We start from the raw sequence: 225,381 nt of genomic DNA, 5'->3' as shown, positions 1-225,381 counted from the left end.
CGGCCGGCGCCACCCTGGTCGAACGCGATCCGGCACTGGCGGCGGCATTGCGCGAGACCGCCGCGCGCCTTTCCGGTGGCGAGGCGGCGTCGGTGATCCAGGCCGATGCGCGGGGCTGGCTGGATTCGCAGCCGGCGGAGGGATTCGACCTGGCCTTCGTCGACCCGCCTTTCGCGGCCGGACTGTGGGAGGCCGTGCTGCCGGGCGTGGCGCGGGTCCTGCGGCCCCAGGGCTGGCTGTACGTGGAGGCCCCGCACGAGGCGGCCTTCGCGGTCCCGCCGGACTGGCGCCTGCACCGCGAAGGCAGCACCCGCGAGGTGCGCTACGCGCTCTACCGCCGGACGCCCTGATGCCGTACGGGCCGGCCGCCGGTGCGCCGCCGCCGCTGCTACACTGCCGGCCGCGCCGGCCAGCCCGGATTCCGGCGCCCGTGCATGACCTCCGAATGACCGTGGCCCGCAACCGAATCGCCGTCTACCCCGGCACCTTCGATCCGATTACCAACGGCCATATCGATCTGGTCGACCGCGCCGCCCCGTTGTTCGAACGCCTGATCATCGGCGTGGCCGAGAGCACGGCGAAGGGACCGGCGCTGCCGCTGGCGCTGCGCGTGGACCTGGCCCGCCAGGCCGTCGCCCATCACCCGCATGTGGAAGTTCGCGGCTTCGACTCGCTGCTGGCGCATTTCGTGGCCGAAGTCGGCGGCGGCGTGCTGCTGCGCGGCCTGCGCGCGGTGTCGGACTTCGAGTACGAATTCCAGCTGGCGAGCATGAACCGCCACCTGATCCCGGACGTGGAGACGCTGTTTCTCACCCCCGCAGAACAGTACGGCTTCATTTCCTCCTCGCTGGTGCGCGAGATCTCCCGCCTCGGCGGCGATGTCTCCGGCTTCGTGCCGCCAGCGGTCGCGACGGCGTTGCAGGCGCAATGGCAACGCAGTACACGCTGATCCGGCACCATCGGATCGAACGCTTCACCATTCCAACACCAACACTCGAAAGACGAGGGGAACCCCGATGAAGACCACCACCCGCCTGCTGCTCATCGCCTGCCTGTCGATGCCGCTGCTCACCGCGTGCAACAAGAAGGACGAGCAGACCACCGCCGTCGCCGAGACCGCGCTGGCCGCGCCGACCACCACCGACAGCACCGCGTGGGACACCTACCTGACCGAGGTCGTCAAGCGCAACATCGAAGGTGCGACCAACGTCTACCTGTACACGCTGCCGGACCCGGCCGGCGCCGACTTCCAGGGCGAGTACGACCGCCAGCTGGAGAAGGCGCAGGGCGACGTGGCCCGCGGTGGCGTCGACGGCACGCTGCTGGCCTACGGCTCGCAGAACTCCGCCAAGTCGGCCGACCTGGCCGTGGCGTCGTTCGCCCAGGCCCAGCCGGGCACGATGAAGGGCGTGCGCGTGATGTTCATCGGCGCGCAGGCCGACGCCGAGCGCGTGAAGGCGGCCGTGGAGCCGTCGGGCGCGAAGTTCGAGTTCTTCGAAGCCAAGTGACGCTCCGCCGCGTGGCCGCGCAGTGGCCACGCCTTGGCGCAACGTCATCCCGGTGAGAGCCGGGATCCGGAACGGGCCCGCATTGCGGGCCCGTTTTGTTTTTTCCAGCTCCCCGGAGAGCAGGGGAGATTGGGAGGGGCGCGAGTGCCGTGCGTTGCCGCGCCTGACTTCACCCCTCCCCAACCCTCCCCTGCAAGCAGGGGAGGGAACGGAACACAGCGTCCATTCGCGCAAGGCCCCGTCCCGCGTCCGCATGCGACAATCCCCGCATGTCCCTCAAGATCAACGAGCTCTGCGTCAATTGCGACGTCTGCGAACCGGCCTGCCCGAACCAGGCGATTTCGCAGGGCGAGACGATCTACGTGATCGACCCGGCGCGCTGCACCGAATGCGTCGGCCATTTCGACGAACCGCAGTGCGTGGTCGTCTGTCCGGTCGAATGCATCGACCCCGACCCGGACCATCCCGAATCCAACGAGCAGCTGCTGGCCAAGCTGGCGAAGCTGCAGCAGGAGAACACCTGATGCGAATGACGTTGCGTGCGCTGGCAAGCCGGACCCTTCTCACCGCCAGCCTGATGCTTCTCGCGACGTCACCGCTGACCGCGGCTCCCAAGCAAGCCGCCACGAAATCCACCGCCGCCAAGCCGCCCGGTGCGGCCATCGCCAGTGCGCACGCGCTCGCCACCGACGCCGGCATGGAGATGATCCGCCAGGGCGGCAACGCGTTCGACGCGGCGGTCGCTGTCTCGGCGATGCTGTCGGTGGTCGAGCCGATCAGCTCCGGCATCGGCGGCGGTGGTTTCTTCCTGCTGCACGATGCGAAGAGCGGAAAGGACGTGTTCGTCGACGCGCGCGAGACCGCGCCCGAATCCGCCACGCCGCAGGCATTCCTGGACGCGCAGGGGCAGCTGGACAACGATCGCGCCACCAATGGCCCGTGGTCGGCGGGTATTCCCGGCCTGCCCGCCGCACTGGTGCATGTTTCGCGGAAGTACGGCCGCCTGCCGCTGAAGACCGCGTTGGCGCCGGCGATTCGCGTGGCGCGCGAGGGCTTCGAGGTCTATCCGCGACTGGAGCGCGGTTACGCCAGCCGCCGCGCCGTGATGGAACGTTACCGCGGCACGCGTGAGGTTTTCCTCGCCGACGGCACGCCGCCGACGGCGGGCGAAATCCTCAAGCAGCCCGATCTGGCGCGCACGCTGGAGCTACTGGGCGAGAAGGGCTTCGACGGCTTCTACAAGGGTGAAGTCGCGTCCAGGCTGCTCGCATCGGTGAAGGAAGAGGGCGGCCACTGGCGGGCCGAGGAACTCAGCGGTTATCGCGTGAAGGAACGCGAGCCGCTGCACTTCAAGTATCGCGATTGGGACATCACCACTGCGCCGCCGCCGTCGTCGGGCGGCGTGGCGATCGCGCAGATGTTGCAGATGCTCTCGGGCTGGGAACTGGCCAAGCTCGATGAAGCCACGCGCACGCACCTCATCGTGGAGTCGATGCGCCGCGCGTTCCGCGACCGCACGATTTACCTGGGCGATCCGGACTTCGTGAAGATGCCGGTGGCGCGCCTCATCAGCCCGGAGTACGCGGCCGGCCAGCGCGCCAGCATCCATCCGTCGAGGGCCACGCCGAGCGACCTGCTGCCGGGCCAGCCCGCGCCGCTGGAAGACGACGAGACCACGCACTTCTCCATCATCGACGCCGACGGCAATCGCGTCTCGACCACGCAGACGGTGAACCTGCTCTACGGCTCGGGCCTCGTGGTGCCGGGCACGGGCGTGCTGCTCAACGACGAGATGGACGACTTCGCGCTGCGCCCGGGCACGCCCAACGCCTTCGGCGTGATGGGCTTCGCCGCCAACGCACCGGCGCCGGGCAAGCGCATGCTCAGTTCGATGACGCCCAGCTGGATCGAGTCGAAGGACGAACTCGCCGTGCTCGGTGCGCCGGGCGGAAGCCGCATCATCACCGAAGTGCTGATCGGCATCCTCGCCTACGATGACGGCAAGACCGCGCAGCAAGTCGCCGCGCATCCGCGCATCCATCATCAGTGGATGCCCGATGTCATCACCGCCGAGCAGGGCGCCCTGTCGCCGGAAACGGTGAAGGCGCTGGAAGCAATGGGGCACAAGGTGAACGCGGGCGAGAAGACCTGGGGCAACCTGCAGACCGTGTCGTGGAACAAGCGCACCAACACGCTGGAAGGCGGCACCGATCCGCGCAATCCGGTGGGCAAGGCGGATGTGCTGGTGAAGTGACGATCCGACGCGTCGCCGCGCAGCGGCGATGCCTTCGCCGGGATGACGGGAAAGAGGCAAATGCGACGCAGGAGGGGCCATGCGCCATCACCGCCCTCTACGTTCTATTCGAATTCAACCCCCGCAGCGCTAAAATCAACCCGTCACACGCAACGGTGCCGCCATGAAACTCTGGTCCATCCTCGGCAACAGCCAGAAGCTCGACGGCGGTGCCATGTTCGGCAACGCGCCGCGCGCGATGTGGGCCAAGTGGTCCACGCCCGACGACGAGAACCGCATCGCGCTGGCCTGTCGCGCGCTGCTTGCCTCGCCGCTCAATGGCAAGACGGTGCTGTTCGAGACCGGCATCGGTGCATTCTTCGAACCCAAGCTGCGCGAGCGTTACGGCGTGGTCGAGGATCGCCACGTCCTGGTCGAATCGCTGGCGCAGGCCGGCTTCAAGCCCGAGGACATCGACGTCGTCGTGCTTTCGCACCTGCACTTCGACCACGCCGGCGGTCTGCTTGCGCCGTGGAGCGAAGGCCAGGCGCCGACGCTGCTGTTCCCCAACGCCACCTACATCGTCGGCCGTCGCCATTATGAGCGCGCGCTGGAACCGCATCCGCGCGACCGCGCCAGCTTCATTCCCGAGCTGCCCGCGCTGCTGGAAGCCACCGGCCGACTCGAACTGGTGGACGGCGAGTATTCCGACGCGCTCGGCGACACCGTGCGCTTCCACTACAGCGACGGCCATACGCCGGGGCTGATGCTTGCGGAAATCGTCGGTCCCGATCGCGTCGACGGCGAGTCGCACGGCGGCGTGGTGTTCTGCGCCGATCTGATTCCCGGCCGTCCGTGGGTGCACGTGCCCATCACCATGGGCTACGACCGCAACGCCGAACTGCTGATCGACGAGAAGAAGGCCTTCCTCACCGACAAGCTGCGCCGCAACGTGCATCTGTTCTTCACCCACGATCCGCAGTGCGCGCTTGCTCAGGTGGTGCGCGACGAGAAGGGCAAGTTCGGCACCGCACACGAAGTGCCGGAGTTGCAGGCGAGGGCGCTGGCCGCATGAAGTCCAGGCGCGCGGCGTTCGCGCTGTCGCTGGTCTTCGCGCTGCTGATGGGCGCGGCCTTCGCGCAGGCCGATGCCGGCGAAGAGCCGATGGATCCGCCGACGCCGGGCCAGGCGTTGCGTGATCGGGATTTCGGTGTGGTCACGCACCAGTTCGGCCTGGACCGCCAGGTCGAGATGTACCAGTGGCGCGCGCAGGCCGGCGGCTACACGCAGGTCTGGAGCGCCGGGCCGATCGACTCCTCGCGTTTCGCCCCCGGCCACCAGAATCCGGCGAAGCTTCCGCTGGAAGGCCGACGCTGGCTGGCGCAGGACGCGAGGCTGGATGGAAAGCCGATCGATCCGTCGGTGCTGCAGACGCTGGGGCAGTGGCGCGTGTTCCGACCGAACTTTTCGCGCCTGCCGGCGAACCTGGCCGCATCGTTCCAGCCGGAAGGTGACGGCCTGGGCAGCGCGGAGAATCCGCTGGAGCCCGGCATCGGCGACCTGCGCATTTTCTGGCGCGAACTCCACCTGCCGCCGCTGGATGGCAAGGTGGAGTTGCGCGGTGGCCGTTGGCAGCTGACGCCGGTCGCGGCGGCGCAGGCGCTCAGCGGCGAGCGTGCGTCCACGGTGGTGGAGCTCCCCGACAACGAAGACCGCAAGCTGTTGCCCTGGTTGTTGGCCGGCGCGGTCGTACTGGCCGCCATCGGCCTGGTCTGGCGTCGACTGCGCCGTCGCAGCGCCGCACGTTGAGCGTCGGCAGGGGCGCGTTGCCGCTGCTGACATCCCGTGTCAGCAACCCGTCCGATAATGGGGCTCCCTGAAGACGGAGCTTCGACGTGACCTTTCTCGTCTCATGCCATTGCGGCGCCACGAAGATCCAGGCGGCGGACATCCCCCGCTCGGCCAAGGAATGCAATTGCAGCTTCTGCGCCCGCACGGGCGCGGTGTGGGCGTACTTCGCGCCGGGTGAACTGACCTTCCTCTCGCAGGAGGATGATCGGACCTACTCGGCCAGCGGCATGAACCGCCACCACTTCTGTGGCTGCTGCGGCATGCACACCTGGGGCGATTCGCCGGACTGGGCGTCGGCCTACGACCCCGACGGCAGCGCGAAGGAAGGCTTCACTGCCGGCACCGTGCCGGAAGCGCGCATCTACGCGGTGAATCTGCGCCTGGTGGACGATCTGGACTGGTCGCAGATCACTGTCGAGAAGATGGACGGCCGCAACAACTGGTGAGCCGCCGGACGGAGAGCGTCGAGCGTGACGCTTCCGGCGGCCATACCCCTCTCCCTGGCCGCCTTCGGCGGCCTGTCCCTCTCCCGCAAGGGGAGAGGGGAAGCGCCGGGCATTTCGTGCGAGTTGCTGGCTGTCGCCGCCGCAGCTGCTGTTGCTGCTGCCGTCTCCCCTCGCGGAAACCGACGGGGCGGAAGAGGGGCGCGCGAAGCGCGACTTCGCCAACTACCCGCTATGCCGCGTGCCGAAAATCTTGTCGCCCGCGTCGCCCAGCCCGGGCAGGATGTAGCCCACGTCGTTGAGACGCTCGTCGATGGACGCGGTGAACACTTCCACGTCCGGGTGCTTGGCCTCCAGCACGCGCAGGCCCTCCGGTGCGGCCACCAGGAACAGTCCCTTGATGCGCCGGCACCCGGCGGCCTTGAGCATGTCCACCGTGGCGACCAGCGTGCCGCCGGTGGCGAGCATCGGATCGAGGATGATCGCCGTGCGCTCGTCCATGCGGCCGGTGAGCTTCTCATAGTAGCCCACCGGTTGCAGGGTGCGCTCGTCGCGCTGCAGGCCGACCACGCCGACCTTCGCCGCCGGAATCAGCTCCAGCACGCCCGGCAGCATGCCCAGGCCGGCGCGCAGGATCGGCACCAGCGTGACCTTCGCGCCCTTGATGCGGCGCGTCTTCACCGGCCCGGCCCAGCCCTGCACGACCGCTTCCTCGGTTTCCAGGTCCGCGGTGGCCTCGTAAGTGAGCAGGGTGGCGACCTCGGAGGCGAGCTCGCGGAACTCCTTGGTGCTGATGTCGCCCACGCGCATCAGGCCGAGTTTGTGCTGCACCAGCGGGTGGCGGACTTCGACGATTTTCATGGCACACAGCCTAGCGCAAAGGCGCCGTGCTTCACCCGGTCCTTCCCCCGGCGGGCGTAGGGTCCGCCCCGGTGGCGTTCGCCGCGCGCAGCGAAGGAGGGCACGATGGCCAATCCTGCCGTCACCTACGAACGCGAGATCGTGCCGGCGCTGTTCCGGCCGTGGGCCAACGTGCTGCTGGACATCGCGCATCCCGCGCCCGGGGAGCGCGTGCTCGACCTAGCCTGCGGCACCGGCATCGTCGCCCGGCTGGCGGCGGTTCGCATGGGCGGCGGCGGGCGCGTGGTCGGTTTCGATCTCAACCCGGCCATGCTCGAGGTCGCCCGCGACGCTGCGCAGCGCGAAGGCCTCGACATCCAATGGCAGCAGGGCGACATGACCGCGCTGCCGTTCGACGCCGGCAGCTTCGACCTCGCGCTGTGCCAGCACGGCCTGCAGTTCGTGCCCGATCGCGCGGCGGCGCTGGCGCAGATCCGGCGCGTGCTGCGGGCAGGCGGGCGGCTGGCGCTGACCACCTGGCAAGGGCTGGAGCACCACGCGTTCTGGTCGCACTTCAACGACGTGCTGGTGCGCCTGATCGGCATCCCCGCGATGGCCGCCCCGTTCGCGTTGAGCGACGCGCAGGTGCTGCGCTCGCTGCTGGAAGAGGCGGGGTTCTCGTCGGTGGAGATCCGTACGCACTCGATGCCGGCGACGTTTCCAGATCCAAACGATTTCGTTGCGATGGAAGTGGACGTGATCGCCGCCGCCATTCCCGCCACGCAGCACCTGGACGATCGCGCGCGCGCGGAACTCACGCGCGCGGCCGAAGCCGAAATGGCGGCGCCCATCCGCCAGCAACTGCGCGATGGGCGCCTGGTGGTCCCGATGCATGCGCTGCTCGCGCACGCCATCGCCTGAGCCGGACGCCCGCATCGTGCGGGTGTCCGGCGTGGGCGATCAGAACGAGTAACGCATGATCAGCTGGTACACCGGGCCGGAGTTCTCGGTCTCCAGTTCGAACTCGTCGTAGTCGCGGTCGAGCTGGTCGGCGGCGTTGTCGAACTTGTGGAAGGTCTCGTCCTTGTGCGCGTCCAGCAGGTTGGAGCCGGTCACGCGCAGCGACATGCGATCGCCGAAGCGCTTCTCGACGAACACTTCCAGGTCGCCGTCGTAGTGCGTCGAGACTTCCTCGGCGAGCATGCGCGAATACGCATCGCCCTGGCGGCGGTAGCTGGCGCCGAAGGACATGCCCCAATCGCGCAGGTCCTGAATGAAGCCGACGTTGTAGACGTACTTGGCCTGGTTGTTGAAGCGGCGTTCGCCGAAGGCGTCGTCGACATTGCTGTCCAGCCACGAGTAGTTCACGAACAAGCCCGTGTCCGGCAGGCCCAGTGCGGTCAGCGGCGTGGACAGGTCGAACTCGATGCCGTACACGCTGCCGTCGCCGACGTTGCGCGCGGTGTAGACGAAGCTGTCCGGATCGAATTGCGGATAGCCCGGCGTGGTCGGCGTGGCGCCCGGATTCTCGTCGAGGAACTCCTCGACCTCGTCCTCGAAATCATCCTGCGCGGTCGCGCTGGGCTCGCCCGTGTTGACGATCTCGATCAGGTCCTTCACGTCGCGATAGAACACGTTGACGCCGAACACGCCGCGCGCGCCCAGGCGCCGCTCGTAACCGAAATCCACGCCCCAGGCGCGTTCGGGATCGAGCGTCGGGTTGCCGGTGAAGTCGTTGTCGCCGAACTCTTCCTCCAGCGTCAGCGGCAGGATCTGGTCGAAGTTCGGACGGCGCACCGTGCGGCCCAGCGAGAGCAGCAGGCGGTCGGCGCTGGTGAAGTCCCACTTCAGGTGCGCCGACGGCAGCAGGGTGCTGTAGTCGTTGGACGCGCTGTCGTCGTCGAAGGCGACGTCGACGTCGGTGCTCTCGTAGCGCAGGCCGGCTTCCCAGGCCAACGCGCCGGCGGTGCCGGAGAACATCAGGTACGGATCGACGCGCGTCTCGTCGATGCGGCTGTCGTTGCGGTCGAACTCCTCGTACGGCGGCAGCGCGTCGCCTTCCTCGTCGGTCGAGACTTCACTGACCTGCAGCGTCGTCTCGCGGCGCTTGTCCATGAAGTCCACGCCGAACTCGAACATCGCCCCGCCCACGCCGCGCCTGTGCGCCAGCTTGAACGTGCCTTCGCTGTCGCGCGTGTCGGTCAGCGTGCACGTGCCTTCGCGTTCGTCGAACTCCGGCGGCGTTTCCTCGTCGTCGAAGCTGTCCTGCTCTTCGGTCGATCGCGTGTCGTCATCGAAGCGTGCGTAGTCCAGGTCGAACTCCGTGCGTCCGCCGGCCATGTCGAACGCGTACTCCACGCCCAGCGACCAGTTGTCCTGCTTGATCTTCTCGACCTGGTCGTTGACGGAGAGCAGGTTGTTGCGGCTGGTGCTGGTGGGGTCGTTGTATTCCAGCGAATGCTCGGTCTCGGTGCGGTCGGTGCGCACGTAGAAGCCGTCGACCGACAGGCGGCCGGTGCCAACGTCGCGCGTGTACGACAGGTTGGCCGAATAGTCGTCGCCGTCGCGCGTGTCGGCCTGGTCCTCGCGGTCGACGAAGTCGCCGCCCGGTTCCTCGAAACGGTCGCTGCGCTTCTGCTTCGGGTTGTAGCGCCCCTGCACGTTGAAACCGCCGAGCAGACGGCCTTCGCCGACCGCGCCGCTGGCCACCGCGCCGTAGGTCGGCTTCACTTCACCGTCGTCGAAGCGCAGCGCGCCCAGGCGCACGTACTTTCCGTCGAACTCGTACGCATCGCGCAGCACGATGTTGAGCGCGCCGGCCACGGCATCGCCGGAGCGATTGGCGCTGGTGCTGCGCACGATCTCGATGCGCTCGACCAGTTCGGCCGGAATGCGGTCGACGAAGAACGAGCGGTCGTTGCCGGCGCCGGGCACCTTCTTGCCGTTGATGAGGATCTGCGTGTAGCCCGGATCCAGGCCGCGCAGTTGCGCGCCGTCGTAGTCGAGCACGTCGGAGACGAACGCGACGCTCGGCACGCGCTTGAGCATGTCGCCCACCGTCAGCGGTTCGAAGCGCTGGAAATATTCCAGGTCGTACGACAGCACCGGCGCGACCGCGTCGGTGCGGTTGCGGTACGCGATGTCGGCCTGCACGACCACCGAGTCGAGTTGCTTCGGATCCGGCGAGGCATCGGCGGGCGCTTCGGCCGCGAACGCGGAAAATCCGACCGGCGCGACGAGCGCGCACCACAATGCGCGCGACATCGTCGCGGCGAGCACGTTACGTTTCATCGAGGTTGCATCCCCATGCAGGACGAGCGGCGCGTTCGGAAGCGACATGCCCCGAAGCCGCGAGCTCCGAAGCCGCGTGTTGTACGCACCCCGCATGGCGGAAATATGACGATCGCACACGACCGTGGTGACACGGCAACGTCACATTCGGTGCGTACAAATCCGCGCTTTGCTTACGCGTCTCCAGGGGAATCCATGTCGCTTCGAGTAGCCATGCTTGTCTTCGCGTCCTGCCTTGCCGCCTGCGCCACCACAGCGCCCGTCGCGCAGCACGACCGCGAACCCGACGAAGCCATGGAAGTCGACCCGCTGTTGAGCCAGGCCGGCATCGCGCACAAGGTGATCGCCGAAGCGTTCCTCACGGCGGCCACGCCGCTGGACAACATCGACTCGCCCGCGAGCTGGCGCGCGCCCGACGGCAAGCGCTGGCTGATCGCCACGGGCAAGGCGAGCGATCGGCTTGTCGTGTACGACGTCGATACCGGCGTGACGCTGCGCACGGTCGGTGGCCCGGGCGCGGCGCTGGGGCAGATGCAGCGTCCCAACGGCATCGCGGTGATCGACGACTACGTGCTCGTCGTCGAACGCGACAACCAGCGCGTGCAGATGTTTCATCTGCCCGATTTCAAGCCGCTGCTCGTTTTCGGTGCTGAAGATCTGAAGCAGCCTTACGGCCTGTGGGTACGTGCGCAGAAGGACAGCCTGGAAGTCATCGTCAGCGACAACTACATGTCGCCGCAGAACGAAGACCTCCCGCCGCCGCTGGCCGAACTCGACCGGCGCTACAAGCGCTATCAGCTGCGCCGCGTGCCGGGGGGCTGGGATGCACGCCTGATGGGAACCTTCGGCGACACGACGCAGGCCGGCGCGATCCGCATCGCCGAGTCGGTTTTCGGCGACGTCGAGCACGACCGCCTGCTGCTGGCCGAGGAAGACGTCGCCACCGGCACGCGCCTGCGCGAGTACGGGTTGGACGGCAGCTACCGCGGCCGCGACATCGGCGCGGAGCTGTTCAAGGCGCAGGCCGAAGGCATGGCGCTGATGCGCTGCGCGGGCGGCACGGGGTTCTGGATCGCGACGGACCAGTTCAAGGACCGCAGCCTGTTCCATGTGTTCGACCGCGTGACGCTGGCGCACCTGGGCGCCTTCGCCGGCAAGAAGACGGCGAACACCGACGGCGTGTGGCTGGATCAGTCGGGCGACGCGCGTTTCCCGCAGGGCGTGTTCTACGCGGTGGACGACGACCAGGCGGTGGCGGCGTTCGATTGGCGCGACATCGCCAAGGCGCTGTCGTTGCCGGCGTGCAGGACGAAGTGAGCGGCGTGCGGCCCGACACGCGTTGTGCCGTTGCAGGCATGGCCTTCGCGGCCGCAGTGAGCACGGCGTTCGCCGCGCAGTCGAGCAGGTACGAACGCTATGTGCAGTCCGGCACCGGCAACGCGGCATGCGTACCGAAGCAGGCAGCGCCGCAACGGGTCAAGGCGAGCGGTGTGGCGGCCGGGACGGCCGAAGACTGAAAAAGCAGGCGAAGGCGGCGGGCGTGGGGGCGCCCGCCGCCTTCGCGGCGGCGTCGGGGGAGGATCAGGCCGCCGCGGCCTGCTGCGCGCGCGGGCCTTCCCGCAATGCGCGCGCGACCATGGACACCAGCAGGTCGATCTCGTCGCTGGTGATGGTGAAGGTGGGAGTGAAGCGCAGCGAGTTCACGCCGCCGTGGATCACGCCGATGCCCTGCTCGCGCAGCCACTCTTCGGTGGAACCGGCGCCGTAGCACTTGAACTGCGGCGACAGCTCGCACGAGAACAGCAGGCCCGTGCCCTGCACCTTGGTGATCAGGCCGCCGAGCTCGGCCTTGAGCTTCTCGAACTTCTGCAAGGCTTCGGCGCCGCGCACGCGGATGTTCTCGCGCAGTTGCGGCGTGACCTGCGCCAGCACCGCGCAGGCGACATCGAGCGCGCGCGGGTTGGTGGTCATCGTGTTGCCGTACAGGCCCTTCTTGTAGAGCTGCGCGGCCTGGCGGCCCACGGCGAGCACCGACAGCGGGTACTGGCCGGCGTTGAGCGCCTTGGAGTAGGTCTCCATGTCCGGCGGATCGAGCTGTTCGAAGCCGGGGTAGTCGATGATCGACAGCACGCCGTGCGCGCGCAGGCCGGCCTGGATCGAATCCACCAGCAGCAGCGCGCCGTGCCCGCGGGTGAGCGCACGCGCGGCGGCGTAGAACGCCGGCGGCACGCTGCGGCCCGGGTCGCCTTCGCCCATCACCGGCTCCAGGAACATCGCTTCGATGAACCAGCCGTTGGCGTCGGCGTCGTCGAACACCTTCTTGAGTGCGTCGACGTCGTAAGGCTCCACCGTGATCAGCGAATCCTCGCCGCGGAAGCTGGCCAGGTGCTGCAGGTAGGTCTTGCGCGAGGAATCCGAATACAGTGCCGGGCGCTCGGTGCGGCCGTGGAAGCTGCCCTTCACGACGACGCGCTTGATCGTGCGGCCCGCATGGCGGCCGCCGGCATCGGTCATCAGCTTGGTGTTGGCGTCGGCAATGCGCGCGGCGAGCGACACGGACTCCGAACCGGAATTCAGGCAGAAGAACTTCTCGTACGGACAGCCGCCGCCCTGCGCACCGATGGCGGCGCGCAGGGCGCGATCGAAGCGCAGCTGCGACAGCGAGGGCGTCATGATGTTGGCCATCGCCTGCGGCTTGGCCATCGCGGCGATGACGTTCTTCGGCGCATGGCCGAAACCGAGCATGCCGTACCCGCCGGAGTCGTGCAGGACCGCGCCCTTCAGCGTGACCACCCACGGGCCGCGCGCGGCGAGGGCGATGTACGGGTTCACCGCATCGTCCGGATAGAAGTTGACGTAGCCGCCTTGCACGGACTGCACCTGGGCGTCCTCGTCCAGGTCGAGCAGGTCGGCGAATTCGTCCTTCACGCGCTGGTATTCCTGCTCGGCGGCCTCGATGGCCTCGATCAGTTCGGCATGCGTGGCGGCGAAGCGGGCGATGGTGGCGTCGTCCAGGCCGTGGGTACGGCGGCGGCCCGCGTGGGCGCGCAGGGGAGCGAGACGGTCGATGACGGCCATGGGGTCCTCCAGGGGCGAATCAGGCGGCAAGTTGTCCATTATCTGGATTAAATCGTCGATCGACAGTATCTATTTGTACGAAATAAGGGATAATTTCGTCGTTTCGACGACGGGAGGGGCCGAATCGTGAAGATCACCGATGCCGACCAGCAGGTCCTCTCGGTCCTGCGCGAAAACGCACGCGCCTCCACGGCCGATATCGCGCGCCGGTTGAAGCTCTCCCGCACCACGGTGCACAGCCGGATCGAGCGGCTGGAGCGGGAGGGCGTCATCCAGGGTTACACCGTCCGCGTGCACGACGCCGCCGAACGCGGCCACATCCGCGCCCACATCATGATCACCGTGCTGCCCAAGCAGGCGCCGTCCGTCGCCGCGTCCCTACACGCGATGCCCGAGGTGCGCTCGCTGCATTCGGTGAGCGGGCCGTTCGACCTGGTCGCCCTGGGCGTGGCGCCGTCGGTGGAGGCGATGGACGAGCTGACCGACCGGATCGGCGCGATCGACGGGGTCGAGCGGACGACCTCGGCGATCATTCTTTCGGCGAAGTTCGAGCGGTGATTCTGAGCGTGAGCCTGGAGGGCGAGGTGCCACCACCCCTCCAATCGTCGTTCCCGCGAAGGCGGGAACCCAAGCGCGCACGTCACGCCCTCCGTCAGCCGTGATGCCCGCCAGCGTGGATCCCCGCCTTCGCGGGGATGACGGCATGGGCAGCGATGCCGGCACGAGCGGGGATGCAGGGATGGCAGGGGGCAGTGACGAGGCACGGGCGGGGATACCGCCGCCACGCCTTCCACGGAAACGGCCGCCCGATCCGGAACACTTACAATGGCCGGTCCCGCAGCCCCGGCGGCTGCACGTTCCACCGGCCCCGCCTTGAAGAAATCCGATTTCCACTACGACCTGCCGCCCGAGCTGATCGCCCAGGCGCCGTTGCCCGAGCGTTCGGCCAGCCGCTTGCTGGTGGTTCCGCCGGCCGTTGGCGATGCCTACGACCGCGGCTTCCAGGACCGCGTCTTCCGCGACCTGACCGACCTTCTGCAGCCGGGCGACCTGCTGGTGTTCAACGACACCCGCGTGATCCCGGCGCGGTTGTTCGGGCAGAAGACCACCGGCGGGCGGGTCGAGATCCTCATCGAGCGCATGCTCGGCGGCTTCGAAGCGCGCGCGCAGCTGGGCGTGAGCAAGTCGCCCAAGGCCGGTGCGCGGATCGTGCTGGATGCCGGCGGCGAGGCCGAAGTGCTCGGCCGCGACGGCGAGTTCTACCGCCTGCGCTTCGACATCCCCGAATCGCTGGAGAAGTACCTGCTGCATGCCGGCCGCCTGCCGCTGCCTCCGTACATCGAGCGCGACGCGGACGTGGACGACGACACGCGTTACCAGACCGTGTTCGCGCGCGAGGTCGGCGCCGTCGCCGCGCCCACGGCGGGCCTGCATTTCGACGAGGAACTGCTGGAGGCACTGAAAGCGCGCGGCGTGCAGTTCGGCCACGTCACCCTGCATGTGGGCGCGGGCACGTTCCAGCCCGTGCGCGTGGACGAACTCGACCAGCACATCATGCACAGCGAATGGCTCAATGTCGGGCCGGCGCTGATCGAGCAGATCAAGCGCACGCGCGCGGCGGGCGGTCGCGTGATCGCCGTGGGCACCACGGTGGTGCGTGCGCTGGAAAGCGCGATGCGCAGCAACGACGACGGCAGTGGCGAGTTGCAGCCGTACGCCGGCGAGACGCGCTTGTTCATCCTGCCCGGTTACCGCATCCGCTCGGTGGACGCGCTGATCACCAACTTCCACCTTCCCGAGAGCACCTTGCTGATGCTTGTTTCCGCCTTCGCCGGCAAGGCGCGCGTGTTCGCCGCGTACGACCACGCCATCGCCCAGCGTTACCGGTTCTTCTCCTACGGCGACGCGATGCTGCTGTTCCCGGCGGAGCAGGGGGGCGAGGCATGAGCCGCATGTCGTTCGAACTGCTGCGCACCGACGGCGCCGCGCGCCGCGGACGCATCACCTTCCCGCGCGGGACGGTGGAAACGCCGACCTTCATGCCGGTGGGCACCTACGGCTCGGTCAAGGGCGTCATGCCGGAGCAGGTGCGCGACCTGGGTGCGCAGATGATCCTGGGCAACACCTTCCACCTGTACCTGCGGCCGGGCCTGGATGTCATCGGCGACCACGGCGGCCTGCACGGCTTTACCCGCTGGAACGGACCGATCCTGACCGACTCGGGCGGTTTCCAGGTCTTCTCGCTGGCGCACAAGCGCAAGATCACCGAGCAGGGCGTGACCTTCGCCGCGCCCACCGACGGCAGCAAGGTCTTCCTCGGCCCCGAAGAAAGCATGCGCATCCAGAAGGTGCTGGATTCGGACGTCGTCATGATCTTCGACGAATGCACGCCGTACCCGGCGACCGAGGACGTCGCACGCCGTTCGATGGAACTGAGCCTGCGCTGGGCGGAGCGCAGCAAGCGCGCGCACGAGGGCAACGACGCGGCGCTGTTCGGCATCGTCCAGGGCGGGGTGCATGAGGAGCTGCGCACGCGATCGGCGGCGGCGCTGATGGACATCGGTTTCGACGGCTACGCCATCGGCGGCCTGGCCGTGGGCGAGCCGGAGGCCGAACGCAACCACATGCTCGAGCACACCTGCCCGCAGCTGCCCGCCGATCGCCCGCGTTACCTGATGGGCGTGGGCCGGCCGGAAGACCTGGTCGAGGGCGTGGCGCGCGGCATCGACATGTTCGACTGCGTGATGCCCACCCGCAACGCGCGCAACGGGCACTACTTCACCTCCTTCGGCACGGTCCGCGTGCGCAACGCCAAGTACGAGCGCGACCTGCGTCCGATCGAGGAGGGCTGCGACTGCTACGCCTGCAGCAACGGTTTCACCCGCAGCTACCTGCGCCACCTGGACCGCTGCAACGAGATGCTGGCCCCCATGCTGGGCACCCTGCACAACCTGCGCTACTACCAGCGCCTGATGGCGCAGATGCGCGAGGCCATCGCGCAGGGAACCTTTGCCGCCTTCCGTGAGTCCTTCTACGCCGCCCGGACCGGAGAGGGATGACCCCGCCGGCGCCCGGGTCCCCCGCCAAGCCTGGGCGGGACGGGCCCGTGGCATAATCCCCCGCTATTTTTCGATTCCAGGACGAACGTCATGAATCTGCTCGACCTCATCATCTCGCCCGCCTACGCCCAGACTGCCCCGCAGGGCGGTGCCGGTGGCCTCGGCATGTCGCTGCTGTTCCCGATCCTGCTGATCGGCGTCATGTACTTCCTCATGATCCGCCCGCAGATGAAGCGCCAGAAGGAGCATCGCGCGATGCTCGAGAAGCTCTCCAAGGGCGATGAAGTGATCACCAACGGCGGCATCGCCGGCACGGTCAACGACATCGGTGAGAACTTCATCACGGTCGAGATCGCGGACAACGTCCGCATCCGCGTGCAGAAGGGCGCCATCGCCAACGTTCTGCCCAAGGGCACCTTGAAGTCGGCCTGATCGGCCGCCAGAAGAAATCGACGCAACGGCGGCCAGAAAGCCGCCGCAGGGGCTCTTAGATGCTGACTTACGCGCGCTGGAAATACTTCGTCATCCTGGTGGTTCTGATGTTGAGCGCGGTGTATGCGCTGCCCAACGTCTTTCCGCAGGACCCGTCGGTGCAGGTCACCGCAAACCGCGGGAGCCAGGTCGACGACGCCCTGCGCGCGCGCGTCACCGACATGCTGGCCAAGGCCGGCGTGACGCCGAAGACGGTCGAGATCGACAACGGCAACCTGCTGGTACGCCTCAACGATCCCGACCAGCAGGTCAAGGCCAACGACACCCTGCGCGCCGCGCTGGGCAGCGATTACGTGGTGGCGCTCAACCTGGCCTCCACGGTGCCGGCCTGGCTCGAAAAGATCGGCGCCCGGCCGATGTACCTGGGCCTGGACCTCCAGGGTGGCGTGCACTTCCTGATGCAGGTCGACCAGAAGGCCGCCCTCGACAAGCGCCTGGACGCCACCGCCGAAGACGTGCGCGTGGTCCTGCGCGATGCCAAGGTGCGCTACGAATCGGTCGAGCGTCGCGCCAACAACACCATCGTCGCCACACTCACCAGCGCGGCCGAGGTCGAGAAGGCCCGCCAGGCGATCGGTCGCGGCCAGCCCAACCTGGTGCTCGACGCCGACGGCAACACCCTGAGCGTGCAGATCAGCGAGGCCGAACTGCAGCGCATGGCGGTGGAGGCGATCGAACAGAACGTCGGCACGCTGCGCAACCGCATCAACGCGCTCGGCGTGTCCGAGCCGATCATCCAGCGCCAGGGCAGCGACCGCATCGTCGTGCAGCTGCCGGGCGTGCAGGACACCGCGCAGGCCAAGCGCATCCTCGGCGCGACCGCGACGCTGGAGTACCGCGGCGTGGTCGAGAACGTGAACCCCATCGACGCCGTTGCCACCGGCAACGTGCCGCCGGAAGGCCGCATCTACTACCGCAAGCAGCTGGGCCCGGACGGCAAGCGCATCCCGATCATCCTCAACAAGCGCGTGATCGCTTCCGGCGACCAGCTGGTCGGGGCCACCTCGATGATGGATCCGCAGACCGGCACGCCGGGCGTGTCGATCCGCCTCAACGGCGTCGGCGGCCAGCGCATGTTCGACTACACCACCGAGCACGTCGGCAAGCCGATGGCGGTGGTCTACATCGAGCGCATTCCGGAAGTGCGCACGGTGGACGGCAAGGAAGTGCGCAGCACCCGCGTCAACGAGGAAGTGATCTCGGTGGCGACCATCAACGGCGTGTTCGGCAAGGAATTCCAGACCACCGGCCTGGAGAGCCCGAAGGAAGCGGCCGACCTCGCGCTGCTGCTGCGCTCGGGTTCGCTGGCCGCGCCGATGGACTTCGTCGAAGAGCGCATCGTCGGCCCGAGCCTGGGTCGCGAGAACATCCAGCGCGGCCTGACGGCGGTGCTGTACTCGCTGGCCTTCGCGATGGTGTTCTTCCTGTTCTATTACCGCGTGTTCGGCCTCATCACCTGCCTGGCGCTGGGCCTGAACCTGCTCATGCTGGTGGCGGTGATGTCGATCTTCGGCGCCACGATGACGCTGCCCGGCCTGGCCGGCATCGCGCTCACCGTGGGCATGTCGGTGGACGCGAACGTGCTGATCAACGAACGCATCCGCGAAGAGTTGCGACTCGGGCTGCCGCCGCAGACCGCCATCGCAGAAGGCTACACGCGCGCGTCGGGCACCATCGCCGACGCCAACGTCACCGCCATCCTGGCCGGCGTCGCGCTGTTCGCCTTCGGCACCGGCCCGATCAAGGGCTTCGCCGTGTCGCTGATCGTGGGCATCGTCACCTCCATGTACACCGCGGTGAGCGTGTCGCGCGCCATCGCCACGCTGATCTACGGCGGTCGCCGCAAGATCAAGACCATCTGGATCTGACGGGAAAGACACCATGAAGCCGTTCAACATTTTCCCGTACGACAGCAACATCAACTTCATCCGGCTGCGCTGGATCTCGCTGAGCATCGCCATGCTGATGCTCGTCGTCGCCATCGGCGCGATGGTGTTCAAGGGCTTCAACTTCGCCCTGGACTTCACCGGCGGCACCGTGGCGGAGCTGCGCTTCGAAAAGCCGGTGGACGTGGACGACGTGCGCCAGCGCCTGGAGCAGGCCGGTTACGACAACGCCCAGGTGCAGACCTTCGGCAGCGGCAACGACCTGCTGATCCGCCTGCAGCCCAAGGAGAACGCAGCGCCGGCGGGCGAGGGTGCCGAGGCCGGTGCCGCGATCAACCAGGTCGCCAGCGACATCCAGAGCGCGCTGGCCTTCCCCGACAACCCGGGCCGCGTGCTGCGCAACGAGTTCGTCGGTCCGCAGGTCGGCAAGGACCTGGCGACCAACGGCATCTGGGCGCTGATCTTCGTGATCGTCGGCTTCCTGATCTACATCTCGTTCCGCTTCGAACGCAAGTTCGCCATCGCCGCGGTGTTGGCGACGCTGCACGACGTGCTCGTGGTGGCTGGCTGGTTCGCGCTGACCGGGCACGAGTTCGACCTGATCGTGCTGGCCGGCGTGCTGTCGGTGATGGGTTACTCGATCAACGACACCATCGTGGTGTTCGACCGCGTCCGCGAGAACTTCCGCTCCATGCGCGGCACGCCGGAGGAGATCCTCAACAAGTCGGTCAACCAGACGCTCTCGCGTACGGTCATCACCTCGTTCGTGGCCTTCCTCACCGTGCTGGCGCTGTACCTGTACGGCGGCGGTTCGCTGCAGGGCATGGCCGAGTCGCAGATGATCGGCATCGTGATCGGCACGCTGTCCTCGATCTTCATCGCCTGCCCGCTGCTGACCATCGGCTTCCTGAAGGTCACCAAGCAGGACCTGATGCCGAAGGCCAAGGACGAAGCCGCCCTGGCGCGTCGCCCGTAACGGGCCGCGCCGGAGGTTCGAAAAGGCCGCGCATTGCGCGGCCTTTTTCGTTGGCGCGCGGGTGTCCGACATCGGGGGCAGCCCGTGAGGCGCGGGCCTCGGCGGGGCGGCATGTGCCGCACCGGGCGGTGTCACAAAACTGCGACTCAAGTCACACCGGCCCCGGTCGTTAACGAGTCGAACCCCACACCCGACCCGCGCCCCATGACTCCGTCCGAAGTGCCCCGCACCGCGCCCGTCGCGGTGGCTCCGCTTGCTTATCGACGATCCACCGCCGCGCCGTCGCGCGCGAGCTGGGTGCGCGCCTCGCTCGGCCGCCAGATCGGCGTGGTGCTCGTCGTCACGATGGTGGTGATGATGGCCGGCCTCACCGTCATGGTGAGCCGCCAGGCCTCGCAGGCCATCGAAGAACGCGCCGGCCACGACCTGCGCTCGGCGGCGCGCATCCTGCGCGACAACGTCGCCACCTATGAGGCCAGCCTGACCGACGCCACGAAGACGCTCGGCGGCGCGTTGCAGGCGACCTTGCTCGGTGGGCCGGTGGCACTGACCGCGAACAAGGACGGCACGCCGAAGCTCTCGCTGGACGGGCAGACCGTCGACGCATCGTTCGCTCCGGTCGATCGCTTCACCCAGGACACCGGCGCCGTCGCCACGGTGTTCGCCCGCGAAGGAGGCGACTTCGTCCGCGTCGCCACTTCGCTGCGCAACGAGAAGGGCGAGCGCGTCATCGGCACGCGCCTGGCGCACGATTCGCCGGCCTATGCGCGCCTTCTGAAGAACCAGGCGTATACCGGCAAGGCCACGCTGTTCGGCCGCGCCTACATGACGCACTACCGCCCGTTGCACGACGATGCGGGCGCGCTGGTCGGTGTGCTGTTCGTCGGCAAGGACTACGGCAGCGAGCTGGCTGCGCTGAAGGAACGCACCCGCGCCATGCGCATCGGCGAGCGCGGGCATTTCCTGGTGATCGACACCGCGCGCGAGGGCGAGGAGTCGCTGGTCATCCATCCGACCGACGAAGGCACGCCGCTGCGCGGAATCCTCGACACGGCCGGCCAGCAGGCGCTGCGTACTGCGGTGGCCGCGGGCGGCGGGCTCGTCGAAGTGGATCTGGCGGGTGCGACGAAGTCCGCCGCCGAGCCCACGCTCGTCGCCGTGGAAAGCTTCCCCGCCTGGAACTGGGCGGTCGTCGCGGCCGAGCCGAAGGCGCAGATCGTCGCTGCCTCGCATGCGCTGGCCGTGCTCATCGCGGTCGCATCGCTGGTCACGCTGATGCTGATCCTGGGCGTGTCGTGGTGGTGCGTGCGCCGCACGGTGACCCAGCCTCTGGCCGAAGTCGCCCGTCTTGCCGATGACGTCGCCCAGGGGCGTCTGGACAGCGCGATGCCGCGCGCGCGCCACGACGAACTCGGCCGCCTGCAGCAATCGATGGCGCGCATGCGCGAGCGCGTGCAGTCGGTGATCGCGGCACAACGCGAGATGGCGCGACGGCACGAAGCCGGCGAGATCAGCCATCGCATGGACGCCGACACCTTCCCCGGCCAGTACGGCGAGATGGTGCGCGACACCAACGCACTGGTCGCCGCGCACATCGAGGTGAAGATGCAGCTGGCCGACGTGATGCGCCGCTACGCGGTCGGCGACCTGTCGATCGACATGGAACGCCTGCCCGGCGAGAAGGCCGTGCTCACGCAGACCATGGACACCGTCAAGGCGAACCTGTCGGCGATCAACCACGAGATCAAGCGCCTGTCCGCGGCCGCCGCTGCCGGCGATTTCAGCGTGCGCGGCGACGCGGCGCGGTTCCAGCACGACTTCCGCGCGATGGTCGACGGCCTCAACGCGATGATGTCGGTGAGCGACCACAACCTGGGCGAAGCCTCGCGCCTGCTGCGGGCCATCGCGCGCGGCGACCTCACCGAACGCATGCACGGCGACTTCCACGGCGTGTTCGCGCGCATGCGCGACGATGCCGACGCCACGATCGCGCAGCTCACCGGCATCGTCGGCCGCATCCAGGAAGCCTCCGGCGCGATCGACGGCGCCGCCGCGGAGATCGCCGCCGGCAACGCCGATCTTTCGCGCCGCACCGAACAGCAGGCCGCGAGCCTGGAGGAAACCGCCGCGTCGATGGAGGAACTCACCTCCACCGTGCGCCAGAACGCCGAGTCCGCACGCCAGGCCAACCAGTTCGCGATCGAGGCGGCCAACGTCGCCTCGCAGGGCGGCGAAGTGGTGGGCAGTGCCGTGGCGACGATGCGCGAGATCGAAGCGTCCTCGCACCGCATCGCCGAGATCATCGGCACCATCGACGGCATCGCGTTCCAGACCAACATCCTGGCGCTCAACGCCGCCGTCGAGGCGGCGCGCGCGGGCGAGAGCGGACGCGGTTTCGCGGTCGTCGCCGCGGAAGTGCGCGCGCTGGCGCAGCGTTCGGCCAACGCGGCCAAGGAAATCAAGTCGCTGATCGAAACCTCGGTGGCCAAGGTCAACGACGGTTCGGCGCTGGTGGATCGCGCCGGCACGACGATGACCGAGATCGTCGCGTCCGTGCGTCGCGTCACCGACATCATGGCCGACATCTCCACCGCCTCGCAGGAGCAGAGCGCCGGGATCGAACTGGTGAGCAATGCGATCGCCAACATGGACGAAGGCACGCAGCAGAACGCGGCGCTGGTGGAGGAAGCGTCGGCGTCCGCGCACAGCATGGAAGAGCAGGCGCGCGCGCTCTCCGGCGCGGTGCGTCAGTTCGTCATCGGCGAGCGCCGCGCAGCGGCCACGCGCGCGGCGGCGTAACACGCCGCGACAGTGCCTTCGGGCACGCATCGCTGGAGCGCGCTTGCGGTGGGGGATCGCAGGCGCGCTCGCGATGCGGGTTCGGCGGGGTGGCGACGGTGCGCGCGAATGCGGGAGAATCCGCGCGTGCGCAGACGTCGCGCCCCGACAGGAGAAGTGGATGGCCAACGACGAACTCATTTTCTACGTGAAGCTGCATGTCAGGCCCGAGCGCGTGGAGGACTGGAAACGCGAGTTCCACGCCATCGCGCAGGCCATGTCGCGCGAGCCCGAGTTCATCGCCTGCTACGCGCACCAGGACGCGGGCGATCCGAACCAGTTCACGTTGTACGAACGCTGGGCCGAGCCTGACGTCGAATCCTTCCTGCGCAACCAGATGAAGCCATACCGCATGGAGTACGACGCCCGCATCGAGCCGATGCTGCAGCGACCGCGCGAACCGCAGGTGCTGCTGCCTCTGGGCGAATGGCACCGCGCACGCGGCTGACGCGCCGCCTCGTACCGCATCGCGAACAGGCCGGTCGCGTGCTCGACCGGGTAGGGCGCCGGTTGGGTCTACAGCGCGTGACGCACCCGCAGGCATCGGCCATGCAATAGCATCGGCACGGGGCGGCGGCCGACGTGCATTCCGGTCGCCTGACAAAGGAATGGTCCGAGGGGAAGGAATGAGCCCGTTCGTGTTCTGGCCGGCGCTGGTCTTGTCGCTGGTCCTGTCGGTGTTTCTGGCGACGACGCCGAAACGTGAAGTGATGTGGGCCGCCGCGACGGTGCTGGCGTGGACGGTGCCGGTCGCGCTGGCGTGGAAGCGCTGGGTGCAGCGTCCGGCGGTGTGGATCGCGCGCGTGGCCACGGGCGCGATCTTCGCGATGCTGGTCGGCGTCGTGCAGGCATGGTGGCCGCGCACGGATGTCTTCATCCACTACAGCAACTGCGCCGCACCGCGCGCGGAAACGTTCTGGCCGCTGGTGTTCACGTGGGCGTGCGGGCTGGGCCTGATGACGTTCACCTTGTGGGGCAGTGCGTTCCAATGGCGGCAGACGTTGCTTCCCCGCGTGCGCACGATCGCGTGGTGGCTGGTCGGTCTCGCGTGGACGGCCGCCTGTGCGTTCGTCCTGTCGCGCAACCTGGCGCCGGGTGTGCTTGGCACATCGCTGCTCGCGTTGGCGAAGCTCGGCGCTGCGGCGCTGGCCGTGGCCGCCTTGATCGGCCTGCCGTTGTGGTGGGGCACGCGCGGCGGACGCAAGGCCGAAGCGCAGACGCGTGAGGATTTCGCGAAACTCGCTCCGGACGAGCGCGAGCGCCTGATCGACCTGATCGATACGACCGCGCGCCGTGGCGAGTACCGGCTGATGTACCGGCCGGTCGCAGAAGGCGCGGCGGGCGATCCGATCGCGCGTGTCGGCGGCGACCCGTTGTCCGCGCCGGGCGAGACGTGGCCCGTGGACGCGGCAGGTCACCCGGCGCTGTTCCTGTTGCAGGTGCCGCTGGAAGGCACCGCGCATCCGGTGTGGCGCGATCGCGTGTTGAGCGTGTACCTGGACGAGCACGAACATGCGCTGGTGGTGCGTTGCCATGCCCGTTCCGACGAACTGCAGCCGATGCCTGCGCCGCCGGGTCCGAAACTCGCGCCATGCGCCGTCATGCCGCTGGCGATTCCGCCGAACGAGGTGCCCGCCGGCGACGACGAAGGCGACGGCGAATGGCCCGATGCCGACTGGTTCTTCGAGCGCATGCCGGAGCTGAAAGCGGCCCTTGGGTCCGCGACCGCGCATCCCGATCGTCTGCTCGGCATGCTGATCACCGGCGATACGCGGGGCCATGCGTACATCGCCAGCGACCTGATCATCGTGGGCGGATACCCCGCGCTGATCCAGGGCGTGCACGGCGCGACCTGCCCGGATTGTGGCCAGCCGATGCGTTTCCTGATGCAGTTCGGCGATGTCACCGAAGACTTCGCGCTGGGCGATGCGGGCGCGGGCTACGTCTACGGGTGCGATGCGCATCCGCAGCGGCTGGAGGCGTTCTCGGATTGCTATTGAAGTCCGCGTGCAGGCCGGAACCGGGATGACGGCAGGGCGAACGTCGACGTCACGGTCCACAAAAAAGCCGCGCAGTGCGCGGCTTTTTTGCGATGCGCAATGGGGCGGGTCGCTCAGTCGAACGCCGCCGCATAGCCCGTGTTGACGATCTTCTGCTGCAAGGCGTCGCAGATCTTGAGGTTGCCGGCGACGAGCTGGCGGCCGGCGAGGCCGCGGTTGTCCATCGGGCCCGTGCTGCGGCCGCGGAAATCGCAGACCTTGCCGCCGGCCTCGCGCACCAGCAGCACACCGGCGGCGATGTCCCACGGCTTCACGCCGGCTTCGAAGTAGGCGTCGGCACGGCCGCAGGCGACCCAGGCCAGGTCCAGCGCGGCCGAACCGGTGCGGCGGATGTCCTCGGCCTCCACCAGCAGCGAGTCCACGCACTTGAGCTGCGCGCTGGCGCGCTCGCGTTCGCGCGGCGGGAAGCCGGTGATGATCATCGCGCCGGACAGGTCCTTGCGGTCGGCGATGCGGATCTTGCGCTCGTTGAGCGTCGCGCCGCTGCCGCGGCTGGCGGTGAACAGGTCGTTGCGCAGCGGATCGAAGATCACGCCATGGATCGGCTCGCCGTTTTCCACCAGCGCGATCGACACGCAGAAATGCGGAATGCCGTGCAGGTAGTTGCTGGTGCCGTCGAGCGGGTCGATCACCCAGGTGAAGCGGTGGTGGCCGGTGGAGCCGGTTTCTTCGCCGAGGATGGCGTAGTCGGGCGTGGCGCGGCGGAATTCCTTGATGATCTCCTTCTCCGCCAGGCCGTCGACTTCGCTGGCGTAGTCCATACGGTCCTTCTCGACCACGTTGAGGGCGTCGAGCTTGTTCATGTGGCGCAACAGGACGTTGCCGGCGGCGCGGGCGGCCTTGACCATGAGGGTTACGGCGGGTTTCTGCATGGGCGAGCGGCCTCGTTCGGGGGACGGGGTGGGGATGGACTGGCGGCGGTGAAAGAGCGGGCCGGCATATCACGACGGGGTCGCGGCCGGGGCGCGGAGTTTACCATTGCGCGCCATGAGTTCCGAATCCCATTCCATGAACAACCCGCCCGCCGCGGCTCCGCGCCTGCGCATCGTCCTCGTCGGCACCCAACACCCCGGCAACATGGGCTCGGCCGCGCGCGCAATGAAGACCATGGGCCTGTCGCGCCTGGTCCTCGTGGCCCCCGAGAAGGCCGTCAGCGCCGAGTCCTACGCCCTGGCCGCCGGGGCCGACGACGTCCTGGCCGAGGCCGTCGTCTGCCAGACCCTGGCCGAGGCCGTGGCCGACTGCCGCCTCGTGCTGGGTTGCACCGCCCGTAGCCGCCGCGTCCAGCTGGAGGAACTGCTGCCGCGTGAAGCGGCCGCGCGCTGCGTAGCGCAAGCCGCCGACGGCGCCGAAGTGGCGCTGGTCTTCGGCCGCGAACGCACGGGCCTGAGCAACGACGAGCTCCAGCTCTGCCACGCCTCGGTGCACATTCCGGCCAACCCGGAGTACAGCTCGCTCAACCTGGCCGCGGCGGTGCAGGTGCTCAGCTACGAGCTGCGCCTGGCCCTGCTGGAGACCCAGGCCGGGCAGGGCGACGCCGACACCGCCGAACCGCGCGATCCCCCCGCCTCGCATGCGCAGATGGAGGGCTTCTTCGCCCAGCTCGCCGAAACCCTGGACGCCATCGACTTCCACAAGGGCCGCGCCCCCGAATCGGCCATGCGCAAGCTGCGGCGCCTGTACCTGCGCGCGGGGCTGGACGAGCGCGAGGTGCGGATCCTGCGCGGCATCCTGGCCGACGCCCAGCGCATGGCCATGCTCGCCGGGCCAAAACGCTGATCTGCGGGCGGCCCGACGGTTTGCCGTATCGGGCCGCCCGCCTTTTCGATTACGCTGCCCGACGGCATCCCGAGGGGTCGTCGTACTTGATCGCCAGCCTGCGCCGCATCGCCCAGCCGAGACTGTTCGCACTCGCACTCATCGCGCTGGCTTCGGCGGCTACTCCGCTGGCGGCATGGGCGGGCAACGACTCCGGCGTGCTGGTACTGGGCCGCATCAGCGACGATCCCAAGAAGCACTACGAGCAGCTCAAGCCGCTGCTGGATTACGTGGTCCCGCGCCTGGCCGACGTCGGCATCCGAGAAGGCCGCATCCTGATGGCCAAGGACACCCAGCAGATGGCCAGCTACCTGCGCCGGGGCCGGGTGGACTGGGTCACCGAGACCACCGGCACCGCGATGCTGCTGCGCCAGCGCGCCGGCGCACACCCGTTGCTGCTGACCGAGCGCGACGGCGTCAGTCATTACCACAGCCTGTTCTTCGCTCGCCGCGACAGCGGCCTGAGCTCGCTGGCCGACCTGCGCGGCCACAGCATCGCCTTCCAGCGGCCGAATTCGACCAGCGCCTACTTCGTGCCCGCCGCCGAACTGCTGCGTCGCGGCCTGTCGCTGGAAATCCTGCTCTCGCCCGAGGACCGCATCGACAGCGGCGCGGTCGGTTACCTGTTCGCCTGGTCGGAGCTGAACATCTCGACCTGGGTGCACAAGGGTCTGGCCGATGTCGGGGTGATGAGCAACCTGGACTGGCAGAACCCGGACCGCATGCCGCCGTCGTTCCGCAACGACCTGGTGGTGATCGGCCAGACCGTGGATTACCCGCGCGCGGTGGAAATGGTGCGCGGCGACCTCGATCCGCGCGTGGAAGCGCGCCTGCGTGAAGTGCTCACGGATGCCGCCGGCGATCCCGATGCCGGCGACGCGTTGCTGCGCTTTTTCAACACGACCCGCTTCATGCCGGTCGACCCCGCATCGCAGAAGGCGCTGGACCGCATCTCCGACGGCGTCGCCCGGGTCCGCTCGGAGGTCGAATGAGGCTGCGGATGGGGCTGCAGGCCCGCTTCCTCGTCCTCATGGGCGTGGCGATGCTGGTCGTGCTGGCGCTGGTGGCGCTGCTGCTGAACCGGCAGGAGCAGATGCGCCGCGAAGTCGAAGGCGTCAGCCGCCAGGCCATGCGCACGATGATCGGCCAGAGCCTGCGTCGCCAGGGCGAGGCCACCGCGACGCAACTGGCCGCGACGCTGACCAACCCGCTGTACTACTCCGACCTGGACGCCGTCGGTGCGCTCGCGCGCGGCACGCTGCGCATGCCCGACGTGCGTTACGTCATCGTGTTCGACGAGGAAGGCAAGGTCGTCCACGACGGCAGCGAAGACATCGCCACCTACGGCAAGCGCATGGACGACGCGATGGCCGCGGGCGTCATCGCCGCCAACGGCCTGCACACCCAGTTCGACGACCGCGTCATGGACGTATCGATGCCGATCCTGATCGGCCAGCAGCGCGTGGGCGGCGTGCGCGTGGGTTACGACATGCAGGCGATGCGCCGCTTCCAGGAACAGGCCGTCGACAAGCTGCGCGCGCGACTGGACACGCTCGGCCAGCGCCACGTGATCTGGGTCAGCCTGCTCGGTGCGGGGCTGCTGGTGTTCGGCGCGCTCTCGCTGTGGTTGATCCAGCGCCTGCTGGTGCGTCCGATCCGCCGGCTCGCCGAGTCGGCGCAGGAGATCGAGGCCGGCCATTTCGACACCACCACGTCCGCTGACGGACGCAATGACGAAGTGGGCGACCTCATGCGCGCGTTCGACCGCATGAGCCACAGCCTGGCGCGCCACGATCGCGAGATCCGGCGCATGGCCTACACCGATGCGCTCACGGGCCTGGCGAACCGGCTCGCGTTCCGCGAAGCGCTGGACGAACGTCTGGACCAGATGCACGGCGCCGGTCGCCAGCTTGCCTTGCTGTTCGCCGACATCGACGACTTCAAGCGCGTCAACGACACGCTCGGCCACGACGCGGGCGACGAAGTGCTGCTGCAGTGCGCGCGCCGGATCGAAGGCGCGGTGGCGCGCGTGGGCGGCGAGGACGCGCTGCTGGCGCGTTTCGGCGGCGACGAGTTCGTGATCCTCGTACAGGGGCGCGACGACCCCGCGGAAGACGTGCGCGCGCTGGCGACCAAGCTCGCCGAAACGCTGGTGGTCGACCTGGGCGTGCCGGTGGAAGTGCAGGGGCGACAGGTGTTCCTGGGCACGTCGATCGGCATCACATTGTTCCCGGAGGACGCCGCTGGCGGCACCAGCCTGATGAAGAACGGCGACATCGCGATGTACCAGGCGAAGGTCGCCGGCAAGAACTGCTTCCGTTTCTACAGCCGCGCGATGAACCAGGCCGTGGAGCGCCGCGTGCATCTGGAACACGAACTGCGCGGCGCGTGGGATCGCGGCGAGCTGAGCCTGGTGTACCAGCCGGTGTTCCGTCTGGTCGACGGCGCGATGATCGGCGCCGAGGCGCTGCTGCGCTGGCGTCATCCGGAGCTTGGCTTCGTCGCGCCGTCGGTGTTCATCGACGTGGCCGAGCAGAGCGGCCTGATCGAAGTGCTGGGCCCGCAGGTGCTGCACGCGGCGTGTTCGGACGCGGTGGCGTGGCAGAAGGCACGCAAGGATCCGGAGCCGTTGTTCGTCGCGGTGAACGTCTCGCCGCGTCAGTTGCGCAGCGGCGATCTGCCGGAGGTCGTATCGGCCTGTTTGCGCGACACCGGCCTTTCCGCCGACATGCTGCATCTGGAACTGACCGAGACGGCGGTGATCGGCGACGAGCTTCATGCCAGCGCGCTGCTGTCGGAACTGCGCGGCATGGGCGTGCGCGTGTGGCTGGACGATTTCGGCACCGGCTTCTCGGGCCTGAGCCATCTGCGCCGCGTGCCGGTGGACGGGGTGAAGATCGACCGCAGTTTCGTGGCCGATGTGCTGCGCGATCCGGACGATCTGGCGCTGACCACGGCGATCATCGCGATGGCGCATTCGCTGGGCATCCTGGTGGTGGCCGAGGGTGTGGAGAAGGAAGGCCAGTATTCGATCCTGCGCGAGCGGGGGTGCGATTTCGCGCAGGGTTATTGGCTGGGGCATCCGGTGACGGCGGAAGAGTTCTTGCAGTTGCGGCGCTGAATTACCGTCGTTTCGGCGGGGCTGGGGTGCGGGACCGCAGCGCACGGGCACTCCGACAACGGCAACCCACCTCACCGTCATCCCGGCGAAGGCCGGGATCCAGGCCCTCAGCGCACGGGCACTCCGCTACGACAAACCACCTCACCGTCATTCCAGCGAAAGCTGGAATCCATTTTGATTTGGCTTTCTCAGGCTTCTCAAAGAAGGAGCAATAGCAAAGCTTCCGATCGGCTGCGCCGCTCGGGTCACTTTTCTTTGCTTGCCCAAAGAAAAGTAACCAAAAGAAAGGGCCTTCCTTGACACCCCAATCCCACGACCGGACGGAGCAAGGGCGCGTTCGCGATTCGCCATCCATGGCTCAGCGCTCACCGCCGCACATCCATGTGCGGCGCCCTTCGGGGCTAGTGACCTGAAAGGCTGCTCGACAGCAACAGCAACAGCAACAGCAACAGCAAATCCACCGTAGCCACAGCAAATCCACCGTCATCCCGGCGAAGGCCTGTCCTGAGCTGGTCGAAGGGCCGGGACCCAGGCCCGCAGCATCCGGGCACTCCCTCTTCGGCGAACCACCTCACCGTCATTCCCGCGAAAGCGGGGCTTTTGGGCCGCCGCACGGCGGCACTCTCCACGGACGTGCCACGCTTTCCCAGTCGGCTATCAACAGCAAAATGGATTCCAGCTTTCGCTGGAATGACGTGACGAAGCGGACAGCCTGGCCCCCGGCCTTCGCCGGGATGACGGCATCCACCCCCTCACCCCTTCCGCCGCCGCACCCTCCCACCCTTCGACACATGCGGCTCCTCCGCCACATGCCAACGCCAGGCGTGCTCCATCGCCTTGCTGATGCCGATGCGCGGTGAGGTGACCGCTTCATGCGGCGGTGGCGTTCCGTCGTCGCCGAACCACACCGGCGATGCGGGATCGGTGATGTCCACGCCGTTGTGCGCGCCGTTGATTCCCAGCGCCTGCGCCAGGCGCCCGGGGCCGCTGGTGAGCAGGCGCACGTCTTCGACACCGCGCGCCGCGTGCATGCGCTCGATCCCGTGCAACGGTGCGAGCGCACGGATCAGCACCGCGTGCCCGGCCGGTCCGCCGCATACGGCGTTGATCGCCCAGTGCATGCCGTAGATGAAATACACGTACAGATGCCCGGGTGGGCCGAACATCACCTGCGTGCGCTTCGTCGGGCCGCGGAAGGAATGTGCGGCCGGATCCTCGCCGCCGCGGTACGCCTCCACTTCGACGATGCGCCCGGCGCGGCCGTCGGCGGTGAGGATCACCTTGTTCAGCAGCAGCGGCGCCACGTCGCGCGAGTCGTGTGCGTAGAAGCTGCGGGGCAGGGCAGTGATGGGCATGTGGGCATGCTAGTGCAGGTGGGCCGCTCACGACGCAGACACCACACCGCACGCATCCGGATTTCACGCGCTTCGCGCTATTCCTGCGGGCGATGCCACGTCCAGACCCCGAAAAGCCCGCCGTCGCGAAGGCCGCCGAGAAGCTCGACCCCACCGCGCCGCGCCGCACGCAGGCCGATCGCGGCCATTCCTTCCGCCGCCCCGCCATGAAGGCGCTCGTGCGTCGCGCGCAGGGCAGCCTGCCGGCCGACCTGCTGCGCCGCTTCGTCGATACCGAACTGATGGCGCAGTCGGCCGCGCTGGCGCTGTACGCGATGCTCTCGCTCGCGCCGCTGCTGCTCATCCTCGTCTGGCTCACCAGCGCGCTCGTGCCCGGCGCGCAGGATGCGCTGATGCAGCAGATCGGCCTGCTCGCAGGGGGCGAAGCCGAGCGCGTCGCGCGTACGGTGGTCGACAACGCCCGCGATCGACCCGACACGGGATCCGTCGCCGGATGGTGGAGCGTGGCGCTGCTGTTCGTCGGCGCGACGGCGGTGTTCGCGCAGTTGCAGGACGTGCTCAACAAGATCTTCCGCACCGATGCCACGCGACTGGCCGGCGCGATGGCGTGGTTGCGCAAGCGGGTGTTCTCGCTCGGCCTGGTGTTGGCGATGGGATTCCTGCTGCTGGTGTCCATGACCGTGAGCACGGCCGTGCAGCTTGCGTTCGCGCGGGTGGAGTGGGCCTTGCCGATCGTGATGAACCTGACGACGTGGGCCGTGTACGCACTCAGCTTCGCGCTGATGTACCACTACCTGCCGGACCGTTCGGTGGGGTGGAAACGCGCGCTCGGCGGCGGCGCGATCACGGCGCTGCTGTTCGTGCTGGGGCGCTGGCTGATCGGCTGGTATCTGCGCGAGGCCAATCCGGGCTCCGCCTACGGGTCGATGGGCGCGCTGGTGCTGGCCCTGGTGTGGATGTACTACGCGGCGCTGATCGTGTTCGTCGGCGCGTTGATCACGGCGGTGATCGACGAGCGACGCCGGCGCGGCCTGGAAGGCGCGCGCGAGCCCCCGCACGACGGCCCGGACGCCGCGCCGCAGGCATGAACGCGCGGTGGCGACCGGCCGCGCGGCGAAGCGTGGCCCGTGGCCGACGAACCGTTTCCGCCCAGCCCCGTGAACGGGCTAGGATCGGCCCACCGCGTCCTCGCTTCCTGCGGCACTCATGGCCATTACCGCGACTCACCCGCTGGACCTGCCCCGCCAGCACTTCTTCTGGATCCTGCACACCGGCGGTTGGCTGGGCTATTTCGGCCTGGGCTACCTGGCCGCGATCGCCTACGGCAAGCCATCGGGCTACTGGATCGTGCCGTTCACCGCCGCCTGCACGGGCTTCATCGTCACCCTGGGCCTGCGCTACCTGCTGCGCGCGTGCTGGGGGCTGCCGCCGCGCAAGCTGCTGCTCACGATGATCGTGCCGATCCTCGCCAGCTCCGCGGTGATGGACCTGACCACGCGCACGATGCTGGTGCGCTTTTGCGATACCTGCGCGCCGACCAGCCGCGTGGCGTACATCGCCTACTCGCTGACTTACATCTACGTGGTGCTGGCGTGGGTCGGCCTGTACCTGGGCATCAAGTACTACCGCCAGCTGCAGGACGAGACGCAACGTGCACTGGCCGCGCGGACCATGGCCCACCAGGCGCAGCTGAAGATGCTGCGCTACCAGCTCAACCCGCACTTCCTGTTCAACACGCTCAACGCGATTTCCACGCTCGTTCTCGATCGCGACAACGCCACCGCCAACCGCATGGTGCAGGGGTTGTCGGCGTTCCTGCGGCATTCGCTGGACAACGATCCGATGCAGCGTGTCACGCTGCGGCAGGAACTGGACGCGCTCACGCTCTACCTGGACATCGAGAAGATCCGCTTCGCCGAACGCCTGCGCATCGAGACCGCCATCGACGAAGACTGCTGGCGCGCGCTGTTGCCCAGCCTGCTGTTGCAGCCGCTGGTGGAGAACGCGATCAAGTTCGCCGTCGCCAAGCAGGTCGCCGGCGGCATGCTGCGCATCGAGGCCGAGCGCGACGGCGACCAGCTGGTGCTGCGCGTGATCGACGATGGCCCGGGCTGCGCCAGCATGGAAGGCGGGCAACTTCCGCCGGGCAAGGGCGTGGGCCTGCGCAACACGCGTGAACGCCTGAACGTGCTTTACGGCGAAGACAGCAGCTTCTGCGTGCGCAACCACGAGCGCGGCATCGAAGTGGAGCTGCGCCTTCCGTTCGAAACGAAGCAACTGGGCGGGGAGTGAACATGGACCGTGTCGTCGATCGCGAACGCCTGCACGACGCGGCCGCACAGCATGTCCCGTTGCGCGCACTGATCGTCGACGACGAACCGCTGGCGCGACGCGGGCTGGAAATCCGCCTGCAGGCGCATCCGGACGTGGAGATCGTCGGCGAGTACGGCGACGGGCTGTCGGCCATCGGCGGCCTGCGCGAGCACCGTCCGGACCTGATGTTCCTGGACGTGCAGATGCCGGGGATGGACGGCTTCGAGACGCTGCGCAGCATTCCCGCGCACGAGATGCCGCTGGTGGTGTTCGTCACCGCCTACGATCATTACGCGATCCGCGCCTTCGAAGCCTCCGCCACCGACTACCTGCTCAAACCGGTGGACGAAGCCCGGCTTGCGCAGGCGCTGGCGCGCGTGCAGCAGGCGCGTTCGCAGCGCAAGGCGAGCGGTCATTGCGCGCATCTGCTCGGGTTGCTGGGCGAACTGAGCGGGCGACCGCTGCTGGACCTGGACGAGGCGCTCAAGCCCGATGCGCTGGAGCAGCTGCGCCGCGACGACAAGCTGGCCGTGCGCGACGGCGGGCGGACCGTACGCGTGGACTTGTCGAGCATCCGCTGGATCGACGCGGCCGGCGACTACATGTGCATCCACACCGACGGCCCCACACCACAGGGCGAGACGCTGGTGCTGCGCGCGACGATGCGCGACCTGGAGAAGCAGCTGGATCCGCAGCGCTTCCCGCGCATCCATCGTTCGACGATCGTGAACGCGCGGCGCGTGGTGGAGATGCGCCCGCACACGAACGGAGAAGGGTTCCTGCGGCTGGATTGCGGGCAGGAGCTGAAGCTGTCGCGTACGCATCGGGACAAGCTGGCGTTGCTGATCTGAGGCGTAGCAGCGCCTCGCGACTGCTTCAATCTACCTGTGCCTGCCACCGTTCGTCCTGAGCGTAGCGAAGCGAAGTCGAAGGACGAGCGGGTTGGGAGGCTCCCGCCCGCTCATCCTTCGACTCCGGCCTGCGGCCTACGCTCAGGACGAACGGTGGTGCGTTGGACGAACAATGGTGCGTTCTCGACCGTGCCATAAGTTGGGTCCCTTCACGCATTTCGTTGCGCGGAAGAAACGCATCGCCGTCGCCACGAACGCTTCACCGCGACGAATCCACCGCTGAGCGCAATCGCCGCATCGGCGTGACTTCCGGGCCATCTTGGCAAACTCTCGCGGGCGCATCGTGCGGCGGCATTCGTCCCCCGCGGAGCCGCACGATGAAACTCACCGAAGCCTCGCTCCGCAATCCCGCGGCCGTCGCGGTCGCCGTCGCGATGGTCTGCGCGTTCGGCCTGATGAGCCTGCTGAAGCTGCCGTTGCAGCTGTTCCCCGATATCGAACGTCCGCAGATGTCGGTGCAGACCAGCTGGCGTGCGGCCTCGCCGCAGGAGATGGAATCGGAGATCGTCGAGCCCATCGAAGCGGTGATGCAGGGCTTGCCGGGCCTGGAGGAGATCGAGTCCAACATCAACGCCGGCAACAGCTTCATCAACCTCACCTTCGCCGTCGGCAGCGACATGGACGCGATGCTGGTGGAAGTGCTCTCGCGCATGAACCGCCTGCAGCCGCTGCCGCGCGACGCCACGCCGCCGGTCGTGCAAGCCGGTGCGGACAACGCCAACAACTCGCTCACCTATTTCTTCGTACAGAAGTTGCCGGACACGCCCGGCGACATCCTCGATCGCCGGCAGATGATCGAAGACCGCATCGTGCCGCGCCTGTCGGCCGTGGAAGGCGTGGCGGGCGTGGAGATCAACGGCGGCGCGCCCGAGGAACTCACCATCACCCTGAACCTGGAGCGCGCGGCCGCGCTGGGCATCCAGATTCCGCAGGTGGCCGACGTCGCGGCGCGCGCGACGGATGTCTCCGGCGGCGTGGTCGAGGCCGGTCGTCGCGAATACGTGCTGAGGTTCGCCGGGCGCTACTCCCCCGAAGCGCTGGGCAATCTGATCCTCGCATGGCGCGACGGCCGGCCGGTGCGCCTGGGCGATGTGGCCACGGTGGAAGTGAAGCGTCCCGAGCAGCGCTTCTTCGCTTACCAGAACGGCAATCCCGCCATCGGCCTGCGCATCCTGCGCGAGAGCGGCGCGAACGTGCTCGACACACTCGACCGCGTGAAAGCGGTGGTCGAGGAAATCCGCGTGAAGGATCTCAAGCCGCAGGGGCTCGACATCCGCCAGAGCTTCGACGCCTCGGTTTTCATCAATCGCGCGATCGGTTTGCTGTCGGGCAGCCTCGGCGCGGGCGTGCTGCTGGCGGTGGGCTGCCTGTGGTGGTTCCTGCGCGACGTACGCGCCACCGCATTGATTGCCTGCGCGATTCCGATCTCGCTGCTGGCGACCTTCATCGTGCTGCAGCTCACCGGGCGCAGCCTCAATGTGATCTCGCTGGCGGGCCTCGCCTTCGCGGTGGGCATGGTGATGGACGCGGCCGTGGTGGTCGCCGAAAACATCGTGCGGCTGCGCGAAGAGGGCATGCCCGGCAGGCAGGCCGCACTGGAAGGCTCGCGCCAGGTCGGCGGCGCGCTGGTGGCGTCCACGCTGACGACCATCGCCGTGTTCGTGCCGGTGATCTTCATGGACGACGTGGAAGGGCAGTTGTTCGCCGATCTCGCGTTGACCATTTCCATCGCGGTCGGCATCTCGTTGCTGATCGCCGTGACCGTGCTTCCTGCCGCCGCGAGCAGCTGGTTGCGTGAACGCGAGGGCGACCGCGAGACGCATCGCTTCTGGAACGGCGTCAGCGACTGGGCGATGCGCGTCACCCGCGGCCGCCGCAATCAGCTGGCGTGGGTGGGCGGTCTGGTCGTCGCGCCGATCGTGCTGACTTTCGTGCTGATGCCGAAGATCGACTACCTGCCGCCGGTGAAGCGTGCGGCCGTGGACGCGTTCTTCAACTTCCCGCCCGGCATGAGCCCGGAGCGCGTGAACGCCGAGATCGCGCCGACGTTGCTCGCGCGCATGAAGCCCTACATGGACGGCGAGAAAGGGCCGCAGCTGAGCAACTGGTACCTCAACCTGTGGCCGGGCGGGGGCACGCTCGGTGCACGCGTGGTGGACCCGGACGACATCGGCGAGCTGGAGCGCATCGTGCGCGACGAAGTGGTCGTCGGCTTCCCCGACACGCGTGCCTTCGCCAGCGAAGGCGAGCTGTTCGGCAGCTTCGGCGGTTCCGCGCGCGCCATCGCGATCCACCTGCAGCACGCCGACGGCGACGCGCTCACGCGTGCGGCGGAAGCGGGCCGCAAGCTGCTCTCCGAACGTTTCCCCGGCGCCAACGTGCAGGCGTGGCCCAATGCCGACGCCGGCACGCCGGAGCTGCGCATCAATCCCGACGACCGTCGTCTGGCCGAAGTGGGCTGGCGTCGTCCGGACCTGGGCACGGTCGTGCGCGCGCTCGGCGACGGTCAGTGGCTGGGCGAGCATTTCGACGGCGACCGTCGCCTGGCGATCATCCTGCGCAGCGATCGCGAGGACGATGTCGAGCGCTTGGGCGCCGCGCCGCTCGCCACGCCCAACGGTGGCGTGCTGAGCCTGGCGGAACTCGCGCAGGTGGACACGGTGCTCGCGCCCAACCAGGTGCGCCGCGTCGATCGCCGCCGCACCGTCACGCTCACCGTCGACCCGCCGGCGGCGATGTCGCTGGAAGAAGCGCTGGGCATCGTCGACAACGACGTCGTGCCGGTGCTGCGCGAGGCGCTGCCCGAGGACGCCGCGATCCGCGTCTCCGGTAGCGCCGATCGCCTGGGCGAAGTCGTGCGCAGCATGGGCATGAACTTCGCGATGGCGCTGGTGGTGCTGTTCCTGCTGATGGCGGCGATGTTCAAGTCGCTGCGCGACAGCGCCTACGTGATGGCGACGCTGCCGATGGCGGTGCTGGGCGGCGTGATCGGATTGCGCGTGCTCGACCTCATCGCCGGGCAGACGCTGGACCTGCTGTCGATGATCGGTTTCATCATGCTGCTGGGCATGGTGATCAACAACGCGATCCTGCTCGTCGCGCAGGCGCGCGAGGCGCAGGCCGAAGGCGTGTCGCTGGACGATGCGCTGAAGCAGGCGCTGGACCAGCGACTGCGGCCGATCCTGATCGCCGCGCTCACCGGCGTGCTCGGTGCGCTGCCCATGGCGATCAACCCCGGCCCGGGTGCCGTCATCTACCGCGGACTGGCCGCGGTGTCGGTGGGCGGCGTTGCGTTGAGCCTGGTCTTCACCGTCGTGCTCGTGCCTGCGCTGCTGCGCCTGTTCGATTCGCGCCGCGAGCGTGAGCCCGCGTTCGAGGCCGCCGCGTTGCGTGCCTCGCCCTGATCCTTTCGATTCCTCCTCCCCCAGGAGCTCCTGCCATGCGCCCGCTGCCCAAGTTTCCGCGCCTCACCCTGAAGAGCGTCATCGCCGTCGCGATCGTGCCCGTGCTGATCGTTCCGCTGATCAAGTGGGACGTGGATGCGACGACGCCCGACAAACCCGAAGCGCCGCCCGCCGTGGTCGGCGTGGCGAACGCGGTGACCACCGAGCTCGCACCCGTGCACTGGGCGCCGGGCAGCGTCATCAGCCGCCAGGACGCGAAGGTGGCCAGCGAGCAGGACGGACGCGTGGTGCGCGTGGTCGAAGTGGGCCAGGCGGTGCGCGCGGGCGAGGCGCTGGCAGTGCTCGACGACACCACGCTCAAGCTGCAGGAGCAGCAGGGCGCGGCGGATCTGGCGCGCATCCAGGCGCAGCTCGACATGGCCGCGCGGCAGGAACAGCGTTACGCGCAGCTGGCCGCGCAGCAGAACATCGCACGCGCGCAGTACGAACAGCTGCGCGCCGACCGCGACATGCTGGCGCAGGAACGCGCCCGCGCGCAGGCGATGCTCGCGCAGACGCGCCACCAGCGCACGCAGATGGTGGTGCGCGCGCCGTTCGACGGCGTGGTCGCCGAACGCTCGGTGCAGCTGGGCGAATACGTCAACACCGGCGATGCCGTCGCGCGGCTCGTGGACACCGGCGCGCAGGAAGTGCGCGTGCGTGCGCCGGTCGACCTGGCCGAGCATCTGGCGGTGGGCATGCCGGTCAAGGTGCGCGTGGGCAAGCAGGGCAATGGCGCGAAGGAGCGCACGCATCCGGTAAGCGCGCTGGTGCCTGTCGGCGATGAAGCATCGCGCCAGTTGGAACTGCGCATCGCGATGGACGTGGGCGAGCTGCCCGTGGGCACCGCGGTGGATGTCGGCATGCCGAGCGCGCGCAAGCGGGCGGTGGTCGCGGTGCCGCGCGATGCGGTGATCCTGCGGCGCGAGGGCGATTTCGTCCTGCGCGTGGCGGCGGACAGCAAGGCCGAACGGTTGCCGGTGAAGACCGGCACCGAGGTCGATGGTCTGGTTGAAGTCGAGGGCGCGGTGAAGCCGGGCGACCGGTTGATCGTGCGCGGTGGTGAGCGGATCGAAGCCGGGCAGGCGGTGACGATCCAGGACCTTTCGCGCGCGACAGCCTCGCGCTGAACCGGCGCAACGGCGTCGCGTCCTCGTCCCCGGCCCCGGCCCCGGCCCCGGCCCCTCCGCTGGCAACAGCGGAGGGTGAGGCAGGTCGCTTACGCGGCATGCCGCGTGACCTGGCGAACACCCGGCCATGGAAGGCCGGGCTGGGCGTTCCATCGAGCATTGCGTCGCGCCATGGAAGGCATCCCAGCGGCAAGCGAAGCAGCCGTCGCGGACAGCCCGGCGTTGGCGCGCCGCAAGCAATTCAACGCCGCTGCCTGCCCCTCAATCGTCGTTATCGAACTCCACCAGCACGTCCAGATCGAACGCGAGCGCTTCCACCGCATCGCGCACGCGATAGGCGCTGGCCAGGTTCGGCGCTTCGATCTCCAGCGAATGCTGGCCCGGGCCCTGGTCGTCGGGCAGTCCTGCGGAGCTGGAATCGTCGTCGTCCATGTGCGGCATCAGGTCGTCGACTTCCTCGATGTGTTCGATGCCATCGAGGCTGGTGAGCAGGTTGCTGATGGCGCGGACGTCGTCGTCGCTGCCGGTCACGCGCAGGCGCAGCAGGGGCATGGCAGGAACCTTCGTCGGGGTGAGCGATGAAGGCAGGCTATTGAGCGCGCGGGCAAGGCCGCGTGATGGCGCGGAGTGCGCCTGTAACGCGGCTGGAGTAGGGTGGCGGCATGAATGCGCAGACCGTTCCCGGCGTCACCCTGCGGCCGCTAGAACGCGGCGACCTGCACTTCGTGCACGTGCTCAACAACAACCGCAGCGTGATGGGCTACTGGTTCGAGGAACCGTACGAATCCTTCGTCGAGCTGGAGGAGCTGTACCGCAAGCACATCCACGATCAGTCCGAGCGGCGCTTCATCGTCGAGGACAGCGCGCATGAACGCGTGGGCCTGGTGGAGCTGGTGGAAATCGACCACCTGCACCGGCGCGCGGAGTTCCTGATCATGATTTCGCCCGACCAGCAGGGACGCGGTTATGCACGCGCGGCAACGCAGCTGGCGATCAACTACGCCTTCCGCGTGCTCAACCTCTACAAGCTGTACCTGCTGGTGGACGTGGACAACGTGCGCGCGATCCGGATCTACGAGGACTCGGGATTCCGTCGCGAGGGCGTGCTGGTGGAGGAGTTCTTCAGCGACGGGCGCTACCACGACGTAGTGCGGATGTGCCTGTTCCAGCGCGAGGCGTTGCAGCGCGAACCCGGCGAGACGGCCGTGGGCGTGGAGGAGCGGACGGCGCCGCCGTGAGGCGGGCGCGGTCCATCACGTCGTTCCCGCGAAGGCGGGAGCCCAACCGTTCGTATGTCACGTCCGCCGGCGAGCTTGATGCGCCTGACGCATGGATCCCCGCCTGCGCGGGGATGACGGCACTGCGCTGTTCCCGTGTTCCGCCCGAGGGGCTTTACGTGATTGGCGCGGGAGCGTTGCTCAGCGACTCGTGGTGGTCGCGCGCGCAGCACCGCCACGCGTGGCCTTGGCTTTCGGCTTCGCCTTCGCTTTCGGCTTGGGCTTGGCCTTCTCCACGACCGGCTTCGGCGGCGGCGCGCGCGTGGGCAGCGGCACGTTGCACAGGTCGATGTGGCCGGCCATGTGCTTGTACCACTCGTCGCGACGGTTGCGGCGCGCCTCGACCAGTTCGGTGAACAGCGGCGTGTCGGTGCGCAACACCTCGATCCCCACGCGCTCCTTCTTCGGCACTTCCGAGGCCAGGCGGATCGACTTGATCGGCGTGCGCTGCGCGGGTTGCTCGTAGAAACCCAGCGGCCCGGTGCCGCGCGGCAGCACCGACAGCAGTTCCATGCCCTGCAGCACGCGGCCGACCACGGTGATGTTGCGGTCGAGCTGGCGCGGCGACTGGCCGATCACGACGTAGAGTTCGGTGCCGTTGCTGGAATCGGCGGCGACGTCGCGACCCGCGCCCACCGCGCCGTAGCAGTGCGCCATCCAGGCGGCGTCGGCGCCGGGATCGCGGCCGGCCGGGAAGCCGGTGGAAAAGCCCACTTCCGGCGCCCAGCCGTCGACGTCGGACAGGCGATCGAACGCCAGCCCCTTGGCCTTGCGCGCGAATTCCGCCGGCAGCTTGGGCTTGGTGCCCCGGCCCAACGGCTTGCGATCCTTCTCGTCCTGCGCGGGATCGCCCCACTGCACGACGAAGTTGTCTTGCGAACGGTTGATGCTCATGCCGTTCCAGTAGCCGTTCTTGGCCAGGGCGCGGATGTTGCCGACGTGCGCGGGCGCGAAGGCCGGCGCCAGTTCGATCAGCACGCGGCCGGAGTCCAGGTCCAGGTAAAGCAGGTTCTTGTTGTCGGGCGTGCGCCAGTCCGATGGCTGCGACGCGTCGAGGATTTCCTGCATCGAGCGCGGCTTGGCCGCGGGCGCGTTGTCCTCGCCGGCGGCGTGCGCGGCGGTCGCGGCGGCCAGCAGGGCGGCGCAGAGCAGAGCAGGCGACCACCTGCGCGACATGGATGCAGTCGGTTTCGACACGGCGGACTTCCCCTTGGATCCGGTTCGCTGAACGGGGAGATTCTGGCGCACCGTGTGCTGCCGCGACCAGCCCTCCACCATGGGAACGTGACGGCGGTCAGTCGACCGGACACGGCGGCCGACCGTCCGCCCGCGTACGGCTCAGGCCGAGGCGCCGTTGCGGTCCGAACGACGGGTGCGGGCGCCCTTCTTCGCCGCGGCGCTGCGCGAGGCGGTGGTGCGGGTCGACTTGCGGGTCGCCTTCTTGGCCGCCTTCTTCGTCGTCTTGCGGGCGGTCGCTTTGCGGGCCGTCTTCTTCGTCGCCTTTTTCGCGGTCTTGCGCGCGGACGTTTTCTTTGTCGCTTTCTTCGCGGTCTTGCGTGCTGGCGTCTTCTTCGCCGCCTTCTTCGCGGTCTTGCGTGCCGACGTCTTCTTCGCCGCCTTCTTCGTGGTCTTGCGCGCCGATGCCTTCTTGGTCGCCTTCTTCGTAGCCTTCTTGAGCTTGCCGCCGCCGTCTTGCTTGTTCACCGTGGCCCAGGCGATGCGTTCGGCGTCTTCTTTGGAGCGGCCCTGCTCGCGCTCGCTGTCCTCGATGTGTTCGGCCTGGCGCTTCTGCTTGTCGGTGTACGCGGATTTGTCGCCCCGGGGCATGGTGGGCTCCTCGCCGCGGAACGGATCGCGGCCAGTCCCCCTGATAGCAGCCGGCCGGTGCACGACACGGCAAGGCGCGTGACTAATGGCAGGTTTGCTATATCGAAGTCCGCAGTAGTGTGGAGTCCAGCCTACCGGTCTCCCCCTGCCATGAGCGATCTCGACACCCAGCTGCGGAAATTCCAGAAGGAGCTCAGCGCCGGCACTGTCTCGCTGGCCCTGCTGGCCGTGCTGGGATCGACCGGGGAGCCGCTGTACGGCTACCAGATCGCCAAGCAGCTGGAGCGCATCGGCGGCGGTGTGCTGGCCGGCAAGCAGAGTGCGCTGTACCCGGTGCTGCGCAACCTCGAAGGGGCGGGGTTGCTGGACAGCCATATCGAGCCGTCGATTTCCGGCCCGCCCCGACGCTATTACCGCATCACCGAGGCCGGTCGCACGGTGCTGCACGAATGGGCCGCCGCCTGGCGTGCGACCCGAGATTCCGTCGATTCCGTCCTGGAAGGACTGCTGCCATGAACGCGTTTTCCGCGAGCAACGACTCCCGTCCCGGCGGCCTGCCGACGACGATCCCCGACTACCTCGAGCACCTGCGCCGTTCGCTGGCGGGCGCCGATCCGGCCCTGGTGCAGGACGCGCTGTACGACGCCGAGGAATACCTGCGTTCCGAGCTCGCCGAGAATCCCGGCAAGAGCGAGGCGGAGGTGATCGTCGCTGTCGCCGGCAGCTACGGCGCGCCGGACGAGGTCGCGGACATCTACCGCGACACCGAAGTGAAGGTGCAGACCGCGTTGCGGGCGCCACCGCCCAAGCCCAGGCAGTCGGTGCTGGGGCAGTTCTTCGGCGTCATCGCCGACACGCGCACCTATGGCGCGTTGTTCTACATGCTGCTGTCGCTGGCCACGGGCATCTTCTATTTCACCTGGGTGGTGACCGGACTGTCGTTGTCGGCGGGTTTGGCGGTGCTGATCATCGGCGTGCCGTTCGTGATCCTGTACTTCGGCTCGATCCGCCTCCTGTCGCTGGTGGAGGGGCGCATCGTCGAGGTGATGCTGGGCGAGCGCATGCCGCGCCGTCCGCTGTACAGCAGCCGCGGGCAGCCGCTGCTCAAGCGCATCGGCGAGTTGTTCACCGACCCGCGCATCTGGGCCACGCAGCTGTACTTCCTCTTCATGCTGCCGTTGGGCATCGCGTACTTCACGATCGTCGTGACGGGACTGAGCGTGTCGCTGTCGTTGATCGCGGTGCCGGTGGCGCTGGTGCTGGGCCTGGGCGGGAACCTGTCGGTCGACAACTGGAACCTGTTCATCGATGGCGAGCCGTGGATGTGGCCGATCGCAGTCCTGGTGGGCGTGGTGCTGCTGTTCGCGACGCTGCATGCGGCGCGCGGCATCGGTCGCCTGCACGGCCTGCTCGCCAAGCACATGCTGGTGAAGACGGCGCAGTACAGCTGAGCACGCCGCCTCGCGTGTGAACGCCGCGTTCACGCGCGCAGTGCGGACTGGTTAACAGAACACGCGACTCCCATCGCCTACGGTGCGCGGGCGGAACCTTGCCGCAACCTCAAAGGAGATGAGCATGCGTCGTTTCAGGATCTTCGCCCTGGCCGCCGTGATGGGCCTGATGTCGTTCACCGCCGGCGCGAGCTGGCAGGGCACGTGGCTGTACTACGACGACGAAGGCGCCCTCGTCGGTTCGTGGACCGCGGGCTGCCGCGAGCTGGACGGTCGCTGGGGCGTGGCGACCGAGAACAAGGTGTTCGTGCAGGGTTGCCGCGCGTCGAGTTGAGCGGGCTCACTGTTGCTTGAAAAACGAAGCCCCGCGCGTGCGGGGCTTCGTTTGTGCGGGAACGCCCGGGCACTCACTCATGTTGTCGTCATTCCCGCCTTAGCGGGAATGACGGTGTTCAAAGACTCAGAAATCGAACAGCTCCCCCAGCAGGTTCTTTTTCTTCTTGTACTTGTAGTGATCGGACTTGTACTGATCGCCATGGCCGTACGCGCGCGGGTCGTGCGTCGGCGGGGGCGGCGGGGCGGCGGGACGTGACGACGCGCGCGGCGCGCTGTCGGCCGATGCGCGCTCGATCAGCTTGTCGAGTTCGCCGCGGTCGAGCCAGACGCCGCGGCACTGCGGGCAGTAGTCGATCTCGATGCCCTGGCGATCGGTCATCGCCAGTTTCACGTCACGGCAGACGGGACAGTCCATGCGCGGTTCCTCGTGTAGGGGGAACCGATGATCTCAGGGCATGCGCCGTCCGAGTCAAGCCGGAGTCGAAACGCCTCGTTCAGCATGGCGGGCGATGAAATCGCGCACCTGCGGATACACCTGCGTGCGCCAGCGGCGGCCGCTGAAGATGCCGTAGTGGCCGGCGCCCTGCACGGTCAGGTGCTCGCGGTTCTTCTGCGCGATGCCGGTGCACAGCGTGTGCGCGGCGCGCGTCTGGCCCTGGCCGGAAATGTCGTCCAGTTCGCCTTCGATGGTGAGCAGCGCGGTGTCGTGGATCTTCGCCGGCTCCACGCGCTCGCCGCGCACGTCCCACAATCCACGCGGCAGCAGGTGCTCCTGGAACACGATGCGCACGGTCTGCAGGTAGTACTCGGCCGGCATGTCGAGAACGGCGTTGTATTCGTCGTAGAAGCGGCGGTGTGCGGCGGCGTCGTCCAGGTCGCCCTTCACCAGATCCGTGTAGAAATCCCAGTGCGACTGGAAGTGCCGCTCGGGATTCATCGCGACGAAACCGCTGTGCTGGAGGAAGCCCGGATACACCGCGCGCCCGTGGCCGGGATAGTTCGGCGGGACGTGGTGGATCAGATTGTCCTGGAACCACGACAGCGGCTTGTGCGTGGCGAGATCGTTGACCTTGGTCGGGTTCTCGCGCGTGTCGATCGGGCCGCCCATCATCACCATCGAACGCGGCGTCGCTTCGCCGCGCGCGGCCATCAGCGAGATCGCACCGAGCACCGGCACGGTCGGCTGGCACACGCTGATCACGTGCAGCGATTCCGCGCCGATGTGGCGGATGAACTCCTGCACGTAGTCGACGTAATCGTCGAGCGAGAACGCGCCTTCGCCCGTCGGCACCATGCGCGCGTCGACCCAGTCGGTGATGTAGACCTTGTGGTCGCGCAGCAGCGTGCGCACGGTGTCGCGCAGCAGCGTGGCGTGGTGGCCCGAGAGCGGGGCGACGACCAGCACCGGCGGATCGTCCTTGAGGTCGCGCAGGTTGCCGGCGTCGTCGGCGTAACGCTTGAAGCGCAGCAGCCGGCAGAACGGCTTGCGCAGCATCTCGCGCTCGATCACCGGGTAGACGGTGCCGTCGATGTCGATGGAGTGGATGCCGAACTCGGGCTTTTCGTAGTCCTTGCCGATCCGGTACAGCAGTTCGTAACCGGCCGCGGCCTGCGCGGCGCCGGGCATGGACGACAGCCAGCCGCCGTTCTGCTGGCCGAACATCTTGGCGCAGGCTTCGGCCCAGTACGTCATCGGGGCCATCCAGGCGCGGCCCAACTCGTGCATCTGATAGAGCATCGAATGAATCCGGTTGCGGCCCGGGGTGGGCATGCTGCGGCGCAGCATAGCGGATCGCCTGCGGCGCTGGATGAATCGGGGCGAGGTCAGGCCGGGCGTTCGAGGGCGACCAGGCGGTCTTCCAGCGCTGGGGAGAGCCACAGGTGCGAGCCCAGCGGCACGAAACCGGCCTTGCCGAAGCGCTGGCGGTAGAAGCGCGCCGGCCGTGGCTGGAAGCCGACGTTGTCGCCGTCGGTTTCGTCCTCGGCCGTGAAGGTTTCCAGGAAGGCGACGCCGCCGCAGAGTTCGGCCAGGCCGGGCAGGCCGCGATCGAGTTCGCGCGTGTCCAGGTAGTGCATGACGTCGCTGCACACCAGCAGGTCGACCGGCGGGCAGGGGCGCAACTGCGCGAAGTCGGCGAAGCGCGCGAAGTGCAGGTTGCGGCGCGCGCCGAAACGGCGCACCGCGTATTCGCTGCTGTCGAAACCGAGGTAGGACGCCTTGGGCCGTAGCTTCAGCAGCGGTGCGCGCCAGGGGCCTTCGCCGCAGCCGACGTCGAGCACGGTGCGGATGGGGCGTTCCAGGTGGTACTCGGCGGTGGCCACGGCGAGCGCGACCTTGCGCGCGAGTCGTGCGGTGCTGCCGACGGCGTGGTCCTTCTTCGAGGGATCGCGGTACCAGCGTTCGAAGTAGGCCTGGTCGTAGTGTTTGGTCATGGGGCGGGATTGTATGGGCGCGCGCTGTCGGACAGGGAATCGACCCGGAGGCGACCCATCGCGGTGTGCAATCCTATGCGCCGACTTTCGGAGGATCCCCATGGCCTACTTCTGGACCAAGACCGCTCATCTGGTGTTCGTCATGGCGTGGATGGGCGGCGTGTTCTACCTGCCGCGGATCCTGGTGAACATCGCCGAGGCCGGCAATGAACCGGCAGTGCGCGCGCGCTTGGTGCTGATGGGCCGCCGGCTGTATCGCTTCGGGCACATGATGTTCGGCCTCGCCTTCGTGTTCGGGCTGGTGCTGTGGCTGTACTTCAAGGTCAGCGGCGGTTGGCTGCACGCGAAGCTGGCGCTGGTGGTGCTGATGCTCGTGCACTACACGCTGGCAGGGCGCTGGCTCAAGGGCGTGGACGCCGGGCGCGCGCTGCCTTCGTCGACGGCGCTGCGCTGGTTCAACGAAGTGCCGGTGCTGTTGCTGGTGGCGATCGTGTTCCTGGTGTTGGCCAAGCCGTTCTGATCGGTTTGGCAGTGCGTGGCGTAGCGTGCACGCAGCTTCTAGCCCCTCGCCCGTTTACGGGAGAGGGGTTGGGGTGAGGGCCAACGGCGCATGCGCCTCACGGCGCCGGCACGTCCAGATCCACCCACACCAGATGGTGATCGCTGCCGTCCGCGATCGCCGCCTCCGGCGATGACGATGCCGGCCAGAACACGCCGCTGTCCTTGAGTGCAAAACCCACCGACGGCAGCACGTAATCCAATCGCATCGTGCCCGCCTTCGGGCCGAAGTCGCCGGTCGCGTGCGCGGGTGCGCCGCGATGCACGATGCCGGAGGCCGCGTACTTCGCCGTCACTTCCGCCGCGCCTTCGCTGCGCGGGGTGGCGTAACGCAGCACGCGCGGGTGTTCGAGCAGTTCGACGATGGCTTCGTGGCGACCGTCGCCGTCGACGGGATCGTTGTTGAGATCGCCCGCGATCACGAAGCGCGCACCTTCAGGCAGTCCGCCGCAGCGGCCGCGGTCGTCGCACAGCCAGGGCTTGTCGCCGGGCGAGAGGTATTCGCTCCACAAGCGCAGCTCGTCCGCATTGCGCGCGCCGTTGCGATCCTCGGGACCGTCGAACACCGGCGGCGTCGGATGCGAGACGAGGAAGTGCAGCGTGCCCGATGGCGTGCGCACCGGCACGTCCCAGTGCGACTTGGACGACAGCCGCAATTGCGACCAGACGTTCGCCGGGTACCACGGCTCGCCCGTCTTCGGGTCCTTCGGCTGGCGCGCGCCGGGCAGGGCGCTCCACTTCAGCAACTGGAACGTGCGCACCTGTTCGGCATCGATCGGGAACTTCGACAGCACCAGCATCCCGTACTGGCCCTGGTGAAGGCCGTAGCCCCAGGCGTCGTTGCCGCGATTGCGGCCTTCACCGCCCGCGCTGCCGTTGCGGTCCAGGTCCAGTCCGCTGGGCACGCCGGTGTTCACGGGCGCGAGGTAGCGGTAGGGATAGCGCAGCGGATCGCCGCCGCCGGGCTGCGCGACTTCGAGGTAGTGACGCTGGAACAGGTCGGCCGCGCGGCCGTCGGTGTCGTAGTCGAATTCGTTGAGCAGCACCACGTCCGGACGCACGCGCTGCAGGACCGAGGCGATCTTGCGCGCGCCGGCGTCGGCGCCTTCGAGGCGGCGGATTAGACCGCCCGTGTCGTCCTCGTACAGCGAGGTGTTGTAGGTCGCCACGCGCAGCGTCGCGTCGTCGCTCATCGAGCGCATCCAGGCGTCGGGATCGCCCTTGACGTTGACCTGCGTGCAGGCGGCGAGAAGCAGCGCCAGCGGCGCAACAAGAAGGAGAGGGAATCGGGCCATCGCGCGATTCTGTCACGCGGCCGCGCAGGGCGGATGACAGCGCTTGGCGGTGTGGCGTCGACGCTCAGGGCAGGTCGTGCCATTGCCGGCCGTCGAAGGCTTCCAGCGGACGGAAGCGCCGCTTGTAGTCCATCTTCGGATGACCTTCGATCCAGTAGCCCAGGTACAGATGGCGGCGGCGTTCGCGACGTGCCCATTCCAGCTGCCGGAGGATCGCCAGCGTGCCCAGGCCGCGATCGGCTTCGTCCGGGTCGTAGAAGGTGTAGACGGCCGACAGCGAGACTTCCGTGCAGTCGGTGACGGCCACGGCGAGCAGCTTGCCGGGACCTTGCGGCGAAGGCTCGCGCAGTTCGAGGAAGCGGCCTTCGCTCCAGCTGCCGATCAGGAACTGGTCGAACTCCGACGCGCCGTGTCCGTCCATGCCGCCGCCGGCGTGGCGCGAGGCGAGGTAGCGGCGATAGAGCGCCAGTTGTTCGGCCGTGCGCTGCGCGGGCAGCACGCGCATCTCCACGCGCGCATTGCGCGCCAGGCAGCGACGCTGGCTGCGGTCGGGCTCGAAGCGGTCCACCGGGATGCGCACCGCCACGCAGGCGCGGCAGCCGGCGCAATGCGGGCGGTAGACGATGTCCCCGGAGCGGCGGAAGCCCCAGCCCAGCGCGTGCGGGTACCAGTCGCGCAGGCGCGGGTCGCGCGGGTCGAGCACCAGGTCGCGCGCCATGCGCTCCGGCCAGTAGCCGCAGGCGTGCTCGCCCGTGTGAAACAGGCGCAGGTCGTCGCTGTCCTGCGGTTCGGTGCCCATGGCCCCAGCATAGCGCCGCCGGACGTGAGGGGAACGCTGTCGCTCGACTGAACGCGGCCGGCTTGGCGTCAACCACCCGACGCGGCGCGCGTTGACTGGAACATCGGCGCCATCCGGCGCTGCCCGCAGGAGCAGTCCCCATGACCCGCACCACCGCTTCCGTTCTCCTCGCCACCGCTGTCGCTGCGCTTGTCGCCGGTGCCGCCATCGCCGCGCCGCAGGGCGACGCCCCGGCGCGTCCGAAGCTCGACGCGAACAACGACGGCGCGATCGACCGCACCGAGGCCGCCGCGCACCCGCGCCTGGCCGCGAACTTCGACCAGCTCGACAAGAACCGCGACGGCAAGCTCGACGCATCCGAGCGTCCGCACCGCCAGGGTGGTCATCACGGCCGCGGCCGTCATGGCGGCACCGAGCGCATCGTGAAGGCCGATGCCGACGGCGACGGCCGCGTCAGCAAGACCGAGGCCGCCACGCTGCCGTGGATCGAAGGGAAGTTCGCCGACATCGACGCCAACCGTGACGGCTACATCGTCCGCAGCGAGCTGACCAAGTACCACGAGCGCATGCGCCCGCAGCGGGAGGCCGAACGCGCCAAGCGTGCCGAAGAGCGCTTCGCCGCCGCCGACCTGAACAAGGACGGCAAGCTCAGTCGCGTGGAGGTCAGTGAAAAGATGCCGCGCCTGGCGCAGTCGTTCGCTTTCATGGACGAGGATCGCGACGGCTTCCTCACCCGCGCCGACCTGGCGCCGCACAAGCGCTGACCGCGGCGGAACTTCCGCCGTCGCGCCCGGTCGATGACCGGGCGTGCTGATGGTTCAACCCTCTTGCCCGTGCCGGGGTCTCGCGGCACGGGCTTTTCTTTTTTTGGGTTGCCGGACGTTGGTCCATCCACCTCTGGGGCACACCGTTTCATCCTTCGACTTCGGCCTGCGGCCTACGCTCAGGACGAACGGTGGAGAGATTACGAAGTCGGTCCGACGAAGGGCGAACGCATGGCGCGACTCACATCGCCACGTGCTTCAACGTCCGCACGACCTGCCATCCGGCCTCGGTCTGCTGCACTTCCAGCGTCTTGTACGAACCCGACAGGCGATGGTGGTACGCGGTGTACTCGATCACGCCGGTGACCCGGTCCTCATCGTCGCGCGACTTCGGACGGAACGCGTGCACGTCCACCAGCAGCGCCGGCTTGCCGGTGCCGCGCTGCTGGCTGCCGACTTCGTCGTTCGCGGTGCGCACGCATTGCGACGCAGGCACCACCTCACGGCGTCGCGGTTTCATCACCAGCGGCTGCATCGCCTGGATCAGCTCCGGCGAGGCGTCCTGTCCGTCGATCGACAGGCACAGCACGTCAATGTGCGTCTTCGGCAGCTCCTGCGTGAAGATCGCCGCCGCCAGCGGTTGCGGGATCTGCGCGAGCGAACCGTCGAGCGGGTGCGTCTTCAGCGCTTCGGTCGGGATGTCGGTCTTCACCACGTGCATGATCGCCAGCCAGCCGACGAGGACGATGCCCGCCAGCAGCACCAGCTTGATGCGCAGCATGCGCGTCTGCGCCTTCTTGGCCGGGCCGCTGTCCTGCGAATTCAACCGGAAGCTCGGACCGGAGAAGCTCTCGCGCGTGGTTTCAAGAAGCCCGGCGCCGCGCAGAATCTCGCGCGCGCGAACGGTATCGTCCGAACGCACGACCCACACGGCCGGCTTCGGGCCGCCGGCTTCCTCGCTGTAACTGAACGTGCCGCGACGGCCGCCCTTGTAGGAACGTCCGTTGGTGATGCGCACCTCGATGTCGGCATCGCGCAGCATCTGCGCGACGCTCTCGACGTTCTCAAGGCGCTGGCTGCTGAAGACTTGTCTCATTGCATTGGGATTCGGGATTCGGGAGTGGGGATTCGCAAGAGCAGGATTGGAGACGGCGAAGCGCTTGGAGTGTCGGGGCGGAGCGGGCTCTTGCGAATCCCGAATCCCGGCCTCACTCACTCGCCGGCACATGCGCCGCCGCAGCGGCGTCCTTCACCACGCGGATCAGTCCTTCCTGCGCGGTGCTGGCGATGAGGTGGCCGTTGCGGTCGAAGATCTGCCCGCGCGCCAGGCCCCGGCTGCTCTGCACGGTGGGGCTGTCCATCGAATAGAGCAGCCAGTCGTCGGCGCGGAACGGGCGGTGGAACCACAGTGCGTGATCGAGCGAGGCCATCTGCACGTTGGGCTGGTAATAGCTCACGCCATGCGGGAACGTCGCGGTGCCGAGCAGGTGGAAGTCGGAGGCATAGGCGAGCAGTGCGCGATGCAACTCCGGCGCATCGCCGACGCGTTCGGTCAGGCGGAACCAGAACTGCTGGAACGGCGGGCGCTTGGGCGGGTTGAGCTCGTCGCGCGGATAGACGTGGCGCAGCTCGAACGGCCCCTTGCGCGAAAGCCAGCGCTGCACCTTGATCGGCAGCGTCGCCATGACGTGCTCGGGCACCGCCGGCGCGGGATCGATGTCCTCGGGCTTGGGCACCTCGGGCATCGAGAGCTGGTGCTCGGCGCCGTCCTCGTCCTGCTGGAACGAGGCGGCCATGAAGAAGATCACTTCGCCGTGCTGGATCGCGGTGACGCGGCGCACGGAGAAGCTGCCGCCGTCGCGGGTGCGGTCGATCTGGTAGACGATCGGCGCGGCGATGTCGCCGGCGCGCAGGAAGTACGCGTGCAGCGAGTGCGCGCCACGCGGCGCCTCCATGGTCGCCTGCGCGGCCGACAGCGCCTGGCCGAGCACCTGCCCACCGAACACGTACTTGGTGCCGATGTCGCGACTCTGGCCGCGGAACAGGTTGTCCTCCAGCCGTTCCAGCGAGAGCAGCTCGACCAGTTCGGGAACGACTTGCTCGTGGGCGGTCATGCGGGGACTCGTGCGTGGAATGAGGAAAAGTATAACCGGCGGGGTTCGGAGGCCCTGGCGGGAGGAGGCCGGGAATGGGGAATGGGGAATGGGGATTCGCAAGATCGAACCCGATGGCCTCGCGTACGGGCCTCCGCCTTCCATGCCGTCATCCCCGCGAAGGCGGGGATCCAACTCGCAGCGTTCATCCCGTCCTCCGCAGAGCGTGATGGGTCGGGCACTTGCATTCCCGCCTTCGCGGGAACGACAGCTTCAATGGGCCCGAATGGGCCCCGGCCCCGCTCGCCAGCCGGTTTACACCAGCCGCTGCAACCCCACGCCCGCCATCACGCGATCCCACGGAAACATCGGCCCCGGATCGCGCTTGCGCGGCACGAGCACGTCCGGGTCGTCCGTCGCCGGCACTTGCGTGGTGTCCAGGTCCTCGTGGCCGGCGATGAAGCGCAGCGACGGCAGTTCCGATTCCAGCCAGCGCAGCAGCGCGATCAGTGCCTCGATCTGCGCCGCCGTGTACGCCTCGTCCATCGCCTGGTGCGAGGCCGCCAGCCAGTCGGGATAGCGGCCGCGGTTCACCAGTTCGATGCCGATCGAGCGCGGATTGTGGCCACGCACGTGGTGCGCCACGCGCTCCGGCGCGACGTACCGGTGCAGGCTGCCGTCGCGGTCGATGTAGTAGTGGCCGCTGTTGCCGGTCAGCGAACCTTCGTACAGCACTTCCTCGCCGAAGCGCCGCGCCATCGTCAGGTCCGGAAGCTCCGTGCAGTGGATGACGACGAGGTCGATCTGCGCACGCGGCCGCGCGTCGAGGCGGTCCTCGTAGGGCAGCGGTTCCAGGGCGATGGGCGGAGCCGGAGGGGCGGGCGACATGGGGCCGGATGCTACCATTCGCCTCCCGCGCGGCGTCCCGTTGCCGCCCGGCGTCGATTCCCCGCCTGCGACCGTCGCGGCCGACCCCGAACCCAGCCGCCCATGAAGCTCCCGCCCGCCGACTCCGAGCTCGGCAAACTGATGGCCATGCTCCCGCGCGCCGGCCAGGTCGAATGGATCGGCCTGCGTCGCGAGCGCGACGTGCCCATGGTCGAGGTCGACCAGGTCCAGGCGCAAACCGGCGCCGGCCTGGCGGGCGACCGTTACACGGGCGGCAGCGGCAAGCGCGGCATCACCCTGATCCAGGCCGAACACCTGCCGGTGATCGCCGCACTCGCAGGCCACGACGCCGTGCAGCCGGCCACGCTGCGCCGCAACCTCGTCGTCTCCGGGCTGCCGCTGGTGGCGCTGAAGGGTCGGCGGTTCCGCATCGGCGAGGTCGTGCTGGAAGGCACCGACAGCTGCGATCCGTGCTCGCGCATGGAAGCCGCGCTCGGGCCCGGCGGTTTCAACGCGATGCGCGGCCACGGCGGCCTGTGCGCTCGCATCCTCGAAGGCGGAATCATCCGCCGCGGCGACACGGTCGTCGCCCTCACGGACATCGACACCAACGCATGAGCACGCGCGGACACTGCATTCTTTCCCACGGCTTCGAAAGCGGCCCCGACGCGACCAAGGTCACCGCGCTGGCGGATGCCGCGCAGCGCCTGGGCTGGAGCCACGAGCGCCCCGACTACACCGACCTGGACGCCAGGCGCGATGTCAGCGAAGTGGGCGACGTCTACGCACGCATGGAGCGCCTGCTCGGCCTGGCGCGCGATGCCGCCGCGCGGGGTCCCGTAGTGCTGGCCGGGTCGAGCCTGGGTGCGTACATCTCCGGCTTCGTCTCGCTGAAGGTCCAGCCGCTGGGCCTGTTCCTGATGGCGCCGCCGGTGCGCATGGGCGAGGCGCCGCGACTGGACGCCGCGCGCGTGCCCACGTCCGTCATCCACGGCTGGAACGACGAACTGATTCCCGCCGCCGAAGTCGTCGCCTGGTCGTACGCGCGCAGTGCGCGCCTGCTGCTGGTCGACGACAGCCATCGTCTTTCCAATCACGTCGAGACGAGCGCGGAAGCGTTCGCCTCGCTGCTCGCTTCGCTCTGAGACTTCAATGAAATTCTTCGCCAGCTGCGGCAAAGGCCTCGAATACCTGCTCGCCGACGAGCTGGCCGCATTGGGCTGCACGCGCGCGACGGCCGCCATGGCCGGCGTCAACGTCGAAGGCACGCTGCACGATGCGCAGCGCGCCGTGCTGTGGTCGCGCCTGGCCAGCCGCGTGCTGTGGCCCATCGCCGAATTCGATTGCCCCGACGAACACGCGCTGTACGCCGGTGTCGCCGCGATCGACTGGACGGCGCACCTCGCGCAGGGCGACACGCTCGCCGTGGACGCGCACGTGTCCGGCGAGGCGATCACGCACGCGCGCTACGCCGCGCAACGCGTGAAGGACGCGGTCGTCGACGTGATGCGCGGCAAGACCGGTACGCGCCCGGACGTCGATGTCGAATCGCCGGACCTGCGCTTGAGCCTGGTGCTGCGAAAGGGCCGCGCGATCGTTTCGATCGACCTGTCGGGCGGCCCGATGCACCGCCGCGGCTGGCGCACCAAGCAGGGCGAGGCGCCGTTGAAGGAAAACCTCGCCGCGGCCGTGCTGATGCGCGGGCACTGGACGAAGGTGTACGCCGAAGGCGGCGCGCTGCTCGATCCGATGTGCGGCAGCGGCACGCTGTTGATCGAAGGCGCATTGATGGCCGCCGACGTCGCGCCGGGCCTGCAGCGCCACGGCAACGAACTGCCCACGCGCTGGCGCGGCCTGGATGCGGCGGCGTGGCATGCGCTCGTCGACGATGCGCGCAAGCGCGAAGCGTCCGGCATGAACGCGCTGCGCCCGGCGTTCTTCGGTCGCGATACCGACCCGCACGCGATCCGCGCCGCGCAGGACAACGCCGTGCTGGCCGGGCTGGCGGGATTGATCGAGTTCAAGGTGGGGGACATCCGCTCGCTCGACGCGCCGGTCCATCCTTCCACAGCGCACGATGCGGACGGCGATGGCGAACCGCGCGCCGGTGACGGACAGCAGGGCCTGGTCGTCTGCAACCCGCCGTATGACGCGCGCCTGCATGCCGACCCCGCGCTGTACCGCGCGCTCGGCGATGCGCTCAAGCGCGCCGTGCCGCAGTGGCGGGCCAGCCTGCTGTGCGGCGACGCCGAACTCGCGTTCGCGACGGGCTTGCGCGCGTCGAAGAAGTACCAGCTGTTCAACGGCGCGATCGAATGCACGCTGATCGTCTGCGATCCGGTCGCACCGGTGCAGCGCCGCCGCACCGACGAAGCCGGCGTCGAAGTGGCGCCGACGCTGTCGGAAGGCGCGCAGATGGTCGCCAACCGCCTGCGCAAGAACCTGCGCAAGCTCAAGCACTGGCGCGAGAGCGAAGGCATCACCTGTTATCGCGCCTACGACGCGGACATTCCCGAGTACGCCGCGGCCATCGACCTGTACACCACCGACGAAGCCACGCCGCGCACCTTCGCGCACGTGCAGGAATACGCCGCGCCTGCGGAGATCCCCGAGAACGTGCAGCGTCGCCGGCTCAACGAACTGCTTGCCGCCGTGCGCGAGGTCTTCGCGGTGCCGCGCGAGAACGTGGCGTTGAAGACGCGCTCCCGCGGCAAGGGCGGCAGCAAGTACGGGCAGATGGATTCGCGCGGCGAGTTCGTGCCCGTGCGCGAAGGCCGCGCGCGGTTGCTGGTGAACCTGTTCGACTACCTCGACACGGGCCTGTTCCTGGACCATCGCCCGATGCGCCTGCACATCGCCGATGAAGCGCAGGACGTGCGCTTCCTCAACCTGTTCGGCTACACGGGCGCGGCGACCGTGCAGGCCGCCGTCGGCGGCGCACGCCTGACGACCACCGTGGATCTGTCCGCGACGTACCTGGAGTGGTGCGCCGACAACCTGCGCGAGAACAACATGGGCGGCACGCGCCATCGCCTCGTGCAGGCCGATGCGCTGAGCTGGCTGGAAGCCGACACGCAGCAGTACGACATGATCTTCTGCGACCCGCCGACGTTCTCCAATTCCAAGCGTGCGCAGGATTTCGACGTGCAGGCGCAGCACGTGCGCCTGCTGCGCGCGGCGGTGGCGCGACTGGCCGACGGCGGCGTGCTGTATTTCTCCAACAACTTCCGGCGCTTCCGCCTGGATGAAACGGCCCTCGCCGAGTTTGCGCACGTCGAGGACATTTCCGCGCGCACGATTCCGCCGGACTTCGAGCGCGACGCGCGCATTCACCGCTGCTGGCGGATCACGCGCCGCGCCTGAGGCGCGGCCGCATAGCACTTCACGTCTGGCGACCTTCGCCCCTCCAGGGGCGGGGCGCGCGCGTGAATGCACGGTTTTCGCAAATTCTTCATTCGTTCTCCACGCGCGGCCGGGTAATCCACCGATGGGCCGTGACTCCGCCTAGACGAAGGTGAAGCCCACCCAACGCATGCATCGGTCAGCCGGACGTGCCGATGCGCACCGCCCCAGGGTGCCTGCCACCGATGTCGCCCGTTCCCGGCACCCGCTCATCGATTCCGCCGACGACGGGAGATGGTCATGGCCGCCAAGCAACAGTCGCCGCGCGCGCGCATCGCGCCGCAGCATGAACCCCTTCAGCAAGCACGGCCGCCGCGCCTGAGATCGGCGGCGTGGGTGATGGCGCTGCTCGGCGCAGGCGTTTGTTCGCAGGCGTGGTCGCAGGCCACGTGCACCGGTCCGGGCGGGCAGGTGGTGCTCGGTGCGGGCTCCTTCGTCTGCGGCAGCAGCGCCACTGCGTCCAACGCGACCGGCAATGCGTCGGCTTTCGGCAACCAGGCCAGTGCGACGGGCTTCGGCGCGGTTGCGCTGGGGGCCGGCGCGGTCACCAACGGTCTGCAGGCCACGGCGGTCGGCACGCAGGTGCAGGCCAATGCGGAAGGTGCGATCGCGGTGGGTGGGCAGTCGCGCGCAAACGCGGAAGGCGCTGCGGCGTTCGGCGGTTTCGTCGACCTCAACAACGACAACCTCGCCGACGCCGCCGAGGCGACGACGGCCAACTTCGTCAACGCCACCGCGATCGGCAACAACGCGCAGGTGAGTGCCGCGAACGGTTCGGCCTTCGGCAACCAGAGCCGCGCGGCGGCCAACGCGGTGGCGGTGGGACAGGCGGCGCAGGCCACCGGCGCGCAGGCCACGGCGCTGGGGCAGGGCGCCAGCGTCTCGGTGACCGGCGCGGTGGCGCTCGGCGCCGGGTCGGTGGCCGATCGCGCCAACACGGTTTCGGTGGGCACGGCCAGCGCGCAGCGGCAGATCGTCAACGTCGCCGCCGGCACCGCGCCGACGGATGCGGTCAACCTGAGCCAGCTCAACGCCGTGCAGATCCAGGTGGTCGACGGCATCCGCTACTTCCAGGCCGACGGCCTGGGCGACGGCACCGACGATGCCTCCACCACCGGCCAGTTCAGCATCGCCGCCGGCAGCACGGCGGTGGCGAACGGGCCCGGCACGACGGCGCTGGGCTCCAACAGCACTGCGACAGGCGAAGCGGCGATCGCGGTGGGCGCGTTCGCCCGCGCGACGGCCGAGCAGACGCTGGCCATCGGCACCGGCGCGCAGGCGACGGTGATCGGCGCGCAGGCGTTCGGCATCGGCGCCAATGCGACCGCCGATCGCGCGCTCGCCGTCGGCGGCGGTTCGCAGGCCACCGGCGCGACCAGCATGGCCGCGGGCAACGAGGTCGTCGCCAGCGGGCAGAGCAGCCTGGCGCTGGGGTATCGCAGTTCGGCGACGAACACGCTGACCACCGCCATCGGCGGCTGGAACGACAGCAACGCCAACGGCGTGGTGGACGCGAACGAAGTGACGCTGGCGTCCGGGCAAGGCGCCATCGCGTTCGGTCCGGCCGCGCAGGCCACCGACACCGGCACCGTTTCCATCGGCTCCGACAGCACCGCCACCGCGCAGGCGAGCACGGCGGTCGGCACGATCTCGCACGCGACCGCGCTGGGCAGCGCGGCGTTCGGCTTCGATGCCAGCGCCACGCAGCAGGCGGCGCTGGCGCTGGGCGGCGGCTCGCGCGCGACGGCGACCAACAGCACCGCCGTGGGCACGCTCGCGCAGGCGCAGGCGGGCAACACCATCGCCATCGGTTTCCGTTCCAGCGCCGCAGCCACCGACAGCGTGGTGATGGGCACCAACGCGCAGATCGCCGCCGTGGCTGCCAACGGCATTTCCATCGGCAACAACAGCCAGGTGAACTCGCTCAACGGCCTGGCCGTGGGCACCGGCGCGATAGTGGCGGCGCTCGATCCCAGCGGCACGGCGATCGACAACGGCATCGCCATCGGCAACAACAGCCGTTCCAACAACAAGGACGCCACCGCGGTCGGCGCGAACGCCGTCGCCAACGGCCAGAACAGCGTCGCCTTCGGCACCGCCGCGCTCGCGCAGGGGCCGCAGGCCAGCGCCATCGGCCAGAACGCGCGCGCGACCGGCAGCAACTCGGTCGCGCTGGGTACCTCGGCGCTGGCGCAGGGCAACGTGAGCACGGCGCTGGGGCAGAACTCCACCGCGACCGGCTCGCTCAGCGTCGCGCTCGGCCAGTCCGCCGATGCCACCGCGAGCGAAGCGCTGGCGGTGGGCAACAACGCGCAGGCGACGGCGGCCAATGCGACTTCGCTCGGCCGCTCCGCCAATGCATCGCAGACCGGTGCGTTGGCGCTGGGCGCGGACTCGGTCGCCTCGCAGGTGGATGCCTTCGCCGCCGGACGCGGCAGTGCGGCGGCGGGCGCGGGCAGCGTCGCGCTGGGCGCGGCGAGTTTCGCCGCCGGCCCGGGCGACACCGCCATCGGCCGCAACGCGCGCGTCAACGCCGACCAGAGCACGGCCGTCGGCGAGAACGCGACGATCGCCGTGGGCGCATTGCAGGCGTCGGCGTTCGGCGCCAACACCAGCGTGACCGCGTCGCAGGGCACGGCGCTGGGCTTCGGCAGCAGCGTCTCGGCGGTGAACGCCGTCGCGTTAGGCGCGGGCAGCGTCGCCAATCTGGCCAACACGGTGTCCTTCGGCACCGTCGGTGCGGAACGCCGGCTGGTGAACGTGGCGCCCGGCGTGGCGCCGACCGATGGCGTGAACGTCAGCCAGCTCGGCATCGTCGTCGGCGCGAGCACGCGCTACTTCAAGGCGGACGGATTGAACGACGGCAGCGACGACGCGGTCGCCAGCGGACTGACCTCCGTCGCCGCAGGCGCGGGCGCGCAGGCCCTGGGCGCGAACAGCGTCGCGGTCGGTGCCGCCAGCCGCGCCGCCGGGCCGTCCGATACGGCGGTCGGCCGCAACGCACAGGTGCTCGCCGACCAGAGCACGGCGGTGGGCGCCGACAGCGTCATCGCCGTCGGTGCGTTGCAGTCATCGGCTTTCGGCGCGAACACGAACGTCGGCGCGACGCAGGGCACGGCGCTCGGCTTCGGCGCGAGCACGACCGTGGACGGTGGCGTGGCGCTGGGCGCGGGCTCCGTGTCCGGCCGCGCCATCGCGCCGGCCGTCGGGGTGATCCCGGCGGGCATCCACGTCATTCCGTTCAACACGACGGACCGCACGTTGCTGGGTGCCATCTCGGTCGGCACCGATACCGCCTACCGGCAGATCATCAACGTCGCCGACGGCACGGAAGGCAGCGATGCCGTGACCGTGCGGCAGTTGCAGAGCGCGATCGGCGGTGTGTCGAGTGCGGGTTCGATGTACTTCCACGCCAATTCGACGCAGGCCGACTCGCTGGCGGTCGGCGCCGAGTCCATCGCGGTCGGTCCGTTGGCGGTGGTGAATGCCGACAGCGGCATCGGCATCGGCAACGGAGCGACGATCGAAACGGCCGCGAGCGACGGCATCGCCATCGGTCGCAACACGCTCGTCGGAGGCACGTCCGGCGTGGCCGTGGGCGTGCAGGCGGAATCCTTCGGTGCGGGCAGCGTTGCGCTCGGCGGCAGTGCGCTCGCATTGCAGCCGCTGTCGGTCGCACTGGGCACCGGCGCGGTCAGTTCGCATCTGCTGTCGGTCGCCATCGGCGCCGAATCGGTCACCACGGTCGGCCCGCAGACGGGCTACACGGCCTTCGGACTGGCGGCACCGCAGAACTCCATCGGCGAGGTGTCCTTCGGCAGGGCATCGGCGGCACGCAAGTTGACGCACGTCGCGGCGGGCAGCGACGACACCGACGCGGTCAACGTCGCGCAGCTGCGCGCGGTGCAGGTGGCGGCGGGTGACGCGTTGCTGTGGGACGCGGGCGCCAATGCCTTCAGTGCGAACCATCTGGGCGCCGGGCCCAACAAGATCGTGAACCTCGGCGACGGTGCGGTTGGCGCGGGCAGCACCGAGGCCATCAACGGCGGCCAGTTGTACGGCAGCTTGCAGAGCATGAGCAACGCGCTGACGGGCAGCGGCGCGCTGGTCAACGGCAACGTGTTGCAGGCGCCGCAGTTCGTGCTCGGCGGCAACGTCTTCAACGACGTGGCTTCGGCGCTGCAGTTCCTCCAGTCGCAGGGCGGTGGAGGCGGCGGCAGCGATGCACGCTTCACCGCGCAGGACGCGGGGCCGGCGACCGCGACCGGCACCAATGCGGTCGCCGCCGGCAGCAACGCGCAGGCCAGCGCGGACAACAGCGTCGCGCTCGGTGCCAACTCGGTGGCCGATCGTGCCAATACGGTGTCGGTCGGTTCGGCCGGCGCGGAACGCCAGGTCGCCAACGTCGCCGCCGGCAGCGCGCCGACGGACGCGGTGAACGTGCAGCAGATGCAGGCGCAATCGGTGACCACGCTGACGCAGGCGAACGCGTACACGGACGCGCGCGTGCAGGAGATCGTCGCCGTGCCGATGCAGGCCATCGAAGACCTGCGCGGCGAGGTGGAGGACGAGTTCCGCCACACCGATCGCCGCATCAACCGCCAGGGCGCGATGAACGCCGCGATGATCCACATGGCCTCCAGCGCGGCGAACATCCAGACAGACAACCGCGTGTCCGTCGGCGCGGGCTATGCCGAAGGCGAGGAAGCGGTGTCGATCGGCTACCAGCGCCGGCTGAAGCCGAACGTGTCGTTCTCCATGGGCGCGGCCTTCAGCGGCAGCGAGCAGAGCGCGGGTGCGGGTATTGGCATCGGGTGGTGATGATGGGAGGCGCGCCGACGCCCATGGATGGGCGCGCAGCCATCGGGCGCAGCCCGATGGCGTTCGTCGGGAAGCGCGCCTGTGGCGCGCAAGCATCCCTCCTCACCCCCTGCAAGCAGGGGGAGGGGCAGAAGAAGGAGCCGTCACGGGAGCCCGGAACATGGACCGTTCCACCCACGGCACTGGCCGGGCGGCGCGGTCGGCCCGACATTGACGGGCAGGCAACAGGAGACTCCCATGAGCAACGCCCACGACTTCGCCCGCATCGGCCGCACCCTGCGCGGCATGCCCGCTTCCGACGGCGCCGGCGTGCGCCTGACGCGCGTGATCGGCACGCCGCAGCTGGAAATGCTCGACCCGTTCCTGATGCTGGACGAGTTCGGCACCGACAAGCCCGAGGATTACCTCGCCGGCTTCCCCGAGCATCCGCACCGTGGCTTCGAGACCGTCACCTACATGCTCGACGGCCGCATGCGCCACAAGGACAACCACGGCAACGAAGGCGTGCTCGTGCCCGGCAGCGTGCAGTGGATGACCGCCGGCCGCGGCCTGGTGCATTCGGAAATGCCCGAGCAGCAGGAAGGCCGCATGCGCGGCTTCCAGCTGTGGGTGAACCTGCCGGCCGCGGAGAAGATGACGCAGCCGCAGTACCAGGAGTTCGCGCCCGACCGCATTCCGCTGCTGCAACCGGCGCAAGGCGTGCGCGTGAAGGTCATCGCGGGGCGCGTCGGCGATGTCGCCGGTCCCATTCGCCAGCCGGCGACCGATCCGGTCTACCTGGACATCGAACTCGCCCCCGGCGCGCGCTGGGAATATGACTTGCCCGAAGGCCACAACGCGTTCGCCTATGCATTCGAAGGCGCCGGTTCCCTCGGTGAGGGACGCGATGCGCGGCCGCTGTCGACGCAGGAAATCGCCGTGCTCATCGGCGGTCGTACCGTGCGCCTGGAAGCCGGCGACGGCGGCCTGCGCGCGATCCTCGTCGCCGGCCGTCCGCTGCGCGAGCCGGTCGCGCGCTACGGCCCGTTCGTGATGAACACCAAGGAGCAGATCATGCAGGCGTTCGTCGATTACCAGGAAGGGCGTTTTTAACCCGTTGTAGCCCGGGTAAGCGCAGCGCACCCGGGGAGGGGTGTCCGGCGCCGGGCCCGGGTGCGGCCTTCGGCCTTGCCCGGGCTACAGAAGCAATGCCGTTTCGGCGGGTCATCAAAAAAAGGCCACGCTCGCGCGTGGCCTTTCTTCATTGCATCGAAGACGCAGCGATCAGCGACGCGTGCCCGCGACCTCCGGACCGTACTGACCGAGCCAGCGATAGACCACGCCGCCGAGCAGGCCGCCGGCGATCGGCGCGACCCAGAACAGCCACAGCTGCGACATCGCCACCGGGCCGCCGAACACCGCCACGGCGGTGGAACGCGCCGGGTTCACCGACGTATTGGTGACCGGGATGGAGATCAGGTGGATCAGCGTCAGCGCAAGACCGATCGCGATGGGCGCGAAGCCCGCCGGCGCGCGCGTGTGCGTGGCGCCGAGGATCACGATCAGGAACATCGCCGTCATCACCAGCTCGCACAGGAACGCCGCACCGATGCCGTACCCGCCGGGCGAGTGCGAGCCGAAGCCGTTGGTGGCGAACGTGCCGGCGGCATTGGGATCGATGGTGAAGCCCGGCGCCCCACCGGCGATATGCAACAGGACGAACGCGGCGAGGATGCCGCCCAGCACCTGGGCGAAGATGTAAGGCACCAGTTCGCCGGTCGGGAAACGGCCGCCGGCCCACAGGCCGAAACTCACGGCAGGATTGAAATGGCCGCCCGAGATATGACCCAGCGCGTACGCGCCGGTGAGGACCGTGAGGCCGAAGGCGAGCGAGACGCCGACCAGGCCGATGCCGATCTCGACACCGCCCGAATTGAACTTCGCCGCGAGCACTGCACTTCCGCAACCGCCAAGCACCAACCAGAACGTGCCGATGAACTCGGCCGCAAGCTTCCTGATCATGTTGTTTCTCCTGCCCATGGAACCGATGGAATCGAACCGATACGCGCCGGGATGTGTTCCGCGCGCGAAAGCGGCCGATCTTAGGAGCGGCGAGGAGGACGGTAACTGCGAAAGAAGCTGATTGCACGCCCGGGCCGATTGACGGCTTTCCGCCCGCGGCTGGCGGGCGGAAGGGCCGTCACGGCAAGGCTCAGTTGCTGCTCAGACGCGTGGCCGGGAAACGCAGCGACTGCGCCTGGCTGATCGCCGGTGCCAGTTGCGGTTGCTCGGCCTGCAGCCAGATGTGCGCGACGCGGCCGTCGGGCAATTCGACCAGCGTTTCGCGGACTTCCACGTTCGGACGCGTCGCCACTTCGCCGCGATACCAGTGGATGCTCTGGCCGTCGATCACGCCCGGCTCGGCGCGATTGCCGCGCTTGGGCTCGAAGTTCGCCTTGCGCGAAATGTAGAGACCGAACGCTTCGGAGCCATCGGCGCGCAGTGCACGACAGAAGTCGGCGCCGCCCGTGGCCTTGTATTCCCAGACCAGACCCGCCTCGGCGGGCAGCTGGGGACAGTTACCTTCCTGCGTGCTCTGCGCGTGCGCACTCGCCATGCCCACACCGGCGAGCACGAGCAGGGCCGACATACGCCATGCCGTCGTCTTCACGACAAACCCCCTGTAGTCGTTACAACCCCTTGCAACGAAACAGCCCATGAGGCGGGCTGCGCTGACCGGCGAACCGTGACCGCTTCGGCCGATCTGGGTCGAACATAGTCCAGAAAACGGCACTTGACAAATAACCAGACTTAATAGGCAAACAGCCAGGCTTATGAGTCGGGGCCGATCATCCGCAAAGCCAATGGGTCGGGCCGGTCAGCGCTCGGGCAGGGGGATGAACTCGTCGTCGCCGGGCACCTTGCCGAAGCGTCCCTCCAGCCAGTCCTGCTTGGCCTGCTCGATCCGCTCCTTCGAGCTGGACACGAAGTTCCACCACAGGTGGCGCGGGCCGTCGAGCGGCTCGCCGCCCAGCAGCATCGCCTTCACGGGCGTGCGGGCGCGCAGTGTCGGCCGGGTGCCGGGGTCGAGCACGATCAGGTGCATGGCCGGGATGTCGGCGCCGTCGAGCTGGGCGTCGCCTTCCAGCACGTAGAGGGCGCGCTCGGGGTGGCTGTCGTCCAGGGCGAGTTCGGCGTCGGCGTCCAGGTCGATGGCGACATAGAGCGTGTCGGCGTACACGCGCACGGGCGATTCCTCGCCGTAGCCGCGCCCGGCCACCACGCGCAGCCAGCTGCCGTCGCGGCGTTGCTGCGGCAGGGTCGCGGCGGGGTGGTGGAAGAAGCCCGGGTCGGCTTCTTCGCTGCCGCGCGGCAGCGCGACCCAGGTCTGCATGCCGTGCAGCGGATGCTGGTGCTCGCGCAGCGTGCCCGGCGTGCGTTCGGAATGGGCGATGCCGCGGCCGGCGGTCATCCAGTTCACGTCGCCCGGGTTGATGTCCTGCAGGCTGCCGAGCGTGTCGCGGTGGGTGATCGTGCCCGACCACAGGAAGGTCACCGTCGCCAGCCCGATGTGCGGGTGCGGACGCACGTCGATGCCGCGCCCGACTTCGAACACCGCCGGCCCCATGTGATCGACGAACACGAACGGCCCGACCGATCGCGCCTGGATGCTCGGCACGGCGCGACGCACCTGGAACCCGCCGAGGTCGTGCACACGGGGGGAAACGATGAGGGTCATGGCGGGATCTCCGGAAGCGAGCGTGCGGTGAGGGTGTCACATCCCCGCGCGTCGTCGCATGTACCGCCGTGCGTCGCGCTCAGCGGGCGGCGTCGTTCACGCGCAGCGTCGCGGCCGGACGCGGACCCGGCGACAGCGCGAGCAGGGTCACGCGCCAGGCGCCGATGGCGCGCGGCTGTCCCAGTTCGGAGGCCTTGAGCACCACGTCGAGCACGGTGTCGGGCTTCTGGAAGCGCAGGCGCACGTCGGCGTCGCCGGCGTGCACGCACGTCACGTCCGGCGGGCAGCGCGAGTCGTTGACGGTGCCGATGTAGGTGATGCGTGCGTTCTCCGGAAGCGCCATGCGCTGGCCGGGGTGCAGGCGCGCCTCCACCGGAAGCGCGACCTTCGGAGCGCTGGCGCAGGCAGAGACGAGCAGGGCAATCAGGACGGGCGCGATGCGACGGGTCATCTGGAACGGGCAGGCAGGGAAGCTCGCGGGAGTCTAGCGGGTGCCCCGCATGGCGTCGTGATGCCATCGCGTGAAAACTTCGTTGCAGGTGCGTGGCTAGAATCGGACGCCATGGCCCATGCGGGATGCACATGACCCGGAAGCTGCGGTGGATCGGCATCGTCGTGCTGGTGCTGGTGGCGGCTTCGCTGCTGTCGGTCTACAGCTACGGACGCTTCGCGCAACGCGCACGCGGCGCGCCCGTGCAGTCGATTCCCGCCGACCGCGTGGAGACCGCGCTGGATCGCGCCATCGCGCCGCTGGAGCAGGCGCATCCCGGGCAGGCCGGGCTGTCACTGATCGCCGACAACCTGGACGCCTTCACCGTCCGCGCGGTCACTGCGCGCACCGCCGGGCGCAGCCTGGATCTGCAGTACTACATCTGGAAGCCGGACCTGACCGGCAATCTGATCGTGCACGAGGTCCTTGCCGCTGCCGACCGCGGCGTGCGCGTGCGGCTGCTGCTGGACGACCTGAATTCGCACGCGAAGGATTCCGTGCTGGCCGCGCTGGACCGCCACCCGAACATCGAGGTGCGCATGTTCAATCCATCGCGCGCCCGGCAGTCGTACTTCCTGCGCGGCGTGGAGATGCTGCTGCGGGTCTTCAGCCTCAACCGGCGCATGCACAACAAGGCATGGATCGCCGACGGCCGCGTCGCCGTGGTCGGCGGGCGCAACATCGGCGACGAGTATTTCGGCGCGGCCGAGGAATCCAACTTCCTTGATGCGGACCTTGCGGTGGTCGGTGAGCCCGTGCGCGAAACCGCGCGCATCTTCGACGCCTACTGGAACAGTGGGGCGGCGATTCCGCTGGCGCAGCTGGTGGATGCGGACGAGCTTTCGCTGCAGCGGCTGCGTCGCGTGGGAGCGCTGGAGTACCGCAACAAGGACGCCGAGCCCTACCTGGAGCAACTGGCGCGTTCGCCAAGCGTGCAGGCGTTGCTGCGCGGCAGTCGCGCGCCGCGCTGGACGCGCGAGGCGCACGTGGTGTCGGACCCTCCGGAAAAAGCCGAAGGCGCGCCGCGCAAGGGCGACTGGCTGATCGACGCGATCACCCCGACCGTGGCCGGGGCGAAGCGCGAGCTGTTCATCAGCTCGCCGTACTTCGTGCCCGGCGACGAAGGCGTGGCGTGGATGCTGCGCATGCGCGATCGCGGCGTGCGCGTGAGCGTGCTGACCAACTCGCTCGCGGCGACGGACGTCGCGGCGGTGCACGGCGGCTACGCGCCGTACCGCGCGCCGCTGCTGCGCGGCGGCGTCGAGCTGTACGAGCTGATGGCGCGCGGCCCCGGCGGCGGCGGGGGCAGCGGCCTGCTGGGCTCCTCGTCGAGCGAGGCCAGCCTGCATACCAAAGCTTTCATGGTGGACGGCGACGTGGGCTTCGTCGGCTCGGTGAATTTCGATCCGCGTTCGATCAACCTCAATACCGAGATGGGCATCGCGTTCACCGATCGCGAACTCACGCGCGAACTGCTGCGCATCTATGAGTGGAAGGTGAGCGCGAAGAACAGCTACCGCGTGTATCTGGAAAACGACGCGCTGCGCTGGGAGGACGGTTCGAAAGAGCCCCCGCGCGTGTGGACGCAGGAACCGGAGGCGGACTGGAAGCGGCGCACGATGGCCGCGGTGGTGCGGTGGTTGCCGGTGGAGTCGCAGTTGTAAGTGAGGTCACCGGACCAAGCGCAGCACCCATGCCCCTCTCCCCTCGGGAGAGGGGTTGGGGTGAGGGGTAACGGAGCATCAACGTGCGGAGCGCCGGTGCATCACCGCGCCGCGGGTTGTGCCTTGATGCTCCGTTACCCCTCATCCGCCCTCCGGGCACCTTCTCCCGAGGGGAGAAGGGAAACGCCGCGCTACTGGCGCCCGACTTCCAACACCGCGCGTCCCGACGCATCCACCCGCACCGTCGTCAGCCGGTCGTACTCCGCCTCGCTCATCGGCGCGACCTGGCAGGCGCACAGCGCGGCGGCGATGTCCGGCACCGTGTTGCTGTGGCCGACGACCAGCACCGTCTGCCCCGCATGACGCTCGCGCAGCAGCGCGGCGAATTCGGTGGCCGGCTGCTTCGCGTCGTAGGTGATCAGCGGCAAGCCGTGCTCCTGCGCGGTCGGCGTCGCGGTCTGGCGCGTGCGCTGGAACGCGGTGGTGTACACCGCGATCACCGGCACCGGCGACAACCGCTGCGCGAGCGCCTGCGCGCGGGCGCGGCCGGCGTCGGTGAGCGGCGGGTCGTTGCTGCCGTCGGCCGCCTTCTCCGCATGGCGCACGAGGATGAAGGTCATCGCGGCGCCGGTTTCGACACGGGCAACGGAATCGGCGACGCGCGGCGAAGAAGCGCAGGCCGAAAGGAACAGCAGGCAGGAAAGGGCGGTGAGCGGCAGTTTCATGCCGCCCACCTTAGCCGACCTCACGCGGCCGGCTGAAGTGCCGTGAGGATGCCGCGCGCGGCCAGCACGCGCGACTGCGCATCGGGCAGTTCCAGCGCCATGCGCAACTTGTCCGGGCCTTCCATCCGGTAGAGCTTGGGCTGGCCCTGGATCAGCTTGATGATCGCCATCGGGTCGACGTTGGGTTTCTCGACGAAGTGCACGCGTCCACCCTTGTCGCCCAGGTCGAGTTTGCGGATGCCCAGCTGCGTCGCGCGAAGTTTCAGTTCGGCGATGGCGAACAGGTGCTTGGCGGCGTCGGGCAGAAGGCCGAAGCGGTCGATCATCTCCACCTGCAACTCGCGCAGTTCCTCCGTGTCGCGTGCGCCGCTGATGCGCTTGTACAGCGTCAGGCGCGTGTGCACGTCGGGCAGGTAGTCGTCGGGGATCAGCGAGGGCACGCGCAGTTCGACTTCGGCGCCGCGAACCTCGTGGCCGTCCACGTCGGGCAGCTTGCCCTGGCGGATCGAACGCACCGCGCGCTCCAGCAGTTCGGTGTAGAGGCTGAAGCCGACCTCGGCCATCTGTCCGCTTTGTTCCTCGCCGAGCAGTTCGCCGGCGCCGCGGATTTCCAGGTCGTGCGTGGCGAGCGTGAAGCCGGCGCCGAGTTCGTCCATCGCCGCGATCGCGTCCAACCGCTTGCGTGCGTCCTCGGTGATCGCCTTGCGATCGGGCACGACGAGGTAGGCGTAGGCACGGTGGTGCGAACGGCCGACGCGCCCGCGCAGCTGGTGCAGCTGCGCCAGGCCGAACTTGTCGGCACGGTTCATGATGATGGTGTTGGCGTTGGGGATGTCGATGCCCGACTCGATGATCGTCGTCGACAGCAGCACGTTGAAGCGCTGCTTGTGGAAGTCGAGCATCACCCGTTCCAGCTCGCGCTCGGGCATCTGGCCGTGGGCGATGCCGATGCGCGCCTCCGGCACCAGCTCCTGAAGCTGGCGCTGCATGCGCCCGATGCTTTCCACGTCGTTGTGCAGGAAGTACACCTGGCCGCCGCGCGAAAGCTCGCGCTGGAACGCCTCGCGCAGCTGCATGTCGTCCCACGGCACGACGAAGGTCTGCACCGCCAGGCGGTGCGCGGGCGGCGTGGCGATGATCGACAGGTCGCGCAGTCCGGCCATCGCCATGTTGAGCGTGCGCGGGATCGGCGTGGCGGTGAGCGTGAGCAGGTGGACGTTCGCGCGCAACGCCTTCAGTGCTTCCTTCTGGCGCACGCCGAAACGCTGTTCTTCGTCGACGATCACCGCGCCCAGGTCCTTGAAGCGCACGTCCGGCTGCAACAGGCGGTGCGTGCCGACGATCACGTCGATGCTGCCGTCGGCGACCTTGGTCAGTTCGGTCTCGATTTCCTTCTTGGTCTTGAAGCGCGAGAGCACTTCCACGCGGATCGGCCAGTCGGCGAAGCGGTCGCGGAAGTTGCGGTAATGCTGTTCGGCCAGCAGCGTGGTCGGCACCAGTACGGCAACCTGCTTGCCGCTCATCGCGCTGACGAAGGCCGCGCGTACCGCGACCTCGGTCTTGCCGAAGCCAACGTCGCCGCAGACCACGCGGTCCATCGGCTGGCTCGAGGCGAGGTCGCGGATCACCGCTTCGATCGCCGAGTGCTGGTCCGGCGTCTCCTCGAACGGGAACGCCGCCGCGAACGGCTCGTACGCCGCGCGGTCCACGTCGATCGCCAGTCCCGCACGCGCCTGCCGCTTGGCCTGGATTTCCAGCAGTTCGGCGGCGACGTCGCGGACTTTCTCGGCGGCCTTGCGCTTGGCCTTCGCCCACTGCTCGCCGCCGAGCGAATGCAGCGGCGCGGTTTCCTCCGATGCACCGGAATAGCGGTTGATCAGGTGCAGCTGCGCGACCGGCACGTACAGGCGGTCGCCCTTGGCGTACTCGATCTCCAGGTATTCGGCGGGCATGCCGCCGGCGTCGAGCGTGACCAGTCCGCGATAGCGGCCGACACCGTGGTCCTCGTGGACGATCGGTGCGCCTTCGGTGAGCTCACCCAGGTCCTTGATGATCGCTTCCGGCTCGCGGCCGACACGGCGGCGACGGCGCGGCTGGCTGGCGCGCTCGGGGAAGAGCTGGCGTTCGGTGAGGACGGCCAGCGCGGGTTCGGTGATGGCGAAACCGTCTTCGAACGGCGCGACCGCGATCGCGAACCTGGGAAGCGCCTGCGCGGCCTGCGAGGGAAGAAAAGCATTCCAGTCGGCCAGTACATCGGGCTTCAGCGCCGCCGCCTGCAACAACTCCAGCAACGCCTCGCGACGCCCCGGCGAATCCGCCGCGATCAGCACGCGGCCCGGATAGCTCGACAGGAACGACTTCAAGGCATCGGCCGGCGCGTGGTCGCGCGCGGCGATCGGCAAGGCCGGCGCGGGTTGGTCGCCCAGTGCGCTCGCGCGTTCGCGCTGCGCATGGCCTTCGCCGCAGATCTCCACGCGCGTGGTCTCGTTGAGGCGCGCGCGCAGCGCATCGGGCGACAGGTACAGCGCGTCGGGCGGCAGCAGCGGGCGTTCGAGATCGTGGCGGCGTTGTTCGTAGCGCTCGCCGGTGTGGCTCCAGAATTGTTCGGCGGCCTCCATCGCGCCATCGGCGATGACGGGGAGCGTGTCCTTGGCGAGGTAGTCGAACAGCGTGGAGGTCGTGTCGAAGAACAGCGGCAGGTAGTACTCGATGCCGGGCGGCGCCAACCCCGCCTTGAGGTCCTGGTAGAGCGCGCTGCGGCGCGTGTCCAGATCGAAGCGGTCGCGCAGGGCATCGAGCGCGCGCTTGAGCGCGGCATCGTCCAGCGGCACTTCGCGGCCGGGCAACAGGTGGACGGCGTCGATCTTCTCCAGCGAACGCTGCGACTCGGGTTCGAACGCGCGGATCGTCTCGATCTCGTCGTCGAGCAGTTCGACGCGGAACGGCTGGTCGGCGCCCATCGGGTAGACATCCAACAGCCCGCCGCGCACCGCGAAGTCGCCCGGATCGAGCACCTGCGGCACGTGGCGATAACCGGCCGATTCCAGGCGCCGCTTTTCCGCATCCAGGTCCAGGCGCTGGCCGGTCTTCACATCGAAGCTGCCGCCGACCACGTGCTTGAGCGGCGCCAGCCGCTGCAGCAGCGTCTGCACCGGAACGATCACGATGCCGCGCTTGAGCGTGGGCAGGCGGTGCAGCGCGGCCAGGCGCTGGCTGACGATGTCCGGGTGCGGGCTGAAGAGGTCGTAGGGCAGCGTTTCCCAGTCGGGGAAGGTGACCACGGGCAGATCAGCCTGCGCACCGAGCAGGGTGTGCAGGTCCGATTCGAGCTGGTGCGCGCCGTGGTTGTCGCGCGCGACCACCAGCAGCGGCGCGTCGTGCGCGGCCGCGGCCGTGGCGATGTGGAACGCCAGCGCGGAGGGCGAGGCCGGAGCGCGCCACCAGGCGCGCTGGTGTCCGGACCGGGGCAGGGGAGGCGTCGGAATTGCGGACTTCGGCATCGGATCGGGATGGGGGCGGGGACGTGAAAAACGAGGGCAGCGCCGGAGGGCCGTGACCCCCCAGCGCAAAGAGGCCCGCATTTTACGGGACCGGCGGATGAAGACCCGGTTCCTGCATGACCTGCCTGAATCGGCGCGGCCGGATCGCATCGTTCCAGTGGCCGCGCTATTGATCGCTTGCAATTGAATAGCGCGCTATGTAAATTTTCGACCCATGAAGACCGCGACCGCCAAGGCCCCCAAAGCGAAGAACCTGCTGCATCTGGACGAGCAGCTGTGCTTCGCGCTGTATTCCACCGGGCTGGCGCTCAACAAGGTCTATCGCAAGCTGCTCTCGCCGCTGGGCCTGACCTACCCGCAATACCTGGTGATGCTGGTGCTGTGGGAGCGCGACGGCCTGAGCGTGTCGGAGATCGGCGAGAAGCTGTTCCTCGACTCGGCGACGTTGACGCCGCTGCTCAAGCGCCTGGAGGCGTCGGGTCTGGTGACGCGCACGCGCGCCAGCCGTGACGAGCGGCAGGTGATCGTCGAACTGAGCGAGGAGGGCCGGGCGTTGAAGGCGAAAGCCCGCGCGGTTCCGTCGGAACTGCTGTGCGCCTCGGAATGCACGCAGGACGAGATCGTCGCGATGAAGCACCAGCTCGAATCGCTGCGCAAGGCGCTCGGCCGGAACGGCTGAGGCGGCGCGCGGCAAGGCAATCGCACCGTACAAGCGGCGCGCCGTTCGAGGTCGCGCCATGAGACCCGGCCGCAAGGCCACCCCGTCGTTGTCCCCCCAACCAGGAGTCTTCCCATGTCCCTCGATCAGGTCCTCTACACCGCCCACGCCACCTCCACCGGCGGCCGCGACGGACGTTCCGTCTCGTCCGACAACGCGCTCGACGTCAAGCTCACCACGCCGCGCGAACTCGGCGGCGCCGGCGGCGAAGGCACCAATCCGGAGCAACTGTTCGCGGCCGGCTACTCGGCCTGCTTCATCGGCGCGCTGAAGTTCGTCGCCGGCAAGGAGAAGATCGCGTTCCCGAACGACGCCAAGATCGACGCCGCCGTCGGCATCGGTCCGCTGCCGACCGGCTTCGGCATCCAGGCCGAGCTGAAGATCTCGCTGCCGGGCCTGCCGCGCGAGCAGGCCGAAGCGCTGGTGCAGAAGGCGCACCAGGTGTGCCCGTACTCCAACGCGACGCGCGGCAATATCGACGTCACCCTGACCGTCGTCTGATCGGTCGCGAGCGAAACGGCGAAGAAGCGCGGCGCGGGCGTCCTGCCCGCGCCACGCGTGCCCCCTCGCTACCCTGGGCGCGACATGCGTGCCCTTATTGCTGAGCGCGCGCCGTCAGGGCCGCGCTTCGAACACCAGATTGAACGGCGTCTGCGTCGCGCGGCGGAAACGCGTGAAGCCGGCGTCGGTCATCACCTGGCGCAGCCGCGCCTCGCCGGCCTGTGCGCCCAGTGCCGGCCCGTTGCGCGCCAGCGACACCGGCACGCAGATCTGCGACGACGCGCCGTAGTACACGCGTCCGACCGGATTGAGGTTCTCCGCCACGCTGTCGCCGGCGAACGGCTCCACCAGCATGCATGAGCCGTCGGACTTCAGCGCCTGCAGCGCATGGCGCGCGGCGCCGACCGGATCGCCCATGTCGTGCAGGCAATCGAAGAAGCAGATCAGGTCGAAGTCCTTGTCGGCGTAGCCCGTCGCGTCGGCGGTCTCGAACTTCGCGTTGCCCGCGCCGGCTTTGCGCGCACGTTCGCGCGCCACCTCGATCGACGGGGCGTGATAGTCGTAGCCGATGAAGGTCGATTCGGGGAACGCCTGCGCCATCAGCGTGGTGCTTGCGCCGTGTCCGCAGCCGACGTCGGCCGCCTTCGCCCCGGCACGCAGTTTGTCGACGACGCCGTCCAGCGCCGGTAACCATTCCATGATGAGGTGCGCGTTGTAGCCGGCGCGAAAGAAGCGCTCGGTGCCATGGAACAGGCAGGCGTGGTGCTCGCCCCATTCCATGCCCTTGCCGGTGCGGAAGTTTTCCTTCGTCCTCTCCAGCGCGTGGAACGTCGCTTCCACGATCGAATAGGCACCGGGCAGGTCGACCGGCCCGCCCGGGTCGGCCAGGCACAGCGCCTGCTCTGCGCTGAGCGAATAGGTGTCGCTGTCGCGGTCGTAGTCGACGTAGCCGCCCGCCGCCTGGTTGCCGAGCCACTCGCGGATGTAGCGTTCGTTCGTGCCGGTGCGTGTTGCCAGTTCGGCGGCGCTCATCGGCGAGGTGGCCAGCGCCCGATACAGGCCGAGCTGGTCGCCGACCAGCATGAGGGTCGCGCTGATCGCGGCGCCCAGGTCGCCTACCGCATGGCCCAGGAACTGATTCAGGCGCTCTTCGTTGATGCTCATGTGGAGCCCCCCGGCGGTGCTCGCCGTGGACGCGCGGTTCTGCCTGCCGCAAGGCCCCCCGGAGTCACCCCTTCGAACGGGCCGGCCCGTGCGCGCCGGCCAGGTTCAGGCCGCCTTGCTGCCCTTCAGGTCCAGGCGCACGCGGATGAGCCCGTTGGGCTCCTGCTGCACGCTGCGTTCGAAGCCCAGCGATTCGGCCAGCGAGAGCATGGCCTGGTTGTGTTCGAACACGTCGCCGTAGACGCAGTCCAGCTTCTTGCCGCGCGCCCATTTCACCAGCCGCGTCATCAGGTAGCGGCCCAGGCCCATGTTGGCGACGTAGTGGCTGACCAGGATGGCGAATTCCGCCTCCCGGCCGTTGTCGTCCACGGCAATGCGCGCCACCGCCCCGACCAGCGCCTCGCCCGGCGGCAGCGGCTCGGCCGCGACCAGGGCGAATTCGTTCTTCGGGTTGATGCGGGTCATTCGATCCGCCATTTCAGGCGACATCTCGTTCAGCGCGTACAGGAAGCGCTGGCGCACTTCCTCCGGCTGGAGCAGTGAGAAGCTGGCGCGAATCGGTTCTGCGTCTTCGGGGCGGATCGGACGTATCAGTACTTCGCGCCCGTTGGGAAGACGCATCCGTTCATGCCAGGGCGGGAGTCGTTCGCGCGCGGCCATGGATGGATATTGGCACACTTCCCGTATTCACATTCTTCACGGGGCGGGCGGGGCGATGGACGGAAGCAGACTGCAGGACTGGGTGGGGGGCTGGCCGGGGGTGGAGTCCTCGATCAAGTGGGAAAACGACCTGGTCTTCACCGTCGCGGGGAAGATGTTCTGCGTCGTCTGCGTGCAGGGAGAGGGCGTGGGCAGCCTGAGCTTCAAGGTCGAGGACGAGCGCTTTCTGGAGCTGACCGGCCGCCCCGGGTTCATCCCGGCGCCCTACCTGGCGCGGGCGCGCTGGGTCCAGATGCTCGATTCTTCGCGCGTCCCGGTGAAGGAATTGAAGGCCTTGCTGCGCCGCAGCTACGAGCTGGTCCGGGCGAAGCTGCCGAAGAAGACCCAGCGCGAGCTGGCCGACTGATCCTGTGCGCAGAGCCAGGCGCGTGCAGTCCCGGCGCGTCGCGCCCCGGTGCTAGACTCGCGCCGCCTTACGCACACTCATTCAACTCTTCAGGGAAAGACGGCATGGCCGGTGGTGGTGATTCGACCCGCGCGATCCTGTTCGCGCTCGGTGCCAACTTCGCGATCGCGGTCGCCAAGGGCGTGGCGGCGTTCTTCACCGGTTCCAGCGCGATGCTGGCCGAGACGGTCCACTCGCTGGCCGACTGCGGCAACCAGCTCCTGCTGCTGCTGGGCATGCGCCAGGCCAAGGCGCCGGCCTCGCCCGATTACCCGCTGGGTTACGGCAAGGCGATCTACTTCTGGTCGTTCCTGGTCGCGGTGATGCTGTTCACCGTCGGCGGCATGTTCTCGCTGTACGAAGGCATCCACAAACTCCAGCATCCCGAGCCGCTGAAGCAGTGGTGGTGGGCCGCCGGCGTGCTGGTGTTCGCCATCCTCGCCGAGAGCGTTTCGATGCGCGCCTGCCTGCAGGAAGTGAACAAGGCGCGCGGCGAGCGCGGCCTGTGGCGCTGGTTCCGCGAAAGCCGCCAGGCCGAGCTGGTGGTGATCTTCGGGGAGGACCTGGCCGCGCTGCTGGGCCTGGTGTTCGCGCTGATCGCGGTGATGATGTCGGTGGTCACCGGCAATCCGCTGTGGGACGCGGTCGGCACCATCGCCATCGGCGCGCTGCTGATCGTGGTCGCGGTGTTCGTCGCCATCGAGGTGAAGGCGATGCTGATCGGCCAGAGCGTCGATCCGGCGCGCCAGCAGCAGATGCGCGAGTTCCTGCAGACGCGTCCGGAGATCGAGCGCATCATCAGTCTGATCACGCTGCAGTTGGGCAACGAGGTGCTGGTGTCGGTGCAGGCGCAGATGCGCGAGGAGCACGGGGTCAGCGGGCTGATCGACCAGATCAATTCGGTCGAGCGGGCGCTGAAGCAGTCGTTCCCGGAAGTGCGCTGGAGCTTCTTCGAGCCGGATCGGAAGTTGCAGGCGTAGTCACCTTCATCCCGGCGAAGGCCGGGATCCAGGTCCCTGGCGTGTGGGCACTCCCTGTGCGGTGAACCTCCTCACCGTCATTCCCGCGAAGGCGGGGGCTTCTGGGCCGCCGCACGGCGGCTCTCTCCAGGGACTTTCCACGCTTTCCCTGCGCACTCGAACAGCAACAACAAAGCTTCCGATCGGCTACGCCGCTCGGGTCACTTTTCTTTGCTTGCCCAAAGAAAAGTAACCAAAAGAAAGGGCAGTGGGCCCAGATCAATCCCACGACCGGACAGCGAGTAGGCGCGTTCGCGATTCGCCATCCCTGGCTCAGCGCTCACCGCCGCACATCCATGTGCGGCGCCCTTCGGGGCTAGTAACCTGAAAGGCTGTTCGACAGCAACAGCAACAGCAACAGCAACAAAGACAAGGAACAACAGCCAGCAAGCAACCGCCGTGCGCGACTACGCCCCCCGCACCAGCCACTCCAGCCTCCCCGCCGCGTCCGCGCTTTCACCCAGCACTTTCGCCAGCAGGGGCAGTACGCCGGCCAGGGTCTGGTCCAGTTGCCACGGCGGGTTGAGGATCAGCAAGCCGCTGCCGTTCATGCGCAGCGGGGAATCGTCGGCGCGCACCAGCAGTTCGGCGACGAACGAGGACTTCGCCGGCAATGTCGTCGCGCGACGGTAGAACGGTTGCAGCGAGCGGCGCAGCTTGATCGGGTACCACAGCACATACGTGCCCTGCGGCCAGCGGGCGAGGGCGTCGCGCAGTGCGCCCAGCGCGGTGTCGAACTCCTCCAGCTGCGCTTCGTAAGGCGGGTCGATCAGCACCAGCCCGCGGTTGTAGCGGGTCTCGCCGATGCGGGGCGGCAGCAGCGCCTTCATCGCGGCGTAGCCGTCGCGCTCGTGCACGGCCACGCGCGGATCGTGGGAGAACACCGAACGCAGCTGCCCGGCCTCTTCCGGCAGCAACTCGCACGCGGCGATGCGGTCCTGTTCGCGCAGCGCGTGGGCCAGCAGCCAGGGCGAGCCGGGATAGCTCGCCTGTCCGTGTTCGTGCCGACAGGCGCGCACGGCGGCCAGGTAACGGGTGATGGCCGGGTGCTTCGGCGCCTCCGCCAGCAAACGGCCGATGCCGCCTTCGGCCTCGCCCGTGCGTTGCGCCGAATTGCTGTCCAGCGCGTACAACCCGCGTCCGGCATGGGTGTCCAGCGCGAACGCCGCCGCCGGCTTCGCCGTCAGGGCATCGCACAGGGCGAGCACGGCGATGTGCTTGAGCACGTCGGCATGGTTGCCGGCGTGGAAGACGTGGCGGTAGTTCATGGGGCGTCCGGGATTCGGGATTCGGGATTGGGGATTCGATGGCTCGCGCAGCGCCCACCATCCAAGTTCGTTCGCGCAGAATAGTCCCCGCCGACCGTATCCCAAAGCACAAGCTCCCGAATCCCGAATCCCGAATCCCGAATCCCCAAGAATGCGCATCCTCCTCGTCGAAGACGAAGCCGCCATCGCCCAGATCGTGCTGCACGCGCTGCACGCGGAGGGGTTCGAGGCGATCCACTGCCTGACCGGCCGCGAGGCCCTGGCCGCGGCGCGTGCGCAGGACTTCGACCTGGCGGTGCTCGATGTCGGCCTGCCCGACATCGGCGGCTTCGCGTTGTGCCGTGAACTGCGCCGCGAGCGCGACCTGCCGGTGATCTTCCTCACCGCCCAGAATGCCGAAGCCGACCGCATCCTCGGCCTGGAGATCGGTGCCGACGACTACGTGACCAAGCCGTTCTCGCCGCGCGAGCTGGTCGCGCGCGTGCGCGTGGTGCTGCGCCGTCTCCAGCCGTCGCCGACCGCCGCGCCCGTCGACGCCGGATTCGTGCACGACGCCCAGGGGCACCGCATCCGTTACCGCGGCCGCGCGCTCGACCTCACGCGCTACGAATACGGCCTGCTCGCCGCGTTGCTGCAACGCCCGGGCGCGGTGCTCTCGCGCGCGCAACTGATGGACCGCGTGTGGGGCGATGCGCTGGAAAGCGGCGATCGCACCGTGGACACGCACATCAAGACGCTGCGCGCGAAGCTGCGCGATGTCGCGCCCGACGCCGATCCGATCCGCACGCACCGCGGACTGGGCTACTCGCTGGAGACCGCGGAATGAGGATCGCACTGCGGGTGTTCCTGGGCTACTTCGTCATCGTCGCGCTGGCCGGCTGGCTGCTGGCGCAGGTGTTCGTGGCCGAGGTGAAGCCGGGCGTGCGCCAGGCGATGGAAGACACGCTGGTCGACACGGCCAATGTCCTGGCCGAGCTGGCCACCGACGATTTCATCAAAGGCCGCATCGACGACGGCGACTTCGCCAAGCGCGTACGCGCGATGGCGCGGCGCGATTACGGCGCGCAGATATGGGGCTTCGGCAAGCGTTCCTCGCAGTACCGCATCTACGTCGCCGATGCGCGCGGCATCGTCGTGTTCGACAGCGACGGGCGCGATGTCGGCAAGGACTACTCGCGCTGGAACGATGTCTATCTCACGCTGCGCGGCCGCTACGGCGCGCGCTCCACGCGCAACGATTACGCCGATCCGAACTCCACCGTGATGCATGTCGCCGCGCCGATCCGCGACGTGGACGGGCGCATCGTCGGCGTGCTGACGGTCGCCAAGCCCAACCGCGCGATCGCGCCCTTCATCGAGCGCAGCCAGCGCGCCGTGTGGCGATGGGGCGCGGTGCTGCTGGGCGTGTCGCTGGTGATCGGACTGCTGGCGGCGTGGTGGCTGTCGAAGCAGTTGGGCGCATTGCGCCGCTACGCCAACGCCGTCACCGCCGGCGAGCGCGCCGCGCCGCCGCGCGCGGCGGGCGAGTTCGGCGAACTGGGCTCGGCGCTGGAAACCATGCGCGTGCGCCTGGAAGGCAAGCAGTACGTGGAGCAGTACGTGCACACGCTCACGCACGAGATGAAGAGCCCGCTGGCGGCGATCCGTGGCAGCGCGGAGCTGCTGGAGGGGCCGCTCGACGAACCCGACCGCGCGCGCTTCGTCGCCGCCATCCGCGCGCAGAGCGAGCGCCTGGCGCAGATGATCGACAAGATGCTGGCGCTGGCAGCGGTGGAGCATCGGCAACGGCTCGAACATCCCGAAGCGCTGTCGCTGTCGGGTGTCATCGCCGATGCCGCCGCGCAGTGCGACACGCGGCTGGCGCAGGCGGACCTCCGCCTCGATTTCGACCTGCCGGCCGGTCTGCCCGACGTGCGCGGTGATCGCTTCCTGCTGCGCCAGGCGGTGGTCAACCTGATCGAGAACGCCATCGACTTCGCACCGCGCGGCAGTGCGATCGAAGTGCAGCTGCGTGCTGATGGTGCGTCGCAATGTGTGGCGGTACGCGACCGCGGGCCGGGCATCCCCGATTACGCGGAAGGGCGGGTGTTCGAACGCTTCTATTCGCTGCCGCGCCCCGGCAACGGCAGTCGCAGCAGCGGGCTGGGCTTGCCGTTCGTGGCCGAGGTGGCCGCGTTGCATGGCGGCGAGGCGGTGCTGCACAACCGTGAGGGCGGCGGGGCGGTGGCGGAAATCAGGCTGCCGCCGGGCGAGTGATCTGACGAGGTCCGTCGAATTCACCGTCATCCCGGCGAAGGCCGCGGTGAGTCACCTCACCGTCATTCCGGCGAAAGCGGGGCTTTCGCGGGAATGACGTGAAGTTTCGGACGACGTGATGTCCCGGAGGGCGTGACAGCCTGGATCCCGGCCTTAGCCGGGATGACGGCTCCGGGCGGGTCTCTATCGGCCGACGCTTCCGCACGCCTGTGCGACTTCACCGTCGCCTCACACAAGCCCCATCGTCCCCACGCAACACGCGCGCAGCCTGTCGCCATTCCACGACAGGAGTTCACCATGCGCCTTGCCTTCAAGGTCGCCATCGTCGCGTTCATGACGATCGCGATCCTCATCCCGCTGAGCATGATCCGCGGCGTCATCCACGAGCGCGAGGAGTACCGCGCCGGCGCGGTCGCCGACATCGCCCGCAGCTATGGCGGTGCGCAGGCCTTTGCCGGGCCGGTGCTGGTGGTGCCCTACACCGAGACCGTCGAGGTCGAGGAAACCGACGCCAACAACGTCGTGCGCAAGGTCCGCCGCGCGAAGACGCGGCAATGGACGTTCTTCCCCACGACGCTGGACGTGGGCGGCCCCATGGTTCCCGACACGCGCAAGCGCGGCCTGCACGAAGTGCGTGTGTACGAGTGGAAGGGGCATGCCACGGCGCGCTTCGACGCCGTCATTCCCAACGAAGGCAATCCCGCCGACCGGCAGATCGGCCGGCCCTGGCTGAGCTACGGCATCGCCGACGTGCGCGGCCTGCGTGCCGCGCCTGTGCTGCGCATCAATGGCCGCGACGTCGCCTTGCAGGAAGGCATGGGCAGCCGTGAGGCGCCGGGCTTGCACGTGCGGCTCGATGCGCCGGTGCCCGGCCAGACGATCGCGCTGGACACGCAGCTGGACATGCTGCTGGGCGGCACCGAATCCCTTGTGCTGGTGCCGCTGGGCAAGAACAACCGCTTCGAACTGGAGTCGACCTGGCGCCATCCCAGCTTCGCCGGCACGTCGCCGCGACACGACACCAGCGCGGACGGCTTCACCGCGAGCTGGGATATCGCGTCCGTCGCCAGCAACGCGCAGCGCAACTATGTCGAAGGCCTCGCGTCGCCGGAGATGGGCTTGGCGAACATGGACGCCGTCGGCGTGTCGCTGATCGATCCGGTGGACATCTACACGCAGGCCGATCGCGCGACCAAGTACGGCCTGCTGTTCGTGCTGCTCACCTTCGTCGGGTTCTTCTTCTTCGAGCTGATCAAGCAGTTGCCGATCCACCCGATCCAGTACGGCCTGGTCGGCCTGGCGCTGGCGATCTTCTTCCTGCTGCTGGTGAGCCTGAGCGAGCACGTGAAGTTCGTGTACGCCTACCTCGCCGCCAGCGTGGCGTGCATCGGGCTGCTGGGCTTCTACCTGAGCGCGGTGCTGCGCAGCCTGGCGCGCGGCCTGGGCTTCGCGGCGATGCTGACGACGCTGTACGCCGCGCTGTACGGATTGCTGGTCTCGGAGGACAACGCGCTGGTGTTGGGCGCGGGCCTGCTGTTCCTGGTGCTGGCCACGGTGATGGTGGTGACGCGCAGGATCGACTGGTACCAAGTGGCCGGTGCGCGCCCGGCGGTGCGTCAGGCATGAATGAACGCGGCCGTGGGCGAATCCAGCCCACGGCCGCTTCGTCATGCCCGCCGCCCATCCTCCGACCGGGGTCCCCTACCATGTACGTCATGGACGTCAAACCGCTCGACACCGCCCGCCCGCTCGACGTGCGCTGCTACAACGGCGCCGCGATCGAGCCCTGGCTCGGCCACCTGGCCGCGCTGCGCATCGCGGTGTTCCGCGACTGGCCGTACCTGTATGACGGCGACGAGGACTACGAGGCGCAGTACCTGAAGATCTACCTGCAATCGCCGCGCAGCGTGGCGGTGCTGGCCTTCGACGGCGATCTCGTCGTCGGCGCCTCCACCGGGTTGCCGCTGGCGGACGAATCGGAGGCGTTCACGCAATCCTTCGCGCAGACCTCGATCAATCCGGCCGAAGTGTTCTATTGCGGCGAATCCGTGCTGCTGCCGCAGTACCGCGGTCGCGGCATCGGCCATCGCTTCTTCGACGAACGCGAAGCCCACGCGCGCAGTTATGGCGACTACGCGTGGACGGCGTTCTGCGCGGTCGATCGCGAACCCACGCACCCGCGTCGGCCGGCCTTCCAGCGCGGCAACGACGCGTTCTGGAACAAGCGCGGCTACCGTGCGCGCCCGGAACTGCGCGCCCGCCTGCCGTGGCGCGAAGTCGGGCAGGCCGGCGAGGTCGACCACACCCTCACTTTCTGGCTGCGGCCCCTGGAGCGCACCCGATGACTTCAACGCAGGACCGCCCGGCCACCGCACTCAAGGTGGCCGTGGCCAAGTACACGATCGACGCGCCGGCGGATTTCGACGCCTTCGCGCACAAGCAGGCGCAGTGGCTGGACGAAGCGCAGGCGCTGGGCGCGCGCATCGCGGTATTGCCCGAATACCTGTCGCTGGAACTGGCCGCCACGTTCGACGCGGCCACGCGCGGTGACTTGCATGCCTCGCTGGCGGCGACGCAGCGCCATCACGCAGACTGGATCGCGTTGTTCTCGCGCCTGGCGCGCGAGCGCGACCTGCATGTGGTTGCGGGCACGTTCCTGCTCGACACCGGGCGCGGCCGTTATCGCAACCGCAGCTATGCCTTCGCACCCGACGGCGCGCATGTGTGGCAGGACAAGCTGCGTCTGACCGGTTTCGAGAAAGGCACGGGCGTGATCGAATCGGGCGATGAGCTCAAGGTGTTCGAAACCGACGGCGTGCGCAGCGCGATCGCGGTCTGCTACGACAGCGAGTTCCCGCTGCCGGTGCGTGCGCAATGCGAGGCCGGCGCGCGGTTGCTGATCGTGCCCAGTTGCACCGACACCGACGCCGGTGCGACGCGCGTGCGCGTGGGCTGCCTGGCGCGCGCGCTGGAGAACCGGTGTTTCGTCGCGCAGGCGGTCACGGCCGGCGAAGCGCCGTGGAGTCCGGCGCTGGACGTCAACACGGGAGAGGCGGCGTTGATCGCGCCGATGGACGTGGGCCTGCCGCACGACGGGATGGTGGTGCAGACGCGCGGCGAGCAGCGCTGGGCGGTGGCGACGCTGGACTTCGCGGCGCTGGAAGCCAGCCGCTCGCATGCGCAGGTGGCGAACGATCGCGATTGGGCGGCGCAGTATTTTCCGAGCGTGGCGCGGGCAAGGGTGGTGCGGGCGGCGTAGGGGGTGTCTGGTGTCTGGCCTCCGGCCTCTGACGTCGGCGCTTGGGCACGCCGGTGACGGCCCCTCATCACCGTCATTCCAGCGAAAGCTGGAATCCATTTTGATTTGGCTTTGGCAGGCTTCTCAAAGAAGGAAGCAACAACAAAGCTTCCGATCGGCTACGCCGCTCGGGTCACTTTTCTTTGCTTGCCCAAAGAAAAGTAACCAAAAGAAAGGGCAGTGGGCCCAGATCAATCCCACGACCGGACGGAGCAAGGGCGCGTTCGCGATTCGCCATCCATGGCTCAGCGCTCACCGCCGCACATCCATGTGCGGCGCCCTTCGGGGCTAGGGACCTGACAGGCTGTTCGACAGCAACAGCAACAGCAACAGCAACAGCAAATCCATCGTAGCCACAGCAAATCCACCGTCATCCCGGCGAAGGCCGGGACCCAGGCCCGTAAAGCACGGGCACTCCCTTTGCGGAAAACCACCTCACCGTCATTCCCGCGAAGGCGGGAATCCAGGGACTTTTCACGCTTTCCCGCTGCCTATGAACAGCAACAGCAAAATGGATTCCAGCGTCCGCTGGAATGACGAGAAGTGTCGGAAGACGTGACAGCCTGGATCCCGGCCTTCGCCGGGATGACGGCTTCGGGTTGACGATCGCTAGACTCACACACGCCCACACGCCCACACGCCCACACGCCCACACGCCCACGCACTCACACACCCGCGCTGCACGCACCCCTCAGAACAACGAAACCCCCGGCACCAGCCACAACGACACACCCGCCAGCGCGGTGCCGATCGCCGTCGCCGCGATCACATCGCTCGGGTAATGCAGCCCCAGCACCACACGCGAAGCCGCCACGCTCGCGGTGAACGGCACCAGCACCCAGGCCAGCACCGGGTAGTGCGCGATGCCGACCAGGCTGAAAGCCACCGCATGCAGCGTGTGGCCCGACGGAAACGAGAACTCGTCCAGCGGCGCCACCCACGCGTGGATGCGCCGGTCCGAAGCGAACGGTCGCGGGCGGCGCGTCCAGCGCTTGAGCAGTTTGTAGAGCGTCAGCGCGATCACGCCGGTGGCGGCCAGGTGCGCGGAGGCGGCCAGTCCATCCAGGCCGTCCACCGCGATCAGCACGGCCATCAGCACGTACCAGAACACGCCGTCGCCGAGCCGGCTCACCGCGGCGAAGTACGAGCGCGAACGCCCGCGTTCGCCCCAGCGGTTGGCGCGCAGGCACCAGCCGGAGTCGCCGGCGGCCAATCGGTCGTGAAGCGAGCGCTTGTGCAGGGAATGAAGTTTCATGACGCCTCCCGTTCGGCTGCGGTCGGGGTGAGGGTGTCGGCGCTGCGCGCGTCGACCAGTTGCTGCAGCAGTGCGTCGAAGTCCGCGCTGACCTGTTCCGGGCGCAGTGCAGCCACGGCCTGCCACGCCGCCGTGCGCATCGTTTCGCGCGCGTTGTCGTCGGCGGCCAGGCGCACGCATGCGGCGACGAAGCCGGCTTCGTCGTGCGAGGCGATCGCCGCGCCGTGCACGCCGTCGCGCAGGTATTCGCGCGCGGCGCCGTAGTCGAACGCCACCGTCGGCACGCCGCTGGCGAGCGCTTCCAGCGTGACGTTGCCGAAGGTCTCGCTCAGGCTCGGGAACACGAACAGGTCGCCGCTGGCGAAATGCCGCGCCAGCGCTTCGCCGCGCTGCACGCCGCAGAAGAGGAAGTCGGGGTTGTCCTGTTCCAGCTTCGCCCGCGCCGGCCCGTCGCCGACCCACACGAAACGCGCATCCGGACGCACGGCCTGCAACTGGCGGAATGCGCGCACGGCCAGCTCGAGGTTCTTTTCCGCGGCGATGCGGCCGACGTAGATCGCCACCAGCGTCTGCTCGCCCGCGCCCCACTGCGCGCGCAATGCGGCGCTGCGGCGTTGCGGATCGAACAGCGCCGTGTCCACCGCGCGCGGCAGGCGGACGACGTTGTCGAAACGCTCGGCGCGCAGGAACTCGACCAGCTCGCGCGTGGGCACCAGTGTCGCATCGGCATGGTTGTGGAAGCGGCGCATCCAGCGCAGCGCGGTGCCGGCGAGGAAGCCGGCGCCGTAGTCGCGCATGTATTCGTCGAAGCGGGTGTGGAAGCCGCTCGCGGCAGGAATGCCGAGCCGGCGAGCCGCGCGCAACGCCGACCAGCCCAGCGGACCTTCCGTGGCCACGTACACCGCATCCGGTCGCGCGGCGCGCCACGCGTCCCGAATGCGTCCGCCCGCCGGCAGTCCCAGGCGCAGGCCCGGGTAGCGCGGCAGCGGCGCGCCACGCACCAGCACCTCGTGCGCGGCGGCACGGTCGCTCGCGCCCTGCCGGGGGCGGATGAGCTGGACCTCGTGGCCGCGCGTCCTCAGTCCCTGTTCCAGTCCCTGGACGGTGAGGGCGACCCCGTTGATCTCCGGCGGGTACGTTTCGCTGACGATCGCATAGCGCATGCGCGGCTCCCGGTTTGCGCAAGGTTGAGCCGCGGCGGTGTACCGGCGATGGCAGCGGGATGACGCGCGGATGACGCGCATGTCCGCAAACCGGGACTGAAAACGGTTACCCGGTGTGACGGGGGTGAAAACCCGGCGTCAATGGCCGTCCGTGTCGATCCGATTAACGAATCCCTCCCTAGAATGAATCGCTTTGACATCGCCCAAGGAGTGCGCGTGCACCGACGCGAAGTGTTGCTGGCCGGTCTGTCCTGGCCCGTGTGGTCGTTGTTGGGAGGCGCGCAGGCGCACGCGTGGGCGCCGTCGGGCGCCGCGAGCGCGTTCGATGCCGATACCGTCGCCGGCATGGCGCGGGCCCTGGCGGCCAAACCGTTCGTGCCGCAGAGCAAGCAGCTGCCGGCTTCGCTGGAACGCATCGGCTACGACCAGTACCGCAGCATCCGCTTCAACCCGGCGCAGGCGTTGTGGCGCAGCGAGGGGCTGCCGTTCCAGGCGCAGTTCTTCCACCGTGGCTTCTTCTTCCGCGACCGCGTGGACATCTACCAGGTGGCCGACGGCAAGGCGACGCCGGTCGTCTACAAACCGTCGCAGTTCACCTTCCAGGGCGTGAAGGCGCCGACCGAGACGGACCTGGGCTACGCCGGCTTCCGCCTGCATGCCCCGATCAACCGGCCGGAGTATTTCGACGAGATCGCCGCCTTCCTGGGCGCCAGCTACTTCCGCGCCGTCGCCAAGGGCCAGGCCTATGGGCTGTCGGCGCGCGGGCTGGCGTTGAAGACCGGCGGGACGCAGGAGGAATTCCCGGTGTTCCGCGCGTTCTGGCTGGAGCGCCCGGCGCCCGGCGCGAAGCAGATCACTGTGCATGCGTTGCTGGACAGCCCCAGCGTCGCCGGCGCGTACCGCTTCACCATCACGCCGGGCGAGCAGACGGTGTTCGACGCCTCCGCGCGCATCTTCCCGCGCGTGCCGCTGGACGAGGTGGGCATCGCGCCGCTGACGAGCATGTTCCAGTTCGATTCCAACGACCGCGTCGGCATCGACGACTACCGCCCGGCGGTGCACGACTCCGACGGCCTGGGCATGGTCAACGGTCGCGGCGAACAGATCTGGCGGCCGTTGCAGAATCCTTCGACGGTGCAGGAAAGCGCCTTCGAGGACACCAACCCGCGCGGCTTCGGCCTGATGCAGCGCAAGCGCACGTTCGCCGACTACGCCGACAGCGAAGCGCATTACGAGAAGCGCCCGAGCCTGTGGATCGAACCGCAGGGCGAGTGGGGCGACGGTGCCGTGCACCTGTTCGAACTGCCCACGGCGGACGAATTCCACGACAACATCGTCGCCTTCTGGCGCCCGAGGCAGCCGCTGGCCGCCGGCCGCGAGCACCGCTTCGACTACCGCATGCACTGGTGCGACCAGCACAGCTGGAAGCCGGAACTCGCCACCGTGGCGCGCACGCGCATCGGCGGGCTGACCTTCGGTGAGAACACCGGCAAGGCGAGGCTGGTGGTGATCGACTTCGACGGCGGACGCCTGGCGGGCCTGGCCGACAACGCCAAGGTGCGCGCCGACGTGACCGCGTCGAAGGGGAAGATCGCCAACGTCACCGCGCATCCGAACCCGGGCGCGGGCGGCTGGCGACTGGGCTTCGAACTGGTCCCGGGCGAGGAACGCAGCATCGAGTTGCGCGCGGTGCTCGGCGACGAACGCGGCCCGCTCACTGAAACCTGGCTTTATCGGTGGACCCTGTGACCGAAGTTCACGTTCCGCCGGTGGTAACGATTCCCGTGGGCGGCGACGCCTCGCCGTGGCTGCCGCCCGAAGCGCCGCTGACGATGCCGGTGCAGACGCTGCGTGCAGGCGCGTTGCAAAACGCATCGCTGCCGACGACGCCGCGCGCCATGACGCTGCGGCGCACGGCGGTGATCGGCGGCGCTGCACTGCTCACGCTGATCGCCACCTACCAGATCTGGTGGGTGTTGCGCGGCGGCGGCATCGACATTCTGGAAGGCATCCTGCTGGTGCTGTTCGTCGGGCTGTTCGCGTGGATCGCGCAGGCGTTCGTCGGCGCACTGGCCGGGTTCGTGCTGATCGTCGGCCGTCACCGCGCGCGATTGGGCCTGGAATCGGCGCAGGCGCTGCCGCGGCTGGGCACGCGCACGGCGCTGCTGATGCCCACCTACAACGAAGACCCCGAGCGCCTGCTCGCGGGCCTTCAGGCCATCTACGAATCGGTGCAGGCCACCGGTCAGATGTCGCAGTTCGATTTCTTCGTGCTCAGCGACACGACGCGCGCGGACATCCGCGCACACGAGGAACGCGCCTTCGCCGCGCTGCGCGAGCGCGTCGGCGGCGGCGCCAACGTGTTCTACCGGCTGCGTATCGACAATCGCGAGCGCAAGGCCGGCAACATCGCCGAGTGGGTGCGGCGCTTTGGCGGCGCGTATCCGCAGATGCTGATCCTGGACGCCGACAGCTTGATGACCGGCGACACCATCGTGCGCCTGGTCGGCGCGATGGAGCGCAATCCCGACGTCGCATTGGTGCAAACGCTGCCGATGATCGTCAACGGCAACACGTTGTTCGCGCGCATGCAGCAGTTCGCCGGGCGCGTGTACGGGCCGGTGATCGCGCACGGCATCGCGTGGTGGCACGGTTCGGAAAGCAATTACTGGGGCCACAACGCGATCATCCGCACGCGCGCCTTCGCCGACGAGGGTGGCCTTCCGGAGCTGCTCGGGCCTCGGCCGTTCCGCGGCACGGTGCTGAGCCACGATTTCGTCGAAGCGGCGTTGATGCGTCGCGGCGGCTGGGCGCTGCACATGGTGCCCAACCTCGGCGGCAGCTACGAGGAAGGCCCGCCCTCGCTCACCGACATGCTCGTGCGCGACCGCCGCTGGTGCCAGGGCAACCTGCAGCACGGCGCGGTGCTGCCGGCGAAGGGACTGCACTGGGTCAGCCGCTGGCACCTGATGATGGGCATCGGCCATTACTTCACGTCGCCCATGTGGGCGATGCTGATGCTCGTCGGCCTGGCGATCCCGCTGTACAAGGCGGGGCTGGGACTGGAGATGTTCACGCTGCCGGGCTTCTCGCCGTCGGCCTACTGGCGCGAGCAGGATCCGGAACGCTTCCTGTGGGTGTTCATCCTCACCATGTCGGTGCTGCTGGCGCCGAAGTTCATGGGCTGGCTCACGCTGTTCTTCGACCGCGACACGCGGCGCGGATGCGGCGGCATGGTGCGCTCGTTCCTGAGCATGCTGCTGGAAACGCTGCTGGCCGCGCTGATGGCGCCGGTGACGATGTACGTGCAGTCGCGCGGCGTGGCCGAGGTGCTGGCCGGCAAGGACTCCGGCTGGGACGCGCAGCGTCGCGACGACGGCACGCTGCCGCTGTCGGGCCTGGTGCGCAGCTACGGCGGCGTGACCGTGCTGGGCGTGATCGCCGGCGTGATGGCGTACCTGATCTCGCCGTCGCTGGCAGCGTGGATGGCGCCGGTGATCCTCGGCCTGCTGCTGTCGATTCCGATCGTGGCGTTCACTTCCGCGCGCGGGCCGGGTCTGTTCCTGCGCCGCATGAAGATCTTCTCGATCCCGGAAGAGCACACTCCGCCGACGGTGCTGGTGCGCGCGGCGGAATTGCGCGCGCTGCCGGCGGAGCATGTGGTGCCGCCGGAGCCGCATCTTTGAGGGGGCGTGCCCACGGCAAATGCCGGGGCCGAGGGCTGAAATAACGAACCCGCTGGGAGGCGGGTTCGTAAAGGTGAGCCTTTGTTACTTCAAATAGATTTGAGTAATGGCACAGCCTGAAGTCCAAACGGTTACTTTCCGTTTGTTGACCAAAGCAGTTGTCAGCATGGCAAGTACTCCCTTGCCACCCGTCCCGCTCTCATCGAACGACAGTACCGGGTTCGAGCTGCTTGCTGCGCATTCGGGTGAGGTCCCAGTCGAAAGCCAAACGTAGTGCGCCCCGTAGGCGGGGTATGCACTGATCTGTGCAACTTCGGCTCCGTCGATGACTTCAGCGCAGGCCGCAGTGCTGAAGCTGAGCAGGGCAACTGCAAGGGCGAGGCTCTTGATGTTCATCAGTTCATCCTTGTGGTACTGGGTGTGGAAAGGTATGGCGCGACGAGGCGAGAGTTAGCGTCGTCGGAAGACCCGCCAGGATCTTGCGGCTTTGCCTGCAAGTTTTGATGGCATTCGAAGCAAAGAATTGGTTGTTCGTTCTTCTAGTTTTGTTGTTGTTCCTCACAAATTGGCGATGACGCTAAACGTGCCGATTCAGTTCAGGAGCAACATCAAGGCCGGCGTTATATCGGGTGATCTGCTTTGAATGGTCAGTGCGGAAGAGTTCGACTGATAAGTCAACTGATCGCCGCTAAATTTTGCGCCAAAGAGGAAGGTGCCGGGCTCCGGGGGAAGCTTGTACTTGACAGAGAAGCTGCTGGTATTGAATCCGTAATATTCGTAAAGCTTGGCAGGGGAGCCTGGAGTCGCGGTGGTTTGATAGGACCAAAGGTAACGACTATGAGCATTTGAAGAGTTGATTTTCACGCTGCCGATCTTGGCCAGGACATCTTTGTAAAGCTCAATGGTTCCGCCGTTATTTTCCTGAAAGCCGTTGGCCACGCAGTAGACCGAGAAATCGCCGAACGGGGCCTCCACCAGAGCAGTGATGGTGATTTCTTGGCCGGGGCGTGGATTCTCCGTGTCACTGCTGATGGATGTTACGGTCGGTTTTTTGTCGTTGTAGAACGTTACATTGCTGCATTCTGATGCCGGAGCTGTTCCGCAATAGAGCAGAAGAATGCAGGGTGTCACATATCGCAACATACGATCCTCGCTTGTTGTGATGCGTCGTCTTCAGTTGTTGAGCCGCTTGACGAAGTCGAGTCTGCTCAGAGCCTTCTGAGCTACGACGATGGGCTAGAAATGCGCCATCCAGCTTAGTAATAGATCGGCAGTTGCGCGTACTCAACGTGAGAATCTCTCGTTGTAGAACGAGAGTGAAACTCGGAGATGGCGAAATGGTCTAGATCGCTTCGAGTTTGAGGCTGAGCCCTAATCCCGCGATGTCGTGAAGCTCGCCTTCCAAGTCGGCGCGCGCGAGCGGGCGTGCATCCAGCCAGCGTCGCGATACGGCCAGCGTGAGGATGTTGCCGTCGGCGCGCGCATCCAGTTGCGGGATAGGGTCGGGTTCGTGTCCGCGATGCAGCAGCACTGCAACGCGCAGCACTGCGGCGAGACGGCGCGCGGGGGCGAGCAGGCGATCGGGCAGTGCATCGAACGCGGACTTCGGAATGTTGCGCCGATGCGTGCGCACCAGCGCCGCGAGGAATTGCTGCTGTTGCCGCGAGAAACCCGCGATGTCCGAATGCTCGACGATGTACGCGCCGTGGACGTGGTACTGGCTGTGTGCGATCGCCAAACCCAGTTCGTGCAGGCGCGCGGCGCGTTGCAGCATGAGGTTGTCGTCGGCGTCCAGCGACCACGCCTGCGCGACCTGTTCGAACAAGCGCATCGCCGTGCCGGCCACGCGCCGCGCCTGGCTGTCGTCGATGCCGTAGCGCTGCATCAGCGCGGCCACCGAGGCATCGCGCGGGTCGTCCGCGCCGCCGCGGCCGAGCATGTCGTACAGCACGCCTTCGCGCATCGCCGCCTTGCTCACGGCCATGCGCTTGAGGCCCAGCGCGTCGAACGCGGCTTCCAGGATCAGCACGCCGCCGGCGATCACCGGTCGGCGGTCGGCGGACAGGCCGGGCAGGTCGATGGCCTCGATGCGGTCGGCTTGCAGCAACCGGTCGCGCAATACCGGCAGCGCTTCGGCCGTGACTGCGCCCTTGGTCAGCTTCATCGCCGCGCAGATGTCGCCGATGGCCTTGTTGGTGCCGGACGAACCCAGCGCTTCATTCCAGCCCAGCGCACGGTACGTGCCGGCGAACTGCTGGAACTCGGCGGTGACTTCGGTCAGCGCTTCCTTCCACTTCTTGCGCGAGAGCTTGCCGTTCTCGAAGAAGCGACGCGTGGTCGCGATGCAGCCCAACTGCAGGCTCTCGCGCTCGATCGCCTCGAAGCCGGAGCCGATGATGCATTCGGTCGAACCGCCACCGATGTCGATCACCATGCGCAGCTCGCCCGGGCGCGCGGGCTGCGCGTGGGCGACGCCAAGGTAGATCAGGCGCGCCTCCTCGCGGCCGGCGACGACTTCGATAGCGTGGCCCAGTGCGGTTTCGGCCGGCATCAGGAACGCCTGCGGCACCGCGAGGCGGCGCACGGTGTTGGTGGCGATGGCGCGCACGCGCTGCGGCGGGATGTCGCGGATGCGCTGGCCGAAGCGGGCCAGGCATTCGAGCGCGCGCTGGCGCACTTCAGGCGACAGGCCGCCCTTGCGGTCCAGGCCTTCGGCCAGGCGCACGGTTTCGCGCAGACGGTCCACGATGCGCAGCTGGCCGAGCACGTAGCGCGCGACCACCATGTGGAAACTGTTGGAGCCCAGGTCGACGGCGGCCAGGAGGTCGCCATCGACGAGCGGCAGTTTGCTGGTGGGGAAGGCGTCGCTCATGCGTACATGATCCCCGTTCAGCGGTGGTGGCGTCCATCCATGGCCAGATCGCGGGCGAGATCGCGCCGCATCAGGCGCCGACGTTGCCCAGCAGCGACAGCTGTGCCGAGTGCGGCGTCTCGCCTTCGCCCGGCGTGAGCCGCTCGTAGTGGCCGTCGGGTTGCAGGGTCCAGGCGGTGCAGTTGTCGGCGAGGTAATTGGCCAGCGCCTCCTCGTACACGCGCGTGGCCAGCTCCGGCGCGAGGATCGGGAAACCCGTCTCGATGCGGCGCAGCAGGTTGCGTTCGAGCCAGTCGGCGCTGGAGCAGAACAGGTCCGGGTCGCCGTCGTTGGCGAACCAGTAGATGCGATGGTGCTCGAGGAAGCGGCCGACGATGGAGCGCACGCGGATGTTTTCCGAAATGCCCGGCAGCCCCGGTCGCACGGTGCACGCACCGCGCACGATCAGGTCGATCTGCACGCCCGCCTGCGAGGCCTGGTAGAGCGCACGCACGACCTGCGGCTCGTTGAGGGCGTTCATCTTGGCGATGATGCGCGCGGGCTTTCCGGCCTTGGCGTGGCGGGTTTCGCGGTCGATGCGCTTGAGCACGCCGGCGTGCAGCGTGAAGGGCGACTGCAGCAGGCGCTTGAGCTTCATGCTCGGCGCCAGGCCCGACAGCTGCTGGAAGATGAGGTGCACGTCGTTGCCGATGTCGGCATCGGCCGTGAACAGTCCGAAGTCGGTGTAAACGCGCGCGGTGCCGCTGTGGTAATTGCCGGTGCCCAGGTGCACGTAGCGGCGCAGCCGGCGGCCTTCGCGGCGCACGATGAGCATCATCTTCGCGTGCGTCTTGTAGCCCACCACGCCGTACACCACCTGCACGCCTGCGTCCTGCAGGCGATCGGCAAGCCCGAGGTTGGCCTCCTCGTCGAAGCGCGCGCGCAGCTCGACCACCACCGTCACGTCCTTGCCGTTGCGTGCGGCCTGCACGAGGCTGTCGACGATCTGCGATTCCTTGCCGGTGCGGTACAGCGTCTGCTTGATCGCCAGCACGTTGGGGTCTTCGGAGGCCTGCTTGAGCAGTTCCAGCACCGGCGTGAAGGCGTCGAAGGGGTGGTGCAGCAGCACGTCGCCTTCGGCGATCTTGTCGAACATCGCCTCCACGCCCGACAGCTGGCGCGGCTGGAACGGCAGGAACTTCAGATCCGGGCGCTGCACCAGGTCGTAGACCTGGATGACGCGGTTGAGGTTGACCGGGCCGTTGATGCGATAGACGGCGTTCTCGGTGAGGTCGAAGTTCTCCAGCAGGGTGCGCACGATGTCGTCCGGGCACTGCTCGGCGATCTCCAGCCGCACCGCGCGCAGGTAGCCGCGGCCGACGAGTTCGTCGCGCAGGGCGAGCGCGAGGTTCTCCACTTCGTCCTCGTCGACGATGAGTTCGGAATTGCGCGTGACGCGGAACTGGTACGCGCCCTTGACCTGCATGCCGGGGAACAGCTCGTCGACGAACGCCGACAGCACTGCCGAGAGGAACACGAAATCGTGCTTGCCGCCGGAGACGTCCTCGGGAATCTGGATGATGCGGGGCAACGAGCGCGGCGCGCGCACGATGGCCAGGTGGCCCTCGCGGCCGAATGCGTCCTTGCCCTTGAGCACGACGACGATGTTCAGCGACTTGTTGAGGATCTTCGGGAACGGATGCGCCGGGTCCAGGCCCAGCGGCGACAGCACCGGCATGATCTCGTCGCGGAAGTACTCGCGCAGCCACTGCGTCTGCTGTTCGCTCCAGCCGTCGCGATGCATCACGCGCACGCCGGCTTCGTCCAGCGCAGGACGCAGCACGTTGTTCCAGCATTCGTACTGCTGCTGGACCAGGTGCGCGGCGCGTTCGTGGATGCGCGCCAGCACGGTGGCGGGCGAGAGGCCGTCCGGTCCCGGCGGCACGCCCAGGTCCTGTGCGTGGCGCAGCGTGCCGGCGCGGATTTCGAAGAACTCGTCGAGGTTGGTGCACGAGATGCACAGGTAGCGCAGCCGCTCCAGCAAGGGCACCTGCGGGTCCTGCGCCTGCGCCAGCACGCGGAAGTTGAAGTCCAGCGCCGACAATTCGCGATTGAAGTACAGCTCGCTGTCGCGCAGCGGATCGGTGTCGAGCGCGGTGCTTTCCACGGCGGCATTCATGGCAAAACCTCCGACAGCGCGAGGTCGTCGCGCGGGCGCACGCGTTCGGCGCCGAAGTGACAGGAGAACGTGCTGCCGCGACCGACCTCGCTGGTGATCTCCAGCCGCGCCTGGTGCAGGTTGAGCACATGCTTGACGATGGACAAGCCGAGTCCCGTGCCGCCGCTTTCTCGCGAGCGGCTGGTGGAAACCCGGTAGAAGCGTTCGGTGATTCGCGGCAGGTGCGCGGCGGGAATGCCGTAGCCGCTGTCGACGACTTCCAGCACCGCGCCCTTGCCTTCGGGGCGGAAGCGGATGCGGATCGTGCCGCCGGCCGGCGTGTAGCGCACGGCGTTGCTCACCAGGTTGGAGAACGCGCTGTGCAGTTCCTTGTTGGAGCCCCACAGGTCGCAGCCGGCCGCGTCTTCGACGATGACTTCGTGGCGGCCGTGGCTCAGCGCGACGGCTTCACGCCGCAGCGTCGCCAGCATCGGCGCCATCGCGACGGTTTCCTCGGCCGGCAGGCTGTCCTGCGATTCCAGGCGCGAGAGCATCAGCAGGTCTTCCACCAGTTGGGTCATGCGCTGCGACTGACGCTGCATTTCGGCCAGCATCGGCGCCCAGTCCGGATGCTCCTCCGGATCGAGCATGTCGAGGTAACCGTGCACGACGGTCAGCGGCGTGCGCAGTTCGTGCGAGACGTTGGCGACGAAATCGCGGCGCATCTGTTCCAGTTGCAGCAGGCGGCTGACATCACGCGCGACCAGCATCCACAGGTCGTCGGAGTACGGGATCAGGCGCAGGCTGAGCGTCGCGGCGGGGTTCCACGGCGAGGCGATTTCCAGCGTTTCCGCGTTGCGTCCGGAGGCGAGCCAGTGCGAGAGCTGCAGCGGTTGCAAACGCTGCGCGAGCGGCGCACCGATGTCGCGCGGATAGCGCAGTTGCAGCAGGCTGGTGGCCGATTCGTTGAACCACTGGATGCGCTGGCTGTTGCGCTCCACGACGACGATGGCGTCGGGCATCGCCGCGGCGGCGGCGCGGTAGGCGCGCAGCATCTCGATCAGGCGCTTCTTGCGCGCGCGCATTTCCTGCTGGCTGCGGTGCAGGAGGCGGTCGAGTTCGTTCCAGATGCCTTCGCCCAGTGGCGGCTTCAGGCGCTGGCGGGCGGTAAGGCGCAGCAGCACGTTGCGCAGGCGCCAGTAGTGCCAGGCAACCACGCCGAGCGCGGCCACCGTGATGACCGGCCAGGGATACCCGATCAACAGGCCCAGCACTGCCGCGCCCGCCAGGATCAGGGCCAGCTGGCCAAGGGTGCGCAACCAGGCGGAATGGGCTCGGGGTGGCATGGGCTCTTCGGGAGTGGGGATTCGGGATTCGGGATTCGCAAGAGCGCGCGGTCTATGGATGGTAATCGGCCTGTATGAGGCTTTTTCGAATCTCCAATCCCGAATATCGAATCCCGGCGAAGGTCCTCACGCCTCCACCGAGGCCGAAAAGCGATAACCCGCGCCGCGCACCGTCTGCACCATGCCGTCGAGTTGATGCGGTTCCAGCGTTTTGCGCAGGCGGCGGATGTGCACGTCGACCGTGCGTTCCTCCACGTAGACGCTGCCGCCCCAGACGTGGTCGAGCAGCTGGGTGCGGGTGTAGACGCGCTCGGGGTGGGTCATGAAGAAGTGGAGCAGGCGGTACTCGGTGGGGCCGATCTGCACCGGCTGGTCGCCCTCGGCGGCGTGGGCGAACACGCGGTGGGCCGCGCCGTCGATGCGCAGCGGGCCAACGGCCACGCTGCCGTCCTCGTCGTCCTCGCGCGAGCGGCGCAGCACGGCGCGGATGCGCGCCAGCAGTTCGCGCGCGGAGAAGGGCTTGACCACGTAATCGTCCACGCCTGCTTCCAGGCCGCCGACGCGGTCGTTCTCCTCGCCGCGGGCGGTGAGCATGATGATCGGGACCTCGCGCGTCAGCTGGTCCTTGCGCCAACGGCGGGCGAGTTCCAGGCCGCTGGTGCCGGGCAGCATCCAGTCCAGCAGGATAAGGTCCGGCACGCGGTCGGCGATGGCGGCCTGCGCCTCGCGGGCGTCGCCGGCATGCACCGGCTCGTACTCGCCCTTGCGCAGGGCGAAGGACACCATGTCACGAATGGCGGGTTCGTCTTCGACGATCAGGATGCGCTTCTGCACGCGGTCACCGGGGGAGCGGATGGAGGGGCCTGCCTGCTGCAGGCCCTGCCGTGGGCGGTCCTGCCAAGCCGCGTCAGTACACTACCGTTTTGTGACGGGCGCATGACACCGTCATCCGCGCCATGACGCGCACAACGCCGCTTACTGGCGGCGCAGGTCTTCGTCCCGGATGCCCTGGCGCTTGAGTTCCAGCACCGTCGGCGTGATCGCCGCGATCCGCGCTTCGATCCGGGCGCGGGCGTAATAGTCGAGGTCGGAACGGCGCTTCAGCGTGTTCAGCTGGACCAGCGCCTGCTCCGGCCGTCCGTTCAGGTACGCAGCCTCGGCATACGCCTCGCCGGCGCGGACGGGGTCGCCCGCCATCTCGCACGCACGTGCGAATACCCGCTGGAAGGTCGCATCGTTGGCCGAGCTGCCCAGCAGGGGGCGGAGGATTTCCTGGGCGCGCTTCCCGGCCTGCGGGGTGTCGCGTTCGGCCAGCACGTCGGCATAGCTCAGGACGATCGCGCGGTTGTGCGGCGTCTGGCGCAGCAGGGCTTCGAAGCGGGCATCGGCCGAGTCGCGCTTGCCGGACCTGGCTTCGGCTTCGGCCAGCGCGAGGGTGATCCAGACATCGCCGGGATTCTTCTGCAACAGATCACCCAGCGCCGTGGCCGCGACCGCGGGCTGGTTGGCGCGAAGCCGGGCGAAGGCCAGGCCGTAGCGCTGGGCGTCGGTTTGTTTGCCGGCATCGCCCATGCGCTCGTACTCGCGGATGGCCTCACTGGGCGTATTCGCACTGAGCACGCGCAGGCGCTCGCGGGCGTAGTCGAAACGGCCGGTGCCGCCCGGGCCGAAAGCCGTGCCGAGGTTGGCCTGCAGGGTGGGCGGCAGCAGCGGATTGACCGCGCCGTCGCTCGGGAAATGCGGGCGTGGAGCGGTTTCCTTCTCGCACTGGGCCGGGCCGCTTGGATCGCGCACGCAGACCTCGGAGGTGCCCTGCTCGCGGCGGATGCGCGCCGCGCGGTCCTTGGCCTCGGTGATGCGGGTGATGGTGACCGGGTGCGTCATCAGCCAGTCCGGCGATTCGCCCCAGTAGTTGGCGCCGTTGCTGCGCGAGCGCGCCTGCATGATGGTGAAGAAGTCCGCCATCGCCTCCGGGTCGTAATCGCTGCGCGCCAGAGTCTGGATGCCCAGGCGGTCCGCTTCGGATTCGTTGGAGCGGGTGTAGTTGATCTGGCGCTGCTGCATCAGGCCCATGGCGCCGGCCATCGCAGCCTGTGCGGCGTCGTCGGAGGAATTGCTGCTGGATGCCTGGGCGGCCACGATCGCACCGAGCATCGCCAGCAGGATCGGCAACTGGTCGCGCTGCGCGCGCTCGGCGCCGCGCAGGACGTGCTGCTGGGTGACGTGGGCGATTTCGTGCGAGAGCACGCCGGCCACTTCGTCCTCCTTGTCGGCCGCCAGGATCAGCCCGGAATTCACGCCGATGTACCCGCCCAACGTGGCGAAGGCGTTGATCTGCCGTTCGCGCAACATGAAGAAGGTGAAGGGCTGCTTGGGCTTGTCGCTGTTGGCCGCAAGTCGGGTGCCGAGGGTTTCCAGCCAGCTGTCGATCAGCGGGTCTTCAAGCAGATAGTCGTAGTGCCGCAGCTGCGCCAGCATCATCGCGCCGTACTCTTCCTGCTGCCGTGGGGTCAGCAGTTCGCCCGCCGACGAGCCGATGTCGGGCAGGTTGGCTTCCTGCGCCGGCGCGCACAGGCTGGCGACGGCAAGGGTGAGAGCGGCGGTGAGCAGGGCGGTGCGGCGCAAGTGGACTCCCTCTGGACCCGGCGGCCCGATCGTTCCGCAGGATGCGGCTCGGCATGGGCGGCGGGATGAATCGCCTGTTAATCCTTTTACATCACGGCCCGGCGCATCCACGGGGTGCAGTGTTCCGCGCACGGGGTGGAAATGCCGCAGGGGCGAGCCCATATTCGACCACAGCCGCATCCATGAGTTCATGCAGGAGATTGTCTTGACCCATCCCGCCACCGCGCCGGGCGCTCCGGCGCCCGAGATCGTCATCTATACCACCGCGATCTGCCCGTACTGTGTCGCCGCCAAGAACTTCCTCAAGAGCAAGGGCCAGTCGTGGACCGAGATCCGCATCGACCTGGACCCGGCCCAGCGCGAGACGATGCTGGCGCGCGCCCGGCGCACCAGCGTTCCGCAGATTTTCATCGGCCAGACGCACGTGGGCGGCTATGACGACATGATCGCCCTGCATCGCGCCGGCGGGCTGGAACCGTTGCTGGGCGTGTCGGCGCGTCAAGCCTGACCCCGCAAGGCAGCGCGGTTCGCGTTGAGCGAAACTGACGCGCTGCAGGCCGCTGCCCCGCGTGGGGCGGCCTCCCACCCTTTCCTTACCCATTCCCCACAAGGCGCCCCATGAGCACCGAAAACGACCGCGTCGCCGAATTCACCGCGTTCCGCAAGCGCATGAACGAGCGCATCCTGGCCGAACCCAACCAGGTCGTGCGCCGCTTCTTCGCACTGGACACACAGACCTATCAGGCCGGCGCGCTGGATGTGAAGACCAAGGAACTGCTCGGGCTGGTCGCCTCGATGGTGCTGCGCTGCGACGACTGCATCAGTTACCACGTCGCCCAGTGCAAGGAAGCCGGCGTGAACCGAGACGAGATGTTCGAGGCGTTCTCGGTGGGGCTGGTGGTGGGCGGCTCGATCGTGATCCCGCACCTGCGCCGCGCCGTGGACTTCCTGGACCGCCTGGAGCAGGGCGAAGCCGCTGCGCCGGCCGGGCACGACCACGGCTGAACGCGCGTCCCGCCGGGCCGAGTCTCCAGAACCCCGAAAAGCCCGCTTCGGCGGGCTTTTTTTCGTCCGCAGGCCGCTTCCCCGACTTTCGTCGGATTCCGCACGCCTGCAGGGCCGGGCCGCTTCCGGCATAATTCCGGGGCTCACCATCCGGCGCCGTACTCCCGTACCGGGCGCCCATCAGTCGGAAGAAACCCCCTATGACGCAGACGATTACGGTCATCCGTGGCGATGGCATTGGCCCGGAGATCATGGACGCCACCTTGCACGTCCTGGACTCGATGAACCTCGGGTTGCAGTACGAATTCGCCGATGCCGGCCTGGTCGCGCTGGAAAAGCACGGCGAACTCCTCCCGCAAGCCACGCTCGATTCCATCCGCAAGAACCGCATCGCGCTGAAGTCGCCGCTGACCACGCCGGTGGGCGAGGGCTTCAGCTCGATCAACGTCGAACTGCGCAAGCGCTTCGACCTGTACGCCAACGTGCGTCCGGCCAAGTCGTTCCCGAACACCAAGTCGCGTTTCGCCGACGGCGTGGACCTGATCACCGTGCGCGAGAACACCGAAGGCGCGTACATCGGTGAAGGCCAGTCGCTCTCGGAAGACGGCGAAACCGCGCTGCTCACGCAGAAGGTGACCCGCCGCGGCTCCGAGCGCATCGTGCGCTACGCCTTCGAGCTGGCCCGCAAGACCGGCCGCAAGAAGGTCACCGTCGTGCACAAGGCCAACATCCTGAAGTCGACGTCGGGCCTGTTCCTCAAGACCGCGCGTGCGGTGGCGGCGGAATACCCGGACATCGAGTGCAACGAGATGATCGTGGACAACACCTGCATGCAGCTGGTGATGCGTCCGGAGCAGTTCGACATCATCGTCACCACCAACCTGTTCGGCGACATCATCTCCGACCTGTGCGCCGGCCTCGTCGGCGGCCTGGGCCTGGCGCCGGGCGCGAACATCGGTACCGATGCGGCGATCTTCGAAGCCGTGCACGGCACCGCGCCGGACATCGCGGGGCAGGGCAAGGCCAATCCATGCGCGCTGCTGCTGGGCGCGGCGCAGATGCTCGACCACCTGGGCGAGTGCGAGAAGGCCGAGCGCCTGCGCGCGGCGATCATCGCCACGCTGGAAGCGAAGGACTCGCTGACCCCGGACCTGGGCGGCAGCGGCAACACCATGTCGTTCGCCAAGGCGATCGCCAGCCGGATCTGATCGGGCTGCATGGATCCACCTCGACGGGGCGCCTTCGGGCGCCCCGTTGCGTTTGGGGCACGGCAGGCAGTCAAGACGTCATCACCGCGGAGCCGGGGATCCAGCTGTCGGATGCACCTACTGCAGAGCGTGGCGTGCCGGACGGTTGGATTCCCGCCTTCGCGGGAATGACAGCCGATGGGCAGGCTCTCCGCGGCGTGCCAGCGCTGTCGCGCGCATGCTCGCCCTGTGTTCTGGTCGTGGACTCGACACCGTGGGCCTGCGGCCTCAGAATTCGCCGGCTTTTCGCTTCATACGGATAGAAAGATGAATCAGACCGTCCGGCCGAGCGCCATCGCGCTGGCGCCGCTGCTGGTATTCCTGGGGCTGTTCTTCGGCGCCGGCCTGTACTTCACCAGCCACGGCGAAGCGATGGGCTTCTACCAGCTGCGCGCCCCCGTCGCGATTCTGCCGGCGTTGGCGCTGGCAGCGTTCATCGCGTGGCGGCGCGGACTGAAGCCGCTGGAGACGCTCATCGAAGGCATGGGCGACCACAACGTCGTGCTGATGTGCCTGATCTTCCTGCTCGCCGGTGGCTTCGTGGAGGTGTCCAAGGCGATCGGCGCGGTGGACGCGATCGTCGCGCTCGGCATCGGGCACCTGCATCCGGCGCTGCTGCTGCCGGGGTTGTTCGTGGTGGCGGGTTTCATCTCGCTGTCGTTGGGCACTTCGATGGGCACCATCGCCGCGGTGGCGCCGATCGCGCTGGGCGTGTCCGACGCGTCGGGCCTGGATCGCGCGCTGGTGCTGGGCGCAGTCATCGGCGGTGCGACCTTCGGCGACAACCTTTCGGTGATCTCCGACACGGCGATCGTCGCCAGTCGCACGCAGGGCTGCACGATGCGGGAGAAGTTCCGCGAGAACCTGAAGTTCGCACTGCCCGCCGCGCTGTTGACCGTGGTCGTGCTGGGTTTCATCGGCGAAACCGCGCCGGTGCAGACGCTCGAGCCCGTATCGCCGTGGCTGATCGTGCCGTATGTGATCGTGCTCGGACTGGCCATGGCGGGTGTGGACGTGATCATCGTCCTCAGCCTGGGCCTGGTGATCGCGGGTGTGTTCGGAGCGTTCTTCGCCGACGAGTTCGGCGTCGCCGCCTATGCCACGCACATCTGGGAAGGCTTCGAGAGCATGGTGGAGATCATCCTGCTCTCGCTGCTGGTCGGCGGACTCGGCGCGCTGATGAAGGCGACCGGCGGGCTGGCATGGCTGGCGCAGGTGATCGGCAAGTTCGCGCGTGGACACAAGAGCCGCCGCGCAGGCGAGGTGAGCATCGCCACGCTGTCGGCCACGACGGACGTGTTCACTGCGAACAACACCGTCGCGATCCTCATCAGCGGCGGGCTTGCGCGCGACATCGCGCAGCAGCACGGCGTGCCTCCTGCGCGCGCGGCGAGCGTGCTCGATATCTTCGCCTGCGTGACGCAGGGCGTGTTGCCGTACGGCGCGCAGATCCTGCTGGCGGCGTCGCTGGGCGCGGTATCGCCACTGGCCCTGGCCGGGAGCGTGCATTACAGCTGGTTGCTGGGTGCCATCACGATCACGGCGATGCTCTGGCCGGCGCGCAAGGTCGCGCCGGCGCATGCGGCCGACTGAGCAAGCCTGCGTTGCCGGAAACGAAAAGGGCGCGGATTGCTCCGCGCCCTTTGTTCGTCCGGCGTATGCGAGGTCAGTTGCGCGACTGCAGCTTCGACAGCAGGCGCAGGAACTCCACGTACAGCCACACCAGCGTGACCATCAGGCCGAACGCGCCGTACCACTCCATGTACTTGGGCGCGTTCTGCTCGACGCCGGTCTCGATGAAGTCGAAGTCCAGCACCAGATTCAGCGCCGCGATCACCACCACGAACAGGCTGAAGCCAATACCGATCAGTCCGGATTCGTGGATGAAAGGAATGCGCACGCCGAAGAACGACAGCACGAACGAAGCCAGGTAGACCAGGGCGATGCCGCCCGTGGCGGCGACCACGCCGAGCTTGAAGTTCTCGGTGGCGCGAATCAGGCCCGAGCGGTACGCGAAGAGCAGCGCGAACAGCGTGCCGAAAGTCAGCAGGACCGCCTGCATCACGATGCCCGGGAAGCGGTGTTCGAAGATCGCCGAGATGGCGCCCAGGAAGAAGCCTTCGGTGAGCGCGTACATCGGCGCGGTCACCGGCGCCCATTCCTTCTTGAAGATCGTCGCCAGCGCGAACACCAGGCCGCCGATCGCGCCGCCCAGGACGTAGGGCATCGCGCCGACCGGGCCCTCCGCGGTGAACTGCACCTGGCTCCAGGCGAACGCGGCGGTGAGCACGCACAGCAGCAGAAGCAGGCCGGTCTTGTTGACCGTGCCGTTGAGCGTCATCGTCGCGCCATCGCGCTGGACCACCGTGCCGCTGGAAAGGTCCAGGAAGGTGCCTTCCTTCAATGCGGGATTGCCGCTGCGTCCGATCATGTCGTCCCCTGTCCGTGCTGAATTGGAAGCCCGGAGCATACAACGGCGCATCGCACCGCCCGCCATGCGTTGACAGCGGCGGGCGCTCCGGCCAGACTAGTCGGCCTTTCGCGGCGTTGGCGCGCAACGGAAGTCCCGGCCTCGGGGTATAGCTCAGCCTGGTAGAGCGCCAGCTTTGGGAGCTGGATGTCGTGGGTTCGAATCCCTCTGCCCCGACCATCCAGACAGAGCGGGAAAGTTCGACCACCGGATGCGGCGGGAGTGTCAGTTAAGATGCAACGCTGGCGCCCGTAGCTCAACCGGATAGAGCACCGGCCTTCTAAGCCGGTGGTTGTGGGTTCGAGTCCCGCCGGGCGCGCCACAAGTTGTAGAAAACACCGCAAAACAAGCTTTATGGTGGCTGTAGCTCAGTTGGTTAGAGTACTGGATTGTGATTCCAGATGTCGGGGGTTCGAGTCCCCTCAGCCACCCCAGATGTATTGGCGAAACAGAAAATAGTTGTTATAGTTTCGCTTCTAGTTGTTCCGGGCCGTTAGCTCAGTTGGTAGAGCAGTTGACTCTTAATCAATAGGTCCAAGGTTCGAATCCTTGACGGCCCACCAATCCGGAAAGCACCTGGTCCCCCAGGTGCTTTTTTCTTTTCCGGGGTTTCTCAATTCCCGGAAGCGCGGCCTAGAATGCCGCCGCGGCGTTCATCGCCCGCGTCGATGCGAAAGTGGCGGAATTGGTAGACGCCCTGGATTTAGGTTCCAGTGCCGCAAGGCGTGCGGGTTCGAGTCCCGCCTTTCGCACCAGCCTTAGTGATTGGCGGCCGGCCAAGTCGAGCGAGCGCTCGCGAGTGATGCTGCCGGCAGCCAGGCGCCTGCGGGGAAAACCGGGGTCGGCGCCGAATCGGGGCGTGGTGTCCGGCGGGCCAGGCCCAGCGCTGGCACGACGGCCCGCAATCGGCGAAACTATTCCGTTCCGCTGGCCGCGAAGCATTCCGCCCGGGCCGCGGGCAGGACAGGACCATCAACATCGTGCCGCGGCAGGTCGCCGTGGTGGCAGGAGTGGATATGCAAGTTTCGGTCGAATCGCTCGGCAACCTCGAACGTCGCATGACTTTCAGCCTTCCGGCGGATCGTCTGGAAGCCGTGATCGGCGGCCGCCTGCGCGAAATCTCGCGTGGTGCCAAGATCAAGGGGTTCCGTCCCGGCAAGGTGCCGGCCAAGGTGATCGAGCAGCGCTTCGGCGCGCAGGTCCGCGCCGAGGCCCTCGATGGCCTGCTGCGCGAAGGTTTCAGCAACGCCGTCCGCCAGGAAGCGCTGCAGATTGCGGGCAATCCGCAGATCGCGCCGGCCCCGGGCTCGGACGACCAGCTGTCGTACGTGGCGACCTTCGAGGTCGTGCCGGACTTCGGCGACATCGACGTGACCAAGCTCAACGTCGTGCGCCACACCGCCGAAGTGACCGACACCGACATCGACGCGATGATCGAGAACCTGCGCCTGCAGCGCCGCACCTGGAACGCGGTCGATCGCGAAGCCGGCACCGGCGACGCCGTCGAGATCGAAACCTTCTCACAGGTGGGCGATGAGCGCCTGCCGGCCGAGGGTGTCGAGCGTGGCGCGACCATCATCGGTTCGGCTGCCATGTTCCCGGCGATCGAATCGGCGCTGGTGGGCATGAAGGCCGACGACGAGAAGGCGGTGGACGTCGAGTTCCCGGCCGACTGGCGCGTGCCGGCGTTCGCTGGCAAGACGGTCAAGGTCAACCTGAAGGCCACGAAGGTTTCCGAGCCCGTGCTGCCGGAAGTGGACGCTGCCTTCATCAAGAGCTTTGGCGTGCGCAGCGGTGATGCCGACCAGTTCCGCGTCGACATCCGCAGCAACCTGGAGCGCGAGCTGAAGGGCGCGCTGATGACCCGCCTGCGCCGCGAAGTCGGCGAGCAGCTCATCGCCGCCTACACGCATGTCGAAATGCCGCCCAAGCTGGTCGAGGGCGAGGCGCGCGACATGGCCCGCCAGACCATCGAAACCGCACGTCGCCAGGGCCGTCCCATCGGCGAGATCCCGGCCGATGCGCACGTGGGCTTCATGGACGCCGCGCGCAAGCGCGTGCTGGTCGGCCTGCTGGTGGGCGAGATCGCCCGTCGCAACGAGCTGCGCCTGGAGTCCAAGCGCGTGACCGAGACGCTGAACCTGATCGCCTCGACCTATGAAGAGCCGCAGCAGGTCATCGAGCTGTACCGCAACGACCCGCAGCTGATGAACGGCCTGCAGGCCCGCGTGATGGAAGAGCAGGTGATCGACTGGATCGCCGAGCGCGCCCAGCACACCGAGCAGGCGCTGGCGTTCAACGAAGCGATCCGCCAGTAATCGTTGCAACGGCCGCGGTTCGCCGCGGCCGGCTCCATCGAAAGGACGCGCCCCTTGCGCTCCGGTCCGGTTGGCCCCAAGTTGACCGGACCGCGCTTCCCCAAGCGCCCCATATCCGATCCAAGGTGCCGTCGAACATGGACAACCTGACCAAAGCTTTGAACCTTGTCCCGATGGTGGTCGAACAGACCAGCCGGGGCGAGCGCGCCTACGACATCTATTCGCGCCTGCTCAAGGAGCGCGTGATCTTCCTCGTCGGTGGCGTGGACGACCATGTGGCGAACGTGATCGTCGCGCAGATGCTGTTCCTCGAGGCCGAGAACCCCGAGAAGGACATCAGCCTATACATCAACTCACCCGGCGGCGTGGTCACCGCCGGCCTGGCGATCTACGACACCATGCAGTACATCAAGCCGGACGTGAGCACGATCTGCGTCGGCCAGGCCGCCTCCATGGGCGCGCTGCTGCTGGCCGCCGGTGCAAAGGGCAAGCGCTATGCGCTGCCGAACTCGCGCGTGATGATCCATCAGCCCCTAGGCGGCTTCCAGGGCCAGGCGACGGACATCGACATCCACGCCCGTGAGATCCTGACCCTGCGCCAGCGCCTGAACGAGATCCTCGCCAAGCACACCGGCCAGGCGCTGGAGACCATCGCCCGGGACACCGAGCGCGATAACTTCAAGAGCGCCGAAGCGGCCCGCGAGTACGGCCTGGTCGACCAGGTCCTCGAGCGCCGCCCGGAAGACTCGATCCAGGCCGGCTGACGGCATTCCGGCCCTTGATCCACCCATGACCCGGACCGTGATCCGACCCGCGAGGCGGGCCGGATCGCTGTGTTATCCTCGGGCCGCACCACCTGAACGCGTCCGTCCACGGCGGGTTCGAGACACGAGCACCATTTGGACACAGGCATGAGCGACGACCGACAGGGCCGCAGCACCGGCGACAGCAACAAGATCCTTTACTGCTCGTTCTGCGGGAAAAGCCAGCACGAGGTCCGCAAGCTTATCGCGGGCCCGAGCGTGTTCATCTGCGATGAATGCGTGGAGCTGTGCAACGACATCATCCGCGAGGAGCTCGAGGAGAAGGCGCAGTCGGCCCGGAGCCACCTGCCCAAGCCGCGCGAGATCCTCGAGGTGCTCGACCAGTACGTGATCGGCCAGCAGCGCGCCAAGCGCACGCTCGCGGTCGCCGTGTACAACCATTACAAGCGCATCGAAAGCCGGCAGAAGAACGACGACGTCGAGCTGGCGAAGTCGAACATCCTGCTGGTCGGCCCGACCGGTTCGGGCAAGACGCTGCTGGCCGAAACGCTGGCGCGCCTGCTCAACGTGCCGTTCACCATTGCCGATGCCACCACGCTGACCGAAGCCGGCTATGTCGGCGAGGACGTGGAAAACATCATCCAGAAGCTGCTGCAGAAGTGCGACTACGACGTCGAGAAGGCGCAGCAGGGCATCGTCTACATCGACGAGATCGACAAGATCTCGCGCAAGAGCGACAACCCGTCGATCACGCGCGACGTGTCGGGCGAAGGCGTGCAGCAGGCGCTGCTCAAGCTCATCGAAGGCACCGTCGCCAGCGTTCCGCCGCAGGGCGGGCGCAAGCATCCGCAGCAGGAATTCCTGCAGGTCGACACGCGCAACATCCTGTTCGTCGTGGGTGGCGCGTTCGCCGGCCTGGACAAGATCATCCAGCAGCGCAGCACCGAGGCCGGCGGCATCGGTTTCGGCGCCAAGGTGAAGAGCAGCGAGCGCAAGAACGACATCGGCAAGCTGCTGGCGGACGTGGAGCCGGAAGACCTGATCAAGTTCGGCCTAATCCCCGAGTTCGTCGGCCGTCTGCCGGTGGTCGCCACGCTCGAGGAGCTGGACGAGACCGCGCTGGTCAAGATCCTGACCGAGCCGAAGAACGCCATCACCAAGCAGTTCAAGAAGCTGTTCGAGATGGAGAGCGTGGAGCTGGAGTTCCGCCCGGACGCCCTGGCCGCCATCGCGCGCAAGGCGCTCAAGCGCAAGACCGGTGCGCGCGGCCTGCGCACCATCGTCGAGTCGGTCCTGCTGGACACGATGTACGAGCTGCCGTCCCTGGAAAACGTCTCCAAGGTGGTCGTGGACGAGTCGGTCATCGACCACAAGACCGAGCCGTACCTGATCTACCAGACGCCTCCGGCGGCTCCCAAGGTCGCCTCGGCCGACTGACGGCGACGTGACCGGCGTCCCGCCTCCGGCATCTCGGAGGTGCGGCTAAGCGCCTGATTTTCAACGGATAAATGCCCCCGGCCCGCAGCATAGTCTGCGGGCCGCTTGCATCCGTTCGCGCCGGACCCCATAACCGTCGCCATGGGCTGCGCACGCCCACGAGACCTCCCGGGCGGTCACCGCCCGCACCCCGTTTTCCCGGAGTCCCCCATGACCGTTTCATCCGACCGCGAGACGCTCAATCTGCCGGTCCTGCCGCTGCGCGATGTCGTCGTGTTCCCGCACATGGTGATCCCGCTGTTCGTCGGCCGCGACAAGTCGATCCACGCGCTGGACCTGGCCATGGAGGCCGACAAGCGCATCCTGCTGGTCGCCCAGAAGTCCGCCGAGACCGACGACCCCGGCGCGGATGATCTCTATCAGGTCGGCACGCTCGCCCAGGTCCTGCAGCTGCTGAAGCTGCCCGACGGCACCATCAAGGTGCTGGTGGAAGGCGTCTCGCGCGTGAGCGTCCACGACGTCACCGAGCGCGACGGCGCGCTGAGCGGCCAGGCCGAAGTCGTCGAGCCGGACAACGATCGCGAGGAACGCGAGATCGAGGCGATCGCGCGCTCGCTGATGGGCCTGTTCGAGCAGTACGTGAAGACCAACCGGAAGCTCCCGCCGGAGCTGATGCAGACGCTGTCCGGCATCGACGAGCCCGGTCGCCTGGCTGACACCATCGCCGCCCATCTGGGCGTACGCATCGGCGACAAGCAGAAGCTGCTGGAGACGCACGGCATCGGCGCGCGCCTGGAGCAACTGGTCGGCCTGGTCGATGGCGAGATCGACGTGCAGCAGCTGGAAAAGCGCATCCGCGGCCGCGTGAAGTCGCAGATGGAGAAGAGCCAGCGCGAGTACTACCTCAACGAGCAGATGAAGGCGATCCAGAAGGAGCTCGGCGAGATCGACGACGCTCCCAACGACATCGACGAACTGACCCGCAAGATCGCCGAAGCCGGCATGCCCAAGCCGGTGGAAACCAAGGCCAAGGCCGAGCTCAACAAACTCAAGCAGATGTCGCCGATGTCCGCCGAAGCGGCCGTCGTGCGCAACTATCTTGATTGGCTGCTGGGCGTGCCGTGGAAGAAGCGCACCAAGGTGCGCAAGGACCTTAAGGCCGCGCAGGACGTGCTCGATGCCGACCACTTCGGTCTGGAGAAGGTCAAGGAACGCATCCTTGAATACCTCGCCGTGCAGTCGCGCGTGAAGCAGATGAAGGGCCCGATCCTGTGCCTGGTCGGACCGCCGGGCGTGGGCAAGACCTCGCTGGGCCAGTCGATCGCGAAGGCGACGAACCGCAAGTTCGTGCGCATGTCGCTGGGCGGCGTGCGCGACGAGGCCGAGATCCGCGGCCACCGTCGTACGTACGTGGGTTCGATGCCGGGCCGCATTGTGCAGAACCTCAACAAGATCGGCAGCAAGAACCCGCTGTTCGTGCTCGATGAGATCGACAAGATGTCGATGGACTTCCGCGGCGATCCGTCTTCGGCGCTGCTGGAAGTGCTCGATCCGGAACAGAACAACGCCTTCAACGATCATTATCTGGAGGTCGATCTCGACCTGTCGGAAGTGATGTTCGTCGCCACGTCCAACTCGCTCAACATTCCCGGTCCGCTGCTGGACCGCATGGAAGTGATCCGCATCCCGGGTTACACCGAGGAAGAGAAGCTCAACATCGCCATGCGTTATCTGCTGCCCAAGCAGATCAAGGGCAATGGTTTGAAGCCGGAAGAGCTCAAGGTCGCCGAAGGCGCGGTGCGCGACATCGTGCGGTACTACACGCGCGAATCCGGCGTGCGCAGCCTGGAGCGTGAGATCGCCAAGATCTGCCGCAAGGTGGTGAAGGAAATCGCGCTGGCCGGTCCGACGAAGAAGGGCATCAAGAAGGGCGCCGTCAACGTCACCTCCAAGAACCTGGACAAGTACCTCGGAGTGCGTCGCTTCGATTTCGGTCGCGCGGAAGAGCAGAACGAAGTCGGCCTGGTCACGGGCCTGGCCTGGACGGAAGTCGGCGGCGATCTGCTGCAGATCGAATCCACGCTCGTGCCGGGCAAGGGTCAGCTGCTGCTCACGGGCCAGCTCGGCGACGTGATGAAGGAATCGGCGTCCGCCGCGCTGTCGGTCGTGCGTGCGCGCACCGAGCAGCTCGGCATCGACCTCGACTTCCTGCAGAAGCACGACGTGCACGTGCACGTGCCGGAAGGTGCCACGCCGAAGGACGGCCCGAGCGCCGGTATCGCGATGGCGACCGCGCTGGTGTCCATGCTTACGCGTAACCCGGTGAAGGCCGATGTGGCGATGACCGGCGAGATCACGCTGCGCGGCCGCGTGCTGCCCATCGGCGGCCTGAAGGAGAAATTGCTGGCCGCGCTGCGCGGCGGCATCCGCACGGTGATCATCCCCGACGAGAACCGCAAGGACCTTGCCGATCTTCCGAAGGCCGTGACGCAGGGAATGAAGATCATCCCGGTGAAGTGGATCGACGAAGTGCTGGGCATCGCTCTGGAACGCGCACCGACGCCTGCGCCTGCGGCGTCGGGCAAGGAAGAAGTGCCGGTGCGCGACGGTGCCAAGACGGTCACGCAGACCGACGTCAAGCATTGATTCCCACCGCCTGTCGGATGCAACCCAAAAACGCTGGAAGCCGCGCCACAGCTAGGTTTCCAGCTTGCGACGCCAAAATGCCGCTGGTATAACGGCTGCGGACCGCGCAGGCCATTGCAGCGCAATGGCTGCGCGGCAAGAGTCGATCGGGGGGAACGCCTTCGATTACATGCTGCTTCTTACGAACATGCGGCATCAATCCGCACAGGGAGTCGAAACGAATGAACAAGGCTGAGTTTGTTGGCGCCGTTGCCGAGGCCGCCGAGCTGTCCAAGACCGACGCTGCCAACGCCGTCGATGCCATGATCAATGTCGTGACCAAGGCGCTGAAGAAGGGCGACACGGTCACGCTGGTCGGCTTCGGCACCTTCCAGGTCCGCAAGCGCGCCGCCCGCCAGGGCCGCAATCCGAAGACCGGCGAGACGATCAAGATCAAGGCCTCGAAGAATCCGTCCTTCAAGGCTGGCAAGGCGCTCAAGGATGCCGTAAACTAAGCGACTCGCCGACGGGTGCTTAGCTCAGCGGTAGAGCGTCTCCTTTACACGGAGAGGGTCGGGGGTTCGAAACCCTCAGCACCCACCATCGAGCACCCCACGGGTTGTTTGAAAAGTTTCACCAGGTTTTGAAGCATGCGGAGTGGTAGTTCAGTCGGTTAGAATGCTGGCCTGTCACGCCGGAGGTCGCGGGTTCGAGTCCCGTCCACTCCGCCAGTTTCGTCAAAGGCGCCGGGAACGGCGCCTTTGGTTTTATAATTAGTGAGAGGACCGGAAACGCGGCTTGCCGCGCCAGGGTTCGGGGCGCAAGTCCCAGGTTTCAAAGCGCGGAGTGGTAGTTCAGTCGGTTAGAATGCTGGCCTGTCACGCCGGAGGTCGCGGGTTCGAGTCCCGTCCACTCCGCCATTTTCGTCAAAGGGCACCGGAAACGGTGCCCTTTGTTTTTTTACAGGTCCGGGCAGCGGAAACGGCGCCTTCCGTTTTTCCGGCATCAACCCGTTTCCCGCCGATCGTCGAATTTCCCTCGACGGCCCGCCGTGCCGGCTTCCGGCCGCGCTAAACTGTCCGGCTTACGACTGAACGCGTCCCGGACATGCTGCAGAAACTACGCGACAAGACCTCCGGCTGGATCGCCACCGTGATCCTGGGCCTGTTGATCATTCCCTTCGCCTTCGTCGGCATCGAGCAGTACCTCGGCCAGCGCACCGACACCTCCGTCGCGCGCATCGACGCGCCGCCGACCTGGTGGCCGTCCGCGCCGTCATGGTGGCCGGTGTCGGTGTTCTGGACGCACGAGAAGATCGGTGTGGACGAGTTCCGCAACCGCTTCGAGCAGGAGCGCCAGCAGCGCCGCGCCCAGCAGGGCGAGGCGTTCGACGCACGGGCGTTCGAGAGCGCGGACAACAAGCGCGCCATCCTCGACAGCCTGATCGACGCGCGCGTGCAGGAGATCGCCGCGCAGCGCCAGGGCCTGGTCGTCAGCAACGCGATGGTGCAGAAGGCGATCATGGACGTGCCGGGCTTCCAGGTGGACGGCAAGTTCAACTACGACCGCTACAAGCTCGCACTCGCCTCGCTGGCGCCGCCGCAGAGCGAGCGGCAGTTCGAAGAGAACGTGCGCGACGACCTGCAGCGTTCGCTGCTCGCCGTCGGCGTGGGCAGCAGCAACTTCGTCACCTCTGCCGAGATGGACCGTCTGCTGCGCCTGATGGGCGAACAGCGCGACGTCGCGCTGCTGATGTTGCCGCCTCCCGCGGCCGACACCGCGGCCGTGAGCGCGGCCGAGATCCAGCAGTGGTACGACACCCACACCGCGCAGTTCCGTGCGCCGGAGATGGTCGAGATCGAGTTCGTCGAGGTCGACGGCAGCAAGCTGCCGGCCGTCGCGCCGGCCGACGACGCTGCGCTGCGGCAGCGTTACGAGCAGGAAAAGAACCGTTTCGTCGAGGCCGAGCAGCGTCTGGCGTCACACATCCTCGTGCGCGTGGATGAGAAGGCCGACGCCGCCGCCCAGAAGGCGGCCGATGAGAAGGCCAAGCGCCTGGCCGAGCAGGCCAAGGCGCAGGGCGCCGACTTCGCCGCGCTCGCCCGCGCCAACAGCGACGACACCGGCTCGCAGGCCACGGGTGGCGACCTGGGTTGGGTGAGCAAGGGCATGATGGTGGCGCCGTTCGAGAACGCGCTGTTCGCGATGCAGGCAGGCGAGGTGAGCGGTCCGGTCAAGAGCGAGTTCGGCTGGCACGTCATTCAGTTGCGCGAGGTCAAGACGGGCGCACAGGAAAGCTTCGAGCAGGCGCGCGAGACGCTGGCGCGCGAACAGGCCGAAGCCGATCGCGATCGCGCGATCAGCGAGTTCACGAGCCGCCTGGTCGACCTCACGCTGAAGAACCCGACGTCGCTGGCGCCTTCCGCGCGCGAGATGAACCTGCCGCTGCAGAAGCTCGGCCCGTTCTCGCGGGCGAACGCGCAGGGCATCGCCGCCAATCCGGCGGTGCAGCGCGTGGCGTTCTCGGAAGACGCGATCCAGGACGGGAACATCAGCGATCCGATCGAGATCGCCCCGGGCCACAGCGTGCTGCTGCGCGTCACCGCGCACACTCCGGAACGCGCGCAGCCGCTGGCGCAGGTGCGCGAGCAGGTGATCGCCGCCGTGCGCGCCGATCGCGCCGCAAAGGCCGCGCGCAAGGACGCCGAAGCGCTGGTCGCGCGTGTGAACGGCGGCGAGACGCTAGACGCCATCGCCGCGTCGAAGCAACTGCCGCCGCCGCAGGTCCTGCCGGGCGTGCCGCGCGGCGCGCCGGTGCCGGACGCTTCGGTGGCCGATGCGATCTTCGCGGTGCCGGCGCCGGCCGAAGGCAAGGTGTCGGCCGGTCACGCTGCACTGCCGAACGGTGCCATCGTGCTGTTCGCGGTGAACAAGGTCACGCCGGGTGATCTGGCCACCCTGCCGCCGCAGCAGCGCGAGATGCTGCAGCAGCAGATCGCCCAGGTGGGCGGTGGCGACGACGTGCGCGCGCTGGTCAACGCGCTGCGCAAGCGCGTCAAGGTCGAGGTGGTCGAGCAGAACCTCTGACCACCGCGTGACGCGCCGGGCTCCGGCGCGTCAACGGCAGCAGAAACAAAAAGGCCCGGCAATGCCGGGCCTTTTGTTTTGCGTGGGAACGGCGGTGACGTTTACTCGGTGTGGATGCCCGTCATGCCCATGATGTTGTAACCGGCGTCGACATACGTCACTTCGCCCGTCACGCCCGCGGCCAGGTCCGAGCACAGGAATGCGGCGACGTTGCCCACATCCTCGATCGTGACGGTGCGGCGCAGCGGCGCGTTCTCTTCGACATGGCCGAGGATCTTGCGGAAACCCGCGATGCCCGCCGCGGCCAGCGTCTTGATCGGGCCGGCGGAGATCGCGTTGACGCGCGTGCCTTCCGGGCCGAGGTTGAGCGCGAGGTAGCGCACCGAGGCTTCCAGGCTCGCCTTCGCCACGCCCATCAGGTTGTAGTTGGCCAGCGCGCGTTCGGCGCCCAGGTAGCTCAGGGTGATGATCGAACCATTGCGGCCCTTCATCATCGGGCGCGCGGCCTTGGCCATCGCCGACAGCGAATAGGCCGACACGTCGTGCGCGATCGCGAAGTTCTCGCGCGTCATGCCGTCGAGGAACTCACCGGCGATGGCTTCGCGCGGCGCGAAGGCGATGGCGTGCACGAGGATGTCGAAGCCGTCGTTCCAGCGCTGGCCGAGCTGTTCGAAGCAGGCGGCGATCTGTGCGTCGTCGCTGACGTCCAGCGGGATGACGATGTCGCTGCCGTATTCCTTCGCCGCTGATTCCACGCGCGACTTCAGCTTCTCGTTCTGGTAGGTGAACGCCAGTTCCGCGCCCTCGCGGTGCATGGCCTCGGCGATGCCGCTGGCGATCGAACGCTCGCTGGCGATGCCGGTGATCAGTGCACGCTTGCCTTGCAGAAAACCCATGAGCCGATTCCTCTGTGATGCCTTTTGGTGGTCGCGACCGCAGCGCGGTCGAGCAAAGGACCTAGTGTAGCCGCGGGCGACGCCGCGTTGCGGCGATGCGCCGGCGTAGGGTGGTCAGGGCGAGCCAGTGGCGGACGGCAGCGCGTCGCCCTGCCAGTCCAGCGCATCGATCAGCAGCTTCTGGCCCGGACGCAGCACGGCCTTGGCGGACAGCCCGTTGCGCTGCAGGAGATCGTCGACGCCGATGCGGTAGCGCTTGGCGATGGTCGAAGCGCTCTCGCCCTTGGCGACCGTGTGGCGACGCGGCTCGCGCGCCGGCGGTTCGTCGTCGGTCACGGCCATCGCCATGGCATCGCTGATGTCGTTGGGATCGGTGGGCCTGGCTTCGTCGGCGACCGCCCAAGCGCCCACATCGGCGATCGCCAGCAGGCGCGCGGCCGAGCCGCCCGCCGCCGTGATGCGGCCTTCGGGGAAGGCTGGATTCAAGCGCTTGAGCTGCTCGACGCTCTGGCCCGTGCGCGAGGCCCACTGGTCCATGCGCTGCACGCCCTTGGGCAGCGAGACCGCCTGCAGGCGCGGCACGTTGCGGTCGAGTGCGCGCATCCATTCCTCGCGATCGTCGGCCTGCTCGATCAGGCACGACAGCGCGTGCAGCTTGCGCACATAGGCGGTGGTGATGTCCGACAGACCGACGAGCTTGTCGATCTGCACGTTGCGCGCGTTCTGGCCGCTGCGCTTGAGCGCGCCGAGCACGCGGTATTCGCCGGCGTTGTAGGCCATCGTCGCCAGACGCCAGTCGCCGGCGAACATGCCGTGCAGCGTCTTGAGGTAGCGCACGGCGGCCTGGGTCGAATCGACGGGCGACAGCCGGCCGTCGTAACCGTTGCGTATCGTCACGCCGTGGTTGCGTGCGGTGATCGCGATCATCTGCCACAGCCCGGCGGGCCCGGCGGCACTGCGCGCGCCCGGACGGTAGCCGCTTTCCACGAAGGGGATCAGCGCGAACTCGGTCGGCACGTTGCTCTCGCGCAACGCATCCACGACGTACCCGAACAGGGGCAGCACATCGTCATTGCCCGCGGCCAGCCGGCGCGGCACATGGGCGAAATGCTGGCGCCAGCGCGGCGAGGTCGCGTCCGCATCGCATTCCGGCTCGGCCAGGCCATCGCGGAAGCTGCGGTAGATCTCCAGGCCGTTGCGGACCGTCGGGTCGCCGGAGGAGCCCGTCGTCGTCGCTGCAGGCGCGGGCGACCCGGCGCCGGTGGCTTCCTGCGCGAAGACGGGTAGTGCGGTGCATGCGGCCAGACAGAGTGCGCCCAGCCGGTGACGCCATCGGGAAGCGCCCGTCACGCGACGAACCCGTCCTTCCAGCGCCGCAACGCGGCGAATGCATCGACGCTGTCGGCCGGCGCCTGGCCGGTCTCGCGCGCCAGGCTGGCGCGTACTTCGGGGCTGTCCACCCGCAGGAAGGGATTGGCCGCAAGTTCGTCGCCCAGCAGGCTGGGCAGGGTCGGTCGTCCGGTCTCGCGCATGGCCTGGGCCTCCTCGATGCGGCGCCGCAGCGCCCGGTTGCCGGGTTCTACCACGAGGGCGAAGGCCGCGTTTGCGAGCGTGTACTCATGTCCGCAACAGACCCGGGTCTCGGGGGGCAGGGCGGCCAGCCGCGAGAGGGAGGCATGCATCTGTCCCGGCGTGCCCTCGAACATGCGCCCGCAGCCCAGGCTGAACAGGGTGTCGCCGCAGAACAGCAGGCCGTGGCCGTGGTAGGCGACGTGGCTGCGGGTGTGGCCAGGGACGGCCAGGACGTTGAACTCCCAGCCGGCGATCCCGATCGCGTCCCCGTCGCCGACGCGGCGGTAGCTGGCGGGAATGCGGTCATCGTCCGGTGCGAAGACCGGCAGGTCGGGCCAGCGTTCCAGCAGGCCGGGCACGCCGCCGATGTGGTCGCCGTGATGGTGGGTCAGCAGGACGCCGGCCGGTTGCAGGCCGTGCTCGGCAGCGGCGAGGACGGGGCCCGCCTCGCTGGGGTCGACGATGAGCGCACGCATGCCGCCCTCGCCGGAGAGCGTCCAGATGTAGTTGTCGCTCAGTGCGGGCAGGGGTGTCAGGTGCATGGGGTGTCGGGAGTGGCCCGGAGGCGGCGTGCGTGCCGCACAATCCGACCGTACACGCCGCAGGTCGCGGCATCCTGGAAACGGTCCCGACCATGCCCGGCCCCCACCACCTGCGTCAATTGGAAACATCCGAATCGGCCCTGCGCTGGTTCAGCAGCGAGGCCGGGCAGGGGCTGGTGGCGGTGGAGGAAGCCGCGATGTTGCGCGTGTTGGCAGGTTGCCCCGCCGCACCCTGGGCGTGGCTGGGCGTGGACGGCGCGCCGGCGCCGGAGGTCGGCGGGCGCGGTCTGCTGCTCAGGCGCGCGGGGCTGGGGTTCCATGGTGCGGTACGGTGCCGCCTGCCGCTGCCGGTGGCCAGCGAAGTGTTCGGCGCCGTGCTGCTGCAGCACGCGCTCGACGACGACGTGCCGATCGAGCCCTTGCTCGACGAATGCGCCCGCGTTCTCGCGCCGGGCGGCGTACTGTGGCTCGCCGTACTGAACCCGTGGAGCCCGTACCACCTACGTTGGGCCCGCACCGGCCTGCGTGCGTACGACCCGGGCGTGTGGCAATCGGCGCTGCGACGCGCCGGTTTCGCCGCCGATACGGTGAGCCTGCAATGGCTCGGGCCGCACTGGCGCGTTGCGCACGGTGAAGTCGGCGTTGGCGCGTCCGATCGCCTGCGCGCCGGTGTCGCGCTGACGGTGAACAAGCGCGTGCACGCACTGATCCCGCCCAAGCCGTTGCGCGGGCTTCGTTGGCAGGCAGGCACGCGCACGCATCTGGTCCGACGCACACCGGTGTCGTCGTCGGACAAGCGATAATGGCGCCATGAATCACGCTGATCCGACGTCGTCATCTCCCAGCTCCCCCAAACACATCGAAGCCCACACCGACGGCGCCTGCCTGGGCAATCCCGGCCCGGGCGGTTGGGCCGCACTGTTGCGTTATCGCGGCCACGAGCGCGAACTCGCCGGCGGCGAGGCCGACACCACGAACAACCGCATGGAGCTGATGGCCGCGATCATGGCGCTGGAAGCGCTGAGCGAGCCGTGTACGGTGGTGCTCACCACCGACTCCCAGTACGTGCGCCAGGGCATCACCGAGTGGATCAACAACTGGGTGCGACGCGGCTGGAAGACCGCCGCTGGCGATCCGGTGAAGAACCGCGATCTGTGGGAGCGCCTGCACGCGGCGTCGCAGCGCCACCGCATCGAATGGAAGTGGGTGAAGGGCCACTCCGGCGATCCCGACAACGAACGCGTGGACGTGCTCGCCCGCACCCAGGCGCAGCGCTTGCGCGCCGCCGCACGCTGAGCCGCGACGGAAACATGTGAGAATGCAGCCGATGCGGCAGATCATCCTCGATACCGAAACCACCGGCCTGAGCTGGGAACGCGGCAACCGCGTGGTCGAAATCGGCTGCGTCGAATACGTGGAGCGCCGCCCCAGCGGCCGCACGTTCCACGTCTACCTCAAGCCGGACTGCGACTTCGAGCAGGGCGCGCAGGAAGTGACCGGCCTGACGCTGGAATTCCTCGCCGACAAGCCGGAATTCGCGCAGGTCGCCGAGGAGTTCCTCGCCTTCATCGAAGGCGCCGAGCTGATCATCCACAACGCCGCGTTCGACCTGGGCTTTCTCGACAACGAGCTGCGCCGGCTGGGCGAGCAGTACGGGCGCATCAAGGATCGCTGCACGGTCGAAGACACGCTGCTGCTGGCGCGTCAGCGGTTCCCGGGCCAGCGCAATTCGCTGGATGCGCTGTGCAAGCGCCTGGGCGTGGACAACTCGCATCGCCAGCTCCACGGCGCGCTGCTCGACGCGCAGATCCTGGGCGATGTGTACCTGGCGCTGACGTCGGGCCAGGAAGAAATCGGCTTCGCCGTGGACGCCGTCGCCAATGCGGTGGAAACGGTGCACTTCCGCAGCGATCCCAATGCCGCGCGTCCGCGCGTGCAGATCAGCCCCGAGGAGCGGGCCGCGCACGAGGCGCGTCTGGAAAAGCTCCGCAAGAAGGCCGGCAAGGTCGTCTGGGACCAGTTCAACGTGGTCGAGGCGGACGCCAACGCGGAACTCGCCACCGCCTGACGGTGGTGGCGCGCCTCTCGGCGCGGGAATCAGTGGTGGCGAACGAGGATGACGGTGACGTTGTCCGAACCGCCGCCGTCCAGCGCCGCGGCGACCAGCGTATCCACGCATTCCTGCGCGCTGCAGTCGGCCTGCGAGAGCACGCGTGCGATGCCGCGATCATCGACTTCTTCGGTCAGCCCGTCGCTGCACAGCAGCAGCTGCATGCCGGGCTTGAGCTCGCCGGTCATGGTTTCCACGTTGAGGTTGCGCGGGTCGGTCACGCCCAGCGCCTGCGTCACCACGTTGCGATGCGGGTGGCTGCGGGCCTGCTCCTGGGTGATCGCGCCGTTGGCGATCAGCTCCTGGACGTAGCTGTGGTCCTGCGAAAGCTGGGCCAGGTGGCCCTCACGCCACAGGTAGACGCGGCTGTCGCCGACCCAGGCCACTTCGAAGCGGTTGTTGACGATGCGCGCGGCAACCACGGTCGTGCCCATCGGCAGCGCGTCGTTGCGGCGTTTGGACGTGCGGATGATCTCTTCGTCGGCGATGCGGATGGCCTGCGCCAGCGGCGTGCCGTCGCGGATCTCGCGCACGATGGTCTCGCGCGCCAGGGCGCTGGCGACCTCGCCGTATTCATGACCGCCCATGCCGTCGGCCACCAGCCACAGCCCGAGCTCGCCGTCACCGTAGTAGGTGTCTTCGTTCAGCTCGCGGCGCAGGCCGACGTGCGTGAGGTGTCCGAATTCGATCATGCGTCGGGTGGCTTCGCGTCGTCGGGTCTTTCAGGCGGTAACGGAATGATCGGGGTGTGGCGGCCGCGAGGCAAGGAGGACGGACGGCGGGTGAATTCGGCGCGATGGGGGAGTGAGCCGAGGCGGGAGTATGGGCCACGAACGCACTGCGACCTGACACGGGATGGATTCGCGCCATCCATGGCCCTCACCCTTCGGCGCTTCGCGCCTGCGGGGCAGCCTGCGGCTGTCCAAATCGGCTGTCCAGCCGATTTGTCGAACCGAGGGTTCAAACCAAAGTCCGCGCTCACCCCCAGGCAAAAAAGAAGGGCCCCCTTTCGGGGGCCCTGTCTTTTATATCTGGCGGAGAGGGAGGGATTCGAACCCTCGGTACGCTATAAACGTACGCCTGATTTCGAGTCAGGTACATTCAACCACTCTGCCACCTCTCCGGGTGCAGTGAGCCGGCAATTCTACGGGCGCGAAGCGCGCGCGGCAAGCCGTCCTGGAGGCCGGCTACACTGTAGCCCCCTGAATGAACGGCCCCGTCATGTCCGAAATCCTCGTCCCGGTCTCCTTTGGCGAACTGCTCGACAAGATCGCGATCCTGCAGATCAAGTCCGAGCGCATGACCGATCCGGCCAAGCTGGAGAACGTCCGCAACGAGTTGTCCGCGCTGGAAAAGACCTGGATGGCCCATCCGGCCGCCGGCAAGGACATCGCCCGCCTGCGCGCGGACCTGAAGGCCGTCAACGAGCGGCTGTGGGTGATCGAGGACGACATCCGCATCAAGGAAAAGGCCCAGGCCTTCGACGAGGAGTTCATCCGTCTGGCGCGCAGCGTCTACTTCGAGAACGACGAGCGCGCGCGGATCAAGAAGGACATCAACCTCGCGCTGGGTTCGTCCTACGTCGAAGAGAAGTCCTACCAGGACTACAAGACCGGCAACACGCCTTGATTGGATGACTCATCCGTCTGGCGGGGAGGCCGGCGTGAAGGAGCGTGTTTCCTGGTGGCATGACGATCTGCTTGCCTGGGTGTGTCCGGGCGGCTTGCTGGTGACCGCGCTCATCGTGCGTTTCCCGGTGACGCTGCATGTGCTTCGGGCCCAGGCGCCGGAGCTGACGCTGCCTGCGTGGCTGGCCGCCGCTTATGTGCTGGGCCTGGCGCTGAGTCCGCTGGGGCGTCTCATCTATTCCGTGGCGCAGGGCATCGTTTGGCCGCGCCTGCGCCAGGCCTGGGCTCCGGCCATCAAGTTCCTCGGCGAGCGGCTGGCGCGGACGGAAGGGCTGGTCGTCCCGGACGCCATGCAAATGTCCACGTCGCTCTTTCACGATGTCGACCGACGCCTGCGCGAGTACCTGGAGGCGGTGGATCCGTCGTCCCGCGCCGTGCTCAACCGGATGAAGGTCCTGTGCAGCATGGCGTGCAATGCGGCTGCGGCATGTCTGGTCTTTGTCGCGATCGATGCGATCGCAGGCAACGCCACGACCTGGACACCGGCCCAGTTCGGTGCCGGAATGCTGGCGATCCTCCTCGCGCTGATCGTCGCGGTCTATCGCGAGCGCCGGCGTCAGCGCACGCAATTGTCGATCTGGCGTCGGTTGCAGATCAGCGACCGCGCTCCATCGGGTCAGTGACGACGCGCCCGCTGGCCGCTAACGCGCCAGCGCGAAGGCCGCCACGGCGAACGCCAGCACTGCCGCGGTGACCGCCACCCCGACGATCCACTGCATCGCGTGAAGCCGGCGATCGTGTTCGGCCTGCTGGCGGCGCAGATCGGCCAGCGTGCTTTCCAGCTGCGTGGACGCCTGTTTCAACGCCGACAGCGTCTGCTCCATCTCGCCGGCCAGTGTGCGGATCGCCTGGTCGTTGCGATCGACCGCGTCCTGCAGTTCGCGGATCTGCTGCGGAATCTGCGAAGGCTCGCGGCTGCGGGTAAACATCGGCCGCGCGGCGCGGATCAACTCCGGCAGCAGCGGCGCGACGACGGTGAACCAGGCGGCCATCATGGCTCCTCCCGCGACGCCGGCGCGGCGTGGTCGGCGCAGTAGCGCTCGAACGCGGCGATGGCGTCGTCGACGGTGATCAGGTCCATCACGCCGGCATGCTCGATCTTCGTGCCCCAGCGCAGTTCGGAGGCGGGTTTGCCCAGGTACTTGCGCGCGGCGTCGTCGTAACGGTCCACGCAGTAGCGGCGGTCGCTGTAGGGCCCGCTGCGCACCGGGTTGCTCGCCGCGTGCAGGCCCAGCACCTTGGTGCCCATCGCGTTGGCGATGTGCATCGGCCCCGAGTCCGGAGTCAGCAGCAGCTGGCCGCGTTCCAGCAGCGCCGGGAGCTGCTTGAGCGTGTCCTTGCCGATCAGGTCCAGCACCGGCTGTCGCATCGCGGCGATGATCGCGTCGCCCGTGGTGCGTTCGAGTTCGCTGCGTCCGCCGCACAGCACCACGCGCCAGCCTCGTCCGGCCGCATGGTCGGCGACGGCGGCGGTACGTTCGTTCGGCCAGTTGCGCAGCTCATGGCTCGAACACGGTGAGATCAGCAGCGTCGGCACGCCATCGCGCGGCCACTGCGCCCGCGCCCATTCGCGCGCCTCGTCCGGGACCGGCAGGTCCCAGCGCACGTGGTCCTGGCGCAGACCCAGCGGTTCGCAGAAGCTGCCGATGGCGTCGAGCACATGGATGCCCGGACGGTCCGGGATGCGCTCGTTGATGAAAACCCCGTGCAGGTCTTTCGAACGCGAGCGGTCGTATCCCACGCGCCGGCGCGCCGGAGTGAAGGCCGACAACAGGTTCGCACGCGCGGCCACCTGCATCTGCAGCAGCACGTCGAAACGGCGCGCATCGCCGAGACGTTCGCGCAACTGCGCGCGCAGCGCACGCATGCCGGCGACGCCAGTCTTCTTGTCGTATTCGACAAAGTCCACGCCGGGCAGGCCGGCCAGCAGGCGGTGCTCGCCCTTGCCGATGACCCAGGTCAGCCGCACCTGCGGCCAGGCCGCCTGGAGCGTGCGCACCAGCGGTACGACGTGGGTCACATCGCCCAGCGCCGACAGGCGCAGCAGGCAGATCGAAGCGGGAGCGGGAGTTGCGATGGAGGAGGCAGCGGGCACGTGAATTGCTAGACTCCGGCGAATGACGGGGTTCGATGCTGCCGAAGAGTTGACGCCGTTCCGCGACGACAGCGGGTACGGAGCCATTCTGTTCGACCGTAACCGGGTGCGGCAAGCAAGCCCGGAATGGTTCGTGCCGTCCTTCTGGCAGCAGCGCGCGCGCCCGGTCGAAAGTGGCGGGCGCGGCGGTGCATGGTTCGTCGATGCACCCTTCGGCCCGGCGCTGCTGCGTCGCTACCTGCGCGGCGGACTGGTGGCGAAGGTCAGCCGCGATCGTTACTGGTGGCACGGCGCGGCCAGCACGCGCAGCTTCGCCGAGTTCCGCCTGACCCGCACGATGGCCGAGAAAGGCGTGCCCGTGCCCCGGCCCATCGCCGCCTGCTACCGCCGCGATGGCCTGTTCTACCGTGCGGCGATCCTGTTGGAGCGCCTGGACGACGTTCGCTCGCTCGCCGACCGCGCCGCGGTCGCCGGCGACGGCGCCCCCTGGGAAGAGGCCGGCCGGCTGATCGCCCGGGCCCACCGGGCCGGGCTCGACCATGCTGACCTCAACGCCCACAACCTTCTTTTCACGACCACCGGGCGAGGCTGGATCATCGACCTGGACCGCGGCCGGATCCGCATCCCCGCCACCGGCTGGCGCGAGCGCAACCTGGCCCGGCTCAAGCGCTCGCTGCTGAAGCTGCGCGGGAAGCGGTCGGTGGACGAGGTCGAACGGGATTTCGGCCGCCTGCATGCGGCCTACGATCGGGCCTGGGAACGAGGCTACTGAGATGGCGTGGCAATTGCGTCTGCATGGCGTCGGCAATGCGTCGGCGGTCGAACTCGGCTCGGCGATGGCGACCATCGAGCGTGACGGCGCGCCGTGGCTGACCATCGACTGCGGCGGCGAGGGGCTCACCGCCTACCAGGCGTACTACGGCGACATGCCGCGCGCGCTGTTCGTCACGCATACGCATCTGGATCACGTGGCGGGCTTCGAGCGTCTGTTCGTCACCAGCTATTTCGACCCGGCGCGGCGCGGTCGCGTGCGCCTCTACGTGCCGGCGTCCGTGGTTCCACTGCTGCACCAGCGCGTGGGCGACTACCCCAACGCACTGGCCGAAGGCGGCGTGAACTTCTGGGATGCGTTCCAGGTGATTCCGGTCGGCGGCTCGTTCTGGCACGACGGCGTGCGCCTGGAAGTGTTTGCCACGCGCCACCACTGGCCTGAAACCGCCTACGGCCTGCGCCTGCACGGCAGCATGGTGTGGACCGGCGACACCCGGCCCATTCCCGAGATGCTGGCGCGCTATGCCGATGCCGGCGAACTCATCGCGCACGACTGCGCCCTCCACGGCAATCCGTCGCACAGCGGCATCGAGGACCTGGAGCGCGAGTACGCGCCGGCCCTGCTGGAACGTTGCCTGCTCTACCACTACGGCAATCGCGAGGAAGGCGAGATCCTCGCCGCGCGCGGTTATCGCGTGGCACACCCGGGCCAGGTCGTCGGCCTGGTCGAACCCACCGCGGCGCAGGCCGAGCCCGCATGAACGCCGCCGTTCCCGCGCCGCTCCCGCAGCACGCCGCGCTGCCGCTGGATCGACGCGGCCGGCCGTTGCGCGACCTGCGGCTGTCGGTGATCGAAGCCTGCAACTTCCGTTGCCCGTACTGCATGCCGGCCGATCGCGTGCCGGACGATTACGGCTTCGATGCCGCCACACGCCTGTCGTTCGACGAGATCGAAACGCTGGTGCGCGGCTTCGCGCAACTGGGCGTGCACAAGCTGCGCATCACCGGCGGCGAGCCGCTGCTGCGCAAGGGGCTGCCGACGCTGATCGAGCGGCTCTCGCGAATTGCGGGCCTGGACGACATCGCGCTGACCACCAACGGCTCGCTGCTGGCCGCGCAGGCGCGTGCGTTGCGCGAGGCGGGACTGGGCCGCATCACGGTGAGCCTGGACGCGATGGATCCGGCACGCTTCCGCGAGATGTCCGGCGGTCGCGGCGACATCGTCCAGGTGCTCGCCGGCATCGAGGCAGCGCGGGCGGCGGGATTCGCCTCGATCAAGATCAACTGCGTGGTCGAACGCGGCATCAACGACGACCAGGTGTTGCCGCTGGTGTCGCATTTCCGCGGCACGGGCCATGTCGTGCGCTTCATCGAGTTCATGGACGTGGGCACCTGCAACGACTGGTCGCGTGACCGCGTCGTTCCGTCGGCCGAATTGCGCGACCGCATCGCCGCGCGCTGGCCGCTGCGTGCGCTGGAAGCGAACTACCGGGGCGAAGTCGCCTCGCGTTACGCCTTCGAGGACGGGCAGGGCGAGGTGGGCTTCGTCAGTTCGGTGAGCGAACCGTTCTGCGGCGACTGCCACCGAGCCCGCGTCTCCGCCGACGGACGCCTGTACACCTGCCTGTTCGCCGGCGACGGACACGACCTGCGCCCGGCGCTGTCGCAAGGCGTGGACGCGCTGCGCGAACATGCGGCGGGCGTGTGGACCGGGCGCGCGGACCGCTACAGCGAAGTGCGCGGCGCGGCGAACGCCTCGCGCCGGCATGTCGAGATGTTCCTGATCGGCGGGTGATGCAGGCCGCTTGCGCGGCACTGCCGCGCGGCCTGCCGAACGACCGGCCAGGATGGCCGGGCAGGGCCACCCGGAGCCTGGAGCGCGCCGCCATGGATGGCAATCAACCGCTTGATCGCAGTGATGCTTGCGCGGCACTCGGTGGCCCATGTCGCCGCGTCCAGCGTGCATCCCAGGGCCCCCCTCGCCACAATATCCCCATGAAGAAGCCCGCCAAGAAGCTCACCCATCTCGACCCGCGTGGCCGGCCGGCGATGGTCGACGTCTCCGACAAGGCGACGACTGCACGCGAGGCCCGCGCCGAATGCCGCGTGCGATTCCCCGCGGACGTGGCGCGACAACTGCGAGCCTCGGGACTGAAGAGCGCGAAAGGCGGCATCGTCGAAACGGCGATCATCGCCGGCACGATGGCGGTCAAGCGCACGCACGAGTTGATCCCGTTCTGTCATCCGCTGCCCATCGACGGCTGCCGCATCGGCATCGAATGGGATGGCGAATCGGCGCTGCGTATCGAGTGCGCGGTGAAGACCACGCACCGCACCGGCGTGGAGATGGAAGCGCTGACTGGCGCGACCGTCGCCGCGCTCACCGTCTACGACATGTGCAAAGCACTGTCGCACCGCATCGTGCTCGGCCCGGCGAAGCTGCTGGGCAAGCGCGGTGGTCGCCACGATTTCGGAGCGTTGTGATGGCGCGCGTGACGGTGCTGTATTTCGCCAGCCTGCGCGATGCGGCAGGTGTGGCGTCCGAAATCGTCGACCTCGACGGCGATTTGCACGCGCTCTATGCCGCACTGCGCGAACGCCATGGTTTCGTGTTGCCGCCCGAACGCCTGCGCGTTGCGGTGGACGGCGCATTCGCGCGCTGGGGCGACGCGGTGCGCGAAGGCAGCGAGGTCGCATTCATCCCGCCGGTGAGCGGTGGGTGAGGCAGGCCGCTTGCGCGGCACTGCCGCGCGGCCTGCCGAACGACCGGCCATGGATGGCCGGGCCGGGCGACCCGGAGCGCGAAGCTTGTCGCCATGGACGGCATTCAACACGCCCGATCGCAGCGATGCTTGAGCGGCACTGTCGCGCGGCCTGCCGAACGACCGGCCATGGATGGCCGGGCCGGGCGACCCGGAGCGCGAAGCTTGTCGCCATGGACGGCATTCAACACGCCCGATCGCAGCGATGCTTGCGCGGCACTGCCGCGCGGCCTGCCGAACGACCGGCCATGGATGGCCGGGCCGGGCGACCCGGAGCGCGAAGCTTGTCGCCACGGACGGCATTCAACACGCCCGATCGCAGCGAGGCTTGCGCGGCATCGCAGCAATCACCGCCTGATGCCACAATCCGCCCCATGCCCCGTTTCTCTCTCTCGCAAACCCCCATCGACACCGCCACGCTGCGAACGCAGTTGCTCGACGACCGCGGCGGCGGCTACGCGAGTTTCGAAGGCTGGGTGCGCAACCACAACGAAGGCCGCGACGTGCACGGGCTGCGCTACGAGGCCTACGTCACGCTCGCGGAGGCGGAGGGCGAGAAGGTGCTTCACGAGGCCATGCACCGGTTCGCCATCCTCGATGCGCGCTGCGTGCACCGCATCGGCGACCTTGCGATCGGTGACATGGCGGTGTGGGTCGGCGTCAGCGCCGCGCATCGCGATGCCGCCTTCGCCGCCTGCCGTTACGTCATCGACGAAGTCAAAGCGCGCGTGCCGATCTGGAAACACGAGCGTTACGCCGAAGGCGACGCCGGCTGGCTGCATCCCGAACCCAAGGACTGAACCTTCGGAGGATTCGCCGTGATTCGTAGTTTCGTGCTGCCGCTATACGTCGCCGCGATGCTTGCGGCCGGTCCCGCCCTCTCGACCGACCTGCTGGTCGGCAACAAGTCGGCCGATACGGTGTGGCGTCTGTCCACGAAGGACGGCACGCGACTGGGCGAATTCGCAACGGGGCAGGGCCCGCACGAAATCGTGGTCAGCCGCGATCACCGCTTCGCGCTGGTCAGCAACTACGGCGCCGCGACGCCGGGCCACAGCATCACCGTGCTGCAACTGGGCGGAAAGGGCGGCACGCGCACGATCGACCTGGGCGACAACGGCAAGCCGCATGGCATGCGCCTGCTGCCGGGCGACGCGCGCGCCGTCGTAACCACGGAAGGTTCGCGCAAGTTGCTGCTGGTCGACATCGCCGCCGGACGCGTCGAACACGCCATCGACCTGGGCGAAGGGCGCGGCCACATGGTCGCGCTGGCCGCCGACGGCAAGACCGCATTCGTCACCAAGATCGACGCCGGCACGGTGGGCCGCGTGGATCTCGCCTCGCGCACCAAGACGCACGAAGTCGCCGCCGGCGCGGGTGCGGAAGGCGTCGCCGTGCATCCGGGCAGCGGCCGGGTGTGGGTCAGCAATCGCGAAGCCGGCACGGTGACGGTGCACGATCCGGACACGCTGGCGATCGAGCACACGGTGTCCAGCCCGGGCTTTCCGATCCGCGTCGTGTTCACGGCCGATGGTCGTCATGCGCTGGTGACCAACGCGCGCGCAGCGACGTTGTCGGTGATCGACACCGCGACGAAGCAGGTGACGCACACCGTCGCGTTATCGAGCCCCGGCGCCGAGTACCGCGAGACCATGCTGGGTCGCGCCGCACTGCCGATCGGCGTCATCGCCGACCCGAAGCGACCGCGCGTGTACGCGGCGATCAGCGGCGGGGACGAGATCGCGGTGATCGATGCGACGCAGTGGAAGGTGATCGACCGCTGGAAGACCGGCCGTGAGCCGGATGCGCTGGGCGTGGTTGAGTAGGGCGCGCGCGTGCCGTCATGCGGACGGTGCGGCTCGAACGTCAAAATGGATTCCAGCTTTCGCTGGAATGACGGTGCCTGACGGATGCGCTGCGGGTCTGGATCCCGGCCTTCGCCGGGATGACGGCGGGTTTCTTCGCCGGTTGTCGTGTCTGCTGCAGCGAGCGGCGCGCGTACAGACGAAGCAGCCCCCTTGGTAAGGGGGCGCCCCGGCAGGGGCAGGGATCGGAAGCACATAGCCGGGGCCCGAGATTCGCACCGCGAATCTTGGGATTTCAAATGCGCAGCATGCGAAATGGCGATGACCCCGCCGGCTTGCCTCGGCACCCGCGTCAGTCGATACCGTTGCTGCCTTCCGGCCCTGGCGGGGTTTTCGACCTAGCGTCGCGAGGGGCCGACGGGGCCACCATAGAGACGTTCATCAAAAGCCCCGCCGTGAAGCGGGGCTTGGGAAATCTGGCGGAGAGAGGGGGATTCGAACCCCCGAAGCGCGGTTTAGACGCTTACACACTTTCCAGGCGTGCTCCTTCAACCACTCGGACACCTCTCCGTTTTTCCCGGGATACCTTGCGGTATCGGCCTGAACGCGGCATTGGGCCGTGTCGAGGTGCACTCCAGGGCCGTGAATTCTAGCCGCCAGGGCCCGCCCGGACAAGCGCGGCGCATCTGTCGCAGCCGGCGCGATGCGGCGTGGCAGAATGAGGGCATGTCCTATCTCGTCCTCGCCCGTAAGTGGCGTCCGAAGCGCTTCGCCGAGCTGGTCGGGCAGGAGCATGTGGTCCGCGCACTGAGCAATGCGCTCGATACGGGCCGCGTTCACCATGCGTTCCTGTTCACCGGCACGCGCGGTGTCGGCAAGACCACCATCGCCCGCATCTTCGCCAAATCGCTCAATTGCGAGCGTGGCACGTCGGCCGAGCCCTGCGGTGAATGCGCGGCCTGCCGCGACATCGACGCAGGCCGGTTCATCGACCTGCTGGAGATCGACGCGGCCAGCAACACCGGCGTGGACGACGTGCGCGAGGTCATCGACAACGCGCAGTACATGCCCAGCCGCGGTCGGGTGAAGGTCTACCTGATCGACGAAGTGCACATGCTGTCCAAGTCGGCCTTCAACGCGCTGCTCAAGACGCTGGAGGAGCCGCCGGGCCACGTGAAGTTCCTGCTGGCGACCACCGACCCGCAGAAGCTGCCGGTGACGGTGCTCTCGCGTTGCCTGCAGTTCAACCTCAAGCGCCTGGACGAGCAGCAGATCAACGGCCAGATGACGCGGATCCTGGAAGCCGAGGGCATTCCCGCCGAGGCCGGCGCGATCCGCCAGCTGTCCAAGGCCGCCGACGGCAGCCTGCGCGACGGCCTCTCGCTGCTGGACCAGGCCATCGCCTACACCGGCGCCAGCGCCGGCGGTGGTGTGCTCGCAGACGCGGGCGTCGCGGCGATGCTGGGCACGGTCGATCGCACGCGCGTGGGCGCGCTGCTGTCCGCCCTGGCGGAAGGCAAGGGCGAGCAGCTGTTGGCCGAAGTCGCGACGCTGGCCGAGTTCTCGCCGGACTGGGGCAGCGTGCTGGACGCCTTCAGCGATGCGCTGCACCGCGTGCAGGTGCGCCAGCTCGTGCCCGAGGCGCAGGTGGAGGCCGACGGCGTCGACCTCGATGCGCTCGCCGGCCGGCTGCGTCCGGAAGTCGTGCAGCTGTGGTACCAGATGGCGCTCAACGGCCGACGCGACCTCGCGCTCGCGCCGAGCCCGCGCGCCGGTTTCGAGATGAGCCTGCTGCGCATGCTGGCGTTCCGTCCGGCCGAAGGCGAGGGCGCGCGCGCTGCGTCGCCGTCGTCGGGCGCAAGCCGCGAGCCGGTGCGCAGCGCGGCGTCGGCCGCGCCGCCGGCGCCGTCGCCCGCGCCGCGCATGCCGCCGCCGAATCCCTTCGCCGATGCCGCCCCCGCCGCGCGACCTGCACCGCCGCCGCCGCGAGAGAGGCCGCAGCCGGAAGCGCCGCCGGTACGTGAGGCGACGCGACCCGTGCAAACGACATCGTCGGCCGATGATGTGCCGCCGTGGGAGGTTCCGCGTGAAGTCGTCCGGGACACTCCGCGCGAACCCGCTCCCGAACCCGTCCGCGCACCGCCGGTGGCCGCGGCCCCCGCGCCTGTCGCGCCGACCCCGGCCCCGAGCGCACCGCCGCCGCGTCCCGGCTTCGTCCACGACGCCGGCATCGCCGACGCCGATGCCTGGCATTCGCTGGTCGCCAATTCGAGCCTGCGCGGCCCGTCGCGCGTGCTGGCCGAACACGCCGGCTTCGTCGGCTACGCCGATGGCGTGTTGAGCCTGTCGCTTTCGCCCGCCGATGAACTCCTGCGCAGCAACGCGATGACGGTGAGCCTGGTTGCCGAAGCGCTCGCGCCGGCGCTCGGCGTCACGCCGCAGATCCGTTTCGTCGAAGGTTCGCGTCCGGCCGAATCGCTGCGCGAGCGCAACGACCGCGCGCGCGACGAACGCCAGGCCAACGCGGAAGCCAACTTCATGAGCGATCCCGACGTGCAGCGGTTGATCTCGCAGCACGGCGCCAAGGTGGTGCCGGATTCGATCCGGCCCTACGACGAGAACTGATTTCCCGCCGCGCGCCAGCGTCGCCGCGGCTCCTCAACGCCCCCAGAGAAACACGAGAACGAACATGCGTGGAAACATCGCCCAACTGATGCAGCAGGCGCAGCGGATGCAGGAAAACGTGCAGCGCGCGCAGGAAGAACTCGGCAAGCTGGAAGTCACCGGCAACGCCGGCGGCGGCATGGTCAGCGTGACCATCACCGGCCGCATGGAGTGCCGCAAGGTGCGCATCGATCCGAGCATCCTGTCGGACCAGGAAATGGCCGAGGACCTGATCGCCGCCGCCTTCAACGACGCGGTGAACAAGGTCAACGCCGAGTCGCAGGCCAAGATGTCGGCCGCCACCGCCGGCATGCCGATCCCGCCCGGCATGAAGATGCCGTTCTGATCCATCGCGGCGACGCAGCGGGGCGCGCGCAATGCCGTGCGCCCTCGTGAGGCGTCGCCGGATCCTGCCGACGCATGACGTCCTCACTTCTGGAACAACTGATCGACGCCTTCCGCGTGCTGCCGGGCGTCGGCCAGAAGTCCGCACAGCGCATGGCCTACCACGTGCTCGAACGCGAGCGCGCCGGCGGCCAGCGTCTGTCCGCCGCGTTGGCGGAGGCGGTAGAAAAAATCGGCCATTGCGAACGCTGCCGTGATTTCAGCGAAACGCAGGTCTGCGCGACCTGCGCCAGCGCGGCGCGTGATGCGCACCTGTTGTGCGCCGTGGAGTCGCCCGCCGACCGCCTCGCGATCGAGCAGGCCACGGGTTTTCGCGGCTTGTACTTCGTGCTGCAGGGACGGCTGTCGCCGCTGGACGGCATCGGCCCGCGCGAACTCGGCCTGGACACGCTGGCCGCGCGCCTGGCCGAAGGCGAGGTGCAGGAGCTGATCATCGCCACCAACCCCACGGTGGAAGGCGAAGCCACCGCGCACTACCTGGCGCAGCTGGCGCGCCAGCACGGCGTGCGTCCGAGCCGCCTCGCCCACGGCGTCCCGTTGGGCGGCGAACTGGAATACGTCGATCGCGGCACGCTCTCGCATGCCTTCGGCAGCCGCAGCGAGATGGAGTAAGGCCGGGATTTGATGAGAGGGATTCGGGCTTCGTGAAAGCCGCGAAGCGGATGCGGCGTATGCTTCCCCGAATCCCGAATCCCGAATCCCGAATCCCGAATCCCGCCCATGTCCGACACCATCTTCCACAAGATCATCCGCCGCGAGATCCCGGCCGACATCGTCTACGAAGACGATCTCCTGATCGCATTCCGCGACATCGCGCCGCAGGCGCCGGTGCACATGCTGTTCGTGCCCAAGATCGACATCGCCACGCTCAACGACCTCGCGCAGGACCAGGCGGTGATCGTCGGCCGCCTCGCGCACGCCGCGGCGCAGTACGCCAAGCGCGAAGGATTTGCCGAAGACGGCTATCGCATCGTCATGAACTGCAACGGCCACGGCGGGCAGACCGTGTTCCAGATCCACCTGCACCTGCTGGCGGGTGCGCCGCTGGGGCGGTTTGGGACGTCAAAGGTCTGAAAGGCCGGGATTCGGGATTGGGGATTCGTAACGGCAAAAGCCCGCCATTCGGCGGGCTTTTTGTTTCTGCGAACCTCGAACCTCGAACCTCGAATCCCGGCCCTTACCACCACCCCCACCACGGCCACGGCGCCGGGTAGGCCATCGCATCCACGGTTTCGCGTTCCGGCCACAGATAGACGACGTCGGCCTCCACGCGCGGGAAGCGATAGTCGTATTGGCCGATGCGACGGTTCTCGTAGCCGGCAACGCGACCGACGAAGGTCACTTCGCGGTTCTTCTCGAACACCTCCGGATCGTAGAAGCCGCTGCGGCAGGCGAGAAAGCGGCCGCCGGTGTCGTCGCTGCCCCAGTAGGGGCGACCGGAATCGCTGAGGTGGGTGGAGATCATCTCGAAGCAGGTGCGGTTCTGCTGCGGCTCGACGCTGACAATGCGGCCGCCCCAGCGCACCGGGGCGCCGGTGCTGTCGGTCGCGGTCGCGTCGCGCGGCGTGATCGCAGTGAAGCTGCCCTGCAGCGGTTGGGGCCCCGTTGCGCACGCCGCGAGCAGGGCGGCGCTGACGGCCAACAGGGTGAGACTGACGTTCATCGGCGTTCTCCTGGAGAAGTCGCGGGCGGGCGGTGCGCGCGCAACGCCTTGGTCAAGGCGCGAGCCGAACGTCCCCCCGGTTCGGCATCAGCGTACCGCCAATCGCTGAAATTTTGGCTGAGCGTGGACAGCTCTGCGACAAGGTCTGGGCGTGCGGCCGCCACGCGCGCCACCCAGGTGGATGCGGGTTCGGACGCTTCGCGCTCCAGGCCGAAACGGCGGTAGCGACGGCCCAGGCGATGCCATGCGCGCAGCACCGGATCGCGTTCGCGTTCGTTGCGGCGACTGAGCCAGACCATCCACAACAGACCCAGGCCGAGGGCGCCGGAGAGCAGCACGATCAGCGCGCGATCGTCGAGCCGCTCGATGCCGAACGGACGGAGCAGGCGTTGCTGCTGCTGTGCATCGAAGGCGACCACCAGATCGTTCCAGCCGCGACGCATCCAGTCGGCGACATCGGTCAGCGTGCGCACACCCTGGAACGCCGGGCCCGCGAACGCCCGCGAATCGAGCGTGTCATAGACGCGCTCCGGCGCCACGGCCGCGGTGGGATCCACGCGCACCCAGCCACGATCGCGCAGCCACACTTCGGCCCAGGCATGCGCATCGGAGCGACGCACCAGCCAGTAGTCGCCGATCGGATTGCGATAGCCGCCCGTGTAGCCGGTGACCACGCGCGCCGGAACGCCCGCCGCGCGCATGAGCACGACGAAGGCAGAGCTGAAGTGTTCGCAGAATCCGGCCTTCTGGTCGAACAGGAATTCGTCCACCGAGTGCCGGCCCAGCAGCGGCGTTTCCAGCGTGTAAGCGAAGTCGCGCCGGATCCAGTCCAGGGCCCGGTTGACGATCGCGGCATCGCCGGCCGGGCCTGCCTGCGTGCGCCATTGCCGTGCCAGCGCCACGGTTCTGGGATTGAATCCGTCGGGAAGAATGAGTGCATACCGACGTGCGGCCAGCGAGAGGTTCGTCTCGTAACGCGCCGGCGGCGCGGATTGCATGCGCCAGCGCGTCATCGCGCCGAGCGGGCGGAACGTCTGCAGCGCGTGGTCGGGATTGAGATAGGTGCCCTGCGGCACGTTCAGCGGCAGATCGAGCGCGACCAGCTGCCGCGTATCGGTCGGCTCGACTTCCATCTCGTAGTCCCAGCGCGTGGCGCCGGGCTCGGCCAGGGTGTCGGCTTGTCCCGGCCGCCAGCGCGGCTGCGTCCAGGTGCGTCCGTCGAAATTCCACAGCACCGGCCCGCGCCAATACATCTGCGAGGTGTCCGGCGTCGCGCCGAAGAAACGCACGCGCAATGCGGGCGTGTCGTCGCTCATCAGGTCGAGCCAGTCGCCCGGGCTCATCCGGTCCGACAGGCCCGTGCGGGCCATCGCGCGTTCGGGAATGCCCCACATGGGCGTGCCCATGCGCGGGAACAGCCAGAACGCTGCCAGCGCGATCGGCAAGCCCACCGCGAGCAGCTTGCCCACGCCCGTCAGCCGGCTTCGCAGCGGGACGGTGGCGACGTCATGCGATTCCAGCTCGGCCAGGCGCTGCAGCGTGGACAGCACCAGCACGACCGCGAGCAGGGCGAGCACCAGCGAAAGCGGTCCCTGGTCGAGCAGGAACGTCGCGAACGGCGCGAACAGCGCGAAGCCCATGAGGCTGCGGCCATCGCGCAGGGTGAAGGTCTCGGCGGGTTTTATCGCGAGCATGGCCGCGAGCAACGCGCAACCGGTGTCGCGACCGATGGCGAAGCGGCTCAGCCCGAACACGGCGGCGATCAACGCCAGCGATATCAGCAATCGCAGGAGCCCCGGCATCGGATGGCGCCACGACAGCGCGACGACGCCCGCGGCGCTCACCGCGATCGCGCCGCCCAGCTGCGGGGGCAGTTGCAGCAGCAGCGGCAGCAGGCAGGCGCCGGCGCTCAGCAGCGCCCAGCGGCGGGTGGACTCGTCCAGGGGCATCGACGGATGGCTAGACATGCGGCATCAGCGCCAGGGCGCGCAGGCAGGCGTGGCGATGGGCGGGCCCGCGGTCGGGGCCGAGGGCGGGCTGGCCGGGCAGGCGCAGCTGGTAGCGACGTCCTTCGCGCTCGGCTTCGTCGATCCAGCGCGCAAGCCGCGAGATGCGCCCCTCGTAGGGCACGCCCGCGGCGGTGTGCCAGTCCAGCACGACTTCGGCCCCCATGGGCTGTTCGAACTCGCGCACGATCAGCGCGTCGCGACGCGCCGAGGGCTTCCACGCGATCGCACGGCGCGAGTCGCCGGCCCGGTAGCCACGCAGGTGGTGGACGTCGTCGCCGGCCGGGTTCAGGCGCGCCTGCGCGCTGTCGCCGTGGCCGGTGGGCAGCGGCGGCCCGTGTGCCTCGGGCGCGGGATAGACCAGCAGGGGCGACTCCGGCCAGACATAGGCCCAGGCCCGCGCCAGTCCCAGCGGGCGCGTGGTGGAAAGACGCAGGCGGGGCAGGTCGAGCCAGCCGCGGCGTTGCGTGGGCAGCAGCAACTGCGCGTCGCCCACGCCCTTGTCGAGACTGAGCACCGCCGGTTCGGCATCGAATGCCCCGTCATCGTCCAGCCGCACACCGCGCCGCGCGCGGCCCGGATTGGCGCGCGCATGAAGGCGCAGCGCCATTGGCGTGCCGGCGGCGACGGGCTCGGCCTCGGCCGCCACCAGTTCCATGTCCGCCAACTGCATCTGCGCGGCGATCAGGCTCGCCAGGCCGGCGCCACCCAGCAGCATGCCCAGCAGCAGCGCGGGATTGTTGTTGTAGTTCAGCGCGCCCGCCAGCATCGTCAGCAGCGCGAACGCATAGAACATTCCGAAGCGCGTGGGCAGCACGTAGATGCGGCGGCGGTGCAAACGCGCCGGCAGCGACTCCGGATCGCGCGGCTGCGTCCACACCATGGCGATCTCGTGAGCGCGGCGGTACAGGCGCCGTGCGGCGGCGACGGGCATGGATCAGTCCACCGGCACCGCGTGCAGGATCGCCTTCGCCAGCGCCGCGTCCTTGCCGGCATCGACCTCGGCCACCAGACGGTGCGCGGCGACGGCGGGGAACAGCGCCTGCACGTCCTCCGGCAGCACATGCGCACGGCCCAGCAGCAGCGCGTACGCACGCGCGGCGCGCAGCAGTGCCAGGCCCGCGCGCGGCGACAGGCCCACGCGCACGCCCGGGTGGCGGCGGCTGCGCGCGAGCAGCGCCTGCACGTAGGAAATCAGCGCTTCACTGGCGTGGATTTCCTGCACGGCCTGGCGCGCGGCGAGCACGTCCTGCGTGCCCAGCAGCGGCATCACGCGCGCGATCATGTCGCGGCGATCGGCGCCGGCGAGCAGGTCGCGTTCGGCGGCCTCGCCGGGGTAGCCCAGGCTCAGGCGCAGCAGGAAGCGGTCCAGTTGCGAGTCCGGCAGCGGATACGTGCCCGACAGGTCCACCGGGTTCTGCGTGGCGATCACGAAGAACGGCTCCGGCAGCGGATGCGTCGTGCCATCCACCGTGACCTGGTACTCGGCCATCGCCTCCAGCAGCGCGCTCTGCGTGCGCGGCGGGGCGCGGTTGATCTCGTCGGCCAGCAGCACCTGCGTGAAGACCGGGCCGGGGTGGAACTGGAACTCGCGCGCCTGCGGGTCGAACACCGACACGCCCACCACGTCGGCCGGCAACAGGTCCGAGGTGAACTGCACGCGCTGGAAGTCCAGCCCCAGCGTCGCGGCCAGCGCATGCGCCAGCGTGGTCTTGCCCAGGCCCGGCAGGTCCTCGATCAGCAGGTGGCCGCCCGCGAGCAGCGCTACGAAGGCCAGCCGCACTTCCTGCGGTTTGCCCAATACCAGTCCGTTGACCTGTGTCTGCGCGCGGTCGAGGGATGCACGAAGGCCATCGGTTAGCATGGCCGCCGTCGAAAGGGATACCGCCATCGTGCGTGTCTCCTGGAAGGTGTAGCCGTCGTGCGTCGCGAATTGCCGCGCGGACCGGCGGGCGTCGATGGCGACGCTCGGCCCGGGTTCCCCTCCACGCGGCGGCGGTCCGGCGGTGCCGGGTCGGCCCGGCGGCGCACGGCGCACCGATTTCTCCCGAGTGTAGCGAGGTCACGATCGGATGCGGGATGCAGTGCGCGCGCGGCGTGCCTTTTGGGTGCTGTGGGTCTCGGTTCTGGCGGTGAAGTTGCTCATCGCCGCACGCTTGCCGCTGTTCGTCGATGAAGCCTTCTACTGGCAGGAAGGCCAGCATCCGGCCGCCGCGTATTCGGATCTTCCGGGCCTGACCGCATGGCTGACGCGCCTGGGCGTGGCGTTCGGCGAGAACACGTTCGCGCTGCGTTTGCCGTTTCTGCTCATTGGCGCGGCGGTGCCGCTGCTGATGGTGCATATCGCCTCGCGGGAGTTCGGCACGAAGGTGGGCTGGCAGGCCGGCCTGCTGACGCTGCTGCTGCCGCTGGCCGGCTCGCTGGGCCTGATGGCGCTGCCCGATGCGGCGATGGCGCTGGCGACGCTGCTGTGCCTGGATGCCGGCGCGCGCCTGTTGCGGCAGGTGAGCGCGCAGGCCGCGCTCGAACTGGCCGCGGGTCTGGCGCTGGGCGCGCTGTGCCATTACCGCTTCATCGCGGTGATCGTCGTGGGTTTCATTGCGCTTGTGCTGCTGGAAGACGGCCGCCGCGCATTGCGCGATGTGCGCGTGATGGTCGCCATCGCATTCGGCGCTTCAGCGTGGGCGCCGCTGGTGGCGTGGAACCTGGACAACGCCGATGCCGGATTGCGCTTCCAGCTGGTCGATCGCCATCCGTGGTCGTTCCATGCCGACGGACTGCTCTTCATCGCGGTCCAGGCGTTGCTGGTGACGCCGCTGTTGTTCGCCGCGATGGCAGTGGCGGCGCGGCGCAGCCTCGCGTGTGCCTCGACGGTGTCCCGCTATTTCGCGCTGCTGGGCACGGGCGTGGTCGCCGGCTTCTTCGCGCTGGGCTTCTTCGCCGACACCGAACGCGTGAGTTTCCATTGGCCCTTGCCCGGCTACCTGGCGCTGATGCCGCTGGTGCCGGCGGTGCTGGCGTCGTGGCCGCGCGCGTGGCGACTGGCGACGGTGTGGCTGGCGGCAATCGGGCTGGTGGCGAACCTGGGCTATTACGTCGCCGTGTCCAGCGCGACATGGCGCGAGGCGAGCGCCGCGGAGAAGTGGTATCCGTCCAACTTCGCCGGATGGGAGCCGTTGGCCGATGCCGTGCGCGCGCGCACGGCGACGATGCCTGCCGGCACGCGCGTGGTGGCCGACAACTTCAAGATCGGCGCCGAGCTCGGCTTCGCACTCGGCGACGCGCGCATTCCGGTGCTCGACCATCCGATCAACCAGAAGCACGGCCGGGCACCGCAGTTGCGCCTGTGGGGCCTGCACACGGAAGGTCGTTCGCAGTGGGGCGCAGCGCCGGTGCTGCTGGTGGTCGGCGCGACCGAAGTGAAGTACCGCGATCTGCTCGACCGCTACCACGCACTGTGCGAGATGGTCGGTCCGCTGCCGGCCCCGGAAGTGCTCAACATCGATCACGGGCGCCAGCGTTTCCTGCTCTTCGCGTTGCAGGGAACGCCCGCCGCGGGCCCGTGCACGACGCCGTCGATGGCGTGGATCGACGCGCCCGTCATCGGCGCACGCGTGGGACGCCGCTTCGACGTGCGCGGCTGGGCATTCAAGGACGGCGTCGGCCTGTCCGGCGTGGACGTCACGCTGAATGGCGTGGCCGTGGGGCAGGCGCGCTACGGGCGCGAGTTCGAGGGGTTGCAGCGCGTCTGGCCGCGTTCCAACGATCCGCAGCATCCCAAGGTCGGCTTCGAAGCCCGGGTCGACCTGACCGGGCGCGACATCCGCCCCGGGCGGCATTGGCTCGGTCTGCGGCTGCATGGCCGCGACGGCAGTGTGGAAACCTGGGCGGAGCAGCCGGTCGAGCTGGCCGACTGAACCCGGGAGCGTGCCTCAGGGCAGGCGGAAGCCAGCCTCGCGCAGCAGCCGGGCGGTGGCGATCAGCGGCAGGCCGATCAGTGCGGTCGGATCGCGGTTCTCGATGGCCTCGAACAGCCCGATCCCCAGCCCTTCGGACTTGAAGCTGCCGGCGCAGTCGTAGGGCTGCTCGGCCTGCAGGTAGCGCTCGATTTCGTCCGTTTCCAGCGTACGGAACCGCACCACGGTGCAGTCCATCGCCTCCAGCGGCGGCTGGCCGTCGCGAACCAGGCACAGGCCGGTGTGGAAGCGCACCGCCTGGCCGGACATCGACGCCAGCTGCGCGATCGCCGCGGCATGCGCACCGGGCTTGCCCAGCGCTCGGCCGCCGCACTCGGCGACCTGATCGGAGCCGATCACCCAGGCGCCCGGGTGGCGAGCCGCCACATCGGCGGCCTTGGCGTGGGCCAGGCGGCGGGCCAGCGTCTCGGGCGCCTCGCCGGGGTGGGGAGTCTCGTCCGTGCCGGGGCGTTCGGTGTCGAAGGACAGCCGCAGCCGGCCCAGCAGTTCGCGACGGTAGACGGACGTGGAGGCCAGGATCAGCCGGGGCGGGGCGCTCATGCGACCGGCGCGCGTGCCTGCGCAATGCGCGACAATTGCTGGTCGATCCGGTCCCGGGCGGCGTCGATGGAGCTGCGCACCTCGTCGAGCTGCTCCAGGCTGGCGTCCGGGCCGTGGTCACGCAGCCACAGGCGCTGGCGGAGCATCTCGCGCATGGCCTCGCCGACCGGGTCGTCGCCGTCGCCGCCGGTGACCGCCTCGATCTCGGCCCGCGCCACGCGCAGCTGGGCTTCCAGCGCATCGGCGGCGTCCAGGACGTCGCGCATGGCCCGCTCGCGCCGGCGGGGCCGGGTGCGGGAATAGGCCAACGCCGCAATCACGAGGGCAGACAGCAGCAGGAGCAGGGCGATGGTCACGAGGATGGCCGCAAGACGGACGGAAGGAGGCCAGTCTGAAGCCCCGCCCACCGGCCGGCAAATGTGGCGCGGCGGAACCGTGAACTCGCGGGTTCAGGTTTGACATGGCGGCCCCCGGTCCCTAACATTCCGCGGCTTATGTCAGCAGACCTGCCCGGGATTCTTGATGCTTGGCGCATGGTGGCGGCACGGCGCGGCCTGGAAGGTCGCGTCCCGTTGTCGGCGCTGACGCGGCTGCGGGACAGCCTGGTCGACACGGAAGGTGAGGTGCGGTTCGCGCTCGAGTTCGATAGCGATTCGCTGAAAGTGCCTTATGTCGAACTGCGTATCGATGCCGAGCTGCCGCTGACCTGTCAGCGCAGCCTGCAGCGGTTCCTGTTGCCGGTGAACATCGTGCAGCGGCTTGGCCTTATCCGTGACGAAGCGGACGAAGCCGGGCTGCCGCCCGGATACGAGCCGCTGCTGGTGCCGGATGACGGCCAGCTGCGGACCGTCGAACTGGTCGAGGACGAACTTATCCTCGCCGTTCCGGTCGTGCCGATCATGCCCGGCACGGAGGCAGTGGAAAGCGATTGGCCCGCGCCCGACCAGGCGCCGGAGCCCGAGCGCGAAAACCCATTCGCCGCGTTGTCGGCATTGAAGAAACATTCGAACTAGTTTTTTTGGAGCAAGACCATGGCTGTCCAGAAGTCCCGCGTTTCCCCGTCCAAGCGTGGCATGCGTCGTTCGCACGACGCGCTGTCCGCCAAGCAGCTGGCCACCGACCCGACCACGGGCGAGACCCACCTGCGTCACCACGTCACCGCTGACGGTTACTACCGCGGCAAGAAGGTGATCGACACCAAGACCAAGGTTGTCGACGAAGAGTAAGCTCTTCGCCCACCGCCGCGCCCGCGCGCGTCGCCAGACGCGCGCGGATGCCGTCGGGCCCGGAACTGTCCGCCGCCGAAAGGTAACGCGGGGCAGCGACAGCCCGTCGTAGCGAACGATCGCGGCGGCGCACTTTCGCCGGCCTGTCCGGTGGAAGATTCCCCGGCAAGTGCCCGAACGGGCCATAACGGCTGTGCAGCGGAGTGGCGATGACGCAACAGATTTATTCCCGCATCGCGGGAACCGGCAGCTACCTTCCCGAGAAGGTGCTGACCAACGACGACCTGTCCAAGATCGTCGACACCAGCGATGAGTGGATCGCGGCGCGTACCGGCATCCGCGAGCGCCACATCGCCGCCGAAGGCGAGACCACCAGCGACCTGGCGTACCACGCCTCGATCCGCGCGCTCGAAGCTGCCGGCATCGACGCGAAGGATCTCGACCTGATCGTCGTCGGCACCACCACGCCCGATCTCATCTTCCCTTCGACCGCGTGCCTGCTGCAGCACCGCCTCGGTGCCAACGGCTGCCCCGCGTTCGATGTCAACGCCGCCTGCACGGGTTTCGTCTATGCGCTGACGGTGGCGGACAAGTTCATCCGTTCCGGTTCGGCCAAGACGGTGCTCGTGGTCGGCGCTGAAACGCTCACCCGCATGCTCGACTGGAGCGACCGCTCCACCTGCGTGCTGTTCGGCGATGGCGCGGGCGCGGTCGTGCTCAAGGCCGATACCGAAACCGGCATCCTCAGCACCCACATGCACGCCGACGGCGGCAAGAAGGAGCTGCTGTGGAATCCGGTCGGCGTGTCCGTCGGCTTCAAGCCGGAAGAGCACAACGCCGGCGTGAAGGTGCTGATGACCGGCAACGAAGTCTTCAAGCACGCGGTGAAGGCGCTCGACTCCGTGGTCGAGGAAACGCTGGAAGCCAACGGTCTGGATCGCCACGACATCGACTGGCTGATCCCGCACCAGGCCAACCTGCGCATCATCGAAGCCACGGCCAAGCGCCTGGACATGCCGATGGAGCGCGTCGTCGTCACCGTCGATCGCCACGGCAACACCTCCTCGGGCTCGGTGCCGCTGGCGCTGGACGAAGCGGTGCGCTCGGGCAAGGTGCAGCGCGGCCAGTTGCTGTTGCTGGAAGCCTTCGGTGGCGGATTCACCTGGGGCTCGGCGCTGCTGCGCTACTGAGCCTTCGCGCATCGTTCCGCAAACGCCTCCGCCATATCCGGCGGGGGCGTTTTCGCTTGCGGCCGACGTGCTTCACGGTTCGCGAAGGACAAGGGTGTTTCAGTACGTGGCGGTACAGACGCCCTAGAGCAAACACTCGTATCATGCGCACTCTTTTCCCTGGGACCGATGCGTGACCGATTCCCCCGCTAACGACGCCTCGCTGGCCTTCGTGTTTCCCGGCCAGGGCTCGCAGTCGCTCGGCATGCTGGCCGAGCTGTCCGAGCTGCACCCGATCGTGCGCGACGCGTTCGTCGAAGCCAGCGATGGCGCCGGTGTCGATCTGTGGGCGCTGAGCCAGGGCGGTCCCGAGGAAATGCTCAACCGCACCGAATACACCCAGCCGGCGCTGCTCGCCGCGGGCGTGGCGGTGTGGCGCGCTTGGCACAAGCAGGGCGGTCGCTCTCCGGCGTTCCTGGCAGGCCACAGCCTGGGCGAATACACCGCGCTCGTCGCCGCCGGTGCGTTGTCGCTGAAGGACGGCGCGCACCTGGTGCGTTTGCGCGGTCAGCTCATGCAGGAAGCCGCGCCCACCGGCGTCGGCGCGATGGCCGCCGTGCTCGGCGCCGAAGACGCACTGGTGCAGGAAGTGTGCGATGAAGTCTCCGGCACCGAAGTCGTCGTGCCGGCCAATTTCAATTCGCCCGGCCAGATCGTCATCGGCGGTCACGCGGCCGCGGTGGACAAGGCGCTGGCGATGCTCGGCGAACGCGGCGTACGCAAGGCGGTGAAGCTCGCCGTCAGCGTGCCCTCGCACACGCCGTTGATGCGCGAAGCTGCCAACCGTCTGGCCGAAGCGATGGCCGGCCTGTCGTGGCGCATGCCCGACCGTCCCGTCGTGCAGAACGTCGATGCGCGCGCGCACGGCGATGTCGACGCGATCCGCGAAGCGCTCGTGCGCCAGCTCTATCTGCCCGTGCAGTGGACCGGCTGCGTGCAGGCGCTCGCCGGCAAGGGCGTCACGCGCATGGCCGAGTGCGGACCGGGCAAGGTGCTCGCCGGCCTCGCCAAGCGCATCGACAAGAACATCGACGCGCGCGCCATCGGCACGCCGGGCGAGTTCCAAACCGCTATCGAAGAATGGAAGAACGCATGAGCGAGAAGATCCTGTCCGGCGAAATCGCGCTGGTCACCGGCGCCAGCCGTGGCATCGGTGCGGCGATCGCCGACGAACTGGCCGCACAGGGCGCGACGGTGATCGGCACGGCGACGTCCGAGTCCGGCGCGAAGGCCATCGCCGAACGCCTCGCTGCGCACGGCGGCCACGGTCGCGTGCTCGACGTGGGCAATGCGGCCTCGATCGACGCGCTGATGGACGGCATCGCCAAGGACATCGGCGCGATCTCGATCCTCGTCAACAACGCCGGCATCACCCGCGACAACCTGCTGATGCGCATGAAGGACGAGGACTGGCAGGCCATCCTCGACACCAACCTCACCAGCGTCTACCGCACCAGCAAGGCGGTGATGCGCTCGATGATGAAGGCACGCAAGGGCCGCATCATCAACATCGCCTCCGTGATCGGCGTGACCGGCAACGCGGGGCAGGCGAACTACGCCGCCGCGAAGGCCGGCATCATCGCCTTCAGCAAGTCGCTGGCGAAGGAGATCGGCAGCCGAGGCGTTACCGTCAACGTGGTCGCGCCGGGCTTCATCGACACCGACATGACCAAGTCGCTGCCGGAAGACGCCAAGAACGCGATGCTCGGCCAGATTGCGCTGGGCCGCTTCGGCGAGCCGGCGGACATCGCCCGCGCGGTGGCCTTCCTGGCTGGCCCGTCGGCCGCGTACATCACCGGCGAGACCCTGCACGTCAACGGCGGCATGTACATGCCGTAATGGTTCGCAGGAAAGCCAACGTTTCAGTTGTAACCGCTTGAACTCAAAGGGCTTTCGCGTATGCTCGCGATCGTCCGTGATTCATTTAGACTATTCCGTCGAATATCCCGTCCCGGGAGGAGTGAGAACCCATGAGCAGCATCGAAGAGCGCGTCAAGAAGATCGTGGTCGAACAGCTTGGCGTTAAGGAAGAAGAAGTCACCAACAACGCTTCGTTCGTCGACGACCTCGGCGCGGACTCGCTCGACACCGTCGAGCTGGTGATGGCGCTCGAAGAAGAGTTCGAGTGCGAGATCCCGGACGAAGAAGCCGAGAAGATCACCTCGGTGCAGCAGGCCATCGACTACGTGAAGGCTCACGTCAAGTCGTAAGCGCTGCGCTGGAGCCCGGCTTCGCGGCCGGGCGTCCAGGAAAACCAACGCCTCCGCAGGCGCCTGGTAATGCAAGCAGAAAACCAGACCGGGGCCGCACATTGCGGCCCCGCGTCTTATCAGCCGGACGATACGCCGGCGTAGTGTCAGACGGAGTGCTTCATGAACAACCGACGCGTAGTCGTCACCGGCCTGGGCGCGGTGTCGCCGCTGGGCAACGACGTGGCCACCACCTGGGATGGCATCGTCAACGGTCGTTCCGGCATCGGCCCGATCACCCATTTCGACGCCACCAACTTCACCACCCGCATCGCGGGCCAGGTGCGCGACTTCGACATCACCCAGTGGGTGAATCCGAAGGACGCGAAGAAGATGGAGGAGTTCATCCATTACGGTGTCGCTGCATCGCTGATGGCGATCAAGGACGCCGGCATCACCGTCGACGAATCCAACGCCGAGCGCATCGGTGCGCTGATCGGCTCGGGCATCGGCGGCCTGCTCGGCATCGAAGAGCAGACGATCAAGTTCCACGACGGCGGCCCGCGCAAGGTCTCGCCGTTCTACGTGCCCAGCACGATCATCAACATGCTGCCCGGCCAGGTTTCGCTGCTGACCGGCATCAAGGGCCCGAACTTCTCCGCCGTCTCGGCCTGTGCCACCGCCAACCATTCCATCGGCATGGCGATGCGCATGATCCAGTACGGCGATGCCGACGTGATGGTCGCCGGTGGTGCCGAGCGCGGTTCCTCGCCGACGTCGGTCGCGGGCTTCTGCTCGATGAAGGCGATGTCCACGCGCAACGACGACCCGACGCACGCCTCGCGTCCGTGGGACAAGGACCGCGACGGCTTCGTCCTCGGCGACGGCGCGGGCATCCTCGTGCTGGAAGAGTACGAACACGCCAAGGCCCGCGGCGCGCGCATCTACTGCGAGCTCGCCGGTTTCGGGGCCAGCTCCGACGCGTTCCACATGACCGCCCCGAGCGAGAACGGCGAAGGCCCGGCGCGCTGCATGGTCGCGGCGATGAAGGACGCGGGCGTCAACGCCGACCAGATCGAGTACCTCAACGCGCACGGCACTTCGACGCCGCTGGGCGATCTGGCCGAAACGCTCGCCATCAAGCGCGCGCTGGGCGACCACGCGTACAAGACGATGGTCAGCTCGACCAAGTCGATGACCGGCCACCTGCTCGGTGCGGCCGGCGGCGTGGAGGCGATCTTCTCCGTGCTGGCGCTGCATGCGGGCATCATCCCGCCGACCATCAACCTGTTCGAGGCGGGCGAGGGCTGCGATCTGGACTACGTGCCCAACATCGCGCGCGAGAAGAAGATCGACGTCGCCATGTCGAACGGCTTCGGCTTCGGTGGCACCAACGGCACGCTGGTCTTCAAGCGCATCTGACGGCTGTCCACCCTGCGGTCCCGACGATCCCCGCCCCGGCGGGGATCGTCGTTTCCGGGCCTGGCATCCGAGCCACTCTCCCTCTGCGAGAGGGGTTGGGGTGACGAAACAGCGGCGGCGCCGATCGCCGGACGCCGCGTGGCCGGAATGACGGCCCGCCCCGACGTGGCCCGCGGCCTTATCCACGTCGCGATAGACGACAATATCGCCATGCTGCTGACCCACCCCCTGCCGAATTCCTTCGACCTCCTGTCGCTGCAGCGCCTGTCGCCCGCGCGTTACCCGCTGCTGCTGGAATCCAGCGCGCACGGCACCGCGCAGGGACGCTGGGACCTGCTCCTGGTCGCGGGCGAAGGTGCGCTTCGCCTGGCAGCCGACGGCGCCGTGCGCGACGAAACCGGCGAAGGCGTCGGCAACGATTTCTTCGCCGCGCTCGACGCCCGCTGGCAGGCCGAACGCGTCCCGCGCGACGAACCCCGCTGGCCGTTCCGCGGCGGCTGGGCGCTGCTGCTGGGATACGAAGCGGCCGCGCAGGTGGAGCCGATCCTTCGACTGCCGCGCGCCGAAGGCCAGCTGCCCGTGGCGCTCGCCCTGCGGTGCCCGGCGGCCGTGCTGCGCGACCACACCAGCGGCGAATGCGTACTGGTCGTGGAAACCGGTCACGACTCGGTGCGCGCCCGTGTGCTCGACGACGTGACCGCGCTCGTTGCGCAGCCCGCGCTGCCAGCGTGGCTCCCGCCGGTCGCGTTGGAGGAGGACGAACCGCAGCGCTTCACCAACGGCGTGCGCAACGTGCTCGATTACCTCGCCGCCGGCGACGTCTTCCAGGCCAACCTGTCGCGCGGCTGGCGCGCGCGTTTCGATCGCGACGTGCAGGCGGGCGAGCTTTTTCAGCGCCTGCGCGAGAACAACCCTGCGCCGTTCGCCGGCGTGTTCGCGGGCGATGACTGGGCGGTCGTCAGCGCTTCGCCCGAACGTCTGGTGTCGGTGCGCGGTGATGTCGTGGAAACGCGTCCCATCGCCGGCACGCGACCGCGCTTCGCCGGCGACGACGACGCGGCGCGCATCCAGGAACTGGTCGGCCATCCGAAGGAACGCGCCGAACACGTGATGCTGATCGACCTTGAACGCAACGACCTCGGCCGCGTGTGCACGCCGGGCAGCGTGGAAGTCGACGAACTGATGACGGTGGAAAGCTACGCGCACGTGCACCACATCGTCAGCAACGTGCGCGGCCGACTGCGCGCGGATGCGACGCCGGGGCAGGTGATCCGCGCCGTGTTTCCGGGCGGCACGATCACCGGCTGCCCGAAAGTGCGCTGCATGCAGATCATCGCCGAGCTGGAGGGCGTGGGCCGCGGCGCGTACACCGGCGCGATGGGTTGGCTCAACCGCGACGGCGACCTCGACCTCAACATCCTGATCCGCAGCGCGGAGCTCGAATCGACGGACGAAGGTGCCACGCTGCGCTTCCGCACCGGCGCGGGCATCGTCGCGGACTCCGATCCGCAAAAGGAACTCGAGGAAACCCGCGCCAAGGCGCGCGGCATGCTGCGCGCCCTGGGAGTGGCCGGGTGAGCGTGCGCCACTTCGTCGGCGACGCGGTCGTTGCGGCCACGCCGGATTTCGACCGTGGCCTCGCCTACGGCGACGGCCTGTTCGAAACCATGCGCGCGCATCGCGGTGACGTGCACTGGTGGCCCGCTCACTGGCGGCGCCTGCAGCGCGGCGCGCATGCGCTGGGCATCGTGCTGCCCGATGAAGATCGCGCCCGCGGCGAGGCGCGCGATCTGCTCGACGGTGCGGAGGCGGTGCTCAAGCTCATCGTCACGCGCGGCAGCGGCGGGCGCGGCTACGCGCCGCCGGAACCGGCGACGCCGCACTGGATCCTCTCGCGCCACGACGTCCCGCCCGCAACGCCGGCCGACGGACTGACCCTGCGTTGGTGCCGGACGCGCCTGGCGCTGCAGCCCGCGCTGGCGGGCCTGAAGCACTGCAACCGGCTCGAACAGGTGCTGGCGCGTGCCGAATGGCGCGATGCGGACACGCACGAGGGCCTCATGCTCAGCACCGAAGGCGACGCGGTCAGCGCCACGTCCGCGAACCTGTTCGTGCTGCACGACGGCCGCTGGACCACGCCAGCGATCGACCGTTGCGGCGTCGCCGGCGTCTGCCGGGAATGGGCGATCGGCGCGCTGGGCGCGCGGGAGGCGCGCCTGGCTGTGACCGAAGTCGAAGCGGCCGACGCGGTTTTCCTGTGCAATGCCGTGCGCGGTATCCTGCCGGTGGCGCGGCTCGGCGCTTGCTCGTGGCGACCGCACCCGCAGGTGGCGCAGCTTCAGCGCCGCCTGGCCGCCGAGCATCCCGCATTCGCCACGGAGGTTGCGTGAGTCGCAAATCTGGACGCCGCCTGGGCGGCTTCGTGTTCGTTGTCCTGTTGATCGCCGCCGGCGTCGGCGCCTACCTGTGGCAGCGCTACACGAGTTTCGCCGACGCGCCTCTGGCGGGTCTGGAAGCGGGCGAAAGCCTCGTCGTCGAGCCGGGCGATTCGCTGCCCGCCATCGTGCGCAAGCTGCGCGACGCCGGCGTGCGCCAGGGCGACCTGCTGGAATGGCGCGCGCTGGCCAAGCAACTGGGCGCCGCGGGCAAGCTGCAGGTCGGCGAATACGCGCTGGAGCCGGGCACGTCGCCGCGTTCGCTGCTCACGGCGATGCGCGACGGCAAGGTCGTGCGCCGCCGCTTCACCATCGTCGAAGGCTGGAACATCCGCGAGCTGCGCTCCGCGCTGAAGCGCGCGAACGAACTCGAGCACGAGACCGACACGCTCGACGACGCCGCGCTGATGAAGACGCTGGGCCACGCGGGCCAGCATCCGGAAGGCCGTTTCCTGCCCGAAACCTATCTGTTCACGCGCTGCGACAGCGACCTGGACATCCTCAAGCGCGCGCACGAAGCGATGGACAAGGCGCTCGCCGACGCGTGGGAACGCCGCCTGCCCGACAGCGTGCTCAAGACGCCGGAAGAAATGCTGGTCCTGGCGTCCATCGTCGAGAAGGAAACCGGCATCGCCGAGGAACGCCCGCGCATCGCCGGACTGTTCGAGCGCCGCCTGAGAATCGGCATGCGCCTGCAGACCGACCCGACCGTGATCTACGGCCTGGGCACGAACTACGACGGCAACATCCGCAAGGTGCACCTGACCACCGACACGCCGTACAACACCTACACGCGCGTCGGTCTGCCGCCGACGCCGATCGCGATGCCGGGCGTGGATGCGCTGCAGGCGGTCGCGCGGCCGGCGCCGGGCGAGGATCTGTTCTTCGTTGCGGTCGGCGATGGCAGTGGGCGTCATCTGTTTGCGCGCACGCTGGCCGAGCATGAAGCGAACGTGCAGCGCTATCTGGCGCGCTATCGCCAGGCCCGTGCCGCGGAGTCGAACGGCGCCTCGCAGACGCAGGAGCGGCAATGACGCTGCGTGCGTATCCGCGTTTCATCACGCTGGAGGGCGGCGAGGGCGCCGGGAAGTCGACCGTGCTCGCCGCGCTGCGCGATACGCTGTCCGCGACCGGACGCGAAGTGGTGAGCACGCGCGAGCCCGGCGGCACGCCGCTGGCCGAACAGATCCGCGGCCTGCTGCTGGACACGCATCACGAACCGCCGACGACCGAAGCCGAGCTGCTGCTGGTCTTCGCCGCACGCGCGCAGCATGTGCGCGAGACGATCGTGCCGGCGCTGGAGCGCGGCGCGTGGGTCATCAGCGATCGCTTCACCGATGCCAGCTACGCCTACCAGGGCGCGGCGCGCGGCGGCGACGCAGCTTTCATCGCCGAACTCGAACGGCGCGTGGTCGGCATCGCGCCGGGCATGACGCTGCTGCTGGACGTGCCGGTGGCCATCGGCCTGCAGCGCGCGCGTGGGCGCGGCGCCGTCGATCGCATCGAGGCCGAGCGCGAGGACTTCTTCGAACGCGTGCGCGAAGGCTACGTGTCACGTGCGAAGGCCGAGCCGCAGCGCTTCCGCGTGATCGACGCGACGCAGCCGGCCGACGCCGTCGCCGCGCAGGCCGTCGCGCATCTGCGCGAATGGATGGAGGCGAACGCATGAGCGGGCAGGCCGCCGGTTTCGCTCCGTGGCAGCACCGCGTATACGACCAGGCGGTGGCGGCGCTGGACGCTGGTCGCCTCGCGCACGGATTGCTGTTCTGCGGCCCCGCGCGGCTGGGCAAACGCGCCGTGGCCGAGCGCCTGGCGCAGCGGCTGCTGTGCCAGCAGCCCATGGCCGGTGGCGAACCCTGCGGTGCGTGCCGCAGTTGCCATCTGCTCGCGGCCGGAACGCATCCGGATTACCACCTCATCTCGTTCATCCCGAACAAGGAGGGCACGCGGCTGCGCACGGAGATCGTGATCGAGCAGATCCGCCAGCTCTCCGAGCAACTGTCGCTGACGCCGCAATACGGCGGCGCGCAGGTGGTGATCCTCGATCCGGCGGAGGCGATCAACAACGCCGCCTGCAACGCATTGCTGAAAACGCTGGAAGAGCCGGTGCCGGGGCGCTACCTGTGGCTGGTCAGTGCGCATCCCACGCGCCTGCCGGCGACCATCCGCAGCCGCTGCCAGCGGTACGAGTTCAAGCTGCCCCCGCACGAGGAGGCGCTGGCCTGGCTGCGCAGCCGCGGTCACGCGGAGGCGACCTCGCGCGAGGCATCGGACGCCGCGCGCGGCCACCCGGGGCTGGCGCACGAGTGGCTGGAGAACGACGGCCTCAAGCTGCGGCGCGACGTCGCCGGCGACCTCGCGCGCCTGGGGCGTGGCGAGATCGGCGCGGTCGAGACCGCACAGCGCTGGGTCGGCGATGAACACGCCGGGCTGCGCCTGCGCCATGCCGCGGATCTGGCCTTGGCCGAGGCCGCCGGCTTGACCGACCCGGTACGAACGCGCAGTCTGGCCGCGTGGTTCGACCAGGCGAACCGGACCCGGGATCTGCTGCGCACCACGGTGCGGGCGGACCTCGCGGTCACCGAATTGTTGCTGGCCTGGCGCGGCGCGAGTGGCGCCCAGGCTTCAGGGGGAAGCAGGAGATGAGCGGTATGAACGCAGCGGGCGGCGCGCGCCAGGGCATCCTGTCGTGTGCGATCAAGGACAAGGCGCAGCTCTACAGCGCCTACATGCCGTTCCTCAAGAGCGGCGGCATCTTCGTACCCACGCCCAAGCGCTACTTCCTCGGCGACGAGGTCTTCCTGCTGCTCACCCTTCCCGAATCCAACGAGCGCCTGCCGGTCGCCGGCAAGGTCGTGTGGGTGACGCCGGTCGGCGCGCAGGGCAACCGCGCGGCGGGCATCGGTGTGCAGTTCGCCGACAGCGCCGAAGGCGAAACGGTGAAGGGCAAGATCGAAGCGCTGCTGGCGGGCACGCTGGCGGCGGAGCGCCCGACCCACACGATGTGACCGCATCGCCGGTCGCGGCGGGTCAGGTCCCGCGTGCGTCCAGGAACGACACCAGCTGCTCGGCGATGATCGGATAGCTGAAACGGCTCTTCACGAACTCGCGCGCCTTTTCGCCCAGGGCCGCGCGACGGTTCGCATCGCACAGGCGCAGGATTGCGTCGCGCCAGGCCACCGCATCGTCCGGCGGCAGCAGCAGGCCCGTCTTCCCGTCGATCAGCGTTTCCGGCACGCCGCCCACATCGCTGCCCAGTACGGGAATGCCGCAGGCCTGGGCTTCGATCGAGACGCGACCGAACGTTTCCGGCGCGATCGAAGGAAACGCCAGCAGCGAAAACGCGCTGTAGTAGGGCGAGGGATCGTCGACGAGCCCGACGAAATGGTGCCGCGACGCATGCGGACTTCCGGCGACGCGCGCGCGCAGGCGGTCGCCATCGAGCGATTCGCCGACCCACAGGCAATGCAGGCTCGGTTCCACCTCCATCGCCGAGGAAGTCGCTTCGAACAAGGTGTAGATGCCCTTGCTCTCCAGCATGCGCCCGCAGTAGCCGACCACGACGGCGTTGTCGTCGATGCCCAGCGATGCCCGCACTTCACGTCGCAGGTCGGGCGCGAAGCGATAACGCTTGAGGTCGATGGGGTTGTGCAGGACCTGCACCCGCTCAGGCGCGATGCCCTGGCCCAGGTATGTCGAGCGCGCGAAATCGGACACGGCGAAGAACCCGCGCGCCAGACGCGGAAGCAACCAGCCCGACGCGGGTTTCAACGCCGCGACGCGATGGCGGAACAGCAGCACCGGCACGCGCAACAGACGGCCGGCGAGGATCAGCGGCCAGTAGTCCTTGCCGAAGTTCGCGACCAGTGCATCCGGACGAACGGCGCGGATGGTGCGGATCAGCGCGGCATGCGCGAGCGGGTCGACCGCGTTGCGGAACGCGATGCGCCGGGGCCGGATTCCCAGACGTTCCAGCTCGTCGGCGATGAAGCCGTGCGGGTGAACCATGGCCTCGACGCGATGGCCCGATTCCAGCAACGCCTGCGCCAGCGCGATGAAGTGGACTTCCGCGCCGCCGTGGTCGGGGGAGGAGCCGACGAACAGGAACTTCATGCGTACTTGAAGTCCCTGCCGTTGCGGTCCTCGTAACCCGTCAGGGTGCGCAGGGCGAAGCTCGGCAGCAGATGACGGAACGTGATCGGCACGCGCGGCAGGCGCCAGAGGTCGTCGCCCCTGCGTGCACGACCGCGCTGCGTGGTGACGGCGGCGTCGAATCCCGCCTCGCGCGTCGCGGCGACGACCGCGTCGTCGTGGTCGCCGTAGGGATAGCAGAACTGGGTTACGCGGCGGCCCAGGAGGTCTTCGAGGAAGGCGCGACTGCCGCCGATCTGGTCCTTCAACTCCAGCGCATCGCAGTCGCCCAGGCGCGGATGCGTGCGGGTGTGCGCACCCACCTCCATGCCCGCGTGCTGCCACTGGCGAAGCTCGTGCACCGACATCAACGGCTTGCGCAAGCCGAGCCGATCGCAGTCCCACGCGTTGTGCCCGCCGATCCAGCTGCTGACGACGTAGCACGTGGCGGTGAATCCCAGTGCGCGCAGCACGGGAAGGGCGTTGTCGAGATTGTCGCGATAGCCGTCGTCGAAGGTGATCACGGCGATGCGGCCGTGCTGTTCTCCACGCAGGTACGGCATCGCTTCCGACATCGACACGCCGCGATAGCCGAACGAGCGCAGCAGCGACATCTGCCGCGCGAAGCGCTGCGGCGTCACGTACAACCCGCGTTGCCGCTGGATGTCCCGCGGCGGCACGCAGAGGTTGTGGTACATCAGGATGGGAATGGCATCCCGCGTGGGGGCGGGTGGGGTGCGGATAACGTCCATCGTTCGGATCGCCTGCGGGCAGGCGGCCGATTCGCCTGCGTTAGTGGCAGGCAGTCTCGGCGGCGCGATGCGCCGCCGGAATGAGACGATTCCGAATGATGGCGGGCGTCACCGGATCCCGGGACGGTGACGCGGCCGGTGTTCACGCGGGCGCTTGTGCGCGCTCATGCGCTCCCGTTGCGCGGGCGATGGAACTTGGAGTCCACCGGCATTACGGGAAGGCCGTCCGAAAGCGCGGCCCCGCTTCGAACCAGTTCACGGATGCATCCCGGCGAATGCATCCGCGCACAACCACCGGCGACGCGATGACGCGTCGCTCGGTGAGCGGCTGGCTCAGGCCGCGGCGGCGGTTGCCGTGGCCTGCGGGCGCAGCGCCGGGCTGTCCCAGCCCGGACGCGGCCTGAAGCGATCGCCATAGCGCTGTTCGAGGATCGACAACCGCGCGAGCAGGTTGTAGACGCCGGTTTCGCGGACGTACTGGATCGGGCCGCCGCGGAACGGGGCGAAGCCGGTGCCGAAGATCACGCCGGCATCGAGCAGTTCGGCGTCGTCCACCACGCCTTCGTGCAGGCACGCCACCGCTTCGTTGATCAACGGCAGGATCAGGCGATCCTCCAGGTCGGACGGGAACTGGTAGTCCTTCGGCAGCGCCGGCTTCACCGGCTTGCCGTTCTCCCACTTGTACAGGCCCTGGTTGTCCTTCTTGCCGCGCTTTCCGGCTTCCGGCGGCTTCGCCAGCGCGGCCGGGATCGGCAGGCCGAGGAACGGCGCCAGTTCCGCGCCGACGCCGGCGGCCACGTCCAGGCCCACGGTGTCGATCAGTTCGATTGGCCCCATCGGCATGCCGAACTTCACCGCGGCCTTGTCGATCGCCGCACCCGGAATGCCATCGGCGTACGCGGTCGCGGCTTCAAGCATGTACGGGAACAGCACGCGGTTGACCAGGAAGCCCGGCGTGCCGGCCACCGGAACGGGCAGCTTGTCGATGGCCTTGCAGAACGCGGCCAGGCGCTGCTCGGTCTGCGGCGCGACGCGGTCGTGGTGGATGATCTCCACCAGCGGCATCAGCGCGACCGGGTTGAAGTAATGCAGGCCGGCGAAATGCACCGGGCGTGCGATGTGTTCGCGCAGTTCGGTCAGCGGGATCGACGAGGTGTTGGTGGTGAGCAGCGCGTCGAACTTCATGCGCGGCTCGAGCGAGGCGTACAGCTCGCGCTTGGCTTCGGCGTTTTCGATGATCGCCTCGATGACCAGATCCGCTTCCGGCACGCCGTCGCCGGCCAGGTCGCCCTTCAGGCGCGCCGAGACCGCGGCGCGCTTGGCCTCGTCCTTCACCTTCTTCTCGAACATCGCTTGCGCGCGGGTCAGCGCGGCGTCGATGAAACGCTGCTCGCGATCCTGCAGCGTGACGTTGAAACCCTTCGTAGCCGACCATGCGGCGATGTCGCCGCCCATCACGCCGGCGCCGACGACATGCACGTGGCGGATGCCGTGATCCTTGCCGCCCAGTCCCTTCAGGCGTTCCTGCAGGAAGAACACGCGGATCAGGTTGCGCGCGGTCGGCGTGGACGCAAGCTTCACCACCGCCTTGCGTTCGGCCGACAACTGCTGCTGGATGCCGCCGCCGGTGTTGGCCCAGCTGTTGATCAGCGCATACGGCGCGGGGTAGTGCTCCTTGCGCGCCTTGCGTGCGACCTGCTTGGTCAGCATCGGCGCCAGCAGCTTGCGCGCCGGCAGGGTATTGGTGGCCCAGCCGAGGAAGCGCTGCTTGAACGGACGCTGCGTGCCCTTCAGGGCCAGCGCGGCGGCGACGTCGATCAGGCTGGCCGGATCGGTGACCTTGTCGACCAGTCCGTTCGCGCGCGCGGCCGAGGCCGACAACGTGCGGCCGGTGAGCATCACGTCGAACGCCGCCGGCGCGCCGATCAGGCGCGGCAGGCGCACGCTGCCGCCCCAGCCCGGGAAGATGCCCAGCTTCACTTCCGGCAGGCCGATGCGGGTGGACGGGTCGTTGCTGGCCACGCGGTAGCGGCAGGCCAGGGAGATCTCGGTGCCGCCGCCCATGCAGAAGCCGTGGATGGCCGCGACGGTCGGGCAGGGCAGCTCGGCCAGGCGCTGGAAGGTCTGCTGGCCGCGGCGAATGGCGTCGCCGACGGTGCCCTTCTGGTCGAAACTCTGGAATTCCTTGATGTCCGCACCGGCGATGAAGCCCGATGCCTTGGCCGAACGGAGCACCACCGCCTTGGGCGGGTCCAGCGCCAGGCGCTCGATCAGGATGTCCAGTTCGATCAGGACGTCCTGGGAGAAGGTGTTGACCGGCGTGCCGGCCTTGTCGAACGACAGCAGCAGGACGCCGTCGGGGCGAAGCTCCGTCTGCCAGTGCTGGAAGCGAAGACCGTCGAGGCCAGCGATCATCTGCGGGACCATCCGTTCAGGTATGGAGAGACCGCTATCATCCCGAGGATGTTTCGCCGGCGTCAATCGCCGTCGCGTTCGGCGACCCACCCGGATCCGTGACGGCCGGCGCTTGCGGCCCCCGGGCCCGTCCCCATTAATGATCCTGATTCGAATCTCGCCCCGTTGAACGTTCGTCGTTGAACTTTCCTTCCACGGGGCTGTCCATTCGTTCGGCCATGGCCGAGCTGACAGGAGCGCCGGCAGCGGTATGGCCGAAATGACGTTGCCCAAGGATGTTGAGTTGGACCAGGAGCTGGTCGCGCGCGTGCAGCGTGGCGACAGCACGGCGTTCGATGCGTTGGTGCGCAAGTACCAGCACCGGATCACCGCGCTGATCGGCCGCTACATCGCCGACTGGAGCGAATGCCAGGACGTGGCCCAGGAAACCTTCATCCGCGCCTATCGGGCGCTGCCGAATTTCCGTGGGGACGCGCAGTTCTATACATGGTTGCACCGGATCGCCGTGAACACTGCCAAGAATCACCTGGTCGCACAGAACCGCCGCCCGCCGACGGACGACGTCGATGCCGGCGAAGCGGAGCTGTTCGACACCGGCACGCGACTGCGGGATACCGACACACCGGAACATGAACTTCTGCGGCAGGAAATTGAACGCACGGTCATGCGTGTGGTCGAAGCACTGCCTGAGGAATTGAGGGCCGCAATCACCCTGCGCGAGGTGGACGGCCTGAGCTACGAGGAGATCGCGCAGAAGATGGGCTGCCCCATCGGCACCGTCCGTTCGCGCATTTTCCGCGCGCGAGAGGCGATCGATGTCGAACTGCGGCCTCTGCTCGACCACGACCCCGCGGAAGCTGCCAAGCGATGATTACCGAACCCCGAACCCCCGACGACCGCGAAACCCTTTGTGCACTGTTCGACGGTGAACTGCGCGTCGACGAAGCGCGCTTCGCGCTGAAGCGGCTCGGTCACGACGTGCAGTGGCGCCAGTCCGTCGGGCGCTGGCAGTTGTATGGCGACACCCTGCGGGGTCAGGCCCAGGGCGTGGCCGCGAGCGGCTTCGCCGAACGCGTGGCACTGGCCATCCAGCAGGAAACGGCGACGCAGACGGTGGTCGTGCACCACCGTGCTGCCGCTGGACGTCGCGGCTGGATCGGCGGCGCGTTGGCGGCCTCGGTCGCCGTGGCCGCGCTGTTCGTGACGCGGCCGTTCTCCGACGATGCCTCTGCTCCCTCAGCGCGCGTCGCGAGCGCCTCGGCGCCGGTGGTGCCGGCCACGGCCGTGGCGACCACACCGGTGACCGCACCCGTGACGCCGCAGGTTCCCGACGCGCCGGGCCCCGATCGTTCGCTGGGCTTGAGCGCCGCCGCCGTGGCCGTCGCCGAAGTCCCACGCCGCGCCACCGAGCGTCGCGCCTCGCGCGGACAGACCCAGCGCGCCGCGCTGCGCGGCAACCGCCAGAGCCAACTGCCCGCAGCCGTTGCGACGGCCGCGCTTCCGCAATCCGCAGTCGCCGAAGTTACCGCGCCGGCCACGCCGAAGCCGTTCCAGCCCGAGCACATGGAGCCTGCTTCGCGACCCTGGCCGCGCGCGGTGCTACCGCAGTACTCCGGCAATGGCGCGATGACGGCCAGTTTCGGGACGAGCAGCCCGGTGTCGCCGTCGTTCTATCCCTTCGAGCCGCAGGCGGCCGCGCCGTCCGGCAACGAGGCGCCGGCCGACCGCGAGCCGCGCAACTGATACCCGCGGGTCCGCGTCGCAGCGCGATCGGATCGGCCCCGCTTCCCCTTCGATTTCGCGCCCCCGCAACGGCGTCAAAGCCCACACTCACCCAACGATTTCTCCAAGGCCCATGCCGATGAACCGGATGCAACTCACTCCTTTGCGCAGCATGTTCCTGGTGACTGCGATCGCCGCGGCCCTGCCGGTCGCGTGCACTGCTCAGCCGCCCGCCAATCCGATTGCATCGCCGCCCGCTTCGACGCCGGCGCCGACGCTGGTGTCGGGTCTGCCTGACTTCACCAACCTGGTGCAGCGCGTCGGGCCGGCCGTGGTCAACATCCGCGCCGAAGTGACGCCGCGTCGCAATGCGCGCTCGCAGATGCCCGACGAAGAACAGATTCCTGAAATCTTCCGTCGCTTCTTCGGCGACGACATGCCGTTCCCGGGCGGCCCCGGCGGTCCGGGTGGCCCGCGCGGTCCGCGCGGTGGCGGCGGCACGTCGCTGGGCAGCGGCTTCCTGATGTCCGCCGACGGTTACGTGATGACCAACCACCACGTGGTCGAAGGCGCCGACAACGTGACCGTCACGCTGTCCGACCGTCGCGAGTTCACTGCCAAGGTCGTCGGCAGCGATGAGCAGTCCGATGTCGCCCTTCTCAAGATCGACGGCAAGGGCCTGCCGTTCCTGCGCATGGCGCCGGCCAACTCGGCCAAGGCCGGTCAATGGGTGATCGCGATCGGTTCGCCGTTCGGTCTGGATCACTCGGTCACCGCCGGCATCGTCAGCGCGGTCGGCCGCAGCAATCCGTATGCGAACCAGCGTTACGTGCCTTTCATCCAGACCGACGTCGCCATCAACCAGGGCAACTCGGGCGGTCCGCTGCTCAACACGAGCGGCGAAGTGGTCGGCATCAATTCGCAGATCTTCAGCAATTCCGGCGGCTACATGGGCGTGAGTTTCGCCATCCCGATCGACGTGGCGATGAGCGCGGCCGAACAGCTGCGCTCGACCGGCAAGGTCAGCCGCGGCCAGTTGGGCGTGCAGGTGCAGCAGCTGACGGCGGAGTTGGCCAAGAGTGCAGGCCTGCCGGACGGCAATGGCGCGCTGATCGCCGAAGTGCTGCCCGGCAGCCCGGCCGAGAAGGCCGGCATCGAGCGCGGCGACGTGATCCGCTCGGTCGACGGTCGCACCATCAACGACTCCGCCGACCTGCCGCCGATCATCGGTTCGATGGCCCCGGGCACGAAGACCAAGGTCACCGTGTTCCGCGACGGCCGTTCGGTGGAGAAGACCGTCACGGTCAATGAACTGGACGATCTGGCCGGCGGCTCGGCTCCGCGCCCCGCCTCCGACAGCGCGCCGTCGCGTCCGTCCAACGGCAATGCGCTGGGCGTGATCGGCCAGGATCTCTCGGCCAACGACCGCCAGCGGATGGGCCTGCGCACGGGCGAGGGCGTGCTGATCCGCAATCCGGGCGACTCCGGCGCCGAAGCTGGCCTGCGACCGGGCGACGTGGTGCTGCAGGTCGGTCGCACGTCCGTGGGCAGCGCCTCGGCCCTGGACCGCGAGCTGGCCTCGGTCAAGAGCGGCGACACCGTCATGCTGCTGGTGCGCCGTCAGGGCTCGACCCAGTTCATCGCCGTCACCGCGCAGGACGCCCAGACCGGCTGACGGCCGCGTCCCGGCCGGTTCCGCGCCGCTCCAAAGGCGCGCGGGGCCGGCAGTCGCGGGGCCTGTGCGATAATCGCGCGTTGATTTCAAGGAACGGCTAGCCCCGCGCGGCCTCGCATGCAGCAGATCAGAAACTTCTCCATCATCGCCCACGTCGACCACGGCAAGTCGACCCTCGCCGACCGCATCATCCAGCTCTGTGGCGGCCTCGAGGCCCGCGAGATGGAAGCGCAGGTGCTCGATTCCAACCCGATCGAGCGCGAGCGTGGCATCACCATCAAGGCGCAGTCCGTTTCGCTGCCGTACAAGGCGAAGGATGGGCAGACCTACTTCCTGAACTTCATCGACACGCCCGGCCACGTCGACTTCAGCTACGAAGTCAGCCGTTCGCTGGCCGCGTGCGAAGGCGCGCTGCTGGTCGTCGACGCCGCGCAGGGCGTTGAAGCGCAGTCCGTCGCCAACTGCTACACGGCGGTGGAGCAGGGCCTGGAAGTGGTGCCGGTGCTCAACAAGATCGACCTGCCCACGGCCGACATCGAACGCGCCAAGGCCGAGATCGAAGCCGTCATCGGCATCGACGCCGAGGACGCGGTCGCCATCAGCGCCAAGACCGGCCTGAACGTGGTGGACGTGCTGGAGGCGATCGTGCATCGCATCCCGCCGCCGAAGCCGCGCGACACCGACAAGCTGCAGGCGCTGATCATCGACTCCTGGTTCGACAACTACCTCGGCGTGGTGTCGCTGGTGCGCGTGATGCAGGGCGAGATCAAGCCCGGCGACAAGCTGCTGGTGATGTCCACCGGCCGCACGCACCAGGTCGACAAGGTCGGCGTGTTCACGCCCAAGCGCAAGGACCTGCCCAAGCTCGGCGCGGGCGAGGTGGGCTGGATCCACGCGTCCATCAAGGACGTGCACGGCGCACCGGTCGGCGACACGCTGACCCTCGCCGGCGACCCCGCCGCCAAGCCGCTGCCGGGTTTCCAGGAAATGCAGCCGCGCGTGTTCGCCGGCCTGTTCCCGGTGGATGCCGAAGACTACCCGGACCTGCGCGAAGCATTGGACAAGCTGCGCCTCAACGACGCGGCGCTGCGCTTCGAGCCGGAAAGCTCCGAAGCGATGGGCTTCGGTTTCCGCTGCGGCTTCCTGGGCATGCTGCACATGGAAATCGTGCAGGAGCGCCTGGAGCGCGAGTACAACCTCAACCTCATCAGCACCGCGCCGACGGTGATCTACGAAGTCCTCAAGACCGACGGCACCATCGTGCCGATGGACAACCCGGCCAAGCTGCCGCCGGTGAACATGGTCGAGGAAATCCGCGAACCGATCATCCGTGCCAACATCCTCACGCCGCCGGACTACGTGGGCAACGTGATCACGCTGTGCGAAGAAAAGCGCGGCGTGCAGATCGGCATCCAATACATGGGCGGGCAGGTGCAGATCAGCTATGAGCTGCCGATGGCCGAAGTCGTCCTGGACTTCTTCGACAAGCTCAAGTCGGTCAGTCGCGGCTACGCCTCGCTGGACTACCACTTCCTGCGCTTCTCCGCCGGTCCGTTCGTGCGCGTGGACACGCTCATCAACGGCGACAAGGTCGACGCGCTGTCCATCATCACGCACCGCAGCCACGCCGATCGTCGTGGTCGCGACCTGTGCGAGAAGATGAAGGAACTCATCCCGCGCCAGATGTTCGACGTGGCGATCCAGGCGGCCATCGGCTCGCAGATCATCGCCCGCAGCACGGTCAAGGCGATGCGCAAGAACGTGCTGGCCAAGTGCTACGGCGGCGACATCTCCCGCAAGAAGAAGCTCCTCGAGAAGCAGAAAGAGGGCAAGAAGCGGATGAAGCAGGTCGGCCGCGTCGAGATCCCGCAGGAGGCCTTCCTGGCCGTCCTGCAGGTGGACAGCAAGTAAAGGGGATGGCGCGGCGTTTCCCTACGGCGCGGGAGGAAGTTCCCGCGGGTATCGGGAGAGCTTCACCCATGACGGACGGCACGCCCGCCGTTATCCTGCCGGTGGCAGGGTGCCGGGGAACACCCCGCTGTCCGGCTCCGGTCCACCCCTCCGTCTTCCCGTACACCGCTCTCCCGAGGAGCCTGCATGCGCTGGTTTGAAATCGCCCTGGTCGTCCTGACGCTGTTCACCGGCCTGGTCTGGCTGCTCGACAAGCTCTTCCTGGCCAGACGTCGCGAGGCGCGACAAGGTCTGCTCGACGACGGCAAGGAGCCGATCGTCGTCGACTACTCCAAGGCGTTCTTCCCGGTCCTGGCGGTGGTGCTGATCCTGCGAAGCTTCGTGGCCGAGCCGTTCCGCATCCCGTCCAACTCGATGATGCCGACGCTGCTGACCGGGGACTTCATCCTGGTCAACAAGTTCACCTACGGCCTGCGTCTGCCGATCACCAACAGCAAGTTCGTCGCCCTCGGCGAGCCGCAGCGTGGCGATGTCGTCGTCTTCCGTCCGCCGCACCATCCGGACCAGGACTGGATCAAGCGCGTCGTCGGCCTGCCGGGCGACCGCATCGGCTATCACGACAACCAGGTCAGCGTGAACGGCAAGGCGCTTTCGTACGCGACCGTCGGCGTCTACCAGGGCAAGGGCAACGGCACGGAAATGACCGGCGCCGAGGAACTGCAGGAAGACCTGCTCGGCCGCCAGCATCACATCCTGGAGCGCACCAACCTGCCGTTCATCGACCAGGGCGAAGGCGACTGGATCGTGCCGCCGGGTCACTATTTCGTGATGGGCGACAACCGCGACAACAGCGAGGACAGCCGATACTGGGGCTTCCTGCCGGAGCAGAATCTGCGCGGCAAGGCGTTCCTGATCTGGATGAACATCGACGGTGGCGTGGACACCTCGCGCATCGGCAACAAGATCCAGTAATACTGCGTGTGCCGGCGAGGGGAATGCGCCGGCACCGTGGCAATGCAACCTCATGGGGGATTGGTGAAATGAAGCGTACGCAGAGCGGCATGACCCTGATCGGGTTCGTCATCGTGCTGGGTGTGGTGGGCGTGTTCATCTACATGGGCATGAAGGTCATTCCGATGTACTCGGAGTACTTCGCCGTGAAGCAGGCCCTGAAGCAGATGTCCCAGGAATCGGGCATCAGCCAGCAGGACCCGGGCCGTATCAAGGACGCCTTCTTCCGCCGCCTGTACGTGAGCTACGCCGACAACGTGAAGCCCGCCGACGTCAAGCTGGCGCGCCGTGATTCGGGCTACCTGATGACCGTGGACTACGAAGTCCGTCGCCAGTTGATCGGCAACTTCGACATCGTGGGTCACTTCAACGCCGAGCAGCAGCTCGCGCGCGGTTCGGATGATTGATCGCATCGGCCATCGCTTCACCCGTCCGGAACTGCTGCAGCAGGCCCTGACCCACCGAAGTGCAGGCGCTCCGCATAACGAGCGCCTGGAATTCCTCGGCGACGCACTGGTAAACCTGATCGTCGCCGAAGCGCTGTACGTGCACTGGCCCAAGGCCGACGAGGGCGCGCTGACCCGCGCCCGGGCGGAACTGGTGCGCGAATCGGCACTGGCGCCGATCGCGCGCACGCTGGAGCTGGGCGCCCGCCTCACGCTCGGTCCGGGCGAAATGAAGTCCGGCGGCCATCGGCGCGACTCCATCCTGGCCGACGCGCTGGAAGCGGTGATCGCCGCGATCTACCTGGATTCGGACTTCGACACCTGCCGCGCTGCGGTGATGCCGTGGTTCCAGGACGCCATCGCCGCACTGCCGCCGCCGCACAAGGTCGGCAAGGATGCCAAGACCCGCCTGCAGGAATGGCTGCAGGCCCGGCAGAAGCCGCTGCCGGTGTATGCCCTGCTGGCCGAATCCGGCGAGGATCACGCCAAGAGTTTCCAGGTGAGCTGCACACTCAGCCAGCCTTCGCTGGTGGCCGAGGGCGTCGGCAGTTCGCGTCGCGCCGCCGAGCAGGCCGCGGCCGAGGCCGTGCTCGAGCATCTGCAGGAGCGCTGAGCGCTCGACGCTGCGCGGTGCAAGGGCCGTCCGCATCTGGGGCGAGACCGGCGTGGCAAACCCAAATCCGCAGGTATGCATGTCCGGCCGTCCACAGGATGGCCGAGCCGGCGGCCCCTGGGCGCCACTGCAAGCGCGGCACGGCACTCGATCGCTCGCCATCTCCGGCCGGACTCGACCCGGCCGGGAGGCCGAACTGCCGCCATCGGGCCGTCCAGAACCGCCCGATGTCCCTGCCGGCATGAACCGGATGCGCCGAACCCGCGTCCCTGACACCCACGCGCTTACAATTCCCGTATGAATACCCCCGCTTATCGCGCCGGCCACGTGGCCGTCATCGGCCGTCCCAACGTCGGCAAATCCACCCTCGTGAACGCCCTGGTCGGCGCGAAGGTCAGCATCACCTCCAACCGTCCGCAGACGACCCGGCACCAGTTGCTGGGCATCGCCACCTTCCCGGAAGGCCAGTTGCTGCTGGTCGACACCCCCGGCATTCATCGCGAACAGAAGCGGGCGATGAACCGCTGGATGAACCGCGCCGCGCGCGGTGCCGTGGAAGGCGTCGACGCCGCCGTGCTGGTCGTGCGCGCCGGTCAGTGGGACGACGACGACGCGCTGGCCTACGACGCGCTCAAGAAGGCCGGTGTGCCGGTCGTGCTGGTCGTCAACCAGGTCGACCGGATCAAGGACAAGGGCACGCTGCTGCCTTACCTGGCGAAGATCAGCGAAGGCCGCGACTTCGCGGGCGTGCATCCGATCTCTGCGCTCAAGCGCAGCGGCCTGGACGCGCTGGTGAAGACCGTCCTGGCCCACTTGCCCGAACAGCCCGCGCTGTACGGCGAGGACGAGATCACCGACAAGAGCCAGCGGTTCCTCGCTGGCGAGATGGTGCGCGAACAGTTGATGCGTCAGCTCGGCGAGGAACTGCCGTATGCGACGACGGTGGAGATCGAAAAGTTCGAGGTCGACGGCAACCTGCTGCGCATCGGCGCGGTGATCTGGGTCGAGCGCGACGGCCAGAAGGCCATCGTGATCGGCAAGGGCGGCGAACGCCTGCGCGAGATCGGCGCCAAGGCGCGTCAGCAGATGGAGCGCCTGTTCGGCAGCAAGGTGTTCCTGGAAACCTGGGTGCGCGTGCGCGAGGGTTGGTCGGACGACGAGGCGGCGTTGCGGGCGTTCGGGTATCACGATTGACTTGTGAGTCGGGATTCGTGATTCGTGATTCGTGAGCGGCAAAGGCGCCACGGTTTGCATTCCAGCCGTCATCCCCGCGAAGGCGGGGATCCAGGCTTGCGGGCATCACCGCCAACGCAGGTCGGAATTACATCAGCACCATGGGTTCCCGCCTTCGCGGGAATAACGTTCCCCCACAACGCCGAACCCCGCCCAACCCATGCGCCTCACCGCCGAAGCCGCCTTCGTCCTGCATGCGCGCCCTTGGCGTGAAACCAGTGCATTGGTGGAAGTGCTGAGCGAGCAGTACGGTCGGCTCGGGCTGGTCGCACGCGGTGTGCAGGGGCCGAAACGGCAGGCGCTGCGTGCGGCATTGCAGCCGCTGCAATGGATCCGCTTCGACGCCGTGCAGGTGGGGGAACTGGCGCGATTGAATACCGCCGAGGCGCTCGACGTCGCCCCGCGCCTGGCGGGCGAGGCCATGCTGTCTGGCTTCTATCTCAACGAACTCACGCTACGGCTGGCGCCTCGCCAGGATCCCGCCCCGGAACTCTATGCGGCGTATGCGTTGGCACGGGCTCGCCTGGGCGCGGGCGAGCCGCTGGCGTGGACGCTGCGTCGCTACGAACGCGACCTGCTCGACGCACTCGGCTTCGGTTTCGACTGGCACCACGACGGCGACGGCACGCCGATCGACACGGCCGCGCGCTATCGGCTGGATCCCGAATACGGACCGCGTCGCGTGCTGAGCGATCGCGGCCACGGCGATCGCAGCCAGGCCGCAACCGGCCGCGGTCTGCTCGCGCTGGCCGATGACACCGTGCCCGAAGCCGACGACCTTCCCGGCCTGCGACGCGCGATGCGCGAGGTGCTGACGCATTACCTGGGCCCGCGTGGGCTCAAGTCGTGGGAGATGCTTGCCGAGTTGAACCGCGTGACGCGGCCGCCTGGGGATCAGGCTGGCGCGGGCGATTGATCCGTTGCCGGCGCAGCGGCGGATTTGGCCTGCGCCAGCGTTTCCTGCGCCACGCGTTCCAGCGTGTCCAGCAGCACCGACGAGGCGGGGTCCTGCTGTAGCGCCTGCACTGCGGCCGCAAGACGCTGCGCACCGACGAAACCGCAACTGGCGCGCAGCCGGTGCAGGTCGCTGCGGACCGAATCCAGGTCGCCGCGCTCGGCGGCAGTGGTGATCGCGTAGACGGACTTGGACAGTTCCTGCACGAACAATTCGCGCAGCGTTTCCACGTGCACGCGATTGCCGTTGAGCGCCAGCGCAGCGGCATCGTCATCCCACAGCGGCAGGTCGCCGTCGATGTACGCCGTCGCGATCGCCGGCGCCAGGTTCGGCGTGAGCCCGAGCACGCGCCGCAGCGCGGCCTGCACGGTCGCAGCCGGCATCGGCTTGACCAGCGCTTCGGCGAAACCCGCCGAGACGAGCGCGTCGAGAATGGTCGACTCGTGCGCAGCGGTGTGGGCGATGGCCGGCGTATGCGGATCGCGTTCGCGCAACCGCGCGAGCAGGTCGGCACCGCTGCCGTCGGGCAGTCGCGCATCGATCATCCATGCCGAATACGTTTGCGATGACGCCATCGCCAGCGCCGCGGCCAGACTGTCGGCAGCGTCGACATCCACCGGCGTCGCGCGCAGCGCGGCGGTCAGGAAGCTGCGACTGGTCGGGTCGTCCTCGACCAGCAGGATGCGAGGGAGTTGTTGGGGCATCATCGGCAATTCGCGTCCTGTCGGTATGCTGATCGGATGTCACGGTCGATCTTACGCCTGCTGCTGGCCTGCCTGACCATCGCACCTTGGGTGGCGTGCGGCGTCGCGTCGGCCGCGACGGCGCAGGCGCGCATCGCCAAGGTGCGAACCGCCGTGGCCACGCTGGAAGGCGTGCGCGTGCAACTCCACTGGCCCGACACCGCGGCACAGGGCATCTTGCGCATGCACGCGGCGCGCATCGACGCGCCCGACCTGGGTTACCGCTTCGGCGATGTCACCTGGCAATGCCCACTCTCTCACTCAGGAAACCGCTGGCGGTGTGAAGGCCCCGTGCGCGGCGGCCGCGGGTCGGCGATGACGCTGGCCATCGACCTGGACGAGGTCCGAACCGACGCGCGTCTGTCCCAGGGCCGAGGGTCCATTGCGCTCAACCGGCAGGCCCGTACGCCCGATCTCACCCGGATCGACCTGACACAGGTGCCGGTGGCCTGGGCACAGGCGCTGGTGGCGAAGGGATGGGCGGCCGGTCGTTTCAGCGCCGGTACGCTGGGCGGTCAGCTGGACGTGCGCGCGCCGGCCAACGCGCCGCTGCGGGTCAGCGGGCCGCTGCGCCTGGACGGTGTGGCCTTCGACACGCCCGACGGCACGATCGCCGGCGAGAACGTCGCGGCCCAGGTGCGCCTGGACACGAGCTTCGGCGCCGTCACGACCGTCGCCCTGGACGGCGCCCTGCACGGCGGCGACCTTCTGTTCGGCACGACTTACCTGGCTCTGCAGAAGCGTCGAATCGCCATCGAGATGCGCGCCGAGCAGCGCGGCAACGAAGGCTGGCGCATGCCGGACCTGCGCTGGGACGACCCCGGCATCCTCCATGCCGAAGGCAGCGCCGCGCTCGCCCCGGACGCGACGCTGCGCGCGCTGGACCTGCGTGCGCGCAGTGACGACCTCGCCCCGCTGCGCGACGGCTACCTCACCGGATTCCTGGGGCAGGCCGGCCTGGCCGAGTTGCAACTTCGCGGTGCGGCCGACGTGCGCCTGCGCATCGACGGGGGTACCGTGCACGAGGCGCATTTCGTGCCGTACATGGTCGCCATCGACGATCCGCAAGGGCGTTTCGATTTCGCCGGGCTCGAAGGCGACGTGCGCTTCTCCACCACGCAGGAACTGCAAAGCGAACTGCGTTGGAGCGGCGGTCGCCTGCACGGACTGGCATTCGGCGCGGCGCGCCTGCCGTTCGCCAGCGGCGCCGGCGAGCTGCGATTGCGCGAGCCCACGCACCTGCCGATGCTCGGCGGCACCGTCACGGTCGACCCGCTGCACATCCGTCCTCCCGCAGCGGGGCAGGGGCTGCAGGTCCGCTTCGGACTGGAGCTGGACCGGCTCGACATCGCGCAACTGTCGCAGGCACTGGGCTGGCCCGCGTTCACCGGCGAGCTGACCGGCCACATCCCCGAAGCGCTTTACGCGGACGATCGACTGGATTTCGAAGGCGGGCTGTCGGTAGAACTTTTCGGCGGCACCGTGCAGGTGTCGTCGCTGGCAATGGAACGGCCGTTCGGGGTCGCGCCGACGCTGTCGTCGGACATCGCCTTCGAGGACATCGACCTGGAATCGCTGACCGGCGTGCTCGGCTTCGGCACCATCACCGGGAAGCTGGACGGCCGCTTCGACCACCTGCGCCTGGTGGATTGGCAGCCCGTCGCGTTCCAGGCGGTGATCGCCAGCGACGCGGCGGCCGCGCGTCGCGACGGCGTGCGGCAGCGCATCAGCCAGCGCGCCGTGCAGGATCTTTCCAGCGTCTCCGATGCCTCGTTCGTGAGCACGCTGCAGGCGCAGTTGATCGGCCTGTTCGACGATTTCGGGTATCGCCGCATCGGCCTGTCGTGCTATCTCAGCGACCAGGTCTGCGACATGAGCGGCCTGGGTTCAGCCGGCAACGGATTCACTATCGTGGAAGGTTCGGGACTGCCGCGCCTGAGCGTGGTGGGTTACAACCGCCGGGTGGACTGGCCCACTCTGATGGAGCGCCTGAAGGCGGCCAGCACGGGCGATGTGAAGCCGGTCTTCGAGTAAGCATCATCGTTAAGTCATAGACAGCAATCGTCGGCTTCGGCCGAAGCGCGTTCCGAGGAGAATCGATATGCGTCGTTGGATGGGAAGTCGTTGGATGGGCGTTCCGGTCGCGGCCGTGGCGCTTACTGCCTGCGTCACGATCAATGTGTACTTCCCGGCCGCGGAGGCCAAGGAAGCGGCCCGCGAGTTCGTCGAGAAGGTCATCGGCGACGACGCGCAGCCGGCGCCCAAGTCGCAGGACAAGCCGGGCGGGCAGAGCGCCGCATTGCCCGCGCCGCAGCGCGCGCTGGCTTCGCGCATCGACTGGTATGCGCTGGTCGGCATCGGCAGCGCGTACGCGCAGGACCAGCCGGACATCACGATCAAGACGCCGGCGATCCAGGCGATCCAGTCGCGCATGGCCTCGCGTTTCGACAGCCAGCTGCATGCGCATTTCGACAGCGGTGCGTTGGGGTTCGCCAACGACGGCACCGTCGACGTGCGCGATGCGTCCAAGATCCCGCTGCCGCAGCGCGTTGCCGTGAACCAGGCCGTGTCCGACCAGAACCGCGACGCCAAGGCCGTGTATCGCGAGATCGCGGTGGCCAACAACCATCCCGAATGGGAGCAGCAGATCCGCGCGGTGTTCACGCGCCAGTGGGCCGACAGTGCCCGTTCGGGCTGGTGGGTGCAGGACGCCGGCGGCGGCTGGCGCCAGAAGTAAGCCAGCCCGGCCCCTCTCCCGTCTCGCGGGAGAGGGGCAAAGCAAGGCAGGGCCGGACGGCGGGCCGGATCTGCGACAATACGCGGCCCAGTTCAGCAGTACCTGCCAGCCGCTGTGGCCCGCATCGACCAGACCCCCTTCGAAATCCAGATCACCGATCTCACCCATGACGGCCGCGGCGTAGCCCGCCGTCCGGACGGCAAGGCGGTGTTCGTTGCCGGCGCATTGCCGGGCGAGCGCGTCATGGCCTCGCAGACCGGCCGCCACCGCAGCTTCGACGAAGCCAAGACCGTGGAAGTGCTCGACGCCGCGCCCGAGCGCGTGACGCCGCGTTGCGCCCACTTCGGCGTGTGCAGCGGCTGTGCCTTGCAGCACTTCGACGAGGAAAAGCAGATCCTCGCCAAGCAGCGCGTGCTGATGGAGAACTTCGAGCGCATCGGCCACATCGCGCCCGAGCGCGTGCTGTCGCCGCTCACCGACGCGCAGTGGGGTTACCGCCGCAAGGGCCGGTTCTCGGTGCGCCGCGTGGAGAAGAAGGACAAGACGCTGGTCGGTTTCCGCGAGACCGATCCGCGCTTCGTCGCCGACATCCGCGAATGCCATACGGTGATCCCGCAGATCGCCTCCAAGCTGCCGGACCTGTCCGCGCTGGTCGACAGCCTGCAGGCGCGGCGCGAGATCCCGCAGATCGAGTTCATCGCCGGCGATGCGCAGGAGGATTTCAGCGGCATCGCCCTGACGATCCGCCACCTGGTTCCGCTGGTTGACAGCGATCGCGATGCACTGGTCGCGTTCGGCAAGCAGCACGGCTTCGCGATCTTCCTGCAACCCGGCGGCGTGGACAGCGTGCACGCGCTGTGGCCGGAGTCGCCGAAGTTGGCGTTCTCGCTGCCGCAGTGGAACCTGGAATACCTGTTCCGTCCGCTGGATTTCATCCAGGTCAACGCCGGCCTCAACGGCAAGATGATCCAGCTGGCGATCGATCTGCTCGACCCGAAGCCGGAAGACCGTGTGCTCGACCTGTTCGCGGGCCTGGGCAACTTCACCCTGCCGCTGGCGCGCCAGTTGCGCGAGGTGGTGGGCGTGGAAGGCGAGGCCGGACTCGTGCGCCGCGCGCGCGAGAACGCCGAGCACAACGGCATCGCCAATGCCGAATTCCATGCGGCCGACCTAGCCAAGGACCTCAGCGGCGAATACTGGATGAAGCAGCCCTTCGACAAGCTGCTGCTCGATCCGCCGCGTTCGGGCGCCGACGTCGTGCTCGCGCAGCTGCCGCTGAAACAATTCGACCGCATCGTCTACGTGAGCTGCCACCCGGCGTCGCTCGCGCGCGACGCGGGATTCCTGGTGAAGGAGCGCGGTTGGAAGCTGAAGGCCGCGGGTGTGATGGACATGTTCCCGCATACGGCGCATGTGGAGTCGATTGCGTTGTTCGAGCGCTGAGGCGGGGCGGGCGAGCGGTCACGCAGGCAAGTCACGCAAACAATTCGTCATGCAAGTAGGCCGTCACCCAAGTAAGCCGTCATTCCCGCGAAGGCGGGAATCCACGCTTGCTGGCCTCACCGCTTCCGGGAGCCGGGATCGCGCCGGACAGTTGGATTCCCGCCTTCGCGGGAATGACGCCAACAAGCGATAGGCTTCATCACGAATCACGAATCACGAGTTCCCCATGGCCCTCGAAATCGAACGCAAATTCCTGGTCACCGGCGACGGCTGGCGCGCGGCGGCGCACAAGGTCGTGCCGATGGCGCAGGGCTACATCAACGACCAGAAGGCGATGGACTCCGGCGCGATGAAAGCCTCTGTGCGCGTGCGCATCGCGGGCGACGAAGCCTTCCTCAACCTCAAGTCGCGCGAGCTCGGCCACACGCGGCAGGAGTTCGACTACGCCGTCCCCGTCGCCGACGCCCGCGCGCTGCTCGAGCTGTGTGTCGGCGGACTGGTCGACAAGCGCCGTCATTACGTCGAGCACGAAGGCCACCTGTGGGAGGTCGACGAATTCCTCGGCGACAACGCCGGGCTCGTCGTCGCGGAGATCGAGTTGGCCAGCGCCGACGAAGCCTTCGCGCGGCCGTCGTGGATCGGCGCGGAAGTCACCGACGCCTCGCGTTACTACAACCTCGCGCTGGCGACCCGCCCGTACTCGCAGTGGAACGCGGACGAGCGCGCCGGCACGGTTGCATAACCGGCCCGGGCCCCCATCTTTCGCCCATGGAAACGACACCTTTGCGCATCGACATATGGTCCGACGTGGTCTGTCCCTGGTGCTGGATCGGCAAGCATCGATTGGGTGAAGCGCTGCGGCAGCTTGGCGAGGTCGGGCAGAACGCCGAGATCCACTGGCATGCCTACCAGCTCGATCCGGAATCCGACGAAACCCCGGTGCCGTTGCGCCAGGCCTACGAGCGGAAGTTCGGCGGTGCGCAGCGCACCGAGCAGATCCTGTCGCAGACGCAGGCCACCGGCCGCGCGGAAGGACTGCCGTTCGATTTCGATCGCGGCCAGGTGCGCGTGAGCACGCTCAAGGCGCATCGGCTGATCTGGCTGGCCGGTCGCGAAGGCGATGCGGACAAGGTCGGCGAAGCGCTGTTCCGCGCGCACTTCGCTGAAGGGCGCAACCTGGCCGACATCCGCACGCTCATCGACGCGGGTGCCCAGGGCGGGCTGGACGAGGCGCGCATTCGCGCGATGCTCGACTCCGACGAAGGCATCGCCGAGGTGCGCGCGCAGCTCGGTCAGGCGCAGGCGCTGGGCATCCAGGCCGTGCCGACGTTCGTCTTCGACGGACGCCTGGCCGTGCAGGGCGCGCAGACGCCGGCGGTGTTCGCGCAGGTGTTCGAGCGGCTCGGCCTGGAAGCGAAGCCGGCCGAAGGCCAGGCGGTATCAGGTGGGACCTGCGGCCCCGACGGCTGCGCGGTCTGAGCGCGGCTTCACGCTACCGCGACGCGGTCGGATGCCCGTCGCGGGCATCTGCGCCACAATGCGGGGCCGCACCCAACGTGCGGCCCCTTTTTTCGGAGTTTTCCGCATGCTCGTGATCGGCGTCGCCGGCACCGAACTTTCCGCGCAGGAGCGCGACTGGCTGCAGCATGACGCCTGCGCCGGCGTGATCCTGTTCAGCCGCAACTTCGCGTCGAAGGCGCAGGTGGCGGAGCTGTCCCAGGCGATCCGCGCGGCCGCGCCGCGCCCGCAACTCATCTGCGTCGACCAGGAGGGCGGTCGTGTGCAGCGCTTCCGCGACGGCTACAGCGCGCTGCCGCCGCTGGAGGGTTTTGGCCGTCGTTACGCCGCCGATGCCGAGGCCGCACTCAAGCTCGCCGAAGAACACGCCTGGCTGATGGCCAAGGAAGTGCTCGCCAGCGGCGTGGACCTGAGCTTCGCGCCGGTGGTGGACCTGGGCCGCGGCAATCTCGCCATCGGCAACCGCGCGTTCTCGGAGGATCCGGCCGTCGTGGCCGCCTTCACCCGTGCCTACGTGCGCGGCATGCACGGCGCGGGCATGGCCGCCACGCTCAAGCATTTCCCGGGGCACGGATCGGTCAAGGCCGACACGCATTTCGACGACGCGGTCGATCCGCGTTCGCTGGAGGAGCTGCGCGCGACCGACCTCGTCCCCTTCGTCGCCGGCATCGAGGCCAAGGCCGACGCGGTGATGATGGCGCACGTGAAGTACCCGGCCGTCTCGGACGAGCCGGCGGGTTATTCCAGGCGCTGGATCGAAGAGATCCTGCGCGGCGAGATGGGCTTCCGGGGCGTGGTCTTCAGCGACGACATCGGCATGAAGGCGGCGTTCTCCGCAGGCGGCGTGAAAGCGCGCATCGACGCGCACTATGACGCCGGCTGCGATGCGGTGCTGGTCTGCCATCCGCAGCTCGTCGAGGAATCGCTGGCGGCCGTGCAGGACCGCAAGCTCAACACGATGGCGCTGGCCGGCCTGATCGGCCGCGGCGCCATGGGATGGGATGGATTGCTGGCCGACGCGCGCTACGACGCCGCTCGCAACCGGCAGGAAGGACTGGCCTGATGGAAACCGTTTCGAACACGCACGACCTGGCCGCGGCGCTGGCCAACTCCGATGTCATCTTTGATCGCGCCACGCTGGAGCGGGCGATCGCGCGGATGGCTTCCGAGATGAAGACCGACTACCGCAACGACGACGTGCCGGTGTACCTCACGATCATGCACGGCGGCCTGCCGTTCGCCGCGCAGCTGGCGATGGAGCTGGGCGCGCTGGGGCAGGACCTGGAGTTCGATTACCTGCACGCCACGCGCTACCGCGGTGCGACCTCCGGCGGCGAACTGGTGTGGAAGCACCGGCCGGCCACGAAGCTCAAAGGTCGCCGCGTGCTGCTGGCCGACGACATCCTGGACGAGGGCCACACGCTCGCGGCGATCCGCGACTGGTGCCTGGAGCAGGGCGCGCGCGACGTGCGCATCGCCGCGCTGGCCGTGAAGAAGCACGACCGCTGCGTGGAAGGCGTGTGCGCCGATTACGTCGGCGTGGAAGTGCCGGACCGCTACGTGTTCGGCTACGGCATGGACTACCACGAGCAGGGCCGCAACCTGCCGGCGATCTACGCACTGAAGGATTGAACCGATGAGCGACATCGCCCTGGCCGTCATCGGCGGCACCGGCCTGTACAAGCTGACCGACCTGCAGGACGTGGAGACGCACCAGCCCGACACGCGCTTCGGCGCGCCGTCCGGGCCGATCCGCGTCGGCACCCTCGACGGGCATCGTGTGGCGTTCCTGGCCCGCCATGGCGAAGGCCATTCGCTGCCGCCGCACAAGATCAACTACCGCGCCAACCTGGCCGCGCTGCAGGCGCTGGGCGCGACGCAGGTGCTTGCGCTCAATACGGTGGGCGGCATCACCGAGCGGTTCGGCCCGCGTGTGCTGGCCTGCCCGGACCAGCTGATCGACTACACCTGGGGCCGTGTCTCCACGATCTGCGAGGAGCCCGGCACTGAAGTGCTGCATGTCGACTTCGGCGAGCCGTACACGCGTTCGCTCCGCGAGGCGGTGGTTGCGGCGGCGGCCACGGCCGGCGTCGACCTGGTCGCCGACGGTTGCTACGGGGCGACCCAAGGGCCGCGTCTGGAGACTCGCGCGGAGATCGCCCGCATGCGCCGCGACGGCTGCGATCTGGTCGGCATGACCGGCATGCCCGAGGCCGGACTGGCCCGCGAACTGGGCCTGGACTACGCCTGCCTGGCCATCGTCGCGAACTGGGCGGCTGGCGCCGGACCCGACCCGGACGAGGTCATCACCCTCCAGGATGTCTTAGACAATGTCGCAGCCGCCTCGTCGGGCCTGCCACGCCTCCTGTCGGCCCTGCTCGGGACACGTGTCAAAAGATGATTGTCAAGGCGGCGTTCAGTTTGCATACTCGACCCGCGCCCCGGATCGCATCCGCGTCGGTGCGCGACTCGCATCCAGCATGAGGTTGACAAGGACATGCAGTACGGCACCGTGAAGTGGTTCAACGACGCCAAGGGCTTTGGGTTCATTTCTCCCGAAGATGGCAGCGCAGATGTGTTCGCGCACTTCTCCGCAATCAACGCCAAGGGCTTTCGCAGCCTGCAGGAAGGCCAGCGCGTGAGCTACGAGCTTACGCAGGGCCCGAAGGGCGCCCAGGCGTCCAACATCAACGTGGTGGCGTGATCCCGAAGGGGATCCCGCACTGCGGCGATTCAAAGGCCCCGCGTCGCGGGGCCTTTTTTATGCGCCGCTGATCCGAGCAGCGTCCTTTCGACCGGAGTCGCCGTGTCTGCATCCAGACCGCTTCGCATCGGCATCGTCGGCTATGGCACCGCGGGGCAGGCGTCCGCGCTGCTGCTGACCGCCGACGGCCATCGCGTCGAGGTCTTCGAGCGCGCACCGCAGCTCGGCCCCGTGGGCGCCGGCTTCCTGCTCCAGCCGACGGGCTTGGCGGTGTTGTGGGAGCTGGGGCTGCTCGACGCCGCACTCGCGCACGGCGCCCGCGTGGGCCGTCTGTTCGGCGAGACCGTCGCCGGCCGCGCCGTCATGGACATGCGTTATCGCGAACTCGATCCGTGCCTGTTCGGTCTGGGCATGCAGCGCGGCGCGCTGTTCGGCCTGCTCGACGAGGCCTGGCGGGATGGCCGCTCCGTGCACTGTGGCCGACGGATCGTCGAGATGGATGCCGAGTGCGGTCTCCTGCGCGACGAGCACGGCGAGGAACACGGCGCGTTCGACCTGGTGATCGTGGCCGACGGCGCGGCGTCGGCGCTGCGCAGTTCGGTGGCCGCGCCGGCATTGGATCGACCGTACCCGTGGGGCGCGCAGTGGTGCCTGGTTGCGCAGCGCGACTGGGGCTTCGTCGACGAACTGCGCCAGCGCTACGTCGGTGCGCGGCGGATGGCGGGCATGCTGCCGGTCGGCACCCGGCCGGGTGATCCCACGCCGCGGCTGAGCTTCTTCTGGAGTCTGCCGACGGCCGACCTGCCGGCAGCGGGCGAAGACGAGGCCGCGTGGCGGCGTGATGTCGCCGAGGTCTGGCCCGAGGCGGCGGCCTTGTTGCGCGACACCGCCGTGCCGGGCGGACTCGCGCAGGCGCGCTATCGCGATACCGTGCAGCGCCGCTGGCACCGCGGCCGCGCGGCGCTGATGGGCGATGCCGCCCACGCGATGAGCCCGCAGCTGGGGCAGGGCGTGAACATGGCGCTGGCCGACGCGTTGGCGCTGCGCGACGCCCTGCGCACGCATGCGGCGCTGCCCGACGCCTTCGCCGCCTACGAGCGCCGCCGTCGCGATCACCTGGGCATCTACCACTTCTGGAGCCGCTGGCTCACGCCGCTGTTCCAGTCCGAACGAGACCGCCTGGCGGCGATGCGCGACCGCGTCTTCCATCCCATGTCGCGCCTGCCCGGCGGGCGAGGGCAGATGCTGCGCGTGCTCACCGGCACGCGCCGGGGCTGGTTGGGCACTTACGCGATGGCCCCGGCGTTCATCGACGCCCTGTCCGAACGCGCGCCTCGCAGTTCCCAACACCCGGCCACCGACCGCCCGGGCGGCGAAATCGCGTAGCCCTCGGTAACGGGGGCCTAGAATCGGTCGATCCCTCGCCGGAGTCGCCGATGGAACCGTTGCCGCCGTTCGTCACGCACCGCGTGGACAACCAGCCGCCGGAGTTCGCCCCGCGCGATCTGTGGCGCGACGACGCCGCGTTGCGCGAGGCGGTCGTGCGCGAAGGCGGCGGCGACTTCGCCGATGCGCTGGCGACCTACGGCGCCCTCGCCGGCGACGAGGTCTACCGGCTGAGCTTCGACGCGCATCGCGACCGCCCGCGCCTGCGCACCCACGACCGCTTCGGCCAGCGCATCGACCTGGTCGAATTCCATCCCAACTACCACCGCATCATGCAGGTGGCGATCGAGCACGGCGTGGCGGGGCTGTCGTGGTCGCAACTGCGGCCGGGTTCGCACATCGCGCGCGCGGCGTTGAGCTACCTCCACCACCAGGTCGAGCCGGGCACCAGTTGTCCGCTGACGATGACGCATGCCGCAATCCCCGTGCTGCGCCACGCGCCGGAGCTGTCGGGATGGGAAACCAAGGCGGTGTCGCCGTTCTACGACCCGCGCGACCTCCCCAGCGAAGACAAGCTCGGCGTGACGCTCGGCATGGGCATGACCGAGAAGCAGGGCGGCAGCGACGTGCGCGCCAACCGCACCGTCGCCACGCCACTGGCCGCGGAAAACGAATACCGGCTGGTCGGTCACAAGTGGTTCTTCTCAGCGCCGATGTCCGACGCCTTCCTCGTCCTGGCGCAGGCGCCGGGCGGACTGAGCTGCTTCCTGATGCCGCGCTGGACGCCCGACGGTGCGAAGAACGCCTTCGCGCTGATGCGCCTGAAGGACAAGCTCGGCGACTGGTCCAACGCCTCGTCCGAGGTGGAGTTCATGGACGCCTGGGCGTACCGCATCGGCGAGGAAGGACGCGGCGTGGCGACGATCCTCGAAATGGTGATGCTCACCCGCCTGGACTGCATGCTCGGCGCGGCCGCAGAGATGCGCATGGCGCTGGCGCAGGCGATGCACCACACGCACCACCGCGCGACGTTCGGCAAGCCGCTGGCCGATCACGCGCTGATGCGCAACGTGCTGGCCGACCTGGCGGTCGAAGCCGAGGCGGCGATCGTGTTGGCGATGCGGGTGGCGCGGGCGGTGGATCGCGCGCCGTACGACGCACAGGAAGCGGCGTTCGCGCGCATCGCCACCGCTGTCGGCAAGTACTGGGTGTGCCGGCGCGCGCCGGGCTTCGTCAACGAAGCGCAGGAATGCCTGGGCGGTGCGGGCTACATCGAGGAATCGATGCTGCCGCGCCTGTACCGTCAGGCGCCGCTGAACTCGATCTGGGAAGGCAGCGGCAACATCCAATGCCTGGATGTGCTGCGTGCGCTGCAACGCGAGCCGCAGACAGGCCAGGCGCTGCTGGCCCAACTGGAGGCCGCGCAGCATCTGGATCCGGATTTCGACGCCGAGCTCAACGAACTCCGGCCCGTGCTGGAAGGCCGCGCCACACTGCACGAAGTCGAAGCGCGGCGCTGGGTGGAAGCGCTCGCGATGGCGCTGCAGGCCAGCCTGCTCCTGCGCTCCGACAGCCCGATGGCGGACGCGTTCTGCACCAGCCGAATCGGTGGCGATCACGGCAATGCGTACGGGACCTTGTCGCGGGATTTCGACCTGGGCGCGTTGATGGCGCGTGCGTGGGCGGCGGGAGCCGCCACGACTTAATCGAGGAACTGCAGCTTCGCCAGCTCCGCATACAGCCCGCCTTGGGCAAGCAACTGCTCGTGCGTTCCTTCCGCGATGATGCGGCCGCGGTCCATGACCACGATGCGGTCGGCCTTCAGCACGGTGGCGAGGCGATGCGCGATGACCAGCGTGGTGCGGCCTTCCATCAGCGTTTCCAGCGCCTGCTGCACGGCGCGCTCGCTCTGTGCGTCCAGGGCGCTGGTGGCTTCGTCCAGCAGCAGGATCGGCGCGTCCTTGAGCAGCGCGCGGGCAATGGCGATGCGCTGCTGCTGGCCGCCGGACAGGCGCGCGCCGCGTTCGCCCAGTTCGGTGTCCAGGCGCTGCGGAAGCGCGGCGATGAAGTCCGCGGCGTGCGCGGCCTCGACGGCGTGCTCGACATCGGTGTCGGTCGCATCCAGACGGCCGTAACGGATGTTGTCGCGCGCGCTGGCGGCGAAGATCGTCGGCTGCTGCGGCACCAACGCGATGGATTCGCGCAATGCGGCCAGGTCGAGCTGGCGGATGTCCGCGCCGTCCACGCGGATCGTGCCGGACTGCGGATCGTGGAAGCGCAGCAGCATCGAGAATACGGTGCTCTTGCCGGCGCCGGACGGACCGACCAGCGCCACCGTCTCGCCGGGCTTCACGTGCAGGTCGAAGTCTTCCAGCGCAGGTGCGTCGGGACGCAGCGGGTAGTGGAAGCTCACGTGGTCGAACGACAGCTCGCCGCGCACCGGTAGCGGTAGCGGTGCGGGGTGCGTCGGCGACTGCACGTCGGCGGTCTCGACCAGCAATTCGCTGATGCGGCCCATGCCGCCGGCCGCGCGTTGCAGTTCGTTCCACACTTCCGCCAGCGCGCCGACCGAGCCGCCGCCGATCAGCGCGTACAGCACGAACTGGCCGAGTGTGCCGGCCGTCATTCGGCCGGCGACGACGTCGTGCGCGCCGGACCACAGCACCAATGTGATCGCGCCGAAGATCAGCGTGATGGCGATCGCCGTGACCCACGCCTGCGACTGGATGCGGCGGCGCGCGGTGTTCACCGCTTCCATGAGCGCGGCGCCGAAGCGGCCGAGCTCGTACGGTTCGCGCGCGTGCGCCTGCACGGTGCGGATCGCGCCGAGGGTTTCGTTGGCCAGCGTGTTGGCGTCGGCGACGCGGTCCTGGCTGGCGCGCGACATCTTCTTCAGGCGCCGCCCGCCGATCACGATCGGCAGCACCGCCAGCGGAATGCCGACCAGCGCGAACGCCGCCAGGCGCGGCGCCGTGATGAAGAGCATCGCCAGGCTGCCGATCACCGTGACGAGGCTTCGCAGCGCGACCGACATGCTGGTGCCGACCACGTTGCGCAGCAGCTCCGCGTCGGCGGTGAGGCGCGAGACGAGCTCGCCGCTGCGGTTGCGGTCGTGGAAACCGGCATCGAGGCCGATGAGGTGCGCGTACAGACGCTCGCGCAGGTCGGCGACCACGCGTTCGCCCAGCAGCGAGACGAAGAAGAAGCGCGCCGCCGTCGCCAGCGCCAACGCCACGGCCACGGCGAACAGCAGCAGGAAGGCGCGGTCGATGGCCGCGCCGCCGCCCTGGGCGAAGCCCTGGTCGATCATCGTGCGGAACGCGACCGGCAGGCTCAACGTGGCGGCACTGGACGCGGCGAGCGCGAACAGCCACGCAATGAAGAGCGTGCGGTGCCGGCGGACGAACGGCCACAGCGTGCGCAGGCTGCCGATGGGGGCTTTGGCGGAGGAGGCGTCGGTCATCGAGGGGGCAGTATGAAGGCGGCGGGGCATTCGCGAACGCGAACAAGACCTCGCGGCCGGGTCGGAAGTTTCCGCGCCAGCGCGTAGGAGGTGGACGTTTCAGGTATCGAAGAAGCGCACCCGGTCCCGGGTGGCGTCGCGCAGGCGGACTTTCAAGCCTTCCACGCGATCGGCCGGCATGCGCACATGCAGCCGGGCGCCGTCGGCGTCGAACTGTTCGTCGAGCTTTTCCGCATCGAATTGCGAGATCAGCGCGTGCACCGCGCCGGTTTCGGTGAAGGGGTAGGCGAGGCGGAGGTCCGCGTGGACGATGAGTTCGCGTCGCGCTGCCACGCGCAGGCATTCGGCCGCGCTGCCGCCATAGGCACGCACCAGCCCGCCGGCGCCCAGCTTGATCCCGCCGAACCAGCGCGTGACCACGGCGACCACGCGGTCCAGTCCCTGGCCGTCGATGGCCGCCAGGATCGGTCGCCCGGCGGTGCCGGCCGGTTCGCCGTCGTCGTTGAAACGGTATTCGCTGCCGATGCGGTAGGCCCAGCAGTTGTGCGTGGCCGCCGGATCGCCGACCTGGGCGACGAAGGCCAGCGCCTGCTCGGGCGTGTCCACCGGGGCGGCATGGACGAGGAAACGGCTGTGCTTGACCTCCAGCAGGTGCGAGGTCGGGCCGGCCAGCGTGCTGCTCATCGCGTCGCGGGAGGCTGGGCGAGGGCGCGCAGGTCGCGCGGCACGCGCACATCCGGATGGACCTGGCGGAAGCGCGCCAGACTCGCGCGCGCGCCGTCAATGTCGCCGGTGGCGCGGCGTTCGCGGATGCGTTCGAGCCAGGCCTTGGCTTCGAGTCGGGCATCCTCGTCGAGCGGAATGTCGGCCAGCACCACGGCGGAAATCAGCGAGGCGTCGTTCTTCACGCGGCTGCCGGACACCTCGATACGATCCAGCGTCGCCGATTCGGCGCTCGCTTTCGCGGCCGCGCGTGATTCGGCGGCGGCCGTCGTCTCGCTGTAGGCCTCTTCCTGGCGTGCCCGTTTCAGGCCGAACGCCTCGCGGCGGGCGGCGTCCGCAGCCGCTTCGCTCGACAGGGCGGCCGGCGGGGCCGGTGCGGCAGGTGCCGCTGCCGCAGGCGCCGACGAGTACGCCGCAGGGGCGGGCGCCTGCATGATGGCCTCGTCGAGGTAGTGGGACTGTTCGTCAGGTCCGACGGTCGCCATGATTTTCGGCGCCGGTGCTGCGGCCGGCATGGGCGGCGGGGCACTGGCGATCGCGGGTGCGGCCTCGCTTCGCGCCGATGCGACTCGGCGCTGGATCGGAGCCGGCTCCAGCGCCCTGGCAACGGCGGCCTCGGCGGGCGGAGGCGGCGCCACGACGGGCTGCTTGCGCTGGATGATCTCGGCCGAAACGTAGGCGACGCCTTCGCTCCGCGCGGGCCTGGGGGCCGGGTCGGACGGCCGAAGCTGCCAGACCACGCCGACCACCAGCACCAGTGCCGCGGCCATGCCTGCGCCCGTGATGAGGCCGCCCGGCAGCGCCGCCAGCCCCAGCCAGCGACGGCGGCGCGACGGCGCAGGCGCCACGGCCGCGTGCGCGGCGGCCAGGATCTTCGCGTCGAGCGCCGCCGACGGGCCGTCGTGCGGACCCAGCCGCGCCAGGCGGTCGGCCAGCGCGCGTTCTTCCGGGCTCAGCGGTTCGTCGTCGAAGCGGTTCATTCGTTCAATCTCGCGCGCAGCTTGTCCATCGCATAGCGAAGCCGCGACTTGACGGTTTCCCGGCCGGCGCCGGTGATGGCGCCGATCTCCTCCAGGCTCAGTTCCTGCTCCAGGCGCAGCAGCACCACTTCGCGCTGCTCGTCAGGTAACTCTTCGATGGCCAGCTGCAGGCGGCGGCGCTGTTCGAACTCGGACAGTTCGCGCTCCGGGCTGGTCGGGTCGGGCACGCGCGCGGCGCGTTCGTCGGCATCGTCCGGCGCGGGCGGGCGGTGCTTCAGGCCGCGCCAATGGTCGCCCAGGCGATTGTGGGCGATGCGGAAGAGCCAGGTCCTGAATGCGGCCTCGGGTTTCCAGCCATGATGGGCGGCGATGACGCGCTGCCAGACGTCCTGGAAGAACTCGTCCGCCAGCGCCGGATCGCGCAGCTGGCGCAGCAGGAAACGGTACAGCGGGCCCCGGTGGCGGGCGTAGAGCAGCTCGAACGACGCCGCGTCGCCGGCCGCCCAGGCCAGCATCAGCACGTCATCGTCGGTGTCCGCACCCGCATTCATGCGCGGCAGCGTACGGGGTGAGGACGCCGGCGTGAAGCGGGCGGGGCCGGGGAGGTCCCATGTTGCGAGGCTCATATTCAGACGAACGGGTCGCAGTTCTGGATGGGGTTGAGCACGCGGGCGAATTGCCGCGCTATCCTGCCCCGTCCACCCAGGGGTCCCTTCCGCAGTGTCCACACGAACCAGGCCAAAGGCCGTGAGAATCGTCGACGCCCGAAGCGGGCGGGACGCGCTCGCGGACACCCTGCAGGAAGCCCTGCCGGCCGGTTCCGAGGTGGCGGTGCTGTGGCGCGACCCCCACGGCGGCGCGGTCGCCGGTTCGGCCTCCATGGGCGCGACCACCGCGCTGGCCAACCGGGCCGAATCGCTGCTCGGACGCGATCCGCTTGGCCAGCATTCCCAGCGCATCGAAGCCTGCTGGACCACCAACGAAGGCGTGCGCGTGGCCATCGCCGCGCAGCTGCCGGCCCCGATCGGCGCGGAAACCCGGACCATGTGGGTGGCGCTGGCGCGAATCGTCATCGGCGCCCACCTCGTCGCCCTGCGCACGCTGGCCCGCGCCGAATCGCTGGAGAAATCCGAGCGCTTGCAGCAGGCGTTGTTCGAGATCGCCGACCTGGCCGGTTCGGACCTGGAACTGGCCGACATGCTGCGCCGGATCCACACCGTCGTCGCCGGCCTGATGTACGCGGCCAACCTGTACATCGTGCTGTACGACGACGTGCGCGACAGCCTGCGCTTCCTGTACTTCGCCGACCAGCGCGACACCTACGTCGCCGAGCCCGAGCGCGACATCCCCATCGAGGAGATGCCCAACAGCGTGACCGTCGCGCTGCTGCGCCACGGCGAGCCGTTGCAGGGCCCTTCCGCACAGATCCGCGAACGCCTGGGCGTGGCGCGCGACATCCAGCACGGGCCGGACAGCGAGGACTGGCTCGGCGTGCCGATGCGTCGCGATGAGCGCATCTGCGGCGCGATCGTGGTGCAGAGCTACGACCGCCCGGATGTCTACGGCGAAGAGGAACGCGCGCTGCTGGCCTTCGTCGCCCAGCACATCCTCACCGCGCTGGACCGCTTCCACGCGCGCGAGGAACTCGAACGCCGCGTCGAGGAACGCACCCAGGCGCTGCAGCTGAGCAACCGCGACCTGCAGGCGGAGATCATCGAGCGCCAGCGCGCCGAGCGCCTGCAACGCGCGCTGTTCCGCATCGCCGAGCTGTCGATCACCTCCGAGACGCTGGAGCGTTTCTACACGCAGGTGCACGACGTCGTCAGCGACCTGCTGTACGCGCGCAACTTCTACATCGCGCTGCTCACCGAGGACGGCGAGCGGCTGGAATTCCCGTACTCCATCGACGAACGCGACGCCGTGCGCGTGACGCGCAACCTCACCTCGGGCCTGACCGAGTACGTGATCGCGCGCGGCCGCCCGCTGCTGGCCGACCGCAAGCGCATCGCCGCGCTGGAGTCGCAGGGGCTGGTGCGCAGTCGCGGTTCGCTGGCGCATTGCTGGCTCGGCGTGCCTCTGTTCCGCAACGAGTCGGTGGTCGGCGTGATCACCGTGCAGAGCTACTCGCCGGCGATCAGCTTCAGCGTGCGCGACCAGGAACTGCTGACCTTCGTCGCGCACCATATTTCGATCGGCCTGGCGCGCAAGCAGTCGCAGGACCGCCTGGTGTCCGCGCATGCGGAACTCGAGCAGCGCGTGGAATCGCGTACGCGCGAACTCGCGCAGGCCAACGCGGAGCTGCTGTCGCAGATCGGCGAGCGCCTGCGCGTGGAGCAGCAGCTCACCCACCAGGCCACGCACGACGCGCTCACAGGGTTGCCGAATCGCAGCCAGCTGCTGGACCGTCTCTCGCACGCCATCGCGCGTGCACAGAGCGATTCGCAGCGCACCTTCGCGGTGCTGTTCCTCGACCTGGACCGCTTCAAGCTGGTCAACGACTCGGTGGGTCATTCGGCCGGCGACGAACTGCTGATCGAAACCGGACGCCGCATCGTCGACGCCGTGCGCACCGGCGACACCGTCGCGCGCCTGGGCGGCGACGAATACGCGATCCTCATCGAAGACATCGACGGCCCGCAGGTGGCCGAAGACCTTGCGCAGCGTGTGCTGCGCGCGCTCGGCGAGCCGTGCTGGATCGCCGGTCGTGAAGTGTTCCCGTCGGCGAGCCTGGGCATCGCCCTGTGGCACCCGCGTTACCGCACCGGTGCCGAGCTGCTGCGCGACGCGGACGCGGCCATGTACCGCGCCAAGTCCGCCGGCCGCGACCGTTGCGCCGTGTTCGACGAGGCCATGCGCGAGGAAGCCGTGCGCATCCTCGACCTGGAAGCCGACCTGCGCCGCGCCATCAACGGCGACGGCTTCGTCGCGTTCTACCAGCCGATCGTGCGCCTGGACGACCATCGCGTGATCGGCCACGAAGCGCTGCTGCGCTGGCGCCACGAGCGCCGCGGACTGCTCACGCCCAGCGAGTTCATCGGCGTGGGCGAAGACAGCGCGCTGATCGAGGAAGTCGACTGGATCCTCTACCGGCAGGTCATGGAAGAGCTGGCGCGCGGTGGCGAGGGCTACATCTCGGTCAACGTCTCGCCGCGGCATTTCCGTTCGTCCGACTTCGCCGACCGCCTGCTGCGCATGATCGACCAGGCCGGCGCGGACCCGCACCGCCTGCGCATCGAGATCACCGAAGTCGCGCTGCTGGACGACGTCCCGCGCGCGTTGCGCATGCTCCGCACCTTGCGCAGCCACGGCGTGCTGGCGCAGCTGGACGACTTCGGCACCGGCTTCTCCGCGTTGTCGTACCTGCACCGTTTCCCGATCGAATGCCTGAAGATCGACCAGAGTTTCGTCTCGGGCCTGGTCGGCGATACGCAGCCTGAAAGCGTGGCGGTGGTGCGCGCGATCCAGGCGCTGGCCGGCACGCTGGGCATCCACACCATCGGCGAAGGGGTGGAGAACGAAGCCCAGCGCGCGACGTTGCGCGAGCTGGGCTGTACCTACGGGCAGGGCTACCTGTTCGGTTACCCGGCCGAGCGCACGAACGTGGTGCCGTTGCGGTTGGCTGTTACGGGCTGAGTTGCGCCTGGGTTCATCGCGGTGCGGACTGCTCGCGCGACTTGATCGACGACTGGGCATCTCTCCCTCTCCCCTTGCGGGAGAGGGACAGGCGCGCAGCGCCAGGGAGAGGGCTGTGGCGCTGCCGCGAAAAGCCGGCCCCTCTCCCTCGCCGCTGCGCGGCGTTTCCCTCTCCCGCTAGGGGGGAGGGAGTGAACGTGCGGCTGTCCGTTACTGCCGGATGCCCACGCGCTCATCGCCCGCGGACTGCTGACGCGCCGCATCCATCAACTGGATCAGCTCCGAACGCTCCCCGCGCGGATCGTCGCCACGCGCGCCACGTGCCGTGGTGATCATCGCGTCCCAGCTCCAGCCGTCCATGCGCTCGCCGCCGCGCAGCGCGTCGGCGAAGCCCGCGACGGCGCTGGCGAAGCGCAGCGACGGACTCGGTGTACGCGTCAGCGTCGAGGCCAGGATCGGCGTTTCGATCAGGCGGCTGCTGTCCTGCCCCGGCAGCTTGTAGCGCAGGCGCAGGTGGGCCAGTTCGCCCGTGCCGGACTTGTCCGCCTGCGTCGCCTTCGCGCCGTAGCGCAGCGGTTCAATGCGTTGCGCGGCCGAACCGGCCGGCGTGATCTCGTACAGCGCGGTCACCTGATGGCCCGCGCCGATATCGCCCGCGTCGACCTTGTCGTTGGCGAAGTCCTCGCGCTGCAGGATGCGGTTCTCGTAGCCGATCAGCCGGTACTCGGCGACCTGCTCGGGGTTGAACTCCACCTGGATCTTCACGTCGCGCGCGATCGTCAGCAGCGTGCCGCCCATCTGCTGCACCAGCACCTTGCGCGCCTCGCGCACGCTGTCGATGTAGGCGTGGTTGCCGTCGCCGACGTCGGCCAGGCGTTCGGCCATCTCGTCGTTGTAGTTGCCCGTGCCGAATCCGAGCGTAGTCAGCGCGATGCCGCTCTTGCGCTGTTCGGAGACCAGCGTTTCCAGCGCGTTCTGATCCACGGTGCCGACGTTGAAATCGCCGTCGGTGGCGAGGATCACGCGGTTCGCGCCGCCTTCGACGAAACTCTGCTTCGCCATCGCATAAGCCAGGCGGATGCCGTCGCCGCCGTTGGTGCTGCCGCCGGCTTCCAGGCGGTCGAGTGCGGCGAGGATCTCGCCGTGGTGGTCGCCCGGCGTGGGAGGCAGCACGAGTCCGGCGCTGCCGGCGTAGACCACCATCGACACGCGGTCCTGCGCGCGCAGCTGCGGCACCAGCTGGCGCAGCGCCTGCTTCACCAGCGGCAGCTTGTCGGGATCCTGCATCGAGCCGGAGGTGTCGATCAGGAACACCAGGTTCGCCGGTGCCAGCGTCGCCTTGGGAACGTCATAGCCCTTGATGCCGATCATCAGCAGCTGACGCTGCGCGTTCCAGGGCGCGGGTGCGAGTTCGGTGGTGACGCGGAACGGCGTCTCGCGCGTGGTCGGCGCGGGGTGGCCGTAGTCGAAGTAGTTGATGAACTCCTCGGCGCGCACGGCGTCGCTGGGCGGTCGTTCGCCGTCGTTCAACATGCGGCGCACGTTGGCGTAGCTGCCGGTGTCCACGTCGATGGAGAACGTGGAGACGGGCTGCTCGGCGGCGCGCTGCACGGGGTTGTCGGTGCGTTGCGCGTACTTCTCGGTGTTGGCTGGAGCGGCCATCGGAGCCGGGCGTACCAGCATCACCGCAGCGGCCGATTCGCGAAGCGCCATCGGCGCCGGCGGCGAAGCCGGCGGGGCGTACTGGGCCTGGTCGGCGAGCCGGCTGCCGGAGATCTCGACCCGATCCAGCGTCGCCGGCTCCGTCGGCGGCGCAATGGCCTTGGCCTGGCGCTTGTATGCCTCTTCGCGCGTGGCGCGCGCTTCGGCGTCGGCTTGCTGGGCCGGATCGGACGTGCTGCGGCAGCCGGCCAGCGCGGCGATCACCGCAGCGAACAACAGCGTGGGAGCAAGGGTCGTGCGGTTCATCGGCGAACTCCGTGGTTGGGTCGCCGGTAATGAACGCCTGCCCGCGCCAAACGGGGTTGAGGCGATTGGCGGCTCAGCCGACCGGGTCGCGGATCACCAGCAGGCGCGGCTCGGTCATGTCCTCGATGGCGCTGCGCACGCCCTCGCGGCCCAGGCCGGAGTGCTTCACGCCGCCGTAGGGCATGTTGTCGACGCGGAAGCTCGGCACGTCGCCGACGATCACGCCGCCGACCTCCAGCCGGTCCCAGGCGCGCATCGCATGCTCCAGCCGGCCGGTGAAAACGCCGGCCTGCAGGCCGAAGTCGCTGTCGTTGACGCGGTCCAAAGCCTGCTCGAAATCCTCGAACGGCTCCATCAGCGCCACCGGCGCGAACGCCTCCTTGCGATACAGGTCGGCATCGCGCGGCACGTTCTCCAGCAGCGTCGCCGGCACCAGGTTGCGCTGGCGATCACCGCCCACCAGCCGCTTCGCACCGCCCTTGCGCGCGGCGGCGATCCACGACTCCAGGCGCTTGGCGGCGTTCTCGTCGATCATCGGGCCGATGAAGGTCGTCTCCACGCGCGGATCGCCCATGCGCAGCTTCGACACGGCGGCTTTGAGCTTCTTGCGCAGCTTCTCGTACACCGCCGCGTGCGCGTAGATGCGCTGCACGCTGATGCAGCTCTGGCCGCTCTGGTAGTACGCGCCGAACACGAGGCGCTCCACCACATGGTCCAGCGACACGCCCGGATCCTCGTCAACGATGCACGCCGCGTTGCCGCCCAGTTCCAGCGTGACCTTCTTGCGTCCGGCGCGTGCCCTCAGGTCCCAGCCGACCAGTCCGCCGGTGAAGCTGAGCAACGCGACGCGTTCGTCCTCGACCAGCTGCGCGGCGTCGTCGTTGCTGCACGCGAGCACGGAGAACGCGCCCTTGGGCAGGTCGGTCTCGGCGAGCACCTCGGCGATGATGAGCGCGCCGATCGGCGTCTTCTCCGACGGCTTGAGCACGAACGGGCAGCCCGCGGCGATCGCCGGCGCAACCTTGTGCGCGACCAGGTTCAACGGAAAGTTGAACGGCGTGATGAAGCTGCACAGCCCCACCGGAACGCGCTTGACCATGCCGCGATAGCCGCGCGTGCGCGGCGAGATCTGCATTTCGATCACTTCGCCGCCGATGCGCGTGGCCTCACCGGCGGCGATGCGGAAGGTGTCGATCAGGCGCGTGACTTCACCGCGTGCGTCGCGGATGGGCTTGCCGGCTTCGATGCACAGCGCGAGTGCGAGTTCGTCGAAGCGTTCGGTGAAGCGCTGCACGCAGTGTTCGAGCACGTCGCGGCGCGCGTCGGGCGGGAACGCCGCCACCGATTCGCGCGCCTGGTAGCCGGCGACGATGGCCTTGCGCACCGCCGCCGCATCGGCGAGCGCCACGCGCGTGGCTCGCTCGCCGCTGTACTTGTCCAGCACCTCCAGCGCGGTGTTGGCCGCGACCGGGCGGTTGGCGAGGTAATAGGGATAGCTCGACTTCAGTCCCTTGCCGGCGCGGTTCTTCTTGTTCTTGGCCATGGTCTGCTCCCGTCAGAACGAGGCGGAAAGGGTAGGCGAGGTTGCGTTACGCGTGGGTCACATGGGCGGTCGCGGCATGCCGCGATCCTGGAGATCCGTCATTCCCGCGAAGGCGGGAATCCAACTGTCAGGCGCATCATGCATGATCGAGCCGGAACACCGTCGGCGAGTTGGATCCCCGCCTTCGCGGGGATGACAGCTCTGATGCCCGCGTCATCGCCTCAGGCGTTGCCGTCGTGCGGCTCGACCCGCACCGCCAGCTCGCCATCCGTCAACCGTGCCGACAACCGATCGCCCGGCGCCGCATCCAGCACGCTGCGCACGATGCGGCCGTCTTCGTGGCGCAGGATCGAATAGCCGCGCGCGACCGTCGCCAGCGGGCTCACCGCTTCCAGCGAACGCGCCAGCCCGCGCAGGTGCAGCGCCTCGTTCGCCAGGCGACGCACGATGGCCGATTGCGGCCGCTGCGCGAGCGCGGCGAGGCGCTCGCGCAGGCGCGTGATGCGTCGGCGCGGATGCGCGGCGCGCAGCACCGCGTCGGCGTGGCGCAGGCGGGAGCGCTCGTGTTCGAGGCGGCGCTTCCACGCGGCTTCGAGACGACGCAGCGCATCGGCCTGGCGACGCGCGAGCATGTCCAGCCGCGCGCGCGGACGCATCGCGCTCAGTCGCAGCGCGGCGCGATCGGTGCGCTGCATGGCCCCGCGCAGTCGCTGCAGTTGCAGGTTGCGCAGGCGCGCGTCGAGCACATGCAGGCGGTGCAGGAGATCGTCGCGATTGGGCACCAGCAGCTCGGCGGCGACCGAGGGCGTCGGTGCGCGCACGTCGGCGGCGAAGTCGCTGAGACTGAAGTCGGTCTCGTGGCCGACGGCGGAGACGATCGGCACGGGCGAAGCCGCGATCGCGCGCGCCAGTCGCTCATCGTTGAACGCCCACAGATCTTCCAGCGAACCGCCACCGCGCGCCAGCACGATCACGTCATAACGCTGCGCGGCGATCGCGCGTTGCAGCATGGCCGTGATCTGCGCCGCCGCGCCGTCGCCCTGCACGGGCACGGGCAGCACGTCGGCGTGGACCAGCGGGAAACGGCGCGCGAGCACGCTCAGCACGTCGCGCACGGCGGCGCCGGTGGGCGAGGTGATGACCGCGATGCGTCGCGCATAACGCGGCAGCGGCCGCTTGCGTTCGGCGTCGAAGAGTCCTTCGGCGGCGAGCTTGGCCTTGAGTTCATCGAACGCCCGTCGCAGCGCGCCTTCGCCGGCTTCCTCCAGATGGTCGAACACCATCTGGTACTCGCCGCGCGCTTCGTACAGCGTGAGCCGGCCGCGGCCGAGCACGCGCAGGCCCTCGCGCGGCTGGAAACGCAGCCAGCTGCTCTTGGGCCGGAACATCGCGCAGCGCACCTGGGCGCGCGCGTCCTTCAGCGTGAAGTACAGATGGCCGGACGAGGGGCGCGACACGTTGCCCAGCTCGCCCTCGATCCAGATCGAGGGGAAGGCCCCCTCCAGCAGGTCGCGGGCCAGCGTGTTCAGCTGGCTGGGGGTGAGGACGTCGTCGGGGCGCAGGTCGGGCATTGCGGGCGGTGGGGCGAAAACTCCGGCGCCGTCGCTCCGTTGCGCGGGAACGACGAGGGAAGGCGGTGGGGGCGAGCGATGCGGCAGGATACCCGGGATCGCCCCGGATGCATTCACGCGGCGCGGGCATTCACCGAGGGTGGCCCGTCGACGCGGCCTGTCGAAAACCGGTCCCGGCTACAATACGGCCCATGAACTCCGAAGCCGTTCCCCCCTGCGCCCAGCCCTCGTTCGGCCCCCTGTCGCGCCGCATCACACGCGCGGTGCGCATCGGTGGCGTCGACGTGGGCGGCGGCCATCCGGTCGTCGTGCAGTCGATGACCAACACCGACACCGCCGACGTGGCGTCCACGACCAAGCAGGTCGCCGAACTGTGGCGTGCGGGCTCGGAAATGGTGCGCGTCACCGTCAACACCGTCGAAGCTGCCGCGGCCGTGCCGCGCATCGTCGACAAGCTGGCGATGATGGGCGTGGAAGTGCCGATCATCGGCGACTTCCACTACAACGGGCACCAGCTGCTCACCGCCGAACCCGCCTGCGCCGAGGCGCTGGCGAAGTACCGCATCAACCCCGGCAACGTCGGTTTCGGCAAGAAGAAGGACAGCCAGTTCGCCACGCTGATCGAACTGGCGATCAAGCACGGCAAGCCGGTGCGCATCGGTGCGAACTGGGGCTCGCTCGACCAGGCGCTGGCCGCGCAGCTGATGGACGAGAACCACAAGCTCGCCCAGCCGCTGGACGCTGCCGAAGTGCTGCGTGAGGCGCTGATCCGCTCGGCGCTGGATTCGGCCGCGCGTGCGGAGGAGATCGGCCTGCCGCGCGAGCGCATCGTGCTCAGCGCCAAGGTCAGCGGCGTGCAGGAGCTGATCGCGGTGTATCGCGAACTCGCCCGCCGTGGTGACTACGCGCTGCATCTGGGCCTCACCGAGGCCGGTATCGGCAGCAAGGGCATCGTCGCCTCCAGCGCGGCGCTCGGCGTGCTGTTGCAGGAAGGCATCGGCGACACGATCCGCATCTCGCTCACGCCCGAACCCGGCCAGTCGCGCACCAACGAAGTCGTCGTCGCGCAGGAACTGCTGCAGACCATGGGCCTGCGCGCATTCACGCCGATGGTCACCGCGTGCCCGGGCTGCGGCCGCACCACCAGCACGTTCTTCCAGGAACTGGCCAAGACCGTGCAGGAACACGTGCGCGCGAAGATGCCCGAATGGAAGATCAGCCACCCGGGCGCGGAGAACCTCACGCTCGCCGTGATGGGCTGCGTGGTCAACGGGCCGGGCGAATCGCGCCACGCCAACATCGGCATCTCGTTGCCGGGCACGGGCGAGGCGCCCTCGGCGCCGGTGTTCGAGGACGGCGAGAAGACCGTGACGCTGCGCGGTGAAAACATCGCGCACGAATTCGTGGCGCTGATCGACAGCTACGTCGAGCGCAAGTACGGGGCCGACGCCGCGCGTGGCGTCTGAGTCCGACGGCGCGCTGCAAACCGCGCTGCGCTTCGGCGCGGATGTGCTGCGCCGGCACGGCCTGCGCCTGATGCTCGTATTCGGCGGCCTGCTGCTGCCGCTGTGGGTGTTCGGCGAACTGGCCGACGAGATCCACGAGCAGGAAGCCATCGCCTTCGATGAACCGCTGCTGCGCTTCGCGCAGTCGATGGCGCGGCAGGGCTTCGACGATTTCTTCGTCTTCATGTCCCGGCTCGGCTACGAGTGGGGCGTGGTGCCGTTCGACATCGCCTTCGTCCTCGTGCTCGCCGTGCTGCGCAAGAACCGCGAGGCGGTGTTCGCGGGCATCGCACTGGGCGGCTCGGCGCTGCTCAACATCGGCGCGAAGCTGACCTTCGCGCGCGAGCGTCCGTCGCTGTGGGATTCCATCGCGCCGGAATCCAGCTACAGCTTTCCCAGCGGTCACGCGATGGGTTCGATGACGCTGGCCTGCGTGCTGTTCCTGCTGGCCTGGAACACGCGCTGGCGCTGGCCGGTGGCGGCGGTGATGCTGCCGTTCGTGGTGCTGGTGGGCCTCTCGCGCGTGTACCTGGGCGTGCATTACCCCTCCGACATCCTGGCCGGCTGGGCGGTCGCGACGGCGTGGGTGGCCGGCGTGTACCTGATCCTGTTCCGGTCATCGCGTCGCCCCTGGCGTCGCCACGACCGGTCGTCGGACGCGGCTTGACCGTCCCTCCCGGCGCCGCCCACATTGGCGCGGGGCCAACCGGGGACATGCAATGGAATTGCGCAACCGTCGTTTCACGCTCGCGTGCGCCGCAGCCATGGTGCTGGGTCTTGTGCAAGGCAGTGCGATGGCGCAGGGCGTCCTGGGCAAGACCGTCGCGGTCGATGCGCAGGACGAATACGCACAGATCGAAGTGGAGCCGTCGCGCTCGGCGATGGAGCGTCTGCGTTCGCCCGATGCGCAAACGCGTTTCAAGGCCGCCGACGAGGTGCTGGCGCAGCCGTCGCGCTACAACCCGGCGGTGCTGTTCGCGATGTCCGACACGCTGTTCGAACGCGGCCGGCCGCAGGAAGGCGTGTTCTGGTTCGCCGTCGCCAACACGCGCGCGGTGGCCGATGCGCAGATCATCACCGACCGCACCGCCGTGCCGGGCGTGGTGACGATCCGGCAGGTGTTCGGCACGCGTTTTCGCGAGCATCTGAAGACGCACCCGCAAGACGAATGGCCGCAGGTCAGCCGTGCGATCGAATGGGACCGTGCGAACCCGCCGCAGTACGACCGCCGCTGGCTCGCGCTGCACGGCATTCGCGCGGTGAGCAGTGCGCTCGCCGCGCAGGAAGGCAAACCCGACGGCATCGACGAGATCACCGTGCCGCAGGCATAGTGGCCGGCGCTGGACGAGGAGAACCGCAAGGCGATGCTCGAGCTGTCGCGTCGCCGCCACGAATCCGCGCAGGCCGCACCCACGCCTGCGGCGGGATCGCGCTGAAGGTCATCCCCGTCAGCGGCCGTACGCGATCTCGCGTTCGCGTTGCAGCCGCTGGCGCAGGTACTCATCGCGGCTGAGGCCGTCGGGGATCGTCGCCATCGCCATCACTTCGGCGACGACGCGCCGCTCGCGCTGCTTGTAATCGTTGAACGCCGGGTCGTGCTGCTGCGCCTGCACGAACGCGGCGTTGCGGCGTTCGGCGTCGAGGCGGTAATGCGCGATGAGTTCACCGACGCGGTCGGCCTGGCGCACCGCGTCGGGATCGGTGGCGCGGATCAGGCCGATGCGCAGCATCAGCGATTCGCCCGCCGACAGGTCGCCGGTGTTCGCGTAGCGGTCGGTGCCGCGCGCAATCTCCTGCGCTTCGCGTTCGCGTGCGGCGGGCGGAAGCGTCGAGGATTCCAGGAAGAAGCGGCGCGCGCGTTCCTCGAACGCCAGCCGCTCCTGGTACTCGCGTACCTGCGGACGCGCCAGCAGCGTGGCCGTCGTCGATGTCGTGTTGCGCTCCACGTCCGACGGTGTGGAAGGCGATGCGCCAGTGCGCGCGTCCACGCGCTGCACCTGCCAGGCGACGCCCGCTGCGCCGAGCACGGCGATGAGGATGAAGATGGCGATCTGCGCGGGACGTTTCATGGCCGGTGCGGTGCTCCGGCGAACGCCGTGACGGCGTTCGCGGGGCGGTCGCGGTTCAATTCAGCAGCGCATCGATGAGTGCGTAGAAGGGATTGAACGGCTTGGCGCGATCGGCCTGGTCGCTGCTTTCCGAAGCGTCGAGCACCGCGCCCTGGCCGTTGAGCACGTTGTCGATGAAGTGCGACAGCTCCAGCCCGCGTTCCTGCACGTCGCCGTTCTTGAAGTCGACGATCGTGTCGCAGTGGCTTTCGTTGAGTGCGCGGAACTGCGGGAAATAGCCGCCGACGTTGGACAGGCTATCCGTCGTGGCCTTCAGGCGCGTGGTGTCGACCGCCCACTTCTGGTGCAGCAGCGCTTCCTTCGCGGCCTGGTTCGGCGCGTTCTGGATCTCCGGGAAGAAGCGCTCGTAGGAGTACGAGGAGTAGTTCAGGTCCTGCCAGAAATAGGTGATGCCCAGGCGATCGCTGCGGCGCTTGTTCGCCAGCGCGGGAATCAGCGTGGCGTAGTCGTTGCGGCTGAAGCCCGGGCCCAGGCGGCCGGCGAGGTAGTCGATCGGACCGTTGGTGGCGTCCAGGCCCCATGCGGGGCGGATCGTCGCGAACAGCGGCACCGACGGATACTGCGCCGGGCTGGCGCCATTGGGCGCGCTGAACACCGGGCCCGAATCGTTGATCAGGAACGCGCGATTGGGCGCGAGATCGCCGCGCATGTGTTCGTAGTTGAGCATGCTGCCCACGCCGCCGGCGCTGCATCCGGCCTGCACCAGTTGCGTTGGCCGCGGCAGGTGGTCCTTCAACCACGACACCACCGCGCGCGCGTTGCGCAGGCCGTTGTGGTGGTAGACCAGCGGCGCGCCGCCGTTCGGGTCGGGATACACCGCGACGCGATCGCCGCTGTAGATGTCGCCCGTGCAATAGGGCACGTAGACCAGGTTCCACTTCTGCGTCTTGACCACGTCGCCGGTCGGCGAGATGCGCAGCACGAACGGGCTCACCAAGCTCGCGCCTGGATTGAGCAGCGACATGTAGTCGTCCGGAATGCCGTCGGGATTGCGCGCGCTGCGCGGCGTGAGGCCCTTGCAGCTGGCGTAGTCCCAGCAGGCGCCGCCGCCTTCCATGTAGATGAGCGTGTTGCGCGTGTCGGCGACGCGGTTGACGAAGAACTTGTACGGCGTGCCGTTCCCGCATACGGCGCCCGTCTGCGGCGCGAGCTGCACGGTCTGCCAGCCGCTGTAGTGGCCGGGCGCGAATGCGTCGTCGAAGCCGGCGGGATTGGCCAGCAGCGGATAGGTCGGCGCATTGCGCTGCGCGGGCGTCACCTTGTTGTCGGCCGCGGGCGGCGAGACCAGATTCACCAGCACCTGCCACCAGGCGTAATCGCCTTCCTCGGCCAGTGCGGCGGCCGGCATGGCGAGGGCGAAGAGGAGCACGAGCGTTGCGGGCTTGCGGTTCATGGGAGCAACTCCTGTCGATCCTATGGGGCGTGCGAGCGCGGCAAACGGCGGCCACGCGCTGACGGCCGCCGCAGCGGGCGGCGCACTGCAACCGTACGAGCGCGTACTTCTTGCCGCCGCCAACGCGGCCGGGTCAACGAAGGCCGCGTGAAGATGCGGGCAAACGGCCGCTTTCACCCGCTGCGCGGCCGCTGTGCCCCCCTTTCACCCCGCAGGCGGCGCCGTCCCTAGTGCGGCGCACCACGCCACCGCGCGCTTATCGCATGCGGCAGGTGGCGCCGGCGCAGGTCATGGTGTTCCAGTCGAGGATGCTCGAATGGCCCGGATCGCCCGTCGGCCGCTGCACGCCCTTGGGCACGATGAAGGTGGCCGAGTGCGCGCCGTACAGGCCGGCGGGGATGCGCAGGGGCCGCACCACGACGTAGGCGTTGTGCATGGAATAGTCGCGGCTGCTGCGCGGCGGCGCGCCGGAAACCGGTGGTGCATCGCGCAGTTCGATGGCGGCGAACGCGGATGCCCAGGCTTGCATGTCGCTGGATCGTGCTTCACGCAGCAGCCCCTTGGCGACGGCCTCGCGCAGGCCGGCTTCACCGGCCAGCGGCGCATCGGGATCGCGGAACTGCTCGGGCTTCTGGTTGGCATCGGTGACCAGCGCGGACTTCGACCCGTCGCCGATAGCGACGAATCCGTCCTGCGCGATATACGCCCGCGTCACCCGCTGTCCGAAGACGCGGCGCGCGATCGGATTGAGCTCGCCCAGGTTGCGCTCGCTCACGTAGAACTGGCCGCACTGACCCTTGTTGTCGTAGCTGCTGTTGATGCGCGGCACCGACGGCGGCAAGCCGGCGACGGCCTGCCGGTGATACCCGCTTACCAGCACGGCGACGATGCGCGTGCGGGGCGACCAGCCGATGTTCCAAACCGTGGGCTCGTACGCGCCCAGCATCAGCACGACCGGCGCCGCATCTTCGCTGACGGCCACGTCGATCTGCGTCGCCGTGTGGCCGCTCTGGTCGATCTGGTAATCGAGCTTGCGGCCCGAATACGCGCCGGCGGCGTACACGTTGAACCTGGACGGGAGACCGCCGAATTCGCAGCCGGGGACGGAGGAGGGGCTGTCACGCGAGGCGGGGACCTCGAACGGCACCAGGCGGCTTTCCTTCGCGGGAGCCGGAGGCGGCGCGGGCCGGCCCACGGGCGGCAGATCCGCGGCCGGCGCGACGGAGCGGTCGGCAAACCCGGACGATGCGTTCGAAGCGGCGTCCGCTTTCGCTCGGCGGTGCGCCGGGTTCCATTCCTGGCACGCGGTCAATGAAACAAGCGACACCAGCGCCGCCAGCGCGATCCTTGCCTTCATGTCCATCCCCCTGATGATGCGCGCATCGTACGGGGGCGGTCGCGATGCTGTCGACGCCGCGTTACTCGCCCGGCTTGGCCGCTTCCGTCGGCGCGTTCGTGGCGTGGCGGCGCAGCAACACGGCCTCGCGGTGCGTGATGTAGGCGTTGGCGGCGAGGATGATGCCGGCACCGACCCAGGTCCATACATCGACGACTTCACCGAACCACAGCCAGCCCACCAGCGCCACCAGCGGCAGCTGGACGAAGCTGATCGGCGTCAGCGCGGAGACTTCGCCCAGCTTGAGCGCATGCGTCCACAGCACCTGTCCGCCCGTGCCGAACAAGCCGGCGGCGACCACCCACACCCACGCGATGCCCTGCGGCCACTCCCACACGAACAACGCCGGCACCAGCGACAACGGCACCCAGAACAGGTACGTGTAGAGCACGATGGTGTTGGCCGCATCCACGCGCGAGAGCTGCTTGATCTGGATCGCCACGACCGCGCTCAATACCGCCGCGGCCAACGCGATCAGCGTGCCGGCGGTGAACTCGTGCGAGCCCGGCCGCACGATCACCAGCACGCCGATGAAGCCCAGCGCCACCGCGGCCCAGCGTCGCCCGCGCACGTGTTCGCCGAGCATCAGCGCGGCGAGGATCGTCACGAACACCGGCGAGGAATACGAAAGCGAGATCGCCTGCGCCAGCGGCAGGTGGCCGATGGCCCAGAAACCGCACAGCATCGAAAAGATGCCGATGAAGCAGCGCACGAAGTAGCGCGGCAATTGCTTCGTGCGCAGCGACGCCGGGTCCATGCGCATCAGCAGCGGCAGCACCGTGAGCAGGCCGAAGAAATTGCGGAAGAAGGCGATTTCCAGCGTGTTGAGCGAATGCGACGCCAGACGGATCGCAATGGCCATCACGCCGAAGCACAGCGTGCTGGCGAGCATGAAGCCGGCGGCACGAAGCGGATGGGGCAGGGCTTCGCTCACTGACGCCGTTCCTTACCAGTTCGCGCCGACGATGCGCGGCTCGGGTTCGATGGACACGCCGAAGCGCGTGCGTACCGAATCGGCGATGCGGCGCGCCAGGACCAGCAGTTCGTGCCCGCTCGCCTTGCCGTGGTTCACCAGCACCAGCGCGTGGCTGGGCGCGACGCCCGCATCGCCGTCGCGGTGCCCCTTCCAGCCGCAGGCGTCGATGAACCAGGCGGCGGAGAGCTTGCGCGTGTCGGCGGCGTCGCCACGGAACACCGGCATCGTCGGGTCCTGCGCATGCAAGGCATCGGCCTGCGCGACCGGCACGATCGGGTTCTTGAAGAAACTGCCGGCGTTGCCGAGCACCGCCGGGTCGGGCAGCTTGCGGCGGCGGATCGCGATGACCGCCTCGGCGACGTCGCGCGGGGTCGGCACGGCGATTCCCATCGCGATGATCTCGTCGCCGATGCCGGCGTAATCGAGCTTCAGCGCAGGCGTGCGCGATAACGCGAACTCCACCGCGGTGACGATGTAGCGGTCCGGTTCGTGCTTGAACACGCTATCGCGATAGGCGAAGGCGCAGCGTTGCGCATCGAAACGGTGGACTTGTCCGCTGGCCGGCTCGAAGCACTCCACCGCGTGGACGAACGCACGCACTTCCACGCCGTAGGCGCCGATGTTCTGGATCGGCGCGGCGCCGACGGTGCCGGGAATCAGCGCGAGGTTTTCCAGACCGGCGAAACCGGCGTCGAGCATGCGCATGACGAAGCCGTGCCACGGCACGCCCGCGTCGGCGCGCACGATCGCCGCGTCGCCTTCATCGCGCACCACGCGAACGTCCTGCCCGGTGAGCGCGAGCATCGGCGCATCCGGATCGCCGGCAAACAGGAAATTGCTGCCGCCGCCGAGGACGAGCGGCGCGTGCCCGGCGAATTCGGGGCGTGCGAAAAGGTCCGGGAGTGCGGTCGCGTCGGCGACTTCCGCCAGCAATGCCGCGGTCGCGGCGACGCCGAAGGTGTTGCGCGTTTGCAGCGGCGCGTCGCGGAAGAGGCGGATGGGATTCCCGTAGCTCATGTCACTCAACGCTCGTCATTCCCGCGAAAGATTCCCGCTTTCGCGGGAATGACGGAAAGAGAGTCTCATACGATCGGCGGCATGTTGCCGCGGCTCGGTGCTTCCTTGCGCCGGCGCATGGCCTCGACGCACTCCTTCACCAGCGCCGGGCCGCGATAGACCAGCCCCGTGTAGGTCTGCACCAGCGTCGCGCCGGCCGCCATCTTCGCGGCCGCGTCGGCGCCGGAGAGGATGCCGCCCACACCGATCATCGGAATCGATTCGGGCAGACGCGTACGCATCATGCGCAGCACGGCAGTCGCCTGGCCGAGCAGCGGCTTGCCGGACAGCCCGCCGGTTTCCTGCGCATGCGGCGCGCCTTCGATGCCCACGCGCGAGACGGTCGTGTTGGTGGCGATCACGCCGTCCACCTGCAGATCGCCCAGCACGCGCGCGGCGGCTTCGACGTCGTCGTCGGTGAGGTCGGGCGCGATCTTCACCAGCATCGGCACGCGCCGGCCGTGCACGGCGGCCAGGCGCTCCTGCGCCTCGCGCAGCGTGCCCACCAGGCGGCGCAGTGCCTGCTCTTCCTGCAATTCACGCAAGCCAGCGGTATTGGGCGAGGAGATGTTGACGGTGACGTAATCGGCCAACGGATACACGCGCTCCAGGCAGAGCAGGTAGTCGTTCTCGGCCGACTCGTTGGGCGTGTCCTTGTTCTTGCCGATGTTGATGCCGAGCAGGCCGTGGCGACGCTTGGCCTTCTCGACATTGCGCACCAGCGCATCCACGCCGCCGTTGTTGAAGCCCAGGCGGTTGATGACGGCCTGCTGGTCCGGCAGACGGAACATGCGCGGCTTCGGGTTGCCTTCCTGCGGACGCGGCGTGACCGTGCCGACCTCGACGAAGCCGAAGCCCAGCGCGAGCAGGGCGTCGATATGCGCGCCGTTCTTGTCCAGCCCGGCGGCCAGGCCGACCGGATTGGGGAAGGTCAGGCCGAAGGCGCGCGTCGGCAGTGGCGTCGGCGGGCGCGCGAGGAACGCGCCCGCGCCGGTGCGGTACGCCACTTCCAGCGCGCTGAGCGCGGCGCCGTGCGCGGTTTCGGCATCGAGGCCGAACAGGAAGGGGCGGGCAAGTCCGTACATTTGTTCGGGATTAGGGATTCGAGATTCGGGATTCGGTGGGAACTCGGTCGAACTGGGAGCCCGTGATCGTGATTGGAATGAACCGGACTTCACGGGACAAGTCAACGACGTCGCGCGCCGCTTTCACGAATCCCCAATCCCGAATCACGAATCCCGACTTCACAGATCGAACTTGATGCCCTGCGCCAACGGCAGCGCGTCGGAATAGTTGATCGTGTTGGTCTGACGGCGCATGTACGCGCGCCACGCGTCCGAACCGGACTCGCGGCCACCACCGGTTTCCTTCTCGCCGCCGAAGGCGCCGCCGATTTCCGCGCCCGAGGTGCCGATGTTGACGTTGGCGATGCCGCAGTCCGAACCGGCCGCCGACAGGAACGCTTCGGCCGCCTTGAGGTTCTGGGTGAAGATCGACGACGACAGGCCCTGCGGCACGTCGTTCTGCATGTGGATGGCGTCGGCCAGCTCGCGGTACTTCATGACGTAGAGGATCGGCGCGAAGGTCTCGTGCTGGACGATCTGCGCGTCGTTGGACAGACCGGTCACGATGGTCGGCAACACGAAGTTGCCCGGACGGTCGATCGCGGCGCCGCCAGTCTCGACCTTGCCGCCGGCGGCCTTGGCCTGCTCGATGGCGTCCAGGTAGGCCTGCACCGCGTCGCGGCTGTTGAGCGGGCCCATCAGGTTGGCCGGGTCGGTCGGGTCGCCGATCTTCTTCTCGACCTGCTTGTAGGCGGCGATGAGCTTGGCCAGGACGTCGTCGTAGATGGATTCGTGCACGAACAGACGGCGCGTGGTGGTGCAGCGCTGGCCCGCGGTGCCGACCGCGCCGAAGGCGATGGCCGGGATGGCGAGCTTCAGGTCCGCCGTGGCGTCGACGATGATCGCGTTGTTGCCGCCCAGTTCCAGCAGCGAGCGGCCCATGCGGCGCGCGACGCGCTCGCCGACGATGCGGCCGACCTTGGTCGAACCGGTGAAGCTGATGAGCGGGATGCGCTTGTCGTCGACGAAGCTGGAGGCGAGCTCGGTGCCGGCGTCGTTGAACAGGAAGAAGATGTCCGGGAAACCGCCGGCCTTCAGCGCTTCGTTGCAGATCTTCATCGAGGCCACCGCCGACAGCGGGGTCTTCGGCGAGGGCTTCCAGATGGTGATGTCGCCGCAGATGGCGGCGATGAACGAGTTCCACGCCCACACCGCGACCGGGAAGTTGAACGCCGAGATTACGCCGACGATGCCGAGCGGGTGCCACTGCTCGTACATGCGGTGGCCCGGGCGCTCGGAGTGCATGGTCAGGCCGTAGAGCTGGCGCGACAGACCGACGGCGAAGTCGCCGATGTCGATCATCTCCTGCACTTCGCCGTCGCCTTCGGGCTTGGACTTGCCCATTTCCAGCGCGACCAGCGAACCCAGCGCGTCCTTGTGCTTGCGCAGCGCGTCGGCGCACAGGCGGATGGCCTCGCCGCGACGCGGTGCCGGGGTGGTGCGCCACACCTTGAAGGCGGCCTGGGCGCGCTCGACGATGGTGTCGTAATCGGCCTGCGAGGACGCGTGGACCTTCGCCAGCACTTCGCCGTTGGTGGGGTTGATCGACTCCAGCACGCCGGCGTCACGCGAGGTGGACCATTCGCCGCTCCCGAGGTAGGTGCCGGATTCGGTGGCGGTCAGGCCGAGGGCGGTGAGGACGGGGTGGGTCATCGACGTGCTCCTGTAGGACGGGCGGAAAGCAGGCGCGGCACGGTCGCCACGGGTCTCCTGCGTTCGCCGAATTGGCGGCCCCGACACGATTCGAACGTGCGACCTTCCCCTTAGGAGGGGGACGCTCTATCCAGCTGAGCTACGGGGCCATGAGTCCGGGCATTTTCGCATGAACGCGCGCGAATCGGGCCGGGTCGCTGCCGCCGCGGGGCAGATTCCGACGTTTTCGTGCGTGTTTGCGCGTCCCCGTGCCGGTGGCCAGCGGGTTTCAATGGCGTCATTCCCGCGCAGGCGAGAATCCAGCTGGCCGGGTGCTTCCGTTCTCCGGAAGGTGAGGGCGCGCTCGCCTGGATCCCCGCCTGCGCGGGGATGACGGCAGGGCCTTCGCCCGTTCGTTGGAAGGGCTACGAATCGCCGCCTTCGCCCAGCGCGGGTTCCACCGGATCGTGCTGCCCCTTGGCGACCACGGTGGTCGCCGTGAGGTCGCCGGTCACGTTGCCCAGCGTGGCGAACACGTCCGGAATCGTGTCCAGCGCCAGCAGCAGGCCCAGCGGCTCGATCGGCAGCCCCAGTGCCTGCGTCACCGGCATGTTGGTCGCCATGAAGCTGACCTGCCCGGGCAGACCCACCGAGCCCATGCTGATTACCACCGCCAGCGCGGCCGCGGCGGCCCACTGCGCGAAGGTCAGGTCCACGCCGTAGGCCCAGCTGATGAAGGCCGCCACGCCCAGGTACTGGATCGGGCTGGTGATGCGGAACAGCGACACCGCCATCGGCAGCACCAGCGAGGTCACGCTGAGCGGGTGGCCCAGGCGTTCGCGCGAGGATTCGATCATCGCCGGCAGCGAGGCCAGCGAGGACTGCGTGCTCGCCGCCACCACCTGCGCCGGTGCGATTGCCGATGCGAAGCGTTGCAGGCGCTCGCGGCCGGCGATCACCGCGATGGGGTACATCAGCGCGGTCGCCAGCAGATACATCGTAGATAGGATCGCGATGTACCAGCCGAACGCGCCGATCATGCCGTGGCCCACGCGCGCGCACACCGCCAGCACCAGCGCGAACACGCCGATCGGCGCGATCCACAGCACCCAGTGCACGATCACGATCATCACGTCGGCGATGCCCTGCACCAGGTCGAGCACGCGCGCGCGGCGACCGGCCTCGATCTTCGTCAGCGCGAAGCCGAAGAACAGAGCGAACACCACCAGCGGCAGCATCGCGCTCGAGGCGGCGGCGGACAGTGCGTTGGCGGGGATGATCCCGGCGAACCATTCCGCCAGCGAGCTGGGCAGCGACAGTTGCGCCGCGCCGGCAGTGGCCGCGCGCAACGAATCGGCGAGCCCTTCCTGGCGCGGGACGAACGAGAACAGGATCGGCGCCAGCGTCGCGGCGAACGCAGCGCAGACGGCAAGGATCACCACGAAGGTGACGATGGCCTTGCGCGCCGTGCGTCCGGACGCGGCGGCATCGGTGGCGTTGTTCACGCCGATCACCACCAGCGCCGCGACCAGCGGCACCACCGTCATCTGCAGCGCGTTGAGCCACAAACGCCCGATGGGCGCGACGAAGTCGGCCACTTTGCCGGCCAGCGCGGGATCCAGCCAAGCCAGCAACAGGCCGATGACGGCGCCGAGGAAGAGTCCGAGGAGTACGCGGGCGGTGGTCGACATCGGGTGTCCGTTGGGAAAGTCGGTGGTTCGGTGGCCATCCTCGCGCAGTCGCGCAGCGGAAGGCCAGGGGCGCCGTATTCTCAGCGCCGCGAGGCCGCGCGTGGCAGGTGCCAGGCGTCGTGCAGTCGTTCCAGTTCGTTATCGGGCAATAACGCGAACACGGGTTTACGGCGCGGGTCGAGCCATGCCAGCAGTTCCTGCATCGCCGGCTCGGGCATGGCGGTGCAGCCCGCCGTGGGTTCGCCCGGCGCGCGCCACAGGTGGGCGAAGATGCAACTGCCCGCGCCACTGCGGTTGTCGGGGTTGTGTTCGATCACGAAGCCGAGCTTGTAGCGCACGTCGCCGCCTGCGTGCAGGTCGCGGCGCATGGGTTCGCTGGAGCCTTCCACGGCCGCCTGGCCGACCTGCTTCGCGTCCACAATGCGGTTGTAGAGCGGGGATGCGTTGACGTCGATGCACCAGTCCGACGCGCTCATCGCCTCGTAAGGCCACGCGCTCGCGACGGTGTCGGCGTAACCGAACGCCGTGCCGATGCGGAACACGCCCGCCGGCGCGCGACCGTCGCCTTCTTGTTTCTGCGGGCCATCGGACTGCGCGGGATTCAGGCCGATGCCCCACGCGGCGCCGCTGCGTCCCACCGTGATCGGCGTCGCTTCACCCACTTCGCGCCACTGCTCTCCTTCGCGCTCGTAACGCCGCAGCGTGCCGGTGGTCGCGTTCCAGTCGGCGGTGGTAACCATCACCAGCTGGCGCGCGTCGTCCCACGGCGTGGTGGGCGTCGGCGCAACGCTGGCGCAGCCGGCCAGCGCGAGGAACGACAGGGCAGCGAGGCTTCGTACGAGTGCGGCGGTGACGCGCATGCGCAAATCCCGGATCAGTGGTCGAGCAGATCCTGCATGCGCTCGAAGTTGAAGTCGAGCTGCAGGCGGCGTTCTTCGCTGGCATCGCACAGCAGGACGAAGATGAGGTCGAGCAGGTGCTGCAACGCCGACTGGTACAGCAGCGGCTCGATATGCCGGCGCTCATCGTGCGCGGACACCAGCAGCGCCGCGTCGCCGTGCGCGCGCAGCGGGTTGGGCGTGTGCCGCGTGACCGTGATGACCTTGCCACCGTGCTCGCGGAACAGGCGGCTGATCTGGCACAGCGCCGGCTGCCGGCCCTGCTCGGAGAACACCAGCAGCACGTCGCCCGGTGCGGCGGTGGACACGCCCGACTGCATCAGGATCGCATCGACGTAGTGCACGGTAAGGATGCCCAGCATCGACAGCCGCGTCGCGAACGCACGCGCCGGAATGCCGTCCTCGCCCAGGCCAATGATGAACACCTTGCCCGCCTGCTGCACCGCGTGGGCAATGGCGTCGATGCGCTCGGGCGGATTGATCGTGCGCGTCTGCGCCTCGGCCAGTGCCTTCAGGTGCCACAGGTTCTCGGCCAGCGCGGCGTGGGGGTCCTCGATGCGCGCTTCGCGCGCGGTACCGTTTTCCTCGCCACCGTCGCCGCGCGCCACGGCCTGGCCGATGGAGTACTTCAGATCCGGATAGCCCTTGTAACCTAGCTTCTGGCTGAACTTCACCACGCTGGACTGGCTGATCCCCAATGCGTTGGCCAGCTGCTGCGACGAGTAGTCGCGCAGCAGGTGAGCGTTCTCCAGCAGGAAGTCGCCGATGCGCCGTTCGATGGCCGACATCTGGTCGCGTTCGGCGCGGATCTTGAGCAGCGGCGACATGCGGGCTCCGGACTCGGTGGGCGGTCAGTCTGGCAGAAGTTCCAGCCCGCGGATCTCGCGGATGCCCAGGCCCGGCGCGTCGGTCACCGAGATCTCCGATTCGTTGAAGATCACGCCGCCATCGACCGGATTGAACGCACTCAACGACGGGCCGTCCAGGTCGACCTTGGTGATCGCGTTGGACTTGGCCACCGCCAGGTGCACGGCAGCGGCGACGCTGATGCTGCTTTCCAGCATGCAGCCGATCATGCATTCCACGCCGTAAAGCGCGGCGATGTCGGCGATGCGGATCGCGTTGGACAATCCACCGGTTTTCATCAGCTTGATGTTGATGATGTCGGCCGCGCGCATCTTGATCAGGTCGATCACTTCGGTCGGGCCGAACACGCTCTCGTCGGCCATGATCGGCGTGTGCACGCGTTCGGTGACGTACTTCATGCCGTCCAGGTCCTGCGCTTTCACCGGCTGCTCGACCAGTTCCAGGCGCACGCCGGCGTCCTCGAGCATGCGGATCGCGTGCACGGCCTGCTTCGCGGTCCAGCCCTGGTTCGCGTCCAGGCGGAGCAGGGCGCGGCCCTGCACGGCGGCATAGATCGCCTTGACGCGCTCGACGTCGACGCCGATGTCCTTGCCGACCTTGATCTTCAGCGATTCGAAGCCGCGGTCCACCGCGCTGATCGAATCGGCGACCATCTTGTCGATGTAGTCCACCGAGATGGTGATGTCGGTGGTGATCACCGGATCGCCGCCGCCGAGCATCTTGTACAGCGGCACGCCGTAGAGCTGGCCGAACAGGTCGTACACCGCGATTTCCACCGCCGCTTTCGCGCTGGTGTTCTTCTCCAGCGCGGTCTGGATCAGCTGGGTGATGCGGTTGAGGTTGGCGATTTCCTGGCCGATCAGGCGCGGCGCGATGAACTTGCGGATCGCCTCGATGATCGAGCCGTGCGTGTCGCCGGTGATGACCGCGGTGGCCGGCGCTTCGCCGTAGCCGATGTGCCCGGTATCGGTGTGCACGGCCACGACGATGTCCTCGATCGCCTCGACCGTGCGCAACGCGGTCTTGAACGGTGTCTTCAGCGGAACACGCAGCATGCCGAACCGGATTTCGGTGATTTTCATTCTGGAGGTTCGAAAGTGGGGTTTTCGGGATTCGGATTCGATGTGGCGCAGCGCCGTGATTACGGCCGGATGCGCTGGATGTTGGTGATGCGGTCGACGAAGGTTTGCGTGCCGTTGAACAGCAGCGGCGTCAGCGGCGAAACGGTCACGCCGTTGGTCTTGGCACGCATCGTGCGCCCGTCCGCACCGGCGAAGCTCAGGCCGGTGGTGTCGTGGATCACGTACGGTTCGCCGTCGACCTCGCCGATCACCATCATCACGTGGCCCGGGATGTAGACCAGATCGCCCACCTGCAACCCGCGCACCACGGCCATGCGCTTGTCGCGGCCGTCCTTCTCGTTGAACGCGATGCGGTTGAGCGCCGGGCTCACCGCCTGGTCGCTGGTGTTGCGCGGCAGCTGCACGCCCATGCTGCGGTAGATCTCGGAAACGAAGCCGCTGCAATCGCGCGCGTTATAGCTGTGGCCCCAGCCGTAGCGCTCGCCGAGGAACTTGAAGCCCTGTTCGATCAGATGCCGCGACGTGAGCGCGAGCGGGGCGTCGGACGTCGGTTCACGGCGCGGCAGCAGCGCCGGCGCGAACGCGAGGCGGCCGTCGTCGTCGCGCACGGGAAGCTGGATCACATGCGCGGTATACGCGTGCTGACCGTTGACCGGCTCGCCCATCGGCCAGTCCGCAAGGACCGGCACACGCACGCCCATGTCGAGCTGGAGCTCGGAGACGCGCGGCTCCTCGGGTGTGTAGACGGTGGTCGCGCGCGCGCCGGTGACGATGCGGAACGGCGTCCTGCGGCCGTAACCGAGCACCTCCTCCGCGCGGCCTTCGGCGACGTACTGCTTCTCGATCCACGCCGCATAGCGTGTGTTGACCACGAACCACCAGAGGCCGTCGCGGCTTTCGTGCACGATCGCGACGGGATCGCCCGGGAACAGGGCGCTTTCCTGGAAGCGGTCGATGTCGTGATCGTCGTTCGAACTGAACATGCGTGTGCGTGTGGGGAATGCGCGCAGGTCGGCGCGATGGACGACCAGGCCGAAACGCGTGGGCTGCGAGGCGGGAATCGCCGATGCGTTGGCGTTGGCGACGATCGCGTCGAGGTCCGACGCCGCGACGGGCTGGCCCTGCACGTCGTAGAGCGCGCGCGTGGGCCGCTTCGAAATGCCGTCGACCCATGCGGCGACCCGCGTGCGCTCCAGCGTTGCCGGCAGTGCGTCCAGGTCGTGCATGCTCCGGTCGAGCTGCATCAGCTTCGCGTTCTGCGCGGCGATCGCCCGGGCGTCGAGGATCACCCGATCCGGTTCGGCCTGGCGCGCGACCCACCAGGCCGGATCGAGCTGGGCGCGTTCGACGCCGACGACGCCGGTCTCGGCGGGTACGGTCCAGGCGCGCTCGTGGGCGGCCGCGGACGAAAGCAGGCCCAGCGACAGCAGTGGGGCGGCAAGGCAAAGAAAAATTCGCATGCGAAGTCCTGGCGCGAACGGCCCGAGGCGGGCGGGGCGAGCCGCAGGGCGGGCGTCGGGTTCCGGCATAAACGACGGGAACGCGGCGCCATTGCCGGTCGGGCAGCCCTGGGCCTGAGCGTCATCCATCATCGCGTCCCCTCATGACCGCCCGAACGTAGGGCGGCCGCTCGGGCCAGAATAGATACTTCTTTCGTTGCGATAGTCAAGAATAAATTATTGACCGGCTACTCCTCCCATGTTACACAGCGATGAACGGCCCCAGAACGGCCGCCCAGTGAGTGGCATGCGTGGACGGTCTTCGGTCTTCCCTGCGATCGCCAATGCCCCGGACGCGCCCCCGGCACGTCCTGGCCGCGGCCGTCATCGCGCTGGCCGCCATGGTCGCCACGGATGCGGCGATCACCGCCACGTCGTCGCCGCTTCCTGAGATCGTCGCGCGGATCGACGCCGGCGATTTCAGCGGCGCGCAGACCCGCATCGATACGGCACTCGCCAAGCCCGGCCTGGATGCCGCCACCCGCGCCGACCTGGAATTCCAGCGCGAACGCATGCGCCGCATCCGACTGGACTTCACGCTCACCGCGGATCAGGCGAAGGCGAAGCTGCGCGAATCCATTCCGGACCTGCGCGATGACGAGTTCGCACGCTGGACCGCATCGAACCAGCTCGAGCACCTCGTCATCGACGGAACGCCCTGGTACTTCAATCGCTCGGTGTCGAACCTGTTCCGCGTCAGCCCCGAGGCGCTCGCGCGCCGCGCCACGCCGTTCCAGCGCAACGACGGGCCGATGGAGAACGCCAACGCGTACCACGACGAAGCCGTCGCCGACGCGCGCCGCAGTGGCACGTCGAGCGTCGCGCCGCGTCGCGTTCGGGTGACGCAGGGCATCACGGTCGATGCGGACGCTGTGCCCGCGGGCGAGACCGTGCGCGCCTGGATTCCGTATCCGCGTGCGCTGCCGGGCCGGCAGGAAGGCATCCGGTTCGCGTCCAGCACGCCGGCGAAGCACCGCATCGCGCCGGAGTCGACGCAGCAGCGCACGGTGTACCTCGAGCAGCCCGCCGTGGCCGGCAAGCCGACGACGTTCTCGATCAGCTACGAACTCACGGTGTTCGGCGAACACCACGTCATCGATCCGGACAAGGTCGTTGCCGTCGCCAACCGCCCCGACCTCGCGCCGTACCTGGCACAGCGTCCGCCGCACATCGTCTTCACCGACCAGATGCGCGCGTTCTCGCAGCAGGTCGTGGGCGATGAAAAGAATCCGTACCGCATCGCGCGCAAGCTGTTCGAAGCCGTCGACCGCATTCCCTGGGGCGGCGCGCGCGAGTACTCCACCATCACCAACATCAGCGATTACGCGCTGCACGCCGGCCATGCCGACTGCGGCCAGCAGACGCTGCTGCTGATGACGCTGCTGCGCATGAACGGCATCCCGTCGCGCTGGCAGTCCGGCGTGGTCTATTCCGACGGCACCTACGACAACCTGCACGACTGGGGCGCGCTGTACCTGGAGCCCTACGGGTGGGTGCCGATGGACGTGACGACCGGGCAGTTCAAAGGCGCGCGCGATCCGGACGTGGAGTGGTTCTACCTCGGCGGCCTGGACGCGTACCGCCTGACTTTCAACGACGACTACGGCACGGACTTCGTGCCGGCCAAGCAGCACATGCGGTCGGAGACCGTGGATTCGCAACGCGGCGAGGTCGAGTGGTCAGGGGGAAACCTCTACTTCGACCAGTGGGAATACAGCTTTGAAGCAAAGGTTCTGCCGATGCCGGGCGCACGCCCGGTGTCGGCAGCCCATTAACTTTCCGATTCTGAGGGGACGAGGGGATGAGCGGCAGGGCGTTTCGCAAGGCGACACTAGGTATCGCGCTAGGCGCGTGCATAGCATCGATGGTGCCGATGGTGGCCACCGCACAGGCGGTCAGCGGCGCAGTCGTGGGCCGCGCCACACAGGGCGACCAGATCACCATCACCAACATCGCGACCGGCCTTACGCGTTCGGCCACCGCCGACGCGCGCGGCAACTACCGCATCTCGCAGCTGCCGGTGGGCAACTACAGCCTGCAGGCGACGCGCAACGGCGAACCGCTGGGAGAATCAGTCGAAGTCGCGGTGTCGATGGGCAGCGCGACCACGGTGAATCTGGGCGGCGACGGCGCCGTCAACCTCGCGGCGGTACAGGTCGTGGGTTCGCGCATCGTGCCCATGGTGGACGTGACGTCCACCGAAACCTCGATGACGCTCACGCGCACCGAAGTGGCGCGCCTGCCGGTGGACCGTGATCTCGCATCGGTCGCACTGCTCGCACCCGGCGTCACCAAGGGCGAAGCCTCCTTCGGCGGCATCTCCTTCGGCGGTTCGTCGGTGGCGGAGAACGCGTTCTACATCAACGGTCTCAACGTCACCGACTTCTACAACCGCAACGGCTTCTCCGAAGCGCCCTTCTCGTTCTACAAGGAGTTCCAGGTGAAGACCGGCGGCTACTCCGTCGAGTTCGGGCGCACGACCGGCGGCGTGGTCAACACCGTGGCGCGCTCGGGCAGCAACGATTTCCACGCCGGAGCCGAGCTGAGCTTCGAACCGCGTGCGTGGCAGTCCTCGGCGAAGGACAAGTACGACGCCGACGGCGATCTGTACCTTGCACAGAGTCAGGACGACTACTCCGACACCCGCCTGGACGTGTGGGCTTCGGGCGCGCTGATCAAGGACAAACTGTTCTTCTTCGGCCTGTACGAGCTGCGTGACTACGAGCCGACCAACACAGACGACCTGGGTCGCACGATCACCAAGAACAATTCCGGCAACGGGTTCTGGGGCGGCACGCTCGACTGGTACGTCACCGACAACAACATCCTCAGCCTGATGGCGTTCTCGAACAAGGACGAGAACACCGGCGCCGTCTTCAGCTACGACCTGGCCACCAACGAAGTCGGCCAGAAGCAGAACGAGATCTACACCGACACCGGCGGCGACAACTGGGCGTTGACCTGGGCATCGAACTTCACGCCGGACTTCTCCATGAAGCTGATGTACGGCGAGAACCACCGCGAAGCCTTCACCCGGTCGATGCTCGATTTGGAGTGCAACCGCGTGCAGAAGGAGTCGGCTTTCCCGGCTCCTCCGGGCGGGGTGCAACTGGGCTGTAGTACGAACTCGACCGTGTTCAACCGCGATGACACGCGCGAACAGACCCGCGCGGACTTCGAATGGTCGATCGGCGACCACCTGCTGCGCTTCGGCGTCGACCACGAGATCAACACTTCCGACCACAAGCAGTACTACGCCGGTCCAGGCGCGTTGTTCTACAACGTGTACGTGGGTGGTCCGGGTACGTCGATCCCGAACCCGCCAGGCGGCGTGGTTCCGGCGGGCTACTCCGGCTACGTGCGTGCGCGCCGCAACGAAGTGGCCGGCACGTTCGAGAGCACCAACACCGCGTTCTACCTGGAAGACAGCTGGTCGGTCACCGACAACCTGCTGCTGAGCATCGGCATCCGCAACGAGTCCTTCGACAATAAGGACGGCGACGGCAAGACCTACATCCAGATGGACGACATGTGGGCCCCGCGCCTGGGCTTCGCCTGGGATATCGGCGGCAACGCGACGATGAAGCTGTTCGGCAACGTCGGCCGCTACTACCTGCCGGTGGCCAACGTCATCAACATCAAGCAGGCTGGCGGCTTGCTCGATCAGCGCACCTACTATGCCTTCGACGGCTGGGAAGTCCGTGAGCTGAACGGCGTCCCATACGCCGTGCCGCGGCTGGGGCCGCAGATCGGTGGCGTGGACGTCTCGCAGGGCGACGGTACGGTCGGCGACCTGCGCTCGGAAGTGGACCGCGATCTGGATTCGGTCTACCAGGACGAGGCAATCCTCGGCTTCCAGCAGATGCTCGGCGAAAAGTGGTCATGGGGCGTGCGCGGCATCTACCGCAAATTGCATCGCGCGATCGACGACATGGAGATCACCGCGACCGGCGCATGCGGTCGCGACGGCTACATCGGCTGGGTAATGGCAAATCCGGGCGAGAAGGTCACCGTTTGGGGCGATACCAACTGCGACGGCGACAACGACGGCTGGGTGACCGTGGACACCGCTAAGGAAGGCTGGGCGCTGATCGACTCGCGGGGCAACTACCTCGGCCAACGCGGCTGGGTAAAGCCCAAGCGCACCTACAAGGCCATCGAGCTGCAGCTGGATCGCGCCTGGGACGAGAAGTGGGCGATGAATGCGTCCTACACGTGGTCCAAGAGCGAGGGCAACGCCGAAGGTCCGGTGAACTCCGACACCAACTTCGGCGACACGGGGCGCACTGAGAACTTCGACGATCCGTGGGTGAACTTCATGGGCGACGGCCCGCTGGCCAACAACCGCGAGCACCAGCTCAAGTTGCGCGGCACCTATGCGTTCAACGAACACTGGCAGGTGGGCGCAACGCTCGACGTCAGTTCGGGTGGTCCGATCACCGGCTTCGGCGTGGGCAATCCGTACGATCGGAAGAAGTACCACAGCTACTTCATCTGCGTGGCGAACTGCAACACGACGCAGCCGACGTACGTGCATTCCCCGCGTGGCGGTTACGGCGACATGCCGTGGACCTACGACGTGGGCACCAGCGTGACGTACCTGCAGAGCTTCAACCGCGCCGACATGCGCATCAAGTTCACCATCTTCAACCTGCTCAACGAGCAGCGCGAAGTGCGCGTGGACCAGGACCTGCAGCCCAGCGTCGGCGTGATCAATACGAACTTCGGCTTCGGTGAAGGCTTCCAGCAGCCGCGCTATGCGCAGCTGACGGTGACCGTCGATTTCTGAAGACCCTCGAAGGCGACCCGCGTATTGCGGGTCGCTTCTTTTTTTGCACGGAGCCCGCATGCCACTTGAGACGGGATTAGCGGTCGCGCCCTTGACGATGGCGCAGCCCAGCCCGGAAGCCGCGTATCGGGCCACGCATCGGTTCGACGGTGTCGACCTGGCCGGGCTGGCCGCGATCCTGCCTACGCCGTTTTACGCCTACTCGGCCAACGCGATCCGCGAGCGCATCTCCGGGCTGCGAAGCGCATTCCACGGCCTCGACCTGCGCATCTGCTATGCGGTCAAGGCCAATTCGAACATCGCGATCCTGCAGTTGATGGCGCAGCAGGGCGTCGGTGCCGACATCGTGTCGCTCGGCGAGATGCAGCGCAGCCTGAAGGCGGGCATTCCCGCCGCATGCATCGTCTTCTCCGGCGTTGGCAAGACGGGCGAAGAGATCGGCGCGGCGCTGGATGCGGGCGTGTGGCGCTTCAACGTCGAATCGGCGGACGAGCTCGCACTGCTGCAACGCATCGCCAGCGCACGCGGTGTGACCGCGCGTGCCGCGGTGCGCATCAACCCGGACGTCGACGCGCAGACACACGCGAAGATCTCCACGGGCAAGGCGGAGAACAAGTTCGGCGTCTCCATCGACGAGGCGCGTGGCTGGTTCGCCGCGGCGGCGTCGATGAGCCATGTGCGCCTGGATGGCCTGCACGCGCACATCGGTTCGCAGATCCTCAGCCTGGATCCGTTCCGCGAGGCGCTGCGCCGTGTCGACGACTTCAGGCGGGAGCTGGAAGAAGCCGGCCATTGCATCGCCAGCGTGGACATCGGCGGCGGCATGGGCGTCGCGTACCGGCGCGGTGTGGATCGGCCGATTCCGATCGAAGACTACGCCGCGCTCGTGCGCGAGACCTTCGCCGATTTCGGCGGAACGCTGGTGCTCGAACCAGGTCGATACCTGGTGGCGGAAGCGGGCGTGTTGCTGACGCGCGCGATCCGCGTCAAGCACGGCACGGACCGCAGCTTCCTCGTGGTGGACGCAGCGATGAACGACCTGTTGCGCCCTTCGCTCTACGACGCCTGGCACGAGATCGTGCCGCTGCACGATCGCAGCGGGACGGCGCGTTACGACGTGGTCGGGCCGGTGTGCGAAACCGGCGACACCTTCGCCCGCGATCGCGCCCTGCCGACTTGTGAGGCCGGCGATCTGTTGCTGATCGGCGCCGCGGGCGCGTACGGTGCGTCCATGGCATCCACCTACAATTCGCGGCCGCTCATCGCGGAAGTTCTGCTCGACGACGGCCGCTACGCGATCATCCGTCGGCGCCAGACTTTCGAGGAGATGATCGCCGGCGAGCAGCTTGCGCAGGCATGGCATGAAACCTGAGCGACGTTTCCGCGGCTTCCTCCTGGCCCTGTCGCTGGCGTGGCTGCCGGCGCACGCGCAAACCGATCGCGCCGCGGTCGATGCGATCTTCGACGACGTCGTCGCGCGTTATCGCCTTCCCGGGCTCGCGCTGGGCATCGTCGAGGATGGGCGCGTGGTGTACTCGCGCACGGCGGGTGAACTCGTGGCGGGCGAGGGCGAACGCATCGACGCGGACACCTTGTTCAAGGTCGCTTCGAACACCAAGTCGATGACCAGCGCGACGCTGGCGCGGCTGGTCGACGCCGGCAAGCTGCGCTGGGACGACCCGGTCGTGAAGTGGCTGCCGCAATTCCGCATGCATGACGCGTGGGTGGGCCAGCAGATGCAGGTGCGGGACCTGCTGATTCACAACAGCGGCCTGCGCGCCGGCGCGGGCGATCTGATGCTGTGGCCGGAGCCGAACACGTTCACGCGGGCGGACATCATCCATGGGCTTGCCTACCTCAAGCCGTACCGCAGTTTCCGGTCGGGCTACGACTACGACAACCTGATGTACATCGTCGCCGGCGAAGTCGCCGCCGCGGCGGGCGGCGCGTCGTACGAAACGCTGGTTCGACGCCAAGTGTTCGAACCGCTGGGCATGACGCGCTGCCAGATCGGCGAATGGAACCGGCGCGAGGTCGGCAACGTCGCCCAGCCTCACCGTCGCGAAGGCGAGCGCAACGTTCCGGTGCGCAGCGACGGCGACGTCGTGCGCGCCACCACGATGGACCCCGCCGGCGGCGTGCGCTGCAGCCTCAACGACATGCTGCGCTGGACCGCCAACTGGCTGAAGCCGGAGGCGAAGAACGCCGGCTGGCTTTCGCAGGAACAACGCCAGGCCCTGTGGGCCCGCAGATGCCGATGCCCGTTTCCAAGCGCATGCGCGAATGGGACCACAGTCACTTCTCCGCGTACGGTTACGGATGGCGGCTGGCCGACGTGGACGGCGTGTTCAAGGTCGCGCACACCGGCACGTTGATGGGCATGTACTCGGCGGTGACGATGCTGCCCGACAAGGGCGCCGGCTTCGTCATCCTCATCAACGGCGAGGGTGAAGATGCGCGCACCGCACTGACGCAGGTTCTGGTCAAGCGCTACACCTCGGGCGATCCCGCGCTGTCCGTCGCGCATTACGCAGGCCTGCTTGAGAAGGAAGAAGCGGCCCGACCCGCCGCCGAAAAGGCGCCGGATACGTCGCGTCGCCGTCGTGCCACCGCGAAGGAACTCGCTCCGCACCTGGGCGTGTACCGCGATCCCTGGTTCGGCGAAGTGACGTTGTGTCGCGATGGCGATGCGGTTCGCCTGCGCGCGCGCAAGTCGCCGCAGCTGGACGGCGTGGTGCAGAAGGTCGGCGATCGCTGGCTCGTCGACTGGGACGATCCGAGCGTGGACGCCGAGGCCTGGCTCGACATGGCTGGCAACGGGTTGCGCATGGCGAAGGTCGATCCGCAGGCCGATTTCAGCTACGACTACGAAGACCTCGCGTTCGAGCGCGTCGGGAACTGCCCGTGATGCACGGCGGCGCGCTCGCGGCCGTCGCGCTGCTCTGCTTCGCCGGCTGCGCGTCCACGCCAACGATGAACGTATCGCCGGCCGCCACGCCCGAAGCCGCGGGTTTGGTGGATCTGCGCACGCTCGTTCCGGACATCGATCTCGACATCCGCTACGCCGGCCACGACAACTTCACCGGCGCACCCGTCGACGGCTACGGCGCACCGCGCTGCTACCTGCTCGCGCCGGCCGCGCAGGCGATCCAGCGCGCCGAAGCTGTGCTGCGTGCGCAAGGCCTGCGCCTGCGCATCTACGATTGCTACCGTCCCGCGCGCGCGGTTCGTCGATTCATCGCTTGGGCGCACGACGACGATCAGCGTACGAAGCCGGACTACTACCCGGCGTTGGAGAAGCGCGACCTGCTGGGCGAGTACATTTCGCCGACCTCGGGACACAGTCGCGGAGCGACGATCGATCTCACGCTGATGCAATGCGACGCGGCAGGCGCGTGTTCGCCGCTCGACATGGGCACGCCGTTCGACTTCTTCGATCCGCTGGCCAACACCGATTCGCCGCGCGCGACACCGCAGCAGCGCGCCAACCGCGAACGCCTGCGCGAAGCGATGCGCAGCGCGGGCCTGCGCAACTACCCGATGGAATGGTGGCACTACACGCTCGATCCGGAACCGGCGCCGAAGGTGTTCTTCGACGTGCCGATCCGGTAGTCGATCAGCGCGGAGCCGGATCGCGCATTGCCAGCGCACCGATCTTCTTCGCCGTCTCATAAGGTTCCGGATCGTCGCGATTGGTCAGCACGACGACGGTGAGATGGCGTTTCGGCCAGCGCACGATGACGTTGCGGAAACCGATGCTTTCGCCCGAATGCCACAGGGTCTCCCCGGTGATGCGCCAGCCGAAGCCGTACTGCACGTCCGGATCGTCGGTCTGCGTGGCGGGCGTGAACGCCGCGCGCAACGTTTCCACCGGAAGCAGCCGGCCGTCGTAGAGCGCCGCGTCCCACTTCGCCAGATCGTCGATCGAGGCATAGATGCCGCCGTCGCCGAGCACCGCACTGGTCGTGCTCTGGTCGGTGCGTTTCCATGCGCCGTCCACGAAGCTGTAGCCGTAGGCGCGATCGCGCACCTGCGAGATGCCCGCCTCGAACGCGACCGCATCGTCCATGTGCAGCGGCAGGAAGATCCGCTCGCGCAGGAACTGCGCATAGCGCTGGCCTGACGCGCGCTCCACGATCAACGCCAGCAGCGCATAGCCGCTGTTGCTGTAGCGATAGCCGGCACCGGGCGCGAAGTACGTGCGGTCCTGCGATTCGAGCAATCGCAGCACGTCGGCGTCATGCACCTGGCGCGGATCGGCCGGGTCCATCACGTCCTCGTAGTCGATCAGGCCCGAGGTGTGCGTGAGCAGGTGGCGGATCGTCACCGTGTCCGCTGCGGCGGGCAGGGACGGGAGCCAGCGTCGGACCGGATCGTCCAGGCCGAGCCGGCCGTCCTGCGCAAGCAGCAGCACGGCCGTGGCGGTGAACTGCTTGCTGACCGAGGCGAGGCGGTAGTGAGTGGCCGGCGTGGCGGCGACGCCCGCTTCCAGGTCCGCCATGCCGTAAGTGCGGCGCACCACGGCGTCGCCATCGCGCAGCACCAGCACCGAAGCGCCCGGGACGGGGCCGTTGTACTGGCGCATCAGCGCATCGATGTGGTCTTGCATGGAGGGTCCTCTGCTCGCGCAACCGGCGAGGAGCAGGACGGTGCCCAGAAGCCAGGAAGGGATGCGCATCGGCCGATGGTAGCCGGCCCATCGCCGAGTGTGCGAGGCTTCTGCCGAGGCGCGGTGCCGCGGTGCGCCGCACAGGGAAGGACGGCAGCCAGGCGGCTCGCCGCGTCATCGCAAAGGGGAAGGCAATGAACGCATTGAAGGTCTGCGCGGGCGCACTGCTGCTCGTCGCCGGCGTGGGGGTCTGGAAGACGTACGTATCGACCGGACGCGTCGATCCGAAGGCATGGGTGAGCGAACACGTCGGCTCCGGCGGCAAGGCCGAAGGCGACAGCGCGCGCGGCTTCAAATCGATGCCGCTGCCCGATGGTGTCCCGTCGCGCGGCGTCGTGGTGTTCGCGCCGAAGCATTGCACCTCCGACGCCGCACGGCGCACGGACGAACTCGTGCGGCACCTGTCGAAGCATGGCGTTGCCTATTCGCGAACCGACAGCGCCAGCTTCAACAGCATTACCTCGCAGGAAGAGGCCACGCGCGTGATGTCGGTGATGAACGGCCCGGTGCCGATCGTCTACGTCAACGGCAGGGCCAAGGCCAACCCGACGCCGCAGGAAGTCGTGGCGGAATTCCGCGGCAAGAAGGCAGGCTGACTCAGCCGGGAATCGCTGCCTCACCCCGTTCCCACGCATCGCGGAACCGCGACATGCCGTGCGTGCCTCCGTTGACGCAGCGTCGCGCCTTGACCAGATCGTTCGCGGCGAGCGCGGCGCGCAGGCGGGGTTGGCAGTTGCGCAGGAACTGCGCGAGGATCCGGCCCGCCACTCGGCTGTCGTTGGCCAGTTCCGGATTGCCGATGAGATCCGTACCGATCTGTCCGCCGATGCGGCGATAGTTGTCTCGTCCCGTCAGTTGCACGAATCCGCGGCCCTTGAACCGCGCTCCGTCACCGGGTTCGGTGTTCCCGAGATTGCTGCCCACCCGAGTGCCCGGGTCGTACAGATCGAAGGGATGCGTGCGCGTGTTGAAACCGCTGCGGCCTTCGGAGATCGGGCGGAAGCCTTCGGTTTCCGCGCGGATGGTGGCCAGCGCCATCAGCACCATGTCCCGGTCGCCCAGTCCACCGGCATGCAGTCCTGCGAGCACGTCGGGCAGGTGCGTGACGATGTTCGCCTTGGGCGTGCTGGGGAACATGCGTGCGACCAGCTCGGCGGTCACGTTGCCTGTGATGTCCGCGCGTCCGGTTTCCACGGGCACGATTGCAGGCGCGGCGGCGATCGCGACAGGCGAAACGCCGTCTTGCGCGCGCAGGAAGGCCGCGCTCACGAAGCCGTCGGCCAGACCATCGCCGAGCAGGTCGACCAGCGCCCAGCCTTCGCTTCGATTCATGACGAACAACTGCGTGCCGGCGGGCAGGACGCGCTTGATGTCGTGGCCGGTCGAAGGCCCCGTGCGAAGGCGCAGTCCGTCGCGTGCGATCACTTCGAAGCGCTCGGTGGATGTCGACAGCGGCGACACCGTGGGCATGACCGTGAGCGTCGATGGTTCCGGAGCGTGGCCTTCCAGCGTGGCCAGGTAGGCCGCCAGCCCCGCGATCGACTCACGGTCCAGCCCCGCCGCAAGTTCTTCCGGCGAGACATCCAGTTCGAAATGCATGCAGTCCTTGTGGCCCCCCCAGCTGCCGCCCCATTCGAACACCGGGATACCGGCGCGCGTGCGGATCTTGCGCACGTCGTCGATCATCGCCGCCGTCATGTCGGTGTCGGCGCGGCCGAAACGCACGTCGCGCGCGCGCAGGGCCTGCGTGTCCTCTTGCGAGAACCGCACCTGCCGCGTGCCCTGGTGATCCTTGAACGGATTGGTCTGCCAGTTCACATCCACGGCGATGCCATAGGAATGCAGGCTCTTGCCGGCGCCGCCCGTGATGGTGCGGCAGTTGTAGCTGTCGGTGTCCTGCGTGCGGATTTCGTAGCCGTGGTGATGCAGCACCGCGGCGAGTGCCTCGAATGCTTCCGTCGTCGGTGGCGCCACCCGGATCTTGTCCGGTCCGAACGGGATGAGGACCATCGCGTCCTCCCCGCATTCGAATTCATGCCAGAGGCGGCGCAATTGCGCGGTGGTCTTGGACATGGTCGCTGCTTCCTTTTCGTGATCGAAGAGCGGAAACGGCGCGACTGGAGTACGACCGTCAAGCGCCGCCCCCGACAGGGCGAACGCGCCCGCCGCATGGGCACGGCCATCGGCGAGTCTGTTCAGCGCAGGCGCGCGGCATTACGTCAGGCGCGCACGCCGGGCAGGGAGGCTTACCTTGTTCGATCGACCTGACACGTGTTCATGTGTTCGTCGTCCGATTGCGCGGTGTCTGCACGCAGGATGCGCGGGATTTCGCGCAGGGGTTGCACGCGCGGCATGCCGAGGGACGGTTCGATGAGGAACCTCGAATGCGGTCCTGGCGATTCGACTTTGCCGCAAAGCATGTGCATGTTTGCGAACAGGTGCGCGCCTTGGTGTCCCGCGCTATCGAGAGTTCGTCCTTCGGGCGACACGATCGTGTCGCATCCGACTCGCCGCCGCCGGCCGGCTTCGGATGGACCAAGCCTGATGACCGATAACCGCTGTCACCGCCCCAAAGCAAAACAGCGCATCACGCCGGAGGCGTAACGCGCTGTTCTGGCTGGTGTGAAGTGGTGGAGCGGAGGAGGATCGAACTCCCGACCTTCGCATTGCGAACGCGACGCTCTCCCAGCTGAGCTACCGCCCCACGAGGGGCAAAGTTTAGCGGGCGATGGGATGGCGCGCTAGTCCTGGGTGTCCGGCCGGGCGGAGGCGCGATTCCGGCTCAGGCGCGGATTGATCGCGGTCAAGCGGGCGGGGCGGGGCGGGGATGACATTGCGGTCTTTCTTTCAAGGAGACCGGGCATGGCGGATTCGGCCGAGGAACTGACGCAGGACGGGATGGGCCCGTCGTCCCCCGACTCGGAGGCACCGTCGGCGGACATGCTCCCCATCCCCTCCGGCGCTCGCATGTCGCGTCGTCGCTACGAGCGCGAGAAGCGGCGTCTGCAGATCGAGCTGCTGAAGTGGCAGGTCTGGGTGAAGGAGACGGGGCAACGCGTGGTGATCCTGTTCGAAGGCCGGGACGCCGCCGGCAAGGGCGGGGCCATCAAGCGCTTCATGGAGCACCTGAATCCGCGTGGCGCCCGCGTGGTCGCGCTGGAAAAGCCCAGCGATACCGAGCGCTCGCAGTGGTATTTCCAGCGTTACGTCGAGCACCTGCCCGCCGCGGGCGAGATCGTCCTGTTCGACCGCTCCTGGTACAACCGCGCCGGCGTGGAGCGGGTGATGGGGTTCTGTTCCACCGACGAGTACCTGGAATTCATCCACCAGTGCCCGAACTTCGAGCGCATGCTGGTGCGCAGTGGCGTGCGCTTGTTCAAGTTCTGGTTCTCGGTGAGCCGCGAGGAGCAGCACCGCCGCTTCGCCCAGCGTCGCAAGGATCCGCTCAAGCAGTGGAAACTGTCGCCGGTGGACCTCGCCTCGCTCGACAAATGGTCCGAGTACACGCGGGCGAAGGAGGCGATGTTCGTCTCCACCGACACGCCCGATGCGCCGTGGACGGTGATCCGGTCCGATGACAAGAAGCGCGCACGCGTCAATGCCATGCGGCTCGTGCTGCGCACGTTCGACTACACGGCGAAGGATCTGGCTGCGATCGGCGAGCCCGATCCGGCGATCGTCGGCCCCGCCTCGCGGGTGTACGAAGAAGGCGAGCGACTGCTCTTGAACGAACAGCCGCGTCGACTGGCGGAGCTGGCGGCGATGTAGCCGCTCAGCGGGCCTGGGCGAGCAGCGGCGCCAGGTCGGGCTCCAACGCGCGGCGGCGCCAGCCGGCCAGAGCGTCCGGCCACTCGCCCTGGTCCATCAGCACTTCCAGCCAGCGGCGCGAAGCCAGCACTCCGTCCGGCAGGCCCAGTTCCGCGCTGCGTGCGGCGACCGCGTCCTGCAGCTTGCGCAGTTGCTGCTTGTCGCGATTTTCTGTCTGCGCCGCTTCCGGGGCGTCGGCTTCGTCGGTGAGCGGTGTGGTCAATGCATTCCAGACGGCGTCGGCCAGGCGGCGCGGCGACTTGGGATGCGCATCGAGCATGCGTTGCAGGCCGGCGCGGTCGATGGGCGGCGTGCGCGCCAGGGCGACGGCCAGTTCGTTGTCGAGGATCCAGTTGCGCGGGCGGTCGTTGTCGCGCGCATACGCATCGCGCCAGCGCAGCAGGCGCAGCAGACGCAATTGCGCCGGACGATCGAGGAACTGCGCACTGCGCATGGATGCATGCGGCCAGCGCTCGGGCGCTTCGTTCTCGGCATTGAACACCGTGCGGGCGGCGTCTTCGGCAAGCCATTCGCGGCGGTCGAGTTCCCCCAGCCGGTGGTCCAACTGGTCGTGCATTTCGAACAGGTGGCGCACGTCATCGGCGGCGTATTCCAACTGCGACGGCGAGAGCGGGCGACGCAGCCAGTCCGATCGCGTCTCTCCCTTCTGCAGCGCGGTGCCGGTGAGCTGCTCGACCAGCTTCTGATAGCCCAGCCCGCCACCGATGCCGGTCAGCGCGGCCGCCAGCTGCGTATCGAACAGGGGCTTGGGCACGACGCCGCAGGCGTGCTTGAACGCCACCAGGTCTTCGCTGGGGCTGTGCATGACCTTGACGATGGACTCGTCGGCGAGGATCGGCGTCAGCGCTTCAAGGATTCCGGGCGCGAGCGGATCGATCAGCAGGATGTCCGGTTCCGACTCCGACGCTTCCAGCGCGATCTGCACCAGGGCCAGTTGCGGCCAGTAGGTGCGTTCGCGGATGAATTCGGTGTCCAGCCCGATGCGCGACGGCCGTGTGGCGAAGCGGGCCCGCAGTTCGGCGGGGTCGGTGATCCAGGCGGCGGGCATGTCGGGGTGCAGGACGGTCGGTCGGCGGTTGCCGGGGCGGGCGACAATAGCCTACTTTCGAGGCTCCCGGCACCGCAGCCCGTGAAGGCCGGGCCCCGTGATCCGCCCAGGAGGCGAGGAGGACGTTTGCGCGCACCGCTGTTGGCCGGCATCGCGGCAATCGCACTGATGACCGCATTGGCGGCAGGATGCTCGCGTGAAGCGTCCTCGCCTTCGTCCGACGATGCGGGCGGTGCACGCACGCCCATCGTCACGATCAGCGCGGACCAGGCGGTTTCACCGGTGCCGCCGTGGCGCATTCCGCAGGTCGAGGTGACCGACGAGAACGCCGCCGAGCTCAAGAAGAAGGCCGCCGAGGCGCTGGCGCGTGGGCGCCTTTTCGGCGGCGCGGACGACGCGATCCCGCTGTATTTCGCGCTGCGCCGGTTCGATCCGGAGGACGCCGCCGCCAACAGAGGGTTCGACAAGTCGCTGCAGCGTCTGATCGTCCGCGGCGACGAAGCGCTCGCGGGACTGGATCGCGATCCGCTTTCGCTGCGGCGTGCGCACGAGATCGCGGCCGTCGCGCGTGCCGTGGCGCCGGGGAACGTGGACATCGTCGAATACCTCGCGCGGCTGGATCGGGCGGACGACTCGCAGGAGGCTAACCGCCTCGGCGAAGAAGCGCTCAACGCCGGCCGGCTTGGCGTGGACGGCGGGCGCGACGAAGCGCTGACACATTTCCGCCAGGCGCTGGAACTGCGGCCCGGCGACATGCGCGCGATGCAGGGCATCGCCGCCGTGGAAAGCGCGCTGATCCGCCGCGCCGAGATCGCCGCCGATCGCGACGATTACGCCGGCGCCGAACGCGAACTGGCCATCGCCGCCAAGGTGCGCCCGCCGGCGCCGAGCGTCGAAGACGCGCGCGGCCGGCTGGCGATGCAGCGCATCGTGCGCGTCAACGCGTTGCGCGACGCGGGCGTGGCGGCGTTGATGCGGCAGGGCGGTATAGACGAGGCCCGGCGCCAGCTCGCCGTGCTGCTGCGCATCGCGCCGGCGGGTGACCCGGCGGCGAAGGAACTGCGCGAACGCATCGATCTGGCGACGCATTACGGCCTGTTCCGGCCCGGGCAGGTATTCACCGATGCGATGCAGGGCGGCGGCCGCGGGCCGCAACTGGTGGTGATTCCGCACGGCGCGTTCCGCATGGGGTCGGAGGAAAACGAAGGCCAGGATTCCGAACGCCCGGCGCGCAACATCCGTTTCGATCGAGGCCTGGCGATGTCACGCACCGAGATCACCGTCGGCGAGTTCCGCCGCTTCATGCAGGCGACGAAGCATCGCGCGCGCGCCACGCGCCGCGGCTATTCCACCGCTTACGACGAGCGCAGCGGCAACCTGGTGCGTCGGGGCAACGTGGACTGGCAGTCCGACTACACGGGCCAGCCGGCCCGCGACGACATGCCGGTGATCCACGTCAGCGCGAAGGATGCGATCGCATACGCCGAGTGGCTCTCCGCACAGACGGGGCAGCGCTACCGGCTGCCGAGCGAGGCGGAATTCGAATACGCCCTGCGGGCCGGCGGTCGCGGCCGCTTTCCGTGGGGCGACGGCCCGCCGCCGGCCCGATCGGGCAACTTCACCGGCGGCGCGGATGTCTCGCCCAGCGGACGGCGCTGGCGCAACGCATTCCCGGGCTATGGCGACGGCACCTGGGGCCCCACGCGCGTGGGCAGCTACAACCCGAACGCCTGGGGCCTCCACGACCTGGCCGGCAACGTCAGCGAATGGGTCGCCGACTGTTGGCACGACAACTACCGTCGCGCCCCCCGCGATGGCGCGGCCTGGCTGAACCCGGGTTGCCGTTCAAGAGTCGTACGGGGAGGCTCCTGGGCCAGTTCACCTGAAGAACTGCGATCGGCCTGGCGGCAGGGCAATGACGCCAACAACACGACTGCGCGGATAGGGTTCCGCGTGGTGCGGGAAATCTGAGCATCGAACCGGACCGCGACGTAGCCGCAGACTATCCAGGGACGGAACAGGAGGATGCAGATGAGGATTGACCCGTTGGGCGGGGACGCGCGGCAGCAGGGCCGGCCGCGCCGTGGATTTGGCGGTATTCGCTGGTGGATCCTGATCCTGTTCGCGGGCTACGCAGCGTGGCAGTGGTTCGGCAATGCGCGCGTGGATCCCTACACGGGCGAGAAGGCGCATTACGGCGCCACGGCCGACGAGGAAGTGCAGCTGGGCGCGCAGGCGTTCCAGCAGGTGCTCGGCGATGCGAACGCACAGGGCGCGCTGTTGCCGGCCGATGCGCAGGTGAGCCAGCAGGTCCGTCAGATCGCGCAGCGGTTGATCGAACGCGTGCCGCAGGTGACCGCCACGCTGGCGGCGCAGAACCAGCAGCAGACGCCGACCGACCACCAGGCGTTCCAGTGGGACGTGGCGGTAATCCAGTCCGAGCAGGCCAACGCGTTCTGTCTGCCGGGCGGCAAGATGGCCGTCTACACCGGGCTGCTGCCCATCGCCCAGAACGCCGATGCGATGGCGGTGGTGATGGGACACGAGATCGCCCATGCGCTGCTGCGTCACGGCAGCCAGCGCATGGCCCAGCAGAAGCTGGTGCAGATGGGGCAGATGGCCGCCGGCATGGCCATCGGCGGCATGGATCCGCAACAGCAGCAGGCGGTGATGGCAGCGCTCGGCGCGGGCGCGCAGTACGGCTTCATCCTGCCGTACGGCCGCAACCATGAGACGCAGGCGGACAAGGTCGGTCTGATGCTGGCCGCGGCGGCCTGCTACAACCCGCATGAGGCGATCCCGCTGTGGGAGCGCATGTCGCAGCTGGGGGGCGGGGAACGTCCACCGGAGTTCGCCTCGACGCATCCGGACCCGGCCAACCGCATCCAGGTACTGCAATCTCTGATGCCGCAGGCCGAGCAGTTCAGGGCGCAGTACTGCGGGGCGGGGGCGGGCGCGAGCACGGCCGCGCGGTGATGCGGCAGGGTGCGGCGATGGCCGGGTGCGGCATCGCAGCGATCGCGTTCTTCAGCCTGTCGTCCCGGCGAAGGCCGGGACCCAGGCTCGCGGCGTAGGGGCACTCCCTCTCCCTCTCCGCCAATCCATCTCGCCGTCATTCCCGCGAAGGCGGGGTCTGTTGGCCCGCCGAATGGCTGCACTATTCATGGACTTTGCAGGCTTTTCGCTTCGACCTCGCTTCGTTCACGAGCGGGTCTGGCCGAAAGGCGGCGCTGTTGCTCGGAACGCGTGATGGCCTGGGTCCCGGCCTTCGCCGGGATGACGGATCAGAGAGGCTAGCGCTTCTGCTCGCCGCCCGCCGGCTTCTTGGTCGGGCCCGGCGGCGGGGTGGTGCTCTGGCCGACGCTGCCGGACAGATTGCGCTGAAACTCGTTCCACATCTGCAGGTTACGTTCGGTGAGCTGGTTCATCAGCGCCCACGGGGTCTGGCCGAGGATGCCGCCCATCTGGTTGCGGAACTGCTGCTGCTGGTCGAGGAAGACCTGCATCGACCGCTCCAGGTAGCTGCCCATGAAGCCCTGCAGCGAGTCGCCGTAGAAGCGGATGATCTGGCTCAGCAGCTGCGTGGACAGGACCGGCTCGCCGTCCTGTTCGTGCTCGGCGATGATCTGGAGCAGGACCTGGCGGGTGAGGTCGTCGCCGCTGCGGGCGTCGCGCACCTCGAATTCCTCCCCGTCGACGATGAGCTGTCGAACGTCCTCGATGGTGATGTAGCTCGAAATCTCGGTGTCGTAGAGCCGTCGGTTCGGATACTTCTTGATGACGCGCATCGAGGCCATGGAGCTTCGGCTCTAAATCGTGATGCTTCGCAGCATGGCTCAGCGCGACGGGGGTTGCAACTGCCGCTTGACGGAAAGTTAACCTCGGCGATCCGCGCCGGAGCGCGTGGACGGGGTCAACGCGCCGGCAACGATAACGGCACCTGAAACGCGTCCGCGTCACCAACCCATGTGGTGGCCGCCGTTGATGTCCAGGTTCGAGCCGGTGATCCACGCCGCCTCCTCCGCCACCAGGAACGACACCGCGTAGGCGATCTCCTCCGGCGAGCCCAGGCGGCCGGTCGGAATCTCCGCGACGATCTTGGCGCGCACGTCCTCCGGCACGGCCATCACCATGTCGGTGGCCACGTAGCCGGGCGAGACGGTGTTGACGGTGATGCCGAAGCGCGCGTTCTCGCGGGCCAGCGAAATGGTGAAGCCGTGCATGCCGGCCTTGGCCGCGGCGTAGTTGGCCTGGCCGTACTGGCCCTTGAGGCCGTTGATCGAGCTGATCTGGACGATGCGGCCCCATTTGCGCTCGCGCATGCCCTCGATCACCGGGCGGGTGACGTTGAAGCAGGAATTGAGGTTGGTGCCGATCACCTCGTTCCATTGCACCGGCGTCATGCGGTGGAAGGTGGAGTCGCGGGTAATGCCGGCGTTGTTGACCAGCACCTCGATCGGGCCGAGCTGGCGTTCGATGTCCTCCACCAGCGCCTGCGCCTCGTCCGGCGAGGACACGTCGCCGCGCGCCAGCACCACGTCCACGCCGCGTTCGCGCATCTTCGCCTGCCAGGCGCGTGCCCGGTCCTCGTCACGGTAGTTGGTGGCCACGCGGTGGCCCATGCCGGCCAGGCGCTGGACGATCGAGCTGCCGATACCGCCGGTACCGCCGGTAACGAGGGCGACGCGTGATTGCATGTGGGAATCTCCATGAGTTCCCCGGCCGCCGCGCGGGCTGGGGGCGCTTCGATTCTAGTGTGACCGCGCGGTGTCCATCGTGCGCGCGACTCATTACATTTCGTGCGGTCGATCCGGCGCTTGCGAAGGGATCCGCGCGGCCTCGAAGGCCGCCACCGCGCGCGTGAGGAGGTCGTTCACGTCGAGCGCGTCGGCGAGCGCGTCGGGCGCCTGTCCCAGACGCGCCCACGCGGCGCGCAGTGTGACCAGGGGCTGCGCGGGATCGACGGGCTGGGCGGCGTCGGATTTGGACAGCTTGCGGCCGTCCGGCCCCAACACCAGCGGCAGGTGCGCATAACGCGGCGTGGGCAGACCGAGCGCGCGCTGCAGCAGGATCTGGCGCGGCGTGGAGTCGAGCAGGTCGGCGCCGCGCACGATGTCGGTGATGCCCTGTTCGGCATCGTCCACCACCACCGCCAGCTGATACGCCCAGTAACCGTCGGCGCGCTTGAGCACGAAGTCGCCGACCTCTCGCGCCACGTCCTGTTCGACACGCCCACGGATCGCATCGTCGAACGCGACGATGCTGCCGTCGGGCACGCGCAGCCGCACCGCGGGATCCAGGCGGGGCTCACGCGCGACACATGCACGGTGGATGCCCGACACCGAGGCGAGGTCGGTGCGGCTGCAATGGCAGAAGAAGGCACGGTCCTCGAACAGCAGCTGGGCGAGGGCGGCTTCGTACAGCGACGAACGCGCGCTCTGCCACACCACCTCCTCGTCGGACACCAGGCCGAAGGCGGTCATCGCGTCGAGCTGTCGCCGCGCGGCGCCGGCGACTTCACGCGGGGGATCGAGGTCTTCCACGCGCACCAGCCAGCGTCCGCCCGCCTTGCGCGCCAGCAGCCAGCTGCCGAATGCGGCGAGCAGTGAACCAAAATGCAGATCGCCGGTCGGAGAGGGCGCAAACCGGCCGCGGTAGCCGGGCGGCGCAGGAGGAATCGTCACAACGGGCTCGTCAGGCAAAGGCGCGGATGGCGGATTTCACTTGAATTCAACGGCAGCGTGCCACATTTTTCCTGCATGGCGCGCGTGGTGCGCGCAAGGTTCCCATCATGTTCAAGCGCATCGCTCTCTTCCTGGCCACCAACCTGGCCGTCCTGGCCCTGCTCAGCATCGTCATGGCGGTGCTGCAGAACGTATTCGGCGTGCAGGTACGCGGGCAGGCGGGCCTGCTCATCATGGCGACGGTGTTCGGCTTCGGCGGCTCGCTGATCTCGCTGATGACCTCCAAGTGGATCGCCAAGCGCTCCACCGGCGCCCACGTGATCGACCAGCCGCGCAACGAGTCCGAACAGTGGCTGTTCGACACCGTGCGCCGCCAGGCCGAGGCCGCGGGCATCAAGATGCCGGAGGTCGCGATCTACGACGCGCCGGAAATCAACGCCTTCGCCACCGGCCCGAGCCGCAACAACTCGCTGGTCGCGGTGTCCACCGGTCTGCTGCGCGCGATGAACCGCGACGAAGCCGAAGCCGTACTGGGCCATGAAGTCAGCCACGTCGCCAACGGCGACATGGTGACGATGGCGCTGATCCAGGGCGTGCTCAACACGTTCGTGATCGTGCTGGCGCGCGTGGTCGGCCGCGTGATCGACAGCTACCTCAGCGGCAACCGCGAGGGCGGCCCGGGCCTGGGCTACTTCGTCATCGTGTTCGTGCTGGACATGGTGTTCGGCCTGTTCGCGAGCATGATCGCGATGTGGTTCTCGCGTCATCGCGAGTTCCGCGCCGACGCG

Annotated in this window: 202 protein-coding genes, 12 tRNA genes, 1 other RNA gene and 1 pseudogene (2 of these 216 running past the window's edge); 134 read left to right on the top strand and 82 right to left on the bottom strand. The window is 68.3% G+C overall.

Annotated features, from left to right (window positions below):
* From rsmD to JI752_RS09490, 8 genes are all read left to right on the top strand, one after another.
* On the top strand, window positions 1-350 hold the 3' portion of the coding sequence (rsmD, locus tag JI752_RS09525; protein ID WP_342315846.1) for a 16S rRNA (guanine(966)-N(2))-methyltransferase RsmD. 148 nt of this gene lie to the left of the window's left edge; 350 of the gene's 498 nt are visible here — the last part of the coding sequence; its start codon lies beyond the left edge, outside the window; it ends in the stop codon at window positions 348-350.
* Between the two features lie 95 nt (window positions 351-445).
* Window positions 446-949 carry a pantetheine-phosphate adenylyltransferase gene (gene coaD, locus JI752_RS09520; protein ID WP_216962842.1) on the top strand — a complete coding sequence of 168 codons (504 nt, stop codon included), beginning with the start codon at window positions 446-448 and terminating at the stop codon, window positions 947-949.
* A gap of 67 nt (window positions 950-1,016) precedes the next feature.
* A complete protein-coding gene (locus tag JI752_RS09515) occupies window positions 1,017-1,508 on the top strand; it encodes a hypothetical protein (protein WP_216962827.1) in 492 nt (163 codons plus the stop codon).
* A 269-nt stretch (window positions 1,509-1,777) separates the two neighbouring features.
* The gene (locus JI752_RS09510) at window positions 1,778-2,032 is read left to right on the top strand and encodes a YfhL family 4Fe-4S dicluster ferredoxin (protein WP_216962823.1); all 255 of its coding nucleotides are present in this window, start codon (window positions 1,778-1,780) and stop codon (window positions 2,030-2,032) included.
* 53 nt (window positions 2,033-2,085) lie between these two features.
* The gene (gene ggt, locus JI752_RS09505) at window positions 2,086-3,762 is read left to right on the top strand and encodes a gamma-glutamyltransferase (protein WP_254200623.1); all 1,677 of its coding nucleotides are present in this window, start codon (window positions 2,086-2,088) and stop codon (window positions 3,760-3,762) included.
* A 163-nt stretch (window positions 3,763-3,925) separates the two neighbouring features.
* Window positions 3,926-4,816 carry an MBL fold metallo-hydrolase gene (locus JI752_RS09500; protein ID WP_216962817.1) on the top strand — a complete coding sequence of 297 codons (891 nt, stop codon included), beginning with the start codon at window positions 3,926-3,928 and terminating at the stop codon, window positions 4,814-4,816.
* Entirely contained in the window at window positions 4,813-5,550 is a 738-nt protein-coding gene (locus JI752_RS09495) for a TMEM43 family protein (RefSeq protein ID WP_216962814.1), read from the top strand. Before JI752_RS09500 ends, JI752_RS09495 begins: the two co-directional genes overlap by 4 nt.
* Window positions 5,551-5,636: 86 nt before the next feature.
* Complete coding sequence (locus JI752_RS09490) at window positions 5,637-6,038, top strand: hypothetical protein (protein ID WP_216962810.1); 402 nt, start codon at window positions 5,637-5,639, stop codon at window positions 6,036-6,038.
* A gap of 222 nt (window positions 6,039-6,260) precedes the next feature.
* Here the strand turns inward: JI752_RS09490 and upp are convergent, their stop codons facing one another.
* Window positions 6,261-6,896: a uracil phosphoribosyltransferase gene (gene upp, locus JI752_RS09485; RefSeq protein ID WP_216962807.1), complete on the bottom strand. Its 636-nt coding sequence runs from the start codon at window positions 6,894-6,896 to the stop codon at window positions 6,261-6,263.
* Window positions 6,897-7,001: 105 nt separating this feature from the next.
* On the opposite strand from upp, the gene JI752_RS09480 reads away from it, so the two are divergent.
* A complete protein-coding gene (locus JI752_RS09480) occupies window positions 7,002-7,796 on the top strand; it encodes a methyltransferase domain-containing protein (protein ID WP_216962804.1) in 795 nt (264 codons plus the stop codon).
* A 39-nt stretch (window positions 7,797-7,835) separates the two neighbouring features.
* On the opposite strand, the gene JI752_RS09475 is transcribed toward JI752_RS09480, so the two are convergent.
* Window positions 7,836-10,166, bottom strand: coding sequence for a TonB-dependent receptor (locus JI752_RS09475; RefSeq protein ID WP_216962801.1), 2,331 nt, complete (start codon window positions 10,164-10,166; stop codon window positions 7,836-7,838).
* 195 nt (window positions 10,167-10,361) lie between these two features.
* Here JI752_RS09475 and JI752_RS09470 point away from each other — a divergent pair, with 195 nt between their 5' ends.
* Window positions 10,362-11,483, top strand: a complete 1,122-nt coding sequence (locus JI752_RS09470; RefSeq protein WP_216962796.1) for a phytase — start codon at window positions 10,362-10,364, stop codon at window positions 11,481-11,483.
* A gap of 38 nt (window positions 11,484-11,521) precedes the next feature.
* The gene (locus tag JI752_RS09465; RefSeq protein WP_216962794.1) at window positions 11,522-11,683 is read left to right on the top strand and encodes a hypothetical protein; all 162 of its coding nucleotides are present in this window, start codon (window positions 11,522-11,524) and stop codon (window positions 11,681-11,683) included.
* Between the two features lie 64 nt (window positions 11,684-11,747).
* Here the strand turns inward: JI752_RS09465 and JI752_RS09460 are convergent, their stop codons facing one another.
* A complete protein-coding gene (locus JI752_RS09460) occupies window positions 11,748-13,244 on the bottom strand; it encodes an aminotransferase class III-fold pyridoxal phosphate-dependent enzyme (protein WP_216962791.1) in 1,497 nt (498 codons plus the stop codon).
* Between the two features lie 126 nt (window positions 13,245-13,370).
* Between JI752_RS09460 and JI752_RS09455 the strand changes: the two genes are divergently transcribed.
* From JI752_RS09455 to JI752_RS09415, 9 genes and pseudogenes are all read left to right on the top strand, one after another.
* Window positions 13,371-13,802, top strand: a complete 432-nt coding sequence (locus JI752_RS09455) for an Lrp/AsnC family transcriptional regulator (RefSeq protein ID WP_216962788.1) — start codon at window positions 13,371-13,373, stop codon at window positions 13,800-13,802.
* A gap of 315 nt (window positions 13,803-14,117) precedes the next feature.
* The gene (queA, locus tag JI752_RS09450) at window positions 14,118-15,191 is read left to right on the top strand and encodes a tRNA preQ1(34) S-adenosylmethionine ribosyltransferase-isomerase QueA (protein WP_216962784.1); all 1,074 of its coding nucleotides are present in this window, start codon (window positions 14,118-14,120) and stop codon (window positions 15,189-15,191) included.
* Window positions 15,188-16,303: a tRNA guanosine(34) transglycosylase Tgt gene (tgt, locus tag JI752_RS09445; RefSeq protein WP_216962781.1), complete on the top strand. Its 1,116-nt coding sequence runs from the start codon at window positions 15,188-15,190 to the stop codon at window positions 16,301-16,303. Before queA ends, tgt begins: the two co-directional genes overlap by 4 nt.
* Window positions 16,304-16,393: 90 nt before the next feature.
* Window positions 16,394-16,735 carry a preprotein translocase subunit YajC gene (gene yajC / locus JI752_RS09440; RefSeq protein ID WP_216962778.1) on the top strand — a complete coding sequence of 114 codons (342 nt, stop codon included), beginning with the start codon at window positions 16,394-16,396 and terminating at the stop codon, window positions 16,733-16,735.
* 59 nt (window positions 16,736-16,794) lie between these two features.
* Window positions 16,795-18,663 (top strand): protein translocase subunit SecD, encoded by a 1,869-nt coding sequence (gene secD / locus JI752_RS09435; protein ID WP_216962775.1) that lies wholly within the window; start codon window positions 16,795-16,797, stop codon window positions 18,661-18,663.
* Between the two features lie 13 nt (window positions 18,664-18,676).
* On the top strand, window positions 18,677-19,657 hold the full coding sequence (gene secF, locus JI752_RS09430) for a protein translocase subunit SecF (protein WP_216962772.1): 981 nt from the start codon (window positions 18,677-18,679) through the stop codon (window positions 19,655-19,657).
* Between the two features lie 204 nt (window positions 19,658-19,861).
* Window positions 19,862-22,432: pseudogene (locus tag JI752_RS19435) on the top strand (Cache 3/Cache 2 fusion domain-containing protein); the annotation flags it as partial.
* A 184-nt stretch (window positions 22,433-22,616) separates the two neighbouring features.
* Window positions 22,617-22,943 (top strand): antibiotic biosynthesis monooxygenase, encoded by a 327-nt coding sequence (locus JI752_RS09420; RefSeq protein WP_216962769.1) that lies wholly within the window; start codon window positions 22,617-22,619, stop codon window positions 22,941-22,943.
* Window positions 22,944-23,121: 178 nt separating this feature from the next.
* A complete protein-coding gene (locus JI752_RS09415; RefSeq protein WP_216962767.1) occupies window positions 23,122-24,495 on the top strand; it encodes a hypothetical protein in 1,374 nt (457 codons plus the stop codon).
* 113 nt (window positions 24,496-24,608) lie between these two features.
* Here the strand turns inward: JI752_RS09415 and JI752_RS09410 are convergent, their stop codons facing one another.
* Entirely contained in the window at window positions 24,609-25,427 is an 819-nt protein-coding gene (locus JI752_RS09410) for an inositol monophosphatase family protein (protein WP_216962752.1), read from the bottom strand.
* Window positions 25,428-25,563: 136 nt separating this feature from the next.
* Here JI752_RS09410 and JI752_RS09405 point away from each other — a divergent pair, with 136 nt between their 5' ends.
* The 3 genes from JI752_RS09405 (at window position 25,564) to JI752_RS09395 (ending at window position 29,494) form a co-directional block, all read left to right on the top strand.
* Window positions 25,564-26,334 (top strand): RNA methyltransferase, encoded by a 771-nt coding sequence (locus tag JI752_RS09405; protein WP_216962749.1) that lies wholly within the window; start codon window positions 25,564-25,566, stop codon window positions 26,332-26,334.
* A gap of 140 nt (window positions 26,335-26,474) precedes the next feature.
* Window positions 26,475-27,365: a phosphate/phosphite/phosphonate ABC transporter substrate-binding protein gene (locus JI752_RS09400; protein WP_342317301.1), complete on the top strand. Its 891-nt coding sequence runs from the start codon at window positions 26,475-26,477 to the stop codon at window positions 27,363-27,365.
* The gene (locus tag JI752_RS09395; RefSeq protein ID WP_216962748.1) at window positions 27,362-29,494 is read left to right on the top strand and encodes an EAL domain-containing protein; all 2,133 of its coding nucleotides are present in this window, start codon (window positions 27,362-27,364) and stop codon (window positions 29,492-29,494) included. The genes JI752_RS09400 and JI752_RS09395 overlap by 4 nt, the downstream gene beginning before the upstream one ends.
* Window positions 29,495-29,641: 147 nt before the next feature.
* On the opposite strand, the gene JI752_RS09390 is transcribed toward JI752_RS09395, so the two are convergent.
* Together JI752_RS09390 and JI752_RS09385 are read right to left on the bottom strand one after the other, a co-directional pair.
* On the bottom strand, window positions 29,642-29,845 hold the full coding sequence (locus JI752_RS09390) for a hypothetical protein (RefSeq protein ID WP_216962745.1): 204 nt from the start codon (window positions 29,843-29,845) through the stop codon (window positions 29,642-29,644).
* Between the two features lie 401 nt (window positions 29,846-30,246).
* Window positions 30,247-30,849: a DNA-3-methyladenine glycosylase gene (locus JI752_RS09385; protein ID WP_216962742.1), complete on the bottom strand. Its 603-nt coding sequence runs from the start codon at window positions 30,847-30,849 to the stop codon at window positions 30,247-30,249.
* 206 nt (window positions 30,850-31,055) lie between these two features.
* Between JI752_RS09385 and JI752_RS09380 the strand changes: the two genes are divergently transcribed.
* The 5 genes from JI752_RS09380 (at window position 31,056) to JI752_RS09360 (ending at window position 38,646) form a co-directional block, all read left to right on the top strand.
* Window positions 31,056-31,937 (top strand): YihY/virulence factor BrkB family protein, encoded by an 882-nt coding sequence (locus JI752_RS09380; RefSeq protein ID WP_216964231.1) that lies wholly within the window; start codon window positions 31,056-31,058, stop codon window positions 31,935-31,937.
* 118 nt (window positions 31,938-32,055) lie between these two features.
* Window positions 32,056-33,141 (top strand): histidine kinase, encoded by a 1,086-nt coding sequence (locus JI752_RS09375; RefSeq protein WP_216962739.1) that lies wholly within the window; start codon window positions 32,056-32,058, stop codon window positions 33,139-33,141.
* A gap of 2 nt (window positions 33,142-33,143) precedes the next feature.
* Window positions 33,144-34,013 carry a LytTR family DNA-binding domain-containing protein gene (locus JI752_RS09370; protein ID WP_216962736.1) on the top strand — a complete coding sequence of 290 codons (870 nt, stop codon included), beginning with the start codon at window positions 33,144-33,146 and terminating at the stop codon, window positions 34,011-34,013.
* Between the two features lie 377 nt (window positions 34,014-34,390).
* Window positions 34,391-37,477 (top strand): efflux RND transporter permease subunit, encoded by a 3,087-nt coding sequence (locus tag JI752_RS09365; protein ID WP_216962733.1) that lies wholly within the window; start codon window positions 34,391-34,393, stop codon window positions 37,475-37,477.
* Between the two features lie 35 nt (window positions 37,478-37,512).
* Window positions 37,513-38,646, top strand: coding sequence for an efflux RND transporter periplasmic adaptor subunit (locus JI752_RS09360; protein ID WP_216962730.1), 1,134 nt, complete (start codon window positions 37,513-37,515; stop codon window positions 38,644-38,646).
* Between the two features lie 261 nt (window positions 38,647-38,907).
* On the opposite strand, the gene JI752_RS09355 is transcribed toward JI752_RS09360, so the two are convergent.
* Window positions 38,908-39,198, bottom strand: a complete 291-nt coding sequence (locus JI752_RS09355) for a hypothetical protein (protein WP_216962726.1) — start codon at window positions 39,196-39,198, stop codon at window positions 38,908-38,910.
* 110 nt (window positions 39,199-39,308) lie between these two features.
* On the opposite strand from JI752_RS09355, the gene speG reads away from it, so the two are divergent.
* A complete protein-coding gene (gene speG, locus JI752_RS09350; protein WP_216962724.1) occupies window positions 39,309-39,884 on the top strand; it encodes a spermidine N1-acetyltransferase in 576 nt (191 codons plus the stop codon).
* 180 nt (window positions 39,885-40,064) lie between these two features.
* On the opposite strand, the gene JI752_RS09345 is transcribed toward speG, so the two are convergent.
* Window positions 40,065-41,099 (bottom strand): peptidylprolyl isomerase, encoded by a 1,035-nt coding sequence (locus JI752_RS09345; RefSeq protein WP_216962721.1) that lies wholly within the window; start codon window positions 41,097-41,099, stop codon window positions 40,065-40,067.
* Between the two features lie 162 nt (window positions 41,100-41,261).
* Window positions 41,262-41,750 carry a hypothetical protein gene (locus tag JI752_RS09340; RefSeq protein WP_216964229.1) on the bottom strand — a complete coding sequence of 163 codons (489 nt, stop codon included), beginning with the start codon at window positions 41,748-41,750 and terminating at the stop codon, window positions 41,262-41,264.
* 150 nt (window positions 41,751-41,900) lie between these two features.
* Here JI752_RS09340 and JI752_RS09335 point away from each other — a divergent pair, with 150 nt between their 5' ends.
* The 3 genes from JI752_RS09335 to JI752_RS09325 all read left to right on the top strand — a co-directional run bounded on the left by JI752_RS09335 (window position 41,901) and on the right by JI752_RS09325 (window position 43,535).
* A complete protein-coding gene (locus JI752_RS09335) occupies window positions 41,901-42,266 on the top strand; it encodes a PadR family transcriptional regulator (RefSeq protein ID WP_216962718.1) in 366 nt (121 codons plus the stop codon).
* Entirely contained in the window at window positions 42,263-43,201 is a 939-nt protein-coding gene (locus tag JI752_RS09330; RefSeq protein WP_254200528.1) for a sensor domain-containing protein, read from the top strand. Before JI752_RS09335 ends, JI752_RS09330 begins: the two co-directional genes overlap by 4 nt.
* 124 nt (window positions 43,202-43,325) lie before the next feature.
* A complete protein-coding gene (locus JI752_RS09325) occupies window positions 43,326-43,535 on the top strand; it encodes a DUF6289 family protein (protein ID WP_216962712.1) in 210 nt (69 codons plus the stop codon).
* 126 nt (window positions 43,536-43,661) lie between these two features.
* On the opposite strand, the gene JI752_RS09320 is transcribed toward JI752_RS09325, so the two are convergent.
* The 3 genes from JI752_RS09320 to JI752_RS09310 form a co-directional block, all read right to left on the bottom strand.
* Complete coding sequence (locus JI752_RS09320) at window positions 43,662-43,952, bottom strand: zf-TFIIB domain-containing protein (RefSeq protein ID WP_216962708.1); 291 nt, start codon at window positions 43,950-43,952, stop codon at window positions 43,662-43,664.
* Window positions 43,953-44,006: 54 nt separating this feature from the next.
* On the bottom strand, window positions 44,007-45,275 hold the full coding sequence (gene phaZ, locus JI752_RS09315; RefSeq protein ID WP_216962704.1) for a polyhydroxyalkanoate depolymerase: 1,269 nt from the start codon (window positions 45,273-45,275) through the stop codon (window positions 44,007-44,009).
* An 86-nt stretch (window positions 45,276-45,361) separates the two neighbouring features.
* Window positions 45,362-45,970: a class I SAM-dependent methyltransferase gene (locus JI752_RS09310; protein WP_216962701.1), complete on the bottom strand. Its 609-nt coding sequence runs from the start codon at window positions 45,968-45,970 to the stop codon at window positions 45,362-45,364.
* Between the two features lie 100 nt (window positions 45,971-46,070).
* Between JI752_RS09310 and JI752_RS09305 the strand changes: the two genes are divergently transcribed.
* Window positions 46,071-46,490, top strand: a complete 420-nt coding sequence (locus tag JI752_RS09305; protein WP_216962698.1) for a CopD family protein — start codon at window positions 46,071-46,073, stop codon at window positions 46,488-46,490.
* Between the two features lie 97 nt (window positions 46,491-46,587).
* Here the strand turns inward: JI752_RS09305 and JI752_RS09300 are convergent, their stop codons facing one another.
* Both JI752_RS09300 and JI752_RS09295 read right to left on the bottom strand, forming a co-directional pair.
* Window positions 46,588-47,823 (bottom strand): endonuclease/exonuclease/phosphatase family protein, encoded by a 1,236-nt coding sequence (locus JI752_RS09300; protein WP_216962695.1) that lies wholly within the window; start codon window positions 47,821-47,823, stop codon window positions 46,588-46,590.
* Window positions 47,824-47,887: 64 nt separating this feature from the next.
* Entirely contained in the window at window positions 47,888-48,622 is a 735-nt protein-coding gene (locus tag JI752_RS09295) for an arginyltransferase (RefSeq protein WP_216964343.1), read from the bottom strand.
* Window positions 48,623-48,762: 140 nt separating this feature from the next.
* Between JI752_RS09295 and JI752_RS09290 the strand changes: the two genes are divergently transcribed.
* Complete coding sequence (locus tag JI752_RS09290; protein WP_216962692.1) at window positions 48,763-49,386, top strand: hypothetical protein; 624 nt, start codon at window positions 48,763-48,765, stop codon at window positions 49,384-49,386.
* A 241-nt stretch (window positions 49,387-49,627) separates the two neighbouring features.
* On the opposite strand, the gene JI752_RS09285 is transcribed toward JI752_RS09290, so the two are convergent.
* From JI752_RS09285 to JI752_RS09275, 3 genes are all read right to left on the bottom strand, one after another.
* On the bottom strand, window positions 49,628-50,482 hold the full coding sequence (locus JI752_RS09285; protein ID WP_216962689.1) for a hypothetical protein: 855 nt from the start codon (window positions 50,480-50,482) through the stop codon (window positions 49,628-49,630).
* Between the two features lie 112 nt (window positions 50,483-50,594).
* Complete coding sequence (gene tesB, locus JI752_RS09280) at window positions 50,595-51,500, bottom strand: acyl-CoA thioesterase II (RefSeq protein WP_216962686.1); 906 nt, start codon at window positions 51,498-51,500, stop codon at window positions 50,595-50,597.
* Between the two features lie 294 nt (window positions 51,501-51,794).
* Entirely contained in the window at window positions 51,795-52,367 is a 573-nt protein-coding gene (locus JI752_RS09275) for an N-acetylmuramoyl-L-alanine amidase (RefSeq protein WP_216962684.1), read from the bottom strand.
* 102 nt (window positions 52,368-52,469) lie between these two features.
* Between JI752_RS09275 and JI752_RS09270 the strand changes: the two genes are divergently transcribed.
* The 5 genes from JI752_RS09270 to JI752_RS09250 all read left to right on the top strand — a co-directional run bounded on the left by JI752_RS09270 (window position 52,470) and on the right by JI752_RS09250 (window position 61,682).
* A complete protein-coding gene (locus tag JI752_RS09270; RefSeq protein WP_216962681.1) occupies window positions 52,470-52,985 on the top strand; it encodes an MOSC domain-containing protein in 516 nt (171 codons plus the stop codon).
* Window positions 52,982-53,512, top strand: a complete 531-nt coding sequence (locus tag JI752_RS09265) for a hypothetical protein (protein WP_216962678.1) — start codon at window positions 52,982-52,984, stop codon at window positions 53,510-53,512. The genes JI752_RS09270 and JI752_RS09265 overlap by 4 nt, the downstream gene beginning before the upstream one ends.
* A 7-nt stretch (window positions 53,513-53,519) precedes the next feature.
* On the top strand, window positions 53,520-55,730 hold the full coding sequence (gene rlmKL, locus JI752_RS09260; protein ID WP_216962675.1) for a bifunctional 23S rRNA (guanine(2069)-N(7))-methyltransferase RlmK/23S rRNA (guanine(2445)-N(2))-methyltransferase RlmL: 2,211 nt from the start codon (window positions 53,520-53,522) through the stop codon (window positions 55,728-55,730).
* 279 nt (window positions 55,731-56,009) lie between these two features.
* Window positions 56,010-60,590, top strand: coding sequence for a YadA-like family protein (locus tag JI752_RS09255; RefSeq protein WP_216962673.1), 4,581 nt, complete (start codon window positions 56,010-56,012; stop codon window positions 60,588-60,590).
* 237 nt (window positions 60,591-60,827) lie between these two features.
* A complete protein-coding gene (locus JI752_RS09250; RefSeq protein ID WP_216962670.1) occupies window positions 60,828-61,682 on the top strand; it encodes a pirin family protein in 855 nt (284 codons plus the stop codon).
* Window positions 61,683-61,853: 171 nt separating this feature from the next.
* On the opposite strand, the gene aqpZ is transcribed toward JI752_RS09250, so the two are convergent.
* From aqpZ to JI752_RS09230, 4 genes are all read right to left on the bottom strand, one after another.
* Complete coding sequence (gene aqpZ, locus JI752_RS09245) at window positions 61,854-62,591, bottom strand: aquaporin Z (RefSeq protein ID WP_216962667.1); 738 nt, start codon at window positions 62,589-62,591, stop codon at window positions 61,854-61,856.
* 190 nt (window positions 62,592-62,781) lie between these two features.
* Entirely contained in the window at window positions 62,782-63,219 is a 438-nt protein-coding gene (locus JI752_RS09240) for a hypothetical protein (RefSeq protein ID WP_216962664.1), read from the bottom strand.
* A gap of 228 nt (window positions 63,220-63,447) precedes the next feature.
* A complete protein-coding gene (locus JI752_RS09235; RefSeq protein ID WP_216962661.1) occupies window positions 63,448-64,308 on the bottom strand; it encodes a pirin family protein in 861 nt (286 codons plus the stop codon).
* A 79-nt stretch (window positions 64,309-64,387) separates the two neighbouring features.
* On the bottom strand, window positions 64,388-64,759 hold the full coding sequence (locus JI752_RS09230) for a hypothetical protein (RefSeq protein ID WP_216962658.1): 372 nt from the start codon (window positions 64,757-64,759) through the stop codon (window positions 64,388-64,390).
* A gap of 131 nt (window positions 64,760-64,890) precedes the next feature.
* On the opposite strand from JI752_RS09230, the gene JI752_RS09225 reads away from it, so the two are divergent.
* Window positions 64,891-66,462, top strand: coding sequence for a phospholipase D family protein (locus JI752_RS09225; RefSeq protein WP_216962657.1), 1,572 nt, complete (start codon window positions 64,891-64,893; stop codon window positions 66,460-66,462).
* Between the two features lie 191 nt (window positions 66,463-66,653).
* Here the strand turns inward: JI752_RS09225 and JI752_RS09220 are convergent, their stop codons facing one another.
* Together JI752_RS09220 and mfd are read right to left on the bottom strand one after the other, a co-directional pair.
* Complete coding sequence (locus JI752_RS09220) at window positions 66,654-67,187, bottom strand: phosphoglycerate mutase family protein (protein ID WP_216962654.1); 534 nt, start codon at window positions 67,185-67,187, stop codon at window positions 66,654-66,656.
* 20 nt (window positions 67,188-67,207) lie between these two features.
* On the bottom strand, window positions 67,208-70,687 hold the full coding sequence (gene mfd / locus JI752_RS09215; protein WP_216962651.1) for a transcription-repair coupling factor: 3,480 nt from the start codon (window positions 70,685-70,687) through the stop codon (window positions 67,208-67,210).
* 214 nt (window positions 70,688-70,901) lie between these two features.
* On the opposite strand from mfd, the gene JI752_RS09210 reads away from it, so the two are divergent.
* A complete protein-coding gene (locus JI752_RS09210) occupies window positions 70,902-71,366 on the top strand; it encodes a MarR family transcriptional regulator (RefSeq protein ID WP_216962648.1) in 465 nt (154 codons plus the stop codon).
* A gap of 114 nt (window positions 71,367-71,480) precedes the next feature.
* Window positions 71,481-71,906, top strand: coding sequence for an organic hydroperoxide resistance protein (locus tag JI752_RS09205; RefSeq protein ID WP_216962645.1), 426 nt, complete (start codon window positions 71,481-71,483; stop codon window positions 71,904-71,906).
* Between the two features lie 114 nt (window positions 71,907-72,020).
* Here JI752_RS09205 and JI752_RS09200 read toward each other — a convergent pair whose 3' ends face one another.
* Both JI752_RS09200 and JI752_RS09195 read right to left on the bottom strand, forming a co-directional pair.
* Window positions 72,021-73,070, bottom strand: coding sequence for a class I SAM-dependent methyltransferase (locus JI752_RS09200; protein ID WP_216962631.1), 1,050 nt, complete (start codon window positions 73,068-73,070; stop codon window positions 72,021-72,023).
* A 105-nt stretch (window positions 73,071-73,175) separates the two neighbouring features.
* Window positions 73,176-73,730, bottom strand: a complete 555-nt coding sequence (locus JI752_RS09195) for a GNAT family protein (RefSeq protein ID WP_216962628.1) — start codon at window positions 73,728-73,730, stop codon at window positions 73,176-73,178.
* 55 nt (window positions 73,731-73,785) lie between these two features.
* Here JI752_RS09195 and JI752_RS09190 point away from each other — a divergent pair, with 55 nt between their 5' ends.
* Window positions 73,786-74,136: an MmcQ/YjbR family DNA-binding protein gene (locus JI752_RS09190; protein WP_216962625.1), complete on the top strand. Its 351-nt coding sequence runs from the start codon at window positions 73,786-73,788 to the stop codon at window positions 74,134-74,136.
* Window positions 74,137-74,240: 104 nt separating this feature from the next.
* The gene (locus JI752_RS09185) at window positions 74,241-75,155 is read left to right on the top strand and encodes a cation diffusion facilitator family transporter (RefSeq protein ID WP_216962622.1); all 915 of its coding nucleotides are present in this window, start codon (window positions 74,241-74,243) and stop codon (window positions 75,153-75,155) included.
* A 446-nt stretch (window positions 75,156-75,601) separates the two neighbouring features.
* On the opposite strand, the gene rlmJ is transcribed toward JI752_RS09185, so the two are convergent.
* Window positions 75,602-76,462, bottom strand: coding sequence for a 23S rRNA (adenine(2030)-N(6))-methyltransferase RlmJ (gene rlmJ / locus JI752_RS09180; RefSeq protein WP_216962619.1), 861 nt, complete (start codon window positions 76,460-76,462; stop codon window positions 75,602-75,604).
* Between the two features lie 151 nt (window positions 76,463-76,613).
* Here rlmJ and creB point away from each other — a divergent pair, with 151 nt between their 5' ends.
* The 5 genes from creB to JI752_RS09155 all read left to right on the top strand — a co-directional run bounded on the left by creB (window position 76,614) and on the right by JI752_RS09155 (window position 81,977).
* On the top strand, window positions 76,614-77,288 hold the full coding sequence (gene creB / locus JI752_RS09175) for a two-component system response regulator CreB (protein ID WP_216962617.1): 675 nt from the start codon (window positions 76,614-76,616) through the stop codon (window positions 77,286-77,288).
* Window positions 77,285-78,718 (top strand): two-component system sensor histidine kinase CreC, encoded by a 1,434-nt coding sequence (gene creC / locus JI752_RS09170; RefSeq protein WP_216962614.1) that lies wholly within the window; start codon window positions 77,285-77,287, stop codon window positions 78,716-78,718. The genes creB and creC overlap by 4 nt, the downstream gene beginning before the upstream one ends.
* Before the next feature lie 297 nt (window positions 78,719-79,015).
* Complete coding sequence (creD, locus tag JI752_RS09165; RefSeq protein ID WP_216962611.1) at window positions 79,016-80,344, top strand: cell envelope integrity protein CreD; 1,329 nt, start codon at window positions 79,016-79,018, stop codon at window positions 80,342-80,344.
* A gap of 89 nt (window positions 80,345-80,433) precedes the next feature.
* Complete coding sequence (locus JI752_RS09160) at window positions 80,434-81,063, top strand: GNAT family N-acetyltransferase (protein ID WP_216962608.1); 630 nt, start codon at window positions 80,434-80,436, stop codon at window positions 81,061-81,063.
* Window positions 81,060-81,977, top strand: coding sequence for a carbon-nitrogen hydrolase family protein (locus tag JI752_RS09155; protein WP_216962606.1), 918 nt, complete (start codon window positions 81,060-81,062; stop codon window positions 81,975-81,977). Before JI752_RS09160 ends, JI752_RS09155 begins: the two co-directional genes overlap by 4 nt.
* 730 nt (window positions 81,978-82,707) lie before the next feature.
* Here JI752_RS09155 and JI752_RS09150 read toward each other — a convergent pair.
* Together JI752_RS09150 and JI752_RS09145 are read right to left on the bottom strand one after the other, a co-directional pair.
* Complete coding sequence (locus tag JI752_RS09150; protein WP_216962602.1) at window positions 82,708-83,271, bottom strand: phosphatase PAP2 family protein; 564 nt, start codon at window positions 83,269-83,271, stop codon at window positions 82,708-82,710.
* On the bottom strand, window positions 83,268-84,434 hold the full coding sequence (locus JI752_RS09145; RefSeq protein ID WP_216962599.1) for a glycosyltransferase family 1 protein: 1,167 nt from the start codon (window positions 84,432-84,434) through the stop codon (window positions 83,268-83,270). The genes JI752_RS09150 and JI752_RS09145 overlap by 4 nt, the downstream gene beginning before the upstream one ends.
* A 216-nt stretch (window positions 84,435-84,650) precedes the next feature.
* On the opposite strand from JI752_RS09145, the gene JI752_RS09140 reads away from it, so the two are divergent.
* A complete protein-coding gene (locus JI752_RS09140; RefSeq protein ID WP_216962596.1) occupies window positions 84,651-86,183 on the top strand; it encodes a glucan biosynthesis protein G in 1,533 nt (510 codons plus the stop codon).
* 20 nt (window positions 86,184-86,203) lie between these two features.
* Window positions 86,204-88,120, top strand: a complete 1,917-nt coding sequence (gene mdoH, locus JI752_RS09135) for a glucans biosynthesis glucosyltransferase MdoH (protein WP_345777339.1) — start codon at window positions 86,204-86,206, stop codon at window positions 88,118-88,120.
* 84 nt (window positions 88,121-88,204) lie between these two features.
* Here the strand turns inward: mdoH and JI752_RS09130 are convergent, their stop codons facing one another.
* From JI752_RS09130 to JI752_RS09100, 7 genes are all read right to left on the bottom strand, one after another.
* On the bottom strand, window positions 88,205-88,516 hold the full coding sequence (locus JI752_RS09130; RefSeq protein ID WP_216962594.1) for a hypothetical protein: 312 nt from the start codon (window positions 88,514-88,516) through the stop codon (window positions 88,205-88,207).
* A 195-nt stretch (window positions 88,517-88,711) separates the two neighbouring features.
* Window positions 88,712-89,263 (bottom strand): hypothetical protein, encoded by a 552-nt coding sequence (locus tag JI752_RS09125; protein WP_216962591.1) that lies wholly within the window; start codon window positions 89,261-89,263, stop codon window positions 88,712-88,714.
* A gap of 199 nt (window positions 89,264-89,462) precedes the next feature.
* Window positions 89,463-90,992 carry an exopolyphosphatase gene (ppx, locus tag JI752_RS09120; protein ID WP_216962588.1) on the bottom strand — a complete coding sequence of 510 codons (1,530 nt, stop codon included), beginning with the start codon at window positions 90,990-90,992 and terminating at the stop codon, window positions 89,463-89,465.
* A 70-nt stretch (window positions 90,993-91,062) separates the two neighbouring features.
* Window positions 91,063-93,150 (bottom strand): polyphosphate kinase 1, encoded by a 2,088-nt coding sequence (ppk1, locus tag JI752_RS09115; RefSeq protein ID WP_216962574.1) that lies wholly within the window; start codon window positions 93,148-93,150, stop codon window positions 91,063-91,065.
* Entirely contained in the window at window positions 93,147-94,475 is a 1,329-nt protein-coding gene (gene phoR, locus JI752_RS09110; protein ID WP_216962571.1) for a phosphate regulon sensor histidine kinase PhoR, read from the bottom strand. The genes ppk1 and phoR overlap by 4 nt, the downstream gene beginning before the upstream one ends.
* A gap of 126 nt (window positions 94,476-94,601) precedes the next feature.
* Window positions 94,602-95,309 (bottom strand): phosphate regulon transcriptional regulator PhoB, encoded by a 708-nt coding sequence (gene phoB, locus JI752_RS09105; RefSeq protein WP_216962568.1) that lies wholly within the window; start codon window positions 95,307-95,309, stop codon window positions 94,602-94,604.
* 141 nt (window positions 95,310-95,450) lie between these two features.
* Window positions 95,451-97,130, bottom strand: a complete 1,680-nt coding sequence (locus tag JI752_RS09100) for a M48 family metalloprotease (RefSeq protein ID WP_345777347.1) — start codon at window positions 97,128-97,130, stop codon at window positions 95,451-95,453.
* A gap of 175 nt (window positions 97,131-97,305) precedes the next feature.
* Between JI752_RS09100 and grxC the strand changes: the two genes are divergently transcribed.
* From grxC to JI752_RS09080, 4 genes are all read left to right on the top strand, one after another.
* A complete protein-coding gene (grxC, locus tag JI752_RS09095) occupies window positions 97,306-97,608 on the top strand; it encodes a glutaredoxin 3 (protein ID WP_254200521.1) in 303 nt (100 codons plus the stop codon).
* Between the two features lie 110 nt (window positions 97,609-97,718).
* Entirely contained in the window at window positions 97,719-98,105 is a 387-nt protein-coding gene (locus JI752_RS09090; RefSeq protein WP_216962562.1) for a carboxymuconolactone decarboxylase family protein, read from the top strand.
* A 200-nt stretch (window positions 98,106-98,305) separates the two neighbouring features.
* Window positions 98,306-99,313: an isocitrate dehydrogenase gene (locus JI752_RS09085; protein WP_216962559.1), complete on the top strand. Its 1,008-nt coding sequence runs from the start codon at window positions 98,306-98,308 to the stop codon at window positions 99,311-99,313.
* Between the two features lie 306 nt (window positions 99,314-99,619).
* Window positions 99,620-100,945: a Na+/H+ antiporter NhaC family protein gene (locus JI752_RS09080; protein ID WP_216962557.1), complete on the top strand. Its 1,326-nt coding sequence runs from the start codon at window positions 99,620-99,622 to the stop codon at window positions 100,943-100,945.
* Between the two features lie 73 nt (window positions 100,946-101,018).
* Here the strand turns inward: JI752_RS09080 and JI752_RS09075 are convergent, their stop codons facing one another.
* Window positions 101,019-101,783 carry a Bax inhibitor-1/YccA family protein gene (locus tag JI752_RS09075; RefSeq protein WP_216962554.1) on the bottom strand — a complete coding sequence of 255 codons (765 nt, stop codon included), beginning with the start codon at window positions 101,781-101,783 and terminating at the stop codon, window positions 101,019-101,021.
* 142 nt (window positions 101,784-101,925) lie between these two features.
* On the opposite strand from JI752_RS09075, the gene JI752_RS09070 reads away from it, so the two are divergent.
* The 14 genes from JI752_RS09070 (at window position 101,926) to JI752_RS09005 (ending at window position 112,053) form a co-directional block, all read left to right on the top strand.
* A tRNA-Pro gene (locus JI752_RS09070) sits at window positions 101,926-102,002 on the top strand.
* A 65-nt stretch (window positions 102,003-102,067) separates the two neighbouring features.
* Window positions 102,068-102,144, top strand: a tRNA-Arg gene (locus tag JI752_RS09065).
* 35 nt (window positions 102,145-102,179) lie between these two features.
* Window positions 102,180-102,256: transfer RNA gene (locus JI752_RS09060), tRNA-His, on the top strand.
* A 53-nt stretch (window positions 102,257-102,309) separates the two neighbouring features.
* A tRNA-Lys gene (locus tag JI752_RS09055) sits at window positions 102,310-102,385 on the top strand.
* A 107-nt stretch (window positions 102,386-102,492) separates the two neighbouring features.
* Window positions 102,493-102,577 (top strand) — tRNA-Leu (locus tag JI752_RS09050).
* A gap of 261 nt (window positions 102,578-102,838) precedes the next feature.
* Window positions 102,839-104,140, top strand: a complete 1,302-nt coding sequence (tig, locus tag JI752_RS09045; RefSeq protein ID WP_216962551.1) for a trigger factor — start codon at window positions 102,839-102,841, stop codon at window positions 104,138-104,140.
* A 137-nt stretch (window positions 104,141-104,277) separates the two neighbouring features.
* On the top strand, window positions 104,278-104,904 hold the full coding sequence (gene clpP, locus JI752_RS09040; protein ID WP_115842923.1) for an ATP-dependent Clp endopeptidase proteolytic subunit ClpP: 627 nt from the start codon (window positions 104,278-104,280) through the stop codon (window positions 104,902-104,904).
* Between the two features lie 147 nt (window positions 104,905-105,051).
* On the top strand, window positions 105,052-106,341 hold the full coding sequence (clpX, locus tag JI752_RS09035) for an ATP-dependent Clp protease ATP-binding subunit ClpX (RefSeq protein ID WP_216962548.1): 1,290 nt from the start codon (window positions 105,052-105,054) through the stop codon (window positions 106,339-106,341).
* A 210-nt stretch (window positions 106,342-106,551) separates the two neighbouring features.
* Window positions 106,552-108,987: an endopeptidase La gene (lon, locus tag JI752_RS09030; protein ID WP_216962545.1), complete on the top strand. Its 2,436-nt coding sequence runs from the start codon at window positions 106,552-106,554 to the stop codon at window positions 108,985-108,987.
* A 221-nt stretch (window positions 108,988-109,208) separates the two neighbouring features.
* Window positions 109,209-109,481: an HU family DNA-binding protein gene (locus tag JI752_RS09025; protein WP_115842926.1), complete on the top strand. Its 273-nt coding sequence runs from the start codon at window positions 109,209-109,211 to the stop codon at window positions 109,479-109,481.
* Window positions 109,482-109,494: 13 nt separating this feature from the next.
* Window positions 109,495-109,569 (top strand) — tRNA-Val (locus JI752_RS09020).
* A 51-nt stretch (window positions 109,570-109,620) separates the two neighbouring features.
* A tRNA-Asp gene (locus tag JI752_RS09015) sits at window positions 109,621-109,697 on the top strand.
* A 112-nt stretch (window positions 109,698-109,809) separates the two neighbouring features.
* A tRNA-Asp gene (locus JI752_RS09010) sits at window positions 109,810-109,886 on the top strand.
* A gap of 187 nt (window positions 109,887-110,073) precedes the next feature.
* Window positions 110,074-112,053: a peptidyl-prolyl cis-trans isomerase gene (locus JI752_RS09005; protein ID WP_216962542.1), complete on the top strand. Its 1,980-nt coding sequence runs from the start codon at window positions 110,074-110,076 to the stop codon at window positions 112,051-112,053.
* A 101-nt stretch (window positions 112,054-112,154) separates the two neighbouring features.
* On the opposite strand, the gene JI752_RS09000 is transcribed toward JI752_RS09005, so the two are convergent.
* The 3 genes from JI752_RS09000 to gloB all read right to left on the bottom strand — a co-directional run bounded on the left by JI752_RS09000 (window position 112,155) and on the right by gloB (window position 115,063).
* Window positions 112,155-112,949, bottom strand: a complete 795-nt coding sequence (locus tag JI752_RS09000) for an enoyl-ACP reductase (RefSeq protein ID WP_216962539.1) — start codon at window positions 112,947-112,949, stop codon at window positions 112,155-112,157.
* Between the two features lie 114 nt (window positions 112,950-113,063).
* Entirely contained in the window at window positions 113,064-114,299 is a 1,236-nt protein-coding gene (locus JI752_RS08995; RefSeq protein WP_216962536.1) for a lytic transglycosylase domain-containing protein, read from the bottom strand.
* Window positions 114,296-115,063, bottom strand: coding sequence for a hydroxyacylglutathione hydrolase (gene gloB, locus JI752_RS08990; RefSeq protein WP_216962533.1), 768 nt, complete (start codon window positions 115,061-115,063; stop codon window positions 114,296-114,298). Before gloB ends, JI752_RS08995 begins: the two co-directional genes overlap by 4 nt.
* Window positions 115,064-115,155: 92 nt before the next feature.
* Here gloB and JI752_RS08985 point away from each other — a divergent pair, with 92 nt between their 5' ends.
* Genes JI752_RS08985 through dnaQ form a run of 3 tightly spaced genes read left to right on the top strand, consistent with a single transcriptional unit; the run spans window position 115,156 to window position 117,131 of the window.
* Window positions 115,156-115,866: a class I SAM-dependent methyltransferase gene (locus tag JI752_RS08985; RefSeq protein ID WP_216962530.1), complete on the top strand. Its 711-nt coding sequence runs from the start codon at window positions 115,156-115,158 to the stop codon at window positions 115,864-115,866.
* A gap of 7 nt (window positions 115,867-115,873) precedes the next feature.
* Window positions 115,874-116,359 (top strand): ribonuclease HI, encoded by a 486-nt coding sequence (gene rnhA, locus JI752_RS08980; RefSeq protein ID WP_216962528.1) that lies wholly within the window; start codon window positions 115,874-115,876, stop codon window positions 116,357-116,359.
* Window positions 116,360-116,390: 31 nt separating this feature from the next.
* Window positions 116,391-117,131: a DNA polymerase III subunit epsilon gene (gene dnaQ / locus JI752_RS08975; RefSeq protein WP_216962524.1), complete on the top strand. Its 741-nt coding sequence runs from the start codon at window positions 116,391-116,393 to the stop codon at window positions 117,129-117,131.
* A 29-nt stretch (window positions 117,132-117,160) separates the two neighbouring features.
* Here dnaQ and JI752_RS08970 read toward each other — a convergent pair whose 3' ends face one another.
* Both JI752_RS08970 and JI752_RS08965 read right to left on the bottom strand, forming a co-directional pair.
* Window positions 117,161-117,865, bottom strand: a complete 705-nt coding sequence (locus JI752_RS08970; RefSeq protein ID WP_216962521.1) for a PP2C family serine/threonine-protein phosphatase — start codon at window positions 117,863-117,865, stop codon at window positions 117,161-117,163.
* A 340-nt stretch (window positions 117,866-118,205) separates the two neighbouring features.
* Window positions 118,206-118,296 (bottom strand) — tRNA-Ser (locus JI752_RS08965).
* 98 nt (window positions 118,297-118,394) lie between these two features.
* On the opposite strand from JI752_RS08965, the gene JI752_RS08960 reads away from it, so the two are divergent.
* Together JI752_RS08960 and JI752_RS08955 are read left to right on the top strand one after the other, a co-directional pair.
* Window positions 118,395-118,802, top strand: a complete 408-nt coding sequence (locus JI752_RS08960; RefSeq protein ID WP_216962518.1) for a DUF6165 family protein — start codon at window positions 118,395-118,397, stop codon at window positions 118,800-118,802.
* Between the two features lie 34 nt (window positions 118,803-118,836).
* The gene (locus tag JI752_RS08955) at window positions 118,837-119,484 is read left to right on the top strand and encodes a hypothetical protein (RefSeq protein ID WP_216962515.1); all 648 of its coding nucleotides are present in this window, start codon (window positions 118,837-118,839) and stop codon (window positions 119,482-119,484) included.
* An 18-nt stretch (window positions 119,485-119,502) separates the two neighbouring features.
* On the opposite strand, the gene JI752_RS08950 is transcribed toward JI752_RS08955, so the two are convergent.
* Together JI752_RS08950 and JI752_RS08945 are read right to left on the bottom strand one after the other, a co-directional pair.
* Window positions 119,503-119,853: a hypothetical protein gene (locus JI752_RS08950; protein WP_216962513.1), complete on the bottom strand. Its 351-nt coding sequence runs from the start codon at window positions 119,851-119,853 to the stop codon at window positions 119,503-119,505.
* Window positions 119,853-120,938 carry a glycosyltransferase family 9 protein gene (locus tag JI752_RS08945; protein WP_345777346.1) on the bottom strand — a complete coding sequence of 362 codons (1,086 nt, stop codon included), beginning with the start codon at window positions 120,936-120,938 and terminating at the stop codon, window positions 119,853-119,855. Before JI752_RS08945 ends, JI752_RS08950 begins: the two co-directional genes overlap by 1 nt.
* Before the next feature lie 40 nt (window positions 120,939-120,978).
* Here JI752_RS08945 and JI752_RS08940 point away from each other — a divergent pair, with 40 nt between their 5' ends.
* The 7 genes from JI752_RS08940 to JI752_RS08910 all read left to right on the top strand — a co-directional run bounded on the left by JI752_RS08940 (window position 120,979) and on the right by JI752_RS08910 (window position 126,315).
* A complete protein-coding gene (locus JI752_RS08940; protein ID WP_216962508.1) occupies window positions 120,979-121,728 on the top strand; it encodes a 3-deoxy-D-manno-octulosonic acid kinase in 750 nt (249 codons plus the stop codon).
* A gap of 1 nt (window position 121,729) precedes the next feature.
* Window positions 121,730-122,488 (top strand): MBL fold metallo-hydrolase, encoded by a 759-nt coding sequence (locus tag JI752_RS08935; RefSeq protein ID WP_216962505.1) that lies wholly within the window; start codon window positions 121,730-121,732, stop codon window positions 122,486-122,488.
* Window positions 122,485-123,522 (top strand): GTP 3',8-cyclase MoaA, encoded by a 1,038-nt coding sequence (moaA, locus tag JI752_RS08930; protein ID WP_216962502.1) that lies wholly within the window; start codon window positions 122,485-122,487, stop codon window positions 123,520-123,522. The genes JI752_RS08935 and moaA overlap by 4 nt, the downstream gene beginning before the upstream one ends.
* 200 nt (window positions 123,523-123,722) lie before the next feature.
* On the top strand, window positions 123,723-124,211 hold the full coding sequence (gene moaC / locus JI752_RS08925) for a cyclic pyranopterin monophosphate synthase MoaC (RefSeq protein WP_216962500.1): 489 nt from the start codon (window positions 123,723-123,725) through the stop codon (window positions 124,209-124,211).
* Window positions 124,208-124,450 (top strand): MoaD/ThiS family protein, encoded by a 243-nt coding sequence (locus JI752_RS08920; RefSeq protein WP_216962497.1) that lies wholly within the window; start codon window positions 124,208-124,210, stop codon window positions 124,448-124,450. The genes moaC and JI752_RS08920 overlap by 4 nt, the downstream gene beginning before the upstream one ends.
* A gap of 413 nt (window positions 124,451-124,863) precedes the next feature.
* A complete protein-coding gene (locus JI752_RS08915) occupies window positions 124,864-125,289 on the top strand; it encodes a molybdenum cofactor biosynthesis protein MoaE (protein WP_216962494.1) in 426 nt (141 codons plus the stop codon).
* Between the two features lie 18 nt (window positions 125,290-125,307).
* Window positions 125,308-126,315 (top strand): gluconolaconase, encoded by a 1,008-nt coding sequence (locus tag JI752_RS08910; RefSeq protein ID WP_345777338.1) that lies wholly within the window; start codon window positions 125,308-125,310, stop codon window positions 126,313-126,315.
* A gap of 303 nt (window positions 126,316-126,618) precedes the next feature.
* Here JI752_RS08910 and ffs read toward each other — a convergent pair.
* Window positions 126,619-126,715: signal recognition particle sRNA small type (gene ffs / locus JI752_RS08905), an RNA gene on the bottom strand.
* Window positions 126,716-126,771: 56 nt separating this feature from the next.
* Window positions 126,772-126,864 (bottom strand) — tRNA-Ser (locus tag JI752_RS08900).
* Between the two features lie 156 nt (window positions 126,865-127,020).
* Here JI752_RS08900 and dnaX point away from each other — a divergent pair.
* The 4 genes from dnaX (at window position 127,021) to JI752_RS08880 (ending at window position 130,437) form a co-directional block, all read left to right on the top strand.
* The gene (gene dnaX / locus JI752_RS08895) at window positions 127,021-128,919 is read left to right on the top strand and encodes a DNA polymerase III subunit gamma/tau (RefSeq protein WP_216962491.1); all 1,899 of its coding nucleotides are present in this window, start codon (window positions 127,021-127,023) and stop codon (window positions 128,917-128,919) included.
* 64 nt (window positions 128,920-128,983) lie between these two features.
* Window positions 128,984-129,304 carry a YbaB/EbfC family nucleoid-associated protein gene (locus tag JI752_RS08890; RefSeq protein WP_216962488.1) on the top strand — a complete coding sequence of 107 codons (321 nt, stop codon included), beginning with the start codon at window positions 128,984-128,986 and terminating at the stop codon, window positions 129,302-129,304.
* A 74-nt stretch (window positions 129,305-129,378) separates the two neighbouring features.
* Window positions 129,379-129,975, top strand: a complete 597-nt coding sequence (gene recR, locus JI752_RS08885; protein WP_216962486.1) for a recombination mediator RecR — start codon at window positions 129,379-129,381, stop codon at window positions 129,973-129,975.
* 108 nt (window positions 129,976-130,083) lie between these two features.
* Window positions 130,084-130,437 carry a histidine triad nucleotide-binding protein gene (locus JI752_RS08880; protein ID WP_216962470.1) on the top strand — a complete coding sequence of 118 codons (354 nt, stop codon included), beginning with the start codon at window positions 130,084-130,086 and terminating at the stop codon, window positions 130,435-130,437.
* A 103-nt stretch (window positions 130,438-130,540) separates the two neighbouring features.
* On the opposite strand, the gene JI752_RS08875 is transcribed toward JI752_RS08880, so the two are convergent.
* Genes JI752_RS08875 through JI752_RS08860 form a run of 4 tightly spaced genes read right to left on the bottom strand, consistent with a single transcriptional unit; the run spans window position 130,541 to window position 134,923 of the window.
* Window positions 130,541-131,026, bottom strand: coding sequence for a Slp family lipoprotein (locus JI752_RS08875; protein WP_216962455.1), 486 nt, complete (start codon window positions 131,024-131,026; stop codon window positions 130,541-130,543).
* Window positions 131,023-132,993 carry a DUF3488 and transglutaminase-like domain-containing protein gene (locus tag JI752_RS08870; protein ID WP_216962452.1) on the bottom strand — a complete coding sequence of 657 codons (1,971 nt, stop codon included), beginning with the start codon at window positions 132,991-132,993 and terminating at the stop codon, window positions 131,023-131,025. The genes JI752_RS08875 and JI752_RS08870 overlap by 4 nt, the downstream gene beginning before the upstream one ends.
* On the bottom strand, window positions 132,986-133,915 hold the full coding sequence (locus tag JI752_RS08865) for a DUF58 domain-containing protein (RefSeq protein ID WP_216964206.1): 930 nt from the start codon (window positions 133,913-133,915) through the stop codon (window positions 132,986-132,988). Before JI752_RS08865 ends, JI752_RS08870 begins: the two co-directional genes overlap by 8 nt.
* 54 nt (window positions 133,916-133,969) lie before the next feature.
* A complete protein-coding gene (locus tag JI752_RS08860) occupies window positions 133,970-134,923 on the bottom strand; it encodes an AAA family ATPase (RefSeq protein ID WP_254200516.1) in 954 nt (317 codons plus the stop codon).
* 181 nt (window positions 134,924-135,104) lie between these two features.
* On the opposite strand from JI752_RS08860, the gene JI752_RS08855 reads away from it, so the two are divergent.
* Window positions 135,105-136,949, top strand: coding sequence for a glycosyltransferase family 39 protein (locus JI752_RS08855; protein WP_216962450.1), 1,845 nt, complete (start codon window positions 135,105-135,107; stop codon window positions 136,947-136,949).
* A 15-nt stretch (window positions 136,950-136,964) separates the two neighbouring features.
* Here JI752_RS08855 and JI752_RS08850 read toward each other — a convergent pair whose 3' ends face one another.
* The gene (locus JI752_RS08850) at window positions 136,965-137,549 is read right to left on the bottom strand and encodes a Maf family nucleotide pyrophosphatase (RefSeq protein ID WP_216962447.1); all 585 of its coding nucleotides are present in this window, start codon (window positions 137,547-137,549) and stop codon (window positions 136,965-136,967) included.
* Window positions 137,546-137,905: a hypothetical protein gene (locus tag JI752_RS08845; RefSeq protein ID WP_216962442.1), complete on the bottom strand. Its 360-nt coding sequence runs from the start codon at window positions 137,903-137,905 to the stop codon at window positions 137,546-137,548. Before JI752_RS08845 ends, JI752_RS08850 begins: the two co-directional genes overlap by 4 nt.
* Before the next feature lie 138 nt (window positions 137,906-138,043).
* Here JI752_RS08845 and JI752_RS08840 point away from each other — a divergent pair, with 138 nt between their 5' ends.
* The 13 genes from JI752_RS08840 (at window position 138,044) to JI752_RS08780 (ending at window position 149,058) form a co-directional block, all read left to right on the top strand.
* Window positions 138,044-138,562 (top strand): YceD family protein, encoded by a 519-nt coding sequence (locus JI752_RS08840; protein WP_216962439.1) that lies wholly within the window; start codon window positions 138,044-138,046, stop codon window positions 138,560-138,562.
* Between the two features lie 18 nt (window positions 138,563-138,580).
* Window positions 138,581-138,775 (top strand): 50S ribosomal protein L32, encoded by a 195-nt coding sequence (rpmF, locus tag JI752_RS08835; protein WP_158982056.1) that lies wholly within the window; start codon window positions 138,581-138,583, stop codon window positions 138,773-138,775.
* Between the two features lie 209 nt (window positions 138,776-138,984).
* Entirely contained in the window at window positions 138,985-139,965 is a 981-nt protein-coding gene (locus JI752_RS08830) for a beta-ketoacyl-ACP synthase III (RefSeq protein WP_216962434.1), read from the top strand.
* Between the two features lie 172 nt (window positions 139,966-140,137).
* Complete coding sequence (gene fabD / locus JI752_RS08825; RefSeq protein ID WP_345777337.1) at window positions 140,138-141,100, top strand: ACP S-malonyltransferase; 963 nt, start codon at window positions 140,138-140,140, stop codon at window positions 141,098-141,100.
* Window positions 141,097-141,843, top strand: a complete 747-nt coding sequence (fabG, locus tag JI752_RS08820; protein ID WP_216962432.1) for a 3-oxoacyl-ACP reductase FabG — start codon at window positions 141,097-141,099, stop codon at window positions 141,841-141,843. The genes fabD and fabG overlap by 4 nt, the downstream gene beginning before the upstream one ends.
* Window positions 141,844-141,974: 131 nt before the next feature.
* Window positions 141,975-142,214, top strand: a complete 240-nt coding sequence (acpP, locus tag JI752_RS08815) for an acyl carrier protein (protein WP_031373652.1) — start codon at window positions 141,975-141,977, stop codon at window positions 142,212-142,214.
* 162 nt (window positions 142,215-142,376) lie between these two features.
* A complete protein-coding gene (gene fabF, locus JI752_RS08810; RefSeq protein WP_216962429.1) occupies window positions 142,377-143,615 on the top strand; it encodes a beta-ketoacyl-ACP synthase II in 1,239 nt (412 codons plus the stop codon).
* A gap of 210 nt (window positions 143,616-143,825) precedes the next feature.
* On the top strand, window positions 143,826-145,193 hold the full coding sequence (locus JI752_RS08805) for an aminodeoxychorismate synthase component I (RefSeq protein WP_216962426.1): 1,368 nt from the start codon (window positions 143,826-143,828) through the stop codon (window positions 145,191-145,193).
* Window positions 145,190-146,005: an aminodeoxychorismate lyase gene (gene pabC, locus JI752_RS08800; RefSeq protein WP_216962424.1), complete on the top strand. Its 816-nt coding sequence runs from the start codon at window positions 145,190-145,192 to the stop codon at window positions 146,003-146,005. The genes JI752_RS08805 and pabC overlap by 4 nt, the downstream gene beginning before the upstream one ends.
* A gap of 20 nt (window positions 146,006-146,025) precedes the next feature.
* Complete coding sequence (mltG, locus tag JI752_RS08795; protein WP_256448125.1) at window positions 146,026-147,084, top strand: endolytic transglycosylase MltG; 1,059 nt, start codon at window positions 146,026-146,028, stop codon at window positions 147,082-147,084.
* Window positions 147,081-147,719 carry a dTMP kinase gene (gene tmk, locus JI752_RS08790; protein ID WP_216962406.1) on the top strand — a complete coding sequence of 213 codons (639 nt, stop codon included), beginning with the start codon at window positions 147,081-147,083 and terminating at the stop codon, window positions 147,717-147,719. Before mltG ends, tmk begins: the two co-directional genes overlap by 4 nt.
* Entirely contained in the window at window positions 147,716-148,696 is a 981-nt protein-coding gene (locus JI752_RS08785) for a DNA polymerase III subunit delta' (RefSeq protein WP_216962403.1), read from the top strand. The genes tmk and JI752_RS08785 overlap by 4 nt, the downstream gene beginning before the upstream one ends.
* Window positions 148,693-149,058 (top strand): PilZ domain-containing protein, encoded by a 366-nt coding sequence (locus JI752_RS08780; protein ID WP_216962400.1) that lies wholly within the window; start codon window positions 148,693-148,695, stop codon window positions 149,056-149,058. The genes JI752_RS08785 and JI752_RS08780 overlap by 4 nt, the downstream gene beginning before the upstream one ends.
* Window positions 149,059-149,080: 22 nt before the next feature.
* On the opposite strand, the gene JI752_RS08775 is transcribed toward JI752_RS08780, so the two are convergent.
* The 3 genes from JI752_RS08775 to JI752_RS08765 all read right to left on the bottom strand — a co-directional run bounded on the left by JI752_RS08775 (window position 149,081) and on the right by JI752_RS08765 (window position 153,348).
* Window positions 149,081-150,163: a glycosyltransferase gene (locus tag JI752_RS08775; RefSeq protein WP_216962386.1), complete on the bottom strand. Its 1,083-nt coding sequence runs from the start codon at window positions 150,161-150,163 to the stop codon at window positions 149,081-149,083.
* Entirely contained in the window at window positions 150,160-150,879 is a 720-nt protein-coding gene (locus tag JI752_RS08770; protein ID WP_216962383.1) for a polysaccharide deacetylase family protein, read from the bottom strand. The genes JI752_RS08775 and JI752_RS08770 overlap by 4 nt, the downstream gene beginning before the upstream one ends.
* 387 nt (window positions 150,880-151,266) lie before the next feature.
* Window positions 151,267-153,348, bottom strand: a complete 2,082-nt coding sequence (locus tag JI752_RS08765; RefSeq protein ID WP_216962380.1) for a 3-hydroxyacyl-CoA dehydrogenase NAD-binding domain-containing protein — start codon at window positions 153,346-153,348, stop codon at window positions 151,267-151,269.
* Window positions 153,349-153,598: 250 nt separating this feature from the next.
* On the opposite strand from JI752_RS08765, the gene rpoE reads away from it, so the two are divergent.
* From rpoE to recO, 9 genes are all read left to right on the top strand, one after another.
* The gene (gene rpoE / locus JI752_RS08760) at window positions 153,599-154,219 is read left to right on the top strand and encodes an RNA polymerase sigma factor RpoE (RefSeq protein ID WP_216962377.1); all 621 of its coding nucleotides are present in this window, start codon (window positions 153,599-153,601) and stop codon (window positions 154,217-154,219) included.
* Complete coding sequence (locus JI752_RS08755) at window positions 154,216-155,091, top strand: sigma-E factor negative regulatory protein (RefSeq protein WP_216962374.1); 876 nt, start codon at window positions 154,216-154,218, stop codon at window positions 155,089-155,091. The genes rpoE and JI752_RS08755 overlap by 4 nt, the downstream gene beginning before the upstream one ends.
* 127 nt (window positions 155,092-155,218) lie before the next feature.
* Window positions 155,219-156,745, top strand: a complete 1,527-nt coding sequence (locus JI752_RS08750; protein WP_254200514.1) for a DegQ family serine endoprotease — start codon at window positions 155,219-155,221, stop codon at window positions 156,743-156,745.
* 117 nt (window positions 156,746-156,862) lie between these two features.
* Complete coding sequence (gene lepA / locus JI752_RS08745) at window positions 156,863-158,656, top strand: translation elongation factor 4 (protein ID WP_216962372.1); 1,794 nt, start codon at window positions 156,863-156,865, stop codon at window positions 158,654-158,656.
* A 186-nt stretch (window positions 158,657-158,842) separates the two neighbouring features.
* Window positions 158,843-159,628, top strand: a complete 786-nt coding sequence (gene lepB / locus JI752_RS08740; protein ID WP_216962357.1) for a signal peptidase I — start codon at window positions 158,843-158,845, stop codon at window positions 159,626-159,628.
* A gap of 68 nt (window positions 159,629-159,696) precedes the next feature.
* The gene (locus tag JI752_RS08735; RefSeq protein WP_216962354.1) at window positions 159,697-160,074 is read left to right on the top strand and encodes a DUF4845 domain-containing protein; all 378 of its coding nucleotides are present in this window, start codon (window positions 159,697-159,699) and stop codon (window positions 160,072-160,074) included.
* Window positions 160,067-160,726: a ribonuclease III gene (gene rnc, locus JI752_RS08730; protein ID WP_216962351.1), complete on the top strand. Its 660-nt coding sequence runs from the start codon at window positions 160,067-160,069 to the stop codon at window positions 160,724-160,726. Before JI752_RS08735 ends, rnc begins: the two co-directional genes overlap by 8 nt.
* Window positions 160,727-161,023: 297 nt before the next feature.
* Window positions 161,024-161,920, top strand: coding sequence for a GTPase Era (gene era / locus JI752_RS08725; RefSeq protein ID WP_216962348.1), 897 nt, complete (start codon window positions 161,024-161,026; stop codon window positions 161,918-161,920).
* A gap of 199 nt (window positions 161,921-162,119) precedes the next feature.
* Window positions 162,120-162,875 carry a DNA repair protein RecO gene (gene recO / locus JI752_RS08720; RefSeq protein WP_216962345.1) on the top strand — a complete coding sequence of 252 codons (756 nt, stop codon included), beginning with the start codon at window positions 162,120-162,122 and terminating at the stop codon, window positions 162,873-162,875.
* Here the strand turns inward: recO and JI752_RS08715 are convergent.
* On the bottom strand, window positions 162,854-163,618 hold the full coding sequence (locus JI752_RS08715; protein WP_254200512.1) for a response regulator: 765 nt from the start codon (window positions 163,616-163,618) through the stop codon (window positions 162,854-162,856). The two genes, recO and JI752_RS08715, sit on opposite strands and share 22 nt — an antisense overlap.
* Before the next feature lie 36 nt (window positions 163,619-163,654).
* Between JI752_RS08715 and JI752_RS08710 the strand changes: the two genes are divergently transcribed.
* The 11 genes from JI752_RS08710 (at window position 163,655) to JI752_RS08660 (ending at window position 175,151) form a co-directional block, all read left to right on the top strand.
* Window positions 163,655-165,691, top strand: a complete 2,037-nt coding sequence (locus tag JI752_RS08710) for a hypothetical protein (protein WP_216962342.1) — start codon at window positions 163,655-163,657, stop codon at window positions 165,689-165,691.
* A gap of 94 nt (window positions 165,692-165,785) precedes the next feature.
* Window positions 165,786-166,394 carry a DUF1318 domain-containing protein gene (locus JI752_RS08705; RefSeq protein ID WP_254200510.1) on the top strand — a complete coding sequence of 203 codons (609 nt, stop codon included), beginning with the start codon at window positions 165,786-165,788 and terminating at the stop codon, window positions 166,392-166,394.
* A 102-nt stretch (window positions 166,395-166,496) separates the two neighbouring features.
* The gene (rlmD, locus tag JI752_RS08700; protein WP_216964195.1) at window positions 166,497-167,837 is read left to right on the top strand and encodes a 23S rRNA (uracil(1939)-C(5))-methyltransferase RlmD; all 1,341 of its coding nucleotides are present in this window, start codon (window positions 166,497-166,499) and stop codon (window positions 167,835-167,837) included.
* Between the two features lie 226 nt (window positions 167,838-168,063).
* Window positions 168,064-168,579 (top strand): CYTH domain-containing protein, encoded by a 516-nt coding sequence (locus tag JI752_RS08695; protein ID WP_216962336.1) that lies wholly within the window; start codon window positions 168,064-168,066, stop codon window positions 168,577-168,579.
* 41 nt (window positions 168,580-168,620) lie between these two features.
* Window positions 168,621-169,316, top strand: a complete 696-nt coding sequence (locus JI752_RS08690) for a DsbA family oxidoreductase (RefSeq protein WP_216964188.1) — start codon at window positions 168,621-168,623, stop codon at window positions 169,314-169,316.
* Window positions 169,317-169,422: 106 nt separating this feature from the next.
* Window positions 169,423-170,418 carry a beta-N-acetylhexosaminidase gene (gene nagZ / locus JI752_RS08685; RefSeq protein WP_216962335.1) on the top strand — a complete coding sequence of 332 codons (996 nt, stop codon included), beginning with the start codon at window positions 169,423-169,425 and terminating at the stop codon, window positions 170,416-170,418.
* Window positions 170,418-170,987 (top strand): hypoxanthine-guanine phosphoribosyltransferase, encoded by a 570-nt coding sequence (locus JI752_RS08680; RefSeq protein WP_216962332.1) that lies wholly within the window; start codon window positions 170,418-170,420, stop codon window positions 170,985-170,987. Before nagZ ends, JI752_RS08680 begins: the two co-directional genes overlap by 1 nt.
* 4 nt (window positions 170,988-170,991) lie before the next feature.
* On the top strand, window positions 170,992-171,756 hold the full coding sequence (locus JI752_RS08675) for an S-methyl-5'-thioinosine phosphorylase (RefSeq protein WP_216962329.1): 765 nt from the start codon (window positions 170,992-170,994) through the stop codon (window positions 171,754-171,756).
* Window positions 171,757-171,852: 96 nt separating this feature from the next.
* A complete protein-coding gene (locus tag JI752_RS08670; protein ID WP_115842987.1) occupies window positions 171,853-172,059 on the top strand; it encodes a cold-shock protein in 207 nt (68 codons plus the stop codon).
* 102 nt (window positions 172,060-172,161) lie between these two features.
* Window positions 172,162-173,445 carry an NAD(P)/FAD-dependent oxidoreductase gene (locus JI752_RS08665; protein WP_216962326.1) on the top strand — a complete coding sequence of 428 codons (1,284 nt, stop codon included), beginning with the start codon at window positions 172,162-172,164 and terminating at the stop codon, window positions 173,443-173,445.
* Window positions 173,446-173,495: 50 nt separating this feature from the next.
* Window positions 173,496-175,151: an acyl-CoA dehydrogenase family protein gene (locus JI752_RS08660; protein WP_216962323.1), complete on the top strand. Its 1,656-nt coding sequence runs from the start codon at window positions 173,496-173,498 to the stop codon at window positions 175,149-175,151.
* On the opposite strand, the gene JI752_RS08655 is transcribed toward JI752_RS08660, so the two are convergent.
* The 4 genes from JI752_RS08655 to JI752_RS08640 form a co-directional block, all read right to left on the bottom strand.
* The gene (locus tag JI752_RS08655) at window positions 175,148-176,908 is read right to left on the bottom strand and encodes an ABC transporter transmembrane domain-containing protein (RefSeq protein WP_216962321.1); all 1,761 of its coding nucleotides are present in this window, start codon (window positions 176,906-176,908) and stop codon (window positions 175,148-175,150) included. The genes JI752_RS08660 and JI752_RS08655 overlap by 4 nt on opposite strands.
* 99 nt (window positions 176,909-177,007) lie before the next feature.
* Window positions 177,008-177,592, bottom strand: a complete 585-nt coding sequence (locus JI752_RS08650) for a YigZ family protein (protein WP_216962318.1) — start codon at window positions 177,590-177,592, stop codon at window positions 177,008-177,010.
* Entirely contained in the window at window positions 177,589-178,611 is a 1,023-nt protein-coding gene (locus JI752_RS08645; RefSeq protein ID WP_216962315.1) for a hypothetical protein, read from the bottom strand. Before JI752_RS08645 ends, JI752_RS08650 begins: the two co-directional genes overlap by 4 nt.
* Window positions 178,608-179,162, bottom strand: coding sequence for an RNA polymerase sigma factor (locus JI752_RS08640; RefSeq protein ID WP_216962313.1), 555 nt, complete (start codon window positions 179,160-179,162; stop codon window positions 178,608-178,610). Before JI752_RS08640 ends, JI752_RS08645 begins: the two co-directional genes overlap by 4 nt.
* Before the next feature lie 196 nt (window positions 179,163-179,358).
* Between JI752_RS08640 and JI752_RS08635 the strand changes: the two genes are divergently transcribed.
* Entirely contained in the window at window positions 179,359-182,244 is a 2,886-nt protein-coding gene (locus tag JI752_RS08635; protein ID WP_342315769.1) for an EAL domain-containing protein, read from the top strand.
* A gap of 210 nt (window positions 182,245-182,454) precedes the next feature.
* On the opposite strand, the gene JI752_RS08630 is transcribed toward JI752_RS08635, so the two are convergent.
* From JI752_RS08630 to xseA, 3 genes are all read right to left on the bottom strand, one after another.
* On the bottom strand, window positions 182,455-183,927 hold the full coding sequence (locus JI752_RS08630; protein ID WP_254200596.1) for a VWA domain-containing protein: 1,473 nt from the start codon (window positions 183,925-183,927) through the stop codon (window positions 182,455-182,457).
* Window positions 183,928-184,285: 358 nt separating this feature from the next.
* Window positions 184,286-185,755 carry an aldehyde dehydrogenase family protein gene (locus JI752_RS08625; protein ID WP_216962307.1) on the bottom strand — a complete coding sequence of 490 codons (1,470 nt, stop codon included), beginning with the start codon at window positions 185,753-185,755 and terminating at the stop codon, window positions 184,286-184,288.
* Between the two features lie 221 nt (window positions 185,756-185,976).
* Window positions 185,977-187,326: an exodeoxyribonuclease VII large subunit gene (gene xseA / locus JI752_RS08620; RefSeq protein ID WP_216962304.1), complete on the bottom strand. Its 1,350-nt coding sequence runs from the start codon at window positions 187,324-187,326 to the stop codon at window positions 185,977-185,979.
* Window positions 187,327-187,517: 191 nt separating this feature from the next.
* Here xseA and ispG point away from each other — a divergent pair, with 191 nt between their 5' ends.
* The 3 genes from ispG to JI752_RS08605 all read left to right on the top strand — a co-directional run bounded on the left by ispG (window position 187,518) and on the right by JI752_RS08605 (window position 190,162).
* Window positions 187,518-188,792: a flavodoxin-dependent (E)-4-hydroxy-3-methylbut-2-enyl-diphosphate synthase gene (gene ispG / locus JI752_RS08615; RefSeq protein WP_216962301.1), complete on the top strand. Its 1,275-nt coding sequence runs from the start codon at window positions 187,518-187,520 to the stop codon at window positions 188,790-188,792.
* Window positions 188,793-188,862: 70 nt separating this feature from the next.
* Window positions 188,863-189,498, top strand: a complete 636-nt coding sequence (locus JI752_RS08610) for a phosphatase PAP2 family protein (protein ID WP_216964184.1) — start codon at window positions 188,863-188,865, stop codon at window positions 189,496-189,498.
* A 52-nt stretch (window positions 189,499-189,550) separates the two neighbouring features.
* Entirely contained in the window at window positions 189,551-190,162 is a 612-nt protein-coding gene (locus JI752_RS08605) for a hypothetical protein (protein ID WP_216962297.1), read from the top strand.
* Window positions 190,163-190,279: 117 nt separating this feature from the next.
* On the opposite strand, the gene JI752_RS08600 is transcribed toward JI752_RS08605, so the two are convergent.
* The 13 genes from JI752_RS08600 to JI752_RS08540 form a co-directional block, all read right to left on the bottom strand.
* Window positions 190,280-190,900, bottom strand: a complete 621-nt coding sequence (locus JI752_RS08600) for a hypothetical protein (protein WP_216962294.1) — start codon at window positions 190,898-190,900, stop codon at window positions 190,280-190,282.
* A gap of 55 nt (window positions 190,901-190,955) precedes the next feature.
* On the bottom strand, window positions 190,956-192,353 hold the full coding sequence (locus tag JI752_RS08595; RefSeq protein WP_216962291.1) for a pectinacetylesterase family protein: 1,398 nt from the start codon (window positions 192,351-192,353) through the stop codon (window positions 190,956-190,958).
* Window positions 192,354-192,609: 256 nt separating this feature from the next.
* A complete protein-coding gene (locus tag JI752_RS08590; protein WP_216962289.1) occupies window positions 192,610-193,710 on the bottom strand; it encodes a hypothetical protein in 1,101 nt (366 codons plus the stop codon).
* 61 nt (window positions 193,711-193,771) lie between these two features.
* Window positions 193,772-194,641, bottom strand: a complete 870-nt coding sequence (locus tag JI752_RS08585) for a DMT family transporter (RefSeq protein WP_216964182.1) — start codon at window positions 194,639-194,641, stop codon at window positions 193,772-193,774.
* 54 nt (window positions 194,642-194,695) lie between these two features.
* A complete protein-coding gene (gene murB / locus JI752_RS08580) occupies window positions 194,696-195,742 on the bottom strand; it encodes a UDP-N-acetylmuramate dehydrogenase (protein WP_216962286.1) in 1,047 nt (348 codons plus the stop codon).
* Window positions 195,743-195,807: 65 nt separating this feature from the next.
* A complete protein-coding gene (locus JI752_RS08575; RefSeq protein ID WP_216962283.1) occupies window positions 195,808-196,866 on the bottom strand; it encodes a quinone-dependent dihydroorotate dehydrogenase in 1,059 nt (352 codons plus the stop codon).
* Between the two features lie 159 nt (window positions 196,867-197,025).
* Entirely contained in the window at window positions 197,026-198,558 is a 1,533-nt protein-coding gene (locus JI752_RS08570) for an aldehyde dehydrogenase family protein (RefSeq protein WP_216962281.1), read from the bottom strand.
* Window positions 198,559-198,630: 72 nt separating this feature from the next.
* Window positions 198,631-198,707: transfer RNA gene (locus JI752_RS08565), tRNA-Arg, on the bottom strand.
* 255 nt (window positions 198,708-198,962) lie between these two features.
* The gene (locus JI752_RS08560; protein ID WP_216962278.1) at window positions 198,963-200,228 is read right to left on the bottom strand and encodes a dicarboxylate/amino acid:cation symporter; all 1,266 of its coding nucleotides are present in this window, start codon (window positions 200,226-200,228) and stop codon (window positions 198,963-198,965) included.
* 80 nt (window positions 200,229-200,308) lie between these two features.
* Window positions 200,309-201,088 (bottom strand): L,D-transpeptidase family protein, encoded by a 780-nt coding sequence (locus JI752_RS08555; protein WP_216962275.1) that lies wholly within the window; start codon window positions 201,086-201,088, stop codon window positions 200,309-200,311.
* 14 nt (window positions 201,089-201,102) lie between these two features.
* A complete protein-coding gene (locus JI752_RS08550; RefSeq protein WP_216962272.1) occupies window positions 201,103-201,954 on the bottom strand; it encodes a MurR/RpiR family transcriptional regulator in 852 nt (283 codons plus the stop codon).
* Window positions 201,955-201,978: 24 nt separating this feature from the next.
* Complete coding sequence (locus tag JI752_RS08545) at window positions 201,979-203,076, bottom strand: dipeptide epimerase (protein ID WP_216962269.1); 1,098 nt, start codon at window positions 203,074-203,076, stop codon at window positions 201,979-201,981.
* A gap of 59 nt (window positions 203,077-203,135) precedes the next feature.
* The gene (locus JI752_RS08540) at window positions 203,136-204,536 is read right to left on the bottom strand and encodes an SH3 domain-containing protein (protein WP_216962266.1); all 1,401 of its coding nucleotides are present in this window, start codon (window positions 204,534-204,536) and stop codon (window positions 203,136-203,138) included.
* Between the two features lie 380 nt (window positions 204,537-204,916).
* Here JI752_RS08540 and JI752_RS08535 point away from each other — a divergent pair, with 380 nt between their 5' ends.
* The 6 genes from JI752_RS08535 to JI752_RS08515 all read left to right on the top strand — a co-directional run bounded on the left by JI752_RS08535 (window position 204,917) and on the right by JI752_RS08515 (window position 212,976).
* The gene (locus tag JI752_RS08535; RefSeq protein WP_254200594.1) at window positions 204,917-206,350 is read left to right on the top strand and encodes a transglutaminase-like domain-containing protein; all 1,434 of its coding nucleotides are present in this window, start codon (window positions 204,917-204,919) and stop codon (window positions 206,348-206,350) included.
* A 26-nt stretch (window positions 206,351-206,376) separates the two neighbouring features.
* On the top strand, window positions 206,377-209,364 hold the full coding sequence (locus JI752_RS08530; protein ID WP_216962260.1) for a TonB-dependent receptor: 2,988 nt from the start codon (window positions 206,377-206,379) through the stop codon (window positions 209,362-209,364).
* 97 nt (window positions 209,365-209,461) lie between these two features.
* The gene (gene lysA, locus JI752_RS08525; RefSeq protein ID WP_216964179.1) at window positions 209,462-210,736 is read left to right on the top strand and encodes a diaminopimelate decarboxylase; all 1,275 of its coding nucleotides are present in this window, start codon (window positions 209,462-209,464) and stop codon (window positions 210,734-210,736) included.
* Window positions 210,726-211,739, top strand: coding sequence for a serine hydrolase domain-containing protein (locus JI752_RS08520; protein ID WP_345777336.1), 1,014 nt, complete (start codon window positions 210,726-210,728; stop codon window positions 211,737-211,739). Before lysA ends, JI752_RS08520 begins: the two co-directional genes overlap by 11 nt.
* Window positions 211,700-212,272 (top strand): DUF3471 domain-containing protein, encoded by a 573-nt coding sequence (locus JI752_RS19520; RefSeq protein WP_345777335.1) that lies wholly within the window; start codon window positions 211,700-211,702, stop codon window positions 212,270-212,272. Before JI752_RS08520 ends, JI752_RS19520 begins: the two co-directional genes overlap by 40 nt.
* Window positions 212,273-212,337: 65 nt before the next feature.
* The gene (locus JI752_RS08515; protein WP_254200508.1) at window positions 212,338-212,976 is read left to right on the top strand and encodes a M15 family metallopeptidase; all 639 of its coding nucleotides are present in this window, start codon (window positions 212,338-212,340) and stop codon (window positions 212,974-212,976) included.
* A 4-nt stretch (window positions 212,977-212,980) separates the two neighbouring features.
* On the opposite strand, the gene JI752_RS08510 is transcribed toward JI752_RS08515, so the two are convergent.
* Window positions 212,981-214,042 (bottom strand): serine hydrolase domain-containing protein, encoded by a 1,062-nt coding sequence (locus tag JI752_RS08510; protein ID WP_216962257.1) that lies wholly within the window; start codon window positions 214,040-214,042, stop codon window positions 212,981-212,983.
* A 125-nt stretch (window positions 214,043-214,167) separates the two neighbouring features.
* Here JI752_RS08510 and JI752_RS08505 point away from each other — a divergent pair, with 125 nt between their 5' ends.
* Window positions 214,168-214,629, top strand: coding sequence for a hypothetical protein (locus tag JI752_RS08505; RefSeq protein ID WP_216962253.1), 462 nt, complete (start codon window positions 214,168-214,170; stop codon window positions 214,627-214,629).
* A gap of 1 nt (window position 214,630) precedes the next feature.
* Here the strand turns inward: JI752_RS08505 and JI752_RS08500 are convergent, their stop codons facing one another.
* Complete coding sequence (locus tag JI752_RS08500; RefSeq protein WP_216962250.1) at window positions 214,631-216,106, bottom strand: M15 family metallopeptidase; 1,476 nt, start codon at window positions 216,104-216,106, stop codon at window positions 214,631-214,633.
* Window positions 216,107-216,661: 555 nt separating this feature from the next.
* Window positions 216,662-216,737 (bottom strand) — tRNA-Ala (locus JI752_RS08495).
* Window positions 216,738-216,895: 158 nt separating this feature from the next.
* Between JI752_RS08495 and ppk2 the strand changes: the two genes are divergently transcribed.
* The gene (gene ppk2, locus JI752_RS08490) at window positions 216,896-217,801 is read left to right on the top strand and encodes a polyphosphate kinase 2 (RefSeq protein ID WP_216962246.1); all 906 of its coding nucleotides are present in this window, start codon (window positions 216,896-216,898) and stop codon (window positions 217,799-217,801) included.
* 4 nt (window positions 217,802-217,805) lie between these two features.
* Here the strand turns inward: ppk2 and rnd are convergent, their stop codons facing one another.
* Window positions 217,806-218,909 carry a ribonuclease D gene (gene rnd / locus JI752_RS08485; RefSeq protein WP_216962243.1) on the bottom strand — a complete coding sequence of 368 codons (1,104 nt, stop codon included), beginning with the start codon at window positions 218,907-218,909 and terminating at the stop codon, window positions 217,806-217,808.
* Between the two features lie 168 nt (window positions 218,910-219,077).
* On the opposite strand from rnd, the gene JI752_RS08480 reads away from it, so the two are divergent.
* Window positions 219,078-220,880, top strand: coding sequence for a formylglycine-generating enzyme family protein (locus JI752_RS08480; protein ID WP_216964177.1), 1,803 nt, complete (start codon window positions 219,078-219,080; stop codon window positions 220,878-220,880).
* Between the two features lie 60 nt (window positions 220,881-220,940).
* Window positions 220,941-221,885 carry a M48 family metallopeptidase gene (locus JI752_RS08475; protein ID WP_216962241.1) on the top strand — a complete coding sequence of 315 codons (945 nt, stop codon included), beginning with the start codon at window positions 220,941-220,943 and terminating at the stop codon, window positions 221,883-221,885.
* Between the two features lie 317 nt (window positions 221,886-222,202).
* On the opposite strand, the gene phaR is transcribed toward JI752_RS08475, so the two are convergent.
* From phaR to gluQRS, 3 genes are all read right to left on the bottom strand, one after another.
* Window positions 222,203-222,706, bottom strand: coding sequence for a polyhydroxyalkanoate synthesis repressor PhaR (gene phaR, locus JI752_RS08470; protein WP_216962238.1), 504 nt, complete (start codon window positions 222,704-222,706; stop codon window positions 222,203-222,205).
* 159 nt (window positions 222,707-222,865) lie between these two features.
* Window positions 222,866-223,606: an acetoacetyl-CoA reductase gene (gene phbB, locus JI752_RS08465; protein ID WP_216962235.1), complete on the bottom strand. Its 741-nt coding sequence runs from the start codon at window positions 223,604-223,606 to the stop codon at window positions 222,866-222,868.
* A 93-nt stretch (window positions 223,607-223,699) separates the two neighbouring features.
* Window positions 223,700-224,593, bottom strand: a complete 894-nt coding sequence (gluQRS, locus tag JI752_RS08460; protein ID WP_342315727.1) for a tRNA glutamyl-Q(34) synthetase GluQRS — start codon at window positions 224,591-224,593, stop codon at window positions 223,700-223,702.
* A gap of 107 nt (window positions 224,594-224,700) precedes the next feature.
* On the opposite strand from gluQRS, the gene htpX reads away from it, so the two are divergent.
* Window positions 224,701-225,381 carry the 5' portion of a protease HtpX gene (gene htpX, locus JI752_RS08455; protein WP_216962232.1) on the top strand. 228 nt of this gene lie beyond the right edge of the window, so 681 of the gene's 909 nt are visible here — the first part of the coding sequence; the start codon lies at window positions 224,701-224,703; its stop codon lies off the right edge, out of view.

It is taken from the genome of Lysobacter sp. MMG2 (assembly GCF_016735495.2).
Lineage (GTDB): Bacteria > Pseudomonadota > Gammaproteobacteria > Xanthomonadales > Xanthomonadaceae > Lysobacter_J.
The sequence above is the reverse complement of the archived record's forward strand: the minus strand, read 5'-3'. Positions and strand labels throughout refer to the sequence as shown.

What these genes read in the sequence shown, in the direction of transcription:
- JI752_RS09085 (WP_216962559.1), top strand. Translation starts at nt 98,306, where the DNA reads ATGACGCAGACGATTACGGTCATCCGTGGCGATGGCATTGGCCCGGAG.
- ispG (WP_216962301.1), top strand. Translation starts at nt 187,518, where the DNA reads ATGAACTCCGAAGCCGTTCCCCCCTGCGCCCAGCCCTCGTTCGGCCCC.
- JI752_RS08970 (WP_216962521.1), bottom strand. Translation starts at nt 117,865, where the DNA reads ATGATCGAATTCGGACACCTCACGCACGTCGGCCTGCGCCGCGAGCTG.
- JI752_RS08940 (WP_216962508.1), top strand. Translation starts at nt 120,979, where the DNA reads ATGACGGGGTTCGATGCTGCCGAAGAGTTGACGCCGTTCCGCGACGAC.
- JI752_RS08645 (WP_216962315.1), bottom strand. Translation starts at nt 178,611, where the DNA reads ATGAACCGCTTCGACGACGAACCGCTGAGCCCGGAAGAACGCGCGCTG.
- rnc (WP_216962351.1), top strand. Translation starts at nt 160,067, where the DNA reads ATGATTGATCGCATCGGCCATCGCTTCACCCGTCCGGAACTGCTGCAG.
- JI752_RS09385 (WP_216962742.1), bottom strand. Translation starts at nt 30,849, where the DNA reads ATGCCCATCACTGCCCTGCCCCGCAGCTTCTACGCACACGACTCGCGC.
- JI752_RS08670 (WP_115842987.1), top strand. Translation starts at nt 171,853, where the DNA reads ATGCAGTACGGCACCGTGAAGTGGTTCAACGACGCCAAGGGCTTTGGG.
- JI752_RS09195 (WP_216962628.1), bottom strand. Translation starts at nt 73,730, where the DNA reads ATGGCCGCGCGCGAACGACTCCCGCCCTGGCATGAACGGATGCGTCTT.
- JI752_RS08680 (WP_216962332.1), top strand. Translation starts at nt 170,418, where the DNA reads ATGGAAACCGTTTCGAACACGCACGACCTGGCCGCGGCGCTGGCCAAC.
- rlmKL (WP_216962675.1), top strand. Translation starts at nt 53,520, where the DNA reads ATGAAATTCTTCGCCAGCTGCGGCAAAGGCCTCGAATACCTGCTCGCC.
- JI752_RS09465 (WP_216962794.1), top strand. Translation starts at nt 11,522, where the DNA reads ATGGCCTTCGCGGCCGCAGTGAGCACGGCGTTCGCCGCGCAGTCGAGC.
- JI752_RS08530 (WP_216962260.1), top strand. Translation starts at nt 206,377, where the DNA reads ATGAGCGGCAGGGCGTTTCGCAAGGCGACACTAGGTATCGCGCTAGGC.
- JI752_RS09345 (WP_216962721.1), bottom strand. Translation starts at nt 41,099, where the DNA reads ATGTCGCGCAGGTGGTCGCCTGCTCTGCTCTGCGCCGCCCTGCTGGCC.
- JI752_RS08655 (WP_216962321.1), bottom strand. Translation starts at nt 176,908, where the DNA reads ATGACCGACGCCTCCTCCGCCAAAGCCCCCATCGGCAGCCTGCGCACG.
- JI752_RS09380 (WP_216964231.1), top strand. Translation starts at nt 31,056, where the DNA reads ATGAAGGCGCTCGTGCGTCGCGCGCAGGGCAGCCTGCCGGCCGACCTG.
- JI752_RS09420 (WP_216962769.1), top strand. Translation starts at nt 22,617, where the DNA reads ATGGCCAACGACGAACTCATTTTCTACGTGAAGCTGCATGTCAGGCCC.
- JI752_RS08785 (WP_216962403.1), top strand. Translation starts at nt 147,716, where the DNA reads ATGAGCGGGCAGGCCGCCGGTTTCGCTCCGTGGCAGCACCGCGTATAC.
- tgt (WP_216962781.1), top strand. Translation starts at nt 15,188, where the DNA reads ATGAGCCGCATGTCGTTCGAACTGCTGCGCACCGACGGCGCCGCGCGC.
- JI752_RS08675 (WP_216962329.1), top strand. Translation starts at nt 170,992, where the DNA reads ATGAGCGACATCGCCCTGGCCGTCATCGGCGGCACCGGCCTGTACAAG.
- JI752_RS09235 (WP_216962661.1), bottom strand. Translation starts at nt 64,308, where the DNA reads ATGACCCTCATCGTTTCCCCCCGTGTGCACGACCTCGGCGGGTTCCAG.
- tmk (WP_216962406.1), top strand. Translation starts at nt 147,081, where the DNA reads ATGACGCTGCGTGCGTATCCGCGTTTCATCACGCTGGAGGGCGGCGAG.
- JI752_RS09410 (WP_216962752.1), bottom strand. Translation starts at nt 25,427, where the DNA reads ATGCAGAAACCCGCCGTAACCCTCATGGTCAAGGCCGCCCGCGCCGCC.
- JI752_RS08780 (WP_216962400.1), top strand. Translation starts at nt 148,693, where the DNA reads ATGAGCGGTATGAACGCAGCGGGCGGCGCGCGCCAGGGCATCCTGTCG.
- murB (WP_216962286.1), bottom strand. Translation starts at nt 195,742, where the DNA reads ATGAGCTACGGGAATCCCATCCGCCTCTTCCGCGACGCGCCGCTGCAA.
- JI752_RS09275 (WP_216962684.1), bottom strand. Translation starts at nt 52,367, where the DNA reads ATGTCGCCCGCCCCTCCGGCTCCGCCCATCGCCCTGGAACCGCTGCCC.
- JI752_RS09325 (WP_216962712.1), top strand. Translation starts at nt 43,326, where the DNA reads ATGCGTCGTTTCAGGATCTTCGCCCTGGCCGCCGTGATGGGCCTGATG.
- JI752_RS08510 (WP_216962257.1), bottom strand. Translation starts at nt 214,042, where the DNA reads ATGCGCATCCCTTCCTGGCTTCTGGGCACCGTCCTGCTCCTCGCCGGT.
- JI752_RS09370 (WP_216962736.1), top strand. Translation starts at nt 33,144, where the DNA reads ATGGACCGTGTCGTCGATCGCGAACGCCTGCACGACGCGGCCGCACAG.
- dnaQ (WP_216962524.1), top strand. Translation starts at nt 116,391, where the DNA reads ATGCGGCAGATCATCCTCGATACCGAAACCACCGGCCTGAGCTGGGAA.
- JI752_RS09190 (WP_216962625.1), top strand. Translation starts at nt 73,786, where the DNA reads ATGGACGGAAGCAGACTGCAGGACTGGGTGGGGGGCTGGCCGGGGGTG.
- JI752_RS09295 (WP_216964343.1), bottom strand. Translation starts at nt 48,622, where the DNA reads ATGGGCACCGAACCGCAGGACAGCGACGACCTGCGCCTGTTTCACACG.
- JI752_RS09230 (WP_216962658.1), bottom strand. Translation starts at nt 64,759, where the DNA reads ATGACCCGTCGCATCGCGCCCGTCCTGATTGCCCTGCTCGTCTCTGCC.
- JI752_RS09285 (WP_216962689.1), bottom strand. Translation starts at nt 50,482, where the DNA reads ATGAGACAAGTCTTCAGCAGCCAGCGCCTTGAGAACGTCGAGAGCGTC.
- JI752_RS08610 (WP_216964184.1), top strand. Translation starts at nt 188,863, where the DNA reads ATGCTCGTATTCGGCGGCCTGCTGCTGCCGCTGTGGGTGTTCGGCGAA.
- JI752_RS08480 (WP_216964177.1), top strand. Translation starts at nt 219,078, where the DNA reads ATGACCGCATTGGCGGCAGGATGCTCGCGTGAAGCGTCCTCGCCTTCG.
- JI752_RS09200 (WP_216962631.1), bottom strand. Translation starts at nt 73,070, where the DNA reads ATGAGCATCAACGAAGAGCGCCTGAATCAGTTCCTGGGCCATGCGGTA.
- JI752_RS09290 (WP_216962692.1), top strand. Translation starts at nt 48,763, where the DNA reads ATGACCCGCACCACCGCTTCCGTTCTCCTCGCCACCGCTGTCGCTGCG.
- JI752_RS09205 (WP_216962645.1), top strand. Translation starts at nt 71,481, where the DNA reads ATGTCCCTCGATCAGGTCCTCTACACCGCCCACGCCACCTCCACCGGC.
- nagZ (WP_216962335.1), top strand. Translation starts at nt 169,423, where the DNA reads ATGCTCGTGATCGGCGTCGCCGGCACCGAACTTTCCGCGCAGGAGCGC.
- JI752_RS09240 (WP_216962664.1), bottom strand. Translation starts at nt 63,219, where the DNA reads ATGTCGGCCCTGCTCGTGCTCGCCGGTGTGGGCATGGCGAGTGCGCAC.
- clpX (WP_216962548.1), top strand. Translation starts at nt 105,052, where the DNA reads ATGAGCGACGACCGACAGGGCCGCAGCACCGGCGACAGCAACAAGATC.
- JI752_RS09340 (WP_216964229.1), bottom strand. Translation starts at nt 41,750, where the DNA reads ATGCCCCGGGGCGACAAATCCGCGTACACCGACAAGCAGAAGCGCCAG.
- JI752_RS09270 (WP_216962681.1), top strand. Translation starts at nt 52,470, where the DNA reads ATGAAGCTCCCGCCCGCCGACTCCGAGCTCGGCAAACTGATGGCCATG.
- creD (WP_216962611.1), top strand. Translation starts at nt 79,016, where the DNA reads ATGCGCCTTGCCTTCAAGGTCGCCATCGTCGCGTTCATGACGATCGCG.
- ppk1 (WP_216962574.1), bottom strand. Translation starts at nt 93,150, where the DNA reads ATGAATGCCGCCGTGGAAAGCACCGCGCTCGACACCGATCCGCTGCGC.
- JI752_RS08850 (WP_216962447.1), bottom strand. Translation starts at nt 137,549, where the DNA reads ATGAGCGCCCCGCCCCGGCTGATCCTGGCCTCCACGTCCGTCTACCGT.
- acpP (WP_031373652.1), top strand. Translation starts at nt 141,975, where the DNA reads ATGAGCAGCATCGAAGAGCGCGTCAAGAAGATCGTGGTCGAACAGCTT.
- moaC (WP_216962500.1), top strand. Translation starts at nt 123,723, where the DNA reads ATGAAGAAGCCCGCCAAGAAGCTCACCCATCTCGACCCGCGTGGCCGG.
- JI752_RS08950 (WP_216962513.1), bottom strand. Translation starts at nt 119,853, where the DNA reads ATGGCCGCCTGGTTCACCGTCGTCGCGCCGCTGCTGCCGGAGTTGATC.
- mfd (WP_216962651.1), bottom strand. Translation starts at nt 70,687, where the DNA reads ATGCCGAAGTCCGCAATTCCGACGCCTCCCCTGCCCCGGTCCGGACAC.
- JI752_RS08640 (WP_216962313.1), bottom strand. Translation starts at nt 179,162, where the DNA reads ATGAATGCGGGTGCGGACACCGACGATGACGTGCTGATGCTGGCCTGG.
- JI752_RS08475 (WP_216962241.1), top strand. Translation starts at nt 220,941, where the DNA reads ATGAGGATTGACCCGTTGGGCGGGGACGCGCGGCAGCAGGGCCGGCCG.
- ppx (WP_216962588.1), bottom strand. Translation starts at nt 90,992, where the DNA reads ATGAGCGACGCCTTCCCCACCAGCAAACTGCCGCTCGTCGATGGCGAC.
- lepA (WP_216962372.1), top strand. Translation starts at nt 156,863, where the DNA reads ATGCAGCAGATCAGAAACTTCTCCATCATCGCCCACGTCGACCACGGC.
- JI752_RS08915 (WP_216962494.1), top strand. Translation starts at nt 124,864, where the DNA reads ATGCCCCGTTTCTCTCTCTCGCAAACCCCCATCGACACCGCCACGCTG.
- JI752_RS09390 (WP_216962745.1), bottom strand. Translation starts at nt 29,845, where the DNA reads ATGGCGAATCGCGAACGCGCCCTTGCTCCGTCCGGTCGTGGGATTGGG.
- era (WP_216962348.1), top strand. Translation starts at nt 161,024, where the DNA reads ATGAATACCCCCGCTTATCGCGCCGGCCACGTGGCCGTCATCGGCCGT.
- JI752_RS08985 (WP_216962530.1), top strand. Translation starts at nt 115,156, where the DNA reads ATGCCCGGCCCCCACCACCTGCGTCAATTGGAAACATCCGAATCGGCC.
- JI752_RS09125 (WP_216962591.1), bottom strand. Translation starts at nt 89,263, where the DNA reads ATGTTGCGATATGTGACACCCTGCATTCTTCTGCTCTATTGCGGAACA.
- JI752_RS09415 (WP_216962767.1), top strand. Translation starts at nt 23,122, where the DNA reads ATGAGCCCGTTCGTGTTCTGGCCGGCGCTGGTCTTGTCGCTGGTCCTG.
- clpP (WP_115842923.1), top strand. Translation starts at nt 104,278, where the DNA reads ATGGACAACCTGACCAAAGCTTTGAACCTTGTCCCGATGGTGGTCGAA.
- lepB (WP_216962357.1), top strand. Translation starts at nt 158,843, where the DNA reads ATGCGCTGGTTTGAAATCGCCCTGGTCGTCCTGACGCTGTTCACCGGC.
- JI752_RS09395 (WP_216962748.1), top strand. Translation starts at nt 27,362, where the DNA reads ATGAGGCTGCGGATGGGGCTGCAGGCCCGCTTCCTCGTCCTCATGGGC.
- JI752_RS09360 (WP_216962730.1), top strand. Translation starts at nt 37,513, where the DNA reads ATGCGCCCGCTGCCCAAGTTTCCGCGCCTCACCCTGAAGAGCGTCATC.
- fabG (WP_216962432.1), top strand. Translation starts at nt 141,097, where the DNA reads ATGAGCGAGAAGATCCTGTCCGGCGAAATCGCGCTGGTCACCGGCGCC.
- JI752_RS08590 (WP_216962289.1), bottom strand. Translation starts at nt 193,710, where the DNA reads ATGAAGGCAAGGATCGCGCTGGCGGCGCTGGTGTCGCTTGTTTCATTG.
- JI752_RS08535 (WP_254200594.1), top strand. Translation starts at nt 204,917, where the DNA reads ATGGTCGCCACGGATGCGGCGATCACCGCCACGTCGTCGCCGCTTCCT.
- JI752_RS08755 (WP_216962374.1), top strand. Translation starts at nt 154,216, where the DNA reads ATGATTACCGAACCCCGAACCCCCGACGACCGCGAAACCCTTTGTGCA.
- yajC (WP_216962778.1), top strand. Translation starts at nt 16,394, where the DNA reads ATGAATCTGCTCGACCTCATCATCTCGCCCGCCTACGCCCAGACTGCC.
- JI752_RS08560 (WP_216962278.1), bottom strand. Translation starts at nt 200,228, where the DNA reads ATGTCGACCACCGCCCGCGTACTCCTCGGACTCTTCCTCGGCGCCGTC.
- JI752_RS09145 (WP_216962599.1), bottom strand. Translation starts at nt 84,434, where the DNA reads ATGCGCTATGCGATCGTCAGCGAAACGTACCCGCCGGAGATCAACGGG.
- JI752_RS08805 (WP_216962426.1), top strand. Translation starts at nt 143,826, where the DNA reads ATGCTGCTGACCCACCCCCTGCCGAATTCCTTCGACCTCCTGTCGCTG.
- JI752_RS09090 (WP_216962562.1), top strand. Translation starts at nt 97,719, where the DNA reads ATGAGCACCGAAAACGACCGCGTCGCCGAATTCACCGCGTTCCGCAAG.
- JI752_RS09150 (WP_216962602.1), bottom strand. Translation starts at nt 83,271, where the DNA reads ATGAAACTTCATTCCCTGCACAAGCGCTCGCTTCACGACCGATTGGCC.
- JI752_RS08540 (WP_216962266.1), bottom strand. Translation starts at nt 204,536, where the DNA reads ATGCGAATTTTTCTTTGCCTTGCCGCCCCACTGCTGTCGCTGGGCCTG.
- JI752_RS08650 (WP_216962318.1), bottom strand. Translation starts at nt 177,592, where the DNA reads ATGAGCAGCACGCTGGCCGGCCCGACCTCGCACCTGCTGGAGGTCAAG.
- JI752_RS09375 (WP_216962739.1), top strand. Translation starts at nt 32,056, where the DNA reads ATGGCCATTACCGCGACTCACCCGCTGGACCTGCCCCGCCAGCACTTC.
- JI752_RS08625 (WP_216962307.1), bottom strand. Translation starts at nt 185,755, where the DNA reads ATGGCCAAGAACAAGAAGAACCGCGCCGGCAAGGGACTGAAGTCGAGC.
- JI752_RS09185 (WP_216962622.1), top strand. Translation starts at nt 74,241, where the DNA reads ATGGCCGGTGGTGGTGATTCGACCCGCGCGATCCTGTTCGCGCTCGGT.
- JI752_RS08550 (WP_216962272.1), bottom strand. Translation starts at nt 201,954, where the DNA reads ATGTCGCCGCTGCTCAAGATCCGCGCCGAACGCGACCAGATGTCGGCC.
- JI752_RS08735 (WP_216962354.1), top strand. Translation starts at nt 159,697, where the DNA reads ATGAAGCGTACGCAGAGCGGCATGACCCTGATCGGGTTCGTCATCGTG.
- coaD (WP_216962842.1), top strand. Translation starts at nt 446, where the DNA reads ATGACCGTGGCCCGCAACCGAATCGCCGTCTACCCCGGCACCTTCGAT.
- JI752_RS08570 (WP_216962281.1), bottom strand. Translation starts at nt 198,558, where the DNA reads ATGACCCACCCCGTCCTCACCGCCCTCGGCCTGACCGCCACCGAATCC.
- JI752_RS08710 (WP_216962342.1), top strand. Translation starts at nt 163,655, where the DNA reads ATGTCACGGTCGATCTTACGCCTGCTGCTGGCCTGCCTGACCATCGCA.
- lysA (WP_216964179.1), top strand. Translation starts at nt 209,462, where the DNA reads ATGGCGCAGCCCAGCCCGGAAGCCGCGTATCGGGCCACGCATCGGTTC.
- JI752_RS09500 (WP_216962817.1), top strand. Translation starts at nt 3,926, where the DNA reads ATGAAACTCTGGTCCATCCTCGGCAACAGCCAGAAGCTCGACGGCGGT.
- JI752_RS08595 (WP_216962291.1), bottom strand. Translation starts at nt 192,353, where the DNA reads ATGAACCGCAAGCCCGCAACGCTCGTGCTCCTCTTCGCCCTCGCCATG.
- JI752_RS08705 (WP_254200510.1), top strand. Translation starts at nt 165,786, where the DNA reads ATGGGCGTTCCGGTCGCGGCCGTGGCGCTTACTGCCTGCGTCACGATC.
- secD (WP_216962775.1), top strand. Translation starts at nt 16,795, where the DNA reads ATGCTGACTTACGCGCGCTGGAAATACTTCGTCATCCTGGTGGTTCTG.
- JI752_RS08505 (WP_216962253.1), top strand. Translation starts at nt 214,168, where the DNA reads ATGAACGCATTGAAGGTCTGCGCGGGCGCACTGCTGCTCGTCGCCGGC.
- JI752_RS09355 (WP_216962726.1), bottom strand. Translation starts at nt 39,198, where the DNA reads ATGCCCCTGCTGCGCCTGCGCGTGACCGGCAGCGACGACGACGTCCGC.
- ggt (WP_254200623.1), top strand. Translation starts at nt 2,086, where the DNA reads ATGCTTCTCGCGACGTCACCGCTGACCGCGGCTCCCAAGCAAGCCGCC.
- JI752_RS09080 (WP_216962557.1), top strand. Translation starts at nt 99,620, where the DNA reads ATGAATCAGACCGTCCGGCCGAGCGCCATCGCGCTGGCGCCGCTGCTG.
- JI752_RS08630 (WP_254200596.1), bottom strand. Translation starts at nt 183,927, where the DNA reads ATGCTGGTACGCCCGGCTCCGATGGCCGCTCCAGCCAACACCGAGAAG.
- JI752_RS08865 (WP_216964206.1), bottom strand. Translation starts at nt 133,915, where the DNA reads ATGGTGTGGACGCAGCCGCGCGATCCGGAGTCGCTGCCGGCGCGTTTG.
- JI752_RS09155 (WP_216962606.1), top strand. Translation starts at nt 81,060, where the DNA reads ATGACTTCAACGCAGGACCGCCCGGCCACCGCACTCAAGGTGGCCGTG.
- recO (WP_216962345.1), top strand. Translation starts at nt 162,120, where the DNA reads ATGCGCCTCACCGCCGAAGCCGCCTTCGTCCTGCATGCGCGCCCTTGG.
- JI752_RS08935 (WP_216962505.1), top strand. Translation starts at nt 121,730, where the DNA reads ATGGCGTGGCAATTGCGTCTGCATGGCGTCGGCAATGCGTCGGCGGTC.
- JI752_RS08890 (WP_216962488.1), top strand. Translation starts at nt 128,984, where the DNA reads ATGCGTGGAAACATCGCCCAACTGATGCAGCAGGCGCAGCGGATGCAG.
- ppk2 (WP_216962246.1), top strand. Translation starts at nt 216,896, where the DNA reads ATGGCGGATTCGGCCGAGGAACTGACGCAGGACGGGATGGGCCCGTCG.
- JI752_RS09255 (WP_216962673.1), top strand. Translation starts at nt 56,010, where the DNA reads ATGGCCGCCAAGCAACAGTCGCCGCGCGCGCGCATCGCGCCGCAGCAT.
- rnhA (WP_216962528.1), top strand. Translation starts at nt 115,874, where the DNA reads ATGAATCACGCTGATCCGACGTCGTCATCTCCCAGCTCCCCCAAACAC.
- rnd (WP_216962243.1), bottom strand. Translation starts at nt 218,909, where the DNA reads ATGCCCGCCGCCTGGATCACCGACCCCGCCGAACTGCGGGCCCGCTTC.
- JI752_RS09130 (WP_216962594.1), bottom strand. Translation starts at nt 88,516, where the DNA reads ATGAACATCAAGAGCCTCGCCCTTGCAGTTGCCCTGCTCAGCTTCAGC.
- tesB (WP_216962686.1), bottom strand. Translation starts at nt 51,500, where the DNA reads ATGACCGCCCACGAGCAAGTCGTTCCCGAACTGGTCGAGCTGCTCTCG.
- creB (WP_216962617.1), top strand. Translation starts at nt 76,614, where the DNA reads ATGCGCATCCTCCTCGTCGAAGACGAAGCCGCCATCGCCCAGATCGTG.
- gloB (WP_216962533.1), bottom strand. Translation starts at nt 115,063, where the DNA reads ATGCACCTGACACCCCTGCCCGCACTGAGCGACAACTACATCTGGACG.
- JI752_RS08830 (WP_216962434.1), top strand. Translation starts at nt 138,985, where the DNA reads ATGACGCAACAGATTTATTCCCGCATCGCGGGAACCGGCAGCTACCTT.
- rlmJ (WP_216962619.1), bottom strand. Translation starts at nt 76,462, where the DNA reads ATGAACTACCGCCACGTCTTCCACGCCGGCAACCATGCCGACGTGCTC.
- JI752_RS08600 (WP_216962294.1), bottom strand. Translation starts at nt 190,900, where the DNA reads ATGAAACGTCCCGCGCAGATCGCCATCTTCATCCTCATCGCCGTGCTC.
- JI752_RS08960 (WP_216962518.1), top strand. Translation starts at nt 118,395, where the DNA reads ATGTCCGAAATCCTCGTCCCGGTCTCCTTTGGCGAACTGCTCGACAAG.
- creC (WP_216962614.1), top strand. Translation starts at nt 77,285, where the DNA reads ATGAGGATCGCACTGCGGGTGTTCCTGGGCTACTTCGTCATCGTCGCG.
- JI752_RS08860 (WP_254200516.1), bottom strand. Translation starts at nt 134,923, where the DNA reads ATGGCGGTATCCCTTTCGACGGCGGCCATGCTAACCGATGGCCTTCGT.
- JI752_RS09300 (WP_216962695.1), bottom strand. Translation starts at nt 47,823, where the DNA reads ATGGCCCGATTCCCTCTCCTTCTTGTTGCGCCGCTGGCGCTGCTTCTC.
- JI752_RS08695 (WP_216962336.1), top strand. Translation starts at nt 168,064, where the DNA reads ATGGCCCTCGAAATCGAACGCAAATTCCTGGTCACCGGCGACGGCTGG.
- JI752_RS09460 (WP_216962791.1), bottom strand. Translation starts at nt 13,244, where the DNA reads ATGGCCGTCATCGACCGTCTCGCTCCCCTGCGCGCCCACGCGGGCCGC.
- JI752_RS08840 (WP_216962439.1), top strand. Translation starts at nt 138,044, where the DNA reads ATGTCAGCAGACCTGCCCGGGATTCTTGATGCTTGGCGCATGGTGGCG.
- JI752_RS09000 (WP_216962539.1), bottom strand. Translation starts at nt 112,949, where the DNA reads ATGGGTTTTCTGCAAGGCAAGCGTGCACTGATCACCGGCATCGCCAGC.
- JI752_RS08750 (WP_254200514.1), top strand. Translation starts at nt 155,219, where the DNA reads ATGCAACTCACTCCTTTGCGCAGCATGTTCCTGGTGACTGCGATCGCC.
- JI752_RS09330 (WP_254200528.1), top strand. Translation starts at nt 42,263, where the DNA reads ATGAACGCGTTTTCCGCGAGCAACGACTCCCGTCCCGGCGGCCTGCCG.
- JI752_RS08880 (WP_216962470.1), top strand. Translation starts at nt 130,084, where the DNA reads ATGTCCGACACCATCTTCCACAAGATCATCCGCCGCGAGATCCCGGCC.
- JI752_RS09025 (WP_115842926.1), top strand. Translation starts at nt 109,209, where the DNA reads ATGAACAAGGCTGAGTTTGTTGGCGCCGTTGCCGAGGCCGCCGAGCTG.
- JI752_RS08715 (WP_254200512.1), bottom strand. Translation starts at nt 163,618, where the DNA reads ATGCCCCAACAACTCCCTCGCATCCTGCTGGTCGAGGACGACCCGACC.
- JI752_RS08555 (WP_216962275.1), bottom strand. Translation starts at nt 201,088, where the DNA reads ATGCGCGTCACCGCCGCACTCGTACGAAGCCTCGCTGCCCTGTCGTTC.
- JI752_RS09075 (WP_216962554.1), bottom strand. Translation starts at nt 101,783, where the DNA reads ATGATCGGACGCAGCGGCAATCCCGCATTGAAGGAAGGCACCTTCCTG.
- dnaX (WP_216962491.1), top strand. Translation starts at nt 127,021, where the DNA reads ATGTCCTATCTCGTCCTCGCCCGTAAGTGGCGTCCGAAGCGCTTCGCC.
- lon (WP_216962545.1), top strand. Translation starts at nt 106,552, where the DNA reads ATGACCGTTTCATCCGACCGCGAGACGCTCAATCTGCCGGTCCTGCCG.
- JI752_RS08875 (WP_216962455.1), bottom strand. Translation starts at nt 131,026, where the DNA reads ATGAACGTCAGTCTCACCCTGTTGGCCGTCAGCGCCGCCCTGCTCGCG.
- JI752_RS09510 (WP_216962823.1), top strand. Translation starts at nt 1,778, where the DNA reads ATGTCCCTCAAGATCAACGAGCTCTGCGTCAATTGCGACGTCTGCGAA.
- JI752_RS08500 (WP_216962250.1), bottom strand. Translation starts at nt 216,106, where the DNA reads ATGTCCAAGACCACCGCGCAATTGCGCCGCCTCTGGCATGAATTCGAA.
- recR (WP_216962486.1), top strand. Translation starts at nt 129,379, where the DNA reads ATGACGTCCTCACTTCTGGAACAACTGATCGACGCCTTCCGCGTGCTG.
- tig (WP_216962551.1), top strand. Translation starts at nt 102,839, where the DNA reads ATGCAAGTTTCGGTCGAATCGCTCGGCAACCTCGAACGTCGCATGACT.
- JI752_RS08765 (WP_216962380.1), bottom strand. Translation starts at nt 153,348, where the DNA reads ATGATCGCTGGCCTCGACGGTCTTCGCTTCCAGCACTGGCAGACGGAG.
- JI752_RS09305 (WP_216962698.1), top strand. Translation starts at nt 46,071, where the DNA reads ATGGCCTACTTCTGGACCAAGACCGCTCATCTGGTGTTCGTCATGGCG.
- JI752_RS09265 (WP_216962678.1), top strand. Translation starts at nt 52,982, where the DNA reads ATGAGCACGCGCGGACACTGCATTCTTTCCCACGGCTTCGAAAGCGGC.
- JI752_RS09335 (WP_216962718.1), top strand. Translation starts at nt 41,901, where the DNA reads ATGAGCGATCTCGACACCCAGCTGCGGAAATTCCAGAAGGAGCTCAGC.
- JI752_RS08575 (WP_216962283.1), bottom strand. Translation starts at nt 196,866, where the DNA reads ATGTACGGACTTGCCCGCCCCTTCCTGTTCGGCCTCGATGCCGAAACC.
- phaR (WP_216962238.1), bottom strand. Translation starts at nt 222,706, where the DNA reads ATGGCCTCGATGCGCGTCATCAAGAAGTATCCGAACCGACGGCTCTAC.
- rpmF (WP_158982056.1), top strand. Translation starts at nt 138,581, where the DNA reads ATGGCTGTCCAGAAGTCCCGCGTTTCCCCGTCCAAGCGTGGCATGCGT.
- JI752_RS09495 (WP_216962814.1), top strand. Translation starts at nt 4,813, where the DNA reads ATGAAGTCCAGGCGCGCGGCGTTCGCGCTGTCGCTGGTCTTCGCGCTG.
- JI752_RS08520 (WP_345777336.1), top strand. Translation starts at nt 210,726, where the DNA reads ATGAAACCTGAGCGACGTTTCCGCGGCTTCCTCCTGGCCCTGTCGCTG.
- JI752_RS09515 (WP_216962827.1), top strand. Translation starts at nt 1,017, where the DNA reads ATGAAGACCACCACCCGCCTGCTGCTCATCGCCTGCCTGTCGATGCCG.
- phaZ (WP_216962704.1), bottom strand. Translation starts at nt 45,275, where the DNA reads ATGCTCTATCAGATGCACGAGTTGGGCCGCGCCTGGATGGCCCCGATG.
- JI752_RS08585 (WP_216964182.1), bottom strand. Translation starts at nt 194,641, where the DNA reads ATGCTCGCCAGCACGCTGTGCTTCGGCGTGATGGCCATTGCGATCCGT.
- moaA (WP_216962502.1), top strand. Translation starts at nt 122,485, where the DNA reads ATGAACGCCGCCGTTCCCGCGCCGCTCCCGCAGCACGCCGCGCTGCCG.
- JI752_RS09365 (WP_216962733.1), top strand. Translation starts at nt 34,391, where the DNA reads ATGAAACTCACCGAAGCCTCGCTCCGCAATCCCGCGGCCGTCGCGGTC.
- JI752_RS08515 (WP_254200508.1), top strand. Translation starts at nt 212,338, where the DNA reads ATGAACGTATCGCCGGCCGCCACGCCCGAAGCCGCGGGTTTGGTGGAT.
- secF (WP_216962772.1), top strand. Translation starts at nt 18,677, where the DNA reads ATGAAGCCGTTCAACATTTTCCCGTACGACAGCAACATCAACTTCATC.
- xseA (WP_216962304.1), bottom strand. Translation starts at nt 187,326, where the DNA reads ATGCCCGACCTGCGCCCCGACGACGTCCTCACCCCCAGCCAGCTGAAC.
- JI752_RS09475 (WP_216962801.1), bottom strand. Translation starts at nt 10,166, where the DNA reads ATGAAACGTAACGTGCTCGCCGCGACGATGTCGCGCGCATTGTGGTGC.
- JI752_RS08775 (WP_216962386.1), bottom strand. Translation starts at nt 150,163, where the DNA reads ATGAAGTTCCTGTTCGTCGGCTCCTCCCCCGACCACGGCGGCGCGGAA.
- JI752_RS09160 (WP_216962608.1), top strand. Translation starts at nt 80,434, where the DNA reads ATGGACGTCAAACCGCTCGACACCGCCCGCCCGCTCGACGTGCGCTGC.
- phoR (WP_216962571.1), bottom strand. Translation starts at nt 94,475, where the DNA reads ATGCCACCCCGAGCCCATTCCGCCTGGTTGCGCACCCTTGGCCAGCTG.
- rpoE (WP_216962377.1), top strand. Translation starts at nt 153,599, where the DNA reads ATGGCCGAAATGACGTTGCCCAAGGATGTTGAGTTGGACCAGGAGCTG.
- JI752_RS08660 (WP_216962323.1), top strand. Translation starts at nt 173,496, where the DNA reads ATGGAACCGTTGCCGCCGTTCGTCACGCACCGCGTGGACAACCAGCCG.
- JI752_RS09470 (WP_216962796.1), top strand. Translation starts at nt 10,362, where the DNA reads ATGTCGCTTCGAGTAGCCATGCTTGTCTTCGCGTCCTGCCTTGCCGCC.
- aqpZ (WP_216962667.1), bottom strand. Translation starts at nt 62,591, where the DNA reads ATGATCAGGAAGCTTGCGGCCGAGTTCATCGGCACGTTCTGGTTGGTG.
- JI752_RS08545 (WP_216962269.1), bottom strand. Translation starts at nt 203,076, where the DNA reads ATGAAAATCACCGAAATCCGGTTCGGCATGCTGCGTGTTCCGCTGAAG.
- JI752_RS09310 (WP_216962701.1), bottom strand. Translation starts at nt 45,970, where the DNA reads ATGACCAAACACTACGACCAGGCCTACTTCGAACGCTGGTACCGCGAT.
- speG (WP_216962724.1), top strand. Translation starts at nt 39,309, where the DNA reads ATGAATGCGCAGACCGTTCCCGGCGTCACCCTGCGGCCGCTAGAACGC.
- JI752_RS09210 (WP_216962648.1), top strand. Translation starts at nt 70,902, where the DNA reads ATGAAGACCGCGACCGCCAAGGCCCCCAAAGCGAAGAACCTGCTGCAT.
- JI752_RS08855 (WP_216962450.1), top strand. Translation starts at nt 135,105, where the DNA reads ATGCGGGATGCAGTGCGCGCGCGGCGTGCCTTTTGGGTGCTGTGGGTC.
- phbB (WP_216962235.1), bottom strand. Translation starts at nt 223,606, where the DNA reads ATGCAATCACGCGTCGCCCTCGTTACCGGCGGTACCGGCGGTATCGGC.
- JI752_RS08770 (WP_216962383.1), bottom strand. Translation starts at nt 150,879, where the DNA reads ATGTACCACAACCTCTGCGTGCCGCCGCGGGACATCCAGCGGCAACGC.
- JI752_RS09220 (WP_216962654.1), bottom strand. Translation starts at nt 67,187, where the DNA reads ATGAAACTGCCGCTCACCGCCCTTTCCTGCCTGCTGTTCCTTTCGGCC.
- JI752_RS09005 (WP_216962542.1), top strand. Translation starts at nt 110,074, where the DNA reads ATGCTGCAGAAACTACGCGACAAGACCTCCGGCTGGATCGCCACCGTG.
- JI752_RS09225 (WP_216962657.1), top strand. Translation starts at nt 64,891, where the DNA reads ATGACCCGGAAGCTGCGGTGGATCGGCATCGTCGTGCTGGTGCTGGTG.
- JI752_RS09250 (WP_216962670.1), top strand. Translation starts at nt 60,828, where the DNA reads ATGAGCAACGCCCACGACTTCGCCCGCATCGGCCGCACCCTGCGCGGC.
- JI752_RS08605 (WP_216962297.1), top strand. Translation starts at nt 189,551, where the DNA reads ATGGAATTGCGCAACCGTCGTTTCACGCTCGCGTGCGCCGCAGCCATG.
- fabF (WP_216962429.1), top strand. Translation starts at nt 142,377, where the DNA reads ATGAACAACCGACGCGTAGTCGTCACCGGCCTGGGCGCGGTGTCGCCG.
- JI752_RS09320 (WP_216962708.1), bottom strand. Translation starts at nt 43,952, where the DNA reads ATGGACTGTCCCGTCTGCCGTGACGTGAAACTGGCGATGACCGATCGC.
- upp (WP_216962807.1), bottom strand. Translation starts at nt 6,896, where the DNA reads ATGAAAATCGTCGAAGTCCGCCACCCGCTGGTGCAGCACAAACTCGGC.
- JI752_RS08870 (WP_216962452.1), bottom strand. Translation starts at nt 132,993, where the DNA reads ATGTCTAGCCATCCGTCGATGCCCCTGGACGAGTCCACCCGCCGCTGG.
- JI752_RS09405 (WP_216962749.1), top strand. Translation starts at nt 25,564, where the DNA reads ATGAACAACCCGCCCGCCGCGGCTCCGCGCCTGCGCATCGTCCTCGTC.
- JI752_RS09480 (WP_216962804.1), top strand. Translation starts at nt 7,002, where the DNA reads ATGGCCAATCCTGCCGTCACCTACGAACGCGAGATCGTGCCGGCGCTG.